Raw genomic sequence first — 230,686 nt, 5'->3', positions numbered from 1 at the left:
GAGAGGTCTTCACATTGAGTTCAGATCCGTTACTAGAAACACTGCAAGGTTACCTGCAAGGAGTTTCGCTTGGAGACCAAACCGCAAGTGTACGCCCCATTCTTGAAGATGAGCGACTTTTTGGGGTTCCGTTGTACGAGATTGGTCTAGGCGATAAGATTGAGCTTATGTTCCAGGAAATGATGGCAGGTCCAGGAGCAGTACGGAGAACATTAGAGCACTATTTAAAGTGAAAGCTAGGCAGTTAAGTGGATTTGTTTTAATATAGAAGGAAATAAAGCGAAAAAAGTCCCGAGGCAATCAATCGGGGCTTTTTTTTGTATGATTTTAAAAAATCCAAACAAAGTGTGAAAAGAATCTTATGTAAAATGAGAAGGACGAAAGTTAAACTAAACACATGACGAATAACCGGTGTTCGTCAACTGAGCGACGAATTTTGAGGGGGTTCAACACCATGTTCAAAAGAAAAAAAAGCTGGACACTTGTCATGGCTTCGGTCATGTTGGCTGGAGGCGTGTTAAGTGGTTGCGGTAGCAGTAACAATAACAATAACTCGTCGAATGCCAGTCCCCAGCCAAGCAGCTCGACTAGCGACAGCGGCACTGAAACGAAAGATTCCGGCAAGAAGACAACGCTTACGTTCTGGGCTGCGGCTACAACGCCGGACCGTGATGTATTCTGGCAAAAAGTTACGAAGGAGTTCATGGCTGAGCATCCGAATATTAAAATCGAATATTTGGGCGTGCCTGGAGATTTGAACGGTTATATACAAAAGCTGAATGTCGCTATTGCTGCTGGACAAGGGCCGGACCTGATCAATAACTTTACGTCCGACTTTATTGCACGCGATGTGCTTGAGCCAATCGATTCTTATTTCGATAGCTGGGAAGGAAAGGACAAGATCACAACGGGTTCGGTTACCTCAATGAGAGCAGCAGATCCGGTTGACAAGAAGTTATATGGATTGCCTTATGGCGTTCTGCCTTGGATGGAATGGATTCGTTCGGATTGGCTGAAGGAATCAAATCTACCGAATCCGGATACATGGGACCAATTCTTTGACAACGCACAGAAGCTGACTGACAAGTCCAAGGATCGTTACGGATACTCTATACGGGGTGGAGCCGGAAGTGCAACCTCGCTGGAATATCTTATGTATTCATACTCGGGAATTACGAACTATTTCACGCCAGAAGGCAAAGCAACGATCAACGATCCACTGAATGTAGAGTTCCTGGAGAAATACTTGAGCGGCTATAATGTCAATACACCTGAAGATGACTTGAACAAAGGCTGGACAGAATTGGCTGCTTCGTTCCAGTCCGGCAAGGTGGGTATGATTTTCCATAACCTTGGTTCCGCAAGCGCTCACAGTAAAGCTTTCAATGACGATTTAACCAAGTTTACAGCCATTCCATTCCCTATGGGTGCCAAAGGCTATCGCGTTCACCCCGGCGTTACACCATCGGTGATGATGATGACAAAGAACTCCGAGAATAAGGAAGCAGCATGGGAGTTCATGACGTACTTCGTAACGCACAATGATAGTGAATACGGTGAGCTCTATGGCGAAATTCCGACTTATCTTGATGCTTTGGATGCTGATTGGATTGTAAACGTGCCTTACGTGAAGACGGGCGCAGACCTGATGAGCTCACCGGACACGAAGTTTACTGATAATCCGGTTTATCTGCCGGGCTATAACAAGGTTCAGACGAATATGGAGCCTATGATCCAGAAGGTAATGGCCAAAAAGATGAGTGCCAAGGAATTATTGGATGAATGGGCAAAGCAGCTTGAAAAAGAAAAAGCAAGTTTTGACTCTTCGAAATAAAACAGTTAATATCCCCGAACGATAAATGATCTCAGCAGGCGGGCTCTTGAGGATACTTGGGCCGCCTGTCTTTTGAATGCCCAACTCCCTAATTATTCATACCACTAATTGATAGCGTTTTCATTACCTGCAAAAGAACAGGAGGTAAGTTATGAAAAGAATTAAGACTGCCCTTATTGCATTATGCACTTTATTGCTCGTCCCGGTCGTACCTGAAGTTGCCTTTGTCGGAGAAGCCAACACGGCTTACGCCTCTGCGGCCAACATTAATGATTCCTTATCGGCGAATATTTACTCCCCGGCGGATTTACGAATGGCACCTGCCTCTAATACGGATACAACCGTAGTGCTGGCATGGGAGAAACCTCTATTTTATTCCAATATTACTAAGTACAACATTTATGACAGCGATGGAATCCAGGTTGGTTCAACGGATAGGACTTATTACAAGTTAATGGGATTAACTCCAGAGACGACGTATACCTACACGGTACGAGCGCAGGATATATCCGGAAATGAGTCTTTAGACAGTAATACAGTCCAAATCACAACTAAAAAGACGGGCCTCAGGTTTAATGTTAAGAATTATGGAGCATCCGGAGACGGAAACACCTTGGATACCGTGGCAATTCAAACCGCTATTGACGCGGTCACCCCAGGGGACACTTTATACTTTCCACCCGGCAAGTATGTGACAGGCGGATTGTTCCTGCACAGCAATATGACTGTATTTGTAGATGCCGGGGCTCAAGTGATGCCTAGTTCTCATAAGGCTGACTTCTTGCCGTTCGTAACAGCCAGGCACAGTATTGAGGAACCCGAGGCTTATCAAAGTTTGTTTAACGCCGGAGTTATGGATCATGACAAGTACGATGATTATAGTGTAACTGATATTACATTCCTTGGACCCGGAACAATTGGTGACGAGGAGAGCGGCTTGAAGCTGCGTGAGGAATACGATAACGACAAGGTCGAAGTTGGAACAACTTACGGTGGTGGACATCTGCTATCTTTTAATAATGCACACAATGTCTATATCGATGGATTGAAAATCCGCAATGGAATGATGTGGACCGTTGTACCGGTATATAGCAAAGACATCACCGCGTATAACCTCGACATTAACACTACGCAACATAATGGAGACGGCTTTAATCCGAATTCTTCCGAGAGCGTTTACATTTTGAATTCTACCTTTCAAACCGGGGACGATGGCAGTGCAATTAAATCCGGGATCAATCAAGAAGGCCGGGATATCGGCAGACCCTCCAGATTTATTTATTATCGCGGAGATACCTTTAGTGGTGGACACGGCGGGGTCGTTATCGGAAGCGAGATGTCTGGCGGAATAAGCGACATCTACGTGGAAGACTGCAATCTGATTCCCCTCGACGTCAAGTCGAACACTGTGGCACCGGGCTTTAAGATCAAAACAAGCACATCCCGGGGCGGCTATATTCGCAACATTCAAGTGAGGGATTCGCTTATCAACAAGATTGATCTGAATTCCAACTATGACAAGCTTCCTGTTCCTGATGTATATCCACCGGACATGAGTAATTTCCGGTTTATCAACCTGAGAAATAACGATATCTCTGGAACGGATAACATTATTTCGTTGACAGGGGCAGCCTCTACTTCAACAGCTGATAACGCCTTGAAGAATGTGCAGTTCATTAATTGTGCTTTTGCTAAGGCTCAATTAGCCTACACAGAGAACATCTTTTTTACAAATTGCAGTTTGCCCAAAGGAATTAGCGCTACGAACAGTGCAAATATCGTTCAGGATGGTACGGTCGTAACTGATAAAGCCTTCCCGGTTCACGAGGATTTCACGGAATATAAAGTAGGGGATACGCCGGGCGGATATTGGAGTGCTTCAAGTTATGCCCCGGGTCTGATCACCATTGCCGCAGACGGAGATTTGAATCCGAACAGTATCTTTCTTAATGACCTGGATAGCGGTTATGTAAGTGTATCCCGTGGTTTTGGATCGCAGACGGGAATCTTATCGGCAGAAGTGCATATGAAATTCCCCGCTCCTCCCAACTTAACGAACGGTGTGCCGAATGGTACTTATGCAAACAAACCCACCTCGAATAATCGAGTATTCCAGCTGCTCGGATCGAACGGTAAAGTAGCCGTCTGGTTAAACACAGAGAATTCGGGAGCATTAAGTTATGTCATCAACGGAAAAACGTCTCCTATCATCATTCCTGCGATCCCACTCGATAAGTGGTTTACAGTCAAGACGGTTGTGGATTTTCCAAACAAGCTTGTGGATGTTTATTACAACGGAACGAAGGTGTTAAGTAAACAGCCTTTCTATGATTCTACCTTAGCGATGGCAGATATTAGCACCTTCAAATCCATCGGGCCTAACAATAATACGACAGTGGCATCTCAAGTTTACTTGGATAATCTGTACATTAGTGCTTCTGAGGAAGCTACCAGCGGTTATGGAATCCAGTTAACACACTCAGGTTCGGCGAATTCAATCTCCGATAAAGGAGGGCGTTTAACCTTTAGTTCCTCCAAAACTACGGGAGAAACTTCGCAGGTTACATGGGCTGTTTACAATAGTGATCTGACCCCTACAGATGTGGCTACAATCGACGATAACGGAGTGTTAATCGCTAAAAGTAATGGTAAAGTCATCGTCGCAGCGACGATGAATGACGGAACAGCGATTATCGGATTGATGCCAATCACCATAACTGGACAAGAGACAGTTGTTGGCTATAAGTCCTTACAGGTAACGACCGCATTAGGAATGAAGCCTACGTTGCCGAATCAGATGCCGATTTTGAGAGAGGATGGAGCGGTAAGTTACGCTCCGGTAATCTGGGATTTAGTTCCGGCATCTGAATATCAGCAGATAGGAACATTCACTTTACAGGGTACAGTAACGGGATATTCAGCAAGAGCTGAAATTCAAGTACAAGTGGTTTCGGCTGGCATGACCGGTTATCGACCTGTCATCGCGACAACTGCGAAGGGTATCGCACCGAGTTTGCCAGACCACGTAACGGCGATCTTCAATGATCAAATGACCAAATCTCTGCCAGTGTCCTGGGAACCCATCTCTCCAGACTTGTATGCGGATACAAATATTGACGGGTTCAAGGTTAGGGGTACGGTACAAGGATCGGACCTACCGGTTACTGCTCATGTATATGTTCTGGCTGATATCGCTCCAGACGCGAAGGTTATCATTGTTGCCGCAGATGGAAGCGGAGATTATATGAGTATCCAAGCTGCTGTCCATGCAGTCCCGGACCATAACCGCAATCGCATCATTATTTTTGTGAAAAACGGCTTGTATTATGAGAAAGTTCTTATTCCAGATACCAAGCCTTACATCTCTTTAATGGGTGAGAGCAAGGATGGAACGATTCTCACCTACGATGATAATCCGAAAAAAACGGCCCCAGATGGTACCTCGTTAGGTTTGGGAACTTATACGGATTATACGCTCATGATAAAAGGCCATGATTTCTATGCCAAGGATCTAACGGTCATTAATTCCTCGGGTTCCGGAGCAGGGCAATCTGTTGCCGTCGACGTATATGCGGATAAAGCCTTTTTCGAAAATTGCAACATCATCGGTTATCAGGATACGCTGTTAACCCGTAATCTGACTGATAACGCGGATCCCAACAACTATGCCAATAATACAACCATTCAATCCTATCGTTCTTACTTCAAGGATTGTTTCATCTCAGGTTCGGTAGACTTTATCTTTGGTCCGGGTATCGCTGTTTTTGATAACAGCGAGATTCATTCCAGATTGGCTGGGCATGTGACGGCAGCTTCCACTCCTGAGGGACAGGAGTATGGCTATGTATTCCTGAACAGCAAAGTGACCGGCGAAGCGTTGCTTTCGTCCCTATCCGCTGTTGATTTGGGAAGACCATGGCGTCCATATGCGAAGACTGTATATCTGAACAGCTATATAGGAGATCACATTGCTCCAAGTGGCTGGAACAACTTCGGCAATTCAAAAAACGAAGCGACTGCGTATTACGGTGAATATCAAAGCTTCGGTCCGGGAGCAAATCCGCAGGCTAGAATGAACTGGACCCATCAATTAACGGACACGGCAGCCGAAGCGTATACATTGCACAGTATTTTCAGCGCAACGAGTGCGATCAACGGAAAAGAGGATTGGGATCCTACCCAGCTCGCTTCCGACAATCCAATCGAATCGCTCCTGCCAGTTCATGTTGAGACACCAGTAGGTGTGGCTCCTATTTTGCCAACAGTTGTAGGAGCTGTTTATGCAGACGAATCAGTGAAGCAAGTGCCTGTCGTTTGGGAAGCTATCAACCCTGAGCTATATGCGGTAGAAGGGCGATTTACAGTTACGGGCGCTGTCTATGGCACGGAGTTAAAGGCCGAAGCCAAAGTCATTGTTCGTTCGGGAAGTTTTTTAACCGGACCGGACTCTGTGGAGAAGGGGCAGTCTTTTGAAGTCGTATATGGCATGTCTCGTGTTACAAGTGATGTATATGGCTTGGATTTGACGCTGAACTACGATCCTGAGCAAATTCAGTTCGTGTCAGCGGAATCCTTGCTAGATGAAATTCGTGTCATCGATTCCTCTGATAATGAGGGACAAACACGGATTCTCATGGCAAGCACAACCCCAGGGGTTGGCATGAGCGGCGATTTACCGAGAATTCTTCAACTTCACTTCACTGCAAAAGATGTAACGGAAGCGACGGTTGCTAGATTAGAAGCGACCCACATTATTATGAGCGATGACGAAGGTAATGAATCTTCTGTGGAAGGCACTGCTTATCAGGTTAACATTACTGTGACTGATACAGGTTCGGGAGATGTCATTAGAACAGTGCTCCAGTCTATCCTTCACGAAGCCGCCAACACCTTGGCGTCGGCATCGATGGGTACACTTTGGGGGCAATATTCGCAGTCTGCTATTGCTATCTTTAAGGATGCCATTGCGAACGCAACCGATGTCTTAAACAACAGCGATGCTACACAAGAGGAAGTAGATCTAGCGGCTCAAGATTTGTCTGCTGCACTTCAAAAGCTCGTTACAGCGTTGAATCTGAAGGCCAGCATGAATGATCTTCTTCTTCTGAGCTCCAAATACGGCATCACTTCAAGTGATAACGGTTGGAGTGAGGTAAGTAGGTATGATCTGAATAAAGACCAGCAGATCGACATCGTCGATCTGGCTGGAATGGCCCGTAAAATCACTTCAAATTAAGTTTGCTAAATCTGGAGGGTGCTGACTCAGCGGCAGCGGCGCTCTCTCCTATCTTGCTATTGAAAGGGTGGATCAATCGAAATGGCTAAACTCAGAATCGCGATGCTTATGCTCCTTGTCTTTTTTCTAGCGGGACCTGTGGTAACGCAGGCTAGTGGCGACCCCAACTTCCAAACTGTGTTATCAAAAGAAAGTCCTACCCTCAACAGTACCTTTACTGTTGAGATTGCAGCGAACCTAGTGACGGATTTGTACGCGTACGAGCTGAATCTGACCTATGATCGCTCAAAGCTGAAGTTTGTGAGTTACACAGCAGATGAGGGTGGCTTCAACATTGACGCCCTATTGACGAATAACGGCGTGCGGCTGGCGCATACAGAGCTTGAGAAGAAATCAGGCAAGAACGGAGATCTAAAACTGGCCACAGTTACTTTCAAAGCGCTTGAGAGTGGCGATGCCAAAATCGTTCTATCCAGTGCGAAGTTAGTAGATTCGCAGCTGGCGGCGGTTAACTATACACCTGATGCATCGGCGATTGCGCATATTGTTAGTATCGATGACAACAACGGAAACAACGGCAATAACGGCAACAATGGAAACAACAGCAACAATAGTAACAACGGAGCGGGAGGAAACGGCAGTTCTGTCCAGCCTACAACTCCGAGTAATGTCAACGGTTCTACGATCAAACCGGTGATTCGTTATGACGCAGCTGCACAATCGGTACAATCAACCGTGGATCTAGAATCACTGCAGAAAGCTCTTAACCAAACTACCCCCAACGACAAAGGTGTAAAAAAAGTAATCATAGAAATCGAGTCGAAGCCCGGGGCAAAAGAGTACGTTCAGACGATTCCAACTTCGGCTATATCCAATGACGTCAAAAAGGCGGAAATTGAAATTGTAACACCACTGGTTAACCTCACTCTCCCTGATAATATGCTGCAAGCTGGGGTTATCTCCAATGAACAAATAAGTCTCCATATCACAAGTGTTGACTCTAAATCCTTGCAGCCGTCCGTGCAAAATCAAATCGGCAACCATCCCGTCATTCAATTAACTTTAACGTCGGACGGCAAGATCATAACCTGGGATAATCACCAAGCTCCGGTCACAGTCAGCATCCCTTACGTTCCTACTGCACAAGAGCTGCTTAATCCAGAGCATATTGTTGTGTGGTATGTAGACAGTCAAAGGAAACTTACTACGGTTCCTAGTGGTAGATATGATGCAAATTCCGGTCACGTTAGCTTTAAGACTACACATTTCAGCATGTATGCAATTGGTTATACGAATAAATCCTTTAAGGATGTTCAGTCTGTGGCTTGGGCTAAAAATCCGATCGAGGTTATGGCTTCCAAGGGAATTATTAGTGGTGTCTCCGATACAGAATTCCGCCCATCCCAAGCTGTTACTAGAGCAGACTTTTTGGTGTTGCTCGTTAGGACGCTAGAACTGAGCGGAAAAGCTGGAGATCCCTTCGCGGACGTCCCATCCCAAGCTTATTATTACGAAGCTGTTGGCATTGCTCGGGCACTTGGCATTGCGGAAGGCTCAGGAGACAATTTGTTCAAACCGCTTGAGCCAATCACCCGTGAGGACATGATGGTCCTAACCGCCAGAGCCTTGAAGGCGTCAGGTCAACAGGTTGCAGGTGGAGATACATCCGTGCTTCAACTGTTCAGCGATGTTGCGAAGATCTCTTCCTATGCGTCAGAATCTGTCGCAAGTCTAGTGAAAGCCGGTTTAATTCACGGAAATGGCCGCCAAATCGAGCCTAAGTCTACGACGACACGAGCGGAAGCAGCTGTGTTAATGTACAACATGTATAACCTCTGATAGTATTCGTGCACTTCTATTCTAAGGAGGAAGAAGATATGAAGAGGACCGCACCCTGGGGGCAAGAAGACACCATAAGCCGAAAAGTAACGGCTATAGCTATAATCGTGGCGATGATAATGAGCCTTTTATATGGTTATTCTCCGCGAACCGCTGCGGCCGCTGCTGCCAGCTGGCAGGCGAATACCACTTATGCGATCAACGATTGGGTTATCTATAACGATCTGGAATATCAGTGTTTACAAGCGCACACCTCGGAGAAAGGGCTGGAACCTTCAATTGCGGTGGCGTATTGGGCGAAGAATGGCAAGCCAATTCCGGGCAAGCTTGAAGCCGAGAACTGGGACAGTATGCAAGGGGTTCAGAACGAGACAACCACAGATACTGGAGCCGGTTTAGATGTGGGCAATATTGAAGCCGGAGATTGGCTGGAATACAAGGTAAACGTAGCTTCCGCAGGAATCTATACCGTAGATTTTCGTCTTGCTACGAAGTATTCAGATAAGGAGCTTCAATTGCTAGATAGCAGAGGAACTGTTCTGGCCGCAGTTTATGTGCCAAATACGACCGGTTGGCAAAAATGGACGACCGTAAGCGTGTCGGCAAATCTAAGTGCGGGTCCGCAGACCCTGCGCATCACGACGAAAACCGGCAACTTCAATATTAACTGGATGAAGTTCACTGATGTATTATCTGCCTCGACCCCGACAGGAGTAACCGGCAAGGCTGGTGATACACAAGCGACGCTTACCTGGCCGGCGGTTACCGGAGCGATTTCGTATAATGTGAAGCGTAGCGAAACTACCGGGGGGCCCTACGAGCTGATTAAGAACATGGAATCCCTCCGGTATGTAGATAGTGAATTGATGAACGATAAAACCTATTATTATGTCGTTAGTGCAGTAACCGATTCTGGTGAAAGCCCAAATTCTAAGGAAGTGGCCATCACGCCAATTCTGCTGCCCGACATACCTGCGGCTCCGACAGGGTTAACGGGAATAGCAAGGGACAGCCAAGTGACCCTGAAATGGGAGACTGCCGAAGGTGCGGAGCAATACCATTTGCTTAGAAGGGAAGACGGAGGGGCTAAGTATTCGGTCATCGCGTCGGATTTGACGGCAACCCAATATAACGACGCCGGATTGACTGATGGAACGGTATATGAATACACCGTTCAAGCTCAAAATGTGGGTGGCTTAAGCGAAAATTCGTTCTCCGTTAAGATTTCTCCAGTTGCTCCTTTAGCGAAACCAACTGGATTGATTGCTGTTCCTGGTGATGCCCGCGTGGATATAAGATGGAACCCTGTGCCGGGAGCCTCCTCGTACTCAGTGAAGCGAAGTGTAATATCGGGGAGGACATATTCGGTTGTGGCTAGCAATCTGACCGCTCCGGAATTTACCGATAGCACCGTACACAACGGCACGAATTATTATTATGTTGTATCTGCATCAACCGCTCAAACGGAAAGTATGAATTCCGATCAAACTCGCGTATCTCCGGTTCATGTCCAGCAGGGGGTACCTTCTTCGCCGAATGAAGTAACAGCACAAGCGGGAGTTAGCAAGGTTAACTTGCAGTGGACGGAGGTTGCTGAGGCTGATTCATACCTCGTTAAACGTGCGGCTTCGTTGGCGGGACCCTTTACAATGATCGCCAGCGTAACCCAAACAAACTATCTGGACAACAGCATAACAAACGGTGTGACCTATTATTATGTTGTATCTGCTGTTAATGCGAAGGGCTCGGGAGCAGATAGCCTGATCCAAATCGCCACTCCAGCTAAAGTAATTATAGTTGCGAAGGATGGAACGGGAGATTATACGTCCGTTACGGATGCTCTGAATTCAATTCCGACCGGGAATTCGACCCGGCGGGTGATCTATATCCAAGACGGTATTTATCATGAAAAGGTAGCCGTGCCGAATTCTAAGCCATCAGTTAGTTTAGTTGGTGAAAGCAGAGATGGAACGATTCTGACCTATGACGATTATGCGAATTCCGGAATAGGTACCGGAAACAGCTACACGTTGTTAGTCTCTGCCAGCGACTTTACGGCAGAAAATATGACGATTCGCAATACTTCGTTTGAGAGAGGAAATGTAGGTCCAGCAGTCGCACTTAACGTAACGGGCGACAGAGCGATTTTTACGAACGTTTATCTGGCAGGGTTCCAAGATACCTTATATGCAAACGGCGGGCGACAGTACTTTAACCGATGCATAATTGAAGGTGACGTCGACTGGATCTTTGGGAATGCCGCGGCTTATTTCTACGATTCGGAAATTAAGTTCGTTGGTGGCTTTGGTGGTCATATGACGGCAGCCTCTACAGATGAGAAAGCTGATTTTGGCTATGTTTTCATGAACTCGCGATTGACCCGCGGTACTTCTTCTTTGAAGGAATCGGTGACTCATGATCCTTGGAGACCGGAATGGGATATCGACACTAAGCTGGTTGCTACTAATGGTTCGCTAGATCTGGGTAGACCCTGGAGAGCTAATGCCAACGTGAAGTACATTAATACCTGGATGGATGCGCATATCAAAGCAGTAGGTTGGGATAATTGGGGAAATCCTTCTAACGAATCGACGGCGCGGTATGGTGAATACAACGCTTCGGGACCAGGTGCCAATGCGAAGGGCCGCTATCGCTGGTCGAGCCAATTGACATCTGACGAAGCTAATCAATACACCGTTCAGAATGTGCTGAAAGGAGCCGATGGGTGGGATCCTACGCTGTTCGGCACGCTTCCTGGGCATGAACAGAATGAACAGCAACCTGCTTCTCCAACCGGACTGAGCGTGACTTTCCCGAGCGGTGTTGCTGCGACATTAGGCGATTCTCCCGTAGCTCTGTCGTGGAACACGGTTGAAGGAGCAAGCTCTTATCGTGTCTATCGCGGAAGTCAAGCGGGTGGTCCATACTTGCCGATTGCATCCGATCTGATTCCGTCATCAACGTCCCCGCTGGCAACAATCCAAGGTGAGGATTGGACAGCGATGTACGGTGTCAAAACTCAGAATACGAGTGATGAAGGCGGAGGTCTAAATGTCAGTTATATCGATCCGGGAGATTGGATGGATTACGCGATACAGGTTCCTGCGGGTGGATTCTACACCTTGGATCTGCGCGTCTCTGCTCCGGACAGCGGTAAACAGCTTCAATTGAAGAGTGGGAATGGCACCGTGCTGAGCACCGTAGATATTCCGCAAACCGGTGATTGGCAGAGCTGGGCAACGGTCAGTGTGAATGTCAATCTTCCCGCTGGGAATCAAACTTTACGCCTCTATTCCGTAACGGGGAGCTACAACTTGAACTGGCTCCGCTTGACGGAGGGAGTGAAAGATAAGGTTCAATATTCGGATACGGTTGTGAACACCGGAGACCCTTTTTATTATGTGGTAACTGCTGTGAATGCCAATGGAGAGAGCGTTTATTCAACTGAAGTAACTTTGTCTTCAGCTCCGGTGAAATTTGATCGTAATCATGTGAATCAAGCGGATCTGTCCGTATCCGTGAAACGCTCGGGAGACACAATGACGGGAATTATGCTCGGAACCCATGCACTGAATAAGGGGGCCGATTACACTGCCAATGGAAGTATTTATACTATTCGTGATGTCTTCTTGTCTCAGTTGCCGATTGGGAAAAATACACTAACTTTCACTTTCGCTTCCGGAACTAAAATTCTGTTAGCCATAGAAGTTGTGAATTCCACCGCGCTGCCGGGACAGACCCTATCGAACATACCGACACTAGAGCTTTATAGCCTTGAGGGGGTAGCTCCATTCTTGCCAAGCATCGTTCCCGTTCAATTTACGGATGGATCCGAGAAAGCATTGGCTGTCGTGTGGAGTTCAATCGATCCAGCCAAGTATGCATCTGTGGGGAACTTCACTGTGCAGGGAACTGTAACGGGCACCGATGTAAAGGCAACTGCGAAGGTTAGCGTCAAATCCGCGGATGCCGTGGGGTTTGTAACGGGCGGGGATGACTTGCAAACGTATCAAAAAGATCTGCCATTCGATATGCCGGCGATTACGCTTCCAACATTTCCAAACGTAGAGTTTAATATTGAGGATTATGGCGCAGTTGGGGATGGTATAACCAAAAATACGGCGGCATTCGCAAAGGCAATTGAGGCGGCTACACTGGCAGGTGGAGGGCGTGTCGTCGTACCTGCTGGTGTATGGCTGACAGGAAGTATCCAAATGGCAAGTAATATTGATCTGCATGTAGAGGCTGGTGCACTCATTCAATTTAGTCCCGACTATGATGATTACAATTTGGTGAATGCAAAATATCAACCGATGCTGGCGGCATCGGGGCTCAGCAACATCGCAATCACAGGAAAAGGTGTTATCGATGGCAATGGGCAATATTGGCGTTATGTGAAGAAGGGCAAGGTCACAACTACGCAGTGGAATTATCTGTTGTCCTTGGGCGGGGTATTGATCGATAACGGCAGTGTTTGGTATCCGTCTCAACAAGCTGTAGGGGTATATCGTCCTATCATGGTCGACATCTATAATAGCAGCAAGGTGTTAGTCGATGGACCTACCTTTATGAATTCACCACAATTTGCGACTAGCTTCACGAAAATTCGGAATCTGGTGATCCGTAATTCAACGGTCAATAACGACGCTTGGTACCAGAACGCAGACGGGCTTGATGTCACCTCTTCACAGAATGTTGTTTTATATCACAACACGGTGAATGCCGGAGATGATGGAATCGGGATGAAGGCCAGCTATGACCCGAGTCCGACAAACGCCTTGTCCGAAGTCGTGATTGCCGACAATATCGTTTTCCGTGGCCATGGTGGATTGTCTATCGGAAGTAACACATCTGGAGGCATTCGTAACCTTGCGGTTCGTAACAATCAATATATCGGAACGGATAATGGGATCAATATTAAAAGTTTTGTCGGCGGTGGTGGTCCTATCGAGAACATCTATATCGATGGTCTCCATATGCAGAATATTGGTTATACGGCATTATCCATTAATGATTTCTATACTGGGCACAGCGAAGCAGTGGATAATGCGCAGCTGGGAGTGGATAACCGGGTTCCAGAGGTTAAAAATATCCACATTCGTAACGTTACAGTGGACGGAGCTGCGGAAGCAGTGTCCATCGATGCACTGGCCAATGTGCCTCTGCGTAATGTGGAGTTGACCAATGTGAAAATGTCGACTCAAACTGGATTCGTGTCCAGTAATACGATTAATATTCAATTCAATCATGTTCAGATCGTTCCGGCGAACGGAACCCTCTATACCATGAACAATGCAGCCGATATTTTATTGAATGACGTTCTTTGTCCGCCTGGTACAAGCACCTTTATCCATTTGAAGGGATTCGCGAGTAATATCCTATTGCAGGATACGGATTTTTCGCAGGCGGGGATACCGTTTCACTTGGATTCAGGCATAAGTCCTTCAGTTATTACGGTCTCTAACCCGGGTTCCATTCAGGCTCCTAAAGCACCCGCAAACGTAAATGTAACTACGGGCAGGGCCGAAATCTTGCTGCGCTGGGATGAGGTTGCCGGAGCTGATTATTATGCAGTGAAGCGAAGCGTAAATAGCTCAGAGGGGTATGTAACCATTGCCTCCAATGTCACGGACAGCACTTATTTGGACAATGCCGATCTTACTGCTGGTAATTATTATTATGTGATTACGGCAGTTAATGTTGGAGGTGAGAGCGATAACTCTAACGAGGTCAGCGCGGTTGTAAATGCTCCGTCCGTAAGTCTTCCCTATGCTACGGTTACGGGAGAAGGAACAACGTTTGCCGGCCAACAATTTGGTTTGGTTTATGGCTTAAATAATGATTACGTTACAGAAAGTGTCAGCACTGCTGTTTATGGTCAAGAGTTGACGTTTGAGTATGACCCGGACCTAATTCTTTATGATTCGGTAGAATGCTTAGCGGATGGATGGGGAGTGGAATCCGTCGATAAGGATGAGGTGAATGGAAAAATCACGATCAAGCTCGCAAGCACTGGATCTGGTATCCTTCCAAGCGGAGACATGCTCAAGATGCTCTGGCATTCATCAAACCTGAATTATGAAGGCGATACGACGGCCTATCTTCATTTGCACCCCGTTTTGATTGCCGATGGGAGCGGAACAGTGTCAAAGCTACCTAACACGATCTATGGCATGAAGATCATGATAGACAAAACGGTCCTGGCCAGCAAGGTCGATGTAGCGAAGAGCCTTACGGCAGATCAATACAATCCTTCCACTTGGTTAATCTTGCAAACCTATCTAACCTCTGCGAAAGTGATTCTTGCTGGATCGCAAGCCACACAGAATCAGGTGAATGCAGCTGCCTCGAACTTGCAGCTGGCTATGGATGGGTTAGATGGTGTCTCGGACAAATCGGCTCTGGCATTAAAGATTGCCATGGCACAAGCAACAGCCAATGACGCTACTATTGGCAGTAAATGGGGGCAATATACGAAGATGGTAGTAAATGAGCTTAACAATGCAATCGGTAAAGCTACGCATGTCGTGAATAATCCGAATGCAACTAAGGTTGCTATTGAGCAGGCAAACATTGATCTGGATGCGGCGCTGGCTACTTTCTTAAGCTCGGCCAATCCAGCAAGTATCGGTGATCTGGCTATTCTGTCCGCTCATTACGGTATAAGCTCCACTCATACGGATTGGATTCGATATCAGATTTATGATCTAAATAAAGATGGTCTTTTGGATATTGTGGATCTTGCGGCGTTGGCCCAGCTTATTCTACATCCCTAAAGTAGCCACAGACGAGTCCCAATCAGGGGCTCGTCTTCTTTTTTGAGAAATTGAATAAAAACAAACAAGATCTGTTAAAAAACAAACCCATCTCTTCGAGCTAGGAGTTATGATAAGAGGAGAATCCGAAACGACTTCAGTTGGGGGAAATACATGATCTCGTATCTTTCTAGAAGCCCAATCAAAATTAAGCTGCTTATCTATTTTTTGCCTATTCTTGTGTCATCCGTTGCGCTTACCGGTTTCTTTTCCTATTTCACCGCCGTTAAGCAGCTCGAACAAAACGCTTATTATTTGCTAAGCGATACAACCGAGCAAACGGGCTTTTTTCTTAACGACAAGCTTTACACGATCTTCGAACAGCTGGTGTCAATCGAGAACAATTCGGCTTTTCAATATATTTTATTAGATAATGGACAAGACGAAGGAGAACATCGCTACGATGATATCATCGATCTTCATAAACAGTTCGAGGAAGCCTACCGGAATCATTTGCAAGTCATCGATTCTATTTTTGTCACGTTTAATAATGGCCGGACCTTCAACATACAGAAGGACTTTATTCCCCGGCATGTCGGTGTGAATCTTAATGAATGGCTGGCCCGATACAACCAAAAGGATGCAGAAAGCAGTTATTACTGGTTGAATACGCATGAGGATCAAGTGTTTACTACTGTCACGAAACGTAATGTTGTAAGCGTATTTAAAATTATCGGAAATCTTGATTCCGAGGTCAGTGGCATGGCTCTCATTAATATGAAGGAATCCTATCTGCTCGACATTTTACAGAATGTCAATATTAGTCCCAATGGCTCGCTGGCTCTGATCAGTCCAGATGGGGTGATGTATTCCAAGCCGTTATCCAAAGAGTACGCTATCGGCGATGAGATCGTGAACGATATCCGTAATAACGCTAATCACCAGGGAGATTTAAGGGCAGACAGCAAGTCTGATCAACATATGATGATTCACTTTACCACTTTATCGCTGAACGGGTGGAAGCTCGCCGCCATCGTTCCTGAAAGCGATATCTTAGCCAAGGCAAGCCAGATCAAATCGATAACGCTTACAATCGTAGCTGTTATTCTCGTAGTTTTTATTATCATGGCCACCTATTTTGCGAGCAGCCTGACGAATCCCATCCGTTATTTGTCCAAACAAGTGAAGAGCTTTAGACAAGGAAACCTAAATGTTAACTTTCAGCTGAAAGAGCAAAATGAAATTGGTGTATTAGCCAGTGGGTTGGAGAATTTGGTCGATTCGGTTCGCCAATTGCTGGAGCAAGTTAAGGATGAACAGGAACAGAAGCGGCAAATGGAGTTATTAGCATTGCAGTCGCAAATTCAACCACATTTTCTATACAACACGCTCGGATCTATCAAACATATGATTGATTTGGGTGAAAAGGAAAAGGCTTCGACAATGGTTAGCGCGCTGGCCCACTTTTTTCGGATCGGCATTAGTAGAGGGCGGGAGGTCATAACGCTTAGAGAAGAGATCGAGCATGTTCAAAGCTACTTGCAAATTCAAAATATCCGCTACCAGAAAGATTTTGAATTTGAGATTCAAGTTGAAGAGAGCATTATGCATCTTCCTATCATGAAACTGACCTTGCAGCCTATTGTGGAGAACGCCATCTATCATGGCATCAAAAACAAGAAGGGAAAAGGGATCATCAGAATAACAGGAAAGCCGAGCGGGGATGCAGCAATAATTGAAGTCTTCGACGATGGTGCAGGGATGGATGTAGAGAAGTTAGAGGAGATGAATACATCTATTCAAGCGCAGAATGTTCAAGAGGCTCCAGTGACATTCGGGCTGCGTAATGTTCACCGACGGCTGGCGCTGCAATTCGGCTATGGGTCCGGAATTCAGCTAGATAGTGAAGAAGGGGTTTATACCATAGTGACTGTAAGGATTCCATATACGATAAATGAGGTGACGAATCGTGCATAAGCTGGTCATTGCAGACGATGATGAATGGATTAGGGAAGGGCTTCGCAGGAATATCCATTGGAATCAGGGAAACATTCAGCTGGCAGGAGTTGCAGTGGACGGGAAGGAAGCTTGGGAGCTTATCCAAAGGGAGAAGCCGGATCTACTGCTCTCGGACATTCGCATGCCTTTTATGGATGGACTGAAGCTTGCTGCCCAAGTGAAGGAGAATGGCTTGGATTTGAAGATTGTCTTCTTAACTGGGTATGATGATTTTTCTTATGCGAAGGAGGCTCTACAGCTTCAAGCGTTTGATTACATACTAAAGTATGAAGACAATGATAAAATCCTGCGGACGATTATGAATGCATCTGAGGCACTGGAGGAAGAGCGGAGAAAACGTAAGAAGGATATAAAAAGCCATGGTCTTATCGTGAACCAATTTTTTAGCGAGTTGATCTCTGGGCCGGGGAATGAGGATTCGATTGATAGGGAGGCGAAGCTGCTCGGTTTAACATTCTGCGGCTCGATGTTCGTGATGGCTGTTCTGAGCTTGGAGGGTGTCGGAAGGTTTCTTAAACCCAATAAACCAGTCGATCTGGAGCTGTTATTGTTCACTCTCAAAAACCTCTGCAATGAAGTGCTAGAATCTGCAATTTGCGATGGAGTTCAGGTGTATGCGATTCAATATAACCACCGGATCAATCTGCTGTTCAACTACCGAAACGAGGATGCGGAGAAGCTGAAGCAGGATACCGAGCATATTGCCCGCCGCTTAACGGTGATGATTGAGCAATATCTCAAAATTCACGCCAAGATCGGTATAGGCAGCATTGGTGAAGGGTTTAAACATATTGGCGTCTCCTATGAGGAAGCATTGATTGCGACACAGATGAAGGATGTCCGGATGGATCAATCGATTATTTTCTATGATCAGGTCAAATATTCAAGCAATTCGCATCAAGCTATTCTTCGCACGATTATGGATTATATCGCAAATCATTATCATAATGAGAATCTGGACTTAAAAGAAGTAGCGGAGACGGTCCACATTACGCCATCGTACGTCAGTACTTTGTTTAAAAAGTATACGGATGTTAATTTTTGTGAGTATATTGTCCAAGTGCGAATAGATAAAGCTACTGAACTGCTTGTGCATACCGATTTAAAGGTATATGAGGTCGCTGAGAAAATTGGGTATGTGAATACCCAGTATTTTAGTGTTTTGTTCAAGCGGCATACAGGGTTTACCCCGATGGAGTATAGACAGCAGCATAGCTCGTAATAGTTGGAAAGCGTTCACAAACAGCCTTATTCCAGTCGGTGACTGGGGTGAGGTTGTTTTTTTACTGCTATTTTTATTTTCAAAAAAACAAACAAACTTTGCAAGATATATTATTTAGCTAGCTTCATGCATAGCCTATTATTCTTATTGAGGTGATTATTTCATGAAGGTGAAACAACAATTAGCAACAGGACAAGTGACGGGAACGTCCAAGAGAAAAAACAAGATGATCGGCAGCGACAGGATATTTCCTTACGTTCTGATCATCCCGACTGTCGTTCTCATGGCAGTTATTATGTTCTACCCTATTTTACAAGTCTTCCAACTAAGCTTTCAGAACTATGACTTGACTCGGCCGATGGATGACGGTTTTGCCGGGTGGAGTAACTTTAAGCAGATCTTATTCCATGACGATCTATTCCCAAGCTCGCTATGGATAACCATCAAGTGGGTGGTTATTGAAGTCGCTCTTCAGCTCGTGTTCGGCTTAGGTGTGGCCTTGCTGCTTAATCAGGCCTTCCGGTTTAGAGGCGTTATACGTTCGCTCGTGCTGATTCCTTGGGCGGTATCAGGCGTTCTTACAACAATGCTGTGGTCCCTCATGTACAACCAGCATATCGGAGTCATTAACGATCTTTTGAAGAGGTTAGGAATTATTCACGAGAATATCGCTTGGCTGTCGAACACCCATACCGTATTTGGTTCGGTTGTACTGGCCGAGTTGTGGAGAGGGATCCCGTTCTTCGCAGTCGCGCTGCTTGCTTCCTTACAGTCTATTCCGAAAGAAGTCTACGAGTCCTGCGAAGTCGACGGTTGCGGAAAGGCAAGAAAGTTATTTTCCATTACCCTGCCTTATCTTAAGGAAAGCATTATTTTCACTACGATGCTAAGAGCCATCTGGGAGTTCAACTCTATCGATATGATCTTCACGATGACAAACGGCGGTCCAATGAATATGACAACCACTCTCCCGATTTATATGTTCCAAACGGCAATTTTGAACGGGAATTATGGCTATAGTTCGGCTATGGGGGTTCTTTCCTTCGCTGTTCTAATGATTTTCGTGGTCGTTTATATGAAATTAAGCAGAGGTGGCCAAGATGATTAAGCTTAAACGTTTTTTAACCACTTTGTGTTTGTTCTATATTCCTATGACTGTTACGTTGTTGTTTGTCCTGCTGCCTTTTCTATGGGACATCTCAACTTCCCTTAAACATGAAAATGACATTATCAGCTCCACGATTCGTTACCTTCCGCATCCGATTACGTTTGATAATTTCATAAAGGTGTGGAGCGTCAACAATTTTTCGAGATTTTTCGTAAACAGTCTTTTCATCTGTACGGTGTCGGTGATCTTTATTACATTGCTGTCGATTTTCAATGGCTATGCTTTGAGTAGATTCAAATTTGCTGGAAAAAATGCTTTTATGCTTATGATGCTGGGCACTCAGATGCTTCCGGTGATTTTATTCGTCATTCCGTTGTTTCTGATTTTTAAGAGCATGGGGATTATGAATACGCCTTTTGCGATCATATTGTTCTATATCGTTTCACAGGTTGCATTCAACTCGCTGTTGATGCAAGGATTTGTATCCGGTATCCCGAAGGAAATTGACGAAGCGGCTATGGTCGACGGAGCAGGAAGATTCCGGGTCTTGTTCACGATCATTACGCCAGTAATTCTGCCGGGGATCGTAGCGACAGCTCTGTTTGCCTTCATCGGCTGCTGGAATGAGTTCTTGGTTGCTTTCTCGTTCCTGACAGATGCGTCCAAATTTACGATTCCAATCGGACTGAAGTATTTGATCGGCCAGTACAGTGTAGAGTATGGGTCGCTCGCAGCAGGCAGCATTATTGGATTGATACCGCCTATTGTGCTCTTTATGTTCATTCAGCGTTATCTGATTCAAGGTCTGACGGGCGGTTCGGTCAAAGGATAAGAAGGAAAAGGACATGGGGAGGATTACTACATGAATCTTGGAGAATACGCAGAGCCATGGGTTTCAGATCAGGGAGACGGAACGTATATCAATCCGATCCTGCATGCGGACTATTCGGACCCGGACGTAATTCGCGTCGGTGATGACTTTTATATGACCGCTTCTAGCTTCGGGCACATTCCCGGATTGCCGATCCTGCATTCGAAGGACTTAGTCAATTGGGCAATCATCAATCACGCTGTGCTGAAGATGAACTTGGAGGGGTATGACCGTCCGCAGCATGGCAATGGCATCTGGGCACCTAGCCTGAGATTCCATGCCGGAAAGTTCTGGATCTTCTATGGAGATCCAGATGTTGGCATCATGATGACTTCAGCGGTGGACCCTGCCGGAGAATGGGCGCCGCTGCATCTGGTTCAGGCAGGCAAAGGCTTAATTGATGCTTGTCCCTTCTGGGATGAGGATGGACAGGCGTATTTGATTCATGCCTATGCGAAGAGCCGCAGCGGCATTAAGCACAAGCTGCGGCTGTGCCGAATGTCCGCTGACGGTAAAGGGCTGCTGGACGAAGGCCAGATTGTCTATGACGGGACCGAAAATCATCCGACCCTGGAAGGACCAAAGTTATACCAGCGCAACGGATATTATTATATCCTTGCTCCGGCAGGAGGCGTGGCAACCGGATGGCAGACAGCGTTCCGTTCCCGAAACATCTGGGGCCCTTACGAGGACCAAATCGTTCTGCAACAAGGGCAGACCTCAGTAAACGGCCCGCATCAAGGTGGACTAGTGGAGCTGGAATCGGGCGAATCGTGGTTTGTCCATTTCCAGGATAAAGGACCTTATGGCCGGGTTGTTCATTTGCAGCCGGTCAGCTGGGTAGATGACTGGCCATTAATGGGAGAGCTTCAAGCAAGCGATGGGGCTGGAGAGCCAGTGATACGTTACCGAAAGCCTGAGGTCGGGAAGGCATACGCAGTGTCAGCGCCAGCAACTTCTGACGATTTCGATACTTCTACGCTTGGATTACAGTGGCAGTGGCAGTCTAACCCCGAATCGTCTTGGCATAGTCTCGAGGCAAGAGAAAGCTATCTTCGGTTAAATGCTGAACATAAACCCGTTGACAGCAAAGGGCTATACCATAGTCCGCAGCTCTTGCTGCAGAAATTCCCAGCACTTTCGTTTACAGCAGCCTGCAAGGTTGACCCTTCGGGGCTGGGAATGGGGGAGTCCGGAGGTTTGATGATTTTTGGTTATCGTTATTGTTGCTTGGTGGTACGAAGATTAGAAGACCAAGAACTGAAGGGGACGCTAGCCCTATCGCTTATGCAAGGAGATGATACGGGAGAGATAGAAGTATGGTCATGTCCTTTGATCGAGACGGATAATCTCTTCCTGCGGGTCAAGGTATTAGAGGATGCGACTTGCCATTTCAGCTATAGCTTGGAAGGTACAGACTTCACTTCCGTACCTGTAGAGTCATTTCAAGCTATAGAAGGACATTGGGTGGGAGCTAAGACAGGTCTATTTGCCGCAGGTTCCGGCAATGGAGGGTATCTTGATATCGATTGGTTCCGAATCACCAAGTAACCGAATAACCCAAAACAAAGGAGAAGCTTATGCTTAACGTTTCGAAGCGGAATGAGCCTCTGGTAAAACATATTTACACTGCCGATCCGTCGGCTCATGTTTTTGAGGATAAACTATATATTTATGTGTCTCACGATCTTGAAATCAGCGTTCCCAACAACTTAGATGGAGATCATTATGCTATGGAGGATTACCATGTTCTAACTATGGATGATAGGTCAGCAGAATTCGTAGACCATGGTGAAATACTCCATAGGAAAGATGTCCCGTGGGTATCCAAGCAAATGTGGGCTCCGGACGCTGGCTTTCGAAATGGCAAATATTATCTTTATTTTCCGGCACGGGATCTCAGCGGCGTGTTTCGGATTGGTGTGGCGACAGCGGATTCACCGGCGGGACCTTTTACGCCGGAAGCGGATTACATGGAGGGAAGCTTCAGCATTGATCCGGCCGTATTCAACGACGATGACGACGAGGTTTATCTAGTTTTAGGAGGGCTTCGCGGGGGGCAGCTGGAGAAGTGGAGTACGGATACCTACATGCCTGATGGTACGGGGCCGGCTCCACACGAACCTGCATTGGGACCTCGCGTGGCAAAGCTAAGCGAAAATATGTTGTCCTTCCAGGACAAATTAATGGAAATCTCCATCATTGATACTGAAGGACGTCCTATTCTAGCAGGCGATGAAGAACGAAGATTTTTTGAAGGTCCTTGGATGCATAAATACGAGGGGAAATACTACCTCAGTTTATTCTACAGGGAACACACATAAAATCGTCTACGCTATTGGTGACAATCCGCTGGGACCGTTTACGTTTCAAGGCACACTTTTGACCCCGGTGATCGGATGGACAACGCATCATTCCATCGTGAACTTTCGGGACAAATGGTACCTATTTTATCATGATAGTTCTTTGTCGGACGGTGTGAGCCATAAGCGCTGTGTGAAGGTTACTGAATTAAAGTATAATGCGGACGGAACGCTGCAAATGATCGATCCAAATTTAGTATAGCTAGACTGGTATGGCAACAAGGAATGGTTTTGTAGGATTCCCCTCAGGTAGGCAGTGGAAACAGACCTCATGGTAGATGAGTCTAATCACAGTCAATCGGAGGGGATCTTTTTATATCATAATTGGATGCGTTTTCATTGAAAAGGGGGTGATCATTCGGGTAGGGGCGTTTCACTAAAATAAGTAGGAGGGATCGGATCAAATGATTAAAAAAGTGCTAAGTAGTTTAATGCTGGGAAGTTTATTGGTGACTTTAACTTGCTTTAATCCAGCAGGCAACGCAAAGGCGGCAGCAGTAAATACAATTCCTAACGCGTCTAAGGTTGAGCAGAGTTATGACAGCAGTTTTTTATCAGTTCCTGGTTTTGCATCATTAGGTGTAAAAGATAGAAGCAGTTATGCAGGTACCTCATATTATCGAGTGGTCAGCAATGGCCGAGAGTTTTTACAAGCAATCTTGGATGCAGGCAGTGGTGCTGTAAAAGTTATTGAAGTTACAGATAATCTAAACTTAGGGTGGACTGAATTAGCACTAAATTCTACTGAAATTTCAAAATATAGCTTTGTTACAAAATATCCTGATCCATCAAACGGATTCACGAACCCACTCTTAATAACCTCCGGTGTATCCAAATTAAGCATAGCCAATATTGATGGATTAACGATTTTTTCAGCATCTGGTAAAACTATTAAACACGCCGAATTAAAATTACAGAGCACAGTGAATGATATTGTCATTAGAAATCTCAATTTTGATGAAATGTGGCAATGGGATGATACAGGTGAGCACAAAGAGGTAGGCTGGACTTTTATCAAGGTAAATGGCGCAAACAATGTATGGATAGACCACTGTAAGTTTTCGATAGCCGCGGATGGAATGATTGATATGGAAAATGGTTCAACGAATGTAACTTATTCTTGGAACGAATTTGGTCTATCGGCAGCTCAAAATCCAGCGACTAGTAGTTCTATTTATAAGTCAATCGAATATATGGAGCAAAAATATGCAGCAGGATCACTGAACTCCTCCACCAGCCTTTATTATAAAATGCGTAACGAAGGGGCTACCAAAAATCAAATCATGGCTTATGCCGCCTATCACTCCAAAGTTCATTTGGTAGGATCGGGTGACAAGGATTATACGAATTATGTGGGTTCTAACGGTGTGGAAATTAAAGATGGAAATCAAAGGCTTCGCTTAACTTTAGCATACAATCGTTATACAAATGTTGGGTCGCGTCTGCCAATGATTCGTCAAGGAGTTGGGCACTTATTTAATAATTCTTTTGATAACTCTACACATCAGAATGCACTCGACAGCGTTGTAGCAATCTCCAAATACGGCAATGATAAATTATCGCGTGGAATGAACGCCAGAAATGGAGCTTCTATAGCGGGGGACACGAATGTCTATAATGCTTTTAATGAACCGCTGATTGGTGCGGAGCGTCAAGGGGATGATACCGCCAATATGAATGCTCCTTTTGACGTATTGTTTAAGGATGCGATGAACCATAGTTTAATTGTAAATTCTACAGTAACAACTAGTAGCGGAACAACCTATACAGGCAGCAGCTGGGATAATAATGGCCTTAATGCCTTTACTAGCGGAATGAACTGGAATAACAAAGCAACCATTGGCCAGTTGGCTTGGTCATCATCAATAGTCGGCGTTGAAAATATGAGTAAATCAAACCCGCCATCTACGCCTTTTACATTCACTTATGGGTATAACGAGCAATTGCCTTATGCTTATAAAACAGTTCCTCTATCTGGCGTTGTCTCCACAGTAAATCAATATGCCGGAGTCTCAAAAGTTACTTGGAACACTGCGGAGTGGTTAAAAACAAATTATTATGATGCCTATTCGACGATCGAAGCAGAACGTTATACCAGCATGTCTGGTGTGAAAAATGAAGCGAGTTCCGAAGGCGGTCAGAATGTCGGCTATATAGAGAACGGCGATTATATCGTGTTTAATAATGTTAACTTTGGAAGCGTCAGCCCCACGAGTTTCCAAGCAAGAGTAGCGAGCGGTACATCGGGAGGAACTATCGAAATTAGACTGGACAGCTCAACAGGAACTCTGGTTGGAACTTGTCCGGTAGCAGGAACAGGCGGCTGGCAGACCTGGGTGACTAAAACATGTGCAATCAGCGGCGCCACCGGCACGCATAATGTATATTTGAAATTTACCGGCTCAAGCGGATATTTATTGAATCTCAATGGGTTCAAGTTTATTAAGTGATTTTATTAATTTCTGAGGGAGAGTGAAAACACTTTATGGTGGGGCGGGTAGAGAGGTCTCGGCTGGAGTGGAAGCGGGATTTATACCGTAGAATGCAGTCGATCGGGCGGATGCGGTGAAATGAACGGTATAAATCCCGCAGAACGCAGCTGATCGAGCGGATGTGGCGAAATGAACGGTATAAATCCCGCAGAATGCAGCGGATGGGGTGAATACTGTGAAATGAACGGGATATATCCCGCAGAATGCAACTGATGGAGCGGATGCGGAGAAATGAACGGTATAAATCCCGCAGAATGTAGTCGATCGGGTGGATGCGGGGAAAAGAACGGTATAAATCCCGTAGAATGCAGTCGATCGGGCGGATGCGGAGAAATGAACGGTATAAATCCCGTAGAATGCAGTCGATCGGGCGGATGCGGAGAAATGAACGGTAAAAATCCCGCAGAACGCAGTCGATCGGGCGGATGTGGGGAAATGAGCGGTATAAATCCCGCAGAATGCAACTGATGGAGCGGATGTGGGGAAATGAACGGGATAAATCCCGTAGAATGCAACTGATGGAGCGGATGTGGGGAAATGAACGGTATAAATCCCGCAGAATGCAGCTGATCGAGCAGATGCGGTGAAATGAACGGTATAAATCCCGCAGAAAGCACCGTATGGACCGGGACCAATACACCCTAAAGGAGTGATTCCCCTCATTAACCGGAGACTCACTCCTTTTTTATAACCAACTTTATAATCCAGTCAACGACGACCTCCGTGATGCTTAACTGTGTATTTTGCTGAACTCGATTCGCGAGCTGAAGGACCTAGTAAACTCTTTTTCGATTATTGTTTTCATGATGTTGTGATGCACTTTGAGTTGTGATTGATCGGCGTGGTCTCTAAGGAGTTCAAAGAGCGCTGCTGATTTTTTGAAGCCTGTATCATCGTCTAGCTTGATGCTTAATAATAAGATTTCTAGAATAGTGTTGATCGTATCGTACAAATTCTCTTGTTTATAGTAATACATCGCCAGCAAATAAATGTAATCCTCATGGTATTTGATGTTCACAATAGTCTCATGTTCTCCTATGTCATCAACATTGATTTTGAATTCCTTGAGAATCCAATCAACGGAATAATCATGTATTATCGAAGATTCTAAGATTGTAATGAGTCCCGGCAATAATTCTTCGTCATCACTTTTTCTAATAAACTCAACGTATTTATGCAGGACTCCCATTTTGCCTTCCAGCAGATCGATAACGTATGAATTGGCTTTTGCTATATTGCGGTAATATTCGACTTCATAAATACCCTCTTCATCTAAACCTACTATCCAGCCCAGGTCAGCATACTTCTGAATACATAGTTTTGCCTCGTCATACTTACCGGTCTTTTGTAGTGCTATACCTTTTGCGCATGAGCTATATCCAAAATAATAGGGGATACTCCGCTTCAGTTTAGTACCTCTTATGAGATTACTATTGTTTTCATATATGATGGAAATTTGTTCGTGTAGCTTGTCTGCAATTTCAATCATGGCATCCCAATTCTCAAATGAAAATGATGCCTTAAGCATCTGAATCAAGGAATCCACATTTAACTCTTCCAAATCCAACTTCAATCCTATCTCCCTTTCTAGAGCATATCATGCATCGATTAAGATAATTGTATTTCATTTCTAAATTATTCATTTATTTTACATTAAATCATGTGATTTCCATCACGTTACATAAGGTCAAAAGGGTCTTTATTAATAATTTTCAAAATACAGTGAAGTTAAAAGCGTATGCCCGTTTCGTCGGACTTGATTTCAAGGAAAGAGATGCGATCTTCAGTGATAACTATTTCGACCTGTCAGCTGGCGTTTCAAGAATCGTTACGGTTGCCAAACAAGATCTCGATAAACCAGCTACGGCTGAGGAATTGCGTGCCCAGCTTACTATACGTTCCGTCTTTGATATTTAAGAAAAAGGTTATTTTCCTACTATATCCTAGGTTACGAATCTCCAAATGACAGTTTGATGATATATATTCTAGTGGTTTAGACTCTGCGTATAGATAGATCAATATTTTACTATAATAGGTATAGATATTAAGATTGTATACCCTTCCATTTCACTCTAAAATAGACTTCGAAGAAGCATTAACTACAAACCATAAACGTTCTATTGAGCTACCTTAAGGAGAGTGCAAACATATTATGAGTATTTATTATGACGACAACCGCAAGGTGTTTCATTTACAGTCTGAGAAATCCAGCTATATTATTGAAATGATCAAAGGTGTTATTCCAGCGCATGTCTACTGGGGCCCAAAATTGGCAGGGAGAGAATTTCAACATCCGTTGAATTTGGTGGAACGTTGCTCTTTTAGTCCAACTTATTTGCAGGAGGATAAAAATATCTCCCTCGACACCTTGCCAAGCGAATTCCCTTCTTATGGAAACGGGGATTTCCGCGAGCCGGCACTTGAGGTTCACCTAGTAGATGGCACGACCGTAACGGATTTCCGTTATAAGAGCCACACCATTAATAAAGGAAAACCTGCACTCAAGGGTCTGCCTGCTACTTATGTTGAAAGTGAAGAAGAAGCAGAGACCTTGGAAATTGTACTGCAAGATGATAAAACAGGATTGATCGCTGCCTTGAGCTATACCGTATTTAACGACCAGGATGTTATAACACGTTCCGTGCGGATTGAGAATCTGGGTAAGGACAATCTGGTTTTGAAAAGAGTATTAAGCGCGAATGTTGACTTCCATGATTCAGACTATGACATGCTGCAATTATCCGGTACTTGGACTAGAGAACGCCATATTCACAAAAGACCACTCGTTCCTGGCATCCAGCGGATTGACAGCAAACGCGGCTCCAGCAGCCATCAGCAGAATCCTTTTATGGCCTTGCTTGCAAAAGATGCAACAGAGGATCATGGCGAAGTTTATGGATTCAGCCTTGTGTATAGCGGTAGCTTCCTCGCCCAAGCAGAAGTGGATCAATACGGAATATCCAGAGTAGGGATCGGTATTCAACCTTTCAACTTTCAGTGGCTGCTTGAACCGGGCGAATCCTTTCAAGCTCCTGAGGCCGTATTGGTAAGATCCAGTGAAGGGCTTGGTGGGTTATCGAGAACCTATCACCGTCTTTATCGGACACGGTTATGCAGAGGTGAATTCCGCGATAGCAAGCGTCCTATTCTGATTAACAACTGGGAAGCGACTTATTTTAATTTTAACGCGGATAAAATCAAAGAAATTGCTAAAGCAGGCAAAGAGCTAGGCCTGGAGCTGTTCGTGCTGGATGACGGCTGGTTCGGCAAACGTGATAACGACGACAGCTCCCTGGGAGACTGGGTAGAGGATCGTCGCAAGCTGCCTGAAGGTCTTGGAAAGCTAGGCGAAGATATCACGGCAATGGGCATGGAATTCGGATTATGGTTCGAGCCAGAAATGGTATCGCCTGAAAGTGATCTTTACCGTGAACATCCAGACTGGTGTCTTCATGTACCTGGGCATAAAAGTTCATTAGCCCGCCAGCAGCTAGTGCTGGATCTATCCCGCAAGGATGTATGTGATTATATCGTCGAGTCAGTTAGCTCGGTATTATCATCCGCTCCAATTACTTATGTGAAATGGGATATGAACCGGAATATGACGGAGATTGGATCAGCGCTTCTTCCAGCCGAACGTCAACGTGAAACGGCACACCGTTATATCCTTGGACTTTATGATGTGCTGGAACGTATCGTTACCCGTTTCCCTCATATTTTGTTCGAAAGCTGCTCCGGCGGTGGAGGACGATTTGACCCGGGAATGCTGTATTATATGCCACAGACCTGGACTAGCGATGATACGGATGCAGTGGAAAGATTGAAGATCCAATACGGAACAAGTATGGTGTATCCTGCGAGTTCAATGGGTGCCCATGTGTCGGCTGTTCCTAACCATCAGGTACATCGTATTACTCCTTTGGAAACACGTGGTCATGTCGCGATGTCAGGTAATTTCGGCTACGAGCTGGATTTGACCAAGCTTACTGAAGCTGAACGCGAGGATATCCGCAAGCAGGTTTCGGAGTACAAGGAACTGAGAATGCTGATTCAGTACGGTGATTTCTATCGACTGCTAAGTCCTTTTGAAGGGAACGAGACGGCATGGATGTTTGTTTCCGCTGATAAAAAGGAAGCCTTCGCCACCTACTTCCAAGTTCTGGCCGGGCCTAATCCACCGTTGCGCAGATTGCGTCTGAAAGGACTCGACCCTGCGAAATCGTATAAGCTTGAGCTTAACGGCGGAGTATTCAGAGGGGATGAGCTGATGCACTTCGGACTCACGCTTCCACAGCTTGAGGGCGATTTCAGAAGCCTACTTTTCGTGCTTAGAGAAGTTTAATCAAAAAAAGGAGGGTGCCCCAAAAGCCAATGGCTGCTGGGCATCTTCCTTTTTTTCTCCTTTTTTGAGTTCTTTTGTGAATAGCCGCGCGCCCGAAGCTGTTATTGGATGGGGCGCTTTGCGGGATGCTTACTTGGCCTTAGCCGGGGATAGCGTACGCGAATTAGGGTGTTTAGTAAGATGCTTACCAAGCCGGGGCCTGCTGGACGCCAATTAATGCGACTTGCAAGTTGCTTACCCATCCAACACAGTGCTATCGGACTCAGTGGACGCTAATCGCAGTCTTTTCACACATTTGGAGTTTTATCGGACCGCATAGTCGCTATTGGCTCGAAAAGTACCAAATATGCACATCTTTCGAAGGAATAGCTGCACTGGAGTCCGAAACTGTGCTCAAAAGACGAAAAATTAGCAAATAGCGTCATTGGGGTCCGAAAGTGGCGGGGGATGGTTGTGAGTCGGTGCTGCCGGACACGAATTAGGGTGTTTAGTAAGATGCTTACCAAGCCGGGGCCTGCTGGACGCCAATTAATGCGACTTGCAAGTTGCTTAACCATCCAACACAGTGCTATCGGACTCAAATGCCGCTAACCGCTCGCTTTTCACACATTTGGAGTTTTATCGGACCGCATAGTCGCTATTGGCTCGAAAAGTACCAAATAAGCACATCTTTCGAAGGAATAGCTGCACTGGAGTCCGAAACTGTGCTCAAAAGACGAAAAATTAGCAAATAGCGTCATTGGAGTCCGAAAGTGGCGGGGGCTGCTTGTGAGTCGGTGCTGCCGGACACGAATTAGGGTGTTTAGTAAGATGCTTACCAAGCCGGGGCCTGCTGGACGCCAATTAATGCGACATGCAAGTTGCTTACCCATCCAACACAGTGCTATCGGACTCAAATGCCGCTAACCGCTCGCTTTTCACACATTTGGAGTTTTATCGGACCGCATAGTCGCTATTGGCTCGAAAAGTACCAAATTTGCACATCTTTCGAAGGAATAGCTGGACTGGAGTCCGAAACTGTGCTCAAAAGACGAAAAATTAGCAAATAGCGTCATTGGAGTCCGAAAGTGGCGGGGGCTGCTTGTGAGTCGGTGCTGCTGTACGCGAATTAGGGTGTTTAGCAAGATGCTTACCTAGCCGGGGACTGCTGGATGCGAATTAGTGCGATTTGCAAGTTGCTTACCCATCCAACACAGTGCTATCGGACTCATATGCCGCTAATCGCAGTCTTTTAACACATTTGGAGTTTTATCGGACCGCATAGTCGCTATTGGCTCGAAAAGTACCAAATATGCACATCTTTCGAAGGAATAGCTGCACTGGAGTCCGAAACTGTGCTCAAAAGGCGAGAAATTGGCAAATAGCGTCATTGGGGTCCGAAAGTGGCGGGGGCTGCTTGTGAGTTGGCACCACCAGATCTGAATGGTTACTACTTGCATCCACCGGCCCCGAATTAGCACGCCACGCCACGCACGCCACGCACGCCGCACACCACGCACGCCACTCAGCTCTATCGAAGCCGAACGGACATACCGAGCAACATCAATTTTCAAAAAACACATGCTTGGACAGGAACTCTAGGTCCTGCTCGCGGTAAGTGGAGGGGCTAACTCCAAAGTAGGAACGAAAGACTTTGCCAAAATAGCTGGCATTGTCAAACCCGGTGTCCACAGCGATCTGGTAGATCGTCTGATCTGTTGTTTTCAGCATAGATGCTGCCAGCTCGATCCGTCTCCTTCTTAAATACTCAAAAGGTGAGAGATTGATGTTTTTTTGAAATAGTCTGCAAAGATGATGTTTGGAAATTCCAACATGTGCGGCGACATCGTCTAAGCTAAGGTTATTATTGTGCAGATCATTTTTCATAAATTGTATAGCGGCATGAAGTTTGTCATTTTTTATATAGGTGGTTAACAAACTCGGTTTCTTGAGGTATTTCTCCATGGACAATATCCACTGAAAGGCTTTCCCCGTTAGAAAATGCAAATCTCTTTCTTCATCAACCTGGATGTCCTTGAACATACTCCACAACAAATCCATCGGAACCGATTCCTGAGGGAGTTCTATAATGGGACCGCCATGTCCGATCAGCTGGTTCCAGAGTGAAATAGCTAGAGGTCCTCGTACATTCAGCCAAATGAATTCCCAAGGCTCTGTACCTTCCTCCGGATAATAATATCTGTGTATACTGGGGACAGTCACTAGGAAAGCCTTGCCCTTCGTTAATGGGTGAACAACCCCGTCTATTTCAATTCTACCCTCTCCAGATAAGGTGTACTGAAAAATAACACAACTTCTCTCCGTCCGGTTCTGGCCGTTAAATGAATATGCCGGAGTCTCGGCTTGTTCCCAGCCAATGGAATCAAACAGAAGCATAGAAGCTTGTTCTTCCGAGCGAATGGTGTAGGAGGAGCGCAACATTAGCAGGTTTCCTTTCCATGGTTCGTTACTTCATTCAAAGTGTAAACTTTTTTGTGGATCTATTCAATTTTTGTTTCATTTAATCTGCTGTCTTCGATATTGATAAGGCGTAATGCCATACTGATCTTTGAACAGCTTAATGAAATATTGTGGCTTTTTGTAGCCGACTAGATGTGAAATATCGAGCACATGTAATTTGGAATCGATCAATAACTTGGAGGCCTTTTCCAAGCGTTTAGAAGAAATGTAGCTCGATAAATTTTCGCCCGTCTCCTGCTTATAAAATTTGGACAGGTAAACAGGATGGAGGTGAACAATTTTCCCTAAGTCCTCCAGGCTCAAGCATTCACTAATATGATTGGAGATATAGGCTTGAATGGTATGAACAATATTTTGATTGGAAAATTTAGCGCTTCTATCTAATTGGGTGAGGCTTTGCAAGATGGATTGAAGAGCCGTATTTGGCTCTGATAATTGATTAAAAATCCAGTCTGCGGCCTCAGCTGATTGGATTTTATCGGTTGTGGAATATAGCAAATTAATGAATTCGAGCAGATAGAGGAGCTTTTGTTTTTTTGCAGTGAGCTTGGCAAAGTTTTTTAAAATGTTTTTTCTGGTTTGTTCCCATTCTCCAAGCTCTAATTTAGGGAGAGCACTAGAGGTACTCAGCATAGTAAAGTCATTGGTCCCAACATTTTCATTAAAAAAGAAATGATAAAAAATATGACGAACAGCATGCTTCTGAGAAAATTCAAACGGCTCGGAAAAAGAAATGGAATCGATGCTGTTTGCCACAGTTTCGGTATTGGATTCTGGAATAATTCCAGTAATGGCTGATGGAGTGGTCCAAATAAAGTCTCGTCCACCATTATGATCTTTTAACATCATTTCATCTTTTTCACTAGCCCCTGAGACATGAAAAAAGCAAAAATGCTCATTCCGGAAGGTAGGATCGAATGTACTGTGATCATAACGTAGTGGGGAAGGATCGCTAATAACAGAAAGCAAATAACCTAGCCCATCTATCTTTTTCTCTGCCACTGGAGTTTTTGAGGGGTTCTCAGCGATACTCTTAATAACTTGACTCATGGCTTTTTCCATATCCTCTTTATCTACCGGCTTGAGTAAATAATCGAGTGCACCCAGACGAATGGCTTGCTGTGCATAATCAAATTGAGAATAACCGGAGAGAAAAATTACCTTGGTATTGAGCTTTTTCTCATGAACATGATGCAGTAAATCAATGCCGGATACTTCGGGCATACGAATATCTGTAATAAGGATATCTATATGATTCTGATTCAATAGCTCCTTGGCTTCAATCGAATTTGTTGTCGTCTCCATATGCTCAATTCCAAATTTGTTCCAATCCAGCAGGTGTTTTAAATATTCAACGATGTAATGCCCGTCATCAACTATCAGTAATCGCATATTGTCCTCCTTCATCCAGCGAGAAATCTATGAATGCCAGCACGGATAAACCGCCCCAGTCATTAATGAAGAACCGCAGTCCGCTTAATTCACCATACGCATTTTTGAGGCGATGATGAATGTTCCAAAGACCAATTCCTCTTGATCCTTCAGGAGGGGATTCATTCTCAAGTCTGGCCATTAGCTGGAGTATTTCCTCAGCAGTAAGCCCCTTACCGTCATCGGCTACAATAATTATCGCTCCATTATCAAGTTCTTTTACATCTATAGTAACGCGGTAAGCCCCTTGCTGTTCTTCAATCCCATGCTGAATCGCGTTCTCGACCATAGGCTGGATAATCAGTGGCATAATCAGATGCTCTCCCAGTTCAGGGGGCAGGTTGATTTCATAATTTATTTTTTTGGAAAGTGACATGATGGATAAAAAATGATCGGCAAGCTGCAATTCAGAAGCCAACGTAACATTATCTGAATTCATTTTTGTTAAATAACGATAGTACTCTGCTAAATGTTTGCTCATCTGCATTACGGCTTCCGGTGAAGTTTTTGCCACTGCCATAATAAAAAACAGATTATTGTAAAGAAAATGTGGATTGATCTGAGCCTGCAGCTGTTTCACTTCCGCGTTTCTGCGCAGCTCGGTTTCTATTTTTAATGAAGCGAATAAAGCCTGTATTTTGGCGACCATGTGGTTGAAGCTTTTAAATAGACTATAAAATTGATTGTCCGGGTTCTCACTAATTCTGGTGCTGTAATTCCCTTGTTCCACTTGGTAGAATTTCTTGTCGAGCAAATATACATTGCGATAATAGTTTCGATAGAACATAAAAATCACGATAAGACCAATGATCAAGATCATTAAGATGCTGACAAAAAACACCTGTTTATTCCGGTTAAGCGGATTCAAAAAATCACTCATTCGCGTATAGGTAACTAGATACGTATCAATCGGCTCAATATACTTTGATAAAACATAATAATCGTCATCGTTGATATGATAGTCAAACTTTAGAATTTCATGTGCATTGGGTGTTATCGTCTCCTTGGCTTTTTCCTCGATTCGATTATCCACCGCTTTATTGCTAATCATTAAACTCTTGTTCACAAGCAAAAAGGCATTGGAGCTCTCACCGCCACTCACTGCTTTCTCTAACAGACTTGTCAAATACTCCTTTTTCAGCTTAACACCCACAATGTACTGAATATTGGCAGGATTCTTAGGTTCATGAATATAAGGGTAGATTGAAAAATAATACAAATTGTTATTAACAATCTGCCAGCCTCGCTGCGTGACCTTCTGAAAGGGCTGTTTGGCAAGCGAATCATGACCCGTAAAAATAAAAGTGCCGTCCGTTTTCCAGTAGATACCGATAGATTCAATGGCCTGACTGGAGAGGAGTGGTGCTGATATGCGGTCATAGATATCGTTTTTTTTCATCTGTGCATCGTAATTGTTCATCTCTTGTATTTTGCTTTGATAGAAACGTACCGAAGTGTCGGCTGTATATTGGATGCCATACAAACTTGCCTCAGAGATGATGCCATCCAGTATGCTTTCCGTATAAGCTAGCTGATTTTTGGAGGAGTTAACCAAGCTCTCTTGAATGGTTTTGGAACCTAGGGAGTTCATTACGAAAAACAAACTTAAGGTCAGTAAAAGGAAAAAAACGAAAAAATATATGAATCGTTTCATATTTACTTTTTTAATCATTAGCATTACTCCTGTCGCTAGGACTCTTGTGAATTCATCATAAGCCATATATTCCAAAAGAAAAAGAGAAGAGCCTTTGCAAAATGAAAGCGTTTATAAAGATGTTTAGCGAGTGGTTATGATATTTAATTTGAGACATTTTCGAATGAAAGCGCTTTTGTTAACATTAAACCAGAAAGAAATTAGCAGCCAAGAATGTAAAAGGGGGTAAGCACAATAGCACAGATAATGAATACCCAGCTTAAATGGAGTGAGAAAGCCAACGTTAAAAAAAGCAGAAAAAATCCTTGGAAAAAGGAAATCAAAAAAAATTGGCCATTGTATGTTTTATGTATCCCAGCTTTGGTATTCGTTCTAATTTTTGCCTACGGTCCTATGGTCGGATTAGTGATGGCCTTTCAGGATTACAAGCCCTGGCTTGGAATTACAGGTTCAACTTGGATTGGTTGGGATAACTTCGCAAGAATCTTTCAATATAAAGAGGCCACACAATCCATTATCAACACCCTCATTATTGCTGTAATCAAAATTATAGTCGGAATTATAGTTCCTATCTTTATGGCGATTCTGCTAAGCGAGATTAGAAACATGGGGATTAAAAAGAGCATTCAAACCTTGGTCTATTTACCGCATTTTCTCTCTTGGGTAACCGTTGCCGGAATCATGATTGATATCTTAGGTCTGGATGGGGGCATAAATCATTTTCTTACGAATTTCCTCGGACTGAAACCGATTTTCTTTTTGGGAGATCCTACGCTGTTCAGACCGACGATCATCATCAGTGATTTATGGAAAAACTTCGGATTTGGCATGATTGTTTACTTAGCGGTGATTACAGGGATCGACCCTTCTTATTATGAGGCAGCCGAGATCGACGGCGCTTCACGCCGCCAACAAATACGCCATGTTACTTTACCGAGTATGATGCCGATGATCATCGTAATTGCAACGTTAAGCCTTGGGAATATCCTGGATGCAGGATTTGACCAAATCTTTAACTTATACAATCCACTCGTCTATAGTACGGGAGATATCATCGATACTTATGTTTACCGGTCATCCTTATTGAATGGCCAATACGGTTTTGGTACCGCTGTTGGGTTGTTTAAATCCGGCATCAGTTTCATATTAATCGTAATTTCCTATCGAATTGCTTACAAGGTAGCTAACTACAAGATATTTTAAATCGACGTTGTTAAGCTTACAAAACTGTTAGGAGGAATGGGAGTGTATTATAAATCCAAGGGATATAGGATATTTTCGATTTTCAATCATATCCTCCTGATTCTAGTAGCCTTATCGTGTTTATTGCCTATGCTTCATTTGCTAGCACAATCATTTAGTAGTAAGACAGCGGTAAATGGGAATTTGGTATCCTTTTGGCCGGTGGACTTTAATATCGAAGCCTATGTGAAAACTTTTAAAAACACGAATTTTACAGGCTCGATGAGAATCTCAGTGGTCCGGACGGTGCTGGGGACGTTAATCAGTATGTTTATTATTACAACGGCAGGGTATGCCTTGTCCAAAGATTTCCGGGGGCGTAATGCTTTAATGTGGATTTTTATATTCACGATGTTGTTTTCCGGTGGTTTGATTCCTTCTTATATATTGGTTACGAAACTTGGGCTCAAGGACACGATCTGGTCGCTCGTGCTTCCCGGTGCCTTCGGAGCTTATAATTTGATTCTGATTATGAATTTCTTTAAAACAATCCCTAAGGCGCTTGAAGAGGCGGCATTTATCGATGGGGCTTCGTTCTTCGTCATTTTCCGGAAAATCTATCTTCCGCTTTCCCTTCCCGGTCTGGCAACCGTCGGATTGTTTATCATGGTGGGGAGCTGGAACGCATGGTTTGATGGGATTTTGTATATGTCGAATACAACGGACTATCCGTTAGCTTCATTCTTACAGACTGTAGTTGTGCAAGGTTCAGCGCAGAGTATGGCACTTAGTCAATCAGAAGCAGCCGCGTTGTCAGAACAGAGTATCAAAGCTGCGCAAATTTTTATTAGCACACTGCCCATTATCCTTGTGTACCCGTTTCTACAGAAGTATTTTGTCAAAGGCATCGTTCTGGGTGCTGTAAAAGAATAACGTGACCAACATATAAAACTTTAATTCAAAGGAGCTTATTGATGAAAAAAACAGGGGCCTTAATAACGACTACTGTATTGATGGCAGGATTGCTAGCGGGCTGCGGCTCAAACGGTAAAGAATCTAATGCGGCAGAAGCGGTTCTCAAAGACGGCAAATACGATCCTCCTATTACTATCAACATCGCCAAGCAACAAGATGAGAATGCCGGTAAATATATCAACGGGGAGAGCTTAAATGATAATGTGTTGACCCGCTGGGGTGTCGAGAATCTAGGAATTAACATCCAAACTACTCTTTTGGGCGGTGATGCCTCCCAATATAATACGAAACTTCGTTTAGCACTCACTGGTTCCGAGAAGCTTCCGGATGTTTTGCCAGTGTATGACACCTCCTTAGAAAATGATCTGATTCAATCTGGACTTGTAAAAGATATTGCGGAAGACATTAACAAATATATGCCTGAGCGTCTGAAAGAGATATATAAACAATATCCAACAACGTTCAACCCGGTTATCCAGGACGGCAAGGTTTATGGGATGGCGATCTCGCCCAATCTCACTGAAGGTGAAGTCATGCTTATCCGTCAAGATTGGTTAGATAAATTAAATTTAAAAGCGCCAACAAATATAGATGAATTTGAACAGGTAATCGCTGCTTTTACGAATGATGACCCGGACGGTAACGGAAAAAATGATACTTATGGATTTGATTTCTCGGGAAAAGATTCTTACAACACGGGCTGGGTAAGTGATTCTGTAATGATTTTTAGTGCTTATACAGGGAAGAGTCTCCCCGGCCAATGGTATAACGACAATGGTAAACTCACTTACGGTTCCGTCGCTGATGGGACAAAAGATGCGTTAGCTAAACTACGCGATTGGTACTCCAAAGGGTATTTAAATAAGGAGTTAGCTACACAGGGTGCCTGGGATGCACTGGCGGATTTCACTGAAGGTAAAGCAGGGATTATTATTGGCCGTCCTTGGCTGTACGGTAGTGTTAAAGATGTGGAAACTAACGTAAAAGGGGCTAAAATCAAAGCTTACCCAACAATCAACGGTGTAAGTGGGGATCGAACCTACCAATCCGGTCAACAGAACGATGGTGTCTTTATGTTTAATAAAGACTTCAACAATATGGAAGCTTTCTTCTTGTATTATGACAAGCTTTACGATGCAGCATTTGGTACCGGAGATTTCAAATATGGTTATGCTCAGGGATATGATTATGACATCGTAGGCGATGAAGTGGTATTCGATTCCAAAAAATTCAATACTCCTTTGGATGCCGCTCAAGGTGTAGGAAAAATGGCTTTTACCAAAAATACACCAAGTGTTGATGGCCCAGGTAAATCTTTTTATGATCTTTCCAAAGGTGCAAAAGCAGAGAATGGGGTCTTGATCAGATCGGCAGCAAATGATGAAACAGCCAAAGAGGGATATGTGATTTCCTATGAGAATAGAGAGTCGCTGCTTCCAAATGCATTTAACGGTCCTCCTACCAAGACTATGCAGACAACCTGGGAGCAACTGAATACGATGGAAAAGGAAACCTTCACCAAAATTATTTACAGTAAAGAGCCGCTAACTGCGTACGATGACTTCGTGAAGCAATGGCATGACAAAGGCGGTACGATAATTTCCGAAGAAATCAACGAATGGTATAACAATGCTAGCAAGGTGGATGTGATGTCTCAGATGGGATTGAAATAAGTTCGCAAGAACAGCAGGTTCAGTTAAGATCATCCTTGGCCGAACCTGCTTTTTTGTATAAAAATCTGATCCTCTGGAGGATAATCATGGACGAAAACGCGAATACAGTCACCCTACTAAATAGCGCTCCGCTTCTGGATATGAACGGAAATCCTGTACATGCACACGGTGGACATATGCTCTGTACGGATGGATATTATTACTGGTTTGGTGAGAACCGGATGGATCGGCGGAGAGTGAGCTGCTACCGGTCTGTGGATCTAGTGAATTGGGAATGGCGCAATGATGTGCTCACACTCGATTCACCGGTACAGCCAATTTATCATCGCACCACATTAGAGCTTGAACCCTTGGACAGGGAGGGTCGCCCAACGGGTGCGGTAATTGAGCGTCCAAAAGTACTTTACAACAAACTTACAGGGAGATTTGTTATGTGGATGCATTGGGAAAATGGATGCGACTACTCTGATGCGCGCTGCGCGATCGCTGATTGCGGGACGGTAGATGGGGATTATGTTTACCGGGGCAGCTTTAATCCGATAGGTAACATGTCTCGTGACTGCACCCTGTTCCAGGATGACGATGGGACGGCTTATTTTATCTCCGCGGCAAGGGAAAATGCTGATCTTATTATGTATCGTCTGTCACCTGATTACCTCAGCATAGAAGAACAGGTCAAGACCTTGTGGCCCGGACAAGCGCGTGAAGCACCTGCATTAATGAAACGTCAGGGTGTATACTTTCTCATCTCGTCCGCCTGTACGGGCTGGTTGCCTAACCAAGGAACCTATGCCTGGTCTGAGGAATTATTTGGTCGTTGATCACCCTTGCTGCCTTTGGGCGACATCACTACATACGACAGCCAGCCTGCTTTTATAGTTCCTATTGTAGGAACAGACAATGACCAGTGCTCTTACCTGTATGTTGGGGATCGCTGGGACCCTGCGGATTATTATGCCTCTTCCTATGTATTTCTGCCGCTCAGCTTTCCTTCTGGCCGGGAAATGAAGCTTGACTGGGCAGAGCGAACGATGATTGACCTTAGGAAGGGAGTCGTAGCTGTGGAATGCAGCTCTGGTAGTGATCTGTTCAGATTGAAAAGCTTAGGAATGGGGCTTTATCTGGCGGCGGGAAATCAATCCATTGAACATGAGGGGACCCTGAACGTCGAAGTCCGGACGCTTTCGTATGAAGATCAGCAGCAGAGATGGACGGTTGAATACGGGGAGACGGGTAGGGCAAGAATTCGAAACAGTGAAAAGGCCTTATCTATTGGCCCGTTGAATTCCTTGCTGCTGGAGCCTATTCGTGACAACGAAGATCAGTTTATATGGTTGCTTACAGAGTCAGAAACAGGTTCACTGACTATTGGGAGCAATGACGGAAGAGTTCTTACCGTAGCAGGAGAACAGCGTGGGGGCTGGGGTTGTGTGTTTCTTGAATCCAAACGCTGCCATGATCCCCGTCTAGGTGCAGACCCGCAGCTTTTTCAACTGATTTCAGTAAGGTAAACAGTTTAGAGAAAAGAGGTATACCGATGAGTTTATCTGTCTCCTTCCCTATGGAATGGTTTAAAAGTGCCCCCCATACACAACTTACTGCGACTTCCTCTGAGGCGTTTCAGTTAATCACTACACCAGAAGGTGGTGGATTTGAGCTTCAGCCAGGGCATCTGGAATCCGCCGCTTGGTGCGATTATGGTTTCGTTAATGCGGAGGTTTACCATGAAAGCCATGACGTTCTGGTGCTGTTATTCAGTTTTTATGATCGGGAACATCGCGTCATTACTTATCATGTAGGAATTTTACCTGGTGTACGCACGAAAATTTGTTTACCCTTGATTCATTTAAATGGGGAGAAGCTGTTCCTTCCCCGTTATCCGGGTGTGATGCAGACAGTACTGAGGGGAGATGCAGGCATCGATCGCAAGCATATCACCCGATTCTCTATCGCTACTCTCCCTTCAACAACAAGTAGAGCTGTGCAAATTAGTGGCTTGGCACTAAGTCTAACTGAGCCCGCCTTTGAGTATGAACAGCAACCATATATAGATGATCTGGGCCAATTAAAGGGAAGGGATTGGCCAGGAAAAACGGTTGATGCAGAAGCGTTGACCGATCGGCTGCACGCAGAGCGGCAATTTGTGGCACAAGTTGATCACAGTGGAGGTGACCTCAGCAGGTACGGAGGTTGGAAAGCGCTGAGTTTCGCGGCAACCGGATATTTCCGCACGGAGTTTGACGGCAGCCGCTGGTGGTTCGTTGATCCAGAGGGTTATGCCCTGTTTAGTACGGGGATGGACTGTGTGGGTCCAGCCTGTTCTATGCATGTAACGGGTATGGAACACTTGATACCCTCGTTGCCGGAGCGGGAAGGAATCTATCAAGAAGCTTGGTCACAGGATGGCGAGGAATTCAGCTTCGAGATTGCTAATCTGATCACTGCTTTTGGGGCGGAGTGGCGCTCTAACTGGGTGGCTATGACGGATTTTCGCTTACAACAATGGGGATACAACACCATCGGTAACTGGTCCAATGATCTTTTCATTAAGGAATCTCAGCTTCCGTATGTTTATCCTCTAGTGGACTTTCCTATGACGGAGCAATGTATTTTCCGGGATTTCCCGGATGTGTTTAGCCCGGAGTATGAGCGGAATGCCGGGAGCTTTGCGGAGCAGCTTCTTCCATTAAGGGAAGACCAGAGAATGGTTGGCTATTTCATGCGTAATGAGCCACATTGGGCATTCGTGGATGGCTTGAATTTGACCGGGCAGATGCTGAAATCTCCGGTCCGTTATGCCAGCAAGAAGGAATTCATTCGCTGGCTTGCAGAAAAGTACAAAACAGTGGAGCAATTAAACAAGGCGTGGGATAGCGTTTTTGAAGAGTTCGAGGATTTATACGATGTATCGAATGTGAATGTAACCGGGGATAATCTCACTTCTGCCCGAGAAGTGGATTATAACCAGTTCAACCGGATCATGATCCGGCGGTATGTAGAAGTGCCAGCCCGTCTTTGCAAGCAGACGGATCCGAATCATCTGAATTTGGGAATGCGTTATGCCTGGGTTGGCAGTGATGAGGTGCTGGAGGGCTGCGAATGGTTTGATGTATTCTCTATGAACTGCTATCAGTTCAGTCCTGACAAGGAACAGATCGCCCAGATCAGCGGACGACTGAACAAACCAGTCATGATTGGGGAATATCATTTTGGTGCGGCTGAAGGCGGCATGTTGGCTTATGGGATCCGTGCGGTGGCAACTCAGAAGGAGCGCGGTGAAGCTTACCGTTATTATGTGGAGCAGGGGGCAGCCATCCCGCAGCTGATCGGAGTTCATTATTTTCAGTGGAATGATCAGCCCGTGCTTGGACGTTATGACGGAGAAAACTATCAAATCGGTGTAGTGGATGTCTGCAACCGTCCATATGAACCTTTCGTACAAGCAGCGAGAAAGGCTCATGACCAGATGTATCGGGTTCGGACGGGTATGACAGCGCCCTATAATATTGTGCCAATAGAGATTCCAAAAACGGGATTCTGATTGCAAATCTTTACAACAAAAAGGCCCCCAGCCAATGGGGGCCTTTTTTGTCCTCTCCTCTGAAATGTAGCCCCTTTACAAGCCAAGGCCGGAGGAGGGGAGTGAATCATCACGGGAATAGCGCTTGCGGTATTCGCCCGGAGTTATTCCCGCACAACGTTTGAACATACGGATGAAGGAATTTACGTTCTGATAACCGACCTGAAGCGCGATATCCTGAATCCGCAGTTCCAGATTCATTAGCAGCTCTTTCGCCCGCTCAATCCGCAGATTGTTCAGATATTCACTGAAGTTGATGTTTGTTTTCTCTTTAAAAATGCTGGACAGGTAACCTGGAGTTAAATTCAACTTGTCTGCTACTAGGTTGAGGTTGATGTCCTCGCCGTAATGTTTGTCTAAGTAATCCAGCACAAAGCTGATAATGGGGTCGCGCGACTCCGAGTGGCTATTGATGACCACGAGCACAGGACGAACCAGATCACGCAGCCATTCCTTGTATTGATCCATTGAGTGGAAAGCGTTAAATAGCTCTAGTCGGGGTGGTAAGAGACGCTCAGCTTCCGTTTGGGGCAGATTCAGCTTCGTCACCGTTTTGCTCGTCTGTTCCGCTGCTCCCAAGGCAAATGCCCGAAAATCTGCCGCCGCCGCATCCTTGTGCTGCAGCTGCTCCAGCTGACGATCCAACCAAGTGAATACAGCCTCCTCATTGCCAGACTGCAGCAGATTGTGCAGCTCCTCTCCGTGGGTCACCTTTAAATGAAAGGATTTGGCGGATGAGGCTCTAGGTTCTACGATAATTTGTGTTTCCCCGTTTAATCTACGCTCATTTAACAACATCGATAGATTATTGTAAGCATCGGTAAATGAGGTTTCGCCTGAATATACCGGACTTACAGCAATAGTCAGATATAAGGATGTCTCCGAATCCAGCAGCTCCTTAAGTGTATCAAGAGCCTGCAGAAAACTGCTCTGCGGTCCGGGATTGAACAGGAGCAGCATGAGCTGATCATGTTCCGGCTGGAGTGCGACGCTTTCACTTTCTCCACCAGTGATCAAGTTTTGAACCAGCTTCCATAACATCAGTGTGTGTTTCTCCAATTCGTCCGGTAAGGTTTTGAAGCTGACCTTGAACAGAATGGAGGCATAGGGCTGTTCGGATTGCCTTACATCTTCAAGCTCCGCGAGGCTTTTACTCAGCGGGATATTTTTCACTTTATGAGTATAGGCATATTGGCGCACCAGTGAGTTCTTATGATCAAGATCGGTCTGGATGAAGCGGTTATTCTCCAAAATGGAGCTCAGGCGGTCGCCGATAATGGCGAATTCCTTCACACTGCTTAATTTTTCAGGCCGGCTGCCCGCTTTACGGTCCAAGGCGGCAATCAGGCGCTGGAGCGGTTGGTTAAGCCGGTGGCTGAAGATTAGGGATGAGAGGACACTGATCAGTACTGCCGCAGAGAGTAATACAGCCAACAATAGCTGCATACCACGCATTTCCGCAGCAATAGCCGCCACCTGGGTCACTCGGATATAGGTGAATCCAGTCTGTTTACCTTTTTCATAGAAGTAATATTGGTCTCCGACCCGCTCATGGGCATTGTCACTTTCCGGAAGCTGGCTTTGTTGCAGCTTCCCCTCTGATGTGGAGAACAATAGATTCTTCTGCGCATCCAGAATATAGAACGGGGTATTGCCGGCATCTCCGTAGGCAGCCTGCATCCGCTGCGGATTCAGCATGACAATGCCGTACACCTCCTCATAAGGAATCGCTTTGACCAGCACTGGCATTAACCTTCCGAGCGTACGGGTGGAATTTATGGTTTTCTCGGTAAAGGTTGCGGCGGGCATGACTTTTAAAAATTGATTGTCCATCGTTTGCCGGCTCCAGTACTCCGGAGGGTATTCTGCACTGAAGTAGTATTTACCGAACATATCTGCGGCGCTGCTTAGGCCCTCCCTCTCCAGTACATAATTTTCCTTTTTAAAATAGAGAATGAAATTTTCGATATGCAGAAAAGGATTAGCATACAGCGTTGAGAGATCCGATATCACTTCTGCCGGGATATCATATCGGCGGTTCTCTTTGAGGTGACTTAGAATGCCCAGATTGGCAGTCCATGAATCGGATTGGGTGAGGGCAAGAATGATGTTCTGGGTCAACCGGAAATGATTTTCGTAGCCTTCGACCGTTTGTGCGAGGCCAAGCTCATTTTGCCGGATCATCTCCTTATAGATTTTGCCGCTTAAATACAGATGGGAGAACAGATTAAATGATGCCAAAATCAAGATGACACTGAGGAAGCTTAGCATCAGCTTAACGAACAGGGCATTCAGCGCAAATTTGCCAGTAACCGATCCCTTCATATGTATCCCCCTTTGGATGCACCCGTAAATGAATTGGATTAATTCTATCATAGCGGCAAAAAGCTAACACCAACAATATGCAATTTTGCTGATTTGTACGCTATTCTATGGAAATCCGCAGTTAAGGCGAAATGTTATATAACATGTAGATAGCGCTTTCCAAAGAAATGCAGCTATAATTCGGAGACAAATCCCGGAAAAAAGGGGGAAGTAATCTGACATCTATATGAGTTATGATCATTTTAACAAGAGGAGACATGCATATGGCTCAAGCTAGCGTAGTGCAGGACAAAATGCGAAAGAAAGTGCACCGGCGACCCCAACGACCTCAACGCCACAAAGCGGGAATCCTTCGAACTTGGAATAAAAACAAGGCGCTCTGGCTGCTGTTCCTGCCGTGCCTGTTGTATTATTTGATCTTCCGCTATGCACCGATGTTTGGATTAGTTATCACTTTCAAGGATTACAATCTTTTTAAGGGAATTTGGGCCAGTGATTGGGTGGGACTCAAATATTACAGGATGTTTATAGAGAATCCCGATTTTTGGCCGCTGATGAAAAACACTTTTCTGCTTGGTTTATATAAGCTGTTTTTTGGCTTCCCGGCACCAATTCTACTGGCGATTCTGCTTAATGAGGTGCGCAAGGCTGCTTTCAAACGAGTTGTGCAGACCGTCAGCTATCTTCCACATTTTATCTCAAATGTCATTGTAGCCAGTATGGTAATCATGTTTTTATCCCCAACCGGAGGGCTGATTAATAATCTGCTTGGTGCCATAGGGATTGGACCGATCAATTTCATGAATGAACCTGGATTGTTCCGCGGTATTTATGTCCTGTCGGAAATCTGGCAGCATATCGGCTGGGAGACTATTATCTACTTGGCCGCTTTGACCGCTATCGACCCTCAGCTGTATGAAGCTGCTGATATGGACGGAGCCAGCCGCATGCGTAAAATATGGCATGTCACCTTGCCCGGCATTTCACCTGCCATCGTGATCACCTTGATTCTTAATATCGGTAAAGTGCTCGAGATTGGCTTCGAGAAGGTATTCCTGATGCAGAACCCGGCGATCTACGACACAGCGGATATTATCAGTACTTATGTCTATAGGGTGGGTATGGTGCAGGGGAACTTCAGCTATGGCGCTTCTATTGATCTTTTTATGGGCGTGATTAGCTTGATCTTCATCTATACAGCAAATTACATCAGCCGTCGTGTAAGTGAGACAAGTTTATGGTAGAAAAGAGGTGTGGTGATGAGATCACCCCGTTTATCCTGGTTTAATGTCGTGAGCACTTTTATCCTTCTTGTGGTTGTGGTGGTCACGCTTTATCCGTTCCTGCATATGCTCGCTGTCTCTCTCAGTAGTGATGTGCATGTCATGAAGAATACAGTTTCTTTTTGGCCTAAGGGTTTTAACCTGAATATGTATAAGCTTGTACTCGGAGATTCGCAAATCTGGGTGGCTTACAAAAATACACTCATTTACACCGTGCTTGGCACCCTGATCTCGCTGGTGGTCACCTCCACGGGTGCCTATGCACTCTCACGCAGTGATATGGCGCTGCGCAAGAGCTTCACCCTGTTGATTGTGGTGACGATGTTTTTCAGCGGAGGGATGATTCCCACATTCCTCGTGGTTCGCTCCCTGGATCTGGTCGATACCGTATGGGGTATGGTGCTGCCGGGTGCGGTTAGCACCTGGAATCTGATTCTGATGCGGACCTTTTTCTCCGGCATTCCTAAAGAGCTGGAGGAGTCAGGCCGCATCGACGGACTGAATGATATCGGTATATTTATCCGTATTATTGTTCCGCTTTCCAAGGCTTCCTTCGCCACCATAGCGCTCTTTTACGCGGTTGGCATGTGGAATAACTTTATTTACCCGCTGCTCTACCTGCGCTCACCGGATTTGTTCCCGCTGCAAGTACTGCTGCGCAATCTGGTGCTGGCTGGCAGTGCTAGCTCGGGAGATGTCACTAGCATTGGAGGTGACAACATGGTGATAGAAGAATCGCTGAAGTACGCGACGATTATGGTCTCGACGCTTCCGATTCTGATTGTGTATCCATTTGTGCAGAAGTATTTCGTTAAGGGGGCCATGATTGGCGCGGTTAAAGGCTGAGGCGGGTGGAACCGTCACAAATTCAGAATAAGGGAGAGATCGTAATGAACAAATGGAAATCTGTACTGCTGCCACTGATGATTGCAGCAACCGTAGTAACTGGCTGCAGCGGAGGGGGCAATGACACCTCGCCGCAGAGTAATACTCAGGGCAGCAGTACCGCTTCACCTACTGACTCGTCCAAAACGGAAAAAACCTTCACTGCGCTCTTAGACAACAATGCTACGTTCCCTTATTCGAAAAGCTGGCCCATTTGGAGCTGGCTGAAGGAGAAAACCGGTGTCACACTCGAGGTGCAGACCCCTTCCGGAAAGCTTGAAGAGAGCTTGAACCTGGCGATTGCCTCGAAGGCAATGCCGGATCTGATGTATATGCCTAACCGCAAAGAATCGAATAAATTCGGGCAACAGGGTGCGTTGGTGGATTTGATGGAGTATATGGACAAAATGCCGAATCTGACCGCCTGGGTAAAGCAGTATCCAGAGGAAGCGAAGGCTGCACTATCTGCTGATGGCAAAATGTATATGTTCCCGAATCAGGGCTTTGGCGAGACGAACCGCATGATCTGGTTATACCGTAAAGACATTTTTGACAAAGAAGGAATCCAGGCACCAGCCACATATGAGGAGCTGCATACAGCTCTAAAAACCTTGAAGGCAAAATATCCGGACAGCTATCCGCTTTCGATCCGCTACGGCCAAATTCCCGATGAAATGAATGCCAATATGACAGTGAATTACGGGACGGGTGAAGGGGCTTATTATGATTTTGCTAAAAAAGAGTGGCTTTTTGGACCCACGGAAGATAGTTACAAGGAAATGGTTGGCATGTGGAAAATATTTTATGACGAAGGGCTGATTCCACCCGACTTTCTATCTCTGCAAACTAAGCAATGGCAGGACATGGTGTCCACGGGCAAATCGTTTGTGACCATTGATTACATCAGCCGGATCGATTTTTTTAACAATGCGATGCAGCAGGAAAATCCGGAGTTCAACATGCAGTTCATGGCTCCTCCAGCGGGCATTGCCGGCGGCAAGCAACTGAACCCGTATTTTCATTATATGGAAGGTGGCCTAACCGTGGCTTCAACCTCAAAGAACATCGATGATGTGATGAGCTATATGGACTTTTTTTATTCCGAAGAGGGACGTACGCTCAGCAGCTGGGGCGTGGAGGGCGAGACGTATGTGAAGGAAGGCGACACGATTAAGTTCAAACCAGAGTACAACGATGTGATCGAAATGCGGAAGCAGACAGGACTTCAGACTAGCGGAACATACACCTGGATCGACTTTGGGGCACATCTGTCGTTGTTCTCAGACAATTTAAAGTATGCCTTTGAAGAAGCGACGAAATATGATCCGTCCATGATGCAGCCACGGCCTGCATTTACGGAGAAAGAGAATGAAATTATTGCGATAACCGGCCAGGCGATCCAAAAACACCGCGATGAAAGCTTTGCCAAGTTTGTTACCGGCTCCCGAAAGCTGGCCGACTGGGACAAATATGTGGAGGAGATGAACAATCTCGGCGTGGATAAGCTGCTGGCTACTTATAAGAAAGCTTACGACCGTGTTCAGAACATTCAGTTAAACGGGAATTAATCTGTCTGGTGCCAAGGGCGATAGTTGCCCGGAAAGGATGAGCGGGATGAATGACATCATTAAGCCTTTAGAGACACACAGAGTAGAGCAGATGTCCGTTCAGGTTTATGAAGATCGTAACCTGATGGGCGCTGCGGCGGCATCGCAGGTTGCGCAGAAAATTAGAGCTTTGCTTCAAGATTCTGCGCGTCAGGTCCGAATTGTGTTTGCTGCTGCACCTTCACAAAATGAACTGTACGAGGGGCTGGTGCGGGAGCAGGGGATTGATTGGTCCCGGGTTACTGCTTTTCATATGGATGAATACATCGGCCTTGCGGCTTCGGCTCCCCAGCGTTTCGGCCGTTTTTTGACAGATCGGCTATACAGTCGGGTTAACCCTGGCCGGGTAGAACTGCTGGATGGTCTCGCCGCTGATGTGGTGCAGGAATGCCAGAGATATTCGGCTTTGTTGAGCGAGGCACCTATTGATATCGTTTGCCTCGGGATCGGGGAAAACGGGCATATCGCGTTTAATGATCCGCCAGTCGCTAATTTTACTGACCTGCAGCTGGTCAAAGCGGTCGAACTGGAGGAAGCCTGCCGCCGCCAGCAGGTGAATGACGGTTGTTTTACCGGGCTGGCCGAGGTGCCAACCCATGCGTTGACGCTTACGGTACCAGCCTTGCTGGCTGGCCGTCACCTGTACGGAATTGTACCTGGGGTGTCCAAACGCAATGCTTTACAGGCGGCGCTCCATGATTCAATCAGCACGGCATGTCCAGCTACTATACTGCGCACCCATCCGGAGATCACGATGTTCACGGATCGGGCTGCCTTTGGCCTATGAACGCGCCAATTAAAGGAAGGCACTACAAGACTGGGCTGCCGGTTGAGGTAAGTGTCGAGCAGGGGCGAATCACTTCGGTCACCGAACTTGCGGAGAGTCCAGCCAGGGCCGATTGGCCCTGGCTGGCACCCGGGTTGGTGGATCTGCAAGTGAACGGGGGCTGGGGGCTGGATCTCAACACGCTGCCTTTGCAGCCTGAAACGATATTGGAACTGTCCCGACTTCTACTAGGAAACGGGGTAACCAGCTATTGTCCAACTCTGATTACTAATGGCAAAGAAGCGCTGGCACAAGCGGTCTCCGCCATTGCGGAAGCCGCTTCGCTGTATCCGGAAGATGCTGAGGGGATTGTAGGAATTCATCTGGAAGGTCCTTTTCTGTCACCAGAAGAGGGTCCACGCGGCGCCCATCCAAGGGAATATATTGGCCCGCCGGATTGGGATATGTTGTGCCGCTGGCAAGAAGCGGCTGAAGGGCTTATCCGTATCCTCACCGTCTCTCCGGAATGGCCAAACGCCGCTGCATTTATCGCCCGGTGCAGTGAATCAGGCATCCTTGTTTCCATAGGGCATACAGCAGCTTCCTCCGAGCAGATTAGGGAAGCGGTTGCGGCAGGAGCGGTGATGTCTACGCATCTCGGCAATGGTACACATCTGACGCTGCCCCGTCATCCCAACTACTTGTGGGAGCAGCTGGCGGCGGATGAGCTTTACGGCTGTATGATTGCAGATGGCCAACATTTGCCGCCCGCTCTGTTGAAAGTAATTCTGCGGATGAAGCGCAGCCGCACCATCTTGGTCAGCGATGCTGTATCGCTGAGCGGAATGCCGCCGGGAACTTATCACCTGCACATTGGTGGAGAGGTTGTATTAGCAGCAGAAGGGCGGCTGCATCTGGCCGGCAATTCTCAGCTGCTGGCAGGTTCCACTATGATGCTTCCAGATCAGGTGGCCTATCTTGCGGAGGCTGGATTAGCCCGGCTGGATGAAGCCTGGGATTGTGCTTCTGCTCATCCGGCCACTTTGCTGGGGCTGGAGCAGGCGGCAGGGCTAAGGGCTGGAGCACCTGCCGATCTCGTGAGCTTCTGCTATGACGACAGGACACTTACCGTGCTGGAATGCTGGAAAAAGGGTCATAGCAAGGCTTGCAGTAATTAATTACAGCAAAGATTAGGAGGAGAACGATGCAGAGCTTGATACCGCAACCGAAGCAGATCCAAGCGAAAGATGGCGAAGCTTTTCAGTTCAGCGAGGATGTAAGCCTGAGCCTCTATATGGAGCGGCATGATCTGAGACTGGTGGTTCATTGCCGCCGGGCGTTTCCGGAGCTGGAATGTACACATGTTATCTCGGGGAGGGGATATTCACTTATTCTTCAGAGTCTCTCGCAGCCAGAAACGAAAGGAGCACAGCCAGATGAAGTAGATCTGAAATTGCTTAACGGCCGGGCGGAAGGGTACAGGCTGGAAGTGTCGGAGCGCCGGGTGGTAATTCGTGCACTGGACGCGCCGGGTCTATTTTACGGGTTACAAACGTTATTACAACTGCGTAAGTCAGTAGGGGAAGTTCCTGCCGTGTCTATCATGGACTGGCCTGACACTACTTTGCGGGCGATGAATTTTGATCTTCGCCAGACTTTTTCCAAGCCAGAGCTGCTGCTATCGTATTTGGCGGATTTTGCCCGGTATAAAACGAATGCGGTTCTGATTGAATACGAAGATAAATTCCCGTTCCAGAAGTACCCGGAATTCGTGCATCCACAGCATTCGTTAAGTCTCATACAGCTAGAAGAGCTGAAACGCACAGCCCATGAGTATTTTATTGAGATCATTCCGCTGCAGCAGAGTTTTGGGCATCTGGAGTATGTACTCCGCCACGGCACCTGGCGGCACTTGCGCGAAACGGAGTTATCCCTGGGGGAGATCTGCCCGTCGTATCCGGAATCCTTCGAGCTGATTACTGATTTGTTGCAGGAGATGATGGATGCTCATCCGGATTCCCGTTATATTCACCTTGGCTGCGACGAGGTGTACAGCTTATGTGAATGCGAACGCTGTAAAACGTTGTTCGGAGGGGTACGGGAGCGGGCGTTTATCGCTTTTTTGAACACTTTGATTGAATTTACAGCCAGCCGTGGTAAAAAAGTGATTTTCTGGCATGACATGCTGGACAAATGCCCGCCGGAGGAACTGGCAAAGCTGGATAAGCGGAGTGCGGCGATGATCTGGATATACAACGGACGTAATATTGAAGCTGAGGTTTCTTCTCTTGCGGATAAATTCAGGTCACTAGGCATCGAGGTTATGGGAGCACCGGCGGTTCGCAGCTTTGACTGGGCTGAACATCAGAATTTTCCGGTACTATTGAACCGGACGGATAATCTGCTCCAATGGGCGGAGACAGCGGATAAGCTGGACCTCGGTTGCATCGTCGCCACGAACTGGACAGGGCCGTTCAGCCTTGGTGTTCCTTATGGGATCTTTGAGACGACCTGGTATCCGATGCTGCTGCACACCGATTTGGCCTGGAACCGTAAAGCGGACTCAGCAACATTTATCGATCGATTCATGGAGCGGTTTCATGGCATTGATCCTAGAACAGGTCATACTCAGCTCGGGAATTATCAGCTGGAAGATTATTATGATGTTATCTGGAAGCTGCTGGACAAGGTGAAGGATCATAAGGATGAAGCAGAGCTAATTGCCATTATGCATGATTTTGAAGCGGCGACGGACCGTTCGCGGGCGATCCACAAATATGTCTACCGCTGGGAGCTCTATCCGGGAGACGAAGCGGAAAGGCACTCGCTGCTGAACAATTACATGCGAAATCGCCGCGGACGTGAGAACGTTTTGCCTCGCATGAAAGCGGCTTTGGAGCGTTACCAGCCATCCGATATGGCGGAGCATTTTGTGAAATCCCGCTTCTATCTTCACGATTATCTGGAGCGGACATTATACCGTGAGCTGGGGTTTTCTCAGGTAGAATAAGAGTTTTGAAAAGATCGTACGGCTATCGTGTAAGCAGGTAGCTGTGCGGTCTTTTGTTATTTGTATCTGGATAAAAATGTATATTGAAACATAGTCAGGAACAAAATCCCATTTCGCTGCGTCTAACCTTATAAAGTTCTAGCAAACTACATTGGAGGAGAATGAATATGAGAGCTACACCCATAAACCGGACTATAAGGAAGGTTACACTTACGGCCTTATGTATTTTGCTTGTATTGCTGAGTGGCAGGGTAATGGCGGAGCCGTCTCCGGCACAAAAGACAACCGCGGTATTCACAGCGGAGATGCAGAGTGCCTTGGAAGGGGCACAGAATGTGCTGCTGACGATACAGCCATTCCCGGACGAAGCAGCCGTAGGTTTCTTCAAGAATGGGCGCAGTCTGCCCAAGGGATATCTGGAGCAGACTGCCGATAAGATTCTGGAACAGCGGGGCAAGTTCACCAAGGTGGCAGAGCTAACTCGAACAGCGCTGGCGTACAGTGCTGCGGGGGGCAACATCAACAACATCGCTGGGATTGATCTTTATCCATTCCTGATGAATCATACCGGAATTGATTCGGAAGGGGCAGCAGCGGTAGCAGCCGCCTATATTACCTCGAAGAACTCCATTTCAAATTCATTGGAGCGGACAAACCGTTACCCCGATTTGCTGTTTTATCAGCTCCTTGATATGCAGCTAGCGGATGGCAGCTGGCCGCTGGCCGGGCAGAAGCAAGGAGACCTGGTAGCTACTGCCTGGGTACTAACGGCACTTGCGTCGGAAGTGAGTTCAGAACAAACTGCGCAGCCGATTGAGAAGGCTTTGCAGTGGCTTAAGAGCAAGCAGCAGCTAGACGGAGGATTCGATGGTAAAACTGCGACGACAGCGCAGGTGATTGTTGCTTTATCCTCGCAGGGAGTCGATGCAGCAGATTTCACCAAGGAAGGCGGAGCCTCGCTGCTGGACCATTTGCTGGCGCGGAAGCTTCCGGGTGGCGGCTTTGCGCAGACAGCAGGCGGCGGAAACGATAGTCCCGCTACTGTGCAAGCCTACCTTGCCTTGACTTCCTATAAGCTGCTGTCCAAGCAGACTGGCATGCTGTATAGCGGACTACATCATGCTGGACTTGACCGGGCAACGATTCAGGTCGAAGGTCCCGGTGGCACCCTTGCCGGGGGGCATATTGTTGGCGGAGATGCTGTGAAGGCAGCGGCAGCTTTTTTACAGGCGAAGGGTCTGGCGTATAAGCTGAATGCGGATGCAGCTAAACCGGCCTTCACAGCTATAGAAGGGATTCAGAACGGGCGATACAATGGACGCGGAGAATGGAAGATTGCTGTATTCAGCGGGGGCAGTGCATGGATGTATCCTGAGAATAGCCCGTACAGACTGACGATAGGCAATGGGGATCAGCTGCTCGTTTACTACGCGGACGATACAGAACTGCTTGACCGGATGGAAGTGAAATGGAAAGATAAAAACGGCCAGGAAATGGGTGGATACGCAAGCGCCAATATGCCGTTTTCCCTCCATATCACCAAGTCAAACGGTCAACTGGGCGGTCTTCCGGCTTTCGGCGCTACAGTTACACTTCAAGGAAAAAGCGTAGTGGCTGACAGCACGGGAAAGGTGTCTTTTGCCGGGATGAAGCCCGGTGTCTATCCTGTGCAAGTCACCAAATACCGTAAAGCTGCCGCTCCAGCACTTTCCAAACGGACGTTTGCGCTACATGTCTCTTCCCCGGAATTGGCCAGCTTTACGGATGCCAATAAAGTCGCAGCTTGGGCACGTTTGGATATCGCAACAGCGCTCAGCAGCGGATATATTCAGGGCGTGAGTGCCAGCGGAAATGTGCTGGCTCCTAAGCAGAAGCTGACCCGGGCTGAATTTCTGACCCTGCTGCTGCGGCTATTGCATGAGTTCCCCGATGCCAAAGCCACTTCTAGCTTTAAGGATGTTCCGGCGGACAAATGGTACAGCGGTACCATCGCCAAGGCTGAGGAGCTGGGCATTATCAGCTCTTCAGCCGGCAAGTTCGAACCGGACCGCGGTATTACGCGGGAAGAAGCGGCGGTTATGGTAACCAAAGCTGTCCGGTTGTCTACGTACGGTAGCCCGGACCGTGTGAAGTTTGCCGATACTTCCAGTTTGTCAGAGGCGAGCCGCCAGGCGATTCAGGCCGTGAATGAACATGAAGTAATGACCGGCAGCGGGGGCCGTTTCGATCCAAAGCAGATTCTGGTGCGTGAGCAGGCAGCGGCAATTTTAGTCAGACTGCAGAAATTAATCCCGGAAGCCTTCTATTAATGGAATAAACGTCCAGGGATATGATAAGCTTCAGATAGAGTTATCACATCCAGTGCAGAGGAGGCAAATCTATGAGCCGCTTGATCACAGGCAACATATATTATGGATTTCAGGTCGTTAATGAGGAATTTATCCGGGAGATCGATTCCGCCGTATTCACGATGGAACATCTGAAGAGCGGCGCCAGGCTGCTTTTCGTGCAGAATCAGGATGACAACAAGGTATTCAGCGTGAGCTTCAGGACCCCGCCTGAAGATAGTACAGGGGTCTTTCATATTTTGGAGCATTCTGTATTATGTGGTTCGGAGAAATATCCGGTGAAGGAACCTTTTGTAGAATTGCTAAAGGGTTCGATGCAGACATTCCTGAACGCATTTACGTTCGGGGATAAGACGATGTATCCGGTGGCGAGCCGGAATGAGCAGGATTTCTCCAATCTGATGGAGGTCTACCTGGATAGTGTATTTCAGCCGAATATTTATAAGCAAAAGGAGATTTTTGAGCAAGAGGGCTGGCATTACGAGCTTCAGCAAACAGAAGACGAGCTGATCTATAAAGGCGTGGTTTACAACGAGATGAAGGGTTCCTATTCCTCGCCGTTTACGGTACTGATGGACAGGATCAAAAAGTCGTTGTATCCAGACACGATTTACCGCCATTCTTCAGGTGGAGATCCGCAGGAGATTCCTGCGCTTACGTATGAGCAATTCCTTAAGGCGCACAGCAATTATTATCATCCGTCCAACAGTTATTTTTATCTGTACGGAGACGTCTCTATTGAAGAAAAGCTGCAATTTATAGACCAGGAATACCTTAGCCGTTATGAAAAAAACAGCTTTGATACCTCCATTCCCCTACAACAGCCTACCGGAATGACGGAGCTGGTAGCGGATTATCCGATTCTGGAAGCAGAAACGGCCGACGACAAAACTTATTTGAGTCTGAACTATGTAATTGGAACCTCTACGGATCGGGAACTGAATCTGGCTTTTGATATTTTGAAAAGCATGCTGATGGACAGCAATGCAGCTCCGCTTAAGCAAGCCCTGCTGGAAAGCGGTCTAGGTAAAGATGCCTTTGCTTTTTATTCCGACAGTATGGTTCAGCCGCTGCTTGGCATTACCCTGACACATTCGAACGCCTCCGCCAAAGATGCCTTCGTGGAGCTGGTGAAGACCACATTAAGCAGCTTGGTTAAGAACGGGCTGGATGAGAAGCTGGTGCTGGCGGCGGTCAACAGCAAGGAATTTGAACTGCGGGAAGCGGACTTTAGCCGATATCCAAAGGGACTTACTTACAATATCGAAGTGATGAAGTCCTGGCTCTATGACGGTCAGCCGTCTACTCCTATGCTTTATGAAGAGGTATTCACTACCATTCGGGAAAAAATAACGGATCGTTATTTTGAGAAGCTGATTGAGGTCTACTTACTGAATAGTGATCATTGCAGTCTGGTGGTGCTGAACCCGTCCAAGACGATTGCAGCCGACAAGGAAGCGAGCACCCAGCGTCAATTAAGTGAATACAAATCATCGCAGCAACCAGACCAGCTGGAGCAGCTTGTGCAGAGTACACAGCATCTTCTGGCGCGGCAAGGCCGTGCAGATGCAGCCGAGGATTTGCAGAAGCTGCCAAGTTTATCTCTACAGGATATTAACCGCAGTGCTGAACCTCAGGTGCCATCCCATGAATATAACCTTGAGGGTCTAAAGCTGATCCACCATAACGTATCTACTCAAAAGATTGCGTACTGCAAGTTTTATTGGGATACGAGTGTTGTGGCTCCTGAGCAAATTCCTTATCTTGTGCTGCTGGCAGAGGTATTGGGCCAAATGGAGACAGCTTCTTACAGCATTGAAGAGCTCACTAGTGAAATTGGGATCAAAACCGGAGGCATTCATTTCAAAAACGAGATCTTTGGCGCTGCAAAAGATACTGGAGCCAGTTATCAGCCTAAATTCACTGCGCAGGTTAAGGTGATGGCGGGGCATATTGGCGAATCGCTGGATCTGCTGCGCGAGCTGCTCTATACCAGCGCGCTCGATAACCTGACGAAGCTACAGGAAATCGTGCGCCGGGAAGCTTCGCAGATGGAATCGGTTCTGAACCAAAAAGGCAATGAAATTGCGGCCAGCCGCCTGATGTCTTATTTTTCGGACATGGGAGCGTATCAGGAACAACAGGGTGGCGTGGCCTATTACCGCTTTATCCGTGAGCTTGCCGAGAAGATCGATCAGCAGGGAGCTGAGGTGGCAGACACGCTGAAGGATATCTGCACGGTTTTATTCAATAAACAGAATTTAATCATCAGCGTGACGGGTACCCCTGATTTGTATGAAGAATTCGCCGCTAATGTAGCGAAGCTGGATATTCAGGATCGGCCAGTGGTGAATAAACCTAAGATTACGGCGCAGGGGCATGCGGATAATGAAGGCTTTATGTCTTCCAGCCAGGTGCAATATGTGGTTAAAGGCTACGACTTCAACAAGCTAGGATTTACGTATTCCGGCAAAATGCAGGTGCTCAAAAAAATCATGAGCCTCACCTATCTGTGGAATGCCGTGCGCGTGAAGGGCGGAGCTTATGGCGGAAGCCTGATGCTGCGCAGAGATGGGATATTGATGTTCACTTCCTACCGTGATCCCAATTTGCAGGAGACGCTGGAGGTTTATGATCAGGCGTACCGATTCACCGAAGGATATGAAGCGGATGCCGACGAGATGACCAAAGCAATTATCGGTACCCTGTCCATGCTGGACCAGCCGCTGAGCCCAAGCGCTCAGGGACGGCGGGCGGACCGGCATTATTTTGAGCAGGTAACCGGGGCCGAGCTGCAGCAGGAACGGGATGAAATCTTGTCGACCACACCGGAAGACATCAGACAGTATGCCTATTTGCTTAAGGCTGTGACGGAACAAAATTATTTCACAGTTGTCGGCAATGCCTCCAAGTTGAAAGCGAAAAAAGTCTTATTCGGAAACCTAGAAGAACTAGTAATGTAATTCTCTCTATAAACTCCTCTTCAGTACCTGTCTGCCGACAAGTGCTGGAGAGGAGTTTTTTTGTATTTAGTTAGAACCTTGACAGTTAGAGTTCTAACTATTATGATAATGATGTTACTTAGAGTTCTAACTAATCCGCAAGAGGAGGAAATCACAATGAACAAACCCGTTGTAGACACACCATTTTCTAATTTAATACGAGAGATTGGGATGAAAATAAAAGGTACAGCTGACACCAGGTTAAATGAGTTAGGTCTGAACTCACAACAAGGCCGCATGATCGGCTATATTTTTGAGAATCAAGCAGAAGGGGTTATTCAGAAGGATTTAGCGGAGGTCTTTAACAGGAAGGGGGCGAGCATCACCAGTATGCTTCAGGGGTTGGAGAAGAAAGGGTATATCCAGCGTGTCACTCCTGAAAATGATGAACGTCAAAAGAGTATTTTTGTATTGGAAAAAGGTGCTCTTTTAGTGGAAGAGTTCAATGAGATTTTCTCTGAGGTAGAAGCAAGCATTACTAAGGCGCTTAGTCCGGAAGAAACTGCAACCCTAAAGTCTTTACTTCAAAAAGTTAGTTCAAGTTTATAAACGTTTGGAGGTTCACTTATGACAAATGAGTTCTCAAATCAATATTATTTAGAGTCGGCGCCTATGAAAAAAGCGATCGCTCATTTATCGATTCCCATGATGATTGGGATGTCTGTGGGTACTATTTATAATGTAATCAATGCTTACTTCATCGGCTTATTGCACAATACAAGTATGCTGACCGCAATCACGCTGGGCCTGCCTATTTTCACCGTTTTAATGGCTTTTGGAAATGTATTGGGGGTAGGCGGAGGAACATTTATAACCCGCTTGGCGGGGCAAAAAGAGACGGAAAAAGGGAAAAAGGTTGCCGGATATACTTTTTACGGGAGTATTGTAGTGGGGCTTCTTATCGCGCTCATCGCTTGGTTAGCTATTAATCCGATCACGCGAATGCTTGGTGCAGATGCTGCTACCTTAGACTTTACGAAGTCTTATGCGCTCACTCTTTTTGCAGGCGGATTTGCTGTTGTGCTTAATTTTGCTTTGGAACAACTGGTCCGTTCGGAAGGGGCCTCGAAGGAATCAATGTATGGTATTTTTATCAGTACGGCTTTAAGTTTGATTTTTGATCCTTTATTTATTCTCGTGCTGAATTGGCATGTTGCCGGAGCTGCTTTGGCTATGGTTTTAGCAAATTTGGGCTCTGCCATTTATTATATTTACTTTTTGGAAACGAAAAGTGAGCATTTAAGAGGATTTTTGAAGCATTTCAAGATATCTGTACGAGATCAGCTTGAGGTTTATAAAATAGGTACAGCGGAGCTATTGCAAGCCAGTTTTTTAATTGTCAGCACGCTTTTGTTAAATAACTATTCCATTCAATATGGGGAGAGTGTGGTCGCCGGATTTGGTGTGGCTTTAAGAATTGTGCAGATTCCAGAATTTTTATCGATGGGTTTATTTTTGGGATTGATTCCGCTATTTGCTTTTAACTTTGCTAGTAAAAATACGGAGAGACTTAAATCCAGCATCAAATACGCTTTTGCATATATAGGCAGCATTGCAGTTGTTTTTGTGAGTCTAGTATATGTGTTTAGAGGAACGATTCTTCATTGGTTCTCAGGCGATCCTTCTGTGTTAAGCATGGGAACTTATATTTTGGCAGCTATGCTGATTTCGGCTTTATTTAATGGATTTACCGGATTATTTATGAGCATTTTTCAAGCAACGGGGCAAGGCACACCCACCACTATTATGGCGATAAGCCAAGGTGTATTATTTATACCGATGATTATCGTATTACATTCTTTTTTTGGCCTGCACGGTGTGATTTGGTCGATGACTGTGACTGAGGTAATAACGAGTGTGATGGGTGTGGTTTTGTTTATGATTTTTCGGAAAAAACTGAATAGTGCAGGCGGGGATGGAAAAGGCGCTGTAGAGGTTACGCCGGTATAACGCGATTGCTTTATGTAAAACTCAATATGGATTTTGTTTGCTGCGGGAGCTTAGCTCGCGCTTTTTTTGCGTTGTGCAAAAGGAATATAAAACTGCTGGATCGGTAAAATTCGTTCCAAAATGAACAATTCTAGTTCTTATGATGACTGCTTACTTTTTCTACAATTATGGATAAGTAAAGGAGGAGAACTATGATACGCAAAAAAAGGTTTCATCTTAACATGGACACACGCGAAGCGATGGCGGGATATCTATTCGTTGCACCGCTTATGCTTGGGTTGATCATCTTGACGTTGATCCCGGTGCTGGGTTCACTGCTGTTAAGCTTCACGGACTGGAACTTTGTGGCTGGGTTAGGGGGCATTAAGTTCGCGGGCGTGGATAATTTCATCAGGCTGTTTCATGATGATGCTTTTATGAAAAGCTTGTTGAACAATTTGCTCTTTATTATCACAGTACCAGTTACGATCATCGTTGCCCTGCTGCTGGCTATCCTGATTGATAAACAGGTTTTTCTGAAGGATTTGTTTAAAGTGATTTATTTCCTTCCTTATATCTCCAGTGTAGTAGCCATCGCTATGGTTTGGCAGGTTATGTTTCACCCTTCGCTGGGACCCGTCAATCAATTCCTGATGTCACTGGGGTGGAACAACCCACCCAAATGGTTAGCGGATATCCATTATGCTCTGCCGTCGCTGATGCTGATTCAAGTCTGGATTCAGCTCGGTTACAACATTATTATTTTTATCGCAGGTTTACAGAGTATTCCAAAGGATCTTTATGAAGCGGCTGATATCGATGGTGCCAACGTCTGGCGCAAATTCCGCAACATCACGGTTCCCTGCATTTCGCCCACTACCTTTTTCCTGCTGGTAACAGGGGTTATCGGTTCATTTAAAATCTTTGATCTGATACAAGTGCTGACCCAGGGGGGACCGGCTAACTCCACGACCGTTATCGTCTACGAGTTATATGATACAGCCTTCAATCAGCTGAAGACAGGTTACGCCTCTAGCATGGCACTCGTTTTGTTCCTTATTTGCCTGATTATTACAGCCTTGCAGATGTTGGCGCAAAAAAAATGGGTCAACTATTAAAGGCGGAAAGGAGAAATTACAGTGAAAAAAGAGCTTCTATCCAGAACCTTCTGGACCATCGCCATGGGACTGCTAGGTATCGCATTTCTTTTACCGTTCCTATGGATGTTATCCACTTCCTTTAAGCTGGAGAAAGATGTGTTTAACTTTCCGATTCAATGGTTGCCACAGCAGTGGAACCTCATTGAAAATTATAAACAGGTATGGTCGGGTGACTTCGCTCGCTATTATGGAAATTCCATTTATATTACGCTGGCTACGACTATAATTAATGTGCTGATATGCGCACTTGCTGCTTATGGGTTCTCCAAGCTGCGTTTTCCGGGCAGGGATGCGATGTTTATAGTTGTATTGGCACTTTATATGGTTCCTCCGCAGGCTTCGTTGGTTCCACAGTTTCTACTGTTTAACTGGCTGAATTTAATTGACACACATTTGGGATTGATCCTGATTAACAGCTTTAGTATTATTGGAGCGTTTATGCTCAAGCAATTTTTTATGGGGGTAAACAACGAGTATCTTGAATCGGCGCGGATGGATGGAGCAGGGCATTTTCGCTCTTTTCTACAGATTGCCTTTCCGCTGATCCGTCCCGCTGTAGCTACTTATGCTATTTTGCGCTTTATTTGGACCTGGAACGACTATCAATATCCACTCATTTTTTTGAAGTCCAAGGAGCTGTTCACGATTCAGCTGGGGATCCGGTTGTTCGGGGATCAATACGGGGATGTCTATTCACTCATGATGGCTGGTGCGGTATCTGCAATTCTGCCGTTGCTGATCATTTTTGCTCTCGGGCAGAAGCAGGTTATTGAGGGAATTGCCCTCGGAGGTGTGAAAGGATAATAAAAGTCAAAATAGTTTCTCTTCGGTAGAATATGAGAACTTTCCTCGTCAATCCTGCATGTTAGGATGTTCTTGTAAGCAGTTACATAGTCACTGGTTATTAAGCGAGTGATGCCCAACACATTTATAGGAGGGTCTAAATGAAAAAGAAATTATTATCTGCATTCATCATCACATCGATGGCGTTATCATTGGCCGCTTGCGGCGGAAATGCGAAAACCAATAATGCAGAAGCGACTAATGCACCCGATGCTGGTGGAAATTCAAAGCCTGCAGCAGAGAAGGTTACCCTAAAGCTGAGCACCTGGCAGACAGAAGCCAAAGCGAAATGGAGCACGATTATCGCAGAGTTTGAGAAGACGCATCCCGATATTCATGTGGAAGTAGATTTGCTGAATGAAAAAGGTGATTCGGTTGCCTCTATGCAGAAGCTGGATTTGATGGCGGCTGCAAGCGATCCGCTGGATATTGTCGAACTGCCTTATACCAACTATTCACAACGTGCAGATATCGGTTTGTTGGAACCGATGGATGACTATATTCAGAAGGAAGGTTATAAGCTCGCAGATGAATATCTGGTGGACACTACGGTCAATGGCAAAATCTATGCGTTACCGTCTTCCATGCAGCGCTGGTTCGTGCTCCTTAACAAAGAAATGTTAGATGAGGCGGGACTTCCGGTTCCGACCGATTGGACATGGGCGGATTTCGAAGAGTATGCCAAGAAATTGACCAAGGGTGAGGGCGCAACGAAACGTTTTGGCGCGTATCTGCATAATTGGCCGGATTATTTCCAGCTTCAGCTGATGAGCAAGTCTACGGATAATACTTTTCTAAAAGCTGATGGAACCTCCAATGCACTTGACCCGCAATTTAAGGCTAATCTGCAGATGATGAAGAAAATGATGTACGAAGATAAGAGTGCCACTCCTTATGAGGATATTATTTCGCAAAAACTAGCCTACCGGAATCAGTATTTTAACGGTTTAGCAGCGATGCTTCCGATGGGCGACTGGATGGTTGCGGAATCGGGTGGAACGGATGCCATTCCGGCAACCTTTGTTACCGCGTTTGCGCCGATCCCCCGTCTTGACAGTGAGAGCAAACACTACTCACCCGTACAGCCGACCTACATGGGAATAGCCGCTAAATCCAAGCATAAGGAGGCTGCTTATACCTTTGTGCGCTGGTATACCTCAGAAGGACTGGAAATCGGTGGACGCGTTTTCTCTGGCTGGGCCAAATCAGATACGAACAAATTAGTGGATACAATTGTCAGTGGTTCTAAGGATTCCTCTAAGATTGATGTAGATTCTCTGAAATATACGATGGAGAACTCGACACCTGGTGCAACGCAGGTTCCGGCTAAATATGCGGATGAAGCTAAGAACAACGTTATTCCAGAAGCGGAGATGTATCTCCTTGGCCAACAGGATCTGGATGTCACAGTTGCCAATATCGATAAAAAAATAACGGAAGTTGTTCAGAACAATAGCGGAAAGTAAGCGGAGACTGATTGTACGCTTTTCAAAGGGGGCTTATAATGTGGGGGCAGGAAAGCATTTCTGCCTCCTGCTCCAAATTCAAACAGATGTGGGGCCTGTAATCCGTGTTTAGAAAGCATCAATCCCTCCGTAAGAAACTTGTCTGGTCATCGCTGATCTGCGTGCTGATCCCGCTTGTCTGCATTTACATGGTTACAGATTATTTGACCCGGGATCTCATCCTGGAGAAAGCGGTTGGTAGCGCAAGAGAATCTTTAAATGCAGCCAGCGCCAATATGAATGCCATATTTGAACAGACACTGGAACAGTCCAACTTTGTGCTCCAGAACAGCGAGATCAGGCAGATGATGTCTGCCGATTCAGAGTCGCTCCGTGCACCAAAGCAGATCATTCAGTATAACCGTATGTCACGGATGCTGGATGATATGTTTGTTTTAACAGAATATTTGAAGGTGACGTTAATCGGAAAAAATGGTTTTATTTATACCAGTTATCCTTACAGTGACTTTAACCCGAAAAATTTCTACAACAAGAATTGGACATCGTTGCTGAAACAAATTCAACCCATCTCGACTTATTGGAGAGCGGAGCACGATACGTACTACAATTATTCTGATAAAGGCTCAGCTGATTGGGTAACCATTGCGAGGCCGATTCAATCGACCTCCAGCAGTACCATCGGATATTTAATTATTAATATCAATGAGCGTAAGCTCCGTCCTTATCTAAATAACGATAATGATAAAGAGATGATGCTTTTGGATGACAAGGGAACTGTAGTTTCCCATGCTGATAAGGGCCGAATCGGAGAGACGATGACGTGGTTGAAAAAGGATGACGAGCTTGACACTGTGGAAATCGACGAAGAGAAGTTTTTATATGTTGATCAGGAGCTGAGTAGCAACAAATGGCGGATGGTCAGCATTATCCCGCTGAAGGCAGCCTTGTCAAAAAATAAGCAGATTTTATTTATCAGTCTGGCGGTGCAGATTCTTTTCTTTACCTTGTTTTCCGTTCTCTTAACCGTTCTAATCTCAAAGCTGACTCAGCCTATCGTAAAATTAAGCGCTTTTGTAAAGCGAATTGGTCGTGGTCAGTTAGATGAACGTTCGTTCATTCGAGGGAATAATGAGGCAGCACAGCTCGCCCGCACCATTGACCAGATGCTGGATCGGATCGAGTCTATGATTGAACAAATCACTTATGAACAGACGGGAAAAAGAAAAGCCGAACTAGAGATGCTGCAAGCGCAGATCAATCCACATTTTATGTTTAATCTGCTGAATTCGATTCGCTTAAATATTCTGATGCAAGGCGATCGGGAGAATGCTGAGTTGATTGGTTCGCTGTCGTCTTTGCTCCGTATGACCTTTAACAGGGACAATGAGTTTATCCCGCTTCGTGAGGAGACAGATACGATATCGCATTACGTCACTTTAATGAATTTCCGCCATGCCAATCAGGTCAGGCTGGAAATGAATTTAGCGGACGGGAGCGCTGAAGCACTGGTGCCTCGATTTATGATTCAGCCCATGATCGAGAATGCCATCATCCATGGCTTCGAGCAGTTTGGTGGCGAGATTTTTATTGAAGCTCGTATTGTTGCAACTACAGGAAGCTTGGTTATCACCATTAAGGATAATGGGATCGGGATGTTACCCGAAACTTTAACAAGACTTCGTGAAACCGCATACAGCAGCGAACAAATTACAGAGGAGGACAGAAAAGGGTTCTCCGGCATAGGTTTACGCAATGTGGCCCAACGCCTCAGTATGATTTATGGCGCTTCTTTTAAGCTGAATATTCAAAGTGAACCTGATGTGGGCACAGAGATTTGTCTGGAGTTTCCTCTGGATTACGGAAAGGTGGGTGTGGAGAATGCTGACGGCAATATTGGTGGATGATGACTATCCGGTTATCCGTTATTTGTCGCAGGCCGTACCTTGGAGTGAGCTCGGTATTGAACTCATCGGATGTTATTATAGCGGTCTCGAGGCTTGGGAAAAAGCACAGCAGAGTCCACCAGATCTTATCATTACCGATATTGGCATGCCCAAGATGAACGGGCTGGAGATGCTGGAGCTATTCAGAGCTGTGCAGCCCGGAATCCGTGCGATTATTCTCTCCTGCCACAACGAATTCAAATACGCCCAGCAAGCGCTGAAATTAAACGTAGGAGAATATATTTTAAAAGAATCACTGGATATTGAGCAGTTACAGCAAGCGATTAGAACCCTTGTGGCGGAAGTGGGACTGAATAGGCAGCAGCATACGGAGATGCTGGTTTATAAGCAAAAGCAGTCTCAAAATCGCGCCGCGCTGAAGGAAAAGTTTCTAAAAGATACCTTGTATCAATCCTGGGACAAGGGGGCTTGGATCGAGCAGGCCCGCTCAAACGGAATTATGATCCATGCCAAAAACTATATTCCGCTGGTTATTGTAATTGACCGTCCAGAGGAAGCTTCAAGGGTGCGCCGGATGAGTGAATATACGATTTCTTTTGCGGTTGAGAATATTATGCAGGAAGTGCTTGAGGCTGATCACAGTCTGTTTATTTCGAGATACAGCCATAAGGAGATTGTCATTCTCTTTTGCAGCGACCAGCCTTCCAAAGATCACCAGGCAATCTATCACTCCATTCAAAATGCAGCCTCTGCGGTTCAGAAATATCTTAAACTCTCTGTCTCTTGCTTATTTGGCGCTGAGGCGCGCAGTCCTGAGGAAATTCGCGGAACATTGCAGCGGATGCTGAGGGAGAAAATACAGCGCTTTTATCTCCCTGCGGCGGGAATCCACCGTTTTGAAGAAGTCTGCTTTTCCGGAGAAGATATTTATGCTGAATATGGAACCTTATACGCTGTTATCAATGATGATATTGCCTTGAACAGGAACACGGAGCTTCGCGTTCATGTAAAGGAATGGAGAGAATGGGTGGCCTCGCAAAAATTCCATCCGAATGAAGTCAAGGAATGTGTGCTTCGCTTGCTGATGGACTTGCAGATGAAGACGAAACAGCTTCTGCAATCTCCATTGCCTATAACCGAAGAAAAGCTATTTAGCGTGGTTGGTGACATTGAAACTCTGGAGCATTTGGAACAATGGCTGGTGCAGTACTTAGAGGAATTAGCGCGGAAAATAAGTATGTTCTCCATCAAGTCTAAACGGAGTGAGGTCATCAAAGCCCAGCAGTTCGTGATTAGTCATGTGACAGAGAAAATAACACTGGAGGACATGGCAGGCCGCCTTAACTTAAATGCCAGTTATTTCAGCCGCTTATTCAAACGGGAAACAAACCAGAACTTCATTGAATATGTAAATATGCTAAAGCTTCAGAAGGCAAAGGAGCTGCTTAACCAATCTGAAAAGACAGTGGAAGAGATCTCCGAGTATCTGGGATATGCCAACAAAAGTTATTTCATCAAGCTGTTTAAACGGGAAATGGGCATGAGGCCTAGTGAATATGCGGCTTGGCATTGAGTGTGGACAGGAGGAAACATTGCTGTGGAAATAAAGGGCACTAGAAATGAATTACAGATGTTCCTAAATGAACTATATACTCCACTGGAGAGCAGATTTACCTCTGGTTGTGCAGGAATTAATATGGGCGCTACAGGATCGATTTACAATGAGGCTACGGCGCTTATGGAAGCTTTCGCCCGTCCTCTATGGGGCCTTGTTCCCCATGCCAGCGGTGGAGGGGAAAGTGCACTTTGGCCGATGTTTCTGGAAGGGATCATCAACGGAACAGACCCGGAGCATGAAGAATATTGGGGGCAATTTACTACCAAAGATCAGCGTATGGTAGAACAGGCCGTGTTGGGACTGGGGCTTGCTCTTGCACCACATAAAATGTGGGAGCCGCTGAGCGACACGCAGAAAATGAATGTATATAACTGGCTAAATCAGATTAATCATGTGGATCGTTCCAATCCGAATAACTGGCTGATGTTCACGGTTCTTGTGAATGTGGGCTTCAAGAAAGTCGGATTGCCTTATGATCAGAGCATAATGGATGATTATCTAGCGCAGATCGATACTTACTATCTTGGTGACGGTTGGTATTCCGATGGATTGACCGATCAGAGGGACTATTACATAGCTTTTGCTATGCATTATTATACGCTGATATACGCTAAGCTGATGGCGGATGATGATCCTCAGAGAGCTGCTGTTTATCGGGAAAGATCAGCACGATTTGCCGAGGATTTCATTTATTGGTTCGCTGAGGACGGAAGCGCACTTCCTTTTGGCCGTAGCCTGACCTATCGTTTTGCACAGGTTTCTTTCTGGAGCGCGCTGGTGTATGCAGAAGTGGTTCCTTTTTCATATGGCGTTCTTAAGGGAATCATTATGCGCCATTTTCGTTGGTGGTTTGAACAACCTATTATGGGATTAGACGGACTGCTTAGCATTGGATATGCTTATCCGAATCTAGTTATGACAGAGAGCTACAACGCCCCCGGATCTCCGTATTGGGCCTTTAAAGCTATGCTTATTCTTGCCTTGCCAGGTGATCATCCTTTTTGGCAGGCGGAGGAAGAGCCGCTGCCTATTTTGAAAGAGGTACGGGCTCTCCAAGAGGCGCGAATGCTTGTGAGTCGTCCCGAAGGAAACAGGCATGTTATTGCCTATACCTCTGGCCAGATGGCTAATTTTGATATGGCCCATAGTGCAGCCAAATATTCTAAATTTGCATACTCCACTCTGTTTGGCTTTAGTGTCCCGAAAGCGGGTTACGGGTTGGTTCAAGGCGCTTACGATTCTACACTCGCATTATCCGAATGTGATGAACACTATCGGGTACGCAGATTCTGCGAGACCTGGGAAATCGGGGAGAGCTATGTATATTCCCGCTGGCATCCCTGGAGTGATGTACATGTGGAGACATGGATTATTCCGGCAGGTCTATGGCATGTTCGTATTCACAGCATTCATACTGCCCGGAGGTTGGATGTAGCGGAGGGTGGATTTGCCATTGGCCAGTCAGCTGGCTTCTCGCACAGTGAACGGGAAACCATTAAAGTATCAAACACTGCTGTTTCGGTGCAGCTGCCCTGGGGAATCAGTGCCATACATAGGCTAAGCGGCTTTGATCGGGGAGAGTGCGTACATCCCGAGCCGAATACCAATCTGCTAAAGCCGCGGACACTTCTTCCGAGCTTGTGCTCCAGACTGGAACCGGGAGATCAAGTATTGATATCTGCTGTCTTCGGAGCGACGAATACTCCGGAGAACCAGGCAAGTCTTGCTTCACCGCCGCTTATTCAATGGCACTCGGACGGAAGGGTTGCTGTATACGAACCTAGTAACGATACACTTTTGCATACTGTTGATTTAAGGGAAGGGAGAAACAAAGATGTGGAATAAGGCTATTGAGGATGCGATTCACAAAGTTGGGAGCAATATGGCTAACCATCCGGGTAAACTGCCTCATATCGCTGAGGGGCAACAGTACGAATGGGGAGACAACGACGACTGGATAGAGGGTTTCTATGTTGGGATGATGTGGCTTGCTTATGAATATAGTAAGGATTCATGCTATAAGGAGGCGGCAGCCTCTTGGTTAGGGGACTTCAAGCATCGTCTGGATCAGCACATCGCCCTGGACCATCATGACATTGGTTTCTTGTATACACTGACTGCAGTAGCGGAGTGGAAAATAACGGGCAGCGAAGCGGCGCGAGCTGTCGGCCTGCAAGCTGCGGACACGCTGTGCAAGCGCTGGCGTGAACCAGCAGGGATTCTTCAGGCCTGGGGACTGGAGAGTGACCCGGAGAATGCGGGACGTATCATTATTGACTGCTTGATGAATTTACCTCTATTGTTCTGGGCAGCGGAGGAAACAGGAGATAAGCGCTATTATGAAATAGCGCTCGAACATGCGTTTAAGAGCCGGAAATTTCTTGTGCGTGGGGATGCCTCTTCTTACCATACTTTTTATTTTGATCCGGCTACCGGAAATGCAATTCGTGGAGGAACACATCAAGGTTATGAGGACGGATCGACCTGGACACGGGGTCAAGCTTGGGGAATATACGGTTTTGCTCTGGCGTATCGCTATACGCAGAATGAGGATTTTCTTAATACCTCTAAGAGCCTAGCGGATTATTTTATCAGTCATCTACCGGAGGACGGTGTGGCTTATTGGGATTTCGATGTGCCAGTGGGAGCGGATACCCCTCGCGACAGCTCGGCTTCGGCGATTGCTGCAGCCGGTCTTTTGGAACTGCTCGATCACCTAGGCGCAGATGATCCGGACCGGGCCATTTATGAAGTTGCTTTACACCGTAGCATGAAATCCCTAGTGGAACATTATGCGACATCTGGAAATCCGGAAGCAGAGGGACTTCTAAAGCATGGTTCTTATCATGTGAGAGGTGGACGTGTGCCTGATGGTCATATGATTTGGGGAGATTATTATTATTTGGAAGCGTTGATCCGCTTGCAGACCGGCATCCGAGGCTATTGGTAGTGGGATGTTAGGGTGGGGCAAGGTTTAGCCTATAGAACAAGGAAACTGCTAAGACTAATCTCTTAGCGGTTTTTTTTGTGGACTACTATACAAGAATTTTAAAACGTAGTTATTTACTTGGAATAGTATGAATAAAATCATATCACCACGCGTAAGGTTTAATGTAAGATTTTGATAATTATTAGAAATTAAGAAAAGGGGATCGGGTTACTCAGATATGAATTTAGACTGGGAGTTTATCTACGAGAGTTTGCCGCTTTATGGTGAGGCGATGTGGCTGACAGTGAAGCTAGCGTTGTTAGCTATTGTATTCTCACTCCTTATTGGATTACTGTTCAGTATCGTCTTGTACTATAAGGTCAAAATCGTCAGTGATGTTATTAAGATCTACATTGAGCTTTCACGGAACACCCCTTTACTTGTGCAGCTCTTTTTTCTTTACTATGGCTTACCTAAGATCGGAATTCACTTTAGTGAGATGACCTGTGCGATTGTAGGCATGACATTTTTGGGCGGGAGCTATATGACGGAGGCTTTTCGAAGTGGATTCGAGGCAGTTAGTTTATCGCAGATTGAAGCAGGACAGAGCATTGGACTGTCTAAGCTGCAGCTGGTCAGATATGTTATTTTTCCTCAAGCCTTTGCGATAAGTATTCCTTCTTTAGGGGCAAATGCGATCTTTCTGCTGAAGGAGACCTCTATTGTAGGTGCCATTGCTTTAATGGATTTGATGAATGTGGCAAAAGACTTGATCGGCATGCATTACAAAACAGCGGAGTCTCTGCTCCTTCTGGTACTCGCCTATTTGGTGTTAGTCCTGCCCCTATCGCTTTTATTGACTTGGGTGGAAAGGAAGGTGAGATATGCAGAATTCGGGGATTGAGGTGCTTTTTGAAGGTTCTAATTTCGAACGATTGTTAGGGGGCTTACTTGTAACGATTGAAATTTCATTTCTCTCTATTGGAATCGGTACGTTATTAGGTATCCTTATGGGATTGCTCCGGACGCTGGGATCGAGGCCATTAAGGTTTATATTACGTCTTTATTTGGAGACCTTTAGAATTATTCCGATTCTAGTATGGCTGTATGTAGTACATTTCAGTTTCTCTCCATTACTTCATATCGATATCAGCGGGGAGGCTACCTCTATATTGGTGTTCAGCTTATGGGGAGCTGCGGAGATTGGGGATCTTGTTCGTGGAGCTTTGCAATCTATGCCAAAACATCAGGTGGAATCTGCCAGGGCGCTAGGTCTGAGCAGCAGTCAACTTTATCGGCATATTTTGATCCCGCAGGCTGTACGCAGAATGCTGCCGGGAATGATTAATCTTGCCACACGAATGATCAAGACAACATCACTGGTGGTGCTGATTGGAGTGATTGAGGTGGTAAAGATCGGGCAGCAAATTATTGAACTCGGCGTGATAAAAGCGCCCACCGCTTCATTCTGGGTATACGGCTTTATCTTTATATTATATTTTTCTGTATGTTTTCCGTTATCCAGACTTTCGAAAAAAGTTGAAAGCAGATGGCAAAATTAAGGCTTAGGAAGGAACGGTTGTAATGGCAGATTCCGGAGAACTCCTGCTGGAGGTTACACAATTACACAAATATTTTGGAGAGCGAAAGGTTCTGGACGGCATTGAATTGCAGGTGGAAAAAGGAGAAGTAATCGTTATTCTCGGTCCCTCTGGCTGTGGAAAAAGTACGTTCCTGCGTTGTCTTAACGGTTTGGAACCGGTTCAGGAAGGGGCGATACAATATCGCGGGCAGAACCTTGCGGGGGCTGCTGTAGATTGGCGTGAAGTTAGGCAGCATATCGGAATGGTCTTTCAAAATTATGAGTTATTCCCGCATATGACGGTTATGGATAACATTCTTCTAGGTCCTCTGAAAGTACAAAAGAGAGAGCTTAAAGAAGCAACGCAGCAAGCGGAACAGCTCTTAGAGCGGGTTGGGCTGCTAGAGCGTAAACTGGACTATCCACGCCAGCTTTCCGGTGGACAAAAGCAGAGAATAGCTATAGTAAGAGCTTTATGTATGAACCCGGAGATTATGTTATTTGATGAAGTGACGGCATCCTTGGATCCGGAAATGGTTCGGGAAGTGCTTGATGTGATCTTAGGGCTTGCTCAGCAAGGAATGACGATGATCATCGTGACTCATGAAATGGGGTTTGCCAAATCGGTTGGGGATCGGATCGTGTTTATGGATCAAGGAAAGATATGTGAGATCGCTGCCCCCCAACAATTTTTTACCCACCCTGCGACAGAACGTGCCCAGCATTTTCTGGATATATTTCAGTACGAAAAATTATAGAAATAGGAGAGGAAGAGAAATGAAGAAAAGTTTGAAATGGCTAACGATGCTGGTAAGTGTAAGTATATTATTGATGGGATTAGCTGCTTGCGGCAATAGTTCGGATAACAACGGAAACTCAGCATCTTCTAAATTCACTTCTATTGAACAGCTAAAGAAGAAAGGGAAGATTAAGATCGGCGTATTTGCAGACAAACCACCTTTTGGTTATGTGGACGCTGAGGGTAAAAACCAAGGGTTTGATGTGTATATTGCCAAACGCTTTGCCAAGGATCTGCTAGGGGATGAATCGAAGGTTGAATTTGTGTTAGTTGATGCTGCCAGCCGCGTGGCTTATCTTGAATCAGGTAAGGTTGATATCATTATGGCTAACTTTACGGTCACCGAGGAAAGAAAAGAAAAAGTGGATTTTGCTAATCCGTACATGAAATTATCCTTTGGGATCGTATCCCCAGACAGTGCTCCAATCACTTCCATTGATCAATTAAAAGGGAACAAGCAAAAGCTCATTGTAGCTAAAGGTACGACAGCGGAAACCTATTTTACCAAAGAATATCCGGATATTGAATTGCTCAAATTCGATCAGTACACCGAGATTTTTGCAGCGCTTAAAGATGGTCGGGGGGCGGCAATCGCTAACGATAATACAGAACTCATTGCTTGGGCTAAATCGAATCCTGGATTTACGGTCAGCATTCCTGCTTTTGGGGGTCAGGATACAATAGCTCCAGCAGTGGCAAAGGGGAATAAGGAATTGCTGGATTGGATTAATACAGAACTTGATACCCTTGGTAAAGAACAATTTATCCATCAAGCCTACAAAGAAACCTTAAATGAAATTTACGGTGAAGGATATACCGATGAGCTTGTCGTTGAAGGCGGGAAAATCCAGTAACGGATTGGGAATAACATTGCGGGGGCATCTGAGAAGATGCCCTTTCTGCAGATAGACTATTGCAATTTCTATAATGCCGAGTATAATACTGGGTATACAAAGAATAAGGAGTCGGTGAAAATGTCTGTCGATGATTATCTGGATCTTCTAAACTACGCCAAAGCAATTAACGATGGACAGTGGCAAGCTGACATCATAGACCGTTTGAATAAGCTGAGTAAGGCTTCTCATGCTGAGACAACAGAACAAAGTGTGAAAGAGCTGTGGAGTCAATTCGACGATGTAAATGCCATATTAATGGATTTATTTAATAAGCTGAGGGAAAGTGCGGATCCAGTAGAGCAGTATCGGTGGAAAGAGAAAATCTGGGAGTTAAAGCAGGAACGGATTAATCTATCGAAGAAGATTCAGAGTAGATATATCAGGATATAATTTAAGCCCACATTGTAATAGAAAATAAAAAAAGGCATGCAGTTAGTCTGCTCTGCCAAACTTACGATGGTCTATAGGCTACTTAGACATTTGCATTCCTTCGCGCATCATTGTCATACACATAGTCATCATTTCATCGCAGTCCTGCATTTTTTTCATCATCATATCCATGTTCATATCCATCATGCCCATTTCAGACATTTTTTCCATGCCCATCTTCATACAGTTCATCTTAGACATCATATCATCCATACACATGTTCATCATCATTTCCATACACATCTTGTCCATTATTAATTCCTCCCTTCTTTTAAATTACCTTTCTTCCATAAAATACTATACAATTTAGGAACAATCAACGCTAGATTTGATATTTTACTAACTTATTTTTCTTATTTGTCGTAATTATGTATATTCTTACCATGCGGATGTTATTAATCAGAATACTTATTTGCGGATCGGTGACTATAGGCTAGATTGCCTCAGGTCAGCGTTTTTTTACGTTCTACAGAGTGAGGAATTAATGAGCCGGATCATCACTCTGGGATAAACGAGAAGACACTGCCATAGGTCCCTGTAAATACGGGCTGACCGAATTTTTGTGTCCATTCCTTGAGTAGCTTATATGAGACATTTTTGCTCGTAATTACATAATCGGGCTGATCGTAATTAACGATCTCGGGAAGGTATTCAGAGAATCCGTGCATCGAGCGTTCAAAAGCAGTCCAACCCAATACGCCAAGAGAATCTTTTGTCACGAAGGGATCTTGTCTGCCATCACATAACACATCTCCCCCTCGAAACATGACATAGCCGGATGAACCGTAGTGGGCGAGAACTTTGGGTCGTGTACCTTCAGATGTATGCTGCAGAATATAGTCCATTTCATCTACAGGATATTTTTTGGCGTCAATAACTGGTGGTACAAGGAATAGATAAGCAATGTTTAGCAGCAGGCCAACTGCCAGTACCCCTCGTAATGTACTTTGTCGAACTAGAATACCTGTTTTGGTGAACTCAGGAAGCGCATCAAAAAATACAGCTGCAAAATAGGGGATGAACAGCCACATAAACAGGTTTTGCTTGAAGTTTGATACACCGAGGTATAGAATCCCAAGCATAAGAAAAAAGCGGAACGGTTTACGCTGGAGTGCAAAAGGAAGTGTACAGGCAAAGAACAAAAGCAATAGTAAGATGGGCAAATTCTCCAAGCTATTGAACCGAATCGGCTGCCATTCATTGATCAGCAGGTTAAAGTTCTTTTTCGTAACTGTCAAAATAAACAAGAGACTTTTTACGCCGCCTGGATTTAGAATACCAACTAACCAGACGAGAATGAAGACTATGATTTTACGCCTATTCAGCGTTTTTTGGATCAAGGATTCAAGCAGAGCCATCCCTGTAAATACAGCAATTACAAGCCATACTCCTGCATGGAAATTGGCAATGGCAATAGAAAGAGCAATCATCGCAGCGGCATATTTCTTTTGAGAACTCATTTGATATTCACGCAAATATACGAAAAACCAGACAATCATAAACGAAGAGATCATCTGTGGACGGCCTTTGAAATAATTATAATAAATCCAGCAAGAAATTAGCAGCACAAAAGGGAGCAGGAGAACATGGTCTTCTTGAAGTCCCAGTTCTTTGCGTGAAACCTTACCCAGCCGAAGCAATCCGAGCACTAAAAAGAACAAGCATACAGCGGTCAAAATATACACACCCGGCCATCCAAAAGCTGCATAAAGCGGGGCAACGAGCAGCTGGAATCCGAATTCATGAGGGACGTACGGCAGCTTATCTCCGTAAAAAGTATGTATGGCATGATGTAGAACTTGTCCGTGCTCGATCATATATTGTCCTAGCTTTATATGCCAGAAGGTATCGGGATCATTGTAAGAAAATTTAGGGAACATCAGCAAGATAGCGGCTATAACAAATATGCCATACAAAAATTTGTGTATATTGAATTTCATCATTATTTGTTTTTCCCCCGTTTTTTGTTCAATTATAACGAGACTTTCTTAAGGAACAGTAAAATTTATGAAGCGGAGTGAACACTCATGCATCAACTATTTACGTGGATATCTGAAACAGCGCTTCACCTTGTTAATTCTATGGGCATTTGGGGCATATGGTTAGGGATGATTCTAGAGAGTGCCTGTATTCCCATTCCCAGCGAAGTGATTATGCTCAGCGGTGGCTGGCTGATTGCGCAAGGCTCGCTTACTTTTATGGAAGTTGCAGTTGCTGGGATATTCGGAAACCTACTGGGTTCCATCATTGCCTATTATATTGGTAAGGCTGGCGGACGCCGCTTATTAGAGAAATACGGAAAATATATTCTCTTGAATGAGCATCATTTGGAGCAATCGGAGCGTTGGTTCGAGCGTTATGGCGAGAGTACCGTATTTTTTACTCGTATGTTGCCCTTTATTCGTACTTTTATCTCACTGCCCGCAGGGGTTGCTGGAATGAAAGCTTGGAGATTCATAACATTTACAGCACTCGGCTGTATCCCGTGGAACTTAGCTTTGATCTATCTGGGATACCGCTTAGGTGACAACTGGGGTATCGTTGAGCAATTTATTCGCCCAATCAGTTATACCATTTGTGGAATCGTGGTGCTTCTTGTGTTGAGATGGTTGGTACGGAGATTTCGTAACCAGACTTAATGACAACTCTTCGGGTGATTCCTGCTCGGTGAGCCTCGCAGCTTATTATGATAAATAAAGGTTAGGAACGTCGATGCTAGAATTAACTGTTATATGTTGAATGCATTCTATATTCAAGATTAATCTACTTATGTCTGGGAGGTTTGAAAATGAAGGTTAAACGAATCGTCGCCAATATAAACACGAAGGATATCACGGCAGCTAAATGCTTCTACGAGGATGTGCTCGGTCTTGATTTAATGATGGATCATGGTTGGATTAGAACTTATGGTTTAGACGAGGAGATGAGCATCCAGATTAGTTTCGCCTCACAGGGTGGCTCAGAAACGTCTACGCCTGATCTTTCAATTGAAGTCGATGATGTCGATACTGCATTTGAAAGCATGAAGATAGCTGGATTTCCGATAGAATATGGGCCTGTTGATGAGCCTTGGGGCGTTCGGCGATTCTATGTCCGCGACCCGTTTGGCAAACTTATCAACATCCTTGAGCATAGACATTAGAAGAGTGGCCACGGCGTGCAGAAATCTTGATTGTTCAATTAATGGGCAGATTTTATTAAATGGAAATATTATTAATTCAAAGGATATTAAAGTGATAATGACCAGGGGGTACTTTAAACCTGTTATTGGGATATTACCTTACAGGAGGAAGATCGTCCCATTGGATATGGCATTTAGGTATTCAAAAGCACAATTCGGCAGTTAAATGCGGTATTATATGGTACGATTATCCATAAGAGATGAGGTGCCTTTATCAAGAAGAAATATGCTTTCCTAATCGTTTCCATTTTATTATTTGTGATGGCTTATACAAAACCAAGTAGTCAAGATTATGATAATTACCTCCTTAAGGATCATGGTCTTAAATGTGACAGTTATGAAAGCTCAAATTGCTTTCATACTATTAATGACTTGAAATCATCAAGTCTCACACATCAGATTATTTTTATGACAGCAGAAACAAAAATTTTTGGAGAGGCAGATAATAAAATACGAGTAGTTGGTATTTTTAATCATTTTTTTGTAATAGAAAATCGTCTTCATCCTAAATCAGATAATAACAATAATATCGATGCTCCGTTAAGCTAACGGGCAGACGATAGTTGAATAATTTCGCGAATAACTTAAGTCGTGACGAATTTACGAAGTTCGCAAAAAGACGTTAGTCGAAAGAAGTTCTTAGTTTAGGAGGAGTCTATATGATATTAGAAAAAGTTATAAATAGAATTGTTATACAAAGTGAATATAAGGATTTTGTTGATAAGTATATAGATAATATACTTACCGAATTCAAGGGTAAGATTCATAGCATTTATATGTGTGGCTCGATTCCAAAAGGAACTGCTAAACCTTTTAATTCAGATGCAGACTTTACTATTGTATGTGTAAATCCCAAAGATATTGATTACGAAAGATTGTCAAATATTAAGGACAGGCTTTTAGAAGAATATCCAGTAGTAACTAAGATTGATACGATAATTTGCTCGATTGAAGATGTATTAAGTAAACCAAATGAGTGGGGTTTTTGGGTAAAGATAATTTGTGTTTGCCTATATGGTCATGACGTTGGTGAAAAAGTACCACCGATAATTATTTCTCCAGAGTTCATTTTAGACTTAAATACAGAGACTAAGGAGGAAGTAGATCGTATACATAGTTCACTTTCTAATGCTAGTGATAACACAATGAAAACTAGATATATTAAAGGTTACTCTAAGAGATTAATTCGTGCATTATACTCTTTGGTTTTAGAAGATACAGGGGTATGGCAAGATGACATTATTAACTCAACTTTCGCAGCTCAAATCTCCAAACAAACCCTTGATATAGCTGGGTAAACCGGAGATCCATTCCTGTAGTTGACAAAGAACAGCTGTTTTGTTCTTCTTGGTTTTCGCCTGGGACATTTCGAGAAATAAACTCATGAGCTGTTGAAGCGCAGTCTGGTAGTCCAGATCGCGGACCTCGTCGGCAAAGAGAAAGAAGAGTCCTCCGAGTGTGCGTTCGTCACTCGATTGACGCCGTTCGTATTCCATTGCTAAATATCTGCTGAATACAATTGTCGTATGGCTAATTAGCCCGTCAAAGGAACGGCCCTGAAATTCAGTTCCCAGTTTCAAATAGCTTTTGGTGACTTTGAAAAAGGTCTCTATGCTCCAGCGCATGCCATAGATTCGTACGATTTCAGCAGCATCCAGCGTCACATCGGTGCTTAAAATGGCCAGCCACTCCCGTTTTTTATTCCGGTTGCGGACAAACACAAGCTTCACAGGTAGACCGCAGGCGGTGTGCACGATGACCGAGCCTTTAATGTCTTTGGCATTCGATGTGGGAAGGCTTTGAAACACCTCGCGGAGTGTCATTCGCTTACCTTGAACCAGGTAGCGTTGCTTCATTCCTTTCACCATACCAATGACAGGAAGCCCTTTGGCGGTGAGCTCACGGAGCAGTGGAGCTTGCGTAAACCAGCTATCCATAAGCACGTAGTCGGCGGTGAATCCTGCTCGTAAGGCTCGTTCCAACAAGGCTACGACAGCATCAGGCTTCCGGGAAAAGGCCTCCATCCGGCGTTTGTAGCCGTTACTTCGTTTAGAGAGATTCGAAGCCATTTCACACAACCGATTAGTGATTTTAGCAGAAGAGAGCATGACAAAATCAAGTGGAGCAAAACTAAAGCCGTCCGACCAACCTAGGGTTAACATGGTGTAGCCTTTGATGAATTTACCTGTAGAATGGTCAAAAACTCGTGCCAACAACTCTGCTTTTTTGCTCCGGTTCCGGCTCAAAACGGAATCGTCGATAATGAACACACGTACTCGGTGCGACGAAATGAGCGATTCGAAATGGCGTACAATGCGAAGACTGAGGGCCTGCAAAAAGCGCCGCCAAGCAAAAGAAGCTTGATTCAAAAAACGGTAGATCACGTCTTTGCCGGGAAGGTTTGCTGCACGGTCACTTTCCAGAAGGCGAAACCAATTCTTCCCTTCGAAGACCAAAGAGAAAACGATTTGGAAAATGGCTAGACTTGAAAGACCAAAAGATTTAGAAATACCCGCTTGTCGCAAGGTTTTTCCGATCTGAAGACGGGTGAAAAGTTTGGAAAAACGTGACTGTTCACACAGGGAATGTTGTTGTAACATAGAGTTACGCACCTTTCTTGTTGGCATGGTTGGTCGCACTTCCATGATACCAAACAAGTGAGGTGTTTTTTGTCAATACGAGTAAAATTACTGAATTCTTCTTACGCGCTCAAGGGGTTAACCCATTTTTCTAGGTGCGAAAGTTGAGTTATTAAGATGAAGAATGCCCTATTAAAATATTGTGAGATTGACTCCGCATTAGTTGATTATCTGTATGCTTGTTACTTGGATAGTAATGTACTTGTTGAAGAGTTTCTGGGAATTGCAGATGAAGTATATAACTATTTTGAGAACGCCTTAAATGCAATGGCTGCTTCCAGAACTTCCTTCGGCTAACACCATATTGACGCTCCGGGTCACTCTGAGAAGCGAGTGACCACATCCAGCCCCATAAGCTCGTCAGGACGTCACTGCGTTAGGTGTTTGGCAAGCCTCACAATAAGCAGCGACTCTAATTAAAACTTAAGACTATTAAGCTAACGGGACACTATAGCTTAATAACGCCAAGACGAAGCTGCCGACTTGATTTGGCAGCTTCGTTCTGCTATACCAGCTAATAGCTTGTCAAGATTACCAGTGAAGTGATTTTAAATCATGTGATATAGTTAAAATGAGCACGCCAAATAACCCTCCAATATCCGTTCTGTCTTGGAAGGTTATGCCAATACGACTCCTTTAAATTGGACGGAATACCTTTTTGTTTTTCAAGATAGCGTACAGCCAATGGACGAGCTTATTTGCACACGCGATTAGAGCTACTTTATGCGGCTTTCCTTCGGCTCTCTTGCGATCATAGAACGCTTTGATTCGCATATTTCGGGAGCGAATAAGCCCACACTGTACAGCCATCACCAGCGCGTAACGCAGTTGCCTGGAACCACGTTTCGTGATTCGGTTTCGAGTTGCTGTGAACTTACCGGAAGCAAAGACACTTGGGTCAATGCCTGCAAAGGCGACTAGCTTTTTAGGATGATCAAATCGGTCGACTTCTCCAATTTCAGATAAAATTGTTGCAGCAATTTTATGCCCAATACCGGGAATCGACTGAATTAATTCATACTCTTCAATTTCTTCAGCCAGAGCATCTATGTTCTGTTCCAGTTCTGCAAGATGCTCTTGGTACTGAAGAATAAGGGTAATAAGAACTTTCAAATTGATTAAGTGGCTTGCATACATGGTTTGCTGAAATGGATTTTGCTTTGCCGCGTCTAGCAATCGCTGAACGCGTTGGTTAATCCAACCCTCTGAACGCCCCCGTTTCGAAGAAAGTAGTTCTTTCATCTTAGCTTTGAGTGTAATTTCATCCGTCTGCAAAACTGAATATGAGGTTGGAAATTCACTTAAAAACCGTAATGAAATACGGGAATACATAGCTCCAAAAACGCCTTTGTAAGCTGGGAAAACCTGATCTAAAATGGCTTGGAATTGCAGCTTCGTCTGTACACACATCTTTGAAAGAGACTCATATTGTCTTGTAAGATAGCGCAGATTGAGAAGTTGCACACCTCTTTTCTTAAAAGGTTCGAACTCTTCCTTGTAGTACAACTCTCCCAATAGGTAAGCATCCGCAGCATCCGTCTTAACTTTACGAAGTTGGGACTTTCTAAGCCGGTTTGAGATGAGCGGGTTAATGACAATGTAAATATAGTGATGTTCTTCTAAGAACTGAACAACGGGACTTTGGTAATGGCCGGTTGCTTCTAGAATAAGCAAAGGACGTTGTTTGGATGCAGATTCAACGTCCTTTAAAACTTGATAAAGATCTGCTAAACCATCACGAGTGTGCTCGAAGTGGAATGTCCCTCTGAATGGATTTCCACGCGCTAAAAAGGCTTGTCCATGGCTTTCTTCTTTAGAAATATCTAGACCGATAACTGGATTCATATCATCTCTCCCTGTAAGTTAAGATTTAACGGCATCCCCTAAGGTTCTTCTTGTCGCTCCATAGCATCACTTGTTATACGGGATCTTACGTCCCAACCAGCCTCAATCATGGTCATGACAAGTAGGGGTGAACACTATAGCGCTCGGGATCAAGTCCCACGGGCAGGTACGTTCGACCAGGCTACCTTAATCCTCTATACAAATGAAAAAAGGATCAACCAGAAAGAACTGGTTGATCTCATAATACGAACGGGCAGTTTAGTTTAAGATCAAACACGGTGAACCGTAACATAAGTAGTGGCAAGTTTTTTTATTTTGGGTTGGTGCGTCTTAGTGACAAAAACTTGGATTATAGTCAGAACGGGGTTCAAGCACGTGGCGGGTCGGGTAAGGGGAAACATATGACAAGGATGCCTGCGGAGAATCTTCCCTCTGCCTGATAAGAAAGAAAATGCCCCCTCCGCTATTTTGGCGGAAGGGGCCGGTTCCTTACATCAAAAACAGCAATCAGGATGTTGTTGTTCTTTCCGCCAGTGTAGTAATCGACTCAATGTCTTGATCGGTTAATAGATCTAGAAAATGCTTGCGTATTGCCTTTGAGACTATGGGAAGGGCTTCGTCTAAGGCTGACCTTCCGGCGGAAGTAATGATGACTTGAACACCGCGATCTGTGTCTAGAGGTTTCCTCAGAACTAGTCCTCGTTTTTCCATCCGCGTTAGGTGATGTGATAGTCGGCTCTTATCCCAGTCCATCGAGTCAGCTAATTCCTGTTGGCGAAGCTTACCATTGCCAAATTGGACTAGCCGGTCTAATACTCCAAAATCACCCTCTGAGAGTCCTGTGTGTTCAGACATTTCTTTTACAACGCGACCGAAGATTCGTTTAAAGGAGCCTTTCCACATATTCCATATCCGCATTTCATCTTCGTTAAGTTCGTTTATATCCATACGAATATAATATCATGGTTGACGCATCAACCACAAGGTGTTACTATGTTCCCTAGGTTGATATGTCAACTTAAAGGTGTAACGCCTTCCCCTACAAATATATAAGGAGTGTGTTATTAAATGGAATATGTGAAGCTTGGACGCAGCGGGTTAGAGGTTTCGAAGTTAAGCCTTGGAACCATGAGTTTCGGCGTACCTGAACGCGGCAATACTCCATGGTCTCTGGATGAGGAGCAAAGCAGACTGATTATTAAGAGGGCACTCGAATTGGGCATCAATTTTTTCAGTACCGCCAACATGTATTCCGACGGAACAAGCGAAGAAATCCTCGGGCGTGCCTTAAAGGACTTCGCTCATCGTGACGAAGTCGTCATAGCTACAAAGGTATTTGTTCCGATGCGCAAAGGTCCGAATGCTATGGGACTTTCCCGCAGGGCCATCATGACCGAAATTGATAATAGTCTAAGACGACTCGGAACAGACTACGTCGATGTGTACCAGATCCATCGGTGGGATCCAAATACGCCGATTGAAGAGACGATGGAGGCTCTTCACGATTTAGTTAAGGCGGGCAAGGTCAGATACCTCGGAGCATCTTCCATGCGGGCATGGCAGTTTGCGAAAGCTCAGCATGTTGCAGAGCGCAACGGTTGGACACGGTTCGTCTCTATGGAGAATAGATTAAACCTGCTCTACCGGGAAGAAGAAAGAGAAATGCTCCCCCTTTGCAGAGACGAGGGAGTTGGCGTCACTCCTTACCTGCCTTTGGCTGCAGGCCGGTTAACTAGGGATTGGAATGAACAGACCTCACGATCCGAGAATGACCAGATAGCTAAAGCGTTGTTTATTAAAACGGAAGAGGCTGATCGTAAAGTAGCAGAGAGAGTTGCGGAAGTTGCTGCTAACCAAGGAATTCCACGCGCACAAGTTGCTCTTGCATGGTTGCTGCAAAAAGAAGAGATCACCGCCCCAATTATAGGTTCGACCAAGACCAGCCATCTCGAAGATGCCGTTTCGGCGTTGTCGGTTAAATTGACACCTGAAGAAATTACCAGTTTAGAAGAACTTTATGTACCACATCCATTAGTATAAATTGGACACATCTATACAACGAATACTATGTATTGAACTCTTCATGGATACGATCCATGAAGAGTTCATGCATGGAAACTCCCACGAAAGGGGAGCCACAAAAGGTGTTTGTAACACTTAAGAATTCTACGGCAGTTTCAAAAACATGGCCGCTTCAGCCATCGCGGTGAACCGTATCATAAGTATGGGCAAGTTTTTTGGAGAAAAACTCGCAGGAGCCTGTATTTACAGCATACAGACCATAGTAGCAGGGTAGGTCACGCTCCGATCGGAATGGTGAGTAAACAGGCTACTGCGAGTTTATTTGTGTTATATATTGATGATGTATCTGGAAGGGGACTTTTGCCGATTCACAGCAAATGCCCCTTTCCGCTATTTCGGCGTAAGGGGCCAGTTCAAAAAAATGCTGTTGCACTTGCGGGTTGAATTTGAGTTCTATGCTTCGCCTGTCTTTTGGGACGCCGAAGTGAATCTGCCTGATGAAATTCTGGAAATGGTCTTCTGTGTTTCCGGGGGAGAAGAGAGCGGCAACGAGCGGAATTGGCCCAGCAATTGCTGCACCTGCTTCACTGGGATAGGGTCAGAAGCGCATTCCATGAGCCGCTGCTCTACGTTAATTTTACGCTGAAGGAGGCATTCGTTCTGTTCCTTTTGTAAAGGAACCACGTTCACGGTCCGATCTTTATTCAGCTTCCGCACAACGTCCTCCACAATTTTCGGCTTCTGGGCGACCTTGGCAAGCCGGTCGAGCACGTACTGCTAGACGTCGTCTGCCTTGACGGAGTTGGAACTGCATACTCTGCGTCCACGCGGAAGGCGGTGCAGACGTAGTAGCGTCTTACCACTTTCCTTCCGTCTAGGGTATCGGAGACACGATGCGCTCCAAGGGGACAGCGCATGAGGTCAACCAACAGGTAGCTATACTCTTTAGTATTATTAGCTTATGCAAAACGGAATAAGGAGTGGTTGTAATGAAAGAATTGACATGCATCGTTATTGGCGGAGGATATGCAGGTATTAATGCAATTAAAGCGATTTGGAAAACATTTAAGGGTCAAGAAAGTAAACGAAAACTCCGACTTATTTTAATCGATAAGAACTCTTATCACTTTCGTAAAGTATTGCTTTTTAAGCCCGCGGTCGAATATGAAGAAATTACTATCCCTCTGACTAGGTTATTTCCCGAAGGGGTTGAATTCGTTCGAGCTACTGTAACGAAAATCGAATCAGAGGAAAGAAGGCTACTTTGTCAGGATGCTGAAGGAAATAAGAATTCGATAAAATATGACTTCCTCGTTTTGGCGGTAGGCAGCGTCGTGCGGCAACCTGACCCTGAACAGGGGGGGGTGGCATTAGCGAGTTTAGACGCTGCGTGGAAGATCCGAGAGGCGTGGCGCGCGAATATAAAAAAAGCCGTAAAAGAAAAAAGCGCGGAAGAACGTCAGAGATTAATGACCATTGCCGTTGTTGGAGCGGCTGCCTTTGTTCATCTAACGGAAGGTTAGTTCAAATATGCAGGTGACCTGCGTTTTCATATTAGCGTTTTGGCATTTTGCTCTCATCCATGTACAGCAGATTCCAGCGGTGACCGTCCAGGTCGGCAAATCCTGCGCCGTACATCCAACCGTCAGTCTCACTTGGCTTGCCAAAGATGTTTCCTCCGGCAGCCTCTACTTTTTGGATAAAGGCATCTACTTCTTCTCTGCTTTCAGCACCAATGGAGAATATTACTTCAGCGTTATGGGAAGTATCTGCGGTTTTTGAACCAGTAAATTTCTCAAACGCCGCATCCGGGAACAGCAGAATTGTTGTTTGACCTATAACAAGCTTAGCTCTCTCGTTCCCAACACTCACCGCTTGGAATCCAATCTCATTGAAAAAGGCAGTTGACCTCTCAACATCTTTGACTGGCAGGTTAATCCAAATCTCCTGTGACATGGCTGTAGCCTCCTAATATATTTTCATTCCTACTATACTCTACTTCTGGCAGCAGAAGCGATCTCTTTCGCATCTCACCTTTAGTTGAAATACTCGATAGTTTTCTCAATAAATGCCTTGGCCGATTTTGTCAGAAAACGGTCGGACCGATGAATGATCTCGAAGTGACGATATGGCGGATCGTCTGTAATTCGGATACAGCGTAATGTTGGTTCATTCATTGCTTGGATCAAACGGTAAGGCAGCAATGTTCCTCCGACATTGGCTTTCACCAAGCTAATAATGGAAGTTGCCGAACTGGTCTCCATGATCGTATCTAAGCTGAATCCATATTTACGACAATAGCCATCAACCAATTCTCTGCCTGTAAATCCTTCGGGGAACATCACAGTTTGGATATTACGCAGTTCCTGGATTACGATCGTGCTTCGTTCAGCCCAATCATGATTCTCAGAAACGACAAGTACATATTCTTCACTGCACAAGGGAATGCGTACAAGCCGATCATCTGGAGCAGAGGTGATCTCGATCCCGATGTCTACTTCATTATCCAGTACTTGATTCAAGACGTAGATCGATGAGATAACCTTCAGCTGCACCTTGGGGAATCGCGTATGAAAATTCACGAGCAATGGGGTGAGCCGGTAGTCTAGATCGGAAGGGAGAACACCAATTACCAACCGACCTCGTTGATCATTGCGTAATTCAGCTAACGCATCCTGGGTATTCTGTAAATGCCGAATCATCTGTACACAGTGCTCCAAAAACAGATTTCCTGCTTGAGTCATCACAATCTTTTTGCCGACTCGGTCAAATAAGGGAACTCCGAGTTCATCCTCGAGCGCGCGTATTTGTTGACTCAACGTAGGCTGAGATATGCCAAGCTTCTCAGCTGCTCGTGTAAAATGAAGCTCCTCACACACAGCAATGAAGTTTTCCATCTGACGAATCTCCATAAGAATGACCTCTAATCATTGGTTTTAGTAATCATTTTAATAGAAACAATAGTATTGTTCAATCATTCTAATGATTCTATACTTAATCGTGCACCGACCAAAGATCTGTTATTAACAAAAAGGGTCATCGGTGAATGCATCGATACTACTACCATGAGGTGATTCATAATGAAAATTTTTTATATCGTCTTGGCGCTTATTCTGGCTTCACTGAATTTACGCCCCCCCATTACATCCATTTCTCCTCTAATGAGCACCATCCAGAATGATTTGGGTATAAGCGGGATTACCGCCAGTCTGTTAACCACACTTCCGGTATTATGTATGGGTATATTTGCTCCGTTCTCCGTAAGATTAAGTAGAAAGTGGGGAAATGAGGGCGCGATTGTTCTGGCTTTAATTCTCATTGGGTTAGGTACGGGATTACGATGGTTTGTTGGTACAACTCCTTTGATGATGTTCACTTCTTTTCTATCCGGTGTAGGGATTGCATTGGCAGGGCCGCTCTTGTCCAGCTTCATTAAGCAGTACTTCCCTGACCGAGTGGCATCCATGGTGGGTATTTACTCTACAGCGATGGTGATGGGGGCCAGCATTAGTGTGGGACTATCGGTCCCGCTACAGCATACGCTGGGTGGTTCGTGGAGAGGCTCGTTGGCTGTATGGGCATTACTCGCAGCTATTGCATTGCCGATCTGGTTGAGACTAGCCAGGTCTGCTCGCACAGATCGCCAATCCGGTAAAATCTCGAGTGTACTCAATGCACCACTTCCGGTGAACAACAGACGTGCCTGGGTGCTGACATTATTCTTCGGGCTGATGGCAGCGATCTTCTATTCGTTGACCGCTTGGCTTGCGCCAGCGATCCAAAGCCAGGGGTATAGCCAAGAGACTGCCGGCAAAATCCAAACTTTATTTACATTGATATCGCTGCCCTCTACTTTGTTCATTCCGATGCTTGTACATCGTTACCAAAGACGTGTATTCTGGCTTGTCGGGTGTGCTTTATTGGAGTTGATGGGTGTCCTGATGCTTAACCTATCCGTTAGCCCCTGGCTCGCGGCGATTCCACTCGGTATTGGGGCGGGAGGGCTGTTCCCGATTGCACTGATGTTGCCCATTGATGAAACAAGTAATGCTCAGGAAGCCAGTAGCTGGTCCGCAATGACCCAATCTGGTGGCTACATTCTCGGAGCGCTTGGGCCGCTAGCCATTGGCTGGCTGCACGATGCAACAGGCAGCTTCGTTCAAGCATTTTATGGATTGGCTGTAATCATCGTGTTTCAGATTATCGTTCAAATGGCTATAGGAAATAAAAAAAGTTCTCCATCCATTTCTCGTCTCCATTAAAGGTTTCGTGTGATAGCTTCATGTTGTTCAATTAGTGAAGTTGTGCTTGCATGGACCTGTGAACGTACGTGGTGTAATTCAACTAGCGGGCAGGATAATGGAAGTGATTTGTAGAAAAAAACCTATAAATGAAAATGACAAAAGTGGACAATTCTACCGACAGTTGAATAAAGCGCCTGTGAAAATTCAACCACCGCTTGATAGGATTGCGTTTGAGGAAATGCTATGCTGTTTTCGACAGTGCGCACTGTACATTTTGTTTTATTGGAGGTATACAATGCTCGACTTGCGTAAAATTGGAGCTTATATTTCGAAGCTTCGCAAAGACCAGGATTTGACCCAATTGGAACTTGCCGATCAACTGAATGTAAGTCATCAAGCGGTATCGAAATGGGAACGGGGCGACTCGCTACCGGATATCGGGACGCTTCCGCAGTTTGCGAGGTTATTCGGCAAAACGGTAGATGACATTTTAAATGCAGGAGACAACGCAGAAAATCGGGAGCACCTTCACCTAGGAACGATCGTTGAGGAGATCGCAGAGAACAGGCCGGACCAAGTTGCAGAGATGGTCAATACCGGTGAGATGAAGGTGGAAGAACTTGTTGAAGTAGCACCGTTTGTAAAAGCAAGCGCTCTGCATAAGGTTACAGAACGATTAGACAGCAGCGTCCTTAAGTTAGACGTGATCATGCGGCTGGCACCGTTCCTGGGAACAGATACATTGGATGAACTGGTTCGTCAGGCAGAAGAGGGCGAAATTGTGTGGAATGTCATTACTGGACTCGCTCCGTTCGTCAGCAGCGACACATTAAGCCGACTGGTAGATAAATCGATTGACGGTTCCTTAGAAGTGCACAATCTTGTTGGAATTGCCCCTTTTCTTGAAAGAGAACATGTAGATCGGTTGGTTCAACAAGCAGAAGAGGGTAGCTTGAGCTGGCATTTCGTTCAAGGGCTGGCACCCTTTATTAGCAGAAAAACGTTAAGCCGCTTGGTAGACCGGGTTGCAGATGGCACTATTGATGCGAACCGGATCATAAGCCTCGCCCCTTTTCTGGACAGGGAAAGTCTCGAGAAGTTAATTAGTGGAGTCGAAGCTGAACATATTAGCCCAGATCTGCTGGCAAGCCTTGCTCCTTTCGTCGATCAAGGGACATTGAGCAGAATGGTGACAAACTTATTAAATAAAGTAAAGTAGACACGTTAATCGGAGATTGGTGATGCATAGGCAATGGCGTTAAGCTAACAGGAAACGTTAGTTCAATAAACACGATAAAGGCAGCCCGTCAGTAAATGTGATCGGCTGCCTTTATTCAACTAACGGGCAAGTTACCTTAATCAACTAAGTGGTGGATAAAATATAAATATAAGAGTTCTCTCCCGAACTATTAGAAAAAGTCATGGTACGATGTCCTTATTCGGTTGTTTCAGGGGGAGTGAGGAAAACATGTTAAATACTCATGATGTTGCAATAGAAGCATTAACTTGTTATTCAATTACTTATCAATCAATAGATCATATTGGTCAAAATGCAAACACTATCTATAAAGTGACAGATGAAGAAAGTAACTGCTATAGTTTGCGGATACATCTATCAAAAAATGATTCGATGGAAAGGATTTGGTCTGAGGAAAAAGTCATTCATTCAGAAATGCTTTGGCTAGAATCATTAATAAATGATACTGATCTGGTGTTACCGTCACCTATAAAAAATAACATTGGTGAATATGTTACTAAGATAGCTGACATGAACTGTACATTGGTAAAATGGGTGGAGGGTGAGCAAAAACAATTTGTTCCAACAGTCAATGATGCCGAGTACGTAGGCGAATTGATCGGAAAGCTTCATAAACAATCATCTATTTGGAAGGTTCCGCAATCATTTACTAGACCATCCTTTGATAATACTAGAATTTCACAATCATCAGAAAAGCTCAAACAGCTTGCTGACGGTGGTGAGCTCAATAAAAATGATGTGGCAATCTTGCAATTGGCCGGTGAGCGTGCAATTTTAATGATGAATGATATAGAAAGAACACCTGGCAACTGGGGGGTAATCCACGCAGACTTAATTCCAAGTAATTTTCTGTTTCATAAACAAGAAGCTAGAGCCATTGATTTTGGAGCTTGCGGGTTCGGATATTATTTATTCGATTTAGGTTGGACACTTTCTTATATCCACCCAGCGTTCAGAAGCCAGTTGCTAGAATCATACGCCAAACAATTCGACCTGCCTCATAACTATGTTCAACAGTTAGAAGGCTTCTTTGTAGCGGCCCAACTCGAAACAATGAATTTTTGGCTTGGGTTGCCTGAATCTAATGAGTGGTTACCCAGTCACATTAGTAGATTAGCAAGTCGGGAATTTAAGTTATATGTAAATAAAGAAGAATTTCTTTTTAGTGGGACTCCTTACTGGGAATAGTTTGTTTAATTAACGGGAAACGATGGCTCGATAATCACAATCTGGCAGCTGCGTGACCGCCTGCCTTTTGCTCGATCTTGACCGTATCGGACCGTATTGCAGCTATTTCAGCATATGGGTTCATATTGCGAAGGTTTCGGACTGTATAGCTCTTATTGTTCATGATTTGCGTAGAAAAGAAGTACATTTGAGAGAATAGCTGCAACTGAGTCCGATAGTGTGGCAAAACGAGCTGAATTATGGAAATAAGAGCAACTGAGTCCGAACAGTTGGTGAAAAGAACGCCGCCTGCAAATTTGCTCCTAAACGTGCTACCCAGTGTTTAAACTAGCCGTCTATAGCTCAAGCTAGCTACATCGTGAACGGAATTAGCTACCTATAGCTCAACCTAGCTGCACCGTGCGATAATTTAAGGATGGGCAAAGGGTGAAAACGTTTATTGGCTTATTACGCACCAATTAAACCTTGGAAAGAAGCTTAATATAAATAAGAAGGCAGCAGATCAACACGATCAGCTGCTTTTGTTCATCTAAGAGAAATTTCTCAAATAAATAAAAGCATCCCTTGACTTTCCCCTACACGGGAAACTGTATACTCACATTATGTTATAGATTGGAGATGATATTTTGTTCAAAATCAGTGCATTTTCTAGGCTAAGCAAGGTATCCTTAAAAACACTGCGTTATTACGACCAGATTGGCATACTTAGGCCGAAAAAAGTGGATCAGGATACGTGCTACCGTTACTATTCCGCAGATCAGCTTCTTGAGCTCAACCGAATTTTAATCTATAAGGAATTGGGTTTTACATTGCCTCAAATTAAACAGCTGCTTCAGGAAAATATTTCATTAGAAAATATTCAAGGCATGTTTAAGCTGAAAAGAAGCGAAATCCAGCATATCATCGATACGGAACAAGCTAAACTCGTCAGGATTGAGGAGCGTATGCAGCTTATAGAAAAAGAGGGTCAATTCGAAACGGGTCAAGAAATCAGAGTCAAGGCAGAGGCTGCTCAATGGTTTCTTTATCAGAAAGCATGCGGGAAAGAAGAGGACATTCCGGATTTGCTTCGCCAATTTGATCAGTTTATAACGACGGAAAATCGTCAATTAATTATAGGTCCTCAGGTTGTTTTGTGGAAAGAAGTCGAAGGAAAAGAGGATGAGTTTGAGTTTGAAGTCGGGTATTTTTTAACCTGTGAGCTGCGATCATTTCCAGAACCGTTTCAGCTACGGACTCTTCCTCCTGAACCGATGATGGCCACAATGGCTTTTCATTCAAATACTAATTTTGATTGTGCGGCCTGTGTTCATTTAGCTAAATGGATTGAGAAAAACAACTATCAGATCAAGGAGAACGAACCGGGCAGGGAGTTGTATTTACCGTTAACTGCAGAACGAGATGCACAATTCATAGAAATACAAATTCCCATTATAAATAGATAACTGAAGAAGGTGGAGTGGGGGAAATTGAAAAATAAACGGATCATTTATATTCTGGCACTGGCTGTTTTTCTGATTGGAACCATTGAATATATTATTACGGGAGTTATTGAGATGATCGCTGTGGACTTGGGAGTATCTACTTCTGAAGTTGGATTATTGGTGACTGTGTTTGCCCTCTCTGCAGCCATTGTCGCTCCTGTTTTGATTGCATTAACGATCAATGCAGATCGCAAGAAACTACTAATGATCACCCTAGGTGTGTTTATTGCCAGCAACGGACTTATGTTTGTAGATCTTGCTTATGAGACAGTACTATGGATACGTATTATCCAAGGGGCTAGCGGAGGAATCGCTACCGTTGTAGCCATGGCAATAGCGACCCGACTCGTTGAAAAAGAAAAAAGGGGCAATGCCATCGGTATCATTTTGATGGGGCTTAGCAGTTCACTAGTGCTTGGTGTTCCTTTGGGCACATTTTTTAGTGAGATGTTTGGATGGAGAGTACTATTTATTTTAATCGGATTATTAAGTATTTTCCCATTACTTATCATTTATAAAAAGGTTCCGGCAATCAAAGAAGAGGAGAAGGTTACTCTTAGAATGCAGCTTTCTATTTTAAAAAATCCAACCCTTCTGATGGCCTTGGTTATTACGCTATTTTATGTCGGCGGCTATTCCACACTGTTTACTTATATTACGCCTTTCTTGCAAGCCACGTCCTCCCTTTCCATGACCGAAATCAGCGGTGTTCTGTTCCTAGCTGGCATTTGCAGCTTTGTCGGATCAAGGCTGGGCGGACAATTGGCAGATGCAAAGGGATCGAAATTTACCATTTGTCTCGGGCTCCTGTTACAAGGGGCGACTCTGCTTTTATTCGCTCTAGCTGGAGTCAATCTCTTGGTTTTAATCTTGGTTTTAATGATTTTTATGTTAGCAACGTGGAGTATTTCCCCGGCCCAGCAACTATATCTGGTTACTCTGGCGCCTAGAAATCCGGACATTGCTCTTAGTGTAAATACTTCGTTCATCCAATTTGGCTTTGCACTGGGATCTGGATTAGGCGGGTTAGTCATCAGTCGTACATCTGTCCTATATTTGAATTGGCTGGGTTTTGCCACTGTATGCATAGCTTTACTTCTTGCCATCTTACTATTTAAAAAAAATGACAGTAGGACTAAAACTACTATGGTTATTAAATAAGAAATGGATTGGAGAACGACAAAGGGAGCTTTATCGTCGAATTTTTCATGGTAAAATAAACGTATTAGTGATCGATCTAAGGTGGAGTGGTGAAAAATGGATAAAAAGTGGTTGGCATATCGAATTTATCCAGAGCCATCTGGGACTGAGTATCAGCATTCCAATTTAATGGACAGAGCTAATGTTGAGTGTTTATTTGATTACTGTCAGATATTAGAAGCGACGATTTCGAGAGCCGGGTGGATAGAATTAATTGCCTATCATGGTTTTCAAGTGCTATATGAAATTAATGAAAAAAGTGGTTGGTTTGACTGCGATAACCTCGAAGAATTTATTTTTGAAATCGAATCACATGTCGATTCATTACCTGAACTTTAAGCTAGAGTGAAACGATATCTTAATAAAAACAAGAAGGCAGCCGATCAACACGATCGGCTGCTTTTGTTCATCTAAGAGTAATTTCTCGAATGAATAAAAGCATCCTTGACGTTTCCCAGCAAGGGAAACTGTATACTCATATTATGTTGTAGATAAAAGATGACACTGCGTTATTACGACCAGATTGGCATACTTAGGCCGAGAAAAGTGGATCACGATACGTGCTATCGTTACTATTCCGTAGATCAGCTTTGATGACCCGGACGTAATTCTGATTAAGGTCCATGCCGATGCAGCCCAATACTGGAAAAGCGGGAAGCTGGCTGAGAAGGTGATGCACATGTTCAAGCGGATCATAACCGGGATACCGGAGAGCTGAAACTCAACCAGACCGTCGAGTTAGAGCAGAGCAGACGGTTTCGGAAGCAGGCTCTACACACCTGGGAGATCAACAGGGATTCATCTGTAGGTCTCATTTGCTGTACAGCCGGAAGAAATAAATGTCACGCCTGAGGCTACTCAAGTGTTATATCTATAGAAACAGAAGAAATAGAAGAAAGGAGACCAACGTGGATTCTATGGAAGAGAAGATTAGGAGAATACAGGCCGGAGATGCCCGCCTGTTCTCAGATGTAATCAAGCTGTACCAGCAGCGGATATACCTCTACTGCTTCCGGATGCTGAACAGCAGGGAAGAGGCGGAGGATGCGGTGCAGGATGTCCTGATTAAGGCCTATCAGAATATCGGGCAATACAAGCCGCAAGCGGATTTCGTATCATGGCTCTACAAGATCGCTTACCACCATTGTCTGAATCAGTTGCGGCGGCAGAAATTTCAGCTTCAACTGCGCAAGCTGCTTCGGCAGGAGGTTGCGGTGGACAGTGCCGAACAGATGGTCGAGGACCGCCTGTTCAGCGAGCCAGTCTCAACCGCCCTGGGGAAGCTGAATGTGGAAGACCGGAATTTGTTGATTCTGCGTATTTATGAAGATAAATCGTTTGCGGAAATCGGCGAAATTCTGGGCGTCAGTACGGCTACCGTACGCAAAAGATATGAACGGACCAAAGGCAAGCTTAAAAAGGTGTTGGAGAGAAAGGAGAAACAACTATGGACAAGAGTGAATTAACCTCGGAGGAGCGGTTTCTGAAGCACGGAGACCGGTCCGCCAATTTTATCCCCGTTGATGTTCATGAACAGGTAATGACAGCGCTCGGGCTTGGCGGGATCTTACCTGCTGCAGAAGAGCAGACCCCTCTGCAGACAATTCCGCCAAACGAAGGGGCTCCTAACGTTATGCGCAGGCTAAAGACAGAAGCCGGAACGGGACGGAGCCGGAGGAGAATCCTGCGGATTCCGGTGCAGGGCTGGGTGGCGGCACTACTTGTAATGGTCTTGTTGGGCGGCGGCTATACCCAGTATTCCGGTGAACTCCGGCAGGGGGCCCAAATTCAGTACAAGGTGCTGCCCTATAAGCCACTTCTGGCAACGAAATCAGGTGGTATGATAGAGAAGCCGAATGAACCCTTGATTCCCTGGCCTGCCAAAGTGCAGCTGAGCAAAGAGGATGAACTCTACAAGATGAAATATGCAAAGGGCTACAATGCCATTGAGAAGTTGCTGCTTCCTGGAGAGTATGCCACCTATGTTATCAAACGTGAAGACGGGAAAGAAGAATCTCATCTTGGCTTATACTGCCCGCCGATCATAGTCAAGGACTATTCCACTTATAAGACCAGTGTTGAGAAGCACCACGCTCCCGAAGTGAAGCAACCGGGATATATGCCGGACGGGTATACCTTGGACGAGGCGTTTATCAAGCCTTCTTTTATAAAGGTTGAAGATGACAAGCAGTTTAAAGGCGAAAGCGAGATTGACCTAGGAGACAACTTCCGGATGACCTGGAAACGGGAGAAGGCGGAGAACATTGCCTATGATTCTTCTACACTTGTGTACAAGAAGGGGAAGATTCAGGTGAGAATCAGTGCCTCACTTGTTGATGAAAAAGCTAAACCGGCAGAAAGCTTGATGTGGACCAAAACGACAACGGTGGAGAATATTGATATTGGCGGCAAGCAGCTCATTTATCTCGAACCCTCCAGCAAAGAAAAGATTGACCTGGGGTATAAGTATAGACTGGTCTGGTCTGACCCGGAGGCGCAGATCATCTATAATGTGTCGGTTCGCCAGGAGAAGTCTGAGTTGACCAAGGATGAGGTCATCCGTATTGCAGCCAGTATGATGAATTAAACGAACACAGATATTATGCTCAGGGCTGTTTCGCTATCTATGATAGCGGGACAGCCCTCGAGCTTTTATTGCATGTGCGAAGGACTGCATATTCGTGAGATTTTATAAGAGTTCGTGCATGGCTTTCATATGAACTTCCAATTCATATTATTAATGTAGCACCAGAGAAAGGGCATAATTAGAGCTGGAAAAGATGGAATATGAAAACCAGTTTCAAAAAAAGGGCAAGCCTCAAGTGGGTACAGTGTGCTATACGGCTGCGCAATGTAACACTCGAAGTCTCCCTCTATACATAACGACCGTCTTCAGTGGTTCGAGCTTGTCCTCTATGTATAACGACAATCCCGCTGTTCTGTTTTCCGATACAAGTGTAACACGACTGAAAACCGGTCATAATACCCTTCGAGCCTGTTGAACGGTAGCTTACGCCTGAGCTCCCAACTGTCCGGAACTCCGTAAGTTGCTATGATACCTCCGTTGATACCTAAGTTGAATGAGAAGCCCCTTTCAGTCTAGAGTTTCCTTGACCCTTTTTCTCGTTGAGAGGTTTGCTTTTTTGGTGAAAATCAACGAGGAGGCTGAATAACGATGCGAGGCTGTATCAGCAAACGAAAGAATGGAACCTATGCATACACGATTGAACTCGGGAAACATCCTGTTACACAAAGGAGACGTCAGCGCCTCAAAGCCGATTTTGCTACATGGAAAGATGCTGAACAAGCCCTTGTGAAGGCATTAGCTGATCTTGGACGGGGAAGTTGCATAGCGTTCCACTACCCCAACAGCAAAATTCAAGTGCTTTATGAAATCAATGAAAAAAGTGATTGGTTTGACTGCGATAACCTCGAAGAATTTATATATGAAGTCGAATCACATGCCGATTCATTACCTTAACTTTACACTAACGTGAAAAGATAACTCAATAACGACACACAGGCAGTCGGTCAATGGATCGGCTGCCTATGTTTAACTAACCGGCAGGACACTTCCAATATGTGGTATTCTAAGGTATGGGATTTGAACAGGGGGGAGCTATGTTGACGGAAATAAAATATCCAGTTAAGAATCCTTCAAGAATTGGAACTATTATAGGCATGATTGCTATGATATCGAGTCAATCTATTCTTGGATTGAGATTATGGAATCAGAGGGGGGTATTCTACGCTTCGTTAACTGTGGTTCTTTTGTGTTTAGTTTTATTGTTACTCGCATTGTACAGAACTTTTTTTAAGAAACCAACGGAGTTATGCCTATCCAACGAGCAAATTTTATTAAATGGAAATATTATTAATTCAAAGGATATTAAAGTGATAATGACCAGGGGGTACTTTAAACCTGTTATTGGGATATTACCTTACAGGAGGAAGATCGTCCCATTGGATATGGCATTTAGGTATTCAAAGGATGAAGATAGAGGTATCTCGGATTTAAAGAGTTGGGCAAAAATGAACAATGTTAAGATGGTCAATAAATCGTTTCAAACGTGGATATAAGTGTATTCAAAAGCACTATTAGGCAGTTAAATGCGGTATTATATGGTACGATTATCCATAAGAGATGAGGTGCCTTTATCAAGAAAAGATATGCTTTCCTAATCGTTTCCATATTATTATTTGTGATGGCTTATACAAAACCAAGTAGTCAATATTATGATAATTACCTCCATAAGGTTCACGGTCTTAAATGTGACAGTTCCGAAAGCGCAAATTACTTTCATACTATTAATGACTTGAAATCATCAAGTCTCACACATCAGATTATTTTTATGACAGCAGAAACAAAAATTTTTGGAGAGGCAGATAATAAAATACGAGTAGTAGGTATTTTCAATCATTTTTTTGTAATAGAAAATCGTCTTCATCCTAAATCAGATAATAACAATAATATCGAAGTTCCGTTAAGCTAACCGGCAGGATTGTTTAGAAAGTCCTGATTGTATTTACCTATGCTTACTGTTAATCTAAACAATAGAGATGCTAACAAAGGAGCATAAACCTTATCATGTGGAATACTCTGTAAAGATTAACAATTTGAAAGGATGCCTGAAATAGTGACTACACTATTTTATTAGGTATGCTTTTCTTTAATCTTACAGGGTGTGCAGGGAAAGGTGTATCATATACCCCTCTTGCGGATACCTGATGGTATCCGCTTTTATTTGTGGGAAACAGCATCTCTATTGATTCCTACCTGTTTATCCTTCTACTAGCGAGTGGAGGAACTTTATTATGCGATCGAAATTAGTCTTGATTGAGGGAATGCCAGGATCTGGTAAAACAACAACTGCTCAGCTCGTTCATGAAATTTTTACGGAAGTGAACATTACATCCCAGCTTTTTTTAGAAGGGAATTTGGAACATCCTGCTGATTATGATGGAGTAGCTTTCTTTAAGAAAACTGAATGCGATGAATTATTGAATACCCATAGAAAGTTTAAAGATTTGTTGAGTAATCTAATGATTCAACAAGATAACGATTACTTCCTAGAATATCGGAAAATAAAAAATGAAGTCTGGTCAAGTTTTCCAGCTGAATTGCATCACGCAGTTTTTAAACATGATATTTATGAATTGCCGCTAGATCAAAATAGGAAACTGATAACAGAACGATGGAAGAAGTTTGCGGATCGTGTTTTGTATGGCGCAGACACCTTTGTTTTTGATTGTTGTTTTATACAAAACCCTGTAACTATAGGGATGATTAAACATGGTGCGAAGAAGGAAGAAGTTATAAGTTATGTTATAGAACTGGCTACAATTGTAGAGCGGCTGAATCCATTGTTGATATACGTACAGCAGAATGATCTTGATCATTCTTTCAAAAAGGCTGTAAAGGAAAGACCTCAGGAATGGTCAGAGGGATTTATTGAATATTACACGAATCAGGGGTATGGAAAAGAACAAAATTATAAAGGGTTAGATGGAGCACTACAGGTTCTTAAAGCAAGAAGGGAACTAGAAGAAGAGATTTTTAACAGATTAAACATTACTAAAATAAAAGTTGATAACTCTTCTTATAATAAAAACGATTATAAGCAAGTTTTAGAGGGCATTTTATCAGAATAATATAAATCAATAAACTAATGAGAGATTGGATTCTTATGATTGCAGGCTGAGAAAGAGGGCAATCTATTAAGCTTACGGGCAGGATTACTTCATCAATTGTCGAATCCTTTGCTTGAATATTTCTATAAAGGAGGGGATGGAAATTCAGATACGAGAAGTTGTAGCAAATGATTATGCTGAAGTTGTTTTTTTATGGAACGATGTACTTGGTGTTCGCAATGTTAATATTGAAAACTTCCGAGTTACTATGGAAAACATGAATAAGGCTGGAAATTACAAAACATTCGTTGCATTATTTGAAAATGATGTGGTTGGTTTTGTCACTATAGTTCAGGCGTTATCCGTAGGGTCTTTGAGTGGTTATCTACATATTCAAGGGCTTGCGGTTAAAAAGGAATTACAGCATAGCGGGATAGGTACAGAACTACTAAAACACACTGAGAATTATGCTAAAGAAATGGGAATCTCAAGTATTATTTTATGTAGCGGATTTAAACGAACCGACGCCCATGCTTTCTATGTACATAATGGTTATGACAAAGATTCATACTGCTTTGATAAGTTTATTAAACTTGACTAATTCTGAATATGTAATAGCAGAGTAGCCATTTTGTATTAAGTTAACGGATAACGATAACTCAATAGCGACACACGGGCAAGTCAGCGTGGAAGAACAAAAGAGACTCCAGAACAGTAGGAGCCTCTTTTTGCTACGGTATGATTTTTTTTAAAAAAATATGTTGCATTCCCAAGTTACATCTCCATCTTTAATTGTTGCTATTGTGGAAGGATAAGAGGGCTTCGGGAGTAATGCCTTCAGGATACTCTTGTTCCCAAACGGCTTTCTCTGTATAAGCTTTATACCACATATCAGCGATCACATCTGGATCACTCACTCTGCCCGACCCTGGTTCCGTAATGAATAAAGCTAATGAACGGTGACCAACGTAAATCTCTTTGTCTGATAGTTCAGTATGAAGATTCGCAACATAGTTACGTAGACCCGCAATACCAACGCCTATATTACCCATCATAGCCATTGGATGTAATGCTGAGAAGCCGGTTGTAAATAGTAATGCGCCGTCTTTGCGCTCAAGCATATCTGGCAAAACTGCATTTACGATATTGATTGAACTGGCTGCGTAACCTTCGAATGAATCACGAGCATTTTCTATTGTTAATTCTAAAACTGAAGTTGGAGGATAGTTACTGGGTACAGGACTAACTTCTAAAACATCGATTTTTCCGTATTTTTCTTTAATTGCTGCAATAGCCGTTTCGATTTCTTCTCTGCTGTAAATATCAGCTGTAAAGTAAGAAGATTCGATACCAATAGCTGTTAGTTCATTTACCATTTCTTGAAGTTTCACTGCATTTCGCGCAACTAATGCGACTTGAAAGCCTTCCTTACCGAATCGTTTTGCCAAAGATAATCCTAATCCTTTACCTGCTCCAATGACCGCTAATGTTTTCATTTGTTAATCTCCCTTATCCTTGATTTTTCATTGCAATTGTAGTTACATTTGATGCTATACATCATATTATGTATAATTAGTATGCTCAATGGTCAATATTTATCAATGTGATAATTAATAGTCATAATGGTGATAAATGATCGATATCTTTATTGAAAGGAAGCTTTTAAATGGGAAAAGATAAGGTAGACCTCCGTATTTTAAAAACAAGGAAGGCTATTAAAGAAGCCTTCTTGACATTAGTTCAAACAAAAGGTTACGAACGGATAACGATACAGGACATTGCCGTGGAAGCTATGATAAATCGAAACACTTTTTATTTACACTATGTGGACAAACCTAGTTTGATGGAGGATTTATGTCAGGAAAGTATTGGGAAATTAAACGCTTGTATTAACTTAGAGATAAGAGATATCGATGAAATGAATAGGGACATATTTATTTCAATCTTAAGCGAAACGTTCAAAGCGATCGAAGCGGACATTATTTTCTTTAAAGCGATGCTTAGTCAGAATGGTCATCCTAACTTTTCGACATATTTAAAAGAAGCATTAAAAAATATTATGCTCTCCGGTATCGGTGAGCTTTATAATAATCAAAAAATGAAAATTGGTTTAGAGTACATGATTTCAGGATTAGTAGGTGTGATTTGTATGTGGATTACAGATTCTAAGAATATGGTAGTGGAAGAGGTCGTCGAACATTTGAGCGAAATTCATTTTCATAACGTAATGGACTTGTTAAAAAACAAATAACTGCAATAGAACTACGCTCAGACACCAATTTTCGTTAAATTTGATCATATTACACGTTCCAAGATGCTACCGGATTCAATTGGCCTTTAACTAAACACAGAACATTAATCCTAGAGTTACTGGAGGTTGATGCGCTGTGTTTTTTTCTGAGGATTTCTTCGTTTGCTTCGCGCTATAGAAAATGTTGAAGTTAATATTCAGTTGAGGATGTCATCACTATCTGTTTACGATTTAGAGTTAGAGTTAGAGAAGGTCAAGCGAAAAAGGAGCTTTCTCATGAACACAGATCCTAAAGTACTTATTGTAACTTCGGCATTTGGAGACGGGCATGTCAAAGTAGCAGAAGCGATAGATCATTCTTTTAGACGTAGAGGGATCAGCCGGATTGTCACCATGGATCTTTTTGCTGCAGTCTACCCTAGTCTGAATGAGCTGTCCCGCAGATTCTATCTGAACACCACAGGTTATACTCAAGAATTTTATGGATTAGTGTACAAGTTGACGAGTAGGATGAAACCAGACCAATTCATGGGCAGATGGATTCATTCTATGGGCAAGCGGAAAGTGCAAAGGATCATCGACGAGATCGGACCGGATATTATCATTCATACCTTTCCTTATTTGGCCGCTGCAGAGCTTGCATCAACAAAGGGAAGACGAATCCCCCTTTTCACTGTCATGACGGATTATGTGGTTCATGGCAGATGGCTTCATCCACAAACCACAAAGTATTTTGTCGCTACGGAAAGCATGAAAGCAGAACTGATGTCATTAGGTATTACTGAAGAAAAGCTTGTGGTTAGCGGGATTCCGATTCGTGAAGCTTTTGAACAGACTCAGGAACGTGAAGCCCTTTTGCGTAAGCATGGACTAGATGGAAATCGGCATTATCTATTACTTGCGGCAGGGGCTTACGGCGTGTTGAGTGATATTAACCATTTAATAATAAGGGTGCTGCAGCAATCAAACTTCGATGTAGTGGTATTGTGCGGGAATAATCATAAGCTCCAGATGGCTACGGAAGAGCTTTTTCAAGAGAATCCTCGGGTTCACATACGGGGTTATACAGAAGAAATGCAGGAGCTAATGTGCATATCCTCCTGTCTGTTGACCAAAGCAGGGGGGATTACCTTGACTGAGGCGATGGCTCTAGCACTTCCTGTAATTGTCTATCGTCCGCTCCCCGGTCAGGAGGCAGGCAATGCAGAATGGTTGTCTGAGCACAATTTAATAGAGATTGCCCGAGACGAGGAGCAGTTAGTAGAGCAGCTTCAGAGATTGGAACATCTTGGGTACAAGGATGAAAAGGTACAGGGTATGAAGAGTTTTTCCAGGAAATCAGCCGCGGATGCTATCGTTACTGAGGCTTTAGAGGTTATCAAGCTGCGGCAGCCGTCTGTTTCAGCTGTAAAATCTATGATTGTTGAAGGGCAGGCGAAGACGATTCCTGGATATTATTAGCAAGGTAGGAAGACTACGGGTTTGGGTCCTCTAATTTGAGGCTGGCTCGGAAGCTCGGGGGAATGAAGTGCTGCCTTTTCAAGTAATCACCTGTTTATTTGATTATAATTATTTATTACCAGATAAAGGGTGGATAAGATGTTATTATTTGTATGGGTGAATTTATTGAAAATGGTGCTTTATTGTCATTGGGGAGGACAAAATGTACACGAATCAGAAGATAGAGGATATTTTGCATGAAATGCTTATTAAGTCTGTGGAAATTGAAAAGTTTCCGGGATTAGCGGTCGGAATCGTAAAGGACAACCAAGTTCTGTTTACTGGTGAATATGGGACGGCAAATTTATCGACGGGTGATCCTGTAGTTCGTGGCACTTTGTTTCACCAAGCCTCTGTCTCCAAAACCTTCGTAGCTACCGCCATTATGCAATTAGTTGAGCGTGGTAAGGTAGAATTGGATGCTCCCATCACTAAATATCTGTCTTATTTTAAGTTAGTGGATGAGCGGTATCGAAATATAACAATAAGACAGCTTATGAATCATACCTCCGGTATGCCTGATGAGGAAGATTACGCGTGGGACCGCCCTGAATACGACGAGCAAAGTCTTGAACGATATGTAAAAGGGATAGGTCACCACAAGCTGTTAAGCCAACCGGGAGAGAAATTTGCCTATAGTAATATAGGATATGAGATCTTGGGAGATATGATAGCAAAAGTCAGCGATATGAGCTTCGAGCAGTATATGGAAAAAAATATTCTGGAACCGACAGGAATGCAGTCCAGTTCTTTTCTTAAACAGGAGGTTGAAGCTTATATTGCTGCACCTCATGTACTTGGAGCTACCCATGAATGCGGTGGCTGCGTTAGTAGTATTTTCCCATATAACAGGGCCCATGCCCCTAGCTCCACTTTATATACCCATGCCGAAGATATGTGCCAATATCTGCTGATGCAGCTAAACGGTGGAACAGCCGGGAACGGTAATGTAGTCCTACAGTCAGGTAGCTATAATGAAATGTGGAAACCTCATGCGCAAACAGGCTATGATCCGGAAAATGCACAGATAGGATTGGGCTGGTTTCTAGGAGAATATAAGGGTTCTCGTATTCTCTCACATTCCGGCTGGGATACTGGATTCTTAAGCAATCTGTTCCTGCTTCCCGATAAAAAAATCGCTATTTCTGTTATGAGTAATTGTGACTATGTCAACATGGGCAGTGTATGCTTCCCAATTCTTGATCTGCTGCTTGGCTCCAATATATAGAACGAGTCTGTAATAGATTTTACAACTTCATAACAAGGGGCTTCGTACTTTATAACATTCGTATCTTAAAGTACATGTAAATCAAGCCCACTTATACTATGGAGGTTATGAGAAATGAAAAGTAAAGATGTGAAATCAGCCCTCGGGGTGATCGCGATATCCGCTGGTCTGCTGGCCCTTACTGCTTTGGCAGTGCCCAAAATCGTCGCTTATACTACAGTGAACCAGAATGTGTCTCAAGCGAACGTTTCCTACACGCAAGAACTCAACCAGAAGCCTGCTGTTCAACTGGCGAGCAGCCAGATCCCGGTACTTAAGGTTGCAACCAAAACACCGGTCTCGACGATCAAGTCGTATTTTGAGCGCACAGTCACCGCTGAAGAAATCAAGCAGATTAATGAGTATGCAGAAAAGGCCAGGCTCACTGGCAAGGATGAACAGCTTACGCGGCAATTTACGGACCAGGAGAATAAGCGGCGGATGTTATTGGATGATCAATACAAGTACGATGGCTTACGGCCCAAGCAGAAGCTACCTTTGAAATCAGGGAGCTCCGAATTTTATCTGGATCAAAGCAAATTCACCTATGTATTTCCTAACCGCGAACTGACCGATGAAGAAATGCTGCAATTGATCGACTGGAATTATCGTTTTAATTATGTGGTAAGCCTCAATCTTGTCGTGGCACAGCCAGATAAGAAGGACATCAGTCAGGATGAAGCCCTACGCAGAGCAAAAGAGAGTGTAAGCCGTCTATTCGGTGTCGATCTCTCAAAGTTGCAGGCTCAGACCTCATATTATAAACCTTTCCCTGATTCGAAAGGGCAATGGTTCGTTAATTTTCTACCTTACCGGGCAGAGACACTGCGGGCTCAGGATAAGTCTTATTTCATGTATAATACGTTCGTGGATGCAAAGAGCGGGACCGTACTTGATACCACGATAGTGGATCTGTCCTATAAGAGAACTCCGATTACAGCAGCTATGAATAAACAGATTAGCCAGGACTCAAGCTGGCTTCAAGCCGCTAAAACCATTGTGGTGGACAAGCAGGGCGAGACCCGTCCGATAACCAGCTCCTCTATCATTAAAGACAGTGCATATGACAAAAGCGGAGTAGTAGCGGTCTTGGCCAAACTGAAAGACGGTAGCTCCTACACGGTAGAGCTGCGCTATCCGGAGAAGACTCTGCGCTGCCTGATCTATACACCGGTTTCCAAGTAATGAAGTGAACCAGCGTTATAAACCACTTTAGTATTTACAACCTACAGCAAGCCCCACTCGGGGCTTGCTGCTCTGCATTTTGAGAGCTGGTGGATGACTATTGTGAGAACAGGCATGGGTATAGGAATTTTTTTACAAGAAGGGATGGTTAGATGCTAGATATTAAATCCATACAAGAATGTCCTCTTCGTCAAAATGAGCTTATTGAGTATGTCAAAAAACGGTGGCCAAAAGTACAACAAGCTGTGCTCCCCAATATACAAAAAAGTTTAATCTCAAAAGGTGAGGAGTTCCCTTTTACATTTTTGCTCTTGAAACATGATGTAATCATCGGGTTTTATCAATTAATTGAGCAGGAATTTATAACTCGAAAAGATTTATCACCTTGGATTGCGCCATTGTTTATTGACGAAAGTGAGAGGGGCAAAGCACTAGGGGCCGTTTTGTTGGAGCATGCCAGAAAAATAGCTGGGCAACTAGGTTATGCAAAAGTCTACTTGGCGACGGATCATATTCTTTATTATGAGAAATATGGATTTAAAGAGATAGGTCTGGATAACTTCGAGTGGGGACGGCCCACCAAAATATATGAACATGACACTATTACATAAACGACCTAAATGGAAAGCAGGAGTTATCATGGAACATATCTTCGAATTAGCAAAAATAAAGAGTGAAGAAATAACGATACTCGAACTGCAGGATGCAATGGATAGAGGGGATGTTAGTTCTAGGGAACTTGTTATGTATTACATGTATCGGATAGCAACGTTTGACCAGAGTGGTCCCATGATAAACTCTATTATGGAAATGAATCCAGATGCGATTTATATTGCCGAGGCATTAGATCAGGAGAGAAAATTAAGCGGAGCACGAAGTCTTTTACATGGTGTGCCTGTATTATTGAAAGGAAATATTGAAACGAATGATAAAATGCATACAACTGCGGGCGCATTAGCTTTGGAAAACCATGTTAGCTCAAACGATGCTTTTCTTGTCCAAAAACTAAGGGATGCTGGGGCGATTATACTTGCAAAAACAAATATGACGGAATGGGCAAATGGGATGTCATCATCCATGTGGGCTGGATATAGCTCAATAGGAGGACAAACCAAAAATCCATACGGGGATCATTTTCCAGGGGGTTCCAGTACGGGTTCTGCCGCTTCCGTTGCAGCCAATTTTTCAACAGTAGCCGTGGGGACAGAGACATCTGGCTCTATTTTAAGTCCAGCTGTGCAAAACGCGATTGTTGGTTTAAAGCCAACTGTAGGTCTAATAAGTAGATCAGGCCTAATTCCATGGTCATATTCTCAGGATACAGCTGGACCTATGGCAAGGAATGTGACAGATGTTGCGATCTTATTAAATGCGCTTACGGGAAAAGATGAAAGTGATCCTGCTACTTGGAAAAATGAATATTCTACTATGGATTACACCGCATTTTTGGATAAAGACGGATTAAATAAAGCGACCATAGGCGTTTTTAGAAATGCTCTACCTAATAATTATTGTGACATGGGTGAATATGATGAACATTTATTTAATGATGCTGTGGCTAAATTAAAAGATTCTGGAGCCAACATAATAGAAGATATAGATATTCCATCGTTCCATAGAGAGTGGAAATATAACAAAATGAATCTTGAATTTAAGCATTCCGTTGAAAATTACTTATATAACCTTCCGGCTCAACTTCCTGTCCATAACCTAAATGAATTGATGGATTGGAACGAGCGGAATTCGGAAAAGGCTTTGAAATATGGACAAGATATGCTGAACTATCGATCACAGCTAGATAAACCGTTGAATCATTCGGAATATATTGTAGAGTCTATCTCTGACCTATATTATTCGCAAAATATGGGGATCGATCATGCTTTAGAAAAGTATGGATTGGATGCAATCCTGTTTCCTGCTTATGTCGGAGCTGATTTAAGTGCTAGAGCAGGTTATCCAACTATAGCAGTGCCCGCAGGCTTTCAAGAGAATGGAAGAGCCTTTGGGATCACATTTGCAGGAACGGCATTTAGTGAACCGACACTCATTCGGATTGCATTTGCATTCGAACAACAAACGAAACACAGAAAAATGCCGGCGCTAAAGAAATGAAAGATGAATTGAAAAATAGAAAAAGGTGCATTTACAAACGAACGTACGTTTGCTAAAATGTTAATGTGGATAAAAATACCAAAGTGAAGAAAAAAGCTTTTGAGATTAGCAATCCATAAAAAAAATCCAAGTAGAAATCTGCTAAAATGTAGTTAATGTCTGATGTAGGTATCCCTCATGAATAAAGGAGAACTGAAAATGAGAAAACTCGTTCTATTTCTTCACGCATCACTTGACGGTTTTGTAGAAGGGCCGAATGGTGAGATGGACATTGGCTGGGTTTCCTATGATGCTGATTTGGAGAACCATGCGAAAGAAATTCTGAGTACTGCCGACACTGTCATTTGGGGACGTGGGACTTATCAGATGATGCACAGTTACTGGCCATCTGTCCCTTCGAACCCCTCAGCTTCGCAGTATGAACGGAATCATGCCGAGTGGATCGAAAAGACAGCCAAAATCGTTTTTTCTACGACGCTGGAGAAAGTCGAATGGAATAATTCCAGACTCGTGAAAGAAGCTGTCGAGGAAGAGATCAATAACCTCAAACAGCAGCCCGGCAAGGATATGGTCATCCTCGGCAGCCCTAGATTCGCACACCACCTTATGCAGCTTGATTTAATTGATGAGTATAAAATTACGGTTTCTCCCGTCCTGATCGGTAAGGGATTGCCGTTATTCCAAGGTCTCAAGGAGAAGAGAAATCTTAAGCTAATCGAAAACAAGACCTTTGATTCTGGAGCCATAGGTCTCGTTTACCAGACGGTAAGATGACTTTTCACTTAAGGTGATTACGCTAACGTGAAACGTTAATGGAACAACAACAGCGGCAGTCTAAGACTTTATTTATCAAGTCTTGGTCCGCCGCTGCTTGTTTTAATGGATCCAGTCTAATACATTATTTCTACCAAACACTAATCAGATGTTGGTTCCTTCATAAACCATGAAATATGGGTGCATCGCTTACAAATAAGGATGGCAGCGTTTTTGTTCGCCCAGTCAAAGCCTAAAAATGATGCGCCGCTTGTGTTAAGCAGCTTATAATCCAGATCAAAGGTATCGTTCTGACAACAAGGACAGGTTATTGGTGCGCCTGCAGCACTGTATCTCATTTTAAAAACCTCCTGTGGATTTCTATAATACTTTAACGTATTTGAGGTTATTCAGGTTTCGTGCACTTGAACTTACTAGTTAATTTGGGGTGAAGTTATGTATAGCTGGAAAAAAGCTTTGTCAAAGGTATGTGAACTTTATTTTTCATCCAAAATGAATTCGAATTTAGAATGGATCTTGGTTGGCTCGGTTGGTTCGGTTCTTCAGGGCTGTGAAATGACCCCAGGAGACGTTGATATTTATACAAGGAATAAGGAAGGGCTTGACCAATTTGCAGAACTTCTTAAAGGATTTTCCCTTTTAGATAAATGTGAATTTCCTCATGGGGATAACTGGCTATCTTCTTTTGAAGAACCTACATTCACTCAAACCTTTTCTTCGGGATTTTCTTGGACAAAAGGGAGTTGGATAATCGATGGGTTTAAGGTGGAGGTTGTTCATATTTCCAATTCAGCTGGAATTCCTGATTCTATGGATGGTGATGGGATATGGGAAGGTGGACAATTCATTTGGAGCCATTTCAAAAACGTGGATATCGGACCGTATACTATTCCTACGGTTCCGTTAGAAATACAGTTGGAATCTAATTTAAGACGAAAAAGATCAGATAGGACACAAGCGATTATCGCTGCATTACAAAAAAAAGGCTATGATAAAGAACTAATCGATAAAGCCTTGTCAAAGGAACATTTATCTTATTTTTATTCCCAAATTGGTTAGGCTGAGAAGGCGAGGGACTGATTTTGACCCGTAATATTATTGAATACTGTTTAAAAAAGAACGGAGCTACAAAGGACTATCCTTTCGGATTCGATCCATTGGTGATTAAGATTGCCGGTAAAATGTTTGCACTTATTTTTGAGAATAAGGGGAATTATGCTTACATAAATCTTAAATGTGATCCGGTGATTGCAGGGAACTTGCGAGAGCAGCATGAGAGCGTTCAGCCAGGATACCACATGAACAAAAAACACTGGAATACGATTGTTTTGGATGGCTCCTTACCAGAGTCGGATATCTATTTAATGATTGATCACTCTTACGATATGGTTGTCAAAAATCTCCCCAAAGCCCTCCGACAAACGATATACTGAATGTGGCATTAAGTGGTCGTTTAAATGGCAATGAACTGGTATAATATGGTTTATAATCATGGGAAGGAGTTGTATTTATGTCTGACTTTTTTAATTCAGGACCTAATCCCAATTTGTCGGACCCTGCAGGCCATAAAGCAAACCATGATGTAAATGCGCAAAAATATCATACTGAAGGCGTTCCTGGATTTTGGAGCGAGGTAACCAATCTGTTGATCGTTGTGGCTATAATTGCCGTCATTTTTTTAGTTATAAGGTTTGTTTTATGATTACCCTGGTTTAGAGTGAAGATATTGACTTTTAGGAGGCGGTTCCATTGGTAACTAACATTAGGTGGACAGAATTTAGAAGGATAACGCCTACTCGTCCATAAACTGCGTATTTTCTTCTTAATGAGGGTACTAGATGCAAGAATATAAAATTTGTACAATGAAAGACTTTTCAAAGCATTACATTGATCAAATCCAGACATTAGAATATCTTTGCAAGACGTCCGACAGGTCAAGTTTGAGGGTGGGTGTAGAAAGCCTTAAGGAGATAGACGGAGATGAGGCATTCTTGTGCCAGATCGATAACCAATTAGTCGGATTTCTCAGTTGGTATACTTCGGATGGCATCGAAGCTAATATTAACGGAATGGTTCACCCGGACTTTCGTCGCCAAGGTGTATTCCACAGCTTACTGAAAAGTGCCGCATCAGATATGCTAATGCAAGGCATACAAACTTGTCGTTTTAGGATACCTTCTAATTCTCAATCAGGTATGGATTATATCCGGCATTTAGGGGCAAGTGCTGCACCGTCTGAATTCCTCATGGTTTTTAATCGGGCACAAATCGCTGGATCAAGCCACTCCGGTTTAGTTGTACGATTGGAAGAAGACCAGGATTTAGAGTTTATGGTTAAATGTTCATCACAAGCCTTTGGTGATTCAGAGTCCTGGACTAGGAATTATTTAACTCGTACAAGAGAACCTGCACGGATTACTTACATTGCTGTGGACAACATGATTCCGGTTGGGATGATCAGAGTCAATGATTTAGATACAAATACTGCGGTTATACATGATTTTTGTGTGCTTCCTTCGTGTCAAGGCAGAGGATACGGCCGTGAAATTCTTTCAGAGGTAGTTAAAGTCTTGCGAGATCATAAAAATACTCAGATTTGTCTTGGCGTGGTCACTCAAAATAGAAATGCATTATCCCTCTATCAGTCGGTTGGGTTCGAGGTGACTGCGGAGTTTAATTACTATGGAATATCCGTCGATATGATTTGTTAAGGAAGAGGCGCTACTCATGCGCCTCTTCTTTTTTTATCATGCGCTTCTCATTATCACGCTGAATCTAGCTATAGTTAATACTTATAACCTGCCATAGTGCATTGGTAGATCGGTTAGTCAGTCGGTTATGATATATTAATTCTAATAATTTGTTTACGAGGAGATTAATATATGAGCATTCAGACCAAACCCCAAAAACGAACCGTTACTCCATTTAGATATGATATCGTGGGCAGCTTCCTGCGCCCCCAAGCGTTGAAAGAGGCTAGATTGAAATTCAAGAACGGCGAAATTACTGCCGAGCAGTTGAAGGAAGTAGAGAACGACGAAATCGTTAAGCTCGTGCAGAAACAAAAAGAGGTGGGTCTTCAAGCGGTAACCGATGGTGAATTCCGCCGCTCTTGGTGGCACCTCGACTTCTTCTGGGGACTTGACGGTGTGGAACGGACAATCATTGATCAAGGTTACCAATTTAACGGTGCAGAATCCAGACCAGAAACAGCCCGACTGACCGGGAAAATAAGCTACAGCAGCCATCCTTTTGTTTCACATTATGAATTTTTAAAAGATGCTGCTGGTGAGGACGTTGTTGCGCGTCAATCGATTCCTGCAGCTGCACAATTCCTGTTTGAGCTAGATCGGGCGGAAAACAAGGAAAGCACAAATGAATTATACCCGAATCGCGAAGAGCTTATCTCGGATATTGCCAAAGCATACAAAGCATCGATTCTTGCCTTTTATGCAGCGGGCTGCCGCAGTATTCAAATTGACGATTGTACGTGGGGAGCGCTTTGCGACGAACAGTTTATAGCGTTTATGAATCAGATTGGCGTGAACGTAGCTGAATATGCAAGCGAACTTGCAAAATTGAACGAGGCAGTTGTAACTGGTCTGCCGGAAGATCTTGTTGTAACGACCCATGTATGCCGGGGCAATTATGTTTCGACTTATGCTGGAGTAGGTGGAGGTTATGAGCCTATCGCGCAAACGCTTCTTAATATCAATAACTACTCGGGTTATTATCTGGAGTTTGATACCGAACGTGCAGGCGACTTCAAGCCATTGCGCTTCTTGAAAGACAATCAGCAGGTTGTGTTAGGTCTGTTCTCATCCAAATTTGGTGAGCTTGAAAGCAAGGAGGATATTCTGAAGCGTATTGAGGAAGCGAAGCAATACGTTGATCTAAACCGGATTTGCCTTAGCCCGCAATGTGGCTTTGCTTCCACGGAAGAAGGCAACCACCTGACAGAAGAGCAGCAATGGCGTAAGCTTGCTTATATTAAAGAAATTGCTGAAGAGATTTGGAACTAACTTTAATTAAAAAGTAGACAGAGATAAAGATAAAGCACCTTTAGCCATTCGGATGTTTATCCGTACGGTTAAAGGTGTATTTTGTTCTACAGTGAGCATACCGATATACTTGGCGAGTTCTATCTATACCGTGACGGAGGATTAGGGAAAACCTCCCTAATAAAAGCCGATAATTGCCCTAAATGAATGAAATTAGGGAATAACTCCCTAAAAACAGAGCAATATCAAGATTTACCATCAAATCAGTCGAATTTCAGGGAGAAATTCCCTGATTATTAGTCTGATGACCAGAATCTTCTGAATATTAGGGAGGATTTCCCTGATTATCACCAGGGCGAGCATATGATTGAGCTTTACGGAGCAGAGAGTCAGAGAATTAATTAGGAATTATTAACTTGCGGTACTTGCTGAGTTGCCCACGATTGTGGTTGCAATGGCAGAAAATTGTGTGTGTTCAGTAAGTAGAGGAAGCTTGGAGTGCTCCTACTGACCTCGGAAAAAGGGTTGTTTTTGTGCCACGCTCAGTATAAAAGAAATCACCCCCGTTAAATAAACGGGGGTGATTTAGCCTAAAAAGTAAGAGTGTCAGCTTTTAATTGTCTTTAGAGTGTCTTTCGCCAACCTGGAATTCATCGGCATGTTCAAACATATATTTCACAGTCAGAGGGTCTTGACCAGTAAGTTGTTTGAAGTCCTCCGTATAAACATCCATTTTTCCTTCACGAATAGCTTGTCCGAAAGTAACCATACCTTCTGAAGAAAAGGGGGCTTCGGAGCCTTCTTTAAATGCACCATCGGTGGTTCTAGGGACGCCCATTGCTTCGAATACGGCATAATTTTCTTCATCCGTGTTTTCTTTGTAGGTGATATGATTGCCCGTTACTTCATTACCAATCTTAATGAAGTCGGTAATTGTCATCAATTCAAGCCCGTTGATATTTAGAATCGCTTCCTGATAATTATTGGAGGCTAGGGCATACGCAACGGCTTTTGCGCAATCCTTCCGCGAGATATAAGCCATTTTACCGTCACCTTGATTGTTTGTTAATACCCCGTCACCCTTCACATACGTGAAGTAATTGGTAATCATGGCTTCCGCGTATTGGGAATTCCGAAGGAAGATATAATCTAGCCCAACGCTTTGAATATAACGTTCGGTATACACATGGTCGATTTTTTCTACGCTTGGATTGCTTTCATCGGCTGCGTTGACCAAAGATGTATAAATGATCTGTTTGACTCCAGCTTCTTTGGCAGCATCGACTACATTTTTTTGTGCATTTTGACGTTTCTCTCCAACAAAAGGCATGGAGATTAGAGCGAGTTTATCGGCATGAGCAAAAGCTTCGGCAAGGCCATCCTTGTTATTAAAGTTGGTCACATGTGTTTCAATCCCTTGTTCCGCATATTCTTTCAAACATGCTGGATCATAAGCGCAAAAAATGATTTGGTCTTTATCTACCAGCTCCAACAAATATTCCGCAGCTTGCTTCCCTAGATTTCCATCGACACCAGTCAACAATAATTTACCCATGATCGTTGTCACTCCTTATTGAAATGAATTATATCCTTATAGTATGTGAAAAAAATAACATAGTCCAAGACATAAAACTTATGGTCGATTGCTAAATCCAATTTGGATTTGTTGCAGGAAGGAGGGCAAGGCCGGGTTTGTATTATTTTTGAGATAACCTGCTTCGATTGCAAAGGTATGGTGTGAATCATCTAAGGGAATTAGCCGGACTTCATCTTGAAGATAAGCGAGCTGATAGTTATCCGGGAAAAAGCCAATCAAATTCTCCGTGATGATATAAAACAATTCTGTCTCCACATCGTCTGCGGTTCGAAGAATGTTCGGCTGATAGCCGTCTTCAATTGCATGCTGGATCATTAGATGATAAGAGTTTCCAATAGCTGTTGGATTCAGCATGACTAGCGGATGTTCATATAACTCCTCTTTGGCGATCGATTCATGATGAAACAGGGGATGGTGATGACTCACAGCCGCACAATAACGTCCCTTATATAAGGGATAGGTTACAATGTCCTCTTTTCCCTGAAACTCGGAATCAAAGGCAATAGCCACGTCGTAAATCCCTTTTAGCAAGTATTCTGCAATATCTTTTAGCAATACTTTATTCAGTTCCAGCTTAATATTCGGATGATGATCCTGAAACGAGGGAATCAATTTCAATAAACTTTGCATATCCGTCATCGCCGCATATTCGATACTCAGGGATTGCGTATTATACTTTTGAAAGTTTTCCATGCTCATCTTCATATGGTTATATTGCTTCCAGAGGATCAGAGCTTCGCCATAGAAAAGCCATCCGGCTTTGGTTGGCTCAATAGGGATCTGCCTTCTGTCAATCAATTGAATGTTGAATTCCTCTTCAAGCGCGGCGATTTGTTGACTAATGGTGGTCTGCGATACATAGTTCTTTTTAGCTGTTTCCGTAAAATTTCTGCATTCTACGAGATCGATAAAATATTTAATCCTTCTTATGTTCATAGTATCCTCCGCCTGCCGCTGTTTGCTTTTATTATAACCCAGAAAGTGAAAAAGAGAGCCTCGTTTAGAGACCCCCTTTGTTGTACTACTCTTATTTTGTATAGTTATCGAAATAACCTTGAATATAAATCATTGGTGTTCCTTTATCGCCACTACCAGAAGTTAAATCAGATAATGATCCAATCAGGTCAGTTAATCTACGAGGTGTAGTCCCTTGGGCTTCCATCGCACCAACTAGATCATCATTTTTATTCTGGATGTAGTTAGAAATGGCTTGTTTTAACTCTTCACCACGAAGATGAGAGAAGTTGTTATCGGCCAAGTATTTCAATTTTACTTCATTTGGTGTTCCATCAAGTCCGGCAGTGTAAGCAGGGGAGACAACTGGATCTGCCAGCTCCCAGATTTTTCCGACTGGATCTTTGAATGCTCCATCGCCATAAACCATAACTTCTACAGTTTTACCTGTCATTTCTTTGATTTTTGCTTGGATACCATCTACGATAGGCTGACAGTTGTTTGGAAATAGCTTTACACTTTCTTCTGTAGCCTTATTTGATCCTAGCAGACCATAAGCTTCGTTAAAGCCGCTGCCATCGATTGATTGTGTAAGAATATCATCCAAACCAAATACTTTTTCAGCACCGTTGTTTGTGAGAATGCGTTTGGTTCTGAAGCGAGTGTGAATATCGCAAGTTAATACATTTTTTGTATAGTTTAAAATGGTTTTTGGGTTGTTGGAGAAGATGACTTCACAAGCCACACCTTCAGCTTCAATTAAACCTTTATAATATTCAATATAGTCAACACCTGTGAATGGGTGCTTAATATAGCCGAAAAACTCACGGAACTGAGCTTCTGTTAATACATCCGTCCATGGGTTGATACCTTTAGCATCTAGTTCGTCGATGTCTACAAGGTGGTTGCCTACTTCATCAGCTGGATAGCTTAACATTAGGACTACTTTTTGTGCACCTTTGGCAATACCGCGTAAGCAGTTAGCAAACCGGTTACGGCTAAGGATTGGAAAAATGACCCCTACGGTTTCTTCGCCGAATTTCCCCTTTATATCAGCAGCAATATTGTCAATCGTCGCATAGTTTCCTTGTGCCCGAGCAACAATGGATTCAGTTACGGTCACAATGTCACGATCTTCAATCGAAAAACCCTCGACTGTTGCTGCATTCAATACCGTCTGAACTACGATTTCTTCAATGTTATCCCCATTGTTAATGATAGGTCCGCGAAGTCCACGTACAACTGTTCCAACTACTCTTTCCAATATGATCTCTCCTCTAATAAGGGTATACTCTATATTATTAAAATGGTTTTAAAGCCTATATTACTATACCCTTTTAGAGCGATATAAGTAAAATTAATGTTTATAATATCTAATATAAAAATGATTTATAGTTAAGGAGGATTACAATTGGCGCGTGTGTTATTTATTAATGGTGGATCAGAGGGACATATTAATCCCACGATGGGCGTTGTGGAAGAGCTTATTTCGCGTGGCGAAGAGGTAGTGTACTTTTGTATAGAAGCTTTCAGAGAGCGTATGGAGATGACGGGGGCTACAGTACGAACATTTGACGATCAGAAATTTATACAAGCTTTTATCTCAGGTGGAAGAATTTATGTACTCGAAAGAATCAACGGTCTTTTACTTACGGCAGATATAGTTATTCCAAGCGTTCTTGAACAGATCAAAGGGGAGCATTTTGATTACATCATCCATGATTCTATGTTTGGTTGTGGACGTTTGTTAGCTCAAATTCTTAGGCTTCCGGCCATTAGCTCCTGTACTTCTTTTGCGCAGACAAAAGCAGCATTCGATGAAATGTTAGAACAATTTTATACTACAGTTCCTGCAGAAGTAACTAATCCTATAAAGGATAAATTCCAAAGCTTGACGCAAATGGTGAAGGGCAAATATGATGTGGACATCCAATCCCCTTATGAAGTGTTTTGTAATCCTGCCCCACTTACTATCGTTTATACAACTAGGGAGTTTCAACCTGAGGGAGAAGCTTTCGACCCGTCTTATATCTTTGTAGGACCCTCCATCTCTTCACGATTAGCTCCAGAAAACTTCGACCTCATGGCAATTAAGGGGAAAAGACTAATTTACATTTCACTCGGCACAGTTTTTAACCAAGCCATTGAATTCTATAAACTTTGTTTTGAAGCATTGGGGAACACGGAGCACACTATTGTGATGTCAATTGGAGATAAAGTCCAAATCACTGATTTAGGGGAAATTCCGCAAAACTTTTTCGTGAAAAATTATGTTCCACAAACGGATATACTGCAATACACAAAATTATTTATTACACATGGTGGAATGAACAGTATCAATGAAGGGCTTTATTACGGGGTTCCGCTAATTGTAATTCCACAAAGTGCGGATCAGCCAATAATTGCGAAGCAAGTCGTCCATGTCGGAGCAGGCATTAAGTTACAAATGCAAAGTTTAACTGCAACTCAACTACGAGAAGCCGTAGATCATGTATTAAGCGATTTATCTTATAAAAAAGCTGTCTCCAATATCAGCGAATCGTTTCGGAACTCGGGTGGGTATCGACGAGCTGTTGATGAGATTGTTCGGGGAGGGGGAGTCGTATGAACAAAATGGACCGGTTGTTAGCTATAGTGCTTGAACTGCAGCGTAACAAAATGTTACGGGCGGAGGATTTGGCTGCTACGTTTGAAACGAGCGTAAGAACGATCTATCGGGATATTCAGGCACTGAGTGAAGCGGGCGTATCCATTATAGGAGCGCCAGGGCAGGGTTACTCCTTAATCGAGGGGTATTTCCTGCCACCCGTTAGTTTCACGCTGGACGAAGCAGTGACATTGCTTATCGGAACTGATTTTATCGAGCAGCGGTTTGATGCACACTATGGTAATAAGGCTAGAAGTTCTAAAGCAAAGATAGAAGCCATCCTGCCGGAAGCTATCCGCAGTGAAGCATCACAGATTCGCAAAAGTTTTCGTTTATTTGCATCCGCAGAAGATATAGCACCCATACAAGAGAAGGCATGTTTGGAAGCCATTCGTGGAGCGATATCGGAGGGAAGGAAAATAAGATTTTGTTATTCCAAAAGAATCGCCGAAGCCGATGGGAACCGTCAAAGTATTCGTACGGTTGCTCCTTATGGACTTGTGCTTCATCACGGGTCATGGGTACTCATCGCCTGGTGTGAATTGCGTCAAGACATCCGTCATTTCCGGTTATCCCGAATGAGGGAGCTTATTAATCTGGAAGATGAATTTATACTGCCAGCAGATTTTCATCTGGAGGTATACCAACCTCCTGATGATCGCAACGTTCATGTGCTTATCTTAGTCCAAGCTGACATAGCCGATAAGGTAAGGGAATCAAATAATTTCTATATGGAAACTATTGAGGAGCATGCGAAGGGGTTACTTGTTACTTTTCGCGTTCGCGAGCCAGGGGAATTGCTGCATTGGGTGCTTGGCTGGGGAGGCGGTATGGTTGTGCTGGAGCCCGAATCTTTCCGTGATCAGGTTAGAAATGAAATAGAAATAATGTTAAAACGCTACTGACATAACGCTGTCAGTAGCGTTTTTGTATACTTGGACCATCAATGACTACAGGAGCTGATATATGATGATTACAACAAAAGAAGTCTTACAACGATTTGAAGAAACTGCGACATACTATATTCAAGAATTGGAGCGATTCAATCTGGAGCAGCTGAAGCAAAAGCCGAGTGAAAACGAGTGGTCCATCGGACAGATGTTTCAGCATCTCATTAACTCGGCGCTGTATATGCAGCTTCGTAATATTGATCAATGCCTTGTGCTCGACCAAGATCCCTTAGTAGCTCATGTGGGGAAAACTGAGGATGGTGCGGCTATATTTGCGCAAGGAAGCTTTCCGCCCATTCGTATTCAGGTTCCGCCTTCCGCCCAATATACGCCGGAGCAGCCGGAGAGCAAAGAACAATTAATTCAAGGGTTACGTACAGTCATTCAAAGAATGAGAGAGATCGAACCCTCTCTTGAAAAAGCGTCCAAACAAAATACCGTATCTCACCCGCGATTCGGTGGATTATGCGCGGAGGAATGGTTCCTACTTATTGAAATGCACTATCGTCATCATCTCCTGCAGCTGGAGCGGTTAAACAAAGAGTTGTTTCTGAAAGTGATGTAATACCAAAAAAGAGGCCTTTGCTAATCTACGGCAAAGGCCTCTTTTTTGGTATTAAAAGGGATCTGATAGATGGATTAGAAGTACCTTCGATGATTCACTACTCTATTACTGTTTCTGGCTTAAAAAGTTGCTCATGCTGTTCTTTGAGTTTTCCATGAGTACTGTCAGCATGAAATTGTCCACGCCGTGAAAATCTCATAGAAGGAAATTTTAGAGGAGCCCCTTTTGATTAATGTTTTAAAAATTTTAAATATATATAATGGGATTTTTTCATAAAGTTAGAAAATTGTAATGAATTTGAAGTTGGGTTGTAACATAATATTAGCAAATTTTAGTATATAATTACATAATTGATTGTTGAAAGGAGGTTAGTGTTTTACACGTTAGGTTTTTTTAGAAACGTAGAAATAAGCTGCAATATTTAAAATCTTCAATATATTACTTATACCAAGGAGCCAAGTTAAGATGAAATTAAAAAAAAGTATGAAATTGGTAACTGTAAGCTTATCTACTGCCTTATTTTTGTCCAGTTCTTTAATGGCAAATGCTTCCAGCGATTCTCAACTTAATAGTATTGCTCTAGTAAAAGTACAAATTGATTTGGAAGCGGTGAAGAATAAGATACCAACAACTTTAGAACCAGGCGCAATTCTAACTTATGATGCAGAGCAAGAACCAACCATAACATATGATACAAGTTCAGCGAATCATGCTGGGGACAAACAAGGCATAATGCGTGCATTAGAAGTACCAGATATTAAAGGAAGAGCTGCTGAGGATGATTATTTTAAAGCTGTAGCAGAATCTGTTAAAGATTTACCAGTGACAGATCTTGGATTTGGCCTTCCAGAACCATCTCCAGGCACGGTAGTTATGTATGGTTCTGATGGACATATAAATCGTGTCTATGTTGATGAAAGTATTGCCCCTAAGCAAGTAGTAGCAGCTGATGTTCCAAGTACAACAGTCCCTTATCCAGGACGTTTAGCTGCAGGTACTTACACATACGGATCAGGTCAAAAAGTAGTTATCTCGGGAGGTGCTGTAACTGGTGAGGGTAGATTTACTGTTTTTCGGGCTGGTGTAGGTGGATCTGGCACAAAAGGATCAAGTGGTAAGACATTAGAAGCAGGTGACGTCGCAACCAAGCGACAAATTGATAATGCAATCCATGGAACTCCAATCACCGCTAGAGCATTAGACACTGAAATTGTTAAAACTGTATATAAAAACGACATTGGTACTCTATATGATGCAGTTTTAGATAATTATTTTTGGGGCTGGAGTAGTCAACAATTCGGTTATACTTACAGTGATATCTTATCTTTTTCAGGTAGATACTACTATCAGTTTTAAGATGTATAGATTATGCCTGTGGCTTAAAGCCATAGGCATAATCGATTATAGAGATGGATTTTAAGGAGTGAGTGTCATGAAAAGAATAATGAACTTGACATGTTTGTTACTGGTAGTAGCATTACTGAGCTCATGCTCATCTAAGGAAGCTAGTCTGGAAACAATAAGCACACCAACAGCGGATTACATTACGATGACTTATTCAGAGTATGCTACTGCGGATGAAAACGGAGCGATAAAGACTCAAATACTAAGTTATGATACAGCTACTAAAGAGATGGAAAACGTCTTTCAATTCGATTATACAGCTCAATATCCGCTGGGCTTTTATGATAAGCCTAATCAATTAGTGTACTATACTCAAAGAGTAGGTACAGACAAAGATTATGGAGATCAGATCTTTGTTAGAGATTTGGCGAATGAAAAAAGTACTCAAATAACGAATAATCTATTTGCTGTTAACTATATTATTCCTTCAGGAAATCAACTGTTTTTTGTGGCTAATGTTAAAGGAGAGCAAGCTATACGATTAGGAGCTATTGATCTCGATACGCACAAGATGAAACTCTGGGGTAATGATGACATGCTCGTAGAGGCTATTACATTAGATCACGACAACCAAAAAATCTATGCTTCAGCTTATTCTTTGAAACAAAGAAAATATAGTGTAACTCATCAAGATGGTCCTGCGGGACAGAACAATTTTAAAATGCCAACCTATACTGTGTACGAAACAGACTACGATTTGAAAGAGAATACAAAACTTTTCAGTAAAAATTATTGGATTCGTATGCTAATGAAAAAAGAGGGCCATGTGATTGCTTTTTGTGACAAAGAATATAATAAGGGACAAGTACCCTCAACGGTTATGGATTATGATACAGTCTTGAAAACATCCAGTTTGAGTAAGTGGGAAACTACAAGATTGCAAAGAGGAGAGGCCAATTACTCAAAAGACGCTAGTAAAATTTATACAATAGCCATCGTTAAAAACGAACGAGGGTTATTCGAGTATGATGTACAGACTAAGACGTTTAATTCCATATTTGCACCTAAAGAAGGGTTCATCAATAACATTCAGGTTGTGAAAGGATCATAAAATCAGGAACCGCGTCCCATAAAAAGAGTTGGAATGGTCTTAATTTCCTGAGCCAAGCGTGGCCTGAACGTGATTCTTATATTCACTAGGATTAACACCAAAGTGTTTTTTGAATAACCGGGTGAAATAAAATTGATCGTGTATACCGATTTGCGTGGAAATTTCTTTAATGTATGGATTCCCTTTAAGTATTAAATCTGCGGCTTTTTCCATTTTTACAGTATTAATGTAGTGAATGATGCTTTGCCCCACTTCTTCTTTGAAGATTCTGGACAGATAGTTCTCACTTAAGTTGACATGCTTGGCAATCAGAGATAAGGTCAGCTTCTTCTGATAATGTGTGTTGATATAGTCAATCGCTTGTTTAACATCTCTATTGTGTGTAGTTAAGATCTGTTGCTTTTGATGGGAGAATAATTGGAACACAAGCTCCATTATAGATAGAACGTCAGTGGTACGTTTACTGCTGGCGATATTTTCTATATAGGTCTTCAAAAGCTTTGGATCCTCGACAATGAGATGAGCATCGCATAAGGGAAGATAATGCAGACAATTTACGATGAACTTTTTGGTTTCAGCAGGATTAATTTGCTTGGATTTACAGGTGTCGAGAAATTGCTGAGTTGCTTGAGTAACGGCTTCAACCCCTGAAAGCTTCCAGTTCTGAATTAATTGCGTCGAGAAATCATGTACATCCTCGAAGTCCAGCGTATCCTTTAAATGGACATCCTTTGGATCTATGATCGTTATTTCGTTGTAAAATTGGATTTGCAAGGATTCTTTACATTGCTCTAGGGTTCGTTTTGCTTCAGCATATCCCCGTACAGGATCAGAAAAAACAATAGTAGGGGTGATAGAAATATACATTTTGATTAAACGAATGACCCTCTGGATAAAGTCTGTGCGGATAATTTGATGATCGTCTAAGGTATCACAGGAGATTAGAAGCAGCAGCCCATTAGATTCTAGCTGAATAATTTCTAACTGATCTACGGTCTCCAAGATATCCAAGATGATGTTTTCAATAAAGGATACGGAGATGTGATTTTGTCTTTCGTTTTGGGTGGCGTTATTCTGCTCAAAAGTAATGTAGAATAAATAACAGCTGCTTTCGCTGAAAGCGAATGTTATAGCCTCATGCTGATCAAGCTGCTGCACATCGTAATAAGGATCGGTGAAATAATCTTTTAGCAGCGCATTTTTCACGCTTTTTAAGTTGTGTTGTAATAACTGTGTTTGGGTCTCCTGCTGCTGCCTAGATTGAAGCTGCTCTTGAATTAGCTTCGTAGATTTCTCCAGCAAATGGATCAAATCCCCCGTTTTCATACTAATCTTCAGCATATAATCTATAGCACCAAGCACTAAGGCTTCACGAACTAACTCATACTCCCCGTGGTTGCTGGCCACCAGAATTTTTCCTGCAAACCCTCTGTTATTCAGTTCTTTTATCAGCTGCAAACCATCCATATTAGGCATTTTGAGATCTGTAATGATGATATGGGGATTAAACTTGTCTACCAGTGTTAAGGCTTCAACTCCGTCAGAGGCAGTAGCACAGATCATGTATCCAAGCTCTTCCCATGGAATCATGGTTCTGAGCGCGACTTTAACAATAGGTTCGTCATCTACTAGCATTACATTATACATAGGATACATAGTATCACCCCTTAAGTTCGTATGTTTGTTTAGGGATAATTAGGCGGCAGCAGGTTCCGTGACCCATAGAGCTTGTGATGAACAGCCCGTAACTCTCACCGTATTGAAGTTTAATACGATCGGCCACATTTGAAATTCCGATACCCGACAGATTGTCAGCCTTTTCAGATTTGGTGGTGTCAAACCCTTTTCCGTTATCGATGATTTCAATAATAAGGGTATATTCATTTTTTGCGTATACCTTAATTTGGATTAGAACTTTTCCTCCTATATCCGTAACTCCATGAAGAATCGCGTTCTCTGCGATCGGCTGCAGGATGAGCTTGGGGATCATGCTCTGTAATAAAGACTCATCCAAGTCATATTCAATGTCAAACCTGTCGGCATAACGTATTTTTTGAATGGCAAAATAATGATCCAGATTGTTTAGCTCCTGCTTGATGGTGATTTGCTCATCTTGATCGATAATGGTACTACGCAGCAATTCAGCTAGTGAGGAGATGCCGTCGCTAAGGACGGGAACCTGGTTAATCATCGCCAGCCATCGTAAGGAGTTAAGTGTATTAAAAAGAAAGTGAGGATTAATCTGCGATTGCAGCATTTGCAATTCGAGAGAACGTCTTCTTTTCAGATCTTTCTTTTGATCCTTCATTAACTGTTCCATTCTACTGACCATACTGTTAATTCTATTGGCCAACACGCCCATTTCATCGTTGCTGTGATCTTCGATCCGACTCGATAGATCACCATAAAAAATTTGATTGCAGAAGACGATGATTTGTTTGATTGGTTTCAGGATGCTTTTATACAATACGATAATAATTAGAATACACACGACTACAATGATGCTGACAACAATAAGTAGTCCAGTGGTGATTTTACTTGTCTCTGAATTGATATAAGAGAAGGGCACGGTAGAAATCATGTACCAGCCTAATTGATTATTGTTAATATAGGAGATTTGCTGCATTTTTCCATTGACCATGCCTTGGAAGGAATGGTTTTTCTTTGCCTCTTGTGTCTTGATTTGCTTAAAAAGCTCATCTTTATAATAGGGTTCTCCTAGCGGCGTATCCTTTTGATTCGAGGACATTACTTTTCCCTCCCTATTCATAATAAGGAGACTGGAACCTGTACCTAAATCCACACTGGAAAGAATGACTTTTGAAAATAACTCCCCACCAATAAAAACAAACACATGACCTAAGGGAACGCCAATGTCATCTTGATCAAAAATTTTCCGGCCCAGGACAATGGTATTGTAAGCGCGATAGCTTTTTACATAGTTAAGACTGTCATAAGGGGCATTCAGCTCTACTTGTTTCATAATTTCTTCATACTTAGGATTGGGGATGCCGTCGTAGCCTAATTCATAAATAGGTTGGTTCTTGGCGTCGATGACCCGAACGTTCTGGACATATCCGGGGTAGATGGTTCTATATAAATTGTCCATGGCATGATTAATGGCAGCATTGCTAGGAGCGGGTTCATTTGGTGCTGCCGATAAACGCTCCTGAATAATACTATTGGTAGAAACAGAGCCTGCAAGATATTGATAGTTGTTAAGTTCACTTAACATCGTTCGATTAAGCAGTGTTAAAGCCTGAAATGTGGATTTACTTAATTTATTGTTAATAGATTTGGAGTAAATGGTGTAGGAGTAGAAACCTATAAAGATGATTGGGATCACGGATACGATTAAGAAAATGACGGTTAAGCGATTTTGAATTTTAACCTTGCGCATGATTTGCGGAGGATTAGGAAAATGCAGCTTCCCTTTGCGTCGACTCAGGTGGATGACCTCCCATTCACTATCTTTTACTTACAAGTTAACATAAAAAGAACTATGGAATATATATGCAGCGGCGAAAAGTGAGAATAATCTATGGAATGGATAATATTATCCATTCCGTTAACGGCTAAGTTTACAGGTTATGTGACCCTGATGAATAAGCTTATACGAGCTCGCATTGGAAGATGGATAAGATAATACATAGGTAGGTTTGTATTGTAAATGTAAATATAGCGTAAATCCTTCTATACTTAGATTATTAAAAAAGCGTTTACAAGAAAATCTTAAGGAGGGCGTTTATGAAAAAGACTATGAGTACATTATTAGCAGTAATGCTGCTAGGTGTGGGGTTGCTCGGCTGTGGGAACAGCAATAATAAACCTGCTGCCTCGAATGAATCTGATTCAACGAAAGCTGCGAGCACCGCGCAAGCTACAAGTACAACGAACGCCGAGAATACTAAAGAAGAACCTGCTAAAGATTTTGATAACAAGGAACTTAGCATTGCTGTATTCCAAGGGGGATATGGTGCGGATTATTGGAATGAAATTGTCAGCAAATTCGAAAGTGCTTATCCAGGTGTGAAAGTGAACATGACGATTAATCCTAAAGTTGGTGAAGTAATCCGGCCGCAGATTGTTGCGGGTAATCCTCCCGACTTCCTTTCCGTTACAGATACAGAGCAAAGTGGCATCGTGCTTTCACTGATTAAAGAAAAAGGACTGCTAGATATCAGCGATGTATTTGAAAGCAAAGCGCTTGATAAAGAGGAGACGCTTAAGGATATGATTCTACCGGGGATGCTGGACAGTACAAGATTTCAGCCCTATCAAGATGGAAAGACGTATCTCGCACCTTTTAATGCTGGACCGATGGGCTTGATTTACAATAAAACACTGTTCGCAGAAAAAGGCTGGAGTGTTCCTGAGACTTGGGAGGAGTTCTTTGCTTTAGGTGATGAGCTGAACAAAGAGGAGAACTACCTGGTTAATGCAGATGGAACCAAAACGAAGCGGGCTTTATTCACTTACCAAGGTATCTATCCGGATTATTTGGAGGAAATTCTCTACCCGGCCATTGCGAGTGCGGGGGGAAAAGAAACGCTGGATAAAGTCTATGCTTATGAGGAAGGTTCATTTAAGAACGACACGATCAAAAAAGTACTGGATATTTTCTATAAAATCTCTAAAGACGGTTATCTGATGGACGGCACGGTTGCCTTGAACCATACACAGTCGCAGACCGATATGATGATGGGTAAAGCTTTGTTTATCGTAAACGGGAACTGGATGGAAAATGAAATGAAGGATTCACCTAGAGAAAATGGGTTTGAATTTGGAATGACAACTGTACCTGTGTTCAATAAAGGCGATCAGAAGTATGTGCTTTCCAGCTACGAGCAATTCTCCATCCCTGCTAAGGCCAAAAATCCTGAGCTCGCTAAGGAATTCTTGAAGTTCCTGTATACCGATGAGTCTGTGAAACTATTCGCGGAAAAAGCGAATGGGGCGTATGCGCTTAACGATGCGAAGGAGCTGTCTAAGCCATTTTTGACTAAAGGTGTCTATGACATGTTTGAGGCTTATAATGGTTCCATTTCTATTCTACAGGGCTGGCAATCGTTACCGAAGGGCTCCAAGGTTAGTGTAGTCACTGAAATGTTCAAGAATACGGTCACACCAGTGATGACAGGCCAAATGACCACAGATCAATGGATGGATAATGTGGAAAAAGCTTTTGCACAGATTCGTAAAGAGAAAGCGGCTAGTAAATAATCTATAGTATCTCATGCAAATGCATCCTGTTAGGAATGGATAAGGTTATCTATGAACGGGATGCATTTTGTATGAAGGGGAGTGAGAAAGATGTCTGAAATGCAGCTGGCAGAAGTAGCTCCTAGACAGAGGAAATCAAAGATTAGGACAGCGAAAACCAGAAATCCTAAGCTATTCATAGCGGTATGCACGATTCCAACGCTCCTGTTAACCCTCGTATTTATGATTATTCCAACCTTTCGGGCATTTTTTATGTCTTTTACGGATGCTACCGGGATGAGTGATGAGAACAAGTTTATCTTTTTGGATAACTATAAATATATGTTTCAAGATGAGATGTTCCTCAAAGCTCTGAGCAATACATTTAAACTGATGCTGGTTGTGCCAGTGATTACGTTGATTTTTGGGCTGGTGCTCGCTTTTCTATTAACGCAGACGAAGCTGAAGGAAAGAGGATTTTACCGAACCGTATTTTTCTTTCCTAGTATCATCTCTTTGACGGTAGTCGGAATTATCTGGTCCTTTGTGTTTCATCCCAATATGGGCATTTTGAATAATATTCTGGGGAGCATCGGATTAGATCAACTGAGCAGACCCTGGCTTGGAGATAGCCGAACAGCATTGTGGTGTGTAGCCGTTACGCTGATTTGGCAAGCGGTTGGTTATTATATGGTCATGTATATCGCTGCGATTGATGGAATTTCTGCGGATGTGTTTGAATCGGCGACTATTGATGGTGCGGGATATTTCCGGAAGCTTACCAGTATTACGATCCCTCTGCTAAAAGATATTATTGGCATTACGTTTGTGTTGTCTCTGGCAGGTACGATCAATTTAAGTTTTATAGTTGTAACTGTAATGACTGGCGGTGGTCCGGCAGGTGGAACTACTGTTTTACTCCACTACATGTACACGCAGGCCTTCCAGAATGCGAACTTTGGTTATGCCATGGCCATAGCTATATTTACGCTGGTGTTCGCCTTTGTGCTTTCTTTTCTGTCCAGACTACTTACAAATCGAGCAGAAGGGTAGGGGAGAAGGATGACGAGCAATCAACAAAGTCTTCTAAAAATGAATATTGCCAACTGGATCACACGGCTGTTTCTGATTGTAGCCACCATTGTTTTGTTATATCCGTTTGTATGGAATCTCTTAGCTTCATTTAAAAGCAATACGGAATTTCTGACCGCCCCCTTCTCCTTTCCACAAGCCTTACACTTTGATAACTATGTACGTGCTTTTCAGAAATCCAAGATGGGGAGTTATTTCCTGAACTCTATCTTTCTTGTGGTGTTATCCACGGCGATTTTAGTTATTTTTGTGGTTCCTATGGCTTATGTCTTAACGAGATTTAAGTTTTGGGGCTCCAAACTAATCCTTAACCTTTATATGGCCTGTATCTTTCTGCAAGCCTCCTACATTATGGTTCCTTTATTTCTGCAGGTGAATTCATTCGGGATGTTGGACAATCGCGGGATGCTCAGTTTGATCTACGCTGTTCTGCAGTTTCCCTTTGCCATCTTTGTATTAAGTGGATTTCTGAGGTCCGTCCCTAGAGATTATGAAGAAGCCGCTAAGATTGACGGTTGTGGCAACACAGGAGTGCTCGTCAGAATTGTTGCGCCGCTTGCTAAACCGGGGATTGTGACGGTCTGTATGCTGGCAGCGATGGGCTTTTGGAATGAGTATCCGCTGGCATTGGTCTTAATTCAAAGTGATAGCAAAAAAACATTGCCAGTAGGTTTAGCCAATCTTTTTGAGGTTCAACGTTATGCTACAGATTGGAGTGCACTATTTGCCGCGCTGATCCTAGTGCTGATTCCAACAATTCTTTTATATGTGATAGGACAAAAGCAATTGCTCCAAGGAATAAGCGCAGGCGGAATTAAGGGCTGAACAACAAAGACATGGAGGGAATTTACGTGGACAAAGGAAGATTTACACTGCCTGGTGAAACAGGGATGGAAGAGGTCATAGGTGATCTCGTCGAAAGATGGGGTGTAGATGCCGTACGTGACAGTGATGGCACGAATCTATCGCAGGACATTCTCGATATGGGTCTGCAAATTTATTCAACGCTTTGTCTTGTCCGTGAGGACAACGAGTGGGCGAAGCAGCATCCGCAATATAGACAGCAGATTTATCTGATGTCTGCTCCAGTAATAGTAACTTCAAAGGTGAAGACCATCGATATTATGGCTGATTATTTTGCCGATCAATTTATTCCTAACACAGATGTGGATATAAAAAAATATTGGCAGGTTGTAAACCGGACTACAGGAGAGGTATTACCTTCTGAATGTTGGAGTTATGCAGAGGGGATTGTCACGCTTGAGCAGGGGGTACAATTTCACAAATATACGGTCAGTTTCTTGGCCTACCAGAAATGGGAGCCAGTCTCCATGTACAATCACATCACGAATGATTGGGATGAGGAGCATCGTTTACCGTTGGATGTTCGTTATCCCGAGGCTCAAGAGCATGTTTTGAAGGTGTTGGAGGATTGGCTGAAGAAACATCCCAAGACAGATATCGTACGTTTTACGACCTTCTTTTATAATTTTGATTTGATTTTTAACAAGGAAGGTAAGGAGAAACAGGTGAATTGGTTTGGCTATCTGAGTTGTGTGAGTCCACTTGCGTTAGAGCAATTCGAACAAGCTTATGGGTACCGATTGACTGCGGAAGATTTTGTGGATCAGGGGCGATTTAACACACCATTTAAGAACCCGACCCAAAGATATCTGGACTGGATGGACTTCAATCAGAAATTCATCGCAGGTTATGCGAAACAATGTGTAGATATGGTGCATGATTTCGGGAAGAAAGCGATTATGTTTTTTGGGGATCACTGGGCGGGCACAGAGCCTTATGGCAAATATTTTCCGGAGATCGGGCTCGACGCAGTGGTTGGGGCAGCAGGAGATGGCGTTACAACCCGTATGATTGCGGATATACCTATTAAGGATACCGAGGCACGTTTCTATCCTTACTTCTTTCCAGATATCTTTTTTGAAGGGGGAGACCCTGTCGGAGAGTCCGTGCCGATCTGGATCAAATGCCGGCGTGCGCTCATGCGTAAACCAGTTGGCAGGATGGGGTATGGCGGATATTTAAGTCTAGCGCATCAATTCCCGGATTTTATAGATCATGTGACAGAGATTGCGACGCAGTTCAAAGGGATTCATGCCAATGCAGAAGGGACACAGCCTTTTAAAGCTCCTTTTAAAGTGGCGGTTCTGAATACTTGGGGCTCCCTTCGAAGCTGGCAGACACATCAAGTGGCTCATTCTTTATGGAATCAAAGATGTTATTCCTACATAGGGGCATTAGAGTCACTGGCGGGCTTGCCGTTCGACATTGAGTTTATAAGCTTTGATGACATCAGGTTGTGTGGGATTGATCCTAGTATCGGTGTGATTATTAACGCGGGTGATGTACACACCTCTTGGAGCGGTGGAGATCAATGGAGCGATCCGCAAGTTGTGGCAACACTTCGTGAGTGGGTGGATCAAGGGGGCGGTTTTATTGGGATTGGTGATCCATCAGCTTATGAACATCAAGGGGTTCTTTTTCAACTAGCGGATATTCTGGGTGTTCAGAAGGAAATTGGATTTACAGCAAGCATCAATAAGCCCAAGGTAACGCTTGTGCAGGATCATTTCATAACGGAAGATCTGGAAGGTGAGATTAATTATGGTGAAGGGATGACCATGATTTATCAAGCGGAGGCCGGAGCAGAAATATTGGACGTACACCAAGGCAGCTGCAATCTTGCCGTGAACTCATTTGGTCAGGGGCGGGGCTTTTATATCGCTGGACTTCCGTACAGTATTCAGAATACCAGACTACTCAGCCGAGCGATCTTTTGGGCCGCACATCAAGAGGAGCAATTGTATTCATGGTTCTCAGTGAATCCGAATGTTGAATGTCACGCGTATCCTGAGACGGGTCGATATTGTGCCGTAAATAACACTTCCGAGATCCAAAAGACAACGATCCTGATGGACAACGCCGTGATCCAAGAAATAGAGTTGGGTGGGATGGAAAGTGTATGGTTTCAATTTGAGATCACACATTAAGAGTCAGCCGTAACTACGGCGAATAATTAGACTTCCGGCTGCTGTTATCTCCAAATTTCCTGAATTGTACCGCTTCGATAGAGTGATTGGGGAATTTCTCCCTGAAATTCCGGGATTTTTGGTCATCAGACTAATGATCAGGGAAAATCTCCCCAAAGTTTAGCTGATTCGTTAGCAATTATAGAAATTCCTCTTATTATTAGGGAGGAATTCCCTGATTTCGTTCATTTAGAGCGAATATTGGCTGTTTTCAGGGAGTTTTTCCCTAATTATTTTTAGAGCCGTCCCCGCATACTGCATTAACGCAGAAAACACGAACGTTCGCCGCCCCCCATATTGCACATCTCACCGTACAATGTATATTGTTTATCGGCCCCCACAGGTATCATACAAAGCAGATGATCCATCCCCCTCAATGTTTTTGGCAGGTTTTTCTCACTTGGATTGAGATATTTTGAGTTTTCCGTATCTAGAGTATCCGGGACATTTTGCGATAAGCCCGCGGAGAAATCCCCTCATTCGTAGTAAATACCCTGCTGAAATAATGGATATCAGGATAACCAACCTTATCACCGACCTGTTCAATCGGCCAATCCGTTTCGCGCAGCAGCTTGCGAGCTTCCCGATGCCGGATGGAACGGAGATATTCACCAGGAGGCATGCCAGCTACCTCACGAAATAGCTTGGAGAAATGGTCTTCATGCATATTCATGGCACCAGCCATGGATTTATTGCTCCAGCGGTCTGCTAGCTTTGAATCCATCTCATCGATTAAAACTCTGATCCGCCCGGTATGAACGGAAGATTTGGCAGCATTCCGGGAGCTTTGTGTTCGGAGCAGCGAGGTTAGAACGCCGAGCAGTAACCCCCGACAGACCCATTCATAACCGGCAGGCCGCATCGTAAATTCATGCACGAGCTGTTCCATCGCATGGATACATTCGGGTGGCGGGGTATAAATGGGCTCCTGTGACAATGGCATAAAAGGAGTGGTCACAGCTTCCAAGGCAAACTTCTCGGCCATAACCTCCTCCTCATTGACCAGCATGTCTTCATCGCTTGTAATAATCGATTCCCCAAAAAAATCAAAATGGATCCCAATGAGTTTGGTTTCCGAATCTGAGACAATCGCATTCTGATGATATACCCCGGAAGAAAGAAATATCAGTTGTCCTGAATTCAGGATATATTCCTTCGTATCCATCTTTGTTGATAATTTCCCCTGGCGAACGTATAGCAGCTCGAAATCATACAATCTTCTTCTTGGGAAGAGGCAAGGTGAGAGGGTTTGGAATTGTGCATAGTGAATGCCAGGTGACCACTCCCGGGAAGGGACCTGTTTTCTCAGGGGATAACGGGGTTCTTTTTCAGCCACGAATAAACCTCCCATACAGTATAAAATGATTTACTAAATAGACCGGAATCGTGCAAAAAATCTCTTGTTCACCTAAATAAATCTAACTTACAATCTATTATAATATAAATAAATCAAGGATATAAGGGCATTTAGGGTAGGATCTTAAAAGACGGAAAATAACAAATTTGAGGAGGATTCAGATGAAAAAGGGAATAAACATTTGGTCGTTTCGCGAAGGTACTGAGATCGAAGAATGTGCACGTCTGGCTAAAGCGGCGGGGTTCGATGGAATTGAATTGTCTTTGAATGAATCGGGTGAACTTGGCCTGCAAACCACTGAGAAAGAAGCTATTAAGATCAGAAATTCCATTCAGGAGATGGGGTTAGAAATTGCAGGACTGGCGACAGGACTATATTGGTCATATGCCATGACAAGTGAATCCGCGGCGAACCGGACGAAGGCTATCGATGTATGTAAAAAACAATTGGAGCTGGCAGCAACACTTGGCGTAGATACGATTCTTGTCATTCCTGGTGCGGTTGGTGTCGATTTTATTGAGGGCTGTGAAGTAGTCGATTATGAAAAAGCTTATGATCGAGCCTTGAAGGCGATCAGTGATCTAGCTCAGGATGCTAAAATGGCGGGTGTTTCTATTGGGATTGAAAATGTGTGGAATAAATTCCTGCTGTCTCCGCTCGAATTACGTTCTTTTATTGATGCTGTAGGCTCCAATTATGTAGGTTCCTATCTGGATGTAGGGAATATCGTTCATTCTGGTTATCCAGAGCAGTGGATACGGATTCTAGGCCATAGAATCAAGAAGGTGCATTTCAAAGATTACCGCCGGGCAGCCGGAGGACTTCATGGATTTGTTGATCTACTTGCTGGGGATGTGGATTATCCTGCTGTTATGGAAGCACTGCAAGAGATCGGCTACAGCAATTATGTTACTGGAGAAATGATACCGCCATATACGCATTATTCGGAGCAAATTATTTTTAATACATCTGCAGCGATGGATGCTATTTTAGGACGCACTAGTTACTAACTTTAAGAGAGGTGAAGGCTGTGCTCAGAGTGGGGCTAGTGGGCTTTGGATTTATGGGCCGAATGAACTTTGATCAGTATGTTCAATTACAGGAAGACGGCCATCCGATTTCTCTGGTTGCCATTTGTGACCCGCAGATTGAAGTCCTTAAACATACTAAATCCGCGGGGAATATGAACACGGCCCACGAGGTATATGATTTATCCCCTTACAATCTTTATGAGAATTTGCAGCATATGCTCGAAAATGAAGAACTAGATGCTATTAGTCTTGCAGTACCTACGTACTTGCATGCTGAAATGGCTTGTTCGCTGCTGGAACGAGGGTATCATGTATTCGAAAAGCCGATGGCGAGACATTCCGCAGAAGCTTGGAAGATGGTAGCGGCGGCGCAAAGCAGCGGAAAAAAATTGCTGATTGGTCATTGTCTTCGCTTCTGGCCGGGATATGAATATTTGAAGGGGATCATAGCTAGCGGTGAGTTCGGTGAAGTGACAGGGGCTTATTTTTACCGGGGTTCCGGTGCTCCTAAAGGGTGGCTGGTCAATGATGAGCTAAGTGGTGGCTGTATGCTGGATATGCATGTACACGATACGGACATCATCCATCATTTGTTTGGGAAACCGGATAAAGTATCGACGCTTGGGCGGAAGGTTTTACCGGGAAGTGGCTATGATATCGTCTCTACTCATTATTTTTATCAGGATGGAAAAGTGGTCAATGCCCAAGCGGACTGGACACTGGAAGGCGACTTTGGTTTTTACATGGGCTATCGGATTAATTTTGAACGGGGAAATGTAGTCTTCGATGGCGCGGAAGTTAAGGTGAATCCGAATTGTCAACCAGGGTTCATTGCGAAGCTTTCATCGCATACCGGATATTACAGAGAGTTGGTATATTTCTTGAAAATCATCCAGAACGATGAGCCAGTGACTCTATGCATGCCCGAAAGTGCGGCCCAGTCCATAGAAATCATTGAGGCTGAAATCCAATCGGCTGATCAAGAAGGGGCCTGGATACGGATACGTTAAGTACCATACTTTTAGTAAAGGAGATTTCACGATGTTGAAAATAGGCTTGATCGGCTTTGGTTTTATGGGCCGGATGCATTTTGATAATTATGTGCGCTTAACGGAAGAGGGGCAGCCCATTGCCCTTAAAGCCATCTGTGATTTGCGAATTGAGGAATTAAAGAATGGAAAAGCAGCCGGGAATATGAGCACCGCTCAAGAAGTCTATGATTTGTCAGCTTACAATCTCTATGATGATCTGGAGAAAATGATAGCCAGTGAGGAACTGGATATGATCGACATTGCGGTTCCTACTTATCTGCATGCGGAAATGACTTGTTCGCTGCTGGAACGTGGATATCATGTTTTTTGTGAGAAACCGATGGCCAGAACTTCCGCACAAGCGCTGAAAATGGTGGAAACGGCAGCCCGGAGTGGAAAAAAACTGATGATCGGACATTGTCTCCGTTTTTGGCCGGGATATGAATATTTAAAAGAAGTGATAGAGAGCGGGCAGTTCGGTCAGGTCACGGAAGGGTATTTTTACAGGGGATCTGGTGCTCCTAAGGATTGGTTTCTTGATGAGACACTAAGCGGTGGAGGCATTATGGATATGCATATTCACGATACGGATATGATTAACTATCTGTTCGGCAGACCGGATAAAGTTTCATCCTTAGGACGTAATGTCCTTCCGGGAAGCGGATATGATATCGCATCGACTCACTATTTTTATAAGGATGCAAAAGTAATTAATGCTCAGGTGGATTGGACGCTGGAAGGTGATTTTGGTTTTTACATGGGGTACCGGGTTAATTTTGAACGAGGAAATATAGTGTTTGACGGCAGCGAGGTCAAGGTCAATCCGAATGAAGGGGCAGGCTATTTAGCGGAACTTTCGCCGGATGTTGGCTACTATAAGGAGCTTGTATATTTTCTGGATGTCATTATTCAGGATAAGCCTATCATTATTTGTACGCCAGAGAGTACAGCAGAGTCTCTAAGAATCGTGGAAGCAGAAATGAAGTCAGCGGATGCTGAAGGCGAATGGATCGTGCTAGATTAGTTGTGTGTATAGTGAATAAGGACGTGAGCTGGAAGAGGATCATTCACAATGACCTTTTTCCAGTTCACGTCCTTTTGTCATCGCTGAAATTTGGTATTGTCTCTTGCATAATGGGATACTGATCCGTCATATCTTCTCAGCCGTACTTGTTCATCAGAGAACAGTTCAACAATTCCTGAAGCAACCTCTGAATACATTCCATCAGGATCAAGCTGTAGCGCAGAAATATAGGTTTGGGATAAGGCAGCTATAAAAAAATCAATATTTTTCACTAGTGTTTGTGGCATGTTATTCCCTCCGGTGACATCTTGTACATGATGATATATTAAACCATAGGAGTTATTTTACCATGATTTATCGTTGAGTTTTAGGAAGAATTCTTTGGTAAAAGTCGAAAATATGAGAAATTTGGTTGAAATTGTATTTAAGATCATCTTTAATGAAATAAAGAGGGTAATTTTACCACTCTAAATAAATTAAGGGGATTACATAATGAAAGACTATGAAGTGCTGGAAATTAACAAAAAGAGTTTTTTTAAAACGACTATCTATTTTATGATCATTCCTACACTGCTATTGTTTATAGTAGGTTTAGGCATGGTGGTGGTCGGGCTTATCATTAAAGAGACGTTTATAGTGGTTATGGGTATCCCTTATTTGATTATGCCGGTTATTTTAATACTCATTTATGGTTTGGTGGGTATGCTGGTAGCGCTGGTATATAACAAGCTGGCGAGGAGATTCGGAGGACTAGAATTGAAAATAGTAGACAAAACCCCTCCGGTTGAAGCAAACTATTTATCATAACCCGAAGTTATTAAAGGGCAGGTATTGCGATGATTTCGCTACCTGTCCTTTTTTATTTTTAATTTGAAAAGAAACCGGGGAATGGATATGATTTGGATAATGAGAGGATGATTGCCAGATGACAGAACCGACACAGAGAGCCAAGGAGCTGTACATTCAGTTTTTGGGTCATTTTTTAAATATGCATAAAGCAGGAGTACTTAAGGAGTACAAAAGTTTTGAAATTCCAAGAGAAGTGGAGCTGGAATGGCTGCAGGAATGGGCTATGGAGCACGTCAAGCAGCTGTCGATACGGGACTGGGATGCGATTACGATACTGGAATCCATCTCGCGGAATTATCAGGATAGCTGGATTGTGGAAAAAGTGGCTTCTTTTGCTTCGCGGAATATTATGAGCGCCGATAGTTTGGTTAGACTGATTTATGCGGAAAAAATGCTTGAAATCATTCGTTATCATAATCAAGTGATCACAAAAGAACTGTTATTTCAAGGCTGTAAGGTTGCTGTACAAATCCTCGAGGATGTAATCTCACAGCCGCTGGTCATTGATCCTGGACACGAACTTAAAGAACATAACCTTAAAGATAAGCGCGCGTTAAACAGTCGAGCCCAACAAGGGATTGAAGAGGTGAAGGTACTTATTAATTCTTAGCTGCCAAAGTTGACATACTGTTGTCAAATTGGGTGTGCTACGATTTCCTGACAGAATCAAGTCTGCTGATCTAAAGAAGAAAATGAGGGATTATTGAATGGCTGAACCTTTAAAAGCAATGTACAATGAACAATTTCTGCGTGAGTTCGGCGAAAAGATTCGTGGTGTACATAATGTCTTCGATACTGAGGCATTTGTAAGCTCAGCCATGACTGAACCGTGGGATACGCTTGAGCTGAAGGCAAGAATGCGTCGGATCACCGAGACGTTGGGCAGCCACTTACAGCTTCCTTATGAGGAAGCGCTGGCTATCCTATTCGCCATTGCTAAAGAATGTGTAGGATTTCCTTATTTAATTTTTCCGGATTTCGTTGAGGTATATGGCCAGGGAGATGAACATTGGGAGTTGTCTATGCAGGCGCTGGAAAGTTTCACAGCAAAATCATCGGCTGAATTTGCAGTTAGGCCATTTCTCTTACGGGAACCAGAGCGGATGATGGCTCAAATGCAGATATGGGCGAAGCACCCTGATGAGCATGTACGTAGGCTGGCTAGTGAGGGCTGCCGACCTCGTCTGCCTTGGGGACAGGCGCTTCCCATGTTCAAGCTTGACCCAGCTCCGGTATTACCTGTACTTGAGCAGCTTAAGGCGGATACATCCCTGTATGTGCGTAAAAGTGTCGCTAATCATTTGAATGATATTGCGAAGGATCATCCGGAAGTGGTGCTCGATACCGCTCGGCGCTGGAAGGGAACACATCCCGATACAGACTGGATTGTGCGGCACGGCTGCCGTTCTTTGATTCGTAAAGCTGAGCCAGAGATTATGGCTTTATTCGGATACGCAGAGCAGACAGACGAAGCTGCTCCACTTATAACGAGTGCTTCAATTCTATTGGAACCTTCAATCCTGACCATTGGCGAAAGCTCTGAATTGCAGTATAAGCTTCAAGTTCGTGAGGGAGCTCCGGTACGGATTCGGATTGAATACGGAATCTATTTCGTGAAAGCGGCGGGTCGAACCTCCCGTAAATCTTTTTTGTTATCGGATAAGACCGTACCTGGAGGTACAATTCTGTCAGGTAAACGGACACATCGTTGGGCTGATTTAACAACTCGGCGTCATTATCCAGGAGAGCACCGGATTGTGCTGCTGGTAAATGGGCGAGAAGTGGCAGAAGTGGCGTTAGAACTTAAAGGGAGTGCTAATATATGAAAAAAGAAGTTTTGATGTTTCTATCCAATGGTTACGCTGATTGGGAAAGCGGATATATTAGTGCCGAACTAAATAAGCCGGAAAGTGAATATAAAGTAAGCACAGTTGCTTTAACTAGCGACAATGTCAAATCTATGGGTGGATTTACTGTTGTACCTGACTATACTTTAGACAGTTTACCTGCTCAGTATGAAATGTTAATTTTAATCGGGGGCACAGGCTGGAATGATAATTCAGCTATTACTCCAGTGATTGAAAAATGTCTGCAGGAGAGTGTACCTATAGCCGCTATATGTGACGCTACAACTTTTTTGGCTGAACATGGCTATTTAGACAACATACCGCATACCGGAAATTCATTGGATTATTTAAAACAAAATGCTCCTAATTATAAAGGAGGAGCAAATTATATAGAAAAACAGGCAGTTTCGAGTGAATATATTATTACAGCTAATGGCACAGCTTCTTTAGAATTTGCAAGGGAAGTTATGAAGAAGTTAGAGGGTTTCCCAATCGAAACCGTCGAGGGATGGTACAAATTTTTTAAAGATGGTTTTTATCAAGAATAAGCGTGTATATAAAAAAAGGTGGTCTCAAGTCTTAACGACTTGAGATCACCTTTTTGGGGTTGAAGCTTATTTTTTCACTTCTGCAACACCAGTTACTTTTCCTTGATCGGATGAATTAAAGGTGGATTTATATTGATCGTTTGCGAAGTAGACATTGCCTTCAACGGTTGCGTTCACCAGGGTAAAGCCATCCGCTTCTACGTATACATCTCCAATAAAGGTTCCGCCTTGGATGCGGGCGTTTTTACTCTTGATGGTCAATTTTGGAGCAGTCAGTTTGAAGGAGTTGGTGATGTTGTGATCCGCATCTTGTGTGTATAGAGCAATTTTTCTGGCAGGTTCCTCTTTATTCATGAATTCTCCATCCACCACGAGATCTTCGGTGAAGGTTAAGTCTTTAAGTGTGGCAGCAATCCAGGTTCCTTCTGGACTGATGGCGCGTTTGAAGGCTTCTTCATTATCTACTACGGAAGCTGAGGTAACAGCATCTGTGGTGTTATTTTGATTATTAGCGGTGCCTGCATTATTCGTGGTTCCCGCATTATTCGTGTTCTCAGGAGTGCTTGTTGCAGTAGCATTATTGGCATTGTTTGTTGCATTTCCACATCCGACCATTAACACAAAAGCAAATACCGCAGCAACACTTGCTATCTTTCTCATCTGTATAACCTCCCTAAGTAATTGTACTGATATCCTTCGAGCTTACTATAGAGTGATTAGTTAGTAATTTACCAATCAATCTACAAATGGTAATATAGGCCTGGACATCTCTGGCGTATAGTATGACCTGAAAAATGTGATTTATCCGATGAATTCACGAGCAATATGGATTACAATAAGTACAGGCAGTAGAAAAGGAGCATTATCCATGGCCAAGCAGAAATATTATGTAGTCTGGGAAGGTAAACAACCGGGAGTCTATGGCACTTGGGCAGAATGCCAGGCACAGACAGATCATTATACCGGTGCAAAATATAAATCCTATGAATCCAAATCAGCAGCTGATGCGGCATATAAAGCGGGCTGGAAGGGGAATTGGGGAACAGGGGCAGCTGGTGCAAAGTCTAAGGGGACTAGTTCTTTTAAACGCAGTGCTACAGTAGAGACCTCTGAGGAGATAGATTATAACAGTATTTCAGTAGATGTGGGGACTCGTGGTAATCCGGGGCCTGTTGAATATAAGGGTGTAGATACACAAACGGGAGATATCATTTTCTCCTGTGGTCCGATCAAAAAGGGCACTAATAATTTAGGTGAATTTTTAGCGATTGTTCATGCCTTGGCGTTATTAAAGAAAGAGGGAAGCGATAAAACGGTCTACAGTGACTCTGTAAATGCAATGAAGTGGGTAAAACAGAAGAAAGTGGCAACAACCTTGCCGCGCGATTCTTCAACAGAGGAAATTTGGGTGCTTATTGATCGGGCAGAGCGTTGGTTGCAAACCAATACATATGACAATAAGGTGCTCAAGTGGCAGACCAAAGAGTGGGGCGAGATCAAAGCGGATTATGGTCGGAAATAAAAAAGCTATATCGCTATGATCTCGGTTAAAGGAGGAGTTTGGGGATGTTTGGCAACGATTGGGATGAGATATTGCAGGATGAAATGCAAAAGCCCTATTTTATAAAATTAATGGATGCACTAACACAAGAATATAAGGAGCATACCGTTTATCCGCCCAAAGAATTATTGTTCACAGCATTGAAATTAACGCCTTATAAGGAGACCGGAGTAGTTATTTTAGGTCAAGATCCTTATCATGGTCCCGGACAAGCGCACGGACTAAGCTTCTCTGTCAATCCGGGGGTACGTATCCCTCCGTCACTGCGCAATATTTATGCAGAGCTGAAGCAGGACGTCGGTGTGCCTGTTCCAAACCACGGCTCTTTGCTGCACTTAGCAGAGCAGGGAGTGTTGTTGCTGAACACCGTGCTGACGGTACGTGAGGGTGAGGCTGGTTCGCATAAAGGTCTGGGCTGGGAGACATTCACAGACACTATTATGCAAAAGCTAAATGAAAGATCTACGCCTATGGTGTTTATATTATGGGGAAGTCATGCGCAGAAAAAAGGCGCCTTCATCGACCAAAGCCGGCATAAGGTGCTGCAATCGCCTCATCCAAGCCCACTTTCATCGCATCGTGGATTTTTTGGCAGTCGTCCGTTCTCAAAGGCCAACCAATTTTTAGAGTCGCAGGGGTTGGCAGAAATAGATTGGTTCATTCCGGACTTATAATTTATGGAGTGATGCGAAGGGGAGGTAGCTATGAAGCATTGGGTAGGTAAACCCGTTATAATGTACTGCGGGGAGAAACCTTATACCATTATGAAGGGAATCCTGCGCAAATGGGACCTTTCCGCATCGGTGGCGGTGATTGGCCATCAGGAAATTGCTGTGCCGTTTCGGGATATTGTTGTTATTAAGGCTCTGGCTCCAAAAGAAAGAGCGCTGCCTCCAGTTCTCCATTCCGTGGGTTATGTGATGAGGGATCGGCAGCAATTTGACAACGCAGTGTATTTTAAATCGGCGGTTAGCGTCTGGAAAGAAGATCAGCTTATTGCCTTTAATACGATTATTACCTCACATACGAAAGGTTCAGTTACTCTTCAGAACGGCCAAAACCTGATGAAGGGCAATCACATCTTTGTAGTTCGTTCTTTACGAGGGTGATTTCAGGCACCTGTAAAGAATAAAAAAGGGTACGGCTCCGAGTGATTGGAGACGTACCCTTTTTTATTTTATAGATAAGCTCCGTCCGTTCACGAAGTAGATTTCAACCGTTATAGCTCCTCTTTTTTGATAGGCTCAGCTTCATCTATCCGGTCTGCAATAATAATCTCATACACGCGCAGGAAAACAATTTTTATAATCATATAAACAGGGAGCGCAATGAGAACTCCGATAATACCGTAGAAGTCTCCACCTATAAGGACAAGGATGACCGTAGTCAGTGGATGAACATCCAATGATTTTCCGTAAATAATCGGTGAGAGTACATTATCCTGGATCTGCTGGGCAATGAAGATTACAACCAGGGACCAGATGGCCATGGTCGGTGATTCAATGAAACCCACTATAATTACCGGAATCGCTGCTAAGAATGATCCCACATATGGAATGAAGTTAAGGGGCACTGAAATTACGGCGAGCAACAGGGAGTAAGGCAGTCCGATGATAAGGAACCCTATATATAACATAATACCGAGTACGACATTCAGCACCACGCGTGTGACGATGAAGCTGCTTAAGGCGCTGTCGATATCTCCAAACATCTCTTGACCTTCCTTCCGATATTTTCTCGGAATTAAGCCTTGAAGCTTAGGCGATAGCTTATAGTCATCTTTTAGCATGTAGTACAGAATGATAGGCAAAGTAGCGATTAACACTACAATGCTGGAAACAACGCCAATCAAATTGGACATGGAATTGGTAACCCAGGTAATAGTATCGCTAAGAAATTCTGATAAACGGGCCGCGACGTCAGAGTCCCCTTTGAAAAAACGTGACAGTGTCGGATTCTCCCTCAATGCATTGAACTGATCCTGCAAACCTTGCACGAGGTAAGGAGTGTTATCAATAAAGTTCTGAATTTGTTCTTGAAGTGTCGGCCAGACTAGAATCCAGAAGAGAACGAACAAGCCGGCAATCAGAAAATAAATGAGCAGGATGGAGAACGCCCGGTTTAATTTTCTTTTCTCAAGGATCCTTACTAATGGACGCAGCAGGTAGTACATGAACCCTGATAACATCATGGGAACAAGTAATAATTTGAAAATGGCACCCAGTGGGGCGAAGAGAAACATTACTTTGGAGCCTAAGTACAAAATCAGTAAAAAGGCGATAATAGCAAGGCTTGTCCGAAAATACTTCTGTTGTGGCAATAAAAACATCCCCCAAAATTCAAATTTATATCTATGTAGTTTAATAACCCTAATTTGCAAGTATTGATTCAAAAGCGGACAATTCCTTTTAGGTAGTTCTTGGCATACCCATATAGAGGTTCTAGTTACAAAGGTTACGCCAAGTAAAAGTTCGCAATTTAACAAGGGGATATAACTATTTCTCTGCTTTTTCACAGATTATCTTGACTTTCGTCTATGAGATTTTCTAGTGGATAAAGTGAAGATTTCAGGAACTACTTCCTCGCCTCCAGTTTCTTTGGTAACTTGTCTTGCTTTAACAAGAGATAAAAAGGAAAAAATCTCACCTAAGGCTACAAGTCCAGCTGCGATGATCTCATAATCCTCAGCGCTAAGTTCTGCGGATTCCACTGGATTAGTGCTATTGGTGGTCCCATTTTTATTAGCATTGCTGTTGCCTTTATTTCTCCCGCTGTTTCTTCCATTGGCCATTTCTGATCACCCGCTTTTCCCGGTATGTATTATTCATATGTTATAAATGCCGCATATGAGATAGGCAATTCGGATGTAATTTTGCACTGTCTCTTTTTAGCACTTTACACAGGATGAAAACGCTGTTAAAATCATAAACGAGCACAAACGATCAATAACGGTCATATATAATCAATTAACGGTCAATAAAATTCATAGATGAGCGCAAGGAATTGCACAGGTCGCGCTGTCACATAAAGGAGCGAGCCACGATGATGTTTGAGGAAGAGAGAAAACAAAAAATCGTGCTTTTTGTGGAAAAGAACTCCAGAGCTTCTGTACAGGAGCTAAGTCAGGAAATGGGCGTATCTGAGTCTACTGTGCGCCGTGATCTGAAGGAGCTGGAAGAAGCCAAGCTATTAAAGCGTACTCATGGAGGAGCGGTTTCCCTGCAGAGCGTCAATTTTGAGGCGGCTTATCCTGATAAGGAAGACCATTTATTGGATGAGAAGCAACGGATTGCCCGTAAGGCCGTGGAGATGATTCAGGAGGGGGACGCAATACTGCTTGATGCAGGAACAACAACACTGCAGATTGCCAGAGAGCTGAAGAACTTTTCGAATATCAAAGTCATTACGAACTCGATTATGGCGCTGAATGAGCTGCGGGATTGCCGCAATATCGAAGTCTCAATTACAGGCGGTATGCTTCGCCCGGATACGATGGCTTTTGTTGGACCGATGACAGAACGTTCCTTAGATATGGTGAGAGTGGATAAAACTTTTCTTGCTACTAATGGACTGGATTTGCGGGAAGGCATCACAACCCCGAACATGTTAGAGGCAGCTACAAAACGCAAAATGATCGCAGTCGCCAAGCAAGTTATTCTACTGGCAGATCACAGTAAGCTGGGGCAGGTATCCTTTAGCAAGGTTGCAGATGTGACGGAAATGGATCATTGCATTATAGATTCAGGAGCGTCTGACAAATTCATCCGTGAGATCACGCAATTGGGTGTGGATTTCACGCTTGTATAAATTTTATATAGGATAAGCAATTATGAATTACCGTGTGATCGTTTGGAGAAATTACAGATGCCGTATTTGTGATCGGTAATCTATGGCTTAGAAAACCAACATAATTGAGGGATAATCATGATCTATACTGTAACGCTTAATCCTTCCATTGATTATATCGTGGAAGTGGAAGATTTGAGACTGGGTGACTTGAACCGGATGAAACGTGATTTGAAGCTTCCGGGAGGGAAGGGGATTAACGTATCCCGAGTGCTTAATCAGCTTGGGGTTCAGAATAAGGCTATGGGATTCCTTGGAGGCTTCACCGGCCGATATATTGAGGATTGGTTACACGAAGAGTCAATTTCAAGCGATTTCGTGTTTGTTTCTGATGATACGCGGATTAACATCAAGCTCAAGCATGGAGAGGAAACGGAGATTAACGGTGTTGGACCCGTCATTCATGATCCTGAAGCCAACGCACTATTGCAAAAGCTGGCTGCCCTGAACGCGGAGGATGTAGTGATTTTGTCGGGAAGCGTTCCCCCATCACTGGGTGCAGATTTCTATGACAAGCTTATATCTGTGTGCAAACAGAGCGGAGCGGAATTCGTCATTGACACTACTGGTGCTGCACTTCAAAAAGCACTGGCGTATCAGCCATTGCTGGTTAAACCGAACCATCATGAGCTCGCAGAGCTATTCGGCGTAACCATAGATACGAGGGAAGAGATTATTACTTATGGACGCAAGCTGCTGGATGCAGGAGCGAAAAATGTACTGGTTTCCATGGCGGGTGAAGGGGCTTTGTTCATTACGGAGCAAGGGGTATACCACGCCAACGCCCCATCAGGTAAAGTGAAAAATTCTGTAGGTGCAGGAGATTCCATGATCGCTGGTTTTGTAGGGACACTGTCTTTGACAGGAGACTTGTTGGAGGCGTTCCGTGCAGGCGTTGCCTCGGGCAGTGCAACCGCATTCTCTGATGACTTAGCGGACAGAGAATTCATTGAACAGCTGAGACCGCTGATCCAAATTTCAGAAGTGTAAGCCGGCAGCATTCAAAGTACTTAAGGGAGTTGAGCATGATGAGAATAACGGATTTAATGATAAAAGAAACGATGATCATGGATCTAAAAGCTACAACTAAGGAAGCTGCAATTGATGAATTGATTGCGAGTCTTGCTGCAAGTGGCCGAATTAATGATCCGATCCTTTTTAAAGAGATGATTCTGAAGCGCGAAGAGCAGTCCAGCACTGGGATTGGCGGCGGCATTGCAATGCCGCACGCTAAGACTAAAGCGGTAAATGAAGCGACAGTTGTATTTGCTAAGAGCGCAAAGGGAGTGGAGTTTGAATCCCTTGATGATGAGCCAGCACGTATCTTCTTTATGATTGCCGCTCCAGAAGGAGCAGGCAATATGCATCTTCGTACACTGGCCTCATTGTCCAGACTACTGATCGATAGCGAGTTCATTGAACAGCTTATGAATACTCAGACTCCTGACGAGGTATCAGCTTTGTTTGATGCCAAGCAGGCGGAAGGTGAAGCTAAGGAGAAAGAGAACGAAGCTGCTGAAACTGCCGCGAAGTCAGAGCCTGAACGTGTAATCGTGGGCAACCCGGATTCCCAAGCTTTTGTAGTAGCTGTAACTGCTTGTCCTACAGGCATTGCACACACTTTTATGGCTGAAGATGCCCTTAAGAAAAAAGCTCTGGAAATGGGAGTTAATATCCGTGTAGAGACGAATGGTTCAGAAGGGGCCAAAAACGTACTTACCCCTGATGAGATTCGGCGTGCAAGCGGTGTAATTGTTGCAGCTGATAAAAAGGTGGAAATGGCCCGTTTTGACGGTAAGCCTGTACTGCAAAGACCTGTAAGTGATGGCATCCGTAAGTCGGAAGAGCTTATTCGTAAAGCTATGAATGGGGAAGCGCCGATCTATCACAATGAAGGTGGCAGTGGCAATGACGAAGGATCTAAAGAGAAATCTGGCAGTATCGGCAGTAAAATATATAAGGACTTAATGAATGGGATCTCCCACATGCTCCCGTTTGTAGTCGGTGGCGGTATACTGCTAGCAATCTCCTTCCTGATTGAACAAGTAGGTGGAGCAGATCACCCGCTGTTCCAGTTACTGCAGACAATCGGTGGCGGAGATGGTGCCTTCCATTTCCTAATCCCAGTCCTTGCTGGATTTATAGCGCTCAGCATTGGTGATCGTCCGGCTCTGATGCCAGGTATGGTTGGGGGTTACATGGCCTTGAATTCCAACGCTGGGTTCCTCGGCGGGCTGGCTGCTGGTTTCTTGGCGGGTTATGTAATTATCGGACTACGTAAAGTATTTGCAGGTCTGCCTAAAACACTTGACGGACTGAAGCCGATCCTGTTATATCCGGTATTTGGGCTTCTAATTACCGGTGGATTGATGTATTACCTGTTCGATCCGGTCTTTAGCTGGATCAATGTAGGACTGATTGATTGGCTTAATGATCTTGGAACTGTTAATGCTGTTATTCTGGGCCTGGTTCTCGGTGGCATGATGGCCATAGATATGGGTGGACCTTTCAATAAAGCTGCTTATACTTTTGCCATCGGTGTATTCACTACCAGTGGCAATACCAACGGCTTCATGATGGCTGCTGTAATGGCGGGGGGGATGGTACCTCCACTTGCAATAGCACTGGCTTCTACTTTCTTTAAGAATAAATTCACGGAAGAAGAACGTAAATCAGGCTTAACGAACTATGTGCTGGGCTTATCGTTCATTACAGAAGGGGCCATTCCATTCGCCGCAGCCGATCCGCTTCGTGTCCTAACCTCTTGTATTCTTGGTTCGGCCGTTGCTGGAGGTCTTACACAACTTTGGAATATCAACGTGCCGGCTCCGCATGGCGGGATCTTTGTAGCTGCCCTTTCAAGCCACGCGCTGTTGTTCCTGTTGGCTGTTCTGATCGGTTCGGTCATCTCCGGATTGATGCTCGGATTATGGAAGAAACCGCTTGAAGCAAAGTAACTTTATAAGTAAATTGAACTGCTGGGTGCCAGAATTTTCATTCTGGTGTCCAGCAGTTTTTGCATGGACATTAATCCCCCCCTCCTCCCCCATAGGTAGATTTATCTCCATAAATGAGGTTTAATTTTATATAATTGAAAATATATATAATCAGAAGGAAAAGGAGCGAGCGAGATGATATTACATAAGGGGGAAGTCTTGTTCCGCCAAGGAGACAGCTGTGATTTTTTATTTAAGGTAAAAAGCGGGCTGTTCAAGGTCACAAGACTTCATGAGAATGGGAACATGGTGTTATTCAACATCCTGTATCCCGGTGAGATGGTTCCCCATCATTCACTCATTTCGCCAAAGGAGGCGCATGGAACGGCAGTTGCGATGATGAAGAGCGAGGTGGAGGCAGTTCCATCAGCTGAATGGTATCAACAGCTGCGGGATGATTCTGGTCAAGCGATGGAAATCGCCAGACTGCTTCAGGAGAAGGTACGGTTTATGCAGACACGGCTGGATCATCTGACTGTAGGTACACCTGCAGAACGTATGGAATTGCTAACCCGCTGGTTTAATGACTACTCTCATGGCGCAGCGCTAACAGAGTTATTGACCCAGGAAGAAATAGGACAATTGATCGGTGTAAGACGTGAAACAATCAACCGTTTGCTGCGGAGTACAGAGTGATTCCTGCTTTTTTCTGGCAAACTGTTTAGAGTAGGGTGGCTCCGTGGTATAATGTAAACAGAACTTATCAAATTAGAGAAAGGATCAGGATACCATGTGTCCCCGAAGGACGATTCCCCAAAGGACGATTTGGAAACGTTATGATCTGTCTTATACTTAGCTTCCCTGTAGAAGGTGCGTAAACCGTTGTTACTTGACGAACCGCCTCTGCGAGGGGAAGGAGTATATATATGCGAAGGAGCAATACCTCCGGTTTTACCCGTCGTAGAGGTTGGTGGGACGTCTAGCCGCCATATACGATAAGGGGAGACCTGTATGAGGAACCACAATTACGGAGTGAATGTACTGCTCCGATTGACAGTCATTTTGTTTGGAACATTTTTGCTTGCATTTACTTATTATCACATCAATTTTCAGAATCATTTGTCAGAGGGCGGATTCGTAGGATTATCGCTGCTCGGCAAATACGTATTAGGAATTTCACCTTCGATTTCAACTCTGCTTCTAGACGTTCCAGTACTCTTGATAGCATGGATGTTCAAAGGGAAAGCGTTCGTGTGCAACACTTTTGTTTCTGTAGGAGCTTTTACAATCTTCTACGGTCTCATGGAACGTTATTCCGGTTTGGTCATCAACTTGCAGGACAATTTGGCATTAGCAGCTCTTTTGTCCGGCGTACTGACAGGTTTAGGAGCGGGAATTATCCTGCGGAGTGGCGGGGCTAGCGGTGGAGACGATATTTTGTCGCTGCTGGTTAGTGAATGGAAGGGAATCAAAGTAGGTACGGTATTCATCATGATGGATGTAATCGTTCTGGCACTATCACTCTTTTATATGCCTGTTAAAGAAACGATGTATACAGTGATGGCAGTAGTCGTAGCCGGCTATGTGATCACCTTTACAACCTCTTTAGGCAAACCAAAGCTAGTGAAGGCGCCAAAGATTCAATCTACACTGCGTAAACCGCATGATGGTACGGTAATGTGAAGAAGGCTGGTATAAACAGCTTATTCGGGGATATACTACATTTAAGGTCAGCCAGAGTTTCTGGTTGACTTTTTTTTGCTGGATATGACGTAATTTAAAGGGTGTAGTCCTTAGGGGCGTTGCTTGGATGTTTCGCTCATAACAAAAGGTGGCGTACAGTGAAAATCCTGTACGCCACCTTTTAGTTAACTTAAGACTCACTAGTGCTCGTAATTGAATCGTGCAGAAACATTTGCGGCCAGCTTGTCCTTTTATTTAGCCCACAGCATTTGTGATAGCTTCGCATTCGTCCGAGCAATGACCGCTGTGCTGTGTTTCACAGTCCTCACAGCAAATATGCTGAAGATGACAAGCATCGTTAGCACAATTGATAAATTGGTCAGCTGGCTGACCGCAGTGATGGCAACGTCCGACAACGATATCCTCGTCGGTATGATTAATCTGTACGGAAATCCGCTCATCGAAGACATAACATTTGCCATCAAACAGTTGGCCCTGTACCTCAGGGTCTTTACCATAAGTCACAATGCCGCCATCCAGCTGGTACACCTGTCCAAAGCCTTCCTTCATCATAAACCCGCTTAATTTCTCGCAGCGGATCCCGCCTGTACAGTAGGTCAGGATTGGTTTATCCTTAAGGTCGCTCATATTCTCGCGAATCCAGTCCGGGAATTCTTTGAAGCTGTCTACTTCAGGGCGGATGGAGCCGCGGAAATGACCAAGATCGAATTCGTAGCCGGTACGACCATCCAGAATCACCACATCGTCGCGCTGCATCATTTCATAGAAATCTTTAGGCGCCAGATGCTTTCCGGTAATCACGTTTGGGTCCAGTTCATCCTCGACCCGGAACGTCACAAGTTCCTTTTTATAACGAACGAAGATCTTTTTGAAGGCATGACCATCAGCCTCATCGATCTTGAAGACGATATCGCTAAACAGAGGGTTTGCGCGCAAATCCTTCATGTATTGCTCGGTTTGGGCAACCGTACCAGATAGTGTTCCGTTAATGCCTTCATCTGAGATGAGAATTCGTCCCTTTACATTAAGCTCTTTGCAGTAAGCCAAATGCTCCTGGGCGAATAGTTCTGCATCCGGCACTTTTACAAATTTATAGTATAGCAGAATTGCATATTCCGATTGTGGATTCATTCATTTCACCTTTATCATTAGAATTAGACTACTAAATAAACATTTAAGTATAAAAAGTATTGTAACATATTATCAAGTATTGACAAGAGATGTGGTACAGTAACCTGAAGAAAGCTGGTATAAATAACATTTTCTAGGGATACCAGGATTAAGGTCAGCCAGAACCTCTGGTTGATTTTTTTGCTGGATATAGGCGGTTTTCATGGATAGTTATGATTTGCGAAACCGTGAATTGCAACGCACGTATATATTTTCATTCATAAGTCACATGTTGACTTTAATTATAAGGAGGAACTGTGGGATGAGTGCTCATGAGATTGATTATGCCATTATGGGTGAGGAAATACAGTGTGTAGAGGTGCAGCTTGACCCAGGAGAGAGTGTAATTGCCGAAGCCGGGAGCTTCATGATGATGGATCAGGAAATAACAATGGAGACGATATTTGGCGACGGCAGCGGAGGCTCGCGTGGAAGTGGCTTGATGGGGAAGCTGATGGGGGCGGGCAAACGTCTGTTGACAGGTGAAAGCTTGTTTATGACCGTCTTTACACACAGTGGTTCTTATGGACGTAAAAGTGTCACCTTTGCTGCTCCGTACCCAGGCAAAATCATCCCGCTCGACCTGCAGCAATACGGTGGAAAAATCATCTGTCAAAAGGATTCGTTCCTTTGCGCGGCAAAAGGTGTTTCAATCGGTATCGAATTTCAGCGTAAGCTGGGTACCGGCTTTTTTGGTGGTGAAGGTTTTATTATGCAAAAGCTGGAGGGTGACGGACTTTCATTTGTACACTCTGGCGGTTATGTTATGGAACGCACACTTCAACCGGGAGAGACGCTTAAGCTGGACACTGGCTGTTTAGTCGCTATGACATCTTCGGTGGATTACAATATTGAGTTTGTAAAAGGGGTCAAAACCGCGCTATTCGGCGGCGAAGGCCTGTTCTTCGCAACATTGCGCGGACCCGGCAAGGTGTGGGTACAGTCGCTGCCATTCAGCCGAATGGCCGATCGCATCCTGTCTGCTGCTGGCAACAGCGGTCGGAAAGAAGAAGGAAGCGTGCTTGGCGGGCTCGGCAATCTGCTGGATGGTAGATAAGTCTGCGTGAGCGCATTGCATAGTGTGGAAGTAGAGGATATATAGAATGTGGAGTGAGCGTGGAAATGCTGAACATATGAGGCAAAGAGCGTGCGAGATGTGGAGTGAGCATGGAAATGCTGAGCATATGAGGCAAAGAGCGAACGAAATTTGGAGTGAGCGTGGAAATGCTGAGCATAGAGGCAAAGAGCGTACGAGATGTGGAGTGAGCGTGGAAATGCTGAACATATTAAGCAAAGAGCGTACAAAATAAGGAACATACGAGGTATACAACATTACAAGAGGACGCGTCGTTTCAGCGGTAGTGCTATAGGTTGTGGTGAAACAAGGGCAGAAATGCCCTTGTTTTGCTGTAAAGGTTTAGTATCGCGTGAGACAAGGGCAAAAGTGCCCTTGATTTGCACGAATGAGCTAGTATCGCGCGAAAGAAGGGCAGAATTGCCTTTTATTTGCACGAATGAGCTAGTGTTGCGAAAGAAGGGCAAAAGTGCCTTTGATTTGCACGAATGAGCTAGTTTGGCGCGAAAGAAGGGCAATAATGCCTTTTATTTGCACGGATTGGCTAGTGTGGCGTGAAAGAAGGGCAAAAGTGCCTTTGATTTGCACGGATTGGCTAGTGTGGCGCGAAAGAAGGGCAAAAGTGCCTTTGATTTACGCGATGCTGCAAAATGAACGGTATAAATCCCGTAGAATGGAGCCGATCGAGCGTATACGGTCAGATGTACGGTATAAATCCCGCAGAATGGAGCCGGTGGAGCAGTTGTGGCTAAATGAGCGGTATAAATCCCGCAGATGAGCTACTCCAACAAGTAATAAGTTACTTATGTTCGATGGGATATCACCGTTCGGCGTCTGCAATATCAACTTTACATTGTCCTCCACTACTGCTATCGCTACCACTAATACTGTTACTGCTACCACCACCACTACACTACTACCACTACACTACCACCACCACTACACTACCACCACTACACTACCACCACTCCTGTATCTTTAAACCAATTTATAGTTTGTTAGAGCCGTAATGAGCTATGCTCATTTACGGTTTTCTATGTTTTTTGTAAGTAATGGTTGTCCGGAGCAGGAGATCACTCATATACAATTAGGATAGTTTAATTGATAACTATATAATACCAGCTCATGAGTAGCTGGTTCAGGTATGATGTGTTCAACACTATATCGTACTTTGGAGGAATGTATATTGGTAATGGACGTGGAATTTGGCAAGGAAATTGAGAGTGCTATTAGTTGGGCTAAGGAGCGGCTGGGGTCGCAGGAGTATCCGCTGCGTTGTCTTGCTTTTGTTGAAGATGCATATGAAAGAAGCAATGGAATCGAAATGTGGGGAGGCAGCGATGCACGCGAATCCGCAGAGCTGTACGATGCGCACAAGAATACCGGAGTTCCGCCAGCTGGCGCGTTTGTTTTTTATGCTTGTTCAGGGTTGGTGGACGGTGAGCTTAAGGATTGGGGGCATGTAGCTTTGGCCCTGGGGAATGGCGAGGCCATTCATGCCTGGGATAAAGTAAGGATAGATCACTACATGGAAATTTGCCATCTGCAAGCTGCTCCGGGCTGGAGCCAACCAGAACTTATCGGCTGGGCACCTGTAGAGAGAGTTCTTGCCGGGATTCAGAAGAAACAATGGGACTAGTTGATATTCTTAAACCTAAATTATCCAAGAACCCAAAAGGTGCCGTAAACAGGTGCTTCAAGGGTTATTTTTTCTTCCTTCTGATTTGACTAACCCTATGCACGGTGTATATATTATTTGGCAGACCCCCTTATATTGTGAGGCTGGACCGGAGGCATGATATGTTCAAAATATTTATTATAGAAGATGACCGTGGACTTGTGGCTTTGCTGCAGGATTATTTACATAAGTTTGGATATGAAACGCAGGCGGTGAGTGATTTTGAGCGGGTCCGCACTCAGTTTGAGGCGTTCGTGCCACATCTGGTACTCCTAGATGTTAATTTGCCAAAATACGATGGCTATTACTGGTGCCGCCAAATTCGCGGAATTTCAACCTGCCCTATTCTTTTTATATCTGCCCGCGATGGCAAAATGGACCAAGTAATGGCGCTGGAAAATGGAGCCGACGATTATATCACTAAGCCTTTTGATTACGAAATCGCGATGGCCAAAATTAAAAGTCAGCTGCGGCGCGCCTACGGCACCTATGCTGGTGGGAATAATGAACGCACACTGAACGTTGCCGGAATGACGCTGGATGTAGAGCGGCTAATCCTTACCCGAGGCGAAGCTAAAGTGGACTTAAGCCACACGGAAGCCAAGATACTAGATGAATTGATGCAAAAATCGGGAGTCATCGTTACCCGGGACAGGCTGCTCGAAAAAATTTGGGATGATCAAGCCTTCGTGGATGAAAATACCTTAAATGTATATGTTACACGTGTACGCAAAAAACTTGCTGCTCTCGCTATCACAGACGGACTACAGACCGTACGCGGTCAAGGCTACCGTTTGATTCCGAATTGGGGGGATGTGGAATGAAGTTGTTATTACGGGAACAGTTCCCCCTGATCGTGGTCTATCTAGCCCAGCTAGTCCTGATCACATTAGTGTACCGGCTGGACGGAGGCAGCGGTCTGAATGTAAGTTTATATGCCGCGCTGCTCAGCACTTGTCTACTGATTGGCTACCTCGCTTACCGTTACGTCACCAATCGCACGTTCTATGAACGTTTGGAGACTACGCCCTCCTCTCTCGATGAGGCAGGTGGCCCTACACAGGATTCTCCGCTAGCCGTAAGCTTGCGAGGTTTACTGGGGTCGCAATTCCGCCTCTACAAAAATGATTTGCACAGCTACCGCCACAAATTAGAAGAACATATTCACTTTATTAATCAATGGGTACATGGCATGAAGACGCCGTTGTCTGTCATTCATCTGATCATTCAGGATAAGGATGGTCCTCCTTTTACGGCAATTGGTGATGAACTGGATCGTTTGAAAAAAGGACTGGATACCGTGCTTTATACGGCCCGTCTGGATACTTTTGAACATGATTTCTATGTGGAACGGCTGAATTTGGAGACCATCGTACGTGGTGTGACCTCTGAGCAGAAGCGTCTTTTTATTCGGAAAAGAGTATTTCCAGCTATACAAATAGATGAGCAGATTACTGTAACCACGGATGAAAAATGGCTCACTTTTGTCCTTACGCAGCTGATTACGAACGCTGTACGTTATACGACAGAAGAGGGCAAACATGTTTTTTTTCAAGGGATGGTCACGGAAGATAAGCAGACTGTGCTTGAGATCCGGGATGAAGGAGTAGGCATACCAGCAGGAGATCTTCCGCGCGTGTTCGATGCTTATTTTACCGGGGTGAATGGACGAACCTTCCAGGAATCTACGGGGATGGGTTTATATCTCGTGAGGCAGATCTGCGGCAAGCTTGGACATGAGGTGAGTATCCGTTCCGAAGTAGGAAGCGGGACCACCGTGCGGATTGTATTTAGGGAGCAGCATATAACAAACCTTACAAATGTGTAAGGGCATTGTAAGTTTCAGAAATAGCAGCCTATGTGTACACTTTGTATAATGAAGGCAATCCAGTCGAAAGAAGGAGAGGTAACACTTGCCCATTCTAGATGTTCATAATTTATCAAAAATATATGAGGGTAAAGTGTCCACTCAGGCGCTGAATCATATCCGCTTTTCTGTAGAAAAGGGGGAGTTTGTTGGCATAATGGGCCCATCAGGGAGCGGGAAAACAACGCTGCTCAACACGATTGCCACCATCGACCAACCGACCTCCGGTCAGATTCTGATCAACGGCCGAGATCCTAATCTGCTTAGCAGAAAAGAAAAGGCGCTTTTTCGCCGTCATGAGCTAGGCTTCGTCTTTCAGCATTTTAATCTACTGGATACGCTCACTGTAGAGGAGAACATCGTATTACCTTTAACGCTTGCAGGTGCTCGTGTCCCAGAGATGGAGAGCAGGCTGAAAGAGGTCACTACCTTGCTTGGCATCGAACATTTGCTGAAGAAACGCACGTATGAGGTCTCAGGCGGACAAATGCAGCGGGCGGCTATCGCCCGGGCGATGATTCATCGTCCAGCGTTAATTTTGGCGGATGAGCCCACAGGCAATCTGGATTCCAAAGCCTCAGGGGAAGTCATGAATATGTTGACAGAGGTGAATAAGGAAGAAGGAGCTACGGTGCTGATGGTCACGCATGACGCAGTGGCTGCAAGCTTTTGCAACCGGGTCATCTTTATTAAAGACGGACGTTTCTATAGTGAAATGTACAAGGGCAGTAATAGAGGCGCTTTCTTCCAAAGTATTATTGATATGCTGTCTCTGCTTGGGGGAACCAGCCATGACCTTTCGGCAATTCGCTTATAGGAATGTAACACGTAATAAACGCAAATATGCCGCTTATTTTGTCGTCAGTGCTTTTTCGGTGATGATCTTTTTCGTGTGCGCTTTGTTTATTTACCATCCGGATATTTCAAAGAGCTTAATTTATAGTACGGCGGCTCATACGATGATGGTGGCAGAGGCAATCATTTATGTCTTTTGTTCTTTGTTCGTGCTCGTATCCGTTGGATCCTTCCTGCAGTCGCGGAAGATGGAGTTCGGAATTTTATTGATGCATGGAATGACGAAGAGACAGCTGAACACCATGGTTTTTCTGGAAAATATGATGATCGGCACCTCTGCCATCCTGACAGGTACCCTTCTCGGTTTACTTCTGGGTAAATTATTTTTGATGATCGGGTCCACTTTTTTGGGAATCCCCCTGTTAACCTTTCATCTCCCATGGCAGGCACTTGTGCTTACGATCTGCAGCTTCGTGTTATTGTTTTTTCTGATATCACTTTGCACCTTTGTTTTTATTGGCAATGAGTCACTGATGCGTATGTTTCAGGGAGAGCGTAAGGCAGAAGAAGAACCCAAAGTATCCTTTGTATTATCTATTATTTCTGCTGTACTGCTGATCAGTGGTTATTATATGGCGGCTACTGCAAAAGCTGCTTCCGTAGAGAAAGTTATGTTTCCGGTCGTTGCAATTACGGTTATCGGGACGTATCTCTTTTATACCCAGCTAAGTATTTGTTTGGTTAAGCTGCTTAAGGACATTCGGCGCTTGTATTGGCATCGTACGAATATCATCACTTTATCCGGGTTGTCCTACCGCTGGAAAGAGAATGGCCGAATGTTTTTTATGGTGACGATTGTATCTGCAGTCTCCTTCACTTCCGTAGGGGTATTTGCATCGATACATACACTTTCCAGAGAGCTGAAATTGGATTATCCCGCAGCAGTGGGTTATGTAGCCAAAGGAAACCCGGCGGGTGTACCTTTTGATCAGCATCTGAACGAAATTAAGGAAGAGCTCAAGACGCACGGACTCCCTTATGAAGCGCTTAGTATTCCGATTAAATATGCTGAGGTTGAAGCTCAGACTGGACCCGATCGCACTTTACGCCTTCCCTTGATTGCTTTCAGTGATTATAATCTCGCCCTGCAACGTGCAGGTTTCACAACAGATGAGCGTGTTCTGGTGGGCAACGATGGTCTGGTGATGATTGGATCGCAGCGGGATCGCAGTTTAACAGAAGGCAGAGTAAAAGCAGTCTATTCCTTGCAGCAAGGACTTGCCATTAAAGAAATAGGTTATACCGAGCAAGTCCCCATCGCCGAATATTTATTGCCGGAGCTGGATGGTAGAGATGGCGGGGATTTTAGTGGTGTCGTGATCAGTGATGAGCTTTACAGCGCTATTGATCCCGTGCAGTCGGATCTTTATACAGGTTTTTATGTAGAGGATTTTCCACAGACGGTAGGTATCGCAGCTGATCTTGCCCATAAAGGTAAACAGTCCTATGAAAGTGATTCTCCGTATGCGATTGTGATCAGCGGCACGCTGTTTGAACTTCAGAAAACATTGTATAACACAATGCTTTTTGCTTCCTTGCTGGTGGGTACTGTCTTTTTTATCGCGGCGGGCAGCTTTCTTTACTTCCGGTTATATACCGATCTTGATCATGATCGCAATCAATATTCCACTTTGTCCAAGATGGGGCTTACGGATAAAGAACTCAATCGAATAGTTACGATTCAACTCGCTTTGTTGTTTTTTGTGCCGGTCGGAATAGCTATTTTACACAGTGTGTTTGCTTTTATTGCCCTTCAACGGTTGTTCTACTTATCTATCGCAACGGAGACAGGCGCGGTGTTACTCGGATATTTAGCTGTTCAAGGACTATACTTCTTTTTTATTCGCAGCCGCTATTTACGCAACCTGAAGAAGAACTTGATATGAGAAATGGGGGTAACAAGATGCAAGCATGGATTACAGATTTTATGGAGCAGTTTGGTTACTTCGGTATTTTTCTGATGCTGGCCTTTGAAAATATATTTCCACCAATTCCTTCAGAAGTGATCCTGCCCTTTGGAGGATTTATGACGACTACGACGAGCTTAACGATCCCTGGTGTAATTATTGCTGCCACGGCTGGTTCACTACTGGGTGCAGTAATCCTCTATTATATTGGACGATTATTGGATGTGAGCCGGTTAGAGAAACTGGTTGAACGCTGGGGTGGCCTAATTCGGATCAGTAAAAAAGATATCCACAAGGCTGACGCCTGGTTTGATAAATATGGCTATTGGACTGTATTGTTTTGTCGGATGGTTCCGCTGGTCCGCAGTCTGATTTCGATTCCGGCGGGAATGTCGGGCATGAAATTTGGAGTGTTTATGATCTTCACAACGATTGGCACATTGGGATGGAATTTGCTGCTTGTGCTTATTGGCGCGGCTTTGGGCGAATCCTGGGAAGACATTGCCATGTACATGGATGTGTACTCCAATGTAGTCTATGTACTAATTGCTGGCGGATTAGTTATTATTGGGTTTCTGTACTTCCGCAAACGCAGCCGGAGAATGAACACTGAGGGCTAAGCGGGTGGAGGACTGATAATAGAAATGATTATTAAAAAGGAGGGAAACACATGGAGCTATTAACGATTATTAAAGCCATTATTTTGGGGCTTGTTGAAGGTTTAACCGAATTTGCTCCAGTATCCTCCACGGGTCATATGATTATTGTTGATGATATGTGGCTGAAATCACAGGCGTTATTTGGACAATATACGGCAAATACCTTCAAAGTAGTTATTCAACTGGGTTCAATATTAGCGGTTGTTGTGATTTTTAGAAATCGGTTCATTGATTTGTTAGGCTTAAAGCGTTTCAGCCGTAAGCAATTGGATCCTGTAACAGAGGAGCTACCGCAGATGGAGCAGGGCGGGCACCTCAAGCTGACTCAGGTTTTGGTAGGGTTAGTGCCTGCAGGTGTGTTAGGTGTTCTGTTTAATGATTATATTGATGAGCATTTATTCTCTACCTCAACGGTGTTAATTGGTCTAGTGATCGGGGCTATATTAATGATTATTGCGGATCTGTTTGGGCCAAAGAAGATCAGAACTGAGAGTGTAGATCAGATTACATACAAACAGGCACTTGGTGTAGGTCTTGTACAGTGTTTTTCGTTATGGCCTGGATTTTCACGCTCGGGCTCGACGATTTCTGGTGGCGTACTCCTCGGGATGAGCCATCGGGCCGCTGCTGATTTTACGTTTATTATGGCAGTACCCATCATGGCAGGTGCCAGTCTGTTGTCACTGATGAAAAACTGGCAATATTTCACCATGGACGCGTTGCCGTTTTTTATTGCTGGCTTTATTAGTGCCTTCCTATTTGCGCTGTTATCGATGCGTTTCTTCTTAAAACTGATCAATCGTATCAAGCTCTTACCGTTTGCTATATACCGTATAATTCTTGCTGCTGTAGTATATTTCGTATTTTTCTAAGTCCGTTATAAGGAATCGATATAACAGAAGCCCCAGTAATCTATTGCAGATTGCCGGGGCTTTCACGTATGATGACATCAGATTAAGACACTCAAATGATGAAAGATATCGGAGACAGGTGCTGACCGGAAAATAGTAATTCGGTAGGCTTAATAGGGAAATTCGGTTCGAAGCCGATGCGGTCCCGCCACTGTAACGGAAGAATCTCGAGCAACAGAGGTCACTGGCAATTTACTACTGCTGGGAAGACTGCTCAAGATGTTGACGCCGCTAGCCAGGAGACCTGCCTGTTTCAACAGCACTGCTTCACCTACGGAAGATAGGGAGGTGTTAGACGTTAACCATGGGTATATCATGGGCGTCTTTCCCTTTGACTTTTTTAGGGAAGGGCGCTCTTTTTTATAGGAAAGCAAGTAGCTTTGGAGTTTGAAATAAGAGATTGAAGAGGGAGTGTATCGAGATGACGAATAAAGTAAAAGTAAGCAATCTTGGATATCCGAGAATCGGAAAGAACCGCGAATGGAAAAAGACACTGGAAGCCTACTGGCAGGGGAAAATAAATGAGGAGCAATTCCGCTCCGAAATGGCAGCAATTCAGCTGCAGCATTTGAAGACCCAGCAAGAGGCAGGAATTGAGCTTATTCCGGTAAATGATTTTACATTTTATGATCATGTGTTGGATACGGCTGTTATGTTTGGAATTGTACCTCCACGGTACACGTATGATGGCGGCGACATCGGGCTTGATCTTTATTTTGCAATGGCCCGTGGTAATGCTGAGGCTACTGCCTGTGAGATGACCAAATGGTTCAATACGAACTATCACTATATCGTTCCAGAGATCGGCACACAAACACCACGCCTGACTGAAAATAAACCTCTAGCGGCTTATCGTTTTGCTAAATCGCAGGCAGGGATTGAAGGTAAACCGGTACTTTTAGGTCTGTATACCTTCCTTAAGCTGTCCAAAGGTTACGCAGCGGCAGATATCGCCAAGATTGCTGCACGTTTTGTTCCAGTCTATGTTCAACTGCTACAGGAACTGAAGCAAGAAGGGGTAAGCTGGGTACAAATCGATGAGCCAGCGATTGTTACAGGCATAAGTAAAGAAGAATTAACACTGCTTAACTCGATATACACAGAAATTGCCGGCTCCGTGCCGGGCTTGAATATTATTTTACAGACGTATTTTGAAGCTGCTGAACCGCTGGAGGCACTGCTAGAGTTGCCTGTTCAAGGCTTGGGTCTTGATTTTGTGCACGATGGTGGAGCGAATCTGGCTTCTATCGAACGTCTTGGCTGGCCGAAGGACAAATGGCTGGGTGCCGGAATTATTGATGGACGGAACATTTGGCGTTCCGATTTAGACGCTAAGCTGCAACTGGTAGAAAAGCTCAGCGTTCATGTGCCGCTTGATCGTCTTATTCTTCAGCCTTCTTGCAGTCTGCTGCATGTCCCAGTCACCGTTCAAGGTGAGGTGAAGCTGAAGGCGACAGTTAAGAATGCGTTAGCTTTTGCCGATGAGAAGCTTGCAGAGCTTAGTCTGCTCGGAGCAGCCCTCGCAGATAAAGGAGAAGCTTCTAAAGCAGCGCTGGCCGCTAGTCGTGAAGCTATTGCAGCATTCCGCGCACTACCTGAGCGTGGCCGTAAGGATGTGGCGGAGCAAGTGCTTGCACTTGCAGCTCTACCGGACCAACGCAGTCTGCCTTTTGCTGAGCGCTTAAAGGTGCAGCAAGAGAAATGGCAGCTTCCACTTCTGCCAACCACTACAATTGGTAGCTTCCCGCAGACAGTAGAAGTGCGTCAGGCGAGATTGAAATGGCGTAAAGGGGTCTGGAATCAGGAGCGTTATGATGGATTTGTTCGTGAGCAGATCGCGGATGCAATTACCTTCCAAGAAAAGCTAGGTCTGGATGTTCTGGTCCACGGTGAGTTCGAGCGTACAGATATGGTGGAGTTTTTCGGAGAAAAGCTGGATGGATACTTGTTTACTAGTAATGGCTGGGTTCAATCCTACGGTTCCCGTTGCGTTAAGCCACCGGTGATCTACGCGGATGTTGCATTTATACAGCCTATGACTGTAAAAGAAAGTGTCTATGCACAATCGTTGACGAAGCTTCCGGTTAAAGGAATGTTGACGGGCCCTGTAACGATCCTCAATTGGTCATTTGTACGTGATGATCTCAGCCGGGAAGAGGTGGCCAATCAAATTGCTCTTGCCCTTCGCCATGAAGTAAAAGCGCTGGAAGATGCAGGTATCGAAATGATTCAAGTGGATGAGCCGGCTATACGTGAAGGACTTCCGCTTAAGGCAGAAGACCGTGAGCATTACCTGAACTGGGCAGTGAAGTCGTTCCGCGTTGCTACGAACCATGTGAAGGCAACGACACAAATTCATACGCATATGTGCTATAGCGAATTCAATGACATGATCGATTCCATATCGGCTATGGATGCTGATGTAATCTCCATCGAGACTTCACGTAGCCATGGGGAGCTGATTATCAGCTTTGAGGAGCAGGACTATGATAAAGGAATCGGTCTTGGAGTGTATGACATCCATAGCCCGCGGGTTCCGGCTGTAGAAGAAATGACAGCGAATATCGATCGTGCGCTGCGGGTGCTGGATCCTGAACAGTTCTGGATTAATCCGGATTGCGGTCTGAAAACACGTGGCTGGCAGGAGACAGAGGATGCACTTCGTAACATGGTAAGAGCTGCGGCTATTGCGAGGGAAAAGTCAGGGGTTATTGCTTCTAAATAGACATAAATAAATTAGAGCCAGGGTAAATTACCCTGGCTTTTTAGTTCACTTATTTTTTTATATCAGCTACTTGATAATAATTCTCAATCTTGTTAGAATGAAAAAGAAAAGAAGGAACCGTGGAGGGTCCCTTCAGGCATTTACTTATTTACTTTCGAAAGTTTTGCAATCTGTTTCTTCTGCGCGTTTTGGTTCTTGGGAGCTGTGGAAAGCTACGAAGATCGATTCAGCGCTGCATTTGTTCTCTTCTGCCCAGTGGGTGCACGAGTTAACTTCACAAACTACGTCTTTTGCCATGAGGGTTCACCTCCCCTTATAGTAATTGATAGGATCATTCAATGAACGGCTCTGTTCAGCAAGGTGGAGCTTGTCTCAACAAAGCCGTGTCACGCCCTCATTCTTTATGAATAGAGGGTATTTGGCTTTTTTTACTAGGTTAGACGTGGTAATTGTACCAAATAATGAGTTTGTAAGCAAATGAGTTCTTTAACTTTCGGGTCTCTCTCCCACATCAAAAATATGTCCAATAAGAGCCGCAGAAATGCGGCTTTTTGTGTATTCAACAAGAAAACCAAAAGAAATTTACCGGAATTCCATATTCCTGTGCAACCTTCCAAGTTTTGGGACGTCAAAGAAATGAGAGACGGAAGAGATCTGTACAGAACATGACATTCCGTAACGTTACAATGCTAGGGATAACCACTACACTTTTGGAGGAATGAGAATGCGCAAATGGGGTCTGCATTACTTATGTTTATTAATTCTTGCGGTGGTATTGGCAGGTTGTGGTTCGGGTGATAACAATTCGGCGGCTGACAAATTAGCTAGTGACGGCGGAAATACGAGTAATTCTGCTGCAGCAACCACTGAGCAATCTTCGAAAGCTACATTAGCGGATAAAAGCACCTCAGCAGAAGCTGAGACAGCAGCGGGAGGCAACGAAACCCCAGTTGAAAAAGGTTTAACATCAGAGAACACGGATCAAGGAAACGCGGGATTCACGGGCAGTGATGTCGTGGAAGGGTTGAACAAGAAGCTAATCTATCATGCCAATTTGACTATGGAAGTAGAAGACTACGGTAAAGCTCAGACTGAAATCCGCAACATGGTAACGATGGCTAAAGGATATATTATTGAGTTTAACGAGAACATGTCGCAATATGAGCAAGGGGGGACGTTTATCCTTAAGGTGCCTGCCTCCGGGTTCTCTCCTTTTCTGAATAATTTGGAAAAAGTAAAACACGAATCGCTGCAGCGCAGTATTCAAGGTCAGGATGTTTCGGAGGAGTATGTTGATCTGGAGTCGCGCCTGAAGGCAAAGCAGTTAATGGAAGCTCAATATACTGAGTTTATGAAAAAAGCAACGAAATCAAGTGATCTGGTCGCCTTTGCAAACGAGCTTGGTTCGATTCAAGAAACGATTGAGCAGATCAAAGGCAGAATGCGATATATAGATCAGAACGTATCCTTTTCAACGGTAGAGCTTAGAGTGTACCAGACGGATGAGAGCTTAGCCGTGAAGGAAAAGGCAGAGCAAGGTCCATTGCTAGAACGGGCATCGGATGCTTTAAAAGGAAGCCTGAACGCACTATCTGTTATGTTTCAGTGGATTTTTGTAATTCTTGCAGGCGCATTGCCGATTCTAATCGGTGCGGGTATTATTTTAGTCATCGTTTGGTTTGCCCGCAAAAATATCCGTGCACGACGGGAGCAGCAGACCCAGCGGATACGGCAAGAAAATCGGGAACTGAACAAAGAGATATTCCCTGCACCAGCAGAGCCAAAGGTGACAACCTCAATAAAGGATAAGAAAGCTAACGAGGACGAGAATAAAGAATAAGCTCCTATGAATTAAAAAGCCTCCAATTCAGGGTATACCGTGAATTGGAGGCTTTTCTATAAGACAGTACAGTATTTCGCTTATCGAAGATTAGACAGGCTGGAAGAGTACACGATACTCGCCATAGCCCTCTTTCTCCAGATCCTCTTTTGGTATAAACCGCAGTGCCGCTGAATTAATGCAGTAGCGCAGGCCGTTTTCCCCTGGGCCATCGTCGAAGACATGACCTAGATGGGAATCTGCTACTTTGCTGCGCACTTCTGTGCGAACCATCAAATGGCTGAGGTCCGTCTTTTCCTTCACGGCGTAATCGCGGATCGGACGTGTAAAGCTGGGCCAGCCACAACCGGAATCGTATTTATCCTGCGAACTGAATAATGCTTCACCAGATACGATATCTACATAAATGCCTTCTCCGTGGTGATCCCAAAAATCATTTCGGAAAGGTGACTCTGTAGCGCTATTCTGAGTGACTTCAAATTGAAGTGGCGTCAGACGTTCTTTCAAGCTTCGTTTGTCTTCTTTATGTGTCCAGTGGGTTTCGATAAAATTCTCTCGGCCGGAACCCTTACGGTAACGTTTGTAGTGGCCCGGGTTCTTACGATGGTAGCCCTGATGATATTCTTCGGCAGGATAGAAGGTTGCTGCCGGGAGGATCGGGGTTACAATCGGGCTAGAGAATCGGCCGCTTTCTTGCAAAGCTGCCTTGGAAGCCTCTGCTTGTTGCTTCTGCTCTTCAGAATGGGTGAAGATAGCCGTTCCGTAAGAGGTGCCGCGATCATGGAATTGTCCACCCGCATCGGTTGGGTCAATTTGCTGCCAGAATAACTCAAGCAGCTTGCTATAAGGGAAGATTTCTGGGTTGAACGTAATTTGTACGGCTTCAACATGTCCTGTGGTTTCGGAGCATACCTCTTCATAGGTAGGATTTACTGTATGCCCGCCTGTATAGCCCGAGACGACACTAATAATGCCTGGCAATTCCTCGAACGGCGAGACCATGCACCAGAAGCATCCACCTGCAAAGGTTGCTTTTTCCGCCTTGGAATTTATATGGTTAGTCTGATGTTCACTCATTAATATCCCTCCATTCATGTAATGCAATTAAATAGATCACAATCTAATTATAAAGCAAATAACCACAGCCTGCCAGCTTCCGCCAAATAAGCTCTCTGTTACCTAGTGTTTTTTACTTCCTGTGAACTGTAACGAAAGCTTAGCCCGGCTATAATAAGCACAATGGCATAAACAATAATGGCTATAATCGCATTTCCAGGGTTCTGGAACAGTTGATCCCCGAGGAAGGCATACAAGGCGATGCCTGGGATTTTTCCAATAGCTGAGGCAGCAAGATAACTCCAGAAGGGCAGTCCGGCTGCTCCGGCATAGATGTTAACTGCTGTCTGCGGGATAATCGGCAAGAGACGTGCTAAGACAATAGAAGCAAAGGGCCGCCGTTCTATGCCTTTTGTGAATTTTTCGAGTAGGGGAATAGAAGTCAGATAAGCTCTCGCTTGATCTTGAAATATGAACTTCACTACGCCGAAAAGGAATGCGGCAGCAAGGGTTGTAGCTACCCAGCAAATTAAAGCACCGGCCAAACTTCCGTATGCATAACCAAAAAATCCGATGACCGCTTTGTACGGTACAACTGGAAAGAGAGCCAGTAAAGTTGCGATCCCTATAGAGCCGAAAAAATTATGATCCTCTTTCATCCAGCTAAGGATGTCATATCTGTAGATAAACGCAAGGATTGTGCCCGAAACATAAAGAATAATCGAGAACCATTTTCTCATAGCTAATATACCCTTTCTTCCACTCATTCATCTCATCATACGGGATAAAAAGTAAATATTGAAGTGAAGATCATTGTCGGCGAACGCCAAGCAGGTATAATAGCATTTATAGAGAACAAAGAGAGAGATAAATTCTTGAATTATAAAGAGGGGAGTTAGATCAGTGATCGTTTCTGCACGCAAAAGAGTCGCCATCATCGGGATTGGCAATATCGCCCGCAAAGTATATTTGCCACTGCTCTCTCAGCATGGACAAGTTGAGGTAGTGGGGGTTCTCAGTCACTCATCCACAACAGTAGAGCAAGCTGTTAATGCCTACCGTTTTCCTAAAGGAACGACAAATTTGGACGAGCTGTTGTCTTGGGACCTGGATGCAGTATTTGTGCATAGCCCAACGACGACCCATTATGATATAGTAACAAAATGTCTCGAACAGGGGATTTCGGTGTATGTAGATAAGCCGCTGTCCTATGATCTGGAAGAATCCAGAAGGATGGCAGAGCTGGCAGAAAATAAAGGGCTGCTGCTAGGCGTGGGCTTTAATCGGCGTTTTGCCCCAATGTATGTCACTGCCAAGAGTTGGCTCGAGGAAGCCGGCGGAATTAGCCATTGCCACGCGATTAAACATCGCACAAAGCTGCAGTTAGGCAGCAGCCGTGAGACTGTGCATGACGACTTGATTCATATGCTTGATCTGCTGTTATGGTTATGTGGAGATCAGTATGAGCTGCTTCGCAGTAATCTTCAATCCAATGGAGAGGGGCGACTTGTGCAGGCATCTGGAATGCTGGGTTGGGAGCAAGGTTCAGTGGGTATGTATAGTATGGTTCGTGAGGCGGGTGTTGATTTGGAGAAGCTGGAGCTGCACGGTAATGGCCGTTCGGTGGAAGTGGCAGATCTGGACCAAGCCATGCTATATGAAAAAAATGCTTTGCCACGGACCCAGAGCTTTGGAAGCTGGGATACGGTGCTGGATAGAAGAGGTTTTGGTGGAGTGGTAGATCATTTCCTGAACAATATAAATACACCAGAGTTATGCAGTATTGCTGCTTCAGCAGTTCTGCCTAGTCATAGATTGGCAGCTCAGCTTGCTGAATGAGGTCTCTAAGAAAGGAGTAAATTATGGAAGACAACCGTAAATTAGTGGAGGAACAAATCATCGAAAGCTATAAGCGTGAGGAAGAGATGATGATCCTTGTATTCGCCCAGTGGTGCGTGAATCAAGGACTCGACCCGCACAGTTTGTATTTGCAGGCTTATCCACAGCAAGAAGGGAATGAAGCCTTGCGAAAAGCGCTTGCCCTAACGGTTTCTGCGGAGGAAGCAGGGGATATCTCCGATGACACAGTTCTCGGCGTACTCTCCTTATTCGGAAATGATGACTTGGCGCAAATCGTGACAGAAGCGATTGCTCAAAGGGAATCTAAAGCACATACAGGGGATTGACAACGAGGATATAATGATAATGTCAGATGAACTTTTTTTAGTAAACGATGTTCATCAGGGATGAAATGTGTTAATATTATATATACTAACTAATAGTAAGTTTCGCTAGTGAGAGGTGAGAACAATGGAAGAACATCAAATTTCGATGTGTCCCAGATTTGAGACAGCCTTCTCTTTCTTAGGCAAACGTTGGAATGGACTTATTATTCAGACATTGATGAGTGGACCGAAGCGGTTTAAAGATATTTCCGGCCTCATTCCTTCAATGAGCGATAAGATGCTGTCCGAGCGGATGAAGGATTTGGAAGGTGAGGGTATTCTGGTTAGACATGTATACCCGGAAACACCTGTACGTATTGAATATGAACTAACAGACAAAGGCCGTGCGCTGGAGCCTGTTATGCAGCAGATTCAGTCTTGGGCTGAGAGCTGGGTAGAGTAGAAATCAAAGTCGTGTTGTGGCCCTTTTTCCTGAAGAACGGAGGAGGGCTTTTCAATTTTTAAATAAAAACCTTGCACAGATCGAAAAAATCTGTAATATAATAGAAAAAACGTTGTATGTTCCTCGAATGGAAACGCTTGCAATATTGGTTTTTGCTCAAATCTACTCAGCTGGAGTACAGGCATAGCAAAACTATTAGGAGGCGAGGGAGATGAAGACCACCCTGTTTTCCCGGGAAATAACGTATGGAAAAAAGGATGTTGCTGAGCTGGAGAACGCTTCGATCAAAGTACAGCTCATCTATGACAAGACGTTGTTCATGCTGCATAGCCATCTTCCAGATTCCTTATGGGATGCGTGGATTGGCGTGCCTTACAGCATTATCTCTTCACTCTACAAAGGCAACAATGATAGCGGGACTATTTTTCAAAAATGGATTCAAAGTCCTTCTGGTTGGAAATGTATCGGCTGTGAACGGCATTGTCTGGAGTCGACGGAACCTCTTCAAGAAGTGAATGTGGCCAGTAATCAACGACAATATAAGTTCCATAATGGCATTCGCCAAAGCATGGTGCTACAAGCCCTAATTTGGTCCATGTACGAGAATACCGTATTATTCAAACCCTTTTTAGGGGATGAGCCTTTTTTTGATGAAGATGATTTGCATACGATATCCTCTTATTTCGTGCCAACCTACCTTAATGATCTACGTCTTCTGGAGCAGTCTAAGCCTTGTAAAGAGTACAAAGATCAGAATATACAGATCTATCAGGAATGGATTGCCGCCCCTGACCTTGTTCTCAAATGGAATGGTGGCCTGACAGAGGGAAGATGGATGACTGGTGTTTATATGGATCACTCCCGCTTTGCTGGCTTAGGACCTTATTTGAAGGACGCAAAGGGTAAGCGAACGTATATGCAGGCTTATGTTCAATAGATGATACAGATTCTAGTGTCAGGTCGATTGTGGAGATTTATCTCCAGGATTGACCTGTTTTTGTTATCTGCTATTTTCAGGGCAGTAATTAGAAATGAAAAATTAAAAGAAAGGATTTAAAGTAAAATAATGGGAGTTTAAATGAATGAAGACACGGCTATTTATAAGTTGCGGTGCAGTTTAAGGTTTAGAAAGCCGACTTTATTAAGAAATGCAGAAAATGGACACGCTCCTTTTAAGGCTGTAACAGAAGAAACTTTCTAAGTATCGCTCAAATTTCTTCTTTTGCCGGGGCTACCCAGTGCCAAAGTAATCTATTATTCAGCCAATAACACATATAATACCTGTATAAAATTTCGTCATTTCGTTTGTACATCAATAATGCTTGATAGTTTTAACCTAAAGCACGCTAAAGCGTTATGTAAAACAGGTTGATTATGGTCAAATACCACCATGATTGACCTTTTTCGTTCAACAAAGAGATACAATTTTCGTGAGTACAATCACAAGTCAAAACTCCTTTCAGGGTTAAGGTGAACAGGTAGAAAAGATTTTTTCAGAACCTGATCACATATCCCGAGGAGGAACTATTATGGAAACTAAACAACCTAATGATAGAATTTCGGATTTACAGCATAAGCAATCGGTGCAACCTGGATTTACTCCAGATGCCCTGGTAAAAGATATTGTGCTGCAATTCCCAAAAGCTGCGGATTATTTCAAGTCCAAACGGATTGATTTCTGCTGTGGAGGCGCCAAACCTCTTGCTGAAGCAGCGGTAGAACGTGGACTAGATCAAGAGATGATCATTAGTGATCTCAACAAGCTATTCGAGGAATATCCGGTACCACAAGAAGAACTCGCATGGAACACAGCACCTTCTGCAGAGTTAATCGACCATATAGTGAGTAAACATCACCATTACCTGCGGGAAGAGCTGCCTCTGATTAGCCAAAATGTAACTAAGGTATACCGGGTGCATGGCGGAGATTCCCCCCATTTAGAAGAGTTATATAGCTTATTTAATGCACTCAAGGAAGATCTGCTTCAGCATACAGCTAAAGAAGAGGAAGACGAGTTTCCAAAATTATTAGCGTATGATGCCAATCCAAGTGAAGAAGGGCTGACCATACTTCGTGAGGCATTAGTTGACCTTGAGAGTGAACATGACACAGCAGGCGATATATTGAGACAAATACGCAAAATAACAGATGATTTCACCCCACCGGCTCATGCTTGTACAACCTATCGTTTGACTTATGCCCGGCTAGAGGAGCTGGAGAGCATGACTTTTGAACATGTTCATCTGGAGAATAATATATTGTTCCCTAGATTCCAGTAGAAAAAATGAGTTTTCAAAGAGTCCCTTAGGGGACTTTTTTTATATTTGAGAACAAAGCTTATTTACGTTATTCTTAAATAGACAGTATGCATAACTTACTACAAGCCTGAGACGCTGTGTGGTCATTAGGCGGGACAAGGCGGTGTCACTATGCCCACGAAATATATGTGGAGGTTGTTACTAGGATTAGTCATCGTATTCATAATAGGGGGATGTTCCACTCTTGCTGACGTTAATAATGAAGGGAATAATGGCTTAGCAGGATCAGACGGACCTGCGCTTTCGCTTATCGTTGCGGGAAATGACTTGCTTACCAACCCTTTGGACAAGCAGCTTAGCGAGAGCTACAGAAAAGGGATAACGATCTTTGACCTACTGAAAGGTAGTGGGAAGGCCACCTTTTCTGAGGATAACACAAGCATTCTAGCAGTAAATAATATTTCACTCGGTCCAGGAATGAATTGGGAGCTGCAAATGGATGGGGAGACCATTGGACCTGAGGATTGGGGTCGAACCGTCGGGCATGAATCAAAATTAGTAATTACGGCGATGTCTAAGGAACATCAGGAACCCCTTCAAATTGTGATGTTGACCGTGAATGGTGGAAGTGAGCAAGTGAATTTGAATCATTCATATGTTATGGGATTTACTGAAGATTTAACAGTGAGAGGTTTGTTGAAGAACAGCAGTGTGGTGCAGTTGACCGAAGACAACAAAAAGGTGTTATCCATTGGTGATTATACTCCTCTTAGCAATGAAGTTTGGAAGATGAAGGTGAATGGGAAGCAGCTGCTTGAGAATGGAATGGACATGAAGCTTAGAGTGCAGGATGAATTGGAGATTTTATTGGCTATACGTTAAAAAAAGTACATAAATGCCAGATCTACGGTTGCTCAGAACCCGTGATCTGGCTTTTTTTAATTGGAAGTTATAACCTAATAAAGTTGTCTTATTTTTATGTGAAAACATTCACATTTAATGTGATTGTAATCACAATCTCTCTTAAATTTTGAAATGTATAATTCCATTATGTAGAAGAGAAGTTGAAGCAAAGTTCAACAAGAACGGATAAGACTGAGGAGGCACCTAACCATGGCAGCGAAGAGAGAAAAATTAGTATTAGTCGGCAACGGTATGGCAGGCATAGGTACGCTAGAGCAGATATTGAAGCTAGGTGGAGCTTATGACATTACGGTCTTTGGAAGCGAACCTCATCCCAATTATAATCGGATCATGTTGTCCTATGTTCTCGAAGGCAGCAAAACCATCAATGATATCATCCTAAACGACTGGAATTGGTATGAAGATAACAACATTACCTTGCATACTGGAACAACAGTTACACGAATTGACGAGCATTCCAAGCAAGTAATTGCGGATAACGGTATGGCTGTTTCTTACGATAAAGTGATTATTGCAACGGGTTCGAATTCATTTATTTTACCTGTACCTGGTTGTGATAAGGAAGGCGTAGTGGGTTTCCGGGATATTGCAGATTGTGATGCGATGCTGGCTGCAGCTAAACAATACAACAAAGCGGCGGTAATTGGTGGGGGCTTACTTGGATTGGAAGCGGCAAAGGGTCTTGTGAACCTTGGCATGGACGTTACTGTAGTGCATCTGATGGAAGATCTAATGGAGCGCCAGTTGGATCGTAATGCCTCCTCTATGTTGCAAGCTGAGCTAGAGCGTCAAGGCGTGAAATTTGCCATGGGCAAACAAACAGTAGAATTGACCGGGGAACAGAGAATAAGTGGATTACAATTTAGTGATGGCACTTCACTTGCGGCTGATTTTGTAGTTATGGCTGTTGGCATCAAACCGAATATAACTGTGGCAAAAGAAAGCGGAATTGCTGTTAATCGTGGGATTGTAGTGGACGATTATTTGCAGACCTCTATGCAAAATGTATATTCCATTGGCGAATGTGCCGAACATCGCGGAGTTTGTTACGGATTAGTAGCGCCGCTCTTTGAGCAGGGGATGGTTCTAGCTAAACATCTCTGCGGAAGTGATACAAACCCATATGAAGGTTCTGTTGTCTCCACCAAATTAAAAATTTCCGGTGTGGATGTATTTTCTGCAGGTGAGTTTATGGATTCCCCTGAACATACTGTAATCTCAAGCAAAGATGAATGGAAGCGAACCTATAAGAAAATTCTGCTCAAAGACAATGTCATTGTTGGTGCAGTCCTGTTCGGGGATGTGACAGAGTCGGCTAGCCTGCAAAAGTTAGTTAAACAAGGCGCTGTAATGACCGATGAAATTTATACAGAGGTTATGGGTACGGGCTGCTGCGGAAGCGGAGCCAAAAAGAGCACATCCGTAGAAGCGATGGCGGACGAAGAAATCGTATGTGGCTGTAACGGGGTTACGAAAAAAGCGATTGTGGATGCGGTCATAGAAAATGGTTTTACTACTGTGGACGAAATAAAAGCATGTACAGGAGCGACACGCTCTTGCGGAGGTTGTAAACCGGTTGTAGAACAAATTTTACAATTTGTCCTGGGTGATAGTTTTGAACAGTCTGCCAAGCAAGGGATTTGTAGCTGCACAACGCTTAGCCGGGATGAGATTGTTGCTGAGATTACAGCTAAAGGTCTTAGTACTACTAAAGAGGTTATGCATGTTCTGGGTTGGAAACAAGAGGAAGGCTGCTCTAAATGCCGTCCGGCGATTAACTATTATCTGGGGATGATAAATCCGGATACACATCAAGACGAGAAGGAATCACGCTTTGTTAATGAACGTATGGGAGCCAATATTCAAAAAGACGGAACCTATACCGTTATTCCACGCATGTACGGCGGGGTAACGACACCGGAGGATTTGAAGAAAATCGCTGATGTCTCCCTTAAATATGATGTAAAAGTTGTGAAGGTGACTGGTGGGCAACGCCTGGATCTAATCGGGGTGAAAAAAGAGGATCTGCCGAAAGTATGGGAAGAGCTCGATATGCCATCAGGTTATGGTTATGCCAAATCGCTACGTACCGTTAAGACTTGTGTGGGTTCACAGTTCTGCCGTTTCGGCACACAGGATTCGCTGGGAATGGGCGCGCTCATAGAACGTAAGTATGAACGTCTTGATTTTCCTGCCAAGTTTAAAATAGCTGTCAACGGCTGTCCACGTAACTGTGCGGAATCCTGTACGAAGGATATTGGCATCGTCGGTAATGATGGCGGTTGGGAAGTATTTATTGGTGGTAACGGTGGGATCAAGCCACGGATCGCTGACTCCTTCTGCAAAATTAAGACCGATGAAGAGTTGATCGAAGTGTGCTCCGCTGTGATGCAATATTACCGTGAGACCGGCAATTATTTGGAGAGAACCTCCGAGTGGGTTGAGCGTATGGGACTTGAGCAGATTCAAATGGTCATTTTGAATAATGAAGATAACCGCAAAGAGCTGGCCGCACGGATTGACTTTGCTCTGACTCAGGTGACGGATCCTTGGAAAAAAATGCTCAATGACAGCAGCACTCGTACTGCGCTTTTTGAAGAAACAAGAGTCTAGCGGATATAACGCACACAGAAGGGGAGAGACCGATGAATAAGACCACACAAACGTATGCAATAGGATCAGTACAGGATTTCCTGCTGCAAATTGGCCGCGTAGTGATTGCTGGAAATGTTGAACTGGCTGTGTTCCGTGCCTCTGACGGAGCCATCTATGCAGTAGAGAATCGCAGTCCTCATCCTAAGGGGGGACCGCTTGCTGAAGGGATCGTGTCAGGTCACTATCTGTACGATCCACTGTACGATTGGAAAATCGATCTGCGCACGGGTGAGGTGCAGGCACCAGACCAAGGTAGTGTGGTGACTTATCCAGTCACACTGGATGGAGAGAAAGTTACAGTGAGCGTGTAGACACCGAAGAGTGTAGTAATAGATTTAATAGAAAACGGTGGGGTGGAGTATTATGTTTACGCAAAGTGTGGAGAGCATCGTAGAGACGGCAGTCAGTAAGCGGGACAAAATGAATGAAAGCTTGCCAAGATATTTTTTAGCAGCCCTATTGGCAGGTGCTTATGTAGGCATTGGGATTATCCTAATTTTCTCCCTAGGAGCACCACTGGCAGCTGCCAAATCTCCTTTCCAACCGCTTATTATGGGCACATCCTTCGGCATCGCCCTGACGCTTGTAGTATTTGCAGGCTCCGAGCTGTTTACCGGAAATAATATGTTTTTTACTGTAAGTACACTGGCAGGCAGAACCAGTATCTGGGATACCGTTAAGAACTGGATTCTTGTATTCATCGGGAATGTGGTAGGTGCAGTGATTTTAGCACTTTTAATTCGTGGGACTGGGTTGTTCAGTGCTGCGCCGCCGGAGCATTTGATTTTTACAGCCGCTGCTAAAAAAATGAGTCTCCCGTTCTCTGAGCTGTTTTCTCGTGGAATCCTATGTAACTGGCTGGTCTGTTTAGCGCTATGGATGTCCTCACGCGCTAAAAGTGAATCTGCTAAGCTAATCTTAATCTGGTGGTGTCTGTTTGCCTTTATCGCAAGCGGATATGAGCATAGTGTGGCTAATATGACTCTGCTTAGTGTTGCTGTGTTGCTTCCAAATCATCCAGAAACCATTACGATAGCTGGATGGCTGCATAATATGATCCCTGTAACTTTGGGGAATATCATTGGTGGAGGCGTATTCGTCGGCATGGCCTATTGGGTGATCTCACCAGTGCGTGGTGCTCGCAACAACCGTTAAGATCCATTTTTAATTAACTATATTAGAGCTGAACCGATCTTGGGTTTAGCTCTTTTTTTGTTGAATATAAAAAAAAGACACCTGCATTAGGCGCCTTGGACCACTCTATTTAATATTATGCAGAATAATTGGGTCATGTATGTTTCATTGAGGTGAATAGAGGGTATATTATAACGGAATTAGATCCGGCAGATTTCGTTTGGACACAATTCGCAGTGGCAAATTTCTTGCAGCATGCCAAGGTCCTTGATGACAATCATACCGTTCTCATACTCAACAGCATCTTTTTTACGCAGGTCGCTCAGCATCCGGTTAACACTTTCACGTGTGGCACCGATCATGTTGGACAAATCTGTATGCGTAATTTTTTTGTTGATAAGGATATTCTCACCATCGCTGCTCTTCTCACCGTAGGTGTTGCCAAGACGAATGAGCGTGGAGCAGAGTGCACCTGGTTTGCCGTACATCATTAGATCACGGAATTTAGTTTGGGTGAGACGGTGATGAATACCCATCCATTTCATAAAGTCGATAGCAAAGTCACAATGTTGGCAAATGAGAATTTCTAGATCCTTTTGTTCGATGACGCCAACTTCACTTTCTTCAATCACTTCGGCTGTAAAGCTATGCTTAGTGCTGAAGAATGGATCTGCTTGACCTACCATATCACCAGCTTGATACATATAAAGAATGAGTTCTTTACCTTCATCAGTAGATTTAGTTAATTTCACACGTCCACGTTTGATATAAAACAATTTATCCGAGTAGTCGCCTTCCCAGAATAGATGTGAACCCTCTGGAACTATGCGCTCTTTCATTGTAACTAGAAGTCTGTTGAAATTCTGTTCGGAGAAACAGTTTGTATTTCCGTGGGCTTCGATAACATTGTAATGTTCTTTTAGCATAATCGACATCCCCTTTATTCCCTCAGTTTTTCAGTAAATTTTAAATTAATTATACCTTGAAAATCCCTCGAATTGGTTATAAAAAATCGTTTAAAAGTGTCGAATTTTCAACATTGTGATAAATTTCACTTCTAAAGTGTTCGATGTAATATTCTTTTTAACTAAAAAAGAGTAAGTGATCTCACGTTTATGATATATGAACAGCGGCTATCCATTATTCTCAAATACTGGGTTAATCGCTGTTTTTTTGCGTCCCCGTTAGATTGTAACATATAACATAGCTGAAATTCATGTTCAAGAAATTAGTTTTATCTCAACTCCGTATAAATGCACACATCTTCATTACGGTCGGACATTGGCTCTACTGCTATGCAGCGATATCCTGAAATTGGAGCAAAAATCAGGAGAAGGAGAAATCATATATGGCTAAAGTAGCAGACAAATATCTTAAGGTTGATCCGTGGGCAATTATTGAAGAGGGCTTTGATCCAGAGCGAAATCGGACTTCGGAATCTATTTTTTCATTGGGTAATGAATATATGGGTGTACGGGGATATGCAGAGGAAGGATATTCAGGTGACACCCTGCAAGGAAGTTATTTTAATGGATTAAATGAACAATTGGATATTGGCAATCACTATAAAGGGATTATTCGCTCGCTGAGATATATGGTGAATGCGGTGGACTGGCTGTATACACGTCTATCTGTAGATGGTGAACAGCTTGATTTAGCAAAAAGTAACGTAACGGATTATGTGCGTAGGTTGGATCTTCGTAAAGGTACGTACCGGAGAGAGCTAGTCTGGCATCTAAACGATGGCAAGTCGCTAAAAGTAGTCTTTACACGTCTGGTCAGTATGACTATGTCTCATTTGGGGTTGCAGCGGGTAGATTTTGAACCTCTTAATTTCTCGGGGAGCGTGGACATTTGTACAGGTCTTGATTTCGGCATTATTCATGAAGAACGCGGCGAATGTATGTGGAACAGTCTCCGCAGCGGAGTAAGTGGAGCGTCCTCTGCTATTATGGCGAGTACAGTGAATACTGGGAATAAGCTGTTCTCAAGCTTTACCTTACAATCCTCGCAGCCGTTACAGCTCACTGCTGTCGAGAGTGATAAATTTATTGGACAAAATTTCACCCTGGACCTTACGGAAGGAGAAGTCTCCTATTTTACCAAACTGGTTATGAACTATTCGGATAGTGATTCTGCCCATACAGCTGAAGAGCTGTGGAGCAAAGGTCTGTCTCTTGCTGAAACAGCAAGCCAGTTGACAGATACCCAAATAATCGCTGATCAGACAGCTTATTGGAAGGGCATCTGGGAGACAAGTGATATCCGAATTGAGGGTGATCCTGAGAATCAACAGGGTATTCGTTTCTGTATCTTCCAGCTTTATCAGACCTATCATGGCGATCATCCCGGATTTAATATTGGTGCCAAAGGGCTGACGGGGGAAGTATATCGTGGGTTGGCTTTTTGGGATACAGAATCCTATTGCCTACCGTTCTATATGTTCAATAATCCAAAGGCTGCCCGGAGCTTATTGGAATTCAGATATAAAACATTGCCGCAGGCTATGCAGCGCGCTAAAGAAGTGGATTGTGAGGGAGCCTGCTATCCCATTGCTACTATAGATGGAACAGAAAGCTGTGATCTCTGGCAGCACTCTAATCTTCAGCTTCATGTAGGGACTGCTGTTTCTTATGGCATTTGGCATTATGTCAAAAATACCGGTGATAAAAGCTTCCTGCATAGTAAAGGGGCTGAGATGTTGATTCAGATCAGCAGATTCTATGCTACACGTGGTCAATGGGGGCAACGCAGCGGTGAATATGGTTATTTTGGCGTCATGGGCCCTGATGAGTTCCAATTGATGGTCAATAACAACTGCTACATTAATCTGATGGCTCAACAATCTTTTGAATACACCTTAGAGACTCTTCGGGAGATGAAAGAACAGGCTCCTGCTGCTTTTGCAGCTGTGGTAGAGAAAACAGAACTTCATGACGAGGAACTCACCGATTGGGAAAACAAGGCGCAGCATATGCGGATTCCGGTTGACGAAGTGACAGGAGTTTATGAAGAGCATGATGGGTTCTTCGATATGCCACATATTGATATTCATTCGATTCCGGTAACAGAATTCCCGTTATATTCGAACTGGTCATATGATCGTTTGTATCGCTATGACATGATTAAACAGCCGGATGTACTTATGTTTATGTTCTTGTACAGCGGACAATTCTCTAAAGAAGCGAAGCTGGCGAACTATGAATACTACGAGCCTAGATGTATTCATGAGTCTTCGCTGTCACCTTCGATCCACTCCATTTTGGCAAGTGAAATCGGCAAACCCGAGGAAGCATATTCGTTTTTTGAATTTGCTACTCGACTGGATTTAGACAACTATAACCGCAATACCCGTGAAGGGCTGCATACTACCTCAATTGCTGCTGCTTGGATGAATATTGTTTACGGCTTTGGAGGAATGCGCTCGGATGGAGCACGTCTGTCCTTTCAGCCAACCCTGCCAGAACGCTGGGATGAATATAGCTTCCAAGTGTTGTATGAAGGAGTGCTTCTGAGAATTGTGATCGACAAAAAATCAGTAACAATCACTGCGGTTAATGGTGGAAGTACCGAAATTATAGTGTACGGACAGTCGATTACAGTGGATGCTTCCGGGAAGACGCTTCCGCTAGGTGAAGGGATGCTGGCAGGATGAACTGGACCGTAAAGGATAGCTGTTTTGATAAACAGCTGGTGACGACAAACGGTAACAAATATATGTTAGGCAACGGCTACATGGGATATCGCGGCACACTGGAGGAATTCAGCAAAACCGAGCTGGTAGCTGTCACCCTCGCAGGTCTATATGACAGAGCAGGAGACAAATGGAGAGAACCAGTTAATGCCCCTAATGGATTGTTGACCAAGATTTTCTGTAATGCTCAGCTCTTAAGTGTGCTTGACCGTGAACCGGTCGCTCATACTCAGGAGCTGAATATCCGAAATGCCATTCATCATCGGAGCACTGAATATGCTGTACCTGACGGCGGGACGTTAACGTTTACTGCAGAACGTTTCGTAAGCCAGGATAATCTTCACTTGCTCGTTAGTAAATACTCTATTCGCAGCACACAAGACTGCCGAGTAGCCATTGAGACGGGAATTGACGTAGATGTGTGGGATATCAATGGACCTCATCTCTACGGACAAACGGTGCAATTGAAGGACGAGGTGCTGATCTCTTCATCGGTTAGCGGAGAATTGAAAATTCCGGTGGTTGTGGCGGAGAGGGCGGTATTCAGTTTTGGTGAGGAGCAACTGGAAGATGGGGCTGCTGTTCGCCGGATTTCTTTTGATGCCCGTGCGGGTGAGACGTATGAATGGTTTAAGTATGTAGCAGTCTATACTGGACTTGATGCGGATCAGCCGGAGACGGAAGCTGTTAAATCTGTCCATGCTGCTGAGGCGTTGGGTTATGAGGCGTTATTTAAGGCTCACCGTCTGATATGGGATGAGAGATGGTCACACAGTGATGTAATCATCGAAGGTGATGAAGCTGCCCAATTTGCCTTGAGATATAGTATCTATCAGCTGTTAATCATTGCGCCTACAGTTTCGGAGAAGGTGTCTATTCCAGCCCGGGGATTATCGGGTCAGGTATATAAGGGAGCTGTATTCTGGGATACGGAAATGTTTATGTTGCCGTTTTTCCTGCACAGTGATCCTAAGGTAGCGCGGAACTTGATGATGTACCGGATTCATACATTGGATGGTGCTCGCCGTAAGGCAGCGGAATATGGATTTTTGGGCGCATTTTATGCTTGGGAAAGTCAGGATACGGGAGATGATGCCTGTACTTTGTTTAATGTGAATGATGTATTTACAGGCCGGCCGATGCGCACCTATTTCCGCGATAAACAGGTTCATATCAGTGGTGACGTTGTGCATGGGATCTGGAAATATGTTCAATTCACAGGGGATGAAAGTCTGCTTACTAGTGGAGGAGCTGAGGTGATCTGGGAATGCGCTCGCTTTTTCTACTCTTACGCTTACTATAATTCTGTTAAACAACGGTTTGAGATTCTGGATGTTACAGGTCCGGATGAATATCATGAGCGTGTGAACAATAATGCTTTTACCAATGCACTGGTTAAAGAGACGCTGGAGATTGCCTTGCATACAGCAGCTTTGCTGCAAGAGAAGTATCCTGAGGACTACGGTCAATTGTCCGCTCAGTTTAGCTCAGGGCCATTCCTGGAGGAGTTCAAAACGATGCTGGATAGCTTTTATGTCCCACAGCCTGATCCTGCCAGTCTTGTTATTGAACAATTCGACCGGTACCTCACCTTGGAGGATGTAGAACTAACAGAACTGAAATCACGTGTGCTTAATAAAAATGAGTATTTGGGCGGCGGCAATGGCTTAGCTACCACCACAACCATACTTAAACAAGCAGACGTTGTGTTGATGCTGAATTTGTTTAAACACTCCTTTAGCAAGGAAGTGAAACAAGCAAACTGGGAATTTTACGAACCGCGTACGGAACACGGATCAAGCTTAAGCCCTTGTATTTACGCTTTGGTAGCTGCAGATATTGGTTCACCGGATTGGGGCTATCCGTATTTTATGCGTACAGCTACTGTCGATCTCACCGGCGAATCTAAGCAATATGTAGGGGATCTCTACATTGGTGGGACTCATCCAGCTGCGAATGGTGGTGCTTGGATGGCTGCGGTTCTTGGCTTCGCTGGGTTGGACTACGCTGGAGGGGTTGTCCACATCAATCCATCTCTGCCGCAACATTGGCAGTCCGTTCAGCTTCCGGTTACCCTGCGCGGCGACACCATCCAACTGCGGATCAGTAAGGATGAAGTCACTGTGATCACAGCTGCTGATTACAGTGGAGACTTAGTATTCTCGGTGCAAGGCGGAGAAGGCAAGTCCTGCTCTGCAGGGGAGATCCTTCGACTGGCCTTTGATGAAACGGGATTATAAATATTAATACACAACGGAGAGGAAGCAAATCAATGTTGGAAAATATGAAAGGCGCCATCTTTGATCTGGATGGTGTGATCGTAGATACAGCCAAATATCATTATTTGGCGTGGGCGAGTCTTGCAGATGAGCTTGGCTTTAATTTCACGGAGGAGGATAACGAACGGCTTAAAGGTGTGAGCCGGATGAGATCACTTGATATCCTGCTGGAAGTGGGTGGCCTGGAATTTGAGGAAGCAGAGAAGCAGGCAATGGCGGAGAAGAAAAACCGCCTGTACGTAGAATACATTTCTCGACTCGAGGAATCGGAGCTGCTGCCTGGAGTGAAAGAATACCTGACAGGATTGAGATCACGTGGGATTGGCATTGCATTAGGATCAGCCAGTAAGAACGCTGAGTTTATTTTGAATAAGCTGAACATTACAGACTTATTTGATGCGGTTGTTGACGGCAACAAAGTGTCACTAGCCAAACCGGACCCGGAGGTGTTCCTGATCGCGGCTCAGGAGATAGGCTTGCAGCCGGATGAATGTGTTGTGTTTGAAGATGCTGAGGCAGGTGTTCAAGCCGGTAAAGCTGCTGGGATGAAGGTTGTAGGTATCGGCAAACCTGAGGTGCTGAAGGAAGCTGATCTGGTCGTAAAAGGATTGTATGAGCTGCTGACAGACTAAAGCTTAGTTAGTCATATAATGTTAACAGTGCAACGATGTTATGTGACCGACCCCATGGTAGCGGATGCTACTATGGGGTCGGTCTTTTTTTGTTCTTAATTCCTGCGCCAAGTCCCTTTATTCAGCTAGCGCAGAAAGCTTGGTAGAAGCTGCGACAGGTCTAGCAGAAGCTGAGACTATCTATCGGACCTCATAGTCGCTATAAGTAATAATCCGGCTCATTTGCGAACCTATCGGACTCCATAGTCGCTATTGGCTCGAAAAGCCCTCATATCGCGCATGTTTGGAACGAATAATGCCTCTGGAGTCCGAAACTCCCCGTAAAAGCTGGAATTAGACCAAATAGTTGCATCTGAGTCCGATAGCGTATCGTGCTGAGAGTGTATGGGAATGCAAAACGCCGAATAAGTAGCTGAGCTGTACATTAAGTAATTCAGATAATTAGTCAAAAGGTTGGTCAAAAAGCTCAACAGTTTATCGGACCGCATAGTCGCTATAAGTAATAATTCGGCTCATTTGAGAACCTATCGGACTCCATAGTCGCTATTGGCTCGAAAAGCTCTCATATCGCACATTTATGGAACGAATAACGCCTCTGGAGTCCGAAACTCCCTGTAAAAGCCAAAAATTAGCCAAATAGCTGCATCTGAGTCCGATCGCTCATCGTGAAGAGGGTGTGTGGGAATGCAAAACGCCGAATAAGTAGCTGAGCTACACATTAAGTAATTCAGAAGGTTAGTCTTAAGCTCAGACGGTGATCGGACCCATAATCGCTATTAGTCGTATATTAAGAAATTCAGAAGGTTAGTCAAAAAGCTCAACAGTTTATCGGACCGCATAGTCGCTATAAGTAATAATCCGGCTCATTTGCGAACCTATCGGACTCCATAGTCTTTATTGGCTCGAAAAGCCCTCGTATCGCGCATGTTTGGAACGAATAACGCCTCTGGAGTCCGAACCTCCCCGTAAAAGCCAAAAATTAGCCCAATAGCTGCATCTGAGTCCGATCGCTCATCGTGAAGAGGGGGTGTGGGGATGCAAAACGCCGAATAAGTAAGTCGCACATCAAGCAATCCAACGCCCACAACGCCCACAACGCCCTACAACACTACCATCGCACATCAAGCAATCCAACGCACAATAAGCACCACCATCGCACATCAAGTAATCCAGACGCCCAACAACAAAGCACATTCAAGTATTGAAGTACTTGAGTATTCAAGTGTTCAAGAACATACATCGCACTTCTTACATATAGAGATCATTCCTCCTAGCCCCACGCAGTGTCCTTTACGTCGCCTCCCACTTTTTCTGTTTGCGGTTTTTAAGAGTTCCGTTGATGGAGTTGCGAAGTGGAGGTTTGGAGCTGGAGAAACGCCAGTGGTCGCCTTTATCCTCGGATTTCTACCGCTCAGCGGTATAAAATCAGGAAATCTGAGGATAACAGCAATCGTAAGCCCAAACGCTCCACGTAGTGGCGAACATATCGACGTACTCTTTTTATCCGCCCAACAGAAAAAACTACATACAAATGAACATAAAAAACTTTAAAATAAACATATGTAAGCGTTTATCACTTTGATATAGTTATTGGACCCGGAGGTGTATCTCGATGTTGTCTAGGCTGATTAGGCCGATTCTGAAGCTGAACGTCAAACAACAGCTTATCCTGCTGTTTCTGATTATGATCTCGCCCATTCTGTTTTTGAACATTTACGGGAATATGAAGGCTGAGCAAATTCTGAAGCGCCATGTGACGAATGCTTATGTAGAGCTGAACAAGCAAAACTTCACCATCATTAACCGAGATATCGATACCGTAAATAAAATTACTACCACTGTAATACAAAATCCTCTGATTCAGCAGATTAATATGACGGGTTCGGATACCATCCTGGAGCGGGTTAAACGTTATGAGACGATAGAGAAGCTGTTGGTCAGTTACTCGCAGGGAGCTGAGCGTGGGGACGGCATCTATTATTCCCTTTATATATACGATCCCGAGGATTATTATTTTTTTGCACCCAATTTCCCGCAGGTTAAGAAGGCGGGGGTATATTTCTTTTCCAAAGCGGAAGAGCCATATTGGTTCGAGGAGGTTGTCCAGAAAAAGGGCCGCGGATCTCTAAAATTCACAGGGAAGCTAAGTGCGCAAGCGGAAAACTTGAAGACTCTTACCTATATGAGAGCTGTCAATAACATCTCCAGAAAAGCTGAGACCATTGGGGTTTTAGTCATTACCAAAATGGACGCAAAAATCGGAGAATCCCTCAAATCCATATCGTTGCCTGATGGTGATATTTACTTAACAGATCTGGATAATCGTGTACTCGCTTCTACTACGAATAATACTGGTGAGATCATTACACTGCCGGAGACGGTCGTTGCTGAGGATTTGGAAGGAACCGTGGATGTTATTACTTCGGATTTTATTTATGTGGTCAATAATAACCATGCCTTAGGACAGAAGCTAGTCTACAAAATCGCCGTGAAAGCGCTGCTGCAGCAACAAAACGAAATGAAAAGTGTGATTCAATACATAACTGTGGCCTATGCTGTTTTTGGATTAATCATGATTACTTATTTCTGGCGTTCATTAATGACGCCTTTGCAAAAGTTAGCTTTTTTCGTCCGGAAGTTTGAGCCAGGCAATCGTGTCCCGGAGACGCCAAAAAGAGGGAGTAACGATGAGGTCAGTGTGCTGATTGGATCTACCTATGACATGGCCCGCAGGCTAAATGGACTAATTACTTATAAATATCAGATGGAGCTAAAACAGAAGGAATCACAGCTTCAACTGCTCTATCAGCAGATCAATCCGCATTTGCTCTACAACACTTTAGAGAGTATTTACTGGAAAAGCTCGCTGGAAGGCAACGTTGAATCCGCCGAGATGATCAAGGAATTATCCAAGCTTATGAAGATTAGCCTCAGTCGGGGAAGGGAGCTGATTAGCCTTGAAGAAGAGCTGGAGCACGCAACGGCCTATATCAAGCTGCAGCAGCACCGGTATGATTATATATTTCGTGTAGTAATGGAGATTCACCCAGATACGAAAAGAAATCTAATTCCTAAAATTACCCTGCAGCCGTTAATTGAGAATGCTATTATTCATGGTGTCAAAAATATGGGCGAGGATGGGGAAATCATCATTAGCGCAGTTTGTGTGGACGATACCGTCGAGATCTCGATTGAAGATAACGGCTATAAGTCTGTTGATTATCAGGCCATCGAAGCTGTGCTGAATGACGACAGTCCAAATCCGGCCAGCGGTTACGGGATTCGCAACATTAACCAGCGTATACATTTACACTTCGGCTCTGATTATGGCATCAGCTATACCCCTCGTAAAGAGGGCGGTACATTGGTGACGGTTAAGCTTCCGAAATCAGAGAATCAAGACTAAGGAAGGGGAGCATACAGATATGTTCAATATATTAGTTGTGGATGACGAACCCTTGATTTGTAAAGGGCTGAGCAATTTATTAGCTTCTTCGGGGTTAAACATAGACCATATTTATACAGCAAACAGTGGTTTTGAAGCGCTGGACTGCATTCGGATGGAGGAAATAGACCTGCTTGTTACTGATATTCAGATGGGCGCAATGAGCGGGATTGATCTAATGCAGCATGCAAAATTAGCCAAACCCTGGGTACAGACCATCGTGATTTCTGCACACGAGACATTTCAATATGCGCAAATGGCGGTTAGGCTTGGCGCGAAGGATTATTTGATCAAACCTTTGAACAGTGAGCAATTTCTGGATTCGGTGCGAAATGTGCTGCTTAAGATGGGGAAACCATCGCCAGAATTGGATATTTTCATGTCAGGAATTAATGAAAGCTTTCGGCTGGAAGAGCCGCTTCCGGAATACAGCAAGTTATTGAATGAACTGCTCATTGAGCCTGAAGGTGTACTGTGTGATGCGGAACGCTTGCAAAAGCTGGATAACCTGAAACTGCAAGGGCCTTATTTTTCCGTCTTAAAAATTAAGGTGCCTCTGGCTGGAATGAATCAGGAGAAGCACTACACCTTGCGGGACAGACGGCTTCTTTGTTATGCCGCTCTGAATATCGCCAAAGAGCTGATGGATCAGGAGTGGAACTCGACAGCCTTTTATGCAGAGGATGAAGAGATTACGATCATTATTCAATGGGATGAAAAAAGCTATGAAGATTCGTCTGCCAGTCAAATCAATAGGCTAGATATCCTTGGCCGTAGTCTTCATTTTAATATTCAAAAATATTTGCACTTAAATGCAGTTATCGGCATCAGCCAGATTCTCAAGGGTCTTTCTTTTATGGCTGTATTGAACCGTCAAGCCTCCAAAGCCATTCTCTGGAATAATGAACATAATGACCATTATGTGTTTTACTACGGGGATTTTAATTGGAACAGCTACACAACCGATCCTTCAGTAGAAGAGCTTCATACACGCAGCAATCTGATTGTAGAGAAGGCGAGAGAGTATATTGACGAGAACTATGCGCAAAAAGGATTAACCATCCATGAAGTGGCTAAGAAAAACCATGTCAGTCCCAATTATTTGAGCTATCTGTTTAAGAAAAATACAGGTTACAACCTGTGGGAATATGTAATTAAGCTGCGGATGGAAGAAAGCCGGGAGATGATTTTGAACACTGATCTTCGCAGATACGAAATCGCCGAGCGTGTAGGTTATGAATCACCAGAGCATTTTAGTAAAATTTTCAAAAAATATTATGGGATTAGCCCCAGTGAATTGAAGAAGTAAAAACACATACTACTTCGGTAGATTTAGACATGTTCAGTACAACCCTCATTTTCTACAATTTAAGGTAGGAAGCATTTTGCGAAAAATGCTGAAAGAAAAATGGAATGAGGGAGCCTGATGAATCAAACCGCAGTTGTATCCGAAAATCCGCCGGCGCTGAAGGGTACACCTTACAAGCAAAACCGCTGGAAGAAAAACTTTTGGGGATATATGTTCCTCGTACCTGCTGTGATTATTTTTGTAATGTTCCTGTGGGTGCCAATTTTTAAAGGCTTGTTGTACAGCTTCTACCATGTTGATTTTGTAAAAGGGAATAGCTTTGTTGGCTTTGAGAACTACGCTAGAGCCCTTAGTGATCCGGATGTTTTGACCGCGTTAAAAAATACGGGGTATTACATGCTTCTATGTCTTATTATCGGGTTCTGGGTTCCGATTGCTTTTGCCATTATGATCTCGGAGCTGAGAAGGTTTGGGGGCTTTGTACGGGTAGCGGCTTACCTTCCTTTCGTAATGCCTGGTGTGGTTCTATATGGACTCTGGAGATGGCTTTATGATCCGGTGGGCCCAATCAACGCGGTATTAAGCTCGCTTGGTGTGGACCAGGTTGCTTTCCTGACAGATACAAGGTGGTCGATGATTTCCCTTGTTTTTATGGAGACGTGGCAGCAGTTTGGATCAGGGATGCTAATATACTTGGCTGCTGTACTCAGCATTCCGCGGGATTGGTATGAAGCAGCTGAGATTGATGGGGCGGGTGTGTGGGCACGTATAAAGTACATCACATTGCCTTCGCTACGTAATTTGATCATTTTGATGCTGATATTACAGATTATCGGGACTTCACAAGGGTATCAGTCACAAATGGCGCTGCTTGATGGTGGACCGAATAATACTACGCTTACCTATGCGCTGCTGATCGTAAAATATGCTTTTACGCGACTCGATTATGGAACAGCGACTGCGCTTGGCATGCTAATGTTCATTGTCCTAGGTGGTTTGGGCATTTTACAGTTCAAGCTTAACAAGGAGGACAACTAAGATGAAGAGCGCAGATAGAGGGATTCTCTCAGAACATGATTTGAAAAAAACAAGCAATAAGATCGTTTATGGCTTGATGTGCGTGGTTATTTTGATTATGGTGTTCAGCATGCTGTATCCGATCTGTATGACGTTATTTAACGGACTGAAATCGAATCAAGAGGTGAACTCATTCCCACCGCATTTTTTCCCGCAGGAATGGCACTTCAGCAACCTTAAAGAAGCGATGAACTACATTGATCTGCTGATGTTCCTTAAAAACACTATTTATATTTTTGTGGGGAATATGGTCGTGACACTAGTCGTATTGGGAATGTCTGCTTTCAGCATTTCTCGTATGAATGTCCCTTACAGAAAGGCAATTTATTTCTTTTTCCTGATGACATTGTTTATTCCGGCGACCAGCTACATGATTCCCAACTTTGTCAATCTAAAAGAGCTTGGATTACTGAATCAGTACGCTGCCTTTTGGCTGCCGGCTGGTGCGAATACATTCTATTTTCTACTCTTAAAGAACTTTTTTGATGGGATACATCCTGAAATTTTTGAAGCCGCGCGGATCGACGGTTCCTCTGAGCCGAGAAGCTTTTTCTCCATTGCAGTGCCATTGTCGGTTCCGATATTTGCTACGCTGGCGATCTTTATCTTTTCTACTGCATGGAATGACTGGTTCTGGCCATCTCTGGTTATGCACAGTGAAGAGAAATATACGCTCGCGACAGCAATCTATAAATACGTTATTAATGTAAAGGCACTTAATACGAATATTAAATTCGCTATCCTATTTATCGTATCGTTGCCGCCGATCCTTGTCTTCCTGATCTTCCAAAAGTTCATTATGCGTGGCGTCGCATTATCAGCAGTTAAGGGATAAGCGCGGATCGACGGATTTAGTCACGGATCGTAAACATGCACATGAAAGGAATATAAATGCACCTCGTTTGTAAACGATTTCTCTTTTATGATCGATATGTAAGATAACTATGAATTGAAAAGGGGAGTTTCAATGCGTAAGTACTCTAGCGTGCTACTAAGCCTCCTTGTGGCCGGATCATTGTTAACCGCATGCGGCGGTAACAACAATAACGGAAACACGACAGGAAACAAGGAAGGGGAAGCGACTACTGCGCCAACGAATGCTGCAACAGATAATGCTGGCAGTGCTACAGCAGCGCCAACTGATGATATCACACAAAGAAAAGTGACCATCAAAATTCACTATCCAACCCCTGACCTAACCGAAGTTAGAGCACAGGAAGATGACAAGATCAAACGTTTCCAAGAGGAATATCCGAATGTTGAGATCGTCAAAGACGATTGGCAGTACAATGTAAGTGAAATCGGCATCAAAATGGCAGCAAATGAAGCTCCAACCTTCTTTAACACTTACGCTACAGAAGCAAAATTCTTAGTTGAAAAAGGCTGGGTAGCTGACATTACGGATCTGTGGAATAAATACGAATTTAAGGATCAAATTAACCCGGTTCTCCAAAATCAATTTATCATTGACGGAAAAGTATTCGGCGTAACTCAAAAGGGTTATGTAACAACCACAATGATCAACAAAAAAATGCTGGATGAAAAAGGCGTTGCTGTTCCACCTATGGATTGGACTTGGGATGATATGCTGAATACCGCTAAAGGCGTAGCTGATACCAAAAAAGGGATTTCTGGTATTGCTCCAATGGGTAAAGGGAATGAAGCAGGCTGGAACTGGACCAACTTCCTGTTCGAAGCTGGCGGTGAAATTCAGAAGATTGAAGGCGGTAAGGTTGTAGCTACTTTTAATTCTGAGGCTGGGATTAAAGCGCTGGATTTCTACAAGAAACTTAGATGGGAAGCAAACGCGATTCCTCAGGACTGGGCACTAGGCTGGGGCGATGCTGTAGGCGCATTCCAACAAAGTCGTACAGCAATGGTAATGGCTGGATCTGACGGCGTTATTGAGCAAGCGTTGAATCAAGGCGGTCTGAAACCAGAAGATGTACTTACGTATCCAATGCCTGCGATGGAAAAAGGCGGAAAACACACTGGGGTACTTGGTGGTGACTACCTTGTAATCAATCCAAATGCAACCCCAGACGAGCAAGAAATGGCATTCCGTTATATTACATTTGATTACTTCTCTGATAAAGGTCTAGAAGCACTGGATGCGGTTCTGCAACAACGTACAACGGATGGCAAATACTTTATTCCGCCGCTCTTAGATTACTATTCTGCAGATTCTGACTTCGGTAAGAAAACAAAAGCTGTGTATGATAAATATACAAATGTATATCAATACAGCCCTGATATTTTAGGTTTGCTGGATGGTAAACCGGAAGCACAATACAATACACAGGACTACTATGCAACCATGTCCAATGTAATTCAAGAGCTGTTCTCCAAAAAAGGAACAGATTCCAAGACACAGCTTGAAGCTGCCGCCAAAACAGTGCAAGAGAAATTCTTCGACACAATTAAAGTAGAATAGCTAGGAAGAACAGAACCGGCTCCTTTAGGAGTCGGTTTTTTTATGTTTATATTATTGATATTTTTATAAATTAACACGACGGGTGACACTCGACTATTTTTTAGAGGGTCATGGGAAAAAATAGAGTGTCAACAAAATTAGATTTGCTTTTTTTAAAAAATTTTTGCGAACGAAAAGGTAGAAAATGGGTATTGGTTCTTGTCTTTTTAAACATAAACTTTAGATTTAAGGGATATTACAGCATAAATAATGGTAAAAAACCTATAAAATGATCGAATGAAAGCGCTTTGAAAACAAATCAAAAAAACTTTATACTTTGTGAAAGATTTCACTATACAAGGTGGAAATGATGTGATAAGATAAATGTGTAGAGAAAAACAACCTAAAAATTGACAGGAGGACGAGGGAGATGGCAGTTAAGAACGAAGTCGCCGCCCAAGTTAAACAAACTACCGCTGAAGAGTATATTCAGACTTTGGTGGATAAAGCGAAAAAAGCACATGAGGCATTCATGGCGCTGGATCAAGAGCAAGTTGACACAATCGTTCATGCAATGGCGTTGGCTGGACTCGACAAACATATGTACCTCGCTAAATTGGCTGTAGAAGAAACTGGCCGCGGGGTTTACGAAGACAAAATTACTAAAAACATCTTCTCGACAGAATATATCTGGCACGGAATTAAATACGATAAAACAGTAGGCGTTATTGAAGACAATGCTTATGAGAGCTTCCAAAAAATTGCTGAGCCCGTCGGAATTGTAATGGGTATCACACCGGTAACCAACCCTACATCCACCACGATGTTTAAAGCGTTGATTTCGATTAAGACACGGAACCCTATTATATTCGGTTTCCACCCATCTGCGCAAGAGTGTAGTGCAGCAGCTGCTAGAATTCTTCATGATGCGGCTGTAAAAGCTGGCGCACCTGAGAATTGTATCCAATGGATTGAAATGCCAACGATGGACAAAACAAATGCTTTGATGAACAACCCAGACGTTGCACTTATTCTCGCAACAGGCGGTTCTGCAATGGTAAAAGCAGCTTATAGCTGTGGTAAACCAGCTCTTGGCGTAGGTCCTGGTAACGTACCAGCATTCATCGAAAAGAGCGCGGATATCGATCAAGCCGTAACGGACATCATTCTTTCCAAAACTTTTGATAATGGTATGATCTGTGCTTCCGAGCAAGCTGTTATTATCGAAGAACCAATCTTCGATCAAGTGAAAAAGAAAATGATCGCTAATGGCTGCTACTTTGTTAACAAAGAAGAAGCTGCCAAACTTACTAGCGGCGCTATGAACGTTGATAAATGTGCGGTTAACCCAGCAATCGTTGGACAATCCGCAGTGAAAATTGCTGAAATGTGCGGTATTCAAGTTCCTGCCGGCACTAAGATTCTGGTAGCAGAACTTGAAGGTGTAGGCACTAAATATCCATTGTCCGCTGAAAAATTGAGTCCTGTGCTTGCTTGCTACAAAGTTAAAAACGCAGATCAAGGTATCGAACGCGCAGCACAAGTTGTTGAATTTGGTGGTATGGGCCACAGTTCGGCTATCCACTCCAACAACGAAGAAGTAATCATGAAGTTCTCCAACCGTCTGCAAACAGGACGTATTCTCGTTAACTCGCCTTCCACTCATGGTGCGATCGGCGATATCTATAACACTAACATCCCTTCGTTGACGCTGGGCTGCGGATCTTATGGTCGTAACTCCGTGTCGCAAAACGTTACAGCAATCAATTTGATCAACGTGAAAAGGGTGAATCGTCGTACCGTGAATATGCAATGGTTTAAAGTACCTGACAAGATCTATTTCGAAAAAGGCGCTACACAGTACCTGACCAAAATGCCTGATATCACACGTGTCGCAATTATCACTGACCCAATGATGGTTAAGCTTGGATATGTTGAGAGAGTTGAACATTATCTGCGTCAACGCCAAACTCCTGTAGCGATCGAAGTGTTCTCGGAAGTTGAACCAGATCCATCGACAACTACAGTTGAAAAAGGTACAGCAATGATGAACAGATTCCAACCGGACTGCATCATCGCACTTGGTGGTGGTTCCCCAATGGATGCTGCAAAAGGAATGTGGTTATTCTATGAACATCCAGACGCAGACTTTAACGGTCTGAAACAAAAATTCATGGATATCCGTAAACGGGTTTACAAATTTCCTAAACTTGGAAACAAAGCTAAGTTTGTAGCGATTCCAACTACTTCGGGTACAGGTTCGGAAGTAACATCTTTCGCAGTTATTACCGATAAAACAACTGAACAACATACTAAATATCCTTTGGCTGACTATGAGCTAACTCCAGACGTAGCTATCATTGATCCAGAGTTTGTATATAGCTTGCCAAAAACTGCTGTAGCTGATACAGGTATGGACGTATTGACACATGCTATCGAAGCTTATGTATCTGTTATGGCGAGTGACTACACTGATGGTCTGGCAATTAAAGCAATCCAATTGGTATTCCAATACCTTGAAAAATCGGCGCTTGAAGGCGACAGAGTTGCCCGCGAGAAAATGCATAACGCATCAACACTTGCTGGTATGGCCTTTGCTAATGCTTTCCTGGGTATTAACCACAGTTTGGCGCATAAATGGGGCGGTCAATATCACACTGCTCACGGTCGTACTAATGCGATCCTTATGCCACACGTTATTCGTTACAATGCTAAGAAACCTACGAAGTTCGCTTCGTTCCCTAAATATTCACACTTCGTAGCTGACGAGCGTTATGCAGAAATCGCCCGCATTCTGGGATTGCCAGCTCGCACAACTGAAGAAGGTGTAACTAGCCTGATCAATGCTATTCGCGACATGAACAAAAAACTGGGTATCGAAGAATCCTTCCAACAATTGGGCTTTGATCCTAAGGATTTTGAATCCCGTGTAGATTACTTGGCTGACCGTGCATTTGAAGATCAATGTACAACTGCCAATCCTAAGCTGCCACTGGTATCTGAACTTGCAGATGTATACCGTAATGCTTTCTACGGAAGATTTGATAATTAATATTTGGTTAAGTAGATAATAGGATGGTTGTGGATTAGATATAAGTGACAAATATCACCCGAAAGGTGATATTTGTCACAGTCTATTTATAGAAAATAAACTAAAATGTTTATATAAACAACGGTCCCATCCATGGAACAATGATTGTGAATTTTCGAACAACCATATCTTTCTTGGGATCACGAGACACGGGATCAACCTTCAAGCCCGCGATCTCTACAAATATTATAAATATAGATGGAGGGATTTAGCATGTCGGTGATTGAAAAAGATGTACAAGAAGTGAAATCCGGTTGGAGAAGTTTTACAAAAGGTAAATGGTCCAGAAAAGTTGACGTTAACAACTTTATCGCAAGCAACATTAAGCCTTATGAGGGAAATGAAGAATTCCTCGTAGGACCTACTAGTAACACAACTGAACTGTGGAAGATTATTTCCCAATTGAGCAAGGAAGAAAGAGAAAGAGGCGGCGTATGGGATGTTTCCCTAGATACTGTCTCCACAATTACTTCACATGCTCCAGGCTACATTGACAAAGACAAGGAACAAATTGTAGGTGTGCAGACTGACGCTCCTTTCAAACGTTCCATCCAGCCATTCGGCGGGATCAAGATGATGGTTGATGCTACGAAGGCTTATGGCTTCGAGCTTCCACAAAACATCGTTGACATGTTTACGAACATTCGCAAAACGCATAACCAAGGCGTATTTGATGCATATACACCAGACATGAGAGCTGTGCGTAAATCCGGCGTAATTACAGGTCTTCCTGATGCTTACGGCCGCGGACGCATCATCGGCGACTATCGCCGCATTGCTCTGTACGGTATTGATTTCCTCATTAAAGACAAAAAACAACAACAAACTGAGCTTGAAGTTGATTCCATGACTGAAGATATCATTCGTTTGCGTGAAGAGCTGTCCGAGCAAATTCGTGCACTTGGCGAATTGAAAGAAATGGCAGCCGCTCATGGTATGGATATTTCCAGACCAGCGACCAACTTCAAAGAAGCTACTCAATGGGTATACTTCGGGTATCTTGCAGCAGTTAAAGAGCAAAATGGTGCAGCGATGTCCCTAGGCCGTGTGTCTTCTTTCTTGGACATCTATGCAGAACGCGATATTGCTGAAGGTACTTTGACTGAAGAACAAGTACAAGAAATCGTCGATCATTTCGTAATGAAACTGCGTATCGTGAAATTCTTGCGTACACCTGACTATAATGATCTGTTCTCCGGCGACCCAACATGGGTAACTGAATCCATCGGTGGTATGGCTGAAGACGGAACAACTCGTGTTACCAAGAACAGCTTCCGTTTCTTGAACACCCTGTACAACTTGGGTCCAGCTCCGGAACCAAACTTAACTGTACTGTGGTCCGAAAAATTGCCTGAAGCCTTCAAAAAATATTGTGCCAAGGTTTCCATCGAAACTAGTGCAATTCAGTATGAAAATGACGATGTAATGCGTCCATACTGGGGTGAAGATTATGCAATTGCTTGCTGCGTATCTCCAATGCGTATCGGTAAACAAATGCAGTTCTTCGGCGCTCGTGCCAACCTGGCAAAAGCATTGCTGTATGCTATCAATGGTGGTATAGACGAAAAATCCGGAGCACAAGTTGGACCGGAATTCCCAGCGATCACTTCTGAATATCTGGATTATGACGAAGTAATGAAACGTTTCAAACCGATGATGGAGTGGTTGGCTAAGACTTATGTTAACACTTTGAACATCATTCACTATATGCATGACAAATATTCTTACGAACGTATCGAAATGGCGCTGCATGACCGTGACATTCTGCGTACGATGGCTTGTGGTATTGCTGGGCTGTCCGTTGCAGCTGACTCACTAAGCGCAATTAAATACGCCAAAGTAAAACCTATTCGTAACGAACAAGGTATTGCGATCGACTTCGAAACCGAAGGCGAATTCCCTTGCTACGGTAACAATGACGATGCTGTAGACAGCATCGCAGTTGAATTGGTTGAAACCTTCATGACTATGATCCGTAAAAACAAAACATATCGTGATTCTGTGCCGACTCAATCGGTACTGACCATTACTTCGAATGTAGTGTACGGTAAGAAGACAGGTACTACACCTGACGGACGTAAGAAAGGTGAACCTTTCGCACCAGGTGCTAACCCAATGCACGGACGTGACAAGAAAGGCGCCTTGGCTTCCCTGAACTCTGTAGCTAAACTGCCTTACTCCGATGCACAAGATGGTATCTCTAACACATTCTCCATCGTACCTAAGGCACTTGGTAAAGACGAGGATTCCCGTAAGTCTAACCTGGTACACATGATGGATGGATACTTCCATAACAACGCTCAGCATCTGAATGTTAACGTATTTAACCGTGAACAGCTGATGGACGCTATGGAGCACCCAGAGAACTATCCACAATTGACTATCCGTGTATCCGGTTATGCAGTTAACTTCATCAAGCTGACTCGTGAACAACAAATGGATGTAATCAACCGTACATTCCACGGTTCGATGTAATTTGTTCCTGTCATGAAGATCTTTGAATTAGTACTACATTGAAATAATTGCAAGGAAGATACCGCCCTTGTCTCAAGGGCGGTAATATCTTGTTTGAGAATTGTTAAAATTTTAAATTTTATTGCCGCGATATAGGGATATGACAGTCTCAAGGACAGGGAGCTTCATCGTTGAAAAAGGGACTGTTAGTCTGGCGTGGCGAAAGGATGACATCCTATGATTAAAGGTCGCATACACTCTTTGGAAACCTTTGGAACCGTTGATGGACCTGGTATTCGATTTGTCTTATTTATGCAAGGCTGCTTGCTGAAATGTCAGTATTGCCATAACCCTGATACTTGGGCTTTAGATGAAGGTAAAGAAATGACTCTAGAAGAAGTACTTTCGGAGATCGAGCCATATATAAACTACTATCGTTCATCCGGTGGCGGGTTAACTGTATCCGGTGGAGAACCAACCTTGCAGGCGCAATTTGTAAAGCAGTTATTCACGGAAGTGAAGAAGCGTTGGAATCTGCACACCACTTTAGATAGTAATGGCTACAACGAAGGTGACAAGATTAATGACTTATTGGACGTTACAGATTTGGTTATGCTTGATCTGAAGCATATTGATGAAGAAGCGCATATCAAGTTAACCGGTAAATCCAATGATCGAACTTTGAAGCTTGCACGCTGGCTCTCAGACCATAATCGTAAGATGTGGATCCGACATGTATATGTTCCTGGTATTCATGATCGTGAAGAGGATCTCATTAACTTAGGTCGTTATATTGGAACCTTAAATGGCGTCGAGAAATTCGAAATCTTACCTTATCATCAGATGGGTATCTATAAATGGGAAATGCTCGGCAAAGCTTATGAACTGGATGGAGTGCCTTCTCCAACAGAAGAAGAAGTGCAACGGGCATATCGCTTGGTCGAAGAAGGTCGTAAGCAAACGGCATTGGTATAATAGATAGCTATTTTTAAGAGAGACCGTACCCTCAGTGGTTGATCACTGAAGGTGCGTTTTTTTGTTATGAGGAAGTAAAAAAGGGAGGGGATAAAGCTCCCTTGAGGGGGAATTTTATACTATTCCTAATAAAGACATGCTATAGTTACACGTGGTTAATGGGGTAGATAATAAATGAATATGTCAGGTAATATGACTAATTAGATATTTTCATTACATGTTTTAAAGAAAAACAAAGTTTTGTGATGAAAAAAACAAATACATAAAGTGAATTAACATTTTTGTGTTAGATAATATAACTTATTATGTAGTTGATTCCGCTTACATTAGAGATTTTTATCCCTATAGTGGATGAATCTTAACCTTACGATAATGAAGTCTGTTTTCTATAATAAGAAGTGTAAAGCACATCAATATATAGGGAGGGTCACAAGAAATGAAAAAAAGTATGACTTTGCTATTGTCCCTGATTTTCGTATCATCAGCTTTACTGACTGGTTGCGGAGGCAACAACAATGAGTCTTCTAACAAAGGAGATGGAAACGCTACCGCGACGAACTCAGCCGCTACAAATGCTCCAGCAACAGAAGAACCGGTAAATAACGAGCCATTTGAAATGACGATTCGTCACACTCAAATCGGTGCAGACAAGCAGAAACGTCTGGCTATTCTCGAAGAAGTAGTTAACAAGGTACAAGAGGATGTACCGGGTCTCACCTTTAAACTCGATGGGGTAGATTCAGATGTAAACCGTAAAGAAAAATTGCGTGGCGAAATGGCTGCCGGTAATCCACCGGAAATCTTCGATCTGTTCGGTAGCCCTGACTCCAAGATCTATGCTAAAGAAGGTAAATTACTTGACCTGACTCCAATTCTTGAGGAACTTGGAATTAAGGATAAATTCTCAAATCTGGATCCTTTCACTTATGAAGGAAAAATCTATGGATTGCCAATCGGTGGTTCTGGTGAAGGCTTCTTCTATAACAAAGAATACTATACAAGCAAGGGCTGGAAGGCTCCAACAACATTTGCTGAATTGGAACAACAATTGGCTGATATCAAGGCTGATGGAAAAGTACCTTTGGCTGGTGCATCCAAAGCTGGTTGGGTACCACTTATGTTAGCTAACCACCTGTGGTCACGTTATGCAGGTCCGGATGTAACTGCTAAATTTGCAACAGGCGAAGCTAAATGGTCTGATCCAAATGTAGTAAAAGGATTTGCGAAATACAAAGAATGGGTTGATAAAGGCTACTTCAAAAAAGGCGAACTTGGCTTTGAATATGCTGAATACACAACACAATTCACTAGTGGTGAAGCGATCCTGCTGTATGATGGTACTTGGAAATCCTCCGTATTTAAAACGGGTCAATCTGGCGAAGGTTTGATCGGTAAAGTTGGATTCTTCAATATCCCAGCAGTTGAAGGCGGAGCGGGTGACCAAACTGCATTGATGCGCGATGTGAACAATGGTTATGGTTTCTCTGCATCTGCTGAAAAAGATCCACGTCAATTGGCTGCTGTGAAATCATTTATTAAAAACTTATTTAATGAAGAAATGCAATTGCGCGGACTTGTTGAAGATGGTGTATTGCCAGCAATGAAGATTGACCAAAACGTATTGAATGAGAATATTACTGATGATCTGATGAGCGAAATCGTAGGTGTACTTAACAACTCACAATCTTCGTTCCCAGCATTTGACTCTCTTGTTCAAGCTGATGTAACTACAGAAATCAGTAACATTCAAATTCAAAAACTGATTGGCGATCAGACGACTCCTGAGAAAATGGGCGAAGCTTTGCAAAAGGTACAAGAAGAAGCAAACGCAGCAGTTGAATAAATAGCTGCAAACTGAATGTACCCTGGTGCTAAATCCAGGGTGCATTTTTAAAATCAAAGAAAATATGTGTTTGCACTTGATCTGAAGCATTCACTATTCGCCAGATGTCAAAGCAACCGGAGGTAGTCATGAATAAAGCATTAAGAAATCCAGTGGTATTTTTCCTTTTCGTTCTTCCAGCATTGATATTGTTCACGATGTTTTTCATTTACCCCATTTTTAGTTCTATTTATTACAGCTTTACTAGTTGGAACGGTGTATCGGAGACGGTTAAATCAGCCGGATTAAGTAATTATGAGAAAGCGCTGGGAGATGAACGATTCTGGATATCTGTTAAAAACAACGGTTGGTTTATTCTTTTCTCCGTATGTATACAGGTACCGTTGATCGTATTCTTTTCATTATTGATTTCTAATGTGAAAAAGTTAAAGGGCTTATATAAGACAGCAGTCTTTATGCCTTCCATTATGTCTACAGCGGTTATCGGTATTCTCTGGGGGTTTATCTATGAGCCCAATATTGGACTTTTTAATAAGCTCCTTAGTCTAGTAGGAATTAATCCTATTTACTGGCTGTCAGATGAAAGATTTGCAATGCTTTCTATTTTGTTAACGAATGCTTGGCAGTGGACTGGATTTTATATCGTTATGGTGCTAGCTGCGATTCTAGCTATTCCTGGTGAATTGGATGAAGCTGCAGCCATTGACGGCGCAACTGGATTTCAACGCGCTACTCGTATCACGCTTCCTCTAATCGTACCGATCATCTCGGTTGTAATTATGCTATCGATTGCTGGAGCAATGAAAGCTGCGGATATCGTCATCGTTATGACTAAGGGGGGACCTGCAGGTTCAACCGATGTAATGGCAACATACATGATTAAATATGCGATCACGAACTTTAAGTATGGATACGGAAATGCCATCGCTGTCCTGATCTTTGCGTTTACACTGGTGGTTACAGTCCTTTATCAGCTGCTGATTGCACGTCGTACAGAAAGGATTGAATACTGATGCCACGCGCCCTGAAAAAGAGTCTGCCACATATTGCCCTTTTATTCTATTTGTTAGTGATCCTGTTTCCTTTCCTATTCGTATTATTCTCATCTGTGAAAAAGGATAATAATGAGATTGCGCTTAATCCTTTTGGCATCCCAAAGGAATTCGTCTTCAATAACTACGTGGAAGCTTGGGTAAATGCCAAGATTAGTACTTACTTTTTCAACAGTTTGTACATTTCGATCCTTGCCTCTGTAGTGTCCATTCTGCTTGCGTCTATGTTTGCTTTTGCGGTTACGCGGATGCGACAGGGAAAATGGAATACTATTTTGTTCTCACTGGTTTTAGTAGGAATGCTCATTCCGAATAATGCTTTAATGCTGCCGATTTATACGATTGTACGTAAGTTAGGAATACTGAACACCCACTGGGCGTTGATCATTCCTTATATCGCCAACGCGATTCCATTTACCATCATTATTTTAGCAGCATTTATGCGAAATTTACCTAGAGAAATAGAAGAAGCTGCGGTCATGGATGGCTTGAAGGCACCGGGTATCTTTGCTAGAATTATTGTACCTCTAACGGTTCCGGCTATGGTTACGGTATTCATTGTTAATTTCCTGGGAAATTGGAACGAGTTCTTGCTAGCTAACTACTTCCTGTCGAATGACGAGCTGCGAACGCTTCCAGTAGGTATGGTCCAATTCCGTGATCAATACCAGATGAACTATGCACAAATGTCAGCCGGTATCGTCTTCAGCGTACTGCCGGTAATTATCATTTATGCTATTCTGCAGGAGAAAATTATTGAAGGTGTAACAGCGGGCGGCGTAAAAGGATAACTTTATTCTCAGTCAGGAGCACTAGCCGATGAATTTGCGCTATAAATTATTTACGGCATTTTTGGGCCTGATTATCATTCCTTTATTTATTCTAGGCATGCTTATGTTTTTTGTGACTTATAATTCTATTGAAAAAAAGTACAGCCAGCAGTCGGAATACTCACTTAAAGCGATTAGCTACAGTATTTCTAATGTATTAAAAGATATGGATAACGTTACAGACAACGGAATTGCTACCTCGGTATTTCATATGGCCCTTAGTGCAGATGATCCTAACAACCAGGATTTGACTGATGCTGAGCAACTGAATCTTAATGCGAGCCAGCGCAATTTCCGTAGTCTGTTGTTTAATCATCCATCGATCAGCTATGCATTTTTGTACAATTTTAACGGTAGAGGTAACTCTGAAATCGTGTCGCTTTTTAACAAGGAAAATTTCCGAACACTACCCTATGATACATTCAAAAAAAGTGATTTGTACCAGGAAGTTATGGACTTGAATGGTGTGCCGAAATGGCTGGCTCCTCACGAGTATCCCGAGCTTACGGGTACTGAACCTGTGTTTACACAAATTCGGCTAGTGAAGGAATTGAGCTTCTTTCAAAACATAGGTATCCTAGTTGTGCAGATCAAGAATTGGGAGTTCGAATCCATATTTCGCAATCTAAAAATTGGGGATAGCAATCAGGATGTATCCTTTATGCTTGTAAATGATGATGGAATGATTCTTTTTGACCCAGATCAAAAGCTGGATGGACAGGACTTCCAGTCTTTCGCGGATAAAGAGATTACCTTTAAAAAAGGGTTTCAGAGTTTCAAAACAGAGTACAACGGGGAGAAAAGCATTCTTTCCATGTATCACTTGAAGGACTATCCATGGAGTCTGGTATCTGTGACTTCTTGGGATACGCTGTCTCACGAAGTTACAGTATTTGCTCGCTGGTTCGTCGCTGTGATTTTCCTTTGCTTATTGGCAGCTGTGATCTTCAATTTATTTTTTATGAACCGGATTACCGGCGGCATCGCTGTCATTGTTCGTTTTATGCGCCGGGTTGAAGACGGAGATCTGACCACTAGGGTAGAAGTTAAAGGAAATGATGAGCTAACGCTGCTTGCTAAGGGTTTTAATGATCTTATGGATAAAATCAATGGGTTGTTTAACAGAATTCATGTGGAGCAGCGTCGCAAGAATCAAGCTGAGATGCGTGTTCTGCAGGCACAGATTAAACCACATTTTTTATTCAATACATTAGAATCAATCAATGTTCTCGCTATACAGAATGAAGGCAAAAAAGTTAGTGAGATGGTCTATAGGCTGGCCAGTATTTTGCGAATCAGCATTCAGGATCGGGAAGAGATTACACTGGATGAAGAAGTTAAACATTTGCGCAATTATTTGGATATACAAAAATTCCGCTTTGAAGATTTGTTCGAATACGAGATCGATATTCCGAATGAATTGATGAGTTGCGGTATCCTTAAACTCACTTTACAACCGCTTGTAGAGAATAGCATTCAACATGGATTTGAGGGCATTGATTACAAAGGTCATGTTTCTGTGAAAGTTTGGGAGAAGCAGGGGGATTTGATTTTACGTATTGAAGATAATGGTATTGGTATTACACCTTCTCAGTTGGCTATTTTTCAATATATTGTGAATGATCCTGTAGAGCAAGAAGTTAAGGTTGAACGGGATAACCGGATGAATCTTGAACGCAGAGGTCTTGGTATTCGCAGTGTAGCAGATCGCATCCGCATTGAATACGGTGACAGGTACGGAATATTTATCTGTTCTAGTCCAGGTCATGGTACTATTATCCAATGTGTCATACCTAAATACGAGCAGGGGGAAGATCATTATGCTAAAAGTATTATTGGTTGATGACGAAGCCCCAATTCTGAATAATCTGAACAGGGTGTTACCTTGGCAGGAGATGGGGATGGAGGTTGTCGGTATGGCGCGAAGCGGGATGGATGCTTTGCGTATTGCCGAGGAGAAACAGCCTGATCTTGTGTTATGTGATATCCGTATGCCAGTGATGGACGGGTTAACTTTTATCGGTAAGTTGCGGGAGATGGGATTGGATAGCGAGGTGCTGCTTCTTACCGGGTATCAGGAGTTTGATTATGCACGGGAAGCGATTCGGCTAGGTGTTAAAGAGTATATTTGTAAGCCGATACATTATGAAGAGCTTGGCAATAAGGTACGGGAGATTGGGGCTAAGATCCGTAGTAAGCAGTTTAAGAATAAACTGTATAATAGCATTCCAATATTTCAGGAAATCCCTGAAGGTGAAGATGACTCTGGCAAAAAAACACCGGATCAGCTGATGAACCAAGCAGCTAAGTACATCACAGAACATCTCCATTCTGATATTGGGATTGAGGAAGTGGCGAATAAGATCGGGATTAGTGGCAGTTATTTCTGTCTCTTATTTAAGAATCGTTTTGCTATGACTTTCGTGGAATACGTGACCCTACAACGAATTGAAGCTGCTAAGTTTATGCTAACTAACAGTGATAAGAGTATTACGATGATTGGCTCCGGAGTTGGTTATCAGGAGCGGCGTTATTTTACCAAGGTATTTCAGAAGCAGACAGGGATGTCGCCTAAGGAGTACCGCGACCGATGCCGGACCGAAGTGCGGTGAGGTCGGCGTCGCTCCAAGGAATGATTGTTGCTGAGTGGCAAGGTCGGCGTCGCTCCAAGGAATGTTTGTTGCTGAGTGGTGAGGTTAGCGTCGCTCCAAGGAATGTTTGTTGCTGAGTGGTGAGGTTAGCGTCGCTACAAGGAATGTTTGGACTTCCGGTCGCTGTTATCCTCAGATTTCTTAATTAGAAACCGCTGTTAGCGGTTGAAATCCGAGGATAAAGGCGAACGCTACGCTCCTACAGTTCCAAACTTCCTCTCCGTTCCTTCTCCCTCACCCCTCTTCGTAGTAGTATAGGGGCCGTCCCACACCTGTGGATGTGGGCCTCTCTGGGAACACAAGGAATGATTGCCTAGTTAATCTAAGGCTGGAATTATCAACCAGCCCTTGGCTGTGATGAAGTACAAAGATTATCGACCAGCCCTTGGCTGTGATGAAGTACAAAGATTATCGGCCAGCCCTTGGCTGTGATGAAGTACAAAGATTATCGACCAGCCCTTGGCTGTGATGAAGTACAAAGATTATCGACCAGCCCTTGGCTGTGATGAAGTACAAAGATTATCAACCAGCCCTTGGCTGTGATGAAGTACAAAGATTATCGATCAGCCTTTGGCTGTGATAAAGAGTAAAGATTATCGATCAGATCTTGGTTGTGATAAATGCGATTAAGGTACATAAGCTATGATTAATTAAATTTTTTGCCTCTATTTAGAGGCTGAAGAGATGGTTTTCCTCGATTTTCGAGGATAATCGTCTCTTTTTTTATAGAAATATAATATGTTCCCTATACTCCCATAAATTATCATATGTTTTAATTAGAGTGTAAGGAGGATACACAAAACGTTAGGCAAGCAAGAGTAATTGGGGCTTAAGAATGGGATGATGGAGAATGGGGGAACCAAAAATGAGTGTGACGAATCCTTCCGTCAGCTTGTCAGAAGTAAAGAAACCAGGCAGGGGAAGAACGCCGAATTTTCTTAGAGTAATGAAGAAATATTGGGTGTTCTATTTGATGATGTTACCTGCGATAGTGATTCTAATCATCAATAACTACATACCGATGTTAGGAACGGTAATTGCATTTAAGGATATCAATTACCAAAAAGGGATTCTGGGTAGTGATTGGGTCGGGTTAGCAAACTTCAAATATTTAATCTCAACGGAGACGGCCTGGATCATTACGAGGAATACGTTATTGTATAATACAGCGTTTATTATACTGACGCTATTTTTTTCACTAGCTTTTGCAATTATGTTTAACGAAATGCGCAGCAGATGGCTATCGAAATTCCATCAAAGCGCTATGTTTCTCCCTTATTTTCTCTCTTGGGTCGTCGTAAGTTACTTAGTATACGGCTTTCTGAGTGCAGAGCATGGGTTTATGAACAAGACATTACTCCCGTTCTTTGGGGTGGATCCTATCGAATGGTATTCGCAGTCCAAATATTGGCCTGGGATTCTAGTAATTGTTAAGATTTGGAAAGAGATTGGCTATACAACGGTTATTTATATGGCCGCTATCATTGGAATAGATAATGAATATTATGAGGCTGCACTAATTGATGGAGCTTCTAAATGGAAGCAGATTCGAAAAATCACACTGCCGCTAATCAGCCCAGTTATTATAGTAATGACGCTGCTGCAGATAGGTAGGATTTTTAACGCAGACTTCGGATTATTCTTTCAGGTTACGAGAAATGCAGGAGCGTTATACTCGACGACACAGGTTATCGACACTTATGTATATCAGACCTTCCTCGCAATCGGTGATATAGGAATGTCATCAGCCGCGGGTCTCGTTCAATCTGTTGTAGGTTTTCTATTGATTTTCTTAGCGAATCTTGCAGTGCGGCGAATCAGTAAAGATGATGCTTTATTTTAAAGGGAGGTGGGAGTGTTGAGCCAGACAGAAACAGCATTAGGGTCGTCACGGCGTACAGGAAAGCGCACAAAACGGCAAAGACAACCCAATGAAATATCTAATATATCTAATTTGCTAATTAATATATTCTTTTGGATATACACAGCGATTTGTGTGGTGCCGCTGATCCTCGTAGTTATTGTATCGTTTTCGGACGAGAATTCCGTAATCCAGAACGGCTACAGCTTTTTTCCTAACAAGTGGGATATTTCTTCTTATGAATTTCTGTTAAAAGATTATTGGCAAATTATCGATGCAGCTTCCGTTTCGTTATTTGTGACTGTGGTGGGCACGATTCTGAGTCTTATCATTATGGCTATGTATGCTTACCCTATCTCACGTGGAGATTTTCCACATCGTAATTTCTTCTCATTTTTTATGTTTTTTACAATGTTGTTTAATGGTGGCCTTGTGCCTTGGTATCTGGTCTACACGCGAATGATGCATATGAAGGATACGTTATGGATTCTAATTATGCCGCTGCTGGTTTCTGCTTTCTTTGTTATCATCTTACGGACCTTTTTTGCCAATACCATACCGCCAGCTTTAATCGAATCTGCTAAGATCGATGGGGCGCCAGAATTCCGGATCTTCGTTCAAATTATTTTGCCTTTGTCTATGCCAGTGTTAGCTACAGTAGGTTTGTTTCAGACCTTGGCCTATTGGAATGATTGGTACCTTAGTTTGATCTTTATCTCACCCGAAGGTCATGTAAATTTACAATACCTAATGTATAAGACGATGCTGAATGTTCAGTTCCTGACTGCAAGTCCTCAGGCGATGGCTGCCTTGGCTGCACAGGGTGTAGAAATCAATATTCCAACAGAAACGGTAAGAATGGCGATGGCTGTTATTGGTATCGGACCTATCGTGTTTGTATATTCCTTCTTCCAGAAGTATTTTATTAAAGGGCTTACCGTGGGTGCTGTCAAAGGTTAAGGACGATTGTAATGGCTTAATTCGGCCGCTTTATGCTAAGGTGTGAACGGCCGATTCAGCATATATAAATATTTTGAGGGAGGTTATGGTGTATATGAAAGCTGTTAGAAAAAGCGCACTAATGACACTATTGCTAACGATGGTACTGAGTCTTAGTTTAGCAGGCTGCGGTGGGAATAACGGGAATAATGAAGCAGCTTCACCTGCTCCAAGTGAAAATGCAACCGCTACCAATGCTGCTACGGATGAGCCAGCCGCAGATCCTACTGCCGAACCGGCAAAAGAATTGGAGCCTTATACCGTCAAGTTAATTTATGTCGGTGCAGTGCAAAAGGATGAAAAAGCTGTAGAAGATGAAATCAATAAGTTATTGGAACCTAAAATCAACGCCAAATTGGATATCGCACCGATCGATTGGGGTCCATGGGACAATGATGTCAATCTGAAAATTGCGAGTCAGGAAAAATTCGATATCATCTTTACAGCTCAATGGAAGAACTATGTAACGAATGCAGCTAAAGGCGCTTATCTCCCGATTAATGACGATAGCGGCAAATATGGTAATCTCCTAAATGAATACGGCCAAGGGATTCTAAAAAATCTGGATCCACAATTCTTAAAAGGTTCAGCGATCAATGGTGTGAATTATGCTGTTCCTACAAACAAGGAGCTGGCTGCACAAGGTGGGGTTGTCTATCGCTCCGATATTGCGGATGAACTGGGCATCGATATGTCGAATGTGAAATCCATTCAAGATCTGGATGCAGTTCTCAAAGTAGTGAAGGAGAAAAGACCTGACCTGACTCCATTGTATTTCAAACAAGGTGAGACCTTTAACTCACAATACATGGCACAATACGATACCCTTGGTGATGCTGCCATTCCTGGTGTTCTGCTTAAAGATTCCTCAGATACTAAGATTCAATCGATGATTGAGATGGATCGTTATAAAGAAATCATTAAACTTACTCGTGAGTATATGAAGAAAGGTTACATTAACAAAGACGCAGCTGTTGCTACGAATTCGACTCAGGATGCAATGAAGGCTGGCAATGTCTTTATGACAGTGCAATCGCTTAAACCAGGTAAAGATAGTGAGCTGGCTAACGCTACCGGATTGGTTGGCAAGCTGAAACAAATTGCATTCAATGATCCAACGATTTCTACAAGTGATGCTGCTGGATCGATGCTTGCGATCTCTGCTTCCTCTGGTGATCCGGCCCGGGCTATGATGGTTTTAGATCTCCTGCACACAGATAAAGATATCAACAATCTGCTTGTTTTCGGTATAAAAGGTGTGCACTATGAAGTCGTAAGTGGTGATACGATCAAAGCTACAGATAAAACAGCTGATTATAATACGGCTGCAGCTTGGATGCTTGGAAGTCAATTCCTGAACCCTGTGTGGGAAAGTGAAGCTCCAGACAAATGGGAACAATTCAAAGCCTTTAACTCAAAAGGTAAAGCCTCTGTAGCTCTTGGTTTCAACTTCGATGCCTCCTCAATGAAGACTGAAATGGCTGCTTGTAAAGCTGTAATGGATGAATACGACATCAGTTTGGATACGGGTTCTGTTGACCCTGATACTGTACTGACTAAGTATGCTGATAAGCTGAAAAAGGCAGGGCTCGATAAGATTATTGCAGAGAAACAAAAACAGCTGGATGCTTTCCTGGCTGCGCAAAAATAAAGCGAAAATGAATTAAAAAAAGGCTCTCCCCGGCAGGCTGATTTAGCCGGGGAGAGCCTTTTTATGATATTACTTAGCGGAAGGAGCTGTCTATTCGCTTTGCGGCTTGAACAGCAAGGGTCCAAGCCAGTTCAGGAGTTAGCTCGCCTTTTTCAGCTTTGGTCAAGTATTCGAGCATGCTTGTCTCCACGTCAGCGTGATGAGGGCCGTAGTAGGTCGGAATTACTGCTTTTGCTGCTGACGAAAGGGTCAGACCAAGCTCTGAATTAGGAAAATAGGGATCGTGCAGATCGTGGATCTCTGGGTCATCATAGATTTCGGGGGTGGAAGGGAAAGCCCCTTGTACCTTGAAAGAAACCAATTGCTGCGCTGGTTCGGTCAGCCATTTAATAAGAGCAAAGGATTCATCAGGATGATTACCTGTCTTTGGTAAGGTCAGAACGGAGCCTCCGCGATTAGCACTGTTTTCTGGGATTTGTGTTACATTCCATAAACCGCTGGCTGTTGGAGCACTGCTCTTGATATGACCAATCATCCAAGCCGGACAGAGCATGACTGCAAAATCTCCGTTGAGCAGGCCTGCACCCCAGCGTTGGGTATCCACTGCAATACTGGCGGACAGATTCAGCTTAAGAGCTTGAATCGAGAAGTCCCAGGCTCGTTTGACCGCTGGATTATTGTCAAGGATTAATTCTTGCGTTGTGGGACTGTAATATTGAAGCTTGGACTGACGTAGTAGGGTGAGATAGAGGTTCTCCAAGTCATTTACAAAAGCTTTTCCTGTTCTCTCTTGTACTTTGGTGCCCGCTTCGAGGAATTGATCCCAAGTTTGGATTTCTTTAGCCACTTCCTCTGGTTTAGTAGGGAGGCCTGATAATGCGAATATATCCGTTCGATATAACATGGCATAGGGACCGATTTCCGTTGGTAATCCAAAAATAAAATCATTACCCAGCACCTCCTGCCACTTCCAATTCAGAAATTGATCCTTCAGATTGTCAGCATCAAAAGTGTTTAGATTATAAAAATAATCAGGAAACTGTTTGAAGCGATCCAAATAGCTAATATCAATGGCAGCCACATCCGGCGAACTATATCCAGCTGCGAATGAGGTCTGTAGCTTGGCTGGAAGCTGCGTGGAGGTGGAGGTCTGAATATGAATCTCTAGCTCGGGATGCTGGGATTGATATTGGTCAATGAGTGACTCAAGACCTGATCCAGCAGTGAGCCAGATGTTCAGCTGTATCGGGTCTTGTAAAGCGGTATCTTCCTTGGAAGGGGAGAGCTGACAACCCCTTGTATTAAGTAACAAGCCAAATGTTAATAGGACAGTAATCAACTTACCATTTACATTCAAGAGAAACACACCTCTGCTTTATTTGTTGTGCTTCTGAAATTCCTGAGGAGTCATCCCCATGTATTTCTTAAAAATAAGGCTGAAATACGCAGGATCCTTAAAGCCTACTAATTCGCTAACCTCATATACCTTGAGAGTAACATTCTCTAATAATTCAATAGCTTTTTGAATACGAAGTTTGGTAAGGAAGCTAGAGAAAGGTTCCCCTACATCATCTTTAAACAATCGGCCGAGATAGGTAGGATTCATATACAGTTCGTCCGCGATCATTTTGAGGGAGAGATTTTCTTGGAGCCGGGAATTCATAACCTCAATCATCATAGAGATTACCCTGCGTGTTGCCTTTACTTGTAGTTGTTCAGCGAGCTGTGGAGAAGCCGAATGCATGGAGAGGTCTCTGAAAAAGATAACGGATGGCGTACTCTCTTTTTTGACCTGCTGACAAGCTTCCAGACTCTCATGATAGGCGGTCGCGAGTGCCCCCAATTGATAGTGAGGGTTAGAGACCCCTGCACAGAATGGCGATTTCAGAATGCCCGACAGCTTATGCAGCAGCTCTTGTGTCAATACCTCATCAACGCCGTTAGGCTGCTCAAGAGGATAGAATAATAGCATGATGGCTTCCTGCTCTTCTTGAATGCCAACAACGTTGGCATACAGCGCAAAACATTCTTCTAATATATTTATAACCGCTGCATACATGGCTTGTTCCGACCAGTTCTGTGGCATGCCCACTCCAAGATGGTTTACGGTTACGACTACAAAGGAATGAAAAGGAGGAATAAGTTGTTCTTCAAAATAGGGTAACGGGATGCCGTAAAGAAGATCAGATAAGCGTTTCTCCCGAAGGTTTTTTTCTCTCAGCTGTGTTAATTGCCTCTGCTGTTTCTTCAATTGAAGACGTTCATATACACCTGTAGCGACTTCAAGAATATGTTCTACTGAATTTGGTTTAACCAAATATTCCTTTACACCATAACGGATGGCTTGACTGGCATAGGTGAAGTCCTGATAACCTGTGAGCAGCACGGTTTCAGTGTCTGGATAACATTCATGGATATGCTTTGCGAGTTCCAGCCCATCCATGCCGGGCATTCGTATATCGGATATCACCAGATCAACCATATGCTCTTTTAACAATTGCACAGCCTCTAAACCGTTCTCTGCCGAGCCAATAATGCTAAAGTTGTGATTCGCACTTCCCAGCATTTCTGACAGAGAACGGCGAACAAAACTTTCGTCGTCCACGATTAACACATTCATCGTTGTGCCCCCTTAACTTTGATCATACTGTAATGGAACAGTGACCTTCACAAATAAGCCACCAAGCTCGCTTGTTGATAGCTGTAGACCAAATTCCTGTCCGTAGATTAGCTCTATGCGATGATTTAGATTAGATAGTCCAATTCCGGTATGAAGCAGCTTCTCCGGATTAACCTCACCGCCGACTAATGCGTCTGCCATACTTTCCTCGCTCATGCCGTCCCCGTTGTCTTCTACAGTTAACACCAGAGATGTTCCTTCACTATAGGCGCGTATGCGAATTAGCCATACTTCCCGAAGTGTGGGTTCAAGTCCATGAGTAATGGCATTTTCGACAAGTGGCTGAAGGGTTAATTTCATAAGCTGGCCATTCATAACCTCAGGATTTACAAAAAGATCAATCTGCAATTTGTCCTCGTAGCGCAGCTTCTGGAGAAAAATGAATCGTTCTAATTGCTTTAAATCCTCCTCAACTGTAACGAATTCGGATCCGCGGTCAATACTATAGCGGAGCAGGTCACTTAGAGCGAGTACCATTTGGGACTCTTCCTGCATGCGTTTGTTGGCGAGCGACCAATAGATTGTATTCAAAGTGTTATAAAGAAAATGCGGGCGGAATTGCGCTTTGAGTGCTACGATCTGAGCTTGCTTTTCACTAATTTGTTTGCTGGATAGGTCAGCGATAGTATGATCCAGGTTTTGGAGCATCGAATTATAGCTTGAATAAAGGATAGCCATTTCTTTGTTCATGGTTGTTTTTACAAAAGGTAAAGTAGTTCCCCGTTCGACATTGCTCAGCTTGGTTGCCAGATTACGAAGGGGCTTGGATAGGGTCCAAGAGAAAAAGAAAGTGAATAGTAGGGCAGCACCCATCCCCAGCAGGCCAATTAGAATAATATTCCGGCGAATCGTATTTAAATCTTTAACAGCGTCTTTAGAATCAATGTAAGCAAAAACGCTCCACTCGCTATAGTCGGAATAGGCATAGGATACGAACAGATTGCGTGAGTTTATTTTTTGTGGAACGATTCTGGCTTTATGATTGCTGAATTGTTTTAGAAGCCCGTCGTTCATATAAAGTCCAATTTCTTTTGGATCTGTGGAATAGACAATGGTATTAAATGAATCAACAACTTGGATTTTCTCGTTTTTGCCGAGGTGAAATTGGCTGACAGCGTTATGGATAACCTCGACAGGGAGGACAAGAAACAGGGTTCCTAGCCGGTTTAGATCATTCCAATCATTAATTTGTCTGGCTCCCATCACCACAGGGATATTACCGTTCTGCCATACATCTACACCGAACCAGACCATTCGGCCTTTATTCTGTGCTATAGCCGGGAACCAATAAGCATCGCGGATTTCCTTTTCGCTGTCCCATATGACCTTTAAGGAACTGCTGTTGGTATACACCTGATCATCGGACAGCCCGAGCAGCTTGAACTGGATGTCAGAGTTTATGGAACGTGTCTGTTGATCTATGTAACGAGTAATTTCCATGGCGTCTGTACGAGGTGAACGTGACAACGCTAAGTCTCCCAAGGTTTCTTGAATCAAGGGACTGAACATGATCGTAGAAGAAAGCTTGTCATTATCCTGAAGAATTGCGTCCATTTTACCTTGAAGTTGCTTGACGGATTCCAGGATATATTGGTTGGAGCGGTTTAAAACAGCTTGAGAGGAAGAGCGGTAGGACAAAAAAATGGTGAATCCTACGATGGTGAAGATGATTAGAGAGAAGCCCATGATTAATTGAACGAGGATGGAGATTTTTTTGGACATGTTATCCCTCGCATGTAAAAGATATTCTTCCATACATTGTAACAAAAGCAAATGAAAGCGAATATAGTCAGACGAAAAATAAACATATTTATAGAAAAAATCTCATTTTTTTCAGGGGGAACAGCGTGGTTGTCCAACATTATTTAATACAGCGTTAATCTTTCTTTACTTAATAATGAAACTTTTTATGGTGGTATGCGTCTAATACTATGTTTGTTATGACGATCGTGGCAAAAGCTTTTTGCCGCCCTACCGTGGGTGGCAGCATTTTGCGGGGAATATAAGAGGAGTATGAAAAAGACAGAGACCTACTTATATTTACAAATAGGAGCAGAGGAGTTATATCATGGATTTGAAAAAGTTAACGTTAGTTGCTGTTTTGGCCGTATCTCAGGCCGCCGCGGCAGTGCCGGCTTTTGCTGAAGCTGTCAATAATACCCCAAGTAATACTACTGTAGTAGGGACAGTTGTTTCTGCTGCGCCGGAGGTAATGCCAGAATCTACTGATCCATTGCCGCCATTGCCGACGGAGACGCCAGGAGGAGTAGTGTCACCGACACCAACACCAACTCCAATTCCTGCAGAGACAGTTGATCCTACGGCTACTGTTGAACCTACAGCAACAATTGCACCTACTGCAACACCGCTTCCAACTGCAACACCTGGAGTTACTACAGATCCTACTACAACAACAGATGGTGCTCGTGCTGCGGCTAGCAATCAACTGATCCTTATGATGAACAGCAACAAAATGTATCAGAACGGCCAGGAATATTTGGCTAATCAGCCTATGGCAGTGAAAAACGGCGTATCCTACGTTTCGATCCGGGCTATGGTAGAACGTGTAGGCGTGAAATACGTTTATGATTATAAAACGAAAGAAACCATTGTTACCAAGGGAAGCGACGTTATGCGCTTTAAGACCGACAGCAAGGTCTATACAGTTAATGGCGTAAAGAAGACAATGAAAGGTCCTGCTTACCAATACAAGGGTACATTCATGGTTCCTTTGACATCTATAACTGGGGCACTGGGCATTCCTTATACCGTTGACAATGTGCAAAAAAGAGTAATTCTTACATTAAACAACAAACCTAAAGCTTCCTTCACCGTGCCAACTGAAATTTACGCCGGTGAACCAGTGACCTTCGTAACCTCCAGCTCGTCACCAAATGGTGTAGCTATTGTGGATGAAAGCTGGGGAGGTAACAAGCAGGATATCTATGATCAACCAGGATATTATGTAGTAACCTATTCTGTAATGGATGCGAATCAACAGTGGAGTGATCCTTACACCATGACCATCACAGTGCTTAAACCTAATACACCTCCAGTTGCTAATTTCACTACAGACAAGGATTCATACAAGATGGGTGAAATGATTACTTATACCGATCTAAGTAACGATCCTGATGGTGATGAAATTACCGTAACTTGGACGAACAAAGCAGAGGCTTTCTTTACTCCGGGTCCAGCGACAATTGCAGTCCAAGTAAAAGATTCACACGGCGCGATCAGCACCTTTGAGAAAACCGTTAATATTTCGGATGAAATCTTGTACAGTAAAGAAGATTTCAACAGATTATTTGCATCTCCGGGCAGTGTGTTTAGCATCGATGGATCAATGGTTCCGACTTGGCAGCAAGTAGCTTATAATCTTTCTTCCGAGCCTTATAAACTAATTCGCAGTAACAGTCCAGAAACGGTGTATACAGAAGGTGTTACTTACCGTGAGACTTCATTAGGTAAAACACGCTTCTTGATTCACCACAAGAATAACCTGAATATTAAAGCTAAAGTGTATGTGATTGCTACGAATAACAATCTGTACCCAACGACGCTTACAACCGAATATGTGGGCTTTGCAGGCCCAAGCACATATCCTGAAGGTACTGGTAAAATGTCTGTAGAACGTTATTGGAAATCTATGCTTACAAATGAGCATTATAAAACGATTGTTCTGCAACCAGGGGAAAGTGTCTCAATTCTGACGGATCTAAACCAAATTGCTATGAAACCAAGTGAAATTGTTTCACTGCAAGCGGACTTATTTAGTGATTATCCAATCGATTATAATGTCATGTTGATTGATGCGAATAAAGATCCACTGACTACACTTCCAACACTTCCAGTTCTGGATCGAGACGGAGTGCATAATCGGGGAACTTACGAAGATTCTACTCGTATTATCACGGTTACCGATGAGGTAGGAAAAACTCCTGCAAAACTTCTGCTAGGCGATAATTCCAGTGATAAGAACCTGGCTGGCGTAGACCCAATGGCAGGTACGGAAGCATCCAATGCCGGTAATTTCGGGGTATTATACAAGATCAGATTCGAAAATGTTGCACCAAACTCATTGATTACGTTTAATCCACGTGGCGGTAACTATATGGGGCCGGTTATGGTTAATAACCAAATCGTGCATATGCCAAGCGTGGGAAGTCTCTCGAATGCTGACATGAACAGTGTGGTTTATCGTAGTGGTGAGTATGGCGGTTCTGTGGAGATTTTGTTCACAGCAGCCTCAGGCAGTAACTTGCCGGTCAATTTCCTCATCACTCCACTTCCAGCAAAGAAATAACAAATAGAAATATACCTAATCCCTATAAGCTCTATTGGGGAATTGACTACAATAAAGGTCCGGCTGAATATTCCGTAAAGGAATACGAGCCGGGCTTTTGTTTAAATATAATAATTCAGAGGTTGCGTAGGGGGGCTTCATGGTGCTTCATTGACGGGGCATTTATTTTGGGGCATTATTAAGAGAGTGAAATATAAATGAACTGATCTTATGGGAGATGAGCGTATGCTGTCGACAGAACAAATATTAGAAGTCATGTCGGGGCAAGGACTGCGAATCACCGACCAACGCAAAACGCTTGCCCAGTTATTCGGCGAGAATAAGGGATATTTGTCAGCGAAGGATGTATATGAGCATATGGGCCGCAAGTATAGCGGACTTAGCTTTGATACGGTGTACCGCAATCTTCGTGTAATGGAAGAGCTTGGTGTGCTTGAACAGATTGTCTTTGAAGACGGAGTGAAGTTCAAGGGAAGCTGCAATCATCAGGATCATCACCATCATATGATCTGCCTTCAATGCCAAAAGACCTACCCGATTAATTTCTGCCCGATGAATTTAACGGATACACCCGATCAATTCCGGGTAGTCAAGCATAAATTTGAGGTGTTCGGTTATTGCAAAGAATGTGAAGAGAACCGGGAAGAAGAATTAGTTGCAGCATCAGATAAACAAAAGGGACTTTAGAAATGGTGACCCTACGCAGAACGATTCAGGCGCCTATTCGGGTGTACCGCAGGTACATTTCCCCTATTAAACCTGCAACCTGCCGCTTCTATCCAACCTGCTCCGCCTATGCCCTGGAAGCCATTGAAGTTCATGGTCCACTGAAAGGCTCATGGCTTGCAGCTAAGCGGATTGCCAGATGTCATCCCTTTCATCCTGGAGGACTTGATCCTGTGCCGCCTCTTCAAGATGAATCTGCTGAGAAGGATTCTGCCCCTGCGACTTGACATGGGGCCTTACCTTTGGGTATATTCACAAGTAATAGTATGAATTCCGAAGAACGGATAAGTAAATCGTTACGTCCATTACAGAGAGCTGGAATGTGCTGAAATCCGGTATGGAACGTTAGATTGAATATGGTCCGGGAGGAACTGTGTTCGAGCGGGAACTGCAATTGAGGTTCACGTAAGATAGCAGCGTGTTCCAGCGTTAATGGACAGTTCCCGGGAGGGAACTGGCGAAGCCTGTGCTCTGTGAAGGGACAGGAAATTTGGGTGGTATCGCGTGAGTTATACTCTCGCCCCATTATGGGGGCGGGAGTTTTTTGTTTTTTAATAAGAAAGGATGATTACTGAATGAGTGAGAAAAAAACGTTTTACCTAACGACACCAATTTATTATCCGAGTGACAAGCTACATATCGGACATGCTTATTCAACCGTGGCAGGAGACGCAATGGCCCGTTACAAACGTCTGCGCGGCTACGAAGTGCGTTATCTAACCGGTACAGACGAACATGGACAAAAGATTGAGCGGAAGGCAGAGGAAGCAGGAAAGACCCCTCAGCAGTTTGTAGACGACATTGTTGTTGGTATTAAGGAGCTATGGCGCAAGCTGGACATTTCGAACGATGACTTCATTCGTACTACGGAAGAGCGTCATAAAAAAGTGGTACAGGATATTTTTGATCGGTTGCTGCAGCAAGGAGATATCTATAAAGGTGAATATGAGGGCTGGTATAGTATCCCAGATGAAACCTTTTACACAGAAACGCAATTAGTTGATATTGTGCGTGATGACAACGGCGTGATTACTGGTGCAAAAAGCCCAGATAGCGGTCACCCGGTTGAGCTGGTGAAGGAAGCAAGTTATTTCTTCCGGATGAGTAAATATGCGGATCGTTTGCTGCAATTTTACGAGGAGAATCCAGAGTTTATTTTGCCGGAATCCCGTAAGAACGAAATGATTAACAATTTCATCAAACCCGGACTGGAAGACCTTGCAGTTTCCCGTACAACCTTTGATTGGGGCGTAAAAGTTAAGGGCGACGAGAAGCATGTCGTGTACGTGTGGATTGATGCTTTGACTAACTATATTACTGCTCTGGGTTATGGTTCCGAGGACCGCACCTTGTATGACAAGTTCTGGCCTGCGGATGTACACATCGTCGGCAAAGAAATTGTTCGTTTCCATACGATTTACTGGCCGATCATTCTGATGGCGCTTGGTGAACCCCTTCCGAAAAAGGTATTTGCCCATGGCTGGTTGCTCATGAAAGATGGAAAAATGTCGAAATCTAAAGGTAACGTAGTTGATCCTGTGACACTGATTGATCGTTATGGCTTGGATGCATTACGTTATTACCTGCTGCGCGAAGTACCGTTTGGTTCGGATGGCACGTTCACACCGGAAAGCTTTGTAGACCGGGTTAACTATGACCTTGCCAACGACCTTGGTAACCTGTTGAACCGTACAGGGGCTATGGTTGAAAAGTATTTTGCAGGCGAGATTCCGGCATATGACGGGAATGTAACAGCATTTGATGGTGAGCTTCAAGCTGCGGCTGAGAATACTTATGCCAAAGTAGAAGAAGCTATGGAAAAAATGGAGTTTTCCGTGGCGCTGACAGCTATCGGAATATTCATTAGCCGCACCAACAAATATATCGATGAGACACAACCTTGGGTACTTGCCAAAGATGAGAATAGAACTGCCGAGTTGGCTTCTGTGATGAGACATCTGGTGGAAGGTCTGCGTACTGCTTCAATCCTGCTGCAGCCGTTCTTGACACAAACACCAGCGAAGATCTGGGAACAGCTGGGCATTCAGCCTGGTGAGTTAACGACTTGGGATAGCGGTAAGACCTTTGGCCTGATTCCGGCAGGAACAAAGCTGGTGAAAGGCAATCCAATCTTCCCACGTCTGGATGTGGAGCAAGAGGTAGCTTATATTGCTGAGGCTATGGGCGCTGGCAAAGCGGCTGCTGAAGTGGCGGAAGCGGCTGCTCCTGCTGCTGCGGACTCCGAGCCAGTGGAAGAGCATAAAGAGGAAATCGGCATTGACGATTTCGCTAAGGCAGAGCTGCGGGTAGCTCAGGTTATTGCTGCAGAGCCAGTGAAAAAAGCTGACAAGCTGCTGAAGCTGCAACTGGATCTGGGTTATGAACAACGGCAAGTGGTTTCTGGTATCGCGAAATTCTATACACCGGAAGAGCTGGTGGGACGTAAAGTGATCTGTATCGTAAACCTTAAGCCGGTGAAGCTGCGTGGGGAGTTGTCCCAAGGGATGATTTTGGCGGCTTCTAAAGGTGACCAGCTAACGATCGCTACCGTGCCGGACAGCATGCCAAACGGAGCAGTAGTGAAATAAGACAATACTGTTGTAGAAATTTTTTAATGAGAGTTGCTTGAACAAGGGAATGCTCCTTCAGCCGTGTTGGTTGTGGGAGCATTCCTTTTTATAAAGGAGGATATCGTCCTTTCTTCTGAGTTAGGTTTCTTTGTTGACTTATCGTAACGATTACTATTATACTACTAATAGTAAAATTTACGATTTGAGGGGTAGATCAATATAATGGCGGCAATGAAATCGCGTATAAGTTTGCTCGTCCTTGCACTGGTACTGGTATTTACACTAAGTGCATGCGGACCTAAGAGCAGTGGAAGTATAGTTGAAGGGAAAGTAAATGTAGTTACAACCTTTTATCCTATTTACGAGTTTGCTAAGGAGATTGGCGGGGAAGATATCAATGCTATTAACCTGCTTCCAGTGGGTGTGGAGCCACATGATTGGACACCGCGCAGTCAGGACATTATTAACACTTCTAAGGCACAGCTATTTCTATATAACGGTGCAGGCTTAGAAGGTTGGGTTCCTAACTTTTTAAAAGGCCTTGATAGCAGCAGTAAAGTTAAGGCGGTTGAAGTAAGCCAAGGTATTGATTATATCATGACCGATGAAGATGACGGGCATGATCATGGGGCAAGTGAGGAAGAGTCTCATCAAAATGAGGATACGGATCATAACAGTAATGCCTCAGGAGACAGCCTGCATACGGACCCGCATACTTGGGTAAGTCCAAAATCAGCCATTACTATGGCTCAGAATATTAAAGAAAGCCTTCAGTCCGTGGATCCTGAGCATAAAGAAGGTTATGAAGAGCGTTACAATAACCTTTCGGAACGTTTGCAGGCGTTAGACAGTAAATTCAAAGCGGAGCTTGCTAAGCTGCCCAACCATAAGATCGTAGTATCACATCAGGCTTTTTCTTACCTTGCCCGTGATTATGGATTGGATCAGCATGCGATTATGGGACTTTCGCCAGACGCCGAGCCGCGCGGACAGGATTTAGTGAAGCTTGCGAAAATGGTAAAAGATGAAGGTATTAAGTATATCTTTTTTGAAGAGCTTGTCTCCGATAAACTGGCTAAGACTCTGGCAGCCGAAGCGGGCGTTTCCACTATGGTGCTTAATCCGGTAGAGGGACTTACTGCGGAGCAAGAGAAGAACGGCGATAATTACTTCACTCTGATGGAGAAAAATTTGCAAAATCTGATTATGGCCTTACAATAATAAGGAAAGTATAAGGGAAAGGCGGTACTTAAGCATGCAATCGGTATCCTTGGACTGCCATCAGCATATCATCGATATACAGGATCTTTCTTTTTCATATGGGGAACAGAAGGTGATATCGAATCTTAACTATAGTGTAAGAGAACGAGATTTCCTTGGTATCATTGGTTCTAATGGTGCTGGTAAAACAACATTGATGAAAATGATCGTCGGCCTGCTTCCAGCGAGCAGTGGTGAAATTAAATTATTCGGAACGCCTGTCCGCAAGTTTAAAGACTGGGAACGGATCGGATATGTTCCGCAAAAAAATGCCTTCAACCCGTTGTTTCCAGCAACGGTGCGTGAAGTAGTTCTGTCAGGTCTATATAATAACAAGAATCTGATCCGCAGAGTATCTAAGGCTCAGCATCGTCAATGTGAGGATGCACTTGAAGTCATGCGGATACAAGATATTGCGGAGAAAAGAGTAGGCCAGCTGTCAGGCGGTCAGCAGCAGCGTGTTTTTCTGGCTCGGGCGCTGATTAACCATCCTGACCTGCTGATTTTGGACGAACCTACCGTGGGTATTGATGCCGAATCACAAGCGGGATTCTTTGAATTAATTACGCATATGCATGCTCATCATCATATGACCTTCCTGATGGTGTCGCATGATATCGACATGATCAAAAATTATTTAGGTCATGAGCCCGTGCAGACGAATGGTAAAATCAACTTTTACTCCCGCCACTCACATGATCTCCAGAATTGCACAGAAGAGAACCTGCAGCACACGCTCTCTTAAGTCATAATTAAACTCTGAATCGCAGCTTTTTCTGCGATTAGAGCTATACATAGTGTGCGAGTGCGGAAGTCGGGGACTCAATCCTAGTTGTCTTAATCTTTTTCGTATCTAGGCACCGCCAGTCTGCAAGCGTGTCCCTTTAGGGACGAAAGCGATCTTTCCCCGACCTATCTATGTTCAGTAATACTAACTCCTACGCTAGTTGCACTTAACGGGTGTCCAGAGGGCAGAGCCCTTGGGGCCCTCCCTTGGAAGGGAGGGTTTGGGAGGGATCGATAAAGGTTTGAAAATGGTTTGGAAATGGTTTGAAAAAGGCTTTAATATGGTTTGAGTTTTGTATGAAGGAGAGTTTAAGTTGGAAATACTATTTAGCGATTTTTTTCAGCGGGCGCTTGCGGGCGGACTGCTGATTGGTATAACAGCGCCGCTTATAGGCGTTTTTCTTGTGCTTAGACGATTATCCATGATCGGAGATACGCTGGCTCATGTTACTATAGCGGGGGTGGCACTCGGTTTTCTAACAGGATTTTATCCGCTGGGCGCAGGCCTTATCTTTGCAGTGGTAGCGTCCTTCGCGATTGAAAAGCTTCGCAAGGCTTATAAGAGTTATGCGGAGCTGTCGATTGCCATTATAATGTCGGGCGGAGTGGCGTTGGCTTCACTATTTTTCACCTTAGGAAAAGGGTATAATGCGGACGTAATGAGTTATTTGTTCGGCAGCATTTATACGCTCGATAATACCGATTTGATCGTAGTAGGCATAGTGACTATAGCTGTTGTAGTGGTAGTTTCGATGTTCTTTAAAGAGTTCTTTTTGCTTAGCTTTGAAGAGGATGCAGCAAGTGTAAGCGGGCTTCCGGTGAAACTGCTTAACATGCTGATCACCATTCTGACAGCACTTGTAATTAGCACAGCCATCAAGATCGTAGGCTCGCTGTTGGTATCTGCTTTGTTGACTATTCCGGTCGCAATCAGCTTATTGCTATCTCGCAGCTTTAAATCCTCGGTCATCCTGGCGGTTATTATTTCGGAGATTGCCGTTGTAGGCGGACTGGTGGTAGCTGGAGTCTGGAATTTGGCTCCCGGTGCAACTATTGTGCTTTTGCTCATATCATTATTGGTATTAACCTTGATCGGTAAAAAGGGATTGCCAGCATAAACAGCGAATTAAGTAATCGGTATCGCATTAGGCAAGCATAAACGCCTTCGGTGTCCTTGTAAGGACGATAAGCGTTTAGGCGAGAAATATAAGAAAAGCAATGATGAGGAATTTATCCTTTCTTATATTAAAAAAAAGGAGCCATAAGCAGCTCCATGAAGTGACTCGAATGCCGGAAGGAGAGCCGCTATTTTGTCTAATATCAATGCAGGAATTGCTTTAGCCGCAGGGGTGGCATCGTTTATATCGCCATGCTGTTTACCGCTGTACCCCTCTTATTTATCGTACATTACCGGGTTATCCGTTCAACAATTAAAATCAGGCAGCAACTCTAAAGAGGTTCGTATACGCACCCTGACTCATACATTGGCATTTATATTAGGTTTTTCTGCAGTTTTTTACACACTTGGTTTTGGAGCTGGGTTATTCGGGCAATTTTTTAATGGCCAGCGTGATCTGATCCGGCAATTGTCGGCGATTCTAATTATTGTAATGGGTTTATTTTTGCTTGGGATTTTTCAGCCCCAGTTTCTACTTCGCGAACGGAAGCTTGATTTAAAATGGAAACCGGCGGGTTATGTGGGCTCCTTTATTTTCGGGATTGGTTTTTCTGCGGGTTGGTCACCCTGTATCGGACCGATTTTGACGGCAATTATTGCTCTTTCGGCAAGCGACCCGGGCACTTGGTTTACATTGATTACCGCGTATAGCATCGGATTTGCTTTGCCATTTTTTCTTTTAGCCTTTTTCCTAGGCGGAGTGAAGCGTATCCTCAAGTATTCGAATCTGCTGATGAAGATTGGCGGCGTCCTTATGGTATTTATGGGTGTTTTGCTGTTCACGGATCAAATGTTCCGGATCACAGTGTGGCTACAAGGAATAACGCCGGATTGGCTGATTTTTTAGGTGAAGTAATCAATACCTGCTTCCGGAAAATGCTCGAAAATCCGCTCTGTGATAAATTCTCGCAGGGCGGTTTGCTGTTCATCCGGATAGACATATTTGTTCTGTCCCCAGCGGCCCCATTTCTTTTTGCGTTTCTCCATGTCCATTTCTAGTTTGGATTTCGGGTAACGCTTCTCAATTACAGTCTTGGCTGTTTTGGTGAATCGGTGCTGAATCATTTCAAAGGTTAGACCTTTTCCGATTTCTGGCGGAAGGGTCTTGGCTAATTTGGCCAGCAGCTCTGCATAGCCTTCCTGCCAGCCGTCATACCAAATAATTGGGGCAATGATGAAGCCCAGTGGATAGCCGGCGCGGGCAACCTTTCCAGCTGCTTCAATTCGCTCTTCAAACCGGGAGGTAGCAGGCTCAAAATTTTTGATCACATAGTCAGCATTTACGCTAAAACGAATTCTGGTATGTCCGTTATGCTGCAAATCGAGTAAAGGTTCAACATGTTGGTATTTGGTCACAAAGCGCAGGCGGCCAAGGGGCTCCGCTGCCATGAATGTGATGAGTTCAGACAGAGACCCGGTAATATGCTCCAGTCCTAACGGATCTGAGGTACAGGCTGCTTCAAAAGTCGTGATTTCAGGGCTGCGCTCCTCGATATATTTTTTTGCGGCGTTAATGATGTCTTCGGTGTTTACATATACACGAATGTAAGGCTTTGCACCTAAAGTAGTCTGCAAATAACAATAATGGCAGTGGCCCATGCAGCCAGTTGCGATCGGAATTGCATAATCTGCGGAGGGTTTGGATTGGTCAAACTTTAAGGTTTTGCGCAGGCCGACTACAAGTGTTCTTTTGGCAATTTTATATTGCTCGACCTCTGTGTCACCCGGGAAATTCATTATACGGTTATGCGATGTAGTCATGCGATAGGGGATATTGTTAGCCTTCACCCATTCCATGATCCGTTCACCTTTCGGGTAATTTAAAGCATCCGGCTCGAAGAAAACAAGCTCGGGGACAAAAAGGGCTGTAGCTTTTCTGGTTCTTTTTACGGGAGGGGTCTCAGGTGTCACAATAGTCATGAATTCACGCTCCTTCTGAAAGATGAGTACGTTTATTATGCCTAACTGAGTCTCATTAGAAGCATGGCAATCATGGGTAACTCCTCAGCATGTTCTCTTGAAGGACTTGCCAAGGGGCGTTAGAAACATGTATCATTGTTAGAGCAAGGTTTGGCTCGGCGCCAGGTTCATTATAGAAAAGAGGTAAATTTTAATGCCAACACCCAGCATGGAGGATTATTTGGAGCGCATATATAAGCTCATTGATGAGAAAGGTTATGCGCGGGTCTCGGATATTGCCGAGGGACTGGAAGTACACCCCTCCTCTGTGACCAAGATGATCCAAAAACTGGATAAGGACGAATATCTCATCTATGAGAAATATCGTGGGCTTGTCCTAACCAACAAAGGGAAAAAAGTAGGGAAACGTCTTGTTGATCGTCATCAACTATTGGAAGAATTCCTCGGTTTGATCGGAGTACAGCAGGAATTTATCTATAATGATGTTGAAGGGATCGAGCACCACCTGAGTTGGGATTCGATTACACGTATCGAAACGTTGGTGGAATATTTCCGCCGCGATGAAGAACGTCTGCAGACTTTATATGCTATTCACAATGAACTGGCAAGCGATTCTTGAAATGTTTTTTCCCGAAACGGATACCGTCCTTAAAGTTATGCCCAGCAAGGCTTTGTTGAGCATAAACTACTTGATGGTATAGCCGTTTCTATTTTGTTTAGTGCAACCTTTCCCAGTTTTTAGCGTCAAAACGGATAAGTCCTTTTTCTGGCTGAGACTGATACCGCTCTTTTGAAGGGTGGAATCGGTACATCAACTTGGAGGATTGATCCGTTTTTTCTTTTTTTATAGGATACATATTATTTAGATTTGGGGAGGAATTATGAATTATCGTAAATGGATGTTGGGATTGCTAGTATTAGTATTGTTTCTGCCTTTATGGTCTCCTGGGGCACGTGCGGCAGCTGTGCAGATTACCATTGAACTGGATGGCGAGGCGCTGGCAAGCGATGTGCCGCCGTATATCACAGCTTCGAATGTAACGATGGTGCCAATTAGCGTCATTAGTAAAGGGTTGAATGCTGGAGTAGTTTGGAATCAAAGCAGTAAGACAGTAACAATCACGCAAGGAGATACAGAGATCAAGCTGACCAGTGGCCAGAAAAGTGCATTAGTTAATAATGCTTCAGTAGCCCTCGACACCTCAGTACAGATTAAGCAGGGACGGGTTATGGTGCCGCTTCGTTTTGTAAGTGAACAATTGGGGTTACAGGTTATCTGGGATCAGGCTACCAAACATATTTCTTTGTACTCTAATACAGAGCCGCCGCAGGCTGCTGATCCGGAAACACCAGCAGTACCTACTGCGACTCCAGTCGTTACACCAACGCCGACCCCAGCTCCTACAGCGACTCCAAAACCGACCTCGCCAACAGTTCCAAGTATTCCTGGTGCGTCGGCTAACAAGGAGATGAAGGGAGCCTGGATCTCTACAGTATTTAATCTGGACTGGCCTTCAGTAGCTTCTGCAGGTAACGAAGTGAAACAAAAACAAGAATTTGATAATCTGCTGGACAAGCTAAAAGCTGTGGGTTTTAATGCTGTTTTTGTACAGGTTAGAACCTCAGCAGACAGCCTGTACCCTTCTGTTCTAGTTCCATGGTCTAAGGTGCTGACCGGCACCCAAGGAAAAAATCCGGGTTATGACCCGTTGAGCTATATGGTCAGCGCTGCACATTCACGCGGTATGCAGTTCCATGCATGGTTCAACCCATTCCGCGCGACAACGGATGCTTCTACATCCGCATTAGCAAGTAATCATGTGGCTAAGTCAAATCCGGAATGGATTGTGGACGCCGGAGGTAAAAAATACATCAATCCAGGGATCCCAGCAGCCCGCCAGCACATTATCGATACAGTGTTGGAGGTCGTCAAAGGTTATGATGTAGATGGTGTCCATTTGGATGATTATTTCTATCCTTCAGGGGTATCTTTTGCCGATGATACTGCTTATAAGACTTATAACACGAAGAACCTGTCCTCTAAGGCGGATTGGCGCCGCGATAATATTAATGAATTTGTCCGTCAATTGGGAGAACAGATTCATAAGGTGAAACCGAAGGTTTCTTATGGAATTAGTCCGTTTGGTGTATGGCGTAATATCAAAAAAGACAGCACAGGTTCGGATACCACAGCTGGAGTTACCGCTTATGACGATATGTACGCCGATGTTCGGACATGGATCAAGCAAGGCTGGATTGACTATGTAGCACCCCAAATTTATTGGAGTTTGTCCTTTAGCACTGCCCGCTACGATAAGCTAGTAGATTGGTGGGTTAAAGAAGTAGAGAATACGAATGTTAAGCTCTATATTGGGCAAGCTGCTTATAAGGTTGGAGCAAGTGACCAGAAAGCAGAATGGCAAAGTGGCGACCAAATCATCAACCAGCTTAAATATAATGAGAAATATAAAGAGGTTGCAGGCAGCATTATGTTCAGAGCAAATGACATTGTAGTCCGCAATCCGTTTGGATTATCAAATTTGCTGACCTTTTATTTTCAGTCCAAATAAGATAACTGTTCTAGATAAGGAGTCATGAATGCTCCCCCGTGCTCATAGATAAGCAATAGAATCTATGGGAAACGGGGGATTTTTGTGTATGGAGATTAACGCTGTGTTTGAAGGAGGGGGAGTTAAAGGGATTTGTCTCGCTGGAGCAGTTGAAGCCACGGAAAAGGCGGGGCGAACCTTTAAAAAGGTCGCTGGAACCTCCTCAGGCGCGATTGTAGCGACTTTACTGGCTGCGGGTTATGAAGGTGAGGAAATGAGTCGGATTATCCAAGGAACTTCTTTTTCATCGTTTATGAAGCGAGCTCCCATCTATAATACGGCTTGGGTAGGTCCTGCACTGCGAGTGTTATTGAAGAAGGGATTGTATTCGGGTGAAGCCTTGGAATCGTGGATGAGATCGCTTTTGCTAAAAAAGGGAATTATCACTTTTCGTGATCTGCCTCCAGGCAAACTATCTATAATTGCTTCTGACATTACCAATGGCCGGATATTGGTCTTACCAGATGGGTTGGAACAGTATGGAATCTCTCCTGAACATTTTGAGGTGGCTAAGGCTGTGCGTATGAGCTGCAGTATTCCTTATTTTTTTGATCCAGTGATGCTCAGGTTAAATGGACAGTCCGCTAGAGGGAAGTCTTTTATTGAGCAATTTGTATACGTTGTGGACGGAGGATTATTAAGCAATTTTCCTTTATGGCTATTTGACGGGATGGATAGTAAAGTGCCGGGGAAAAGAATCCCTACGGTAGGGTATCAAACAGTAGGTAAAACCGACCCGCAGCCCCACAGGATTAGGGGACCGTTCAGTATGCTGCAAGCTATGGTAAGCACCATGCTGTCTGCTCATGATGAGAAATATATTGAAGATGATAAATATGTCCGCACAGTAACCATCCCAACGCTTGGTATCGGCACGACCCAATTTAATATTACGAAGATGCAAAGCGACGAATTGTATGCCGCCGGACTGAAGGCAGGGGAAGACTTCTTTAAGGAGTGGCGCCCCAGATAAACAAGCATGCTTTATAATATCAGAAAAAAAGCATCCCGCACGTTATTTTGAAACGTGGAGATGCTTTTTGGTGTTTGTTTTTATTTAGTTAATGGTACTTCGGAAGCTGATCATCGTTTTTCCCTTTATTTCCTTCGATGACTTGGAAGGGATAACTTTTGCGTTTGCCTGGTGGTGCTTGTGTCTTGCGAATCCCAGCAACCTTGGACATGGTTTTCTGCGAAGGTTTGACTTTGATTCTAGATCCATTGCTGCTGCGAGCATATTTCCCTGGTCCCATTTTGTAAGCATAATACACAATTGCTAACAGTACTAAGGGGAGAATCAGCTTCGACAGCGTATAGAAAGGCTCAGTCAAGACTCCAATCACAAAACCGAATATTGCAAGAATTACTGAAATCCAAAAAATTAAAGCATGCCTGATCATAGGACACTCATCCTTTCGCAGGATCCAATATGCCGCCTGACACACTTGCCTCTGTATATCCTCTGGCTTCAATCTCTGCATCAAGTTCACGCATACGATTAAAAGAAGCGATGGATACTTCTACCTGATCATCCTTTGGTTCTTTGGTAGTGAGCAGCTGCAGCCATAGTCCAGGGTATCCCAAGTATTTGAGACCTGGAATTTCTCTTACTGCGTTGGTACCCTTCAGAACCTCAAACGAAACACCGATTACGACAGGCAGCAGAATAATCCGTTGGATCACACGTTCCCAAAGATTATCCCATGGTACTACGGAGTAAATAATAACGCCGAGGATAATCGTCAGCATCATAAAACTGCTTCCGCAGCGGTAATGCAGACGGCTGTATTTCTGAACGTTCTGGACAGTCAGCTCTTCGCCTGCTTCAAAGGCGCTGATGACTTTGTGTTCCGCACCGTGATACTGGAATAGCCGCTTGATCACAGGTGTTTGCGAAATCGCCCATAAATAGACCAGCAAGAGAACCATTTTAATGCCGCCTTCTATGAGGTTGTGCAGTACATAGTTATCAAATGCATTCTTGAATAAAAAATCTTCGACAAATACTGGTACAAGCGTAAAAATGAGCTTTCCGAATAAGAAGGAGAGAATACCCATTACAGCAACGCCAAAAATCATTCCTAGGCTCCAGCCTTCGTCCTTTTTCTTCGGCTTAGCTTTCTCTTTCGCCAGTTCTTCGGGTTCCAATTCATCTTCGGCATAGGATTCAGCCGAATAGTTCAAGTGCTTAGAGCCTTTGGCGCTGGCATCTATAATACTGACAAGGCCGCGAAGCAGCGGAATCTTGCGCAGTTTAGTGACCCAGCTCTTATCGCTTCTTGGCACCTCCAAAAATGTAATCTCCTGATTCTTTCGTCGCACGGCTGTTACATTAATATGCTTGCCGCCGAACATGACGCCTTCAATGACGGCTTGGCCGCCATAGCTGGGAGTTTCCTGGGACAACCAATTCACCTTCCCGTAATTAATATGATTTATATAATACATTGTAACTAATTTTTGAAGACATTACTAGTTGGATCGCCTTTTGCTGCACATACTACCTTATATGGACAAGGAGAGACAAATCGGTATTAAAAATACGGAAAGAGAGGCAATTCTATGAGCAAATCACATCAACAACAATCAGATCATACTAATATTTGGTTTTTTGCGCTCGAATTAGGTTTTTTCGCAGGTTTGATTTGGGGAGGGCTGCACTGGTTAATCTACTGGTTCAGCTTTACCAAGGTTAGTCCTGGTTATTTAGCAGAGCCGTTTTTTAAACATACTTTTCTGACAACAATGTATGGACATCTCGTGGGTTATTTGTTTTTCATCTTATTTTCAGTGATAGCCTCACTGCTATATGTGCTTATTCTGCGCAAGCTGAAGGGACCTTGGCCAGGATTGGTTTATGGTGTTTTGTGGTGGGTAGTTATATTTATTCCCGGCTCGCAAATGTTTCTTATGCAGCCGCCTTTTAAGCTGCCGTGGAACACTGTGATTAGTGAGTTCTGCCTTTTTTTACTTTGGGGGATGTTCATTGGATACACAGCGGCGATTGAGTATACCGACGAACGAAAGCGTGAGCAAGCGACTGCACTTGCCTAACGGCTCGAAAAAACTTCTCAAGGGGATATCCCTATGTTAAAATACAATGTGGCTATTTCGAGAGGAGAATGAAAATGGGTAACGAGCGCGTCTCCAAGCTGCGTAAGGTTTTGCAGGATAAAGGATTGGAAGCAATGTTGATAACCAGCGGTTATAACCGCCGCTATTTAAGTGGATTTACCGGATCGTCCGGTTATGTATTGGTGACAAGCGATGATTGTTATCTGCTAACTGACTTCAGGTACATGACACAGGCTGCGGATCAAGCGGTAGGAGTTAAGGTTGTAGAGCATGGTCCTAAATTTATTGATACAGTACGCGAGTTGCTGCCAACAGGCAGTGAGGTACGTGTTGGTTTCGAACAGGATGATGTCTCATTCAGCGCTTATACCTCATATGCGGAAGCCCTTAAGCCGGCAGTGTTAGTTCCAGTTTCTAAAGCCGTGGAAGACCTCCGTATGTTCAAGGATGCTGAAGAGCTTGCTGTTATGCAACGTGCAGCTGATCTGGCTGATGCTACATTCAATCATATTCTGAATGTGATCAAACCAGGCATGACTGAAAGAGACGTCGATTTGGAAATGGAATTCTATATGCGTACCCACGGGGCAACTGCGTCATCGTTTGATACGATTGTTGCTTCAGGTGAACGTTCGTCCATGCCGCATGGCGTAGCAAGCAGCCGTGTAATTCAAGGTAATGAATTTATTACGCTTGATTTCGGTGCACTACTCGATGGATACTGCTCAGATGTGACTCGTACCATTGCACTCGGAGCTCCAGATCCGAAGCTGAAAGAAATCTATGATATTGTGCTGGAAGCTCAGCTACATACGTTGGCACATATCAAACCGGGTATGACTGGACGGGAATGTGATGCACTGGCACGTGATATCATCGCTAGCTACGGATATGGTGATCAATTTGGACATAGTACGGGTCATGGACTTGGAATGGAAGTTCATGAATGGCCGCGTTTGTCCAAGCTGAGTGACGATATCATGCAGCCGGGAATGGTCGTTACTGTAGAACCAGGTATCTATTTGCCGGGGATTGGCGGAGTACGTATTGAAGACGATATTGTGATCACCGAGAGCGGAATATCGCTGCTTACCCATTCGTCCAAAGAATATACAGTACTGTAAGTAAGAAAAAGTAGTGGTTTAATTATCGAATTCAGGAGGGATTTTTAGTGATTTCAGTAAACGATTTTAAGACAGGCTTGACCGTAGAGGTGGACGGTGATATTTTTACCGTTCTTGATTTCCAGCACGTTAAACCAGGTAAAGGTGCAGCGTTCGTTCGCTCTAAACTGAAAAACCTGCGCAATGGTAACACTGTAGAGCGTACTTTCCGTGCAGGTGAAACTATTGGCCGTGCTATTATTGAGAACCGTGGCGTGCAATATTTGTATGCAAGCGGATCGGAGCATGCTTTCATGGACAATGAAACTTATGACCAATTCGAATTGTCCAGCAAGCAGCTTGAATGGGAATTGAACTTCCTTAAAGAGAACATGACTGTAAACATCATTAGTTACCAAGGTGAAATCCTTGGGATTAACCTGCCTACCAGCGTAGAGCTGAAGGTTGTTGAAACTGAGCCAGGAGTGAAGGGAAATACTGCTCAAGGCGCTACTAAAACGGCCAAGCTTGAAACAGGTCATTCTGTACAAGTTCCTCTGTTCATCAATGAAGGAGATGTGCTGCTTATTGATACTCGCGAAGGTAAATACATCTCCCGCGCGTAGGAAGCATCATACTTGCCGAACTTATAACCAATCAGCCTCCCCCGTTATTACGGTGGGGGGTTTTTGGTATATAAACGAGGATGCATGAGGAACAGTATGGGTGAGAATGTTATACTTACGAATTAAAGGATTAGAAGGAGGCGCATATGAGAAAATTAATTATTTCTGAGTTCATATCCCTTGATGGTGTTATGGAAAATCCACAATGGACCTTCTCATTCGGAAGTGAAGAACAGGAGCATTTCAAGTTTGCTGAACTGAAAGCTGCTGACGCTCTAATGTTAGGACGGACAACCTACGAAGGTTTTGCAGAGGCTTGGCCAAATATGGTTGAGCAGACAGGTGAGTACGGTGAAATGATGAATGGATATGCTAAGTACGTAGTCTCCACAACTCTCGAAGAAACAACATGGAGCAATTCAAGCTTGATCAAGGGCGATCTTGTTCAGGAGGTGTCCAAGCTGAAGGAGCAGCCGGGGAGAGATATTCTCGTTTTTGGCAGTCGTACGCTTGCGCAGAGCCTGATGCAGCTTGGCCTTGTCGATGAATATCAGCTTCTGGTCTTCCCGATTCTGCTGGGTAGCGGTCAGCGCCTGTTCGATAACGTTGGTGAAGAGAAGACGTTGGAGCTAGTGGACTCCAAAAGATTCAGCTCTGGAGTGATGGCCCTGACTTATCGACCAGCTTCTCAATAAAAAACTGGAAGACGGGTGAAATGAGGTCAGCTAGTGTCTTGAAGCTGACCTTATCTTTTTGTTAGCTTCTGGAAAATCAATAATTTTTTAATGAAATCATTAACGCATTACGCTATTTTCGTATTATACTGGTTTAAAGCGGGAAACCGATTAGAAGCAACTACATAGACCGATATGGGGAGTGAGTGGGACTTTGTCACTTTATGTTATGAAATTCGGAGGCAGCTCCGTCGGCGACACAGAACGCATGCAACGTGTTGCCAAGCGCATCGCAGACAAGCAGGATGAGGGACATCGCTGCGTTGTAGTTGTATCTGCTATGGGGGATACAACAGATGATTTGATCGATACGGCGAAGCAATTAAACGGGCAGCCGCCTGCACGTGAAATGGATATGCTGATGACAACAGGAGAGCAGATTTCCGTTGCTCTTTTGTCCATAGCTCTTCATGGGATCGGGCGGAATGCAGTATCTTATACAGGATGGCAGGCCGGGTTCCGTACAGACGAAACCCACGGTAGAGCTCGTATCAATGATATTGATCCACACCGTGTAGTAGCGTCTTTGGAACGCGAACAGATCGTTATCGTTGCCGGTTTCCAAGGGATGACTTTGGATGGTGAGATCACTACCCTGGGCCGCGGAGGATCGGACACGACAGCTGTAGCCCTTGCGGCTGCTATTCAAGCAGATGTATGTGAGATTTATACCGACGTTGATGGTATCTATTCTACAGATCCACGCATTGTGAAAACAGCCCGTAAGCTGAACGAAATCTCATACGATGAGATGCTAGAGCTTGCCAATCTGGGAGCGGCGGTACTACATCCGCGTGCAGTGGAGTATGCTAAGCGTCATCAAGTTAAGCTGGTCGTTAGATCGAGCTTTAATCATAATGAAGGTACTGTTGTGAAGGAGGAAGCAAGCATGGAGCAAGGAGTCGTAGTTAGTGGGATTGCTTATGATAAGAATGTAGCACGTGTCAGTATTCTAGGAGTACCTGATGTACCAGGTGTACTCGCTCAAGTCTTCGGCAAGCTGGCTGAAGAAGGCGTAAACGTTGATATCATAGTACAAAGTGGTGTGCAGAATGAGCAGGCTGACTTCTCATTTACAGTTTCACTTGATGAACTGGACCGTGCGAAGGAAGTAATTAAAGAAATCCATAAAACTTTACCTTACCGTGAAGTAACGTCCGAGGATAACCTCGTTAAGGTTTCTATTGTTGGCGCGGGTATGGTTAGCCATCCTGGTGTTGCGGCTCAAATGTTTGATGTGCTCTCCCAAGAGGGCGTAAGCATTAAGATGGTCAGCACGTCTGAGATTAAGGTTTCTTGTGTAATCGAATCCGGCAATTTGCCATCGATCATTCAGGCGCTTCACACCGCTTATAATCTGGATACAACTGAGCAGGCCTTTGTTGGTGGTCCTAAGGATCGTCGTTAAGAGCCATACAATCAATTAAAAGGGAGATCCTACAGCTATTTAGCTACGGGGTCTCCTTTTTGGGCATCAGCTATAAATGAAAAGGAACGCTGCAGGTTTGAATGCAGCGTTCCTTTTTACATCTATATGGGTATTTATCCTAAACGTCTAAATCGGCCTAGAATTTCAACAGTCTCAAGTACATTGACGAAAGAGCTTGGATCCGTCTCAAGGATAGTCTTACGCAGCTCTGACAGCTCATAGCGGGTCGTTACGGTCATCAG

At 44.0% G+C, this 230,686-nt stretch carries 188 protein-coding genes, 4 pseudogenes and 1 riboswitch (2 of these 193 only partly in view); of the genes and pseudogenes, 154 read left to right on the top strand and 38 right to left on the bottom strand.

Annotated elements, in window-relative coordinates; genetic code table 11:
• From MKZ09_RS25140 to MKZ09_RS25085, 12 genes and pseudogenes are all read left to right on the top strand, one after another.
• Nucleotides 1-233, top strand: partial view of a mannitol dehydrogenase family protein gene (locus MKZ09_RS25140; RefSeq protein WP_076207984.1) — the end only. Its footprint begins 1,378 nt before the window's first position; only the last 233 of its 1,611 coding nucleotides appear in the window; the start codon falls outside the window, past its left edge; the stop codon is at nucleotides 231-233.
• Nucleotides 234-454: 221 nt separating this feature from the next.
• On the top strand, nucleotides 455-1,834 hold the full coding sequence (locus MKZ09_RS25135; RefSeq protein WP_076207982.1) for an ABC transporter substrate-binding protein: 1,380 nt from the start codon (nucleotides 455-457) through the stop codon (nucleotides 1,832-1,834).
• Nucleotides 1,835-1,985: 151 nt separating this feature from the next.
• On the top strand, nucleotides 1,986-7,070 hold the full coding sequence (locus MKZ09_RS25130; protein ID WP_076207980.1) for a pectinesterase family protein: 5,085 nt from the start codon (nucleotides 1,986-1,988) through the stop codon (nucleotides 7,068-7,070).
• Between the two features lie 81 nt (nucleotides 7,071-7,151).
• Nucleotides 7,152-8,909, top strand: coding sequence for an S-layer homology domain-containing protein (locus tag MKZ09_RS25125; protein ID WP_076207978.1), 1,758 nt, complete (start codon nucleotides 7,152-7,154; stop codon nucleotides 8,907-8,909).
• Nucleotides 8,910-8,947: 38 nt separating this feature from the next.
• Nucleotides 8,948-15,685, top strand: coding sequence for a pectinesterase family protein (locus MKZ09_RS25120; protein ID WP_076207976.1), 6,738 nt, complete (start codon nucleotides 8,948-8,950; stop codon nucleotides 15,683-15,685).
• A gap of 153 nt (nucleotides 15,686-15,838) precedes the next feature.
• Nucleotides 15,839-17,641: a cache domain-containing sensor histidine kinase gene (locus MKZ09_RS25115; RefSeq protein ID WP_076207974.1), complete on the top strand. Its 1,803-nt coding sequence runs from the start codon at nucleotides 15,839-15,841 to the stop codon at nucleotides 17,639-17,641.
• Nucleotides 17,634-18,905, top strand: a complete 1,272-nt coding sequence (locus MKZ09_RS25110; protein ID WP_076207970.1) for a response regulator — start codon at nucleotides 17,634-17,636, stop codon at nucleotides 18,903-18,905. Before MKZ09_RS25115 ends, MKZ09_RS25110 begins: the two co-directional genes overlap by 8 nt.
• Before the next feature lie 163 nt (nucleotides 18,906-19,068).
• Nucleotides 19,069-20,013 carry a carbohydrate ABC transporter permease gene (locus MKZ09_RS25105; protein ID WP_076207963.1) on the top strand — a complete coding sequence of 315 codons (945 nt, stop codon included), beginning with the start codon at nucleotides 19,069-19,071 and terminating at the stop codon, nucleotides 20,011-20,013.
• Nucleotides 20,006-20,845 (top strand): carbohydrate ABC transporter permease, encoded by an 840-nt coding sequence (locus MKZ09_RS25100; protein WP_076207961.1) that lies wholly within the window; start codon nucleotides 20,006-20,008, stop codon nucleotides 20,843-20,845. The genes MKZ09_RS25105 and MKZ09_RS25100 overlap by 8 nt, the downstream gene beginning before the upstream one ends.
• Before the next feature lie 30 nt (nucleotides 20,846-20,875).
• Entirely contained in the window at nucleotides 20,876-22,435 is a 1,560-nt protein-coding gene (locus tag MKZ09_RS25095; RefSeq protein WP_076207957.1) for a glycoside hydrolase family 43 protein, read from the top strand.
• A 29-nt stretch (nucleotides 22,436-22,464) separates the two neighbouring features.
• Nucleotides 22,465-23,449: pseudogene (locus MKZ09_RS25090) on the top strand (glycoside hydrolase family 43 protein).
• Nucleotides 23,450-23,651: 202 nt separating this feature from the next.
• Nucleotides 23,652-25,697 carry a carbohydrate-binding protein gene (locus MKZ09_RS25085; protein ID WP_076207953.1) on the top strand — a complete coding sequence of 682 codons (2,046 nt, stop codon included), beginning with the start codon at nucleotides 23,652-23,654 and terminating at the stop codon, nucleotides 25,695-25,697.
• Nucleotides 25,698-25,730: 33 nt separating this feature from the next.
• Here the strand turns inward: MKZ09_RS25085 and MKZ09_RS25080 are convergent, their stop codons facing one another.
• Together MKZ09_RS25080 and MKZ09_RS25075 are read right to left on the bottom strand one after the other, a co-directional pair.
• On the bottom strand, nucleotides 25,731-26,402 hold the full coding sequence (locus MKZ09_RS25080; protein WP_143767388.1) for a hypothetical protein: 672 nt from the start codon (nucleotides 26,400-26,402) through the stop codon (nucleotides 25,731-25,733).
• A gap of 67 nt (nucleotides 26,403-26,469) precedes the next feature.
• The gene (locus tag MKZ09_RS25075) at nucleotides 26,470-27,312 is read right to left on the bottom strand and encodes a hypothetical protein (RefSeq protein WP_076207951.1); all 843 of its coding nucleotides are present in this window, start codon (nucleotides 27,310-27,312) and stop codon (nucleotides 26,470-26,472) included.
• A gap of 89 nt (nucleotides 27,313-27,401) precedes the next feature.
• Between MKZ09_RS25075 and MKZ09_RS25070 the strand changes: the two genes are divergently transcribed.
• Nucleotides 27,402-27,656 carry a glycoside hydrolase family 2 protein gene (locus tag MKZ09_RS25070; RefSeq protein ID WP_256719306.1) on the top strand — a complete coding sequence of 85 codons (255 nt, stop codon included), beginning with the start codon at nucleotides 27,402-27,404 and terminating at the stop codon, nucleotides 27,654-27,656.
• A 235-nt stretch (nucleotides 27,657-27,891) separates the two neighbouring features.
• On the top strand, nucleotides 27,892-30,081 hold the full coding sequence (locus MKZ09_RS25065; RefSeq protein ID WP_076207945.1) for an alpha-galactosidase: 2,190 nt from the start codon (nucleotides 27,892-27,894) through the stop codon (nucleotides 30,079-30,081).
• Between the two features lie 1,542 nt (nucleotides 30,082-31,623).
• Here the strand turns inward: MKZ09_RS25065 and MKZ09_RS25060 are convergent.
• The 3 genes from MKZ09_RS25060 to MKZ09_RS25050 all read right to left on the bottom strand — a co-directional run bounded on the left by MKZ09_RS25060 (nucleotide 31,624) and on the right by MKZ09_RS25050 (nucleotide 35,644).
• Complete coding sequence (locus MKZ09_RS25060) at nucleotides 31,624-32,502, bottom strand: helix-turn-helix transcriptional regulator (RefSeq protein ID WP_076208405.1); 879 nt, start codon at nucleotides 32,500-32,502, stop codon at nucleotides 31,624-31,626.
• Between the two features lie 75 nt (nucleotides 32,503-32,577).
• Nucleotides 32,578-33,933 carry a response regulator transcription factor gene (locus MKZ09_RS25055; protein ID WP_076208406.1) on the bottom strand — a complete coding sequence of 452 codons (1,356 nt, stop codon included), beginning with the start codon at nucleotides 33,931-33,933 and terminating at the stop codon, nucleotides 32,578-32,580.
• The gene (locus MKZ09_RS25050; RefSeq protein WP_076208407.1) at nucleotides 33,914-35,644 is read right to left on the bottom strand and encodes a sensor histidine kinase; all 1,731 of its coding nucleotides are present in this window, start codon (nucleotides 35,642-35,644) and stop codon (nucleotides 33,914-33,916) included. The genes MKZ09_RS25055 and MKZ09_RS25050 overlap by 20 nt, the downstream gene beginning before the upstream one ends.
• 228 nt (nucleotides 35,645-35,872) lie before the next feature.
• Between MKZ09_RS25050 and MKZ09_RS25045 the strand changes: the two genes are divergently transcribed.
• The 6 genes from MKZ09_RS25045 (at nucleotide 35,873) to MKZ09_RS25020 (ending at nucleotide 42,997) form a co-directional block, all read left to right on the top strand.
• Nucleotides 35,873-36,829: an ABC transporter permease gene (locus MKZ09_RS25045; protein WP_081382600.1), complete on the top strand. Its 957-nt coding sequence runs from the start codon at nucleotides 35,873-35,875 to the stop codon at nucleotides 36,827-36,829.
• Nucleotides 36,830-36,871: 42 nt separating this feature from the next.
• On the top strand, nucleotides 36,872-37,741 hold the full coding sequence (locus MKZ09_RS25040) for a carbohydrate ABC transporter permease (protein ID WP_081383383.1): 870 nt from the start codon (nucleotides 36,872-36,874) through the stop codon (nucleotides 37,739-37,741).
• 41 nt (nucleotides 37,742-37,782) lie between these two features.
• The gene (locus tag MKZ09_RS25035; protein ID WP_076208408.1) at nucleotides 37,783-39,456 is read left to right on the top strand and encodes a hypothetical protein; all 1,674 of its coding nucleotides are present in this window, start codon (nucleotides 37,783-37,785) and stop codon (nucleotides 39,454-39,456) included.
• A gap of 86 nt (nucleotides 39,457-39,542) precedes the next feature.
• On the top strand, nucleotides 39,543-40,277 hold the full coding sequence (locus MKZ09_RS25030; protein WP_076208409.1) for a family 43 glycosylhydrolase: 735 nt from the start codon (nucleotides 39,543-39,545) through the stop codon (nucleotides 40,275-40,277).
• A gap of 6 nt (nucleotides 40,278-40,283) precedes the next feature.
• Entirely contained in the window at nucleotides 40,284-40,967 is a 684-nt protein-coding gene (locus MKZ09_RS25025; RefSeq protein ID WP_076208410.1) for an RICIN domain-containing protein, read from the top strand.
• 26 nt (nucleotides 40,968-40,993) lie between these two features.
• The gene (locus MKZ09_RS25020; protein WP_076208411.1) at nucleotides 40,994-42,997 is read left to right on the top strand and encodes a beta-galactosidase; all 2,004 of its coding nucleotides are present in this window, start codon (nucleotides 40,994-40,996) and stop codon (nucleotides 42,995-42,997) included.
• Between the two features lie 75 nt (nucleotides 42,998-43,072).
• Here MKZ09_RS25020 and MKZ09_RS25015 read toward each other — a convergent pair whose 3' ends face one another.
• Complete coding sequence (locus MKZ09_RS25015) at nucleotides 43,073-45,361, bottom strand: helix-turn-helix domain-containing protein (protein ID WP_076208412.1); 2,289 nt, start codon at nucleotides 45,359-45,361, stop codon at nucleotides 43,073-43,075.
• Nucleotides 45,362-45,624: 263 nt separating this feature from the next.
• Between MKZ09_RS25015 and MKZ09_RS25010 the strand changes: the two genes are divergently transcribed.
• The 22 genes from MKZ09_RS25010 (at nucleotide 45,625) to MKZ09_RS24905 (ending at nucleotide 73,778) form a co-directional block, all read left to right on the top strand.
• Nucleotides 45,625-46,605: an ABC transporter permease gene (locus MKZ09_RS25010; protein WP_081386549.1), complete on the top strand. Its 981-nt coding sequence runs from the start codon at nucleotides 45,625-45,627 to the stop codon at nucleotides 46,603-46,605.
• Nucleotides 46,606-46,620: 15 nt separating this feature from the next.
• Nucleotides 46,621-47,490, top strand: coding sequence for a carbohydrate ABC transporter permease (locus MKZ09_RS25005; RefSeq protein WP_076130282.1), 870 nt, complete (start codon nucleotides 46,621-46,623; stop codon nucleotides 47,488-47,490).
• Between the two features lie 44 nt (nucleotides 47,491-47,534).
• Nucleotides 47,535-49,097, top strand: coding sequence for an extracellular solute-binding protein (locus MKZ09_RS25000; protein WP_076208413.1), 1,563 nt, complete (start codon nucleotides 47,535-47,537; stop codon nucleotides 49,095-49,097).
• Between the two features lie 46 nt (nucleotides 49,098-49,143).
• Nucleotides 49,144-49,923 carry a glucosamine-6-phosphate deaminase gene (locus tag MKZ09_RS24995; RefSeq protein WP_076208414.1) on the top strand — a complete coding sequence of 260 codons (780 nt, stop codon included), beginning with the start codon at nucleotides 49,144-49,146 and terminating at the stop codon, nucleotides 49,921-49,923.
• Nucleotides 49,920-51,080 (top strand): N-acetylglucosamine-6-phosphate deacetylase, encoded by a 1,161-nt coding sequence (locus MKZ09_RS24990; RefSeq protein ID WP_076208415.1) that lies wholly within the window; start codon nucleotides 49,920-49,922, stop codon nucleotides 51,078-51,080. The genes MKZ09_RS24995 and MKZ09_RS24990 overlap by 4 nt, the downstream gene beginning before the upstream one ends.
• A 26-nt stretch (nucleotides 51,081-51,106) precedes the next feature.
• Entirely contained in the window at nucleotides 51,107-52,912 is a 1,806-nt protein-coding gene (locus MKZ09_RS24985) for a glycoside hydrolase family 20 zincin-like fold domain-containing protein (RefSeq protein WP_076208416.1), read from the top strand.
• A gap of 167 nt (nucleotides 52,913-53,079) precedes the next feature.
• The gene (locus MKZ09_RS24980) at nucleotides 53,080-55,221 is read left to right on the top strand and encodes an S-layer homology domain-containing protein (protein WP_076208417.1); all 2,142 of its coding nucleotides are present in this window, start codon (nucleotides 53,080-53,082) and stop codon (nucleotides 55,219-55,221) included.
• A 71-nt stretch (nucleotides 55,222-55,292) separates the two neighbouring features.
• Complete coding sequence (locus MKZ09_RS24975; RefSeq protein ID WP_076208418.1) at nucleotides 55,293-58,223, top strand: insulinase family protein; 2,931 nt, start codon at nucleotides 55,293-55,295, stop codon at nucleotides 58,221-58,223.
• 156 nt (nucleotides 58,224-58,379) lie between these two features.
• A complete protein-coding gene (locus MKZ09_RS24970) occupies nucleotides 58,380-58,811 on the top strand; it encodes a MarR family winged helix-turn-helix transcriptional regulator (RefSeq protein ID WP_038572665.1) in 432 nt (143 codons plus the stop codon).
• A gap of 18 nt (nucleotides 58,812-58,829) precedes the next feature.
• Nucleotides 58,830-60,212 carry an MATE family efflux transporter gene (locus MKZ09_RS24965; RefSeq protein ID WP_076208419.1) on the top strand — a complete coding sequence of 461 codons (1,383 nt, stop codon included), beginning with the start codon at nucleotides 58,830-58,832 and terminating at the stop codon, nucleotides 60,210-60,212.
• 191 nt (nucleotides 60,213-60,403) lie between these two features.
• Nucleotides 60,404-61,309: a carbohydrate ABC transporter permease gene (locus MKZ09_RS24960; RefSeq protein ID WP_036683142.1), complete on the top strand. Its 906-nt coding sequence runs from the start codon at nucleotides 60,404-60,406 to the stop codon at nucleotides 61,307-61,309.
• Between the two features lie 63 nt (nucleotides 61,310-61,372).
• Nucleotides 61,373-62,155, top strand: a complete 783-nt coding sequence (locus MKZ09_RS24955) for a carbohydrate ABC transporter permease (RefSeq protein WP_052097522.1) — start codon at nucleotides 61,373-61,375, stop codon at nucleotides 62,153-62,155.
• Nucleotides 62,156-62,295: 140 nt separating this feature from the next.
• Nucleotides 62,296-63,660, top strand: coding sequence for an ABC transporter substrate-binding protein (locus MKZ09_RS24950; protein ID WP_076134609.1), 1,365 nt, complete (start codon nucleotides 62,296-62,298; stop codon nucleotides 63,658-63,660).
• A 104-nt stretch (nucleotides 63,661-63,764) separates the two neighbouring features.
• Complete coding sequence (locus MKZ09_RS24945) at nucleotides 63,765-65,564, top strand: cache domain-containing sensor histidine kinase (protein WP_076208420.1); 1,800 nt, start codon at nucleotides 63,765-63,767, stop codon at nucleotides 65,562-65,564.
• Nucleotides 65,539-67,137 carry a response regulator transcription factor gene (locus MKZ09_RS24940; protein WP_076208421.1) on the top strand — a complete coding sequence of 533 codons (1,599 nt, stop codon included), beginning with the start codon at nucleotides 65,539-65,541 and terminating at the stop codon, nucleotides 67,135-67,137. Before MKZ09_RS24945 ends, MKZ09_RS24940 begins: the two co-directional genes overlap by 26 nt.
• A gap of 24 nt (nucleotides 67,138-67,161) precedes the next feature.
• The gene (locus MKZ09_RS24935; RefSeq protein WP_256719322.1) at nucleotides 67,162-69,027 is read left to right on the top strand and encodes a DUF2264 domain-containing protein; all 1,866 of its coding nucleotides are present in this window, start codon (nucleotides 67,162-67,164) and stop codon (nucleotides 69,025-69,027) included.
• Entirely contained in the window at nucleotides 69,017-70,132 is a 1,116-nt protein-coding gene (locus tag MKZ09_RS24930) for a glycoside hydrolase family 88 protein (RefSeq protein ID WP_076208422.1), read from the top strand. Before MKZ09_RS24935 ends, MKZ09_RS24930 begins: the two co-directional genes overlap by 11 nt.
• A 217-nt stretch (nucleotides 70,133-70,349) precedes the next feature.
• Nucleotides 70,350-71,015 carry an amino acid ABC transporter permease gene (locus MKZ09_RS24925; RefSeq protein WP_076208423.1) on the top strand — a complete coding sequence of 222 codons (666 nt, stop codon included), beginning with the start codon at nucleotides 70,350-70,352 and terminating at the stop codon, nucleotides 71,013-71,015.
• Entirely contained in the window at nucleotides 70,996-71,673 is a 678-nt protein-coding gene (locus MKZ09_RS24920) for an amino acid ABC transporter permease (protein WP_036683130.1), read from the top strand. The genes MKZ09_RS24925 and MKZ09_RS24920 overlap by 20 nt, the downstream gene beginning before the upstream one ends.
• Before the next feature lie 22 nt (nucleotides 71,674-71,695).
• On the top strand, nucleotides 71,696-72,451 hold the full coding sequence (locus tag MKZ09_RS24915) for an amino acid ABC transporter ATP-binding protein (RefSeq protein WP_076134604.1): 756 nt from the start codon (nucleotides 71,696-71,698) through the stop codon (nucleotides 72,449-72,451).
• A gap of 19 nt (nucleotides 72,452-72,470) precedes the next feature.
• The gene (locus MKZ09_RS24910; RefSeq protein WP_076134603.1) at nucleotides 72,471-73,346 is read left to right on the top strand and encodes a cysteine ABC transporter substrate-binding protein; all 876 of its coding nucleotides are present in this window, start codon (nucleotides 72,471-72,473) and stop codon (nucleotides 73,344-73,346) included.
• Nucleotides 73,347-73,466: 120 nt separating this feature from the next.
• Nucleotides 73,467-73,778, top strand: coding sequence for a hypothetical protein (locus MKZ09_RS24905; protein ID WP_076134629.1), 312 nt, complete (start codon nucleotides 73,467-73,469; stop codon nucleotides 73,776-73,778).
• A gap of 78 nt (nucleotides 73,779-73,856) precedes the next feature.
• On the opposite strand, the gene MKZ09_RS24900 is transcribed toward MKZ09_RS24905, so the two are convergent.
• Together MKZ09_RS24900 and MKZ09_RS24895 are read right to left on the bottom strand one after the other, a co-directional pair.
• Entirely contained in the window at nucleotides 73,857-74,069 is a 213-nt protein-coding gene (locus MKZ09_RS24900) for a hypothetical protein (RefSeq protein WP_038572647.1), read from the bottom strand.
• A gap of 245 nt (nucleotides 74,070-74,314) precedes the next feature.
• Nucleotides 74,315-75,760 carry a hypothetical protein gene (locus MKZ09_RS24895; protein WP_076208424.1) on the bottom strand — a complete coding sequence of 482 codons (1,446 nt, stop codon included), beginning with the start codon at nucleotides 75,758-75,760 and terminating at the stop codon, nucleotides 74,315-74,317.
• Nucleotides 75,761-75,844: 84 nt separating this feature from the next.
• On the opposite strand from MKZ09_RS24895, the gene MKZ09_RS24890 reads away from it, so the two are divergent.
• From MKZ09_RS24890 to MKZ09_RS24880, 3 genes are all read left to right on the top strand, one after another.
• Complete coding sequence (locus MKZ09_RS24890; RefSeq protein WP_076134601.1) at nucleotides 75,845-76,456, top strand: DedA family protein; 612 nt, start codon at nucleotides 75,845-75,847, stop codon at nucleotides 76,454-76,456.
• A gap of 149 nt (nucleotides 76,457-76,605) precedes the next feature.
• Nucleotides 76,606-76,959 (top strand): VOC family protein, encoded by a 354-nt coding sequence (locus MKZ09_RS24885; protein ID WP_076208425.1) that lies wholly within the window; start codon nucleotides 76,606-76,608, stop codon nucleotides 76,957-76,959.
• 698 nt (nucleotides 76,960-77,657) lie between these two features.
• Entirely contained in the window at nucleotides 77,658-78,296 is a 639-nt protein-coding gene (locus MKZ09_RS24880) for a nucleotidyltransferase domain-containing protein (protein ID WP_341041420.1), read from the top strand.
• Here the strand turns inward: MKZ09_RS24880 and MKZ09_RS24875 are convergent.
• Complete coding sequence (locus MKZ09_RS24875; protein ID WP_076162475.1) at nucleotides 78,246-79,598, bottom strand: IS4 family transposase; 1,353 nt, start codon at nucleotides 79,596-79,598, stop codon at nucleotides 78,246-78,248. The two genes, MKZ09_RS24880 and MKZ09_RS24875, sit on opposite strands and share 51 nt — an antisense overlap.
• A gap of 147 nt (nucleotides 79,599-79,745) precedes the next feature.
• On the opposite strand from MKZ09_RS24875, the pseudogene MKZ09_RS24870 reads away from it, so the two are divergent.
• Nucleotides 79,746-79,934 (top strand): annotated as a pseudogene (locus tag MKZ09_RS24870) (nucleotidyltransferase); the annotation flags it as partial.
• 339 nt (nucleotides 79,935-80,273) lie between these two features.
• On the opposite strand, the gene MKZ09_RS24865 reads toward MKZ09_RS24870, so the two are convergent.
• Nucleotides 80,274-81,482, bottom strand: coding sequence for an IS110 family transposase (locus MKZ09_RS24865; RefSeq protein ID WP_076208644.1), 1,209 nt, complete (start codon nucleotides 81,480-81,482; stop codon nucleotides 80,274-80,276).
• A 507-nt stretch (nucleotides 81,483-81,989) separates the two neighbouring features.
• Nucleotides 81,990-82,430, bottom strand: coding sequence for a MarR family winged helix-turn-helix transcriptional regulator (locus tag MKZ09_RS24860; protein ID WP_042193018.1), 441 nt, complete (start codon nucleotides 82,428-82,430; stop codon nucleotides 81,990-81,992).
• Between the two features lie 120 nt (nucleotides 82,431-82,550).
• Between MKZ09_RS24860 and MKZ09_RS24855 the strand changes: the two genes are divergently transcribed.
• Complete coding sequence (locus MKZ09_RS24855) at nucleotides 82,551-83,522, top strand: aldo/keto reductase (RefSeq protein ID WP_076208645.1); 972 nt, start codon at nucleotides 82,551-82,553, stop codon at nucleotides 83,520-83,522.
• A gap of 435 nt (nucleotides 83,523-83,957) precedes the next feature.
• On the opposite strand, the gene MKZ09_RS24850 is transcribed toward MKZ09_RS24855, so the two are convergent.
• A complete protein-coding gene (locus MKZ09_RS24850; protein WP_076208646.1) occupies nucleotides 83,958-84,221 on the bottom strand; it encodes a hypothetical protein in 264 nt (87 codons plus the stop codon).
• 272 nt (nucleotides 84,222-84,493) lie between these two features.
• On the opposite strand from MKZ09_RS24850, the gene MKZ09_RS24845 reads away from it, so the two are divergent.
• Nucleotides 84,494-85,027, top strand: a complete 534-nt coding sequence (locus MKZ09_RS24845) for an FAD-dependent oxidoreductase (protein ID WP_076208647.1) — start codon at nucleotides 84,494-84,496, stop codon at nucleotides 85,025-85,027.
• Nucleotides 85,028-85,058: 31 nt separating this feature from the next.
• Here MKZ09_RS24845 and MKZ09_RS24840 read toward each other — a convergent pair whose 3' ends face one another.
• On the bottom strand, nucleotides 85,059-85,460 hold the full coding sequence (locus tag MKZ09_RS24840) for a VOC family protein (RefSeq protein WP_076208648.1): 402 nt from the start codon (nucleotides 85,458-85,460) through the stop codon (nucleotides 85,059-85,061).
• 80 nt (nucleotides 85,461-85,540) lie between these two features.
• A complete protein-coding gene (locus MKZ09_RS24835; RefSeq protein WP_232061427.1) occupies nucleotides 85,541-86,401 on the bottom strand; it encodes a LysR family transcriptional regulator in 861 nt (286 codons plus the stop codon).
• A 183-nt stretch (nucleotides 86,402-86,584) separates the two neighbouring features.
• Between MKZ09_RS24835 and MKZ09_RS24830 the strand changes: the two genes are divergently transcribed.
• The 14 genes and pseudogenes from MKZ09_RS24830 to MKZ09_RS24770 all read left to right on the top strand — a co-directional run bounded on the left by MKZ09_RS24830 (nucleotide 86,585) and on the right by MKZ09_RS24770 (nucleotide 99,110).
• Entirely contained in the window at nucleotides 86,585-87,766 is a 1,182-nt protein-coding gene (locus MKZ09_RS24830) for an MFS transporter (RefSeq protein WP_076208649.1), read from the top strand.
• A 277-nt stretch (nucleotides 87,767-88,043) separates the two neighbouring features.
• A complete protein-coding gene (locus MKZ09_RS24825) occupies nucleotides 88,044-88,967 on the top strand; it encodes a helix-turn-helix transcriptional regulator (RefSeq protein ID WP_076208650.1) in 924 nt (307 codons plus the stop codon).
• Between the two features lie 249 nt (nucleotides 88,968-89,216).
• Nucleotides 89,217-90,194 (top strand): phosphotransferase enzyme family protein, encoded by a 978-nt coding sequence (locus tag MKZ09_RS24820; protein ID WP_076208651.1) that lies wholly within the window; start codon nucleotides 89,217-89,219, stop codon nucleotides 90,192-90,194.
• 626 nt (nucleotides 90,195-90,820) lie between these two features.
• Nucleotides 90,821-91,639, top strand: coding sequence for a MerR family transcriptional regulator (locus tag MKZ09_RS24815; RefSeq protein ID WP_076208652.1), 819 nt, complete (start codon nucleotides 90,821-90,823; stop codon nucleotides 91,637-91,639).
• Nucleotides 91,640-91,663: 24 nt separating this feature from the next.
• Nucleotides 91,664-92,839, top strand: coding sequence for an MFS transporter (locus tag MKZ09_RS24810; RefSeq protein WP_076208653.1), 1,176 nt, complete (start codon nucleotides 91,664-91,666; stop codon nucleotides 92,837-92,839).
• A gap of 96 nt (nucleotides 92,840-92,935) precedes the next feature.
• A complete protein-coding gene (locus tag MKZ09_RS24805) occupies nucleotides 92,936-93,217 on the top strand; it encodes a hypothetical protein (RefSeq protein ID WP_076134588.1) in 282 nt (93 codons plus the stop codon).
• 159 nt (nucleotides 93,218-93,376) lie between these two features.
• Nucleotides 93,377-93,469 (top strand): annotated as a pseudogene (locus tag MKZ09_RS24800) (MerR family transcriptional regulator); the annotation flags it as partial.
• Complete coding sequence (locus tag MKZ09_RS34535) at nucleotides 93,462-93,596, top strand: pyridoxamine 5'-phosphate oxidase family protein (RefSeq protein WP_111506369.1); 135 nt, start codon at nucleotides 93,462-93,464, stop codon at nucleotides 93,594-93,596. The pseudogene MKZ09_RS24800 and the gene MKZ09_RS34535, both read left to right, overlap by 8 nt.
• Before the next feature lie 199 nt (nucleotides 93,597-93,795).
• On the top strand, nucleotides 93,796-94,344 hold the full coding sequence (locus MKZ09_RS24795; protein ID WP_076208657.1) for an RNA polymerase sigma factor: 549 nt from the start codon (nucleotides 93,796-93,798) through the stop codon (nucleotides 94,342-94,344).
• A complete protein-coding gene (locus MKZ09_RS24790; RefSeq protein ID WP_081394456.1) occupies nucleotides 94,326-95,465 on the top strand; it encodes a DUF4367 domain-containing protein in 1,140 nt (379 codons plus the stop codon). Before MKZ09_RS24795 ends, MKZ09_RS24790 begins: the two co-directional genes overlap by 19 nt.
• Before the next feature lie 588 nt (nucleotides 95,466-96,053).
• Nucleotides 96,054-96,359, top strand: a complete 306-nt coding sequence (locus tag MKZ09_RS24785) for a hypothetical protein (RefSeq protein WP_076208655.1) — start codon at nucleotides 96,054-96,056, stop codon at nucleotides 96,357-96,359.
• 140 nt (nucleotides 96,360-96,499) lie between these two features.
• Nucleotides 96,500-96,958, top strand: a complete 459-nt coding sequence (locus tag MKZ09_RS24780; protein WP_076208656.1) for a hypothetical protein — start codon at nucleotides 96,500-96,502, stop codon at nucleotides 96,956-96,958.
• Between the two features lie 735 nt (nucleotides 96,959-97,693).
• Entirely contained in the window at nucleotides 97,694-98,530 is an 837-nt protein-coding gene (locus tag MKZ09_RS24775; protein ID WP_076205067.1) for a hypothetical protein, read from the top strand.
• 136 nt (nucleotides 98,531-98,666) lie between these two features.
• Complete coding sequence (locus MKZ09_RS24770) at nucleotides 98,667-99,110, top strand: GNAT family N-acetyltransferase (protein ID WP_076205064.1); 444 nt, start codon at nucleotides 98,667-98,669, stop codon at nucleotides 99,108-99,110.
• A gap of 187 nt (nucleotides 99,111-99,297) precedes the next feature.
• On the opposite strand, the gene MKZ09_RS24765 is transcribed toward MKZ09_RS24770, so the two are convergent.
• A complete protein-coding gene (locus tag MKZ09_RS24765; RefSeq protein ID WP_076205061.1) occupies nucleotides 99,298-100,005 on the bottom strand; it encodes an SDR family NAD(P)-dependent oxidoreductase in 708 nt (235 codons plus the stop codon).
• Between the two features lie 170 nt (nucleotides 100,006-100,175).
• Here MKZ09_RS24765 and MKZ09_RS24760 point away from each other — a divergent pair, with 170 nt between their 5' ends.
• From MKZ09_RS24760 to MKZ09_RS24730, 7 genes are all read left to right on the top strand, one after another.
• A complete protein-coding gene (locus tag MKZ09_RS24760) occupies nucleotides 100,176-100,760 on the top strand; it encodes a TetR/AcrR family transcriptional regulator (protein WP_076205058.1) in 585 nt (194 codons plus the stop codon).
• A 276-nt stretch (nucleotides 100,761-101,036) separates the two neighbouring features.
• Nucleotides 101,037-102,221 (top strand): MGDG synthase family glycosyltransferase, encoded by a 1,185-nt coding sequence (locus MKZ09_RS24755; RefSeq protein ID WP_076205055.1) that lies wholly within the window; start codon nucleotides 101,037-101,039, stop codon nucleotides 102,219-102,221.
• Between the two features lie 202 nt (nucleotides 102,222-102,423).
• A complete protein-coding gene (locus tag MKZ09_RS24750) occupies nucleotides 102,424-103,488 on the top strand; it encodes a serine hydrolase domain-containing protein (RefSeq protein ID WP_076134579.1) in 1,065 nt (354 codons plus the stop codon).
• Nucleotides 103,489-103,602: 114 nt separating this feature from the next.
• Complete coding sequence (locus MKZ09_RS24745; protein ID WP_076134578.1) at nucleotides 103,603-104,712, top strand: hypothetical protein; 1,110 nt, start codon at nucleotides 103,603-103,605, stop codon at nucleotides 104,710-104,712.
• Nucleotides 104,713-104,864: 152 nt separating this feature from the next.
• Nucleotides 104,865-105,323 carry a GNAT family N-acetyltransferase gene (locus tag MKZ09_RS24740; RefSeq protein ID WP_076134577.1) on the top strand — a complete coding sequence of 153 codons (459 nt, stop codon included), beginning with the start codon at nucleotides 104,865-104,867 and terminating at the stop codon, nucleotides 105,321-105,323.
• 28 nt (nucleotides 105,324-105,351) lie between these two features.
• Entirely contained in the window at nucleotides 105,352-106,824 is a 1,473-nt protein-coding gene (locus MKZ09_RS24735; protein ID WP_076205052.1) for an amidase family protein, read from the top strand.
• Between the two features lie 198 nt (nucleotides 106,825-107,022).
• Nucleotides 107,023-107,598 (top strand): dihydrofolate reductase family protein, encoded by a 576-nt coding sequence (locus MKZ09_RS24730; RefSeq protein WP_076184220.1) that lies wholly within the window; start codon nucleotides 107,023-107,025, stop codon nucleotides 107,596-107,598.
• Nucleotides 107,599-107,738: 140 nt separating this feature from the next.
• Here the strand turns inward: MKZ09_RS24730 and MKZ09_RS24725 are convergent, their stop codons facing one another.
• Complete coding sequence (locus MKZ09_RS24725) at nucleotides 107,739-107,936, bottom strand: hypothetical protein (RefSeq protein ID WP_036683067.1); 198 nt, start codon at nucleotides 107,934-107,936, stop codon at nucleotides 107,739-107,741.
• Between the two features lie 97 nt (nucleotides 107,937-108,033).
• Between MKZ09_RS24725 and MKZ09_RS24720 the strand changes: the two genes are divergently transcribed.
• The 5 genes from MKZ09_RS24720 to MKZ09_RS24700 all read left to right on the top strand — a co-directional run bounded on the left by MKZ09_RS24720 (nucleotide 108,034) and on the right by MKZ09_RS24700 (nucleotide 111,620).
• Nucleotides 108,034-108,657 (top strand): hypothetical protein, encoded by a 624-nt coding sequence (locus MKZ09_RS24720; protein ID WP_076134574.1) that lies wholly within the window; start codon nucleotides 108,034-108,036, stop codon nucleotides 108,655-108,657.
• A gap of 23 nt (nucleotides 108,658-108,680) precedes the next feature.
• Nucleotides 108,681-109,031 carry an MmcQ/YjbR family DNA-binding protein gene (locus tag MKZ09_RS24715; RefSeq protein WP_076205049.1) on the top strand — a complete coding sequence of 117 codons (351 nt, stop codon included), beginning with the start codon at nucleotides 108,681-108,683 and terminating at the stop codon, nucleotides 109,029-109,031.
• A gap of 77 nt (nucleotides 109,032-109,108) precedes the next feature.
• The gene (locus tag MKZ09_RS24710; RefSeq protein ID WP_076104342.1) at nucleotides 109,109-109,300 is read left to right on the top strand and encodes a hypothetical protein; all 192 of its coding nucleotides are present in this window, start codon (nucleotides 109,109-109,111) and stop codon (nucleotides 109,298-109,300) included.
• A 136-nt stretch (nucleotides 109,301-109,436) separates the two neighbouring features.
• Entirely contained in the window at nucleotides 109,437-110,309 is an 873-nt protein-coding gene (locus MKZ09_RS24705; RefSeq protein ID WP_076205045.1) for a GNAT family N-acetyltransferase, read from the top strand.
• A gap of 171 nt (nucleotides 110,310-110,480) precedes the next feature.
• The gene (locus MKZ09_RS24700) at nucleotides 110,481-111,620 is read left to right on the top strand and encodes a 5-methyltetrahydropteroyltriglutamate--homocysteine S-methyltransferase (protein ID WP_076205041.1); all 1,140 of its coding nucleotides are present in this window, start codon (nucleotides 110,481-110,483) and stop codon (nucleotides 111,618-111,620) included.
• A 592-nt stretch (nucleotides 111,621-112,212) separates the two neighbouring features.
• Here the strand turns inward: MKZ09_RS24700 and MKZ09_RS24695 are convergent.
• From MKZ09_RS24695 to MKZ09_RS24685, 3 genes are all read right to left on the bottom strand, one after another.
• On the bottom strand, nucleotides 112,213-113,154 hold the full coding sequence (locus MKZ09_RS24695; protein ID WP_076134569.1) for an NAD(P)H-binding protein: 942 nt from the start codon (nucleotides 113,152-113,154) through the stop codon (nucleotides 112,213-112,215).
• 78 nt (nucleotides 113,155-113,232) lie between these two features.
• Nucleotides 113,233-114,132 carry a LysR family transcriptional regulator gene (locus MKZ09_RS24690; RefSeq protein WP_076205036.1) on the bottom strand — a complete coding sequence of 300 codons (900 nt, stop codon included), beginning with the start codon at nucleotides 114,130-114,132 and terminating at the stop codon, nucleotides 113,233-113,235.
• Between the two features lie 91 nt (nucleotides 114,133-114,223).
• Nucleotides 114,224-115,414, bottom strand: coding sequence for a coenzyme F420-0:L-glutamate ligase (locus tag MKZ09_RS24685; protein WP_076205033.1), 1,191 nt, complete (start codon nucleotides 115,412-115,414; stop codon nucleotides 114,224-114,226).
• Between the two features lie 147 nt (nucleotides 115,415-115,561).
• Between MKZ09_RS24685 and MKZ09_RS24680 the strand changes: the two genes are divergently transcribed.
• The 5 genes from MKZ09_RS24680 (at nucleotide 115,562) to MKZ09_RS24660 (ending at nucleotide 120,767) form a co-directional block, all read left to right on the top strand.
• Entirely contained in the window at nucleotides 115,562-116,758 is a 1,197-nt protein-coding gene (locus MKZ09_RS24680; protein WP_076205030.1) for a macrolide family glycosyltransferase, read from the top strand.
• A complete protein-coding gene (locus MKZ09_RS24675) occupies nucleotides 116,755-117,702 on the top strand; it encodes a helix-turn-helix transcriptional regulator (protein ID WP_076205026.1) in 948 nt (315 codons plus the stop codon). The genes MKZ09_RS24680 and MKZ09_RS24675 overlap by 4 nt, the downstream gene beginning before the upstream one ends.
• A gap of 67 nt (nucleotides 117,703-117,769) precedes the next feature.
• A complete protein-coding gene (locus MKZ09_RS24670) occupies nucleotides 117,770-118,312 on the top strand; it encodes a DinB family protein (protein WP_076205079.1) in 543 nt (180 codons plus the stop codon).
• 465 nt (nucleotides 118,313-118,777) lie between these two features.
• Nucleotides 118,778-119,668, top strand: coding sequence for a hypothetical protein (locus MKZ09_RS24665; RefSeq protein ID WP_076205023.1), 891 nt, complete (start codon nucleotides 118,778-118,780; stop codon nucleotides 119,666-119,668).
• 76 nt (nucleotides 119,669-119,744) lie between these two features.
• Nucleotides 119,745-120,767, top strand: a complete 1,023-nt coding sequence (locus MKZ09_RS24660) for a hypothetical protein (protein ID WP_076134563.1) — start codon at nucleotides 119,745-119,747, stop codon at nucleotides 120,765-120,767.
• Nucleotides 120,768-120,806: 39 nt separating this feature from the next.
• Here the strand turns inward: MKZ09_RS24660 and MKZ09_RS24655 are convergent, their stop codons facing one another.
• Nucleotides 120,807-122,423, bottom strand: coding sequence for a response regulator transcription factor (locus MKZ09_RS24655; RefSeq protein ID WP_076205019.1), 1,617 nt, complete (start codon nucleotides 122,421-122,423; stop codon nucleotides 120,807-120,809).
• A gap of 4 nt (nucleotides 122,424-122,427) precedes the next feature.
• Complete coding sequence (locus tag MKZ09_RS24650; RefSeq protein WP_076104348.1) at nucleotides 122,428-124,167, bottom strand: cache domain-containing sensor histidine kinase; 1,740 nt, start codon at nucleotides 124,165-124,167, stop codon at nucleotides 122,428-122,430.
• A 347-nt stretch (nucleotides 124,168-124,514) separates the two neighbouring features.
• Here MKZ09_RS24650 and MKZ09_RS24645 point away from each other — a divergent pair, with 347 nt between their 5' ends.
• The 4 genes from MKZ09_RS24645 to gnpA all read left to right on the top strand — a co-directional run bounded on the left by MKZ09_RS24645 (nucleotide 124,515) and on the right by gnpA (nucleotide 130,072).
• Entirely contained in the window at nucleotides 124,515-125,990 is a 1,476-nt protein-coding gene (locus MKZ09_RS24645) for a carbohydrate ABC transporter substrate-binding protein (RefSeq protein WP_076205016.1), read from the top strand.
• Between the two features lie 90 nt (nucleotides 125,991-126,080).
• Nucleotides 126,081-127,022: a carbohydrate ABC transporter permease gene (locus MKZ09_RS24640; protein WP_244886367.1), complete on the top strand. Its 942-nt coding sequence runs from the start codon at nucleotides 126,081-126,083 to the stop codon at nucleotides 127,020-127,022.
• A gap of 9 nt (nucleotides 127,023-127,031) precedes the next feature.
• Nucleotides 127,032-127,886 carry a carbohydrate ABC transporter permease gene (locus MKZ09_RS24635; protein ID WP_076205012.1) on the top strand — a complete coding sequence of 285 codons (855 nt, stop codon included), beginning with the start codon at nucleotides 127,032-127,034 and terminating at the stop codon, nucleotides 127,884-127,886.
• A gap of 26 nt (nucleotides 127,887-127,912) precedes the next feature.
• Nucleotides 127,913-130,072, top strand: coding sequence for a 1,3-beta-galactosyl-N-acetylhexosamine phosphorylase (gene gnpA, locus MKZ09_RS24630; protein ID WP_218643116.1), 2,160 nt, complete (start codon nucleotides 127,913-127,915; stop codon nucleotides 130,070-130,072).
• A gap of 469 nt (nucleotides 130,073-130,541) precedes the next feature.
• On the opposite strand, the gene MKZ09_RS24625 is transcribed toward gnpA, so the two are convergent.
• Complete coding sequence (locus MKZ09_RS24625) at nucleotides 130,542-131,447, bottom strand: AraC family transcriptional regulator (protein WP_076205005.1); 906 nt, start codon at nucleotides 131,445-131,447, stop codon at nucleotides 130,542-130,544.
• A 182-nt stretch (nucleotides 131,448-131,629) separates the two neighbouring features.
• Between MKZ09_RS24625 and MKZ09_RS24620 the strand changes: the two genes are divergently transcribed.
• Genes MKZ09_RS24620 through MKZ09_RS24610 form a run of 3 tightly spaced genes read left to right on the top strand, consistent with a single transcriptional unit; the run spans nucleotide 131,630 to nucleotide 134,554 of the window.
• Nucleotides 131,630-132,478, top strand: coding sequence for a sugar phosphate isomerase/epimerase family protein (locus MKZ09_RS24620; protein WP_076104352.1), 849 nt, complete (start codon nucleotides 131,630-131,632; stop codon nucleotides 132,476-132,478).
• 20 nt (nucleotides 132,479-132,498) lie between these two features.
• Nucleotides 132,499-133,509 carry a Gfo/Idh/MocA family protein gene (locus MKZ09_RS24615; protein ID WP_076205001.1) on the top strand — a complete coding sequence of 337 codons (1,011 nt, stop codon included), beginning with the start codon at nucleotides 132,499-132,501 and terminating at the stop codon, nucleotides 133,507-133,509.
• A gap of 31 nt (nucleotides 133,510-133,540) precedes the next feature.
• Nucleotides 133,541-134,554: a Gfo/Idh/MocA family protein gene (locus MKZ09_RS24610; protein ID WP_076204997.1), complete on the top strand. Its 1,014-nt coding sequence runs from the start codon at nucleotides 133,541-133,543 to the stop codon at nucleotides 134,552-134,554.
• A gap of 77 nt (nucleotides 134,555-134,631) precedes the next feature.
• Here MKZ09_RS24610 and MKZ09_RS24605 read toward each other — a convergent pair whose 3' ends face one another.
• Entirely contained in the window at nucleotides 134,632-134,841 is a 210-nt protein-coding gene (locus MKZ09_RS24605) for a hypothetical protein (RefSeq protein WP_036683023.1), read from the bottom strand.
• Nucleotides 134,842-135,046: 205 nt separating this feature from the next.
• Here MKZ09_RS24605 and MKZ09_RS24600 point away from each other — a divergent pair, with 205 nt between their 5' ends.
• The 4 genes from MKZ09_RS24600 to MKZ09_RS24585 all read left to right on the top strand — a co-directional run bounded on the left by MKZ09_RS24600 (nucleotide 135,047) and on the right by MKZ09_RS24585 (nucleotide 137,798).
• On the top strand, nucleotides 135,047-135,361 hold the full coding sequence (locus tag MKZ09_RS24600; protein ID WP_076134554.1) for a hypothetical protein: 315 nt from the start codon (nucleotides 135,047-135,049) through the stop codon (nucleotides 135,359-135,361).
• Between the two features lie 118 nt (nucleotides 135,362-135,479).
• Nucleotides 135,480-136,013 (top strand): hypothetical protein, encoded by a 534-nt coding sequence (locus MKZ09_RS24595; RefSeq protein WP_076204993.1) that lies wholly within the window; start codon nucleotides 135,480-135,482, stop codon nucleotides 136,011-136,013.
• Between the two features lie 97 nt (nucleotides 136,014-136,110).
• Nucleotides 136,111-137,229, top strand: coding sequence for a DNA alkylation repair protein (locus MKZ09_RS24590; RefSeq protein WP_076204990.1), 1,119 nt, complete (start codon nucleotides 136,111-136,113; stop codon nucleotides 137,227-137,229).
• Nucleotides 137,226-137,798 (top strand): type 1 glutamine amidotransferase family protein, encoded by a 573-nt coding sequence (locus MKZ09_RS24585; protein WP_076134551.1) that lies wholly within the window; start codon nucleotides 137,226-137,228, stop codon nucleotides 137,796-137,798. Before MKZ09_RS24590 ends, MKZ09_RS24585 begins: the two co-directional genes overlap by 4 nt.
• Before the next feature lie 66 nt (nucleotides 137,799-137,864).
• On the opposite strand, the gene MKZ09_RS24580 is transcribed toward MKZ09_RS24585, so the two are convergent.
• Nucleotides 137,865-138,458: a hypothetical protein gene (locus MKZ09_RS24580; protein WP_076134550.1), complete on the bottom strand. Its 594-nt coding sequence runs from the start codon at nucleotides 138,456-138,458 to the stop codon at nucleotides 137,865-137,867.
• A gap of 208 nt (nucleotides 138,459-138,666) precedes the next feature.
• Between MKZ09_RS24580 and rnhA the strand changes: the two genes are divergently transcribed.
• From rnhA to MKZ09_RS24565, 3 genes are read left to right on the top strand one after another with little or no spacing between them, the layout of a single operon-like run.
• Nucleotides 138,667-139,320, top strand: a complete 654-nt coding sequence (gene rnhA, locus MKZ09_RS24575) for a ribonuclease H (RefSeq protein ID WP_076204985.1) — start codon at nucleotides 138,667-138,669, stop codon at nucleotides 139,318-139,320.
• 44 nt (nucleotides 139,321-139,364) lie between these two features.
• On the top strand, nucleotides 139,365-140,033 hold the full coding sequence (ung, locus tag MKZ09_RS24570; RefSeq protein ID WP_076204982.1) for a uracil-DNA glycosylase: 669 nt from the start codon (nucleotides 139,365-139,367) through the stop codon (nucleotides 140,031-140,033).
• 30 nt (nucleotides 140,034-140,063) lie between these two features.
• A complete protein-coding gene (locus MKZ09_RS24565; protein ID WP_036683006.1) occupies nucleotides 140,064-140,468 on the top strand; it encodes a hypothetical protein in 405 nt (134 codons plus the stop codon).
• Between the two features lie 110 nt (nucleotides 140,469-140,578).
• Here the strand turns inward: MKZ09_RS24565 and MKZ09_RS24560 are convergent, their stop codons facing one another.
• The gene (locus tag MKZ09_RS24560) at nucleotides 140,579-141,688 is read right to left on the bottom strand and encodes an AI-2E family transporter (RefSeq protein WP_076134547.1); all 1,110 of its coding nucleotides are present in this window, start codon (nucleotides 141,686-141,688) and stop codon (nucleotides 140,579-140,581) included.
• A 189-nt stretch (nucleotides 141,689-141,877) separates the two neighbouring features.
• A complete protein-coding gene (locus MKZ09_RS24555) occupies nucleotides 141,878-142,150 on the bottom strand; it encodes a hypothetical protein (RefSeq protein WP_076134546.1) in 273 nt (90 codons plus the stop codon).
• 251 nt (nucleotides 142,151-142,401) lie between these two features.
• Between MKZ09_RS24555 and MKZ09_RS24550 the strand changes: the two genes are divergently transcribed.
• The 5 genes from MKZ09_RS24550 (at nucleotide 142,402) to MKZ09_RS24530 (ending at nucleotide 147,824) form a co-directional block, all read left to right on the top strand.
• A complete protein-coding gene (locus tag MKZ09_RS24550; protein ID WP_305953507.1) occupies nucleotides 142,402-143,166 on the top strand; it encodes a DeoR/GlpR family DNA-binding transcription regulator in 765 nt (254 codons plus the stop codon).
• A 117-nt stretch (nucleotides 143,167-143,283) separates the two neighbouring features.
• Nucleotides 143,284-144,195, top strand: a complete 912-nt coding sequence (gene pfkB / locus MKZ09_RS24545) for a 1-phosphofructokinase (RefSeq protein ID WP_076134545.1) — start codon at nucleotides 143,284-143,286, stop codon at nucleotides 144,193-144,195.
• 38 nt (nucleotides 144,196-144,233) lie between these two features.
• Nucleotides 144,234-146,162, top strand: coding sequence for a PTS fructose transporter subunit IIABC (locus MKZ09_RS24540; RefSeq protein WP_076134544.1), 1,929 nt, complete (start codon nucleotides 144,234-144,236; stop codon nucleotides 146,160-146,162).
• Nucleotides 146,163-146,336: 174 nt separating this feature from the next.
• The gene (locus MKZ09_RS24535) at nucleotides 146,337-146,837 is read left to right on the top strand and encodes a Crp/Fnr family transcriptional regulator (protein ID WP_076134543.1); all 501 of its coding nucleotides are present in this window, start codon (nucleotides 146,337-146,339) and stop codon (nucleotides 146,835-146,837) included.
• 315 nt (nucleotides 146,838-147,152) lie between these two features.
• A complete protein-coding gene (locus tag MKZ09_RS24530; protein ID WP_076130250.1) occupies nucleotides 147,153-147,824 on the top strand; it encodes a YitT family protein in 672 nt (223 codons plus the stop codon).
• A gap of 255 nt (nucleotides 147,825-148,079) precedes the next feature.
• Here the strand turns inward: MKZ09_RS24530 and trhO are convergent, their stop codons facing one another.
• Nucleotides 148,080-148,976, bottom strand: a complete 897-nt coding sequence (gene trhO, locus MKZ09_RS24525) for an oxygen-dependent tRNA uridine(34) hydroxylase TrhO (RefSeq protein ID WP_076204978.1) — start codon at nucleotides 148,974-148,976, stop codon at nucleotides 148,080-148,082.
• A gap of 301 nt (nucleotides 148,977-149,277) precedes the next feature.
• On the opposite strand from trhO, the gene MKZ09_RS24520 reads away from it, so the two are divergent.
• The 10 genes from MKZ09_RS24520 (at nucleotide 149,278) to metE (ending at nucleotide 160,692) form a co-directional block, all read left to right on the top strand.
• A complete protein-coding gene (locus MKZ09_RS24520) occupies nucleotides 149,278-150,072 on the top strand; it encodes a TIGR00266 family protein (protein WP_038572584.1) in 795 nt (264 codons plus the stop codon).
• A 538-nt stretch (nucleotides 150,073-150,610) separates the two neighbouring features.
• Complete coding sequence (locus tag MKZ09_RS24515; protein ID WP_076134540.1) at nucleotides 150,611-150,868, top strand: hypothetical protein; 258 nt, start codon at nucleotides 150,611-150,613, stop codon at nucleotides 150,866-150,868.
• Between the two features lie 408 nt (nucleotides 150,869-151,276).
• Entirely contained in the window at nucleotides 151,277-151,729 is a 453-nt protein-coding gene (locus tag MKZ09_RS24510) for an NlpC/P60 family protein (protein ID WP_197740353.1), read from the top strand.
• Nucleotides 151,730-151,890: 161 nt separating this feature from the next.
• Nucleotides 151,891-152,592, top strand: coding sequence for a response regulator transcription factor (locus MKZ09_RS24505; protein WP_076204974.1), 702 nt, complete (start codon nucleotides 151,891-151,893; stop codon nucleotides 152,590-152,592).
• The gene (locus MKZ09_RS24500; RefSeq protein ID WP_076204971.1) at nucleotides 152,589-153,596 is read left to right on the top strand and encodes a sensor histidine kinase; all 1,008 of its coding nucleotides are present in this window, start codon (nucleotides 152,589-152,591) and stop codon (nucleotides 153,594-153,596) included. The genes MKZ09_RS24505 and MKZ09_RS24500 overlap by 4 nt, the downstream gene beginning before the upstream one ends.
• An 85-nt stretch (nucleotides 153,597-153,681) precedes the next feature.
• Nucleotides 153,682-154,452: an ABC transporter ATP-binding protein gene (locus tag MKZ09_RS24495; RefSeq protein ID WP_036682980.1), complete on the top strand. Its 771-nt coding sequence runs from the start codon at nucleotides 153,682-153,684 to the stop codon at nucleotides 154,450-154,452.
• Nucleotides 154,427-156,376 (top strand): FtsX-like permease family protein, encoded by a 1,950-nt coding sequence (locus MKZ09_RS24490; protein WP_076134535.1) that lies wholly within the window; start codon nucleotides 154,427-154,429, stop codon nucleotides 156,374-156,376. Before MKZ09_RS24495 ends, MKZ09_RS24490 begins: the two co-directional genes overlap by 26 nt.
• Nucleotides 156,377-156,393: 17 nt before the next feature.
• On the top strand, nucleotides 156,394-157,017 hold the full coding sequence (locus MKZ09_RS24485) for a DedA family protein (RefSeq protein WP_076134534.1): 624 nt from the start codon (nucleotides 156,394-156,396) through the stop codon (nucleotides 157,015-157,017).
• Nucleotides 157,018-157,067: 50 nt separating this feature from the next.
• Nucleotides 157,068-157,928, top strand: coding sequence for an undecaprenyl-diphosphate phosphatase (locus MKZ09_RS24480; RefSeq protein ID WP_076134533.1), 861 nt, complete (start codon nucleotides 157,068-157,070; stop codon nucleotides 157,926-157,928).
• A gap of 99 nt (nucleotides 157,929-158,027) precedes the next feature.
• Nucleotides 158,028-158,233, top strand: a riboswitch (cobalamin riboswitch).
• Nucleotides 158,234-158,388: 155 nt separating this feature from the next.
• Nucleotides 158,389-160,692, top strand: a complete 2,304-nt coding sequence (metE, locus tag MKZ09_RS24475) for a 5-methyltetrahydropteroyltriglutamate--homocysteine S-methyltransferase (RefSeq protein ID WP_076134532.1) — start codon at nucleotides 158,389-158,391, stop codon at nucleotides 160,690-160,692.
• 144 nt (nucleotides 160,693-160,836) lie between these two features.
• Here the strand turns inward: metE and MKZ09_RS24470 are convergent, their stop codons facing one another.
• Nucleotides 160,837-160,989 carry a DUF1540 domain-containing protein gene (locus MKZ09_RS24470; protein ID WP_076098619.1) on the bottom strand — a complete coding sequence of 51 codons (153 nt, stop codon included), beginning with the start codon at nucleotides 160,987-160,989 and terminating at the stop codon, nucleotides 160,837-160,839.
• A gap of 427 nt (nucleotides 160,990-161,416) precedes the next feature.
• Between MKZ09_RS24470 and MKZ09_RS24465 the strand changes: the two genes are divergently transcribed.
• Nucleotides 161,417-162,532, top strand: coding sequence for a DUF4349 domain-containing protein (locus tag MKZ09_RS24465; RefSeq protein WP_076134531.1), 1,116 nt, complete (start codon nucleotides 161,417-161,419; stop codon nucleotides 162,530-162,532).
• Between the two features lie 90 nt (nucleotides 162,533-162,622).
• Here MKZ09_RS24465 and msrA read toward each other — a convergent pair whose 3' ends face one another.
• Both msrA and MKZ09_RS24455 read right to left on the bottom strand, forming a co-directional pair.
• On the bottom strand, nucleotides 162,623-163,609 hold the full coding sequence (gene msrA / locus MKZ09_RS24460) for a peptide-methionine (S)-S-oxide reductase MsrA (protein WP_076204968.1): 987 nt from the start codon (nucleotides 163,607-163,609) through the stop codon (nucleotides 162,623-162,625).
• Between the two features lie 98 nt (nucleotides 163,610-163,707).
• On the bottom strand, nucleotides 163,708-164,328 hold the full coding sequence (locus MKZ09_RS24455) for a TVP38/TMEM64 family protein (protein ID WP_076204966.1): 621 nt from the start codon (nucleotides 164,326-164,328) through the stop codon (nucleotides 163,708-163,710).
• 166 nt (nucleotides 164,329-164,494) lie between these two features.
• Between MKZ09_RS24455 and MKZ09_RS24450 the strand changes: the two genes are divergently transcribed.
• The 10 genes and pseudogenes from MKZ09_RS24450 to MKZ09_RS24405 all read left to right on the top strand — a co-directional run bounded on the left by MKZ09_RS24450 (nucleotide 164,495) and on the right by MKZ09_RS24405 (nucleotide 173,208).
• On the top strand, nucleotides 164,495-165,427 hold the full coding sequence (locus MKZ09_RS24450; RefSeq protein WP_370511174.1) for a Gfo/Idh/MocA family protein: 933 nt from the start codon (nucleotides 164,495-164,497) through the stop codon (nucleotides 165,425-165,427).
• 23 nt (nucleotides 165,428-165,450) lie between these two features.
• Complete coding sequence (locus MKZ09_RS24445) at nucleotides 165,451-165,774, top strand: hypothetical protein (protein ID WP_036682960.1); 324 nt, start codon at nucleotides 165,451-165,453, stop codon at nucleotides 165,772-165,774.
• Nucleotides 165,775-165,898: 124 nt separating this feature from the next.
• The gene (locus tag MKZ09_RS24440) at nucleotides 165,899-166,216 is read left to right on the top strand and encodes a winged helix-turn-helix transcriptional regulator (RefSeq protein ID WP_036682958.1); all 318 of its coding nucleotides are present in this window, start codon (nucleotides 165,899-165,901) and stop codon (nucleotides 166,214-166,216) included.
• 211 nt (nucleotides 166,217-166,427) lie between these two features.
• Nucleotides 166,428-167,153: a hypothetical protein gene (locus MKZ09_RS24435; RefSeq protein WP_076204958.1), complete on the top strand. Its 726-nt coding sequence runs from the start codon at nucleotides 166,428-166,430 to the stop codon at nucleotides 167,151-167,153.
• Between the two features lie 141 nt (nucleotides 167,154-167,294).
• Nucleotides 167,295-167,417 (top strand): annotated as a pseudogene (locus MKZ09_RS24430) (hypothetical protein); the annotation flags it as partial.
• Nucleotides 167,418-167,799: 382 nt separating this feature from the next.
• Entirely contained in the window at nucleotides 167,800-168,495 is a 696-nt protein-coding gene (ric, locus tag MKZ09_RS24425) for an iron-sulfur cluster repair di-iron protein (RefSeq protein ID WP_076205071.1), read from the top strand.
• A gap of 150 nt (nucleotides 168,496-168,645) precedes the next feature.
• Entirely contained in the window at nucleotides 168,646-169,356 is a 711-nt protein-coding gene (locus tag MKZ09_RS24420) for a hypothetical protein (protein ID WP_076204954.1), read from the top strand.
• Between the two features lie 231 nt (nucleotides 169,357-169,587).
• Nucleotides 169,588-172,011, top strand: a complete 2,424-nt coding sequence (nirB, locus tag MKZ09_RS24415) for a nitrite reductase large subunit NirB (RefSeq protein WP_076204949.1) — start codon at nucleotides 169,588-169,590, stop codon at nucleotides 172,009-172,011.
• A 32-nt stretch (nucleotides 172,012-172,043) separates the two neighbouring features.
• Nucleotides 172,044-172,364: a nitrite reductase small subunit NirD gene (gene nirD / locus MKZ09_RS24410; RefSeq protein WP_076130684.1), complete on the top strand. Its 321-nt coding sequence runs from the start codon at nucleotides 172,044-172,046 to the stop codon at nucleotides 172,362-172,364.
• A gap of 52 nt (nucleotides 172,365-172,416) precedes the next feature.
• Complete coding sequence (locus MKZ09_RS24405) at nucleotides 172,417-173,208, top strand: formate/nitrite transporter family protein (RefSeq protein ID WP_076204946.1); 792 nt, start codon at nucleotides 172,417-172,419, stop codon at nucleotides 173,206-173,208.
• A 179-nt stretch (nucleotides 173,209-173,387) separates the two neighbouring features.
• Here the strand turns inward: MKZ09_RS24405 and MKZ09_RS24400 are convergent, their stop codons facing one another.
• Nucleotides 173,388-174,113: a Crp/Fnr family transcriptional regulator gene (locus MKZ09_RS24400; protein ID WP_036682945.1), complete on the bottom strand. Its 726-nt coding sequence runs from the start codon at nucleotides 174,111-174,113 to the stop codon at nucleotides 173,388-173,390.
• 422 nt (nucleotides 174,114-174,535) lie between these two features.
• On the opposite strand from MKZ09_RS24400, the gene MKZ09_RS24395 reads away from it, so the two are divergent.
• The 19 genes from MKZ09_RS24395 (at nucleotide 174,536) to MKZ09_RS24305 (ending at nucleotide 205,443) form a co-directional block, all read left to right on the top strand.
• The gene (locus MKZ09_RS24395; RefSeq protein ID WP_076204942.1) at nucleotides 174,536-176,842 is read left to right on the top strand and encodes a glycoside hydrolase family 65 protein; all 2,307 of its coding nucleotides are present in this window, start codon (nucleotides 174,536-174,538) and stop codon (nucleotides 176,840-176,842) included.
• Entirely contained in the window at nucleotides 176,839-179,121 is a 2,283-nt protein-coding gene (locus MKZ09_RS24390) for a glycosyl hydrolase family 65 protein (RefSeq protein WP_076204938.1), read from the top strand. The genes MKZ09_RS24395 and MKZ09_RS24390 overlap by 4 nt, the downstream gene beginning before the upstream one ends.
• Before the next feature lie 32 nt (nucleotides 179,122-179,153).
• Entirely contained in the window at nucleotides 179,154-179,792 is a 639-nt protein-coding gene (gene pgmB / locus MKZ09_RS24385) for a beta-phosphoglucomutase (RefSeq protein ID WP_076204935.1), read from the top strand.
• 1,612 nt (nucleotides 179,793-181,404) lie between these two features.
• Entirely contained in the window at nucleotides 181,405-183,198 is a 1,794-nt protein-coding gene (locus tag MKZ09_RS24380) for a cache domain-containing sensor histidine kinase (RefSeq protein WP_076204932.1), read from the top strand.
• A 19-nt stretch (nucleotides 183,199-183,217) separates the two neighbouring features.
• A complete protein-coding gene (locus MKZ09_RS24375; protein WP_076134518.1) occupies nucleotides 183,218-184,546 on the top strand; it encodes a response regulator in 1,329 nt (442 codons plus the stop codon).
• Between the two features lie 210 nt (nucleotides 184,547-184,756).
• Nucleotides 184,757-185,584: a carbohydrate ABC transporter permease gene (locus MKZ09_RS24370; RefSeq protein ID WP_370510527.1), complete on the top strand. Its 828-nt coding sequence runs from the start codon at nucleotides 184,757-184,759 to the stop codon at nucleotides 185,582-185,584.
• A 1-nt stretch (nucleotide 185,585) separates the two neighbouring features.
• Nucleotides 185,586-186,458, top strand: a complete 873-nt coding sequence (locus MKZ09_RS24365) for a carbohydrate ABC transporter permease (RefSeq protein WP_036682930.1) — start codon at nucleotides 185,586-185,588, stop codon at nucleotides 186,456-186,458.
• 132 nt (nucleotides 186,459-186,590) lie between these two features.
• Nucleotides 186,591-188,057: an ABC transporter substrate-binding protein gene (locus MKZ09_RS24360; RefSeq protein ID WP_036682927.1), complete on the top strand. Its 1,467-nt coding sequence runs from the start codon at nucleotides 186,591-186,593 to the stop codon at nucleotides 188,055-188,057.
• Between the two features lie 409 nt (nucleotides 188,058-188,466).
• Nucleotides 188,467-191,088, top strand: a complete 2,622-nt coding sequence (adhE, locus tag MKZ09_RS24355) for a bifunctional acetaldehyde-CoA/alcohol dehydrogenase (RefSeq protein ID WP_038572553.1) — start codon at nucleotides 188,467-188,469, stop codon at nucleotides 191,086-191,088.
• 252 nt (nucleotides 191,089-191,340) lie between these two features.
• The gene (pflB, locus tag MKZ09_RS24350) at nucleotides 191,341-193,602 is read left to right on the top strand and encodes a formate C-acetyltransferase (RefSeq protein WP_036682923.1); all 2,262 of its coding nucleotides are present in this window, start codon (nucleotides 191,341-191,343) and stop codon (nucleotides 193,600-193,602) included.
• A 216-nt stretch (nucleotides 193,603-193,818) separates the two neighbouring features.
• Nucleotides 193,819-194,556, top strand: coding sequence for a pyruvate formate-lyase-activating protein (pflA, locus tag MKZ09_RS24345; RefSeq protein ID WP_036682920.1), 738 nt, complete (start codon nucleotides 193,819-193,821; stop codon nucleotides 194,554-194,556).
• 436 nt (nucleotides 194,557-194,992) lie between these two features.
• The gene (locus MKZ09_RS24340; protein WP_036682919.1) at nucleotides 194,993-196,399 is read left to right on the top strand and encodes an extracellular solute-binding protein; all 1,407 of its coding nucleotides are present in this window, start codon (nucleotides 194,993-194,995) and stop codon (nucleotides 196,397-196,399) included.
• 128 nt (nucleotides 196,400-196,527) lie between these two features.
• Nucleotides 196,528-197,412, top strand: a complete 885-nt coding sequence (locus tag MKZ09_RS24335) for a carbohydrate ABC transporter permease (RefSeq protein WP_036682917.1) — start codon at nucleotides 196,528-196,530, stop codon at nucleotides 197,410-197,412.
• The gene (locus MKZ09_RS24330; RefSeq protein ID WP_036682912.1) at nucleotides 197,412-198,242 is read left to right on the top strand and encodes a carbohydrate ABC transporter permease; all 831 of its coding nucleotides are present in this window, start codon (nucleotides 197,412-197,414) and stop codon (nucleotides 198,240-198,242) included. Before MKZ09_RS24335 ends, MKZ09_RS24330 begins: the two co-directional genes overlap by 1 nt.
• Before the next feature lie 28 nt (nucleotides 198,243-198,270).
• Complete coding sequence (locus MKZ09_RS24325) at nucleotides 198,271-200,124, top strand: cache domain-containing sensor histidine kinase (RefSeq protein WP_076134516.1); 1,854 nt, start codon at nucleotides 198,271-198,273, stop codon at nucleotides 200,122-200,124.
• A complete protein-coding gene (locus MKZ09_RS24320) occupies nucleotides 200,102-200,893 on the top strand; it encodes a response regulator transcription factor (RefSeq protein WP_076134515.1) in 792 nt (263 codons plus the stop codon). The genes MKZ09_RS24325 and MKZ09_RS24320 overlap by 23 nt, the downstream gene beginning before the upstream one ends.
• A gap of 904 nt (nucleotides 200,894-201,797) precedes the next feature.
• On the top strand, nucleotides 201,798-202,775 hold the full coding sequence (locus MKZ09_RS24315; RefSeq protein ID WP_235219484.1) for an ABC transporter permease: 978 nt from the start codon (nucleotides 201,798-201,800) through the stop codon (nucleotides 202,773-202,775).
• 15 nt (nucleotides 202,776-202,790) lie between these two features.
• Entirely contained in the window at nucleotides 202,791-203,753 is a 963-nt protein-coding gene (locus MKZ09_RS24310; RefSeq protein WP_081387086.1) for a carbohydrate ABC transporter permease, read from the top strand.
• Nucleotides 203,754-203,847: 94 nt separating this feature from the next.
• Nucleotides 203,848-205,443 carry an ABC transporter substrate-binding protein gene (locus MKZ09_RS24305; protein ID WP_076204930.1) on the top strand — a complete coding sequence of 532 codons (1,596 nt, stop codon included), beginning with the start codon at nucleotides 203,848-203,850 and terminating at the stop codon, nucleotides 205,441-205,443.
• Between the two features lie 73 nt (nucleotides 205,444-205,516).
• Here the strand turns inward: MKZ09_RS24305 and MKZ09_RS24300 are convergent, their stop codons facing one another.
• Genes MKZ09_RS24300 through MKZ09_RS24290 form a run of 3 tightly spaced genes read right to left on the bottom strand, consistent with a single transcriptional unit; the run spans nucleotide 205,517 to nucleotide 209,845 of the window.
• Nucleotides 205,517-206,800, bottom strand: coding sequence for an ABC transporter substrate-binding protein (locus MKZ09_RS24300; RefSeq protein ID WP_076204927.1), 1,284 nt, complete (start codon nucleotides 206,798-206,800; stop codon nucleotides 205,517-205,519).
• Between the two features lie 18 nt (nucleotides 206,801-206,818).
• On the bottom strand, nucleotides 206,819-208,063 hold the full coding sequence (locus tag MKZ09_RS24295; protein WP_076098633.1) for a response regulator: 1,245 nt from the start codon (nucleotides 208,061-208,063) through the stop codon (nucleotides 206,819-206,821).
• Between the two features lie 12 nt (nucleotides 208,064-208,075).
• Nucleotides 208,076-209,845, bottom strand: coding sequence for a sensor histidine kinase (locus MKZ09_RS24290; protein ID WP_076134511.1), 1,770 nt, complete (start codon nucleotides 209,843-209,845; stop codon nucleotides 208,076-208,078).
• Nucleotides 209,846-210,191: 346 nt separating this feature from the next.
• On the opposite strand from MKZ09_RS24290, the gene MKZ09_RS24285 reads away from it, so the two are divergent.
• From MKZ09_RS24285 to MKZ09_RS24250, 8 genes are all read left to right on the top strand, one after another.
• A complete protein-coding gene (locus tag MKZ09_RS24285) occupies nucleotides 210,192-212,429 on the top strand; it encodes a copper amine oxidase N-terminal domain-containing protein (RefSeq protein ID WP_076134510.1) in 2,238 nt (745 codons plus the stop codon).
• 225 nt (nucleotides 212,430-212,654) lie between these two features.
• Nucleotides 212,655-213,116 (top strand): Fur family transcriptional regulator, encoded by a 462-nt coding sequence (locus MKZ09_RS24280; protein WP_036682896.1) that lies wholly within the window; start codon nucleotides 212,655-212,657, stop codon nucleotides 213,114-213,116.
• Between the two features lie 2 nt (nucleotides 213,117-213,118).
• On the top strand, nucleotides 213,119-213,382 hold the full coding sequence (gene yidD / locus MKZ09_RS24275; RefSeq protein ID WP_036682893.1) for a membrane protein insertion efficiency factor YidD: 264 nt from the start codon (nucleotides 213,119-213,121) through the stop codon (nucleotides 213,380-213,382).
• 348 nt (nucleotides 213,383-213,730) lie between these two features.
• Nucleotides 213,731-215,743: a methionine--tRNA ligase gene (metG, locus tag MKZ09_RS24270; protein ID WP_076204924.1), complete on the top strand. Its 2,013-nt coding sequence runs from the start codon at nucleotides 213,731-213,733 to the stop codon at nucleotides 215,741-215,743.
• A gap of 204 nt (nucleotides 215,744-215,947) precedes the next feature.
• On the top strand, nucleotides 215,948-216,946 hold the full coding sequence (locus tag MKZ09_RS24265; RefSeq protein WP_076134508.1) for a metal ABC transporter solute-binding protein, Zn/Mn family: 999 nt from the start codon (nucleotides 215,948-215,950) through the stop codon (nucleotides 216,944-216,946).
• 34 nt (nucleotides 216,947-216,980) lie between these two features.
• Nucleotides 216,981-217,730 (top strand): metal ABC transporter ATP-binding protein, encoded by a 750-nt coding sequence (locus tag MKZ09_RS24260; RefSeq protein WP_036682888.1) that lies wholly within the window; start codon nucleotides 216,981-216,983, stop codon nucleotides 217,728-217,730.
• Nucleotides 217,731-218,085: 355 nt separating this feature from the next.
• Entirely contained in the window at nucleotides 218,086-218,889 is an 804-nt protein-coding gene (locus tag MKZ09_RS24255) for a metal ABC transporter permease (protein ID WP_036682884.1), read from the top strand.
• Nucleotides 218,890-219,081: 192 nt separating this feature from the next.
• Nucleotides 219,082-219,795 carry a cytochrome c biogenesis CcdA family protein gene (locus MKZ09_RS24250; protein ID WP_036682883.1) on the top strand — a complete coding sequence of 238 codons (714 nt, stop codon included), beginning with the start codon at nucleotides 219,082-219,084 and terminating at the stop codon, nucleotides 219,793-219,795.
• On the opposite strand, the gene splB is transcribed toward MKZ09_RS24250, so the two are convergent.
• A complete protein-coding gene (gene splB, locus MKZ09_RS24245) occupies nucleotides 219,792-220,868 on the bottom strand; it encodes a spore photoproduct lyase (RefSeq protein ID WP_076204903.1) in 1,077 nt (358 codons plus the stop codon). The two genes, MKZ09_RS24250 and splB, sit on opposite strands and share 4 nt — an antisense overlap.
• Before the next feature lie 193 nt (nucleotides 220,869-221,061).
• Between splB and mntR the strand changes: the two genes are divergently transcribed.
• The 3 genes from mntR to MKZ09_RS24230 all read left to right on the top strand — a co-directional run bounded on the left by mntR (nucleotide 221,062) and on the right by MKZ09_RS24230 (nucleotide 224,450).
• Complete coding sequence (mntR, locus tag MKZ09_RS24240) at nucleotides 221,062-221,487, top strand: transcriptional regulator MntR (RefSeq protein WP_036682880.1); 426 nt, start codon at nucleotides 221,062-221,064, stop codon at nucleotides 221,485-221,487.
• Between the two features lie 262 nt (nucleotides 221,488-221,749).
• The gene (locus MKZ09_RS24235; protein WP_076204899.1) at nucleotides 221,750-223,438 is read left to right on the top strand and encodes a family 10 glycosylhydrolase; all 1,689 of its coding nucleotides are present in this window, start codon (nucleotides 221,750-221,752) and stop codon (nucleotides 223,436-223,438) included.
• A gap of 88 nt (nucleotides 223,439-223,526) precedes the next feature.
• Nucleotides 223,527-224,450 carry a patatin-like phospholipase family protein gene (locus MKZ09_RS24230; RefSeq protein ID WP_076204895.1) on the top strand — a complete coding sequence of 308 codons (924 nt, stop codon included), beginning with the start codon at nucleotides 223,527-223,529 and terminating at the stop codon, nucleotides 224,448-224,450.
• A gap of 88 nt (nucleotides 224,451-224,538) precedes the next feature.
• On the opposite strand, the gene MKZ09_RS24225 is transcribed toward MKZ09_RS24230, so the two are convergent.
• Nucleotides 224,539-224,877, bottom strand: a complete 339-nt coding sequence (locus tag MKZ09_RS24225; protein ID WP_076134503.1) for a hypothetical protein — start codon at nucleotides 224,875-224,877, stop codon at nucleotides 224,539-224,541.
• 7 nt (nucleotides 224,878-224,884) lie between these two features.
• Nucleotides 224,885-225,832, bottom strand: a complete 948-nt coding sequence (locus tag MKZ09_RS24220) for a DUF1385 domain-containing protein (RefSeq protein WP_094901946.1) — start codon at nucleotides 225,830-225,832, stop codon at nucleotides 224,885-224,887.
• 207 nt (nucleotides 225,833-226,039) lie between these two features.
• Here MKZ09_RS24220 and MKZ09_RS24215 point away from each other — a divergent pair, with 207 nt between their 5' ends.
• The 5 genes from MKZ09_RS24215 (at nucleotide 226,040) to MKZ09_RS24195 (ending at nucleotide 230,423) form a co-directional block, all read left to right on the top strand.
• Nucleotides 226,040-226,531 carry a YqhR family membrane protein gene (locus MKZ09_RS24215; protein ID WP_036682865.1) on the top strand — a complete coding sequence of 164 codons (492 nt, stop codon included), beginning with the start codon at nucleotides 226,040-226,042 and terminating at the stop codon, nucleotides 226,529-226,531.
• A 74-nt stretch (nucleotides 226,532-226,605) separates the two neighbouring features.
• A complete protein-coding gene (locus MKZ09_RS24210; RefSeq protein WP_036682862.1) occupies nucleotides 226,606-227,676 on the top strand; it encodes a M24 family metallopeptidase in 1,071 nt (356 codons plus the stop codon).
• A 47-nt stretch (nucleotides 227,677-227,723) separates the two neighbouring features.
• Entirely contained in the window at nucleotides 227,724-228,281 is a 558-nt protein-coding gene (gene efp, locus MKZ09_RS24205; protein WP_076204891.1) for an elongation factor P, read from the top strand.
• 146 nt (nucleotides 228,282-228,427) lie between these two features.
• Nucleotides 228,428-228,976 carry a dihydrofolate reductase family protein gene (locus MKZ09_RS24200; RefSeq protein ID WP_076134501.1) on the top strand — a complete coding sequence of 183 codons (549 nt, stop codon included), beginning with the start codon at nucleotides 228,428-228,430 and terminating at the stop codon, nucleotides 228,974-228,976.
• Between the two features lie 193 nt (nucleotides 228,977-229,169).
• Nucleotides 229,170-230,423 carry an aspartate kinase gene (locus MKZ09_RS24195; RefSeq protein WP_036682855.1) on the top strand — a complete coding sequence of 418 codons (1,254 nt, stop codon included), beginning with the start codon at nucleotides 229,170-229,172 and terminating at the stop codon, nucleotides 230,421-230,423.
• 134 nt (nucleotides 230,424-230,557) lie between these two features.
• On the opposite strand, the gene MKZ09_RS24190 is transcribed toward MKZ09_RS24195, so the two are convergent.
• On the bottom strand, nucleotides 230,558-230,686 hold the final stretch of the coding sequence (locus MKZ09_RS24190; RefSeq protein ID WP_081382367.1) for a YitT family protein. It continues 738 nt past the right edge of the window; only the last 129 of its 867 coding nucleotides appear in the window; the start codon falls outside the window, past its right edge; the stop codon is at nucleotides 230,558-230,560.

It is taken from the genome of Paenibacillus sp. FSL R5-0908, from assembly GCF_038006245.1.
Taxonomy (GTDB): Bacteria; Bacillota; Bacilli; order Paenibacillales; family Paenibacillaceae; genus Paenibacillus_AQ; species Paenibacillus_AQ odorifer.
This window is presented reverse-complemented; position numbering and strand designations above follow the sequence as displayed.

What these genes read in the sequence shown, in the direction of transcription:
- metE (WP_076134532.1), top strand. Translation starts at nt 158,389, where the DNA reads ATGACGAATAAAGTAAAAGTAAGCAATCTTGGATATCCGAGAATCGGA.
- MKZ09_RS24315 (WP_235219484.1), top strand. Translation starts at nt 201,798, where the DNA reads ATGAGTGTGACGAATCCTTCCGTCAGCTTGTCAGAAGTAAAGAAACCA.
- MKZ09_RS24705 (WP_076205045.1), top strand. Translation starts at nt 109,437, where the DNA reads ATGCAAGAATATAAAATTTGTACAATGAAAGACTTTTCAAAGCATTAC.
- MKZ09_RS24440 (WP_036682958.1), top strand. Translation starts at nt 165,899, where the DNA reads ATGGAAGAACATCAAATTTCGATGTGTCCCAGATTTGAGACAGCCTTC.
- MKZ09_RS24515 (WP_076134540.1), top strand. Translation starts at nt 150,611, where the DNA reads ATGCCTTTTATTTGCACGGATTGGCTAGTGTGGCGTGAAAGAAGGGCA.
- MKZ09_RS24265 (WP_076134508.1), top strand. Translation starts at nt 215,948, where the DNA reads ATGGCGGCAATGAAATCGCGTATAAGTTTGCTCGTCCTTGCACTGGTA.
- yidD (WP_036682893.1), top strand. Translation starts at nt 213,119, where the DNA reads ATGGTGACCCTACGCAGAACGATTCAGGCGCCTATTCGGGTGTACCGC.
- MKZ09_RS24780 (WP_076208656.1), top strand. Translation starts at nt 96,500, where the DNA reads ATGTTGACGGAAATAAAATATCCAGTTAAGAATCCTTCAAGAATTGGA.
- MKZ09_RS25085 (WP_076207953.1), top strand. Translation starts at nt 23,652, where the DNA reads ATGATTAAAAAAGTGCTAAGTAGTTTAATGCTGGGAAGTTTATTGGTG.
- mntR (WP_036682880.1), top strand. Translation starts at nt 221,062, where the DNA reads ATGCCAACACCCAGCATGGAGGATTATTTGGAGCGCATATATAAGCTC.
- MKZ09_RS24775 (WP_076205067.1), top strand. Translation starts at nt 97,694, where the DNA reads ATGCGATCGAAATTAGTCTTGATTGAGGGAATGCCAGGATCTGGTAAA.
- MKZ09_RS24230 (WP_076204895.1), top strand. Translation starts at nt 223,527, where the DNA reads ATGGAGATTAACGCTGTGTTTGAAGGAGGGGGAGTTAAAGGGATTTGT.
- trhO (WP_076204978.1), bottom strand. Translation starts at nt 148,976, where the DNA reads ATGAATCCACAATCGGAATATGCAATTCTGCTATACTATAAATTTGTA.
- MKZ09_RS24740 (WP_076134577.1), top strand. Translation starts at nt 104,865, where the DNA reads ATGCTAGATATTAAATCCATACAAGAATGTCCTCTTCGTCAAAATGAG.
- MKZ09_RS24505 (WP_076204974.1), top strand. Translation starts at nt 151,891, where the DNA reads ATGTTCAAAATATTTATTATAGAAGATGACCGTGGACTTGTGGCTTTG.
- MKZ09_RS25095 (WP_076207957.1), top strand. Translation starts at nt 20,876, where the DNA reads ATGAATCTTGGAGAATACGCAGAGCCATGGGTTTCAGATCAGGGAGAC.
- MKZ09_RS24985 (WP_076208416.1), top strand. Translation starts at nt 51,107, where the DNA reads ATGCAGAGCTTGATACCGCAACCGAAGCAGATCCAAGCGAAAGATGGC.
- MKZ09_RS24290 (WP_076134511.1), bottom strand. Translation starts at nt 209,845, where the DNA reads ATGTCCAAAAAAATCTCCATCCTCGTTCAATTAATCATGGGCTTCTCT.
- MKZ09_RS24900 (WP_038572647.1), bottom strand. Translation starts at nt 74,069, where the DNA reads ATGGACAAGATGTGTATGGAAATGATGATGAACATGTGTATGGATGAT.
- MKZ09_RS24755 (WP_076205055.1), top strand. Translation starts at nt 101,037, where the DNA reads ATGAACACAGATCCTAAAGTACTTATTGTAACTTCGGCATTTGGAGAC.
- MKZ09_RS24675 (WP_076205026.1), top strand. Translation starts at nt 116,755, where the DNA reads ATGAACAAAATGGACCGGTTGTTAGCTATAGTGCTTGAACTGCAGCGT.
- MKZ09_RS24380 (WP_076204932.1), top strand. Translation starts at nt 181,405, where the DNA reads ATGTTGTCTAGGCTGATTAGGCCGATTCTGAAGCTGAACGTCAAACAA.
- MKZ09_RS24975 (WP_076208418.1), top strand. Translation starts at nt 55,293, where the DNA reads ATGAGCCGCTTGATCACAGGCAACATATATTATGGATTTCAGGTCGTT.
- MKZ09_RS24420 (WP_076204954.1), top strand. Translation starts at nt 168,646, where the DNA reads ATGCCCACGAAATATATGTGGAGGTTGTTACTAGGATTAGTCATCGTA.
- MKZ09_RS24260 (WP_036682888.1), top strand. Translation starts at nt 216,981, where the DNA reads ATGCAATCGGTATCCTTGGACTGCCATCAGCATATCATCGATATACAG.
- MKZ09_RS24480 (WP_076134533.1), top strand. Translation starts at nt 157,068, where the DNA reads ATGGAGCTATTAACGATTATTAAAGCCATTATTTTGGGGCTTGTTGAA.
- MKZ09_RS24955 (WP_052097522.1), top strand. Translation starts at nt 61,373, where the DNA reads ATGGGACTGCTAGGTATCGCATTTCTTTTACCGTTCCTATGGATGTTA.
- MKZ09_RS24610 (WP_076204997.1), top strand. Translation starts at nt 133,541, where the DNA reads ATGTTGAAAATAGGCTTGATCGGCTTTGGTTTTATGGGCCGGATGCAT.
- nirD (WP_076130684.1), top strand. Translation starts at nt 172,044, where the DNA reads ATGAATAAGACCACACAAACGTATGCAATAGGATCAGTACAGGATTTC.
- MKZ09_RS24360 (WP_036682927.1), top strand. Translation starts at nt 186,591, where the DNA reads ATGCGTAAGTACTCTAGCGTGCTACTAAGCCTCCTTGTGGCCGGATCA.
- MKZ09_RS24280 (WP_036682896.1), top strand. Translation starts at nt 212,655, where the DNA reads ATGCTGTCGACAGAACAAATATTAGAAGTCATGTCGGGGCAAGGACTG.
- MKZ09_RS24335 (WP_036682917.1), top strand. Translation starts at nt 196,528, where the DNA reads ATGAATAAAGCATTAAGAAATCCAGTGGTATTTTTCCTTTTCGTTCTT.
- MKZ09_RS24530 (WP_076130250.1), top strand. Translation starts at nt 147,153, where the DNA reads ATGAGGAACCACAATTACGGAGTGAATGTACTGCTCCGATTGACAGTC.
- MKZ09_RS24795 (WP_076208657.1), top strand. Translation starts at nt 93,796, where the DNA reads ATGGAAGAGAAGATTAGGAGAATACAGGCCGGAGATGCCCGCCTGTTC.
- MKZ09_RS24990 (WP_076208415.1), top strand. Translation starts at nt 49,920, where the DNA reads ATGAACGCGCCAATTAAAGGAAGGCACTACAAGACTGGGCTGCCGGTT.
- MKZ09_RS24585 (WP_076134551.1), top strand. Translation starts at nt 137,226, where the DNA reads ATGAAAAAAGAAGTTTTGATGTTTCTATCCAATGGTTACGCTGATTGG.
- MKZ09_RS24465 (WP_076134531.1), top strand. Translation starts at nt 161,417, where the DNA reads ATGCGCAAATGGGGTCTGCATTACTTATGTTTATTAATTCTTGCGGTG.
- MKZ09_RS24905 (WP_076134629.1), top strand. Translation starts at nt 73,467, where the DNA reads ATGTCTGTCGATGATTATCTGGATCTTCTAAACTACGCCAAAGCAATT.
- MKZ09_RS24220 (WP_094901946.1), bottom strand. Translation starts at nt 225,832, where the DNA reads ATGTTCGGCGGCAAGCATATTAATGTAACAGCCGTGCGACGAAAGAAT.
- MKZ09_RS24595 (WP_076204993.1), top strand. Translation starts at nt 135,480, where the DNA reads ATGACAGAACCGACACAGAGAGCCAAGGAGCTGTACATTCAGTTTTTG.
- adhE (WP_038572553.1), top strand. Translation starts at nt 188,467, where the DNA reads ATGGCAGTTAAGAACGAAGTCGCCGCCCAAGTTAAACAAACTACCGCT.
- MKZ09_RS24820 (WP_076208651.1), top strand. Translation starts at nt 89,217, where the DNA reads ATGTTAAATACTCATGATGTTGCAATAGAAGCATTAACTTGTTATTCA.
- MKZ09_RS24650 (WP_076104348.1), bottom strand. Translation starts at nt 124,167, where the DNA reads ATGCGCAAGGTTAAAATTCAAAATCGCTTAACCGTCATTTTCTTAATC.
- MKZ09_RS24305 (WP_076204930.1), top strand. Translation starts at nt 203,848, where the DNA reads ATGAAAGCTGTTAGAAAAAGCGCACTAATGACACTATTGCTAACGATG.
- MKZ09_RS24590 (WP_076204990.1), top strand. Translation starts at nt 136,111, where the DNA reads ATGGCTGAACCTTTAAAAGCAATGTACAATGAACAATTTCTGCGTGAG.
- MKZ09_RS24895 (WP_076208424.1), bottom strand. Translation starts at nt 75,760, where the DNA reads ATGATGAAATTCAATATACACAAATTTTTGTATGGCATATTTGTTATA.
- MKZ09_RS24785 (WP_076208655.1), top strand. Translation starts at nt 96,054, where the DNA reads ATGCGAGGCTGTATCAGCAAACGAAAGAATGGAACCTATGCATACACG.
- MKZ09_RS25120 (WP_076207976.1), top strand. Translation starts at nt 8,948, where the DNA reads ATGAAGAGGACCGCACCCTGGGGGCAAGAAGACACCATAAGCCGAAAA.
- MKZ09_RS24940 (WP_076208421.1), top strand. Translation starts at nt 65,539, where the DNA reads ATGCTGACGGCAATATTGGTGGATGATGACTATCCGGTTATCCGTTAT.
- MKZ09_RS25130 (WP_076207980.1), top strand. Translation starts at nt 1,986, where the DNA reads ATGAAAAGAATTAAGACTGCCCTTATTGCATTATGCACTTTATTGCTC.
- MKZ09_RS24890 (WP_076134601.1), top strand. Translation starts at nt 75,845, where the DNA reads ATGCATCAACTATTTACGTGGATATCTGAAACAGCGCTTCACCTTGTT.
- MKZ09_RS24885 (WP_076208425.1), top strand. Translation starts at nt 76,606, where the DNA reads ATGAAGGTTAAACGAATCGTCGCCAATATAAACACGAAGGATATCACG.
- MKZ09_RS24660 (WP_076134563.1), top strand. Translation starts at nt 119,745, where the DNA reads ATGAAAAGAATAATGAACTTGACATGTTTGTTACTGGTAGTAGCATTA.
- MKZ09_RS24605 (WP_036683023.1), bottom strand. Translation starts at nt 134,841, where the DNA reads ATGCCACAAACACTAGTGAAAAATATTGATTTTTTTATAGCTGCCTTA.
- rnhA (WP_076204985.1), top strand. Translation starts at nt 138,667, where the DNA reads ATGGCCAAGCAGAAATATTATGTAGTCTGGGAAGGTAAACAACCGGGA.
- MKZ09_RS24710 (WP_076104342.1), top strand. Translation starts at nt 109,109, where the DNA reads ATGTCTGACTTTTTTAATTCAGGACCTAATCCCAATTTGTCGGACCCT.
- msrA (WP_076204968.1), bottom strand. Translation starts at nt 163,609, where the DNA reads ATGAGTGAACATCAGACTAACCATATAAATTCCAAGGCGGAAAAAGCA.
- MKZ09_RS24200 (WP_076134501.1), top strand. Translation starts at nt 228,428, where the DNA reads ATGAGAAAATTAATTATTTCTGAGTTCATATCCCTTGATGGTGTTATG.
- MKZ09_RS24930 (WP_076208422.1), top strand. Translation starts at nt 69,017, where the DNA reads ATGTGGAATAAGGCTATTGAGGATGCGATTCACAAAGTTGGGAGCAAT.
- MKZ09_RS24470 (WP_076098619.1), bottom strand. Translation starts at nt 160,989, where the DNA reads ATGGCAAAAGACGTAGTTTGTGAAGTTAACTCGTGCACCCACTGGGCA.
- MKZ09_RS25100 (WP_076207961.1), top strand. Translation starts at nt 20,006, where the DNA reads ATGATTAAGCTTAAACGTTTTTTAACCACTTTGTGTTTGTTCTATATT.
- MKZ09_RS24735 (WP_076205052.1), top strand. Translation starts at nt 105,352, where the DNA reads ATGGAACATATCTTCGAATTAGCAAAAATAAAGAGTGAAGAAATAACG.
- MKZ09_RS24395 (WP_076204942.1), top strand. Translation starts at nt 174,536, where the DNA reads ATGGCTAAAGTAGCAGACAAATATCTTAAGGTTGATCCGTGGGCAATT.
- MKZ09_RS24445 (WP_036682960.1), top strand. Translation starts at nt 165,451, where the DNA reads ATGGAAGACAACCGTAAATTAGTGGAGGAACAAATCATCGAAAGCTAT.
- pflB (WP_036682923.1), top strand. Translation starts at nt 191,341, where the DNA reads ATGTCGGTGATTGAAAAAGATGTACAAGAAGTGAAATCCGGTTGGAGA.
- metG (WP_076204924.1), top strand. Translation starts at nt 213,731, where the DNA reads ATGAGTGAGAAAAAAACGTTTTACCTAACGACACCAATTTATTATCCG.
- MKZ09_RS24340 (WP_036682919.1), top strand. Translation starts at nt 194,993, where the DNA reads ATGAAAAAAAGTATGACTTTGCTATTGTCCCTGATTTTCGTATCATCA.
- MKZ09_RS24790 (WP_081394456.1), top strand. Translation starts at nt 94,326, where the DNA reads ATGGACAAGAGTGAATTAACCTCGGAGGAGCGGTTTCTGAAGCACGGA.
- MKZ09_RS24560 (WP_076134547.1), bottom strand. Translation starts at nt 141,688, where the DNA reads ATGTTTTTATTGCCACAACAGAAGTATTTTCGGACAAGCCTTGCTATT.
- MKZ09_RS24730 (WP_076184220.1), top strand. Translation starts at nt 107,023, where the DNA reads ATGAGAAAACTCGTTCTATTTCTTCACGCATCACTTGACGGTTTTGTA.
- MKZ09_RS24925 (WP_076208423.1), top strand. Translation starts at nt 70,350, where the DNA reads ATGAATTTAGACTGGGAGTTTATCTACGAGAGTTTGCCGCTTTATGGT.
- MKZ09_RS24320 (WP_076134515.1), top strand. Translation starts at nt 200,102, where the DNA reads ATGCTAAAAGTATTATTGGTTGATGACGAAGCCCCAATTCTGAATAAT.
- MKZ09_RS24620 (WP_076104352.1), top strand. Translation starts at nt 131,630, where the DNA reads ATGAAAAAGGGAATAAACATTTGGTCGTTTCGCGAAGGTACTGAGATC.
- MKZ09_RS24390 (WP_076204938.1), top strand. Translation starts at nt 176,839, where the DNA reads ATGAACTGGACCGTAAAGGATAGCTGTTTTGATAAACAGCTGGTGACG.
- MKZ09_RS25005 (WP_076130282.1), top strand. Translation starts at nt 46,621, where the DNA reads ATGAGATCACCCCGTTTATCCTGGTTTAATGTCGTGAGCACTTTTATC.
- MKZ09_RS24550 (WP_305953507.1), top strand. Translation starts at nt 142,402, where the DNA reads ATGATGTTTGAGGAAGAGAGAAAACAAAAAATCGTGCTTTTTGTGGAA.
- MKZ09_RS24520 (WP_038572584.1), top strand. Translation starts at nt 149,278, where the DNA reads ATGAGTGCTCATGAGATTGATTATGCCATTATGGGTGAGGAAATACAG.
- MKZ09_RS25115 (WP_076207974.1), top strand. Translation starts at nt 15,839, where the DNA reads ATGATCTCGTATCTTTCTAGAAGCCCAATCAAAATTAAGCTGCTTATC.
- MKZ09_RS25080 (WP_143767388.1), bottom strand. Translation starts at nt 26,402, where the DNA reads ATGAGGGGAATCACTCCTTTAGGGTGTATTGGTCCCGGTCCATACGGT.
- MKZ09_RS24825 (WP_076208650.1), top strand. Translation starts at nt 88,044, where the DNA reads ATGCTCGACTTGCGTAAAATTGGAGCTTATATTTCGAAGCTTCGCAAA.
- MKZ09_RS24490 (WP_076134535.1), top strand. Translation starts at nt 154,427, where the DNA reads ATGACCTTTCGGCAATTCGCTTATAGGAATGTAACACGTAATAAACGC.
- MKZ09_RS24855 (WP_076208645.1), top strand. Translation starts at nt 82,551, where the DNA reads ATGGAATATGTGAAGCTTGGACGCAGCGGGTTAGAGGTTTCGAAGTTA.
- MKZ09_RS24435 (WP_076204958.1), top strand. Translation starts at nt 166,428, where the DNA reads ATGAAGACCACCCTGTTTTCCCGGGAAATAACGTATGGAAAAAAGGAT.
- MKZ09_RS24840 (WP_076208648.1), bottom strand. Translation starts at nt 85,460, where the DNA reads ATGTCACAGGAGATTTGGATTAACCTGCCAGTCAAAGATGTTGAGAGG.
- MKZ09_RS24455 (WP_076204966.1), bottom strand. Translation starts at nt 164,328, where the DNA reads ATGAGAAAATGGTTCTCGATTATTCTTTATGTTTCGGGCACAATCCTT.
- MKZ09_RS24405 (WP_076204946.1), top strand. Translation starts at nt 172,417, where the DNA reads ATGTTTACGCAAAGTGTGGAGAGCATCGTAGAGACGGCAGTCAGTAAG.
- MKZ09_RS24295 (WP_076098633.1), bottom strand. Translation starts at nt 208,063, where the DNA reads ATGAATGTGTTAATCGTGGACGACGAAAGTTTTGTTCGCCGTTCTCTG.
- MKZ09_RS25045 (WP_081382600.1), top strand. Translation starts at nt 35,873, where the DNA reads ATGAATACCCAGCTTAAATGGAGTGAGAAAGCCAACGTTAAAAAAAGC.
- MKZ09_RS25050 (WP_076208407.1), bottom strand. Translation starts at nt 35,644, where the DNA reads ATGATTAAAAAAGTAAATATGAAACGATTCATATATTTTTTCGTTTTT.
- MKZ09_RS24370 (WP_370510527.1), top strand. Translation starts at nt 184,757, where the DNA reads ATGTTCCTCGTACCTGCTGTGATTATTTTTGTAATGTTCCTGTGGGTG.
- MKZ09_RS24860 (WP_042193018.1), bottom strand. Translation starts at nt 82,430, where the DNA reads ATGGATATAAACGAACTTAACGAAGATGAAATGCGGATATGGAATATG.
- MKZ09_RS24485 (WP_076134534.1), top strand. Translation starts at nt 156,394, where the DNA reads ATGCAAGCATGGATTACAGATTTTATGGAGCAGTTTGGTTACTTCGGT.
- MKZ09_RS24910 (WP_076134603.1), top strand. Translation starts at nt 72,471, where the DNA reads ATGAAGAAAAGTTTGAAATGGCTAACGATGCTGGTAAGTGTAAGTATA.
- MKZ09_RS25060 (WP_076208405.1), bottom strand. Translation starts at nt 32,502, where the DNA reads ATGTTGCGCTCCTCCTACACCATTCGCTCGGAAGAACAAGCTTCTATG.
- MKZ09_RS24865 (WP_076208644.1), bottom strand. Translation starts at nt 81,482, where the DNA reads ATGAATCCAGTTATCGGTCTAGATATTTCTAAAGAAGAAAGCCATGGA.
- MKZ09_RS24365 (WP_036682930.1), top strand. Translation starts at nt 185,586, where the DNA reads ATGAAGAGCGCAGATAGAGGGATTCTCTCAGAACATGATTTGAAAAAA.
- MKZ09_RS24920 (WP_036683130.1), top strand. Translation starts at nt 70,996, where the DNA reads ATGCAGAATTCGGGGATTGAGGTGCTTTTTGAAGGTTCTAATTTCGAA.
- pflA (WP_036682920.1), top strand. Translation starts at nt 193,819, where the DNA reads ATGATTAAAGGTCGCATACACTCTTTGGAAACCTTTGGAACCGTTGAT.
- MKZ09_RS24880 (WP_341041420.1), top strand. Translation starts at nt 77,658, where the DNA reads ATGATATTAGAAAAAGTTATAAATAGAATTGTTATACAAAGTGAATAT.
- MKZ09_RS24835 (WP_232061427.1), bottom strand. Translation starts at nt 86,401, where the DNA reads ATGGAAAACTTCATTGCTGTGTGTGAGGAGCTTCATTTTACACGAGCA.
- MKZ09_RS24995 (WP_076208414.1), top strand. Translation starts at nt 49,144, where the DNA reads ATGAATGACATCATTAAGCCTTTAGAGACACACAGAGTAGAGCAGATG.
- MKZ09_RS24745 (WP_076134578.1), top strand. Translation starts at nt 103,603, where the DNA reads ATGAAAAGTAAAGATGTGAAATCAGCCCTCGGGGTGATCGCGATATCC.
- MKZ09_RS24700 (WP_076205041.1), top strand. Translation starts at nt 110,481, where the DNA reads ATGAGCATTCAGACCAAACCCCAAAAACGAACCGTTACTCCATTTAGA.
- MKZ09_RS25015 (WP_076208412.1), bottom strand. Translation starts at nt 45,361, where the DNA reads ATGAAGGGATCGGTTACTGGCAAATTTGCGCTGAATGCCCTGTTCGTT.
- MKZ09_RS24635 (WP_076205012.1), top strand. Translation starts at nt 127,032, where the DNA reads ATGACGAGCAATCAACAAAGTCTTCTAAAAATGAATATTGCCAACTGG.
- pfkB (WP_076134545.1), top strand. Translation starts at nt 143,284, where the DNA reads ATGATCTATACTGTAACGCTTAATCCTTCCATTGATTATATCGTGGAA.
- MKZ09_RS25030 (WP_076208409.1), top strand. Translation starts at nt 39,543, where the DNA reads ATGGACGAAAACGCGAATACAGTCACCCTACTAAATAGCGCTCCGCTT.
- MKZ09_RS24600 (WP_076134554.1), top strand. Translation starts at nt 135,047, where the DNA reads ATGAAAGACTATGAAGTGCTGGAAATTAACAAAAAGAGTTTTTTTAAA.
- nirB (WP_076204949.1), top strand. Translation starts at nt 169,588, where the DNA reads ATGGCAGCGAAGAGAGAAAAATTAGTATTAGTCGGCAACGGTATGGCA.
- MKZ09_RS24960 (WP_036683142.1), top strand. Translation starts at nt 60,404, where the DNA reads ATGATACGCAAAAAAAGGTTTCATCTTAACATGGACACACGCGAAGCG.
- MKZ09_RS24500 (WP_076204971.1), top strand. Translation starts at nt 152,589, where the DNA reads ATGAAGTTGTTATTACGGGAACAGTTCCCCCTGATCGTGGTCTATCTA.
- MKZ09_RS24875 (WP_076162475.1), bottom strand. Translation starts at nt 79,598, where the DNA reads ATGTTACAACAACATTCCCTGTGTGAACAGTCACGTTTTTCCAAACTT.
- MKZ09_RS24965 (WP_076208419.1), top strand. Translation starts at nt 58,830, where the DNA reads ATGACAAATGAGTTCTCAAATCAATATTATTTAGAGTCGGCGCCTATG.
- MKZ09_RS24535 (WP_076134543.1), top strand. Translation starts at nt 146,337, where the DNA reads ATGATATTACATAAGGGGGAAGTCTTGTTCCGCCAAGGAGACAGCTGT.
- MKZ09_RS25065 (WP_076207945.1), top strand. Translation starts at nt 27,892, where the DNA reads ATGAGTATTTATTATGACGACAACCGCAAGGTGTTTCATTTACAGTCT.
- MKZ09_RS24725 (WP_036683067.1), bottom strand. Translation starts at nt 107,936, where the DNA reads ATGAGATACAGTGCTGCAGGCGCACCAATAACCTGTCCTTGTTGTCAG.
- MKZ09_RS24915 (WP_076134604.1), top strand. Translation starts at nt 71,696, where the DNA reads ATGGCAGATTCCGGAGAACTCCTGCTGGAGGTTACACAATTACACAAA.
- MKZ09_RS24830 (WP_076208649.1), top strand. Translation starts at nt 86,585, where the DNA reads ATGAAAATTTTTTATATCGTCTTGGCGCTTATTCTGGCTTCACTGAAT.
- pgmB (WP_076204935.1), top strand. Translation starts at nt 179,154, where the DNA reads ATGTTGGAAAATATGAAAGGCGCCATCTTTGATCTGGATGGTGTGATC.
- MKZ09_RS24750 (WP_076134579.1), top strand. Translation starts at nt 102,424, where the DNA reads ATGTACACGAATCAGAAGATAGAGGATATTTTGCATGAAATGCTTATT.
- MKZ09_RS25000 (WP_076208413.1), top strand. Translation starts at nt 47,535, where the DNA reads ATGAACAAATGGAAATCTGTACTGCTGCCACTGATGATTGCAGCAACC.
- MKZ09_RS24225 (WP_076134503.1), bottom strand. Translation starts at nt 224,877, where the DNA reads ATGATCAGGCATGCTTTAATTTTTTGGATTTCAGTAATTCTTGCAATA.
- MKZ09_RS24555 (WP_076134546.1), bottom strand. Translation starts at nt 142,150, where the DNA reads ATGGCCAATGGAAGAAACAGCGGGAGAAATAAAGGCAACAGCAATGCT.
- ung (WP_076204982.1), top strand. Translation starts at nt 139,365, where the DNA reads ATGTTTGGCAACGATTGGGATGAGATATTGCAGGATGAAATGCAAAAG.
- MKZ09_RS24770 (WP_076205064.1), top strand. Translation starts at nt 98,667, where the DNA reads ATGGAAATTCAGATACGAGAAGTTGTAGCAAATGATTATGCTGAAGTT.
- MKZ09_RS24215 (WP_036682865.1), top strand. Translation starts at nt 226,040, where the DNA reads ATGAGCAAATCACATCAACAACAATCAGATCATACTAATATTTGGTTT.
- MKZ09_RS25125 (WP_076207978.1), top strand. Translation starts at nt 7,152, where the DNA reads ATGGCTAAACTCAGAATCGCGATGCTTATGCTCCTTGTCTTTTTTCTA.
- MKZ09_RS24720 (WP_076134574.1), top strand. Translation starts at nt 108,034, where the DNA reads ATGTATAGCTGGAAAAAAGCTTTGTCAAAGGTATGTGAACTTTATTTT.
- MKZ09_RS25010 (WP_081386549.1), top strand. Translation starts at nt 45,625, where the DNA reads ATGGCTCAAGCTAGCGTAGTGCAGGACAAAATGCGAAAGAAAGTGCAC.
- splB (WP_076204903.1), bottom strand. Translation starts at nt 220,868, where the DNA reads ATGACTATTGTGACACCTGAGACCCCTCCCGTAAAAAGAACCAGAAAA.
- MKZ09_RS25035 (WP_076208408.1), top strand. Translation starts at nt 37,783, where the DNA reads ATGAAAAAAACAGGGGCCTTAATAACGACTACTGTATTGATGGCAGGA.
- MKZ09_RS24765 (WP_076205061.1), bottom strand. Translation starts at nt 100,005, where the DNA reads ATGAAAACATTAGCGGTCATTGGAGCAGGTAAAGGATTAGGATTATCT.
- MKZ09_RS24235 (WP_076204899.1), top strand. Translation starts at nt 221,750, where the DNA reads ATGAATTATCGTAAATGGATGTTGGGATTGCTAGTATTAGTATTGTTT.
- MKZ09_RS24645 (WP_076205016.1), top strand. Translation starts at nt 124,515, where the DNA reads ATGAAAAAGACTATGAGTACATTATTAGCAGTAATGCTGCTAGGTGTG.
- MKZ09_RS25020 (WP_076208411.1), top strand. Translation starts at nt 40,994, where the DNA reads ATGAGTTTATCTGTCTCCTTCCCTATGGAATGGTTTAAAAGTGCCCCC.
- MKZ09_RS24805 (WP_076134588.1), top strand. Translation starts at nt 92,936, where the DNA reads ATGGATAAAAAGTGGTTGGCATATCGAATTTATCCAGAGCCATCTGGG.
- MKZ09_RS24950 (WP_076134609.1), top strand. Translation starts at nt 62,296, where the DNA reads ATGAAAAAGAAATTATTATCTGCATTCATCATCACATCGATGGCGTTA.
- MKZ09_RS24400 (WP_036682945.1), bottom strand. Translation starts at nt 174,113, where the DNA reads ATGCTAAAAGAACATTACAATGTTATCGAAGCCCACGGAAATACAAAC.
- MKZ09_RS25135 (WP_076207982.1), top strand. Translation starts at nt 455, where the DNA reads ATGTTCAAAAGAAAAAAAAGCTGGACACTTGTCATGGCTTCGGTCATG.
- MKZ09_RS24325 (WP_076134516.1), top strand. Translation starts at nt 198,271, where the DNA reads ATGAATTTGCGCTATAAATTATTTACGGCATTTTTGGGCCTGATTATC.
- MKZ09_RS24580 (WP_076134550.1), bottom strand. Translation starts at nt 138,458, where the DNA reads ATGAGAAAGATAGCAAGTGTTGCTGCGGTATTTGCTTTTGTGTTAATG.
- MKZ09_RS24655 (WP_076205019.1), bottom strand. Translation starts at nt 122,423, where the DNA reads ATGTATCCTATGTATAATGTAATGCTAGTAGATGACGAACCTATTGTT.
- MKZ09_RS24540 (WP_076134544.1), top strand. Translation starts at nt 144,234, where the DNA reads ATGAGAATAACGGATTTAATGATAAAAGAAACGATGATCATGGATCTA.
- MKZ09_RS24375 (WP_076134518.1), top strand. Translation starts at nt 183,218, where the DNA reads ATGTTCAATATATTAGTTGTGGATGACGAACCCTTGATTTGTAAAGGG.
- MKZ09_RS24970 (WP_038572665.1), top strand. Translation starts at nt 58,380, where the DNA reads ATGAACAAACCCGTTGTAGACACACCATTTTCTAATTTAATACGAGAG.
- MKZ09_RS24695 (WP_076134569.1), bottom strand. Translation starts at nt 113,154, where the DNA reads ATGGGTAAATTATTGTTGACTGGTGTCGATGGAAATCTAGGGAAGCAA.
- MKZ09_RS24845 (WP_076208647.1), top strand. Translation starts at nt 84,494, where the DNA reads ATGAAAGAATTGACATGCATCGTTATTGGCGGAGGATATGCAGGTATT.
- MKZ09_RS25105 (WP_076207963.1), top strand. Translation starts at nt 19,069, where the DNA reads ATGAAGGTGAAACAACAATTAGCAACAGGACAAGTGACGGGAACGTCC.
- MKZ09_RS24640 (WP_244886367.1), top strand. Translation starts at nt 126,081, where the DNA reads ATGTCTGAAATGCAGCTGGCAGAAGTAGCTCCTAGACAGAGGAAATCA.
- MKZ09_RS24760 (WP_076205058.1), top strand. Translation starts at nt 100,176, where the DNA reads ATGGGAAAAGATAAGGTAGACCTCCGTATTTTAAAAACAAGGAAGGCT.
- MKZ09_RS24980 (WP_076208417.1), top strand. Translation starts at nt 53,080, where the DNA reads ATGAGAGCTACACCCATAAACCGGACTATAAGGAAGGTTACACTTACG.
- MKZ09_RS24285 (WP_076134510.1), top strand. Translation starts at nt 210,192, where the DNA reads ATGGATTTGAAAAAGTTAACGTTAGTTGCTGTTTTGGCCGTATCTCAG.
- MKZ09_RS24330 (WP_036682912.1), top strand. Translation starts at nt 197,412, where the DNA reads ATGCCACGCGCCCTGAAAAAGAGTCTGCCACATATTGCCCTTTTATTC.
- MKZ09_RS24565 (WP_036683006.1), top strand. Translation starts at nt 140,064, where the DNA reads ATGAAGCATTGGGTAGGTAAACCCGTTATAATGTACTGCGGGGAGAAA.
- MKZ09_RS24690 (WP_076205036.1), bottom strand. Translation starts at nt 114,132, where the DNA reads ATGAACATAAGAAGGATTAAATATTTTATCGATCTCGTAGAATGCAGA.
- MKZ09_RS24210 (WP_036682862.1), top strand. Translation starts at nt 226,606, where the DNA reads ATGGGTAACGAGCGCGTCTCCAAGCTGCGTAAGGTTTTGCAGGATAAA.
- MKZ09_RS24665 (WP_076205023.1), top strand. Translation starts at nt 118,778, where the DNA reads ATGAAATTAAAAAAAAGTATGAAATTGGTAACTGTAAGCTTATCTACT.
- MKZ09_RS25055 (WP_076208406.1), bottom strand. Translation starts at nt 33,933, where the DNA reads ATGCGATTACTGATAGTTGATGACGGGCATTACATCGTTGAATATTTA.